205 protein-coding genes, 1 tRNA gene, 1 other RNA gene, 3 pseudogenes and 1 riboswitch (2 of these 211 only partly in view) are annotated in these 228,757 nt (G+C 63.2%); of the genes and pseudogenes, 122 read left to right on the top strand and 88 right to left on the bottom strand.

The genetic code is table 11. The annotated features are described in order from the left end of the window. A protein-coding gene (mutS, locus tag NKI31_RS08475) for a DNA mismatch repair protein MutS (RefSeq protein WP_352651202.1) crosses the window boundary here: on the bottom strand, positions 1 to 2,569 show its 5' portion. It extends 161 nt beyond the left edge of the window; 2,569 of the gene's 2,730 nt are visible here — the first part of the coding sequence; it begins with the start codon at positions 2,567 to 2,569; the stop codon falls past the left edge of the window. Between the two features lie 164 nt (positions 2,570 to 2,733). Between mutS and NKI31_RS08480 the strand changes: the two genes are divergently transcribed. The 3 genes from NKI31_RS08480 (at position 2,734) to NKI31_RS08490 (ending at position 7,537) form a co-directional block, all read left to right on the top strand. Beyond that, the gene (locus NKI31_RS08480) at positions 2,734 to 3,915 is read left to right on the top strand and encodes a glycosyltransferase family protein (RefSeq protein WP_352651204.1); all 1,182 of its coding nucleotides are present in this window, start codon (positions 2,734 to 2,736) and stop codon (positions 3,913 to 3,915) included. Positions 3,916 to 4,059: 144 nt separating this feature from the next. Next, positions 4,060 to 6,339, top strand: coding sequence for an NADP-dependent malic enzyme (locus NKI31_RS08485; protein WP_023685127.1), 2,280 nt, complete (start codon positions 4,060 to 4,062; stop codon positions 6,337 to 6,339). 124 nt (positions 6,340 to 6,463) lie between these two features. After that, complete coding sequence (locus tag NKI31_RS08490) at positions 6,464 to 7,537, top strand: GGDEF domain-containing protein (RefSeq protein WP_031206324.1); 1,074 nt, start codon at positions 6,464 to 6,466, stop codon at positions 7,535 to 7,537. Positions 7,538 to 7,608: 71 nt separating this feature from the next. On the opposite strand, the gene NKI31_RS08495 is transcribed toward NKI31_RS08490, so the two are convergent. Continuing rightward, on the bottom strand, positions 7,609 to 8,601 hold the full coding sequence (locus tag NKI31_RS08495; RefSeq protein WP_023709632.1) for an adenosine kinase: 993 nt from the start codon (positions 8,599 to 8,601) through the stop codon (positions 7,609 to 7,611). Between the two features lie 216 nt (positions 8,602 to 8,817). Between NKI31_RS08495 and NKI31_RS08500 the strand changes: the two genes are divergently transcribed. Both NKI31_RS08500 and NKI31_RS08505 read left to right on the top strand, forming a co-directional pair. Then, positions 8,818 to 9,720 carry a DMT family transporter gene (locus NKI31_RS08500; RefSeq protein WP_023698956.1) on the top strand — a complete coding sequence of 301 codons (903 nt, stop codon included), beginning with the start codon at positions 8,818 to 8,820 and terminating at the stop codon, positions 9,718 to 9,720. A gap of 197 nt (positions 9,721 to 9,917) precedes the next feature. Continuing rightward, positions 9,918 to 10,619, top strand: a complete 702-nt coding sequence (locus NKI31_RS08505) for a sulfate transporter family protein (protein WP_023738129.1) — start codon at positions 9,918 to 9,920, stop codon at positions 10,617 to 10,619. 5 nt (positions 10,620 to 10,624) lie between these two features. Here NKI31_RS08505 and NKI31_RS08510 read toward each other — a convergent pair whose 3' ends face one another. The 6 genes from NKI31_RS08510 to NKI31_RS08535 form a co-directional block, all read right to left on the bottom strand. After that, positions 10,625 to 11,623: a proline racemase family protein gene (locus NKI31_RS08510; RefSeq protein ID WP_023692651.1), complete on the bottom strand. Its 999-nt coding sequence runs from the start codon at positions 11,621 to 11,623 to the stop codon at positions 10,625 to 10,627. 13 nt (positions 11,624 to 11,636) lie between these two features. Further along, positions 11,637 to 12,440: an isocitrate lyase/PEP mutase family protein gene (locus NKI31_RS08515; protein ID WP_352651207.1), complete on the bottom strand. Its 804-nt coding sequence runs from the start codon at positions 12,438 to 12,440 to the stop codon at positions 11,637 to 11,639. A 77-nt stretch (positions 12,441 to 12,517) separates the two neighbouring features. Further along, positions 12,518 to 13,336 (bottom strand): hypothetical protein, encoded by an 819-nt coding sequence (locus tag NKI31_RS08520; protein ID WP_352651209.1) that lies wholly within the window; start codon positions 13,334 to 13,336, stop codon positions 12,518 to 12,520. Positions 13,337 to 13,512: 176 nt separating this feature from the next. After that, on the bottom strand, positions 13,513 to 14,172 hold the full coding sequence (locus tag NKI31_RS08525) for an HAD family hydrolase (protein ID WP_352515279.1): 660 nt from the start codon (positions 14,170 to 14,172) through the stop codon (positions 13,513 to 13,515). Beyond that, positions 14,173 to 14,658 carry a dUTP diphosphatase gene (dut, locus tag NKI31_RS08530; RefSeq protein ID WP_023698959.1) on the bottom strand — a complete coding sequence of 162 codons (486 nt, stop codon included), beginning with the start codon at positions 14,656 to 14,658 and terminating at the stop codon, positions 14,173 to 14,175. A gap of 85 nt (positions 14,659 to 14,743) precedes the next feature. After that, the gene (locus tag NKI31_RS08535) at positions 14,744 to 15,214 is read right to left on the bottom strand and encodes an Lrp/AsnC family transcriptional regulator (protein ID WP_023746649.1); all 471 of its coding nucleotides are present in this window, start codon (positions 15,212 to 15,214) and stop codon (positions 14,744 to 14,746) included. Positions 15,215 to 15,328: 114 nt separating this feature from the next. Between NKI31_RS08535 and NKI31_RS08540 the strand changes: the two genes are divergently transcribed. The 3 genes from NKI31_RS08540 (at position 15,329) to NKI31_RS08550 (ending at position 18,082) form a co-directional block, all read left to right on the top strand. Continuing rightward, entirely contained in the window at positions 15,329 to 15,583 is a 255-nt protein-coding gene (locus NKI31_RS08540; RefSeq protein ID WP_023685117.1) for a DUF6356 family protein, read from the top strand. Between the two features lie 15 nt (positions 15,584 to 15,598). Next, positions 15,599 to 16,393 (top strand): class II glutamine amidotransferase, encoded by a 795-nt coding sequence (locus NKI31_RS08545; RefSeq protein WP_023746650.1) that lies wholly within the window; start codon positions 15,599 to 15,601, stop codon positions 16,391 to 16,393. 315 nt (positions 16,394 to 16,708) lie between these two features. Beyond that, the gene (locus tag NKI31_RS08550) at positions 16,709 to 18,082 is read left to right on the top strand and encodes an amidase (protein WP_023746651.1); all 1,374 of its coding nucleotides are present in this window, start codon (positions 16,709 to 16,711) and stop codon (positions 18,080 to 18,082) included. On the opposite strand, the gene NKI31_RS08555 is transcribed toward NKI31_RS08550, so the two are convergent. Next, on the bottom strand, positions 18,076 to 19,149 hold the full coding sequence (locus tag NKI31_RS08555; RefSeq protein WP_023746652.1) for an NAD(P)/FAD-dependent oxidoreductase: 1,074 nt from the start codon (positions 19,147 to 19,149) through the stop codon (positions 18,076 to 18,078). The genes NKI31_RS08550 and NKI31_RS08555 overlap by 7 nt on opposite strands. Before the next feature lie 138 nt (positions 19,150 to 19,287). Here NKI31_RS08555 and NKI31_RS08560 point away from each other — a divergent pair, with 138 nt between their 5' ends. Then, complete coding sequence (locus NKI31_RS08560; protein WP_023685113.1) at positions 19,288 to 20,880, top strand: peptide chain release factor 3; 1,593 nt, start codon at positions 19,288 to 19,290, stop codon at positions 20,878 to 20,880. Positions 20,881 to 21,057: 177 nt separating this feature from the next. Here NKI31_RS08560 and NKI31_RS08565 read toward each other — a convergent pair whose 3' ends face one another. After that, complete coding sequence (locus NKI31_RS08565) at positions 21,058 to 21,528, bottom strand: VOC family protein (RefSeq protein WP_023685112.1); 471 nt, start codon at positions 21,526 to 21,528, stop codon at positions 21,058 to 21,060. Between the two features lie 270 nt (positions 21,529 to 21,798). On the opposite strand from NKI31_RS08565, the gene ilvD reads away from it, so the two are divergent. Then, positions 21,799 to 23,643: a dihydroxy-acid dehydratase gene (gene ilvD, locus NKI31_RS08570; protein ID WP_023692643.1), complete on the top strand. Its 1,845-nt coding sequence runs from the start codon at positions 21,799 to 21,801 to the stop codon at positions 23,641 to 23,643. Positions 23,644 to 23,710: 67 nt separating this feature from the next. On the opposite strand, the gene NKI31_RS08575 is transcribed toward ilvD, so the two are convergent. Continuing rightward, the gene (locus NKI31_RS08575) at positions 23,711 to 25,468 is read right to left on the bottom strand and encodes an ABC transporter ATP-binding protein (protein ID WP_023698913.1); all 1,758 of its coding nucleotides are present in this window, start codon (positions 25,466 to 25,468) and stop codon (positions 23,711 to 23,713) included. A 175-nt stretch (positions 25,469 to 25,643) separates the two neighbouring features. Between NKI31_RS08575 and NKI31_RS08580 the strand changes: the two genes are divergently transcribed. Together NKI31_RS08580 and NKI31_RS08585 are read left to right on the top strand one after the other, a co-directional pair. Beyond that, positions 25,644 to 26,924 (top strand): amidohydrolase family protein, encoded by a 1,281-nt coding sequence (locus tag NKI31_RS08580; protein WP_352651212.1) that lies wholly within the window; start codon positions 25,644 to 25,646, stop codon positions 26,922 to 26,924. A gap of 72 nt (positions 26,925 to 26,996) precedes the next feature. Continuing rightward, on the top strand, positions 26,997 to 27,920 hold the full coding sequence (locus NKI31_RS08585) for a DMT family transporter (protein WP_023692641.1): 924 nt from the start codon (positions 26,997 to 26,999) through the stop codon (positions 27,918 to 27,920). Between the two features lies 1 nt (position 27,921). On the opposite strand, the gene NKI31_RS08590 is transcribed toward NKI31_RS08585, so the two are convergent. After that, a complete protein-coding gene (locus tag NKI31_RS08590) occupies positions 27,922 to 28,824 on the bottom strand; it encodes a phosphotransferase (RefSeq protein ID WP_352651215.1) in 903 nt (300 codons plus the stop codon). Positions 28,825 to 28,930: 106 nt separating this feature from the next. Here NKI31_RS08590 and NKI31_RS08595 point away from each other — a divergent pair, with 106 nt between their 5' ends. Next, positions 28,931 to 29,563, top strand: a complete 633-nt coding sequence (locus NKI31_RS08595; protein WP_023703533.1) for a class I SAM-dependent DNA methyltransferase — start codon at positions 28,931 to 28,933, stop codon at positions 29,561 to 29,563. 12 nt (positions 29,564 to 29,575) lie between these two features. On the opposite strand, the gene NKI31_RS08600 is transcribed toward NKI31_RS08595, so the two are convergent. Next, positions 29,576 to 32,029: a GcvT family protein gene (locus NKI31_RS08600; protein WP_352651217.1), complete on the bottom strand. Its 2,454-nt coding sequence runs from the start codon at positions 32,027 to 32,029 to the stop codon at positions 29,576 to 29,578. Further along, a complete protein-coding gene (locus NKI31_RS08605; RefSeq protein WP_023703531.1) occupies positions 32,026 to 32,910 on the bottom strand; it encodes a phosphotransferase family protein in 885 nt (294 codons plus the stop codon). Before NKI31_RS08605 ends, NKI31_RS08600 begins: the two co-directional genes overlap by 4 nt. 421 nt (positions 32,911 to 33,331) lie before the next feature. Here NKI31_RS08605 and NKI31_RS08610 point away from each other — a divergent pair, with 421 nt between their 5' ends. Beyond that, positions 33,332 to 34,096, top strand: coding sequence for a DeoR/GlpR family DNA-binding transcription regulator (locus NKI31_RS08610; protein WP_023692636.1), 765 nt, complete (start codon positions 33,332 to 33,334; stop codon positions 34,094 to 34,096). On the opposite strand, the gene NKI31_RS08615 is transcribed toward NKI31_RS08610, so the two are convergent. After that, complete coding sequence (locus NKI31_RS08615) at positions 34,093 to 34,338, bottom strand: hypothetical protein (protein ID WP_352651220.1); 246 nt, start codon at positions 34,336 to 34,338, stop codon at positions 34,093 to 34,095. The genes NKI31_RS08610 and NKI31_RS08615 overlap by 4 nt on opposite strands. A 162-nt stretch (positions 34,339 to 34,500) precedes the next feature. Between NKI31_RS08615 and NKI31_RS08620 the strand changes: the two genes are divergently transcribed. The 8 genes from NKI31_RS08620 to NKI31_RS08655 all read left to right on the top strand — a co-directional run bounded on the left by NKI31_RS08620 (position 34,501) and on the right by NKI31_RS08655 (position 43,048). Continuing rightward, entirely contained in the window at positions 34,501 to 35,112 is a 612-nt protein-coding gene (locus NKI31_RS08620) for a DedA family protein (RefSeq protein WP_352651222.1), read from the top strand. Positions 35,113 to 35,192: 80 nt separating this feature from the next. Beyond that, on the top strand, positions 35,193 to 36,104 hold the full coding sequence (locus NKI31_RS08625; protein WP_023673412.1) for a LysR family transcriptional regulator: 912 nt from the start codon (positions 35,193 to 35,195) through the stop codon (positions 36,102 to 36,104). Between the two features lie 212 nt (positions 36,105 to 36,316). After that, positions 36,317 to 37,471 carry an ABC transporter substrate-binding protein gene (locus NKI31_RS08630; RefSeq protein WP_023688802.1) on the top strand — a complete coding sequence of 385 codons (1,155 nt, stop codon included), beginning with the start codon at positions 36,317 to 36,319 and terminating at the stop codon, positions 37,469 to 37,471. A gap of 203 nt (positions 37,472 to 37,674) precedes the next feature. Continuing rightward, positions 37,675 to 38,673: an ABC transporter ATP-binding protein gene (locus NKI31_RS08635; RefSeq protein WP_352651399.1), complete on the top strand. Its 999-nt coding sequence runs from the start codon at positions 37,675 to 37,677 to the stop codon at positions 38,671 to 38,673. 220 nt (positions 38,674 to 38,893) lie between these two features. Further along, on the top strand, positions 38,894 to 39,859 hold the full coding sequence (locus tag NKI31_RS08640; RefSeq protein WP_023698925.1) for an ABC transporter permease: 966 nt from the start codon (positions 38,894 to 38,896) through the stop codon (positions 39,857 to 39,859). Beyond that, positions 39,849 to 40,664: an ABC transporter permease gene (locus NKI31_RS08645; protein WP_023673416.1), complete on the top strand. Its 816-nt coding sequence runs from the start codon at positions 39,849 to 39,851 to the stop codon at positions 40,662 to 40,664. Before NKI31_RS08640 ends, NKI31_RS08645 begins: the two co-directional genes overlap by 11 nt. 104 nt (positions 40,665 to 40,768) lie before the next feature. Next, positions 40,769 to 42,196 (top strand): gamma-aminobutyraldehyde dehydrogenase, encoded by a 1,428-nt coding sequence (locus tag NKI31_RS08650; RefSeq protein WP_023685098.1) that lies wholly within the window; start codon positions 40,769 to 40,771, stop codon positions 42,194 to 42,196. 153 nt (positions 42,197 to 42,349) lie between these two features. Next, entirely contained in the window at positions 42,350 to 43,048 is a 699-nt protein-coding gene (locus tag NKI31_RS08655) for a hypothetical protein (protein WP_352651224.1), read from the top strand. A gap of 28 nt (positions 43,049 to 43,076) precedes the next feature. Here NKI31_RS08655 and NKI31_RS08660 read toward each other — a convergent pair whose 3' ends face one another. From NKI31_RS08660 to NKI31_RS08710, 11 genes are all read right to left on the bottom strand, one after another. Continuing rightward, on the bottom strand, positions 43,077 to 43,391 hold the full coding sequence (locus NKI31_RS08660) for a hypothetical protein (protein WP_023732486.1): 315 nt from the start codon (positions 43,389 to 43,391) through the stop codon (positions 43,077 to 43,079). A gap of 54 nt (positions 43,392 to 43,445) precedes the next feature. Then, positions 43,446 to 43,808, bottom strand: coding sequence for a nuclear transport factor 2 family protein (locus NKI31_RS08665; protein ID WP_023688799.1), 363 nt, complete (start codon positions 43,806 to 43,808; stop codon positions 43,446 to 43,448). Positions 43,809 to 43,884: 76 nt separating this feature from the next. After that, a complete protein-coding gene (locus NKI31_RS08670) occupies positions 43,885 to 44,364 on the bottom strand; it encodes a carboxymuconolactone decarboxylase family protein (RefSeq protein ID WP_023688798.1) in 480 nt (159 codons plus the stop codon). Positions 44,365 to 44,474: 110 nt separating this feature from the next. Then, positions 44,475 to 46,028 carry an alpha/beta fold hydrolase gene (locus NKI31_RS08675; RefSeq protein ID WP_023673422.1) on the bottom strand — a complete coding sequence of 518 codons (1,554 nt, stop codon included), beginning with the start codon at positions 46,026 to 46,028 and terminating at the stop codon, positions 44,475 to 44,477. 134 nt (positions 46,029 to 46,162) lie between these two features. Continuing rightward, positions 46,163 to 46,477: a formate dehydrogenase subunit delta gene (locus NKI31_RS08680; RefSeq protein ID WP_023688796.1), complete on the bottom strand. Its 315-nt coding sequence runs from the start codon at positions 46,475 to 46,477 to the stop codon at positions 46,163 to 46,165. Then, a complete protein-coding gene (gene fdhD / locus NKI31_RS08685) occupies positions 46,467 to 47,294 on the bottom strand; it encodes a formate dehydrogenase accessory sulfurtransferase FdhD (RefSeq protein WP_023698930.1) in 828 nt (275 codons plus the stop codon). Before fdhD ends, NKI31_RS08680 begins: the two co-directional genes overlap by 11 nt. Next, entirely contained in the window at positions 47,294 to 47,518 is a 225-nt protein-coding gene (locus NKI31_RS08690) for a hypothetical protein (protein ID WP_023688794.1), read from the bottom strand. The genes fdhD and NKI31_RS08690 overlap by 1 nt, the downstream gene beginning before the upstream one ends. A 32-nt stretch (positions 47,519 to 47,550) precedes the next feature. Then, entirely contained in the window at positions 47,551 to 50,463 is a 2,913-nt protein-coding gene (fdhF, locus tag NKI31_RS08695; protein ID WP_352651228.1) for a formate dehydrogenase subunit alpha, read from the bottom strand. 10 nt (positions 50,464 to 50,473) lie between these two features. Then, positions 50,474 to 52,030, bottom strand: a complete 1,557-nt coding sequence (locus tag NKI31_RS08700; RefSeq protein ID WP_023673426.1) for a formate dehydrogenase beta subunit — start codon at positions 52,028 to 52,030, stop codon at positions 50,474 to 50,476. After that, positions 52,027 to 52,506 (bottom strand): formate dehydrogenase subunit gamma, encoded by a 480-nt coding sequence (locus tag NKI31_RS08705; protein WP_023736169.1) that lies wholly within the window; start codon positions 52,504 to 52,506, stop codon positions 52,027 to 52,029. Before NKI31_RS08705 ends, NKI31_RS08700 begins: the two co-directional genes overlap by 4 nt. Positions 52,507 to 52,699: 193 nt before the next feature. Next, on the bottom strand, positions 52,700 to 53,599 hold the full coding sequence (locus NKI31_RS08710) for a LysR family transcriptional regulator (RefSeq protein ID WP_023688790.1): 900 nt from the start codon (positions 53,597 to 53,599) through the stop codon (positions 52,700 to 52,702). A 158-nt stretch (positions 53,600 to 53,757) separates the two neighbouring features. Here NKI31_RS08710 and NKI31_RS08715 point away from each other — a divergent pair, with 158 nt between their 5' ends. The 3 genes from NKI31_RS08715 to NKI31_RS08725 all read left to right on the top strand — a co-directional run bounded on the left by NKI31_RS08715 (position 53,758) and on the right by NKI31_RS08725 (position 56,675). Then, complete coding sequence (locus NKI31_RS08715) at positions 53,758 to 54,399, top strand: DUF47 domain-containing protein (RefSeq protein ID WP_023673429.1); 642 nt, start codon at positions 53,758 to 53,760, stop codon at positions 54,397 to 54,399. Between the two features lie 3 nt (positions 54,400 to 54,402). Next, positions 54,403 to 55,407 carry an inorganic phosphate transporter gene (locus NKI31_RS08720; RefSeq protein ID WP_023703518.1) on the top strand — a complete coding sequence of 335 codons (1,005 nt, stop codon included), beginning with the start codon at positions 54,403 to 54,405 and terminating at the stop codon, positions 55,405 to 55,407. 77 nt (positions 55,408 to 55,484) lie between these two features. Further along, entirely contained in the window at positions 55,485 to 56,675 is a 1,191-nt protein-coding gene (locus NKI31_RS08725) for an Mrp/NBP35 family ATP-binding protein (RefSeq protein WP_352651231.1), read from the top strand. Between the two features lie 17 nt (positions 56,676 to 56,692). Here NKI31_RS08725 and NKI31_RS08730 read toward each other — a convergent pair whose 3' ends face one another. Continuing rightward, on the bottom strand, positions 56,693 to 57,151 hold the full coding sequence (locus NKI31_RS08730; RefSeq protein ID WP_023688787.1) for an SRPBCC family protein: 459 nt from the start codon (positions 57,149 to 57,151) through the stop codon (positions 56,693 to 56,695). 143 nt (positions 57,152 to 57,294) lie between these two features. Here NKI31_RS08730 and NKI31_RS08735 point away from each other — a divergent pair, with 143 nt between their 5' ends. From NKI31_RS08735 to NKI31_RS08745, 3 genes are all read left to right on the top strand, one after another. Next, the gene (locus NKI31_RS08735; protein WP_352651233.1) at positions 57,295 to 59,100 is read left to right on the top strand and encodes an IlvD/Edd family dehydratase; all 1,806 of its coding nucleotides are present in this window, start codon (positions 57,295 to 57,297) and stop codon (positions 59,098 to 59,100) included. Between the two features lie 332 nt (positions 59,101 to 59,432). Further along, the gene (locus NKI31_RS08740) at positions 59,433 to 60,914 is read left to right on the top strand and encodes a flavin monoamine oxidase family protein (RefSeq protein WP_023682062.1); all 1,482 of its coding nucleotides are present in this window, start codon (positions 59,433 to 59,435) and stop codon (positions 60,912 to 60,914) included. Between the two features lie 74 nt (positions 60,915 to 60,988). Continuing rightward, positions 60,989 to 61,387, top strand: a complete 399-nt coding sequence (locus NKI31_RS08745; RefSeq protein ID WP_352461750.1) for a hypothetical protein — start codon at positions 60,989 to 60,991, stop codon at positions 61,385 to 61,387. A 17-nt stretch (positions 61,388 to 61,404) separates the two neighbouring features. Here NKI31_RS08745 and NKI31_RS08750 read toward each other — a convergent pair whose 3' ends face one another. Together NKI31_RS08750 and pdxR are read right to left on the bottom strand one after the other, a co-directional pair. Continuing rightward, positions 61,405 to 63,024 (bottom strand): trimethylamine methyltransferase family protein, encoded by a 1,620-nt coding sequence (locus NKI31_RS08750; RefSeq protein ID WP_023821504.1) that lies wholly within the window; start codon positions 63,022 to 63,024, stop codon positions 61,405 to 61,407. A gap of 207 nt (positions 63,025 to 63,231) precedes the next feature. Beyond that, positions 63,232 to 64,725, bottom strand: a complete 1,494-nt coding sequence (gene pdxR / locus NKI31_RS08755; protein ID WP_023669484.1) for a MocR-like pyridoxine biosynthesis transcription factor PdxR — start codon at positions 64,723 to 64,725, stop codon at positions 63,232 to 63,234. 427 nt (positions 64,726 to 65,152) lie between these two features. Here pdxR and pgi point away from each other — a divergent pair, with 427 nt between their 5' ends. Then, positions 65,153 to 66,796: a glucose-6-phosphate isomerase gene (pgi, locus tag NKI31_RS08760; RefSeq protein WP_502896811.1), complete on the top strand. Its 1,644-nt coding sequence runs from the start codon at positions 65,153 to 65,155 to the stop codon at positions 66,794 to 66,796. After that, on the top strand, positions 66,793 to 67,524 hold the full coding sequence (locus NKI31_RS08765; RefSeq protein WP_023709202.1) for an HAD family hydrolase: 732 nt from the start codon (positions 66,793 to 66,795) through the stop codon (positions 67,522 to 67,524). Before pgi ends, NKI31_RS08765 begins: the two co-directional genes overlap by 4 nt. A 347-nt stretch (positions 67,525 to 67,871) precedes the next feature. Here NKI31_RS08765 and NKI31_RS08770 read toward each other — a convergent pair whose 3' ends face one another. Next, positions 67,872 to 68,558 carry a class I SAM-dependent methyltransferase gene (locus NKI31_RS08770; RefSeq protein WP_352651401.1) on the bottom strand — a complete coding sequence of 229 codons (687 nt, stop codon included), beginning with the start codon at positions 68,556 to 68,558 and terminating at the stop codon, positions 67,872 to 67,874. A gap of 80 nt (positions 68,559 to 68,638) precedes the next feature. After that, the gene (locus NKI31_RS08775) at positions 68,639 to 70,630 is read right to left on the bottom strand and encodes a long-chain fatty acid--CoA ligase (RefSeq protein WP_352651236.1); all 1,992 of its coding nucleotides are present in this window, start codon (positions 70,628 to 70,630) and stop codon (positions 68,639 to 68,641) included. 475 nt (positions 70,631 to 71,105) lie between these two features. On the opposite strand from NKI31_RS08775, the gene NKI31_RS08780 reads away from it, so the two are divergent. The 5 genes from NKI31_RS08780 to NKI31_RS08800 are packed head-to-tail and all read left to right on the top strand — an operon-like array spanning position 71,106 to position 76,345. Further along, complete coding sequence (locus tag NKI31_RS08780; protein WP_023669491.1) at positions 71,106 to 72,704, top strand: ABC transporter substrate-binding protein; 1,599 nt, start codon at positions 71,106 to 71,108, stop codon at positions 72,702 to 72,704. A 47-nt stretch (positions 72,705 to 72,751) separates the two neighbouring features. Beyond that, entirely contained in the window at positions 72,752 to 73,759 is a 1,008-nt protein-coding gene (locus tag NKI31_RS08785) for an ABC transporter permease subunit (RefSeq protein ID WP_023669492.1), read from the top strand. 26 nt (positions 73,760 to 73,785) lie between these two features. Next, positions 73,786 to 74,670 carry an ABC transporter permease subunit gene (locus NKI31_RS08790; RefSeq protein WP_352651403.1) on the top strand — a complete coding sequence of 295 codons (885 nt, stop codon included), beginning with the start codon at positions 73,786 to 73,788 and terminating at the stop codon, positions 74,668 to 74,670. After that, complete coding sequence (locus NKI31_RS08795) at positions 74,670 to 75,515, top strand: ABC transporter ATP-binding protein (RefSeq protein ID WP_352651238.1); 846 nt, start codon at positions 74,670 to 74,672, stop codon at positions 75,513 to 75,515. Before NKI31_RS08790 ends, NKI31_RS08795 begins: the two co-directional genes overlap by 1 nt. Continuing rightward, a complete protein-coding gene (locus tag NKI31_RS08800; RefSeq protein WP_023682050.1) occupies positions 75,515 to 76,345 on the top strand; it encodes a dipeptide ABC transporter ATP-binding protein in 831 nt (276 codons plus the stop codon). Before NKI31_RS08795 ends, NKI31_RS08800 begins: the two co-directional genes overlap by 1 nt. 123 nt (positions 76,346 to 76,468) lie before the next feature. Here the strand turns inward: NKI31_RS08800 and NKI31_RS08805 are convergent, their stop codons facing one another. The 6 genes from NKI31_RS08805 to NKI31_RS08830 all read right to left on the bottom strand — a co-directional run bounded on the left by NKI31_RS08805 (position 76,469) and on the right by NKI31_RS08830 (position 82,354). Then, a complete protein-coding gene (locus tag NKI31_RS08805; RefSeq protein WP_027049321.1) occupies positions 76,469 to 78,265 on the bottom strand; it encodes an ABC transporter ATP-binding protein in 1,797 nt (598 codons plus the stop codon). Then, positions 78,265 to 79,311, bottom strand: a complete 1,047-nt coding sequence (locus NKI31_RS08810; RefSeq protein ID WP_352651240.1) for a glycosyltransferase family 2 protein — start codon at positions 79,309 to 79,311, stop codon at positions 78,265 to 78,267. Before NKI31_RS08810 ends, NKI31_RS08805 begins: the two co-directional genes overlap by 1 nt. Then, positions 79,308 to 80,420, bottom strand: a complete 1,113-nt coding sequence (locus tag NKI31_RS08815; protein WP_352651242.1) for a glycosyltransferase family 2 protein — start codon at positions 80,418 to 80,420, stop codon at positions 79,308 to 79,310. The genes NKI31_RS08810 and NKI31_RS08815 overlap by 4 nt, the downstream gene beginning before the upstream one ends. Further along, positions 80,417 to 81,598, bottom strand: coding sequence for an acyltransferase family protein (locus tag NKI31_RS08820; protein ID WP_352651244.1), 1,182 nt, complete (start codon positions 81,596 to 81,598; stop codon positions 80,417 to 80,419). The genes NKI31_RS08815 and NKI31_RS08820 overlap by 4 nt, the downstream gene beginning before the upstream one ends. Continuing rightward, positions 81,598 to 81,786, bottom strand: coding sequence for a hypothetical protein (locus NKI31_RS08825; RefSeq protein ID WP_023682045.1), 189 nt, complete (start codon positions 81,784 to 81,786; stop codon positions 81,598 to 81,600). Before NKI31_RS08825 ends, NKI31_RS08820 begins: the two co-directional genes overlap by 1 nt. 492 nt (positions 81,787 to 82,278) lie before the next feature. Next, positions 82,279 to 82,354: transfer RNA gene (locus tag NKI31_RS08830), tRNA-Thr, on the bottom strand. Positions 82,355 to 82,704: 350 nt separating this feature from the next. Here NKI31_RS08830 and NKI31_RS08835 point away from each other — a divergent pair. Beyond that, positions 82,705 to 83,928 (top strand): hypothetical protein, encoded by a 1,224-nt coding sequence (locus NKI31_RS08835; RefSeq protein ID WP_352651246.1) that lies wholly within the window; start codon positions 82,705 to 82,707, stop codon positions 83,926 to 83,928. Positions 83,929 to 83,935: 7 nt separating this feature from the next. Here NKI31_RS08835 and NKI31_RS08840 read toward each other — a convergent pair whose 3' ends face one another. Both NKI31_RS08840 and NKI31_RS08845 read right to left on the bottom strand, forming a co-directional pair. Next, complete coding sequence (locus NKI31_RS08840) at positions 83,936 to 85,534, bottom strand: cisplatin damage response ATP-dependent DNA ligase (protein ID WP_352651248.1); 1,599 nt, start codon at positions 85,532 to 85,534, stop codon at positions 83,936 to 83,938. A gap of 223 nt (positions 85,535 to 85,757) precedes the next feature. Further along, a complete protein-coding gene (locus tag NKI31_RS08845) occupies positions 85,758 to 86,768 on the bottom strand; it encodes a ligase-associated DNA damage response exonuclease (protein WP_352651405.1) in 1,011 nt (336 codons plus the stop codon). Positions 86,769 to 86,873: 105 nt separating this feature from the next. On the opposite strand from NKI31_RS08845, the gene NKI31_RS08850 reads away from it, so the two are divergent. Further along, positions 86,874 to 87,806, top strand: coding sequence for a methyltransferase domain-containing protein (locus NKI31_RS08850; RefSeq protein ID WP_023682041.1), 933 nt, complete (start codon positions 86,874 to 86,876; stop codon positions 87,804 to 87,806). A 104-nt stretch (positions 87,807 to 87,910) separates the two neighbouring features. Next, the gene (locus NKI31_RS08855; RefSeq protein ID WP_023682040.1) at positions 87,911 to 88,270 is read left to right on the top strand and encodes a hypothetical protein; all 360 of its coding nucleotides are present in this window, start codon (positions 87,911 to 87,913) and stop codon (positions 88,268 to 88,270) included. 12 nt (positions 88,271 to 88,282) lie between these two features. Here the strand turns inward: NKI31_RS08855 and NKI31_RS08860 are convergent, their stop codons facing one another. From NKI31_RS08860 to NKI31_RS08890, 7 genes are all read right to left on the bottom strand, one after another. Next, positions 88,283 to 89,224 (bottom strand): 2-hydroxyacid dehydrogenase, encoded by a 942-nt coding sequence (locus NKI31_RS08860; RefSeq protein WP_023682039.1) that lies wholly within the window; start codon positions 89,222 to 89,224, stop codon positions 88,283 to 88,285. A 19-nt stretch (positions 89,225 to 89,243) separates the two neighbouring features. Continuing rightward, the gene (locus tag NKI31_RS08865) at positions 89,244 to 90,872 is read right to left on the bottom strand and encodes an ABC transporter ATP-binding protein (RefSeq protein WP_023682038.1); all 1,629 of its coding nucleotides are present in this window, start codon (positions 90,870 to 90,872) and stop codon (positions 89,244 to 89,246) included. Next, complete coding sequence (locus tag NKI31_RS08870; RefSeq protein ID WP_023682037.1) at positions 90,869 to 92,008, bottom strand: ABC transporter permease; 1,140 nt, start codon at positions 92,006 to 92,008, stop codon at positions 90,869 to 90,871. The genes NKI31_RS08865 and NKI31_RS08870 overlap by 4 nt, the downstream gene beginning before the upstream one ends. After that, on the bottom strand, positions 92,008 to 93,105 hold the full coding sequence (locus tag NKI31_RS08875) for a microcin C ABC transporter permease YejB (protein WP_023669509.1): 1,098 nt from the start codon (positions 93,103 to 93,105) through the stop codon (positions 92,008 to 92,010). Before NKI31_RS08875 ends, NKI31_RS08870 begins: the two co-directional genes overlap by 1 nt. Before the next feature lie 174 nt (positions 93,106 to 93,279). Beyond that, the gene (locus NKI31_RS08880) at positions 93,280 to 95,148 is read right to left on the bottom strand and encodes an extracellular solute-binding protein (protein WP_023682036.1); all 1,869 of its coding nucleotides are present in this window, start codon (positions 95,146 to 95,148) and stop codon (positions 93,280 to 93,282) included. Next, complete coding sequence (locus NKI31_RS08885; protein ID WP_023682035.1) at positions 95,148 to 97,025, bottom strand: extracellular solute-binding protein; 1,878 nt, start codon at positions 97,023 to 97,025, stop codon at positions 95,148 to 95,150. Before NKI31_RS08885 ends, NKI31_RS08880 begins: the two co-directional genes overlap by 1 nt. Positions 97,026 to 97,176: 151 nt before the next feature. Then, on the bottom strand, positions 97,177 to 97,842 hold the full coding sequence (locus NKI31_RS08890) for a c-type cytochrome (protein ID WP_023669512.1): 666 nt from the start codon (positions 97,840 to 97,842) through the stop codon (positions 97,177 to 97,179). 193 nt (positions 97,843 to 98,035) lie between these two features. Here NKI31_RS08890 and NKI31_RS08895 point away from each other — a divergent pair, with 193 nt between their 5' ends. Together NKI31_RS08895 and NKI31_RS08900 are read left to right on the top strand one after the other, a co-directional pair. Then, positions 98,036 to 98,761 (top strand): 3-deoxy-manno-octulosonate cytidylyltransferase, encoded by a 726-nt coding sequence (locus NKI31_RS08895; RefSeq protein WP_023669513.1) that lies wholly within the window; start codon positions 98,036 to 98,038, stop codon positions 98,759 to 98,761. Positions 98,762 to 98,784: 23 nt separating this feature from the next. Further along, positions 98,785 to 99,648 carry a prephenate dehydratase gene (locus tag NKI31_RS08900; RefSeq protein WP_023682034.1) on the top strand — a complete coding sequence of 288 codons (864 nt, stop codon included), beginning with the start codon at positions 98,785 to 98,787 and terminating at the stop codon, positions 99,646 to 99,648. 6 nt (positions 99,649 to 99,654) lie between these two features. On the opposite strand, the gene NKI31_RS08905 is transcribed toward NKI31_RS08900, so the two are convergent. From NKI31_RS08905 to NKI31_RS08915, 3 genes are all read right to left on the bottom strand, one after another. After that, a complete protein-coding gene (locus NKI31_RS08905) occupies positions 99,655 to 99,960 on the bottom strand; it encodes a Dabb family protein (RefSeq protein ID WP_023669515.1) in 306 nt (101 codons plus the stop codon). 75 nt (positions 99,961 to 100,035) lie between these two features. Next, entirely contained in the window at positions 100,036 to 100,977 is a 942-nt protein-coding gene (gene nudC / locus NKI31_RS08910; protein WP_023682033.1) for an NAD(+) diphosphatase, read from the bottom strand. Between the two features lie 35 nt (positions 100,978 to 101,012). Continuing rightward, positions 101,013 to 101,432, bottom strand: a complete 420-nt coding sequence (locus NKI31_RS08915) for an HIT domain-containing protein (protein ID WP_023682032.1) — start codon at positions 101,430 to 101,432, stop codon at positions 101,013 to 101,015. A 157-nt stretch (positions 101,433 to 101,589) separates the two neighbouring features. Here NKI31_RS08915 and ffs point away from each other — a divergent pair. The 12 genes from ffs to NKI31_RS08975 all read left to right on the top strand — a co-directional run bounded on the left by ffs (position 101,590) and on the right by NKI31_RS08975 (position 113,275). Continuing rightward, an RNA gene (ffs, locus tag NKI31_RS08920) (signal recognition particle sRNA small type) lies at positions 101,590 to 101,686 on the top strand. Between the two features lie 204 nt (positions 101,687 to 101,890). Further along, entirely contained in the window at positions 101,891 to 103,702 is a 1,812-nt protein-coding gene (locus NKI31_RS08925) for a DNA polymerase III subunit gamma/tau (protein WP_023703500.1), read from the top strand. 31 nt (positions 103,703 to 103,733) lie between these two features. Continuing rightward, positions 103,734 to 104,057, top strand: coding sequence for a YbaB/EbfC family nucleoid-associated protein (locus NKI31_RS08930; protein ID WP_023682030.1), 324 nt, complete (start codon positions 103,734 to 103,736; stop codon positions 104,055 to 104,057). Positions 104,058 to 104,275: 218 nt separating this feature from the next. Next, positions 104,276 to 105,244 (top strand): cell wall hydrolase, encoded by a 969-nt coding sequence (locus NKI31_RS08935; protein WP_352651253.1) that lies wholly within the window; start codon positions 104,276 to 104,278, stop codon positions 105,242 to 105,244. 97 nt (positions 105,245 to 105,341) lie between these two features. Beyond that, entirely contained in the window at positions 105,342 to 105,947 is a 606-nt protein-coding gene (gene recR, locus NKI31_RS08940; RefSeq protein ID WP_023682028.1) for a recombination mediator RecR, read from the top strand. A gap of 194 nt (positions 105,948 to 106,141) precedes the next feature. Next, a complete protein-coding gene (locus tag NKI31_RS08945; protein ID WP_352461897.1) occupies positions 106,142 to 107,419 on the top strand; it encodes a lytic murein transglycosylase in 1,278 nt (425 codons plus the stop codon). A gap of 262 nt (positions 107,420 to 107,681) precedes the next feature. Continuing rightward, positions 107,682 to 109,325 carry an ABC transporter substrate-binding protein gene (locus NKI31_RS08950; RefSeq protein WP_352651256.1) on the top strand — a complete coding sequence of 548 codons (1,644 nt, stop codon included), beginning with the start codon at positions 107,682 to 107,684 and terminating at the stop codon, positions 109,323 to 109,325. Between the two features lie 19 nt (positions 109,326 to 109,344). Continuing rightward, positions 109,345 to 110,412, top strand: coding sequence for an ABC transporter permease (locus NKI31_RS08955; protein WP_023682025.1), 1,068 nt, complete (start codon positions 109,345 to 109,347; stop codon positions 110,410 to 110,412). After that, entirely contained in the window at positions 110,409 to 111,329 is a 921-nt protein-coding gene (gene nikC, locus NKI31_RS08960; RefSeq protein ID WP_023682024.1) for a nickel transporter permease, read from the top strand. The genes NKI31_RS08955 and nikC overlap by 4 nt, the downstream gene beginning before the upstream one ends. 10 nt (positions 111,330 to 111,339) lie before the next feature. After that, on the top strand, positions 111,340 to 112,176 hold the full coding sequence (locus tag NKI31_RS08965; RefSeq protein WP_023682023.1) for an ABC transporter ATP-binding protein: 837 nt from the start codon (positions 111,340 to 111,342) through the stop codon (positions 112,174 to 112,176). After that, a complete protein-coding gene (locus tag NKI31_RS08970; RefSeq protein WP_023682022.1) occupies positions 112,173 to 112,922 on the top strand; it encodes an ABC transporter ATP-binding protein in 750 nt (249 codons plus the stop codon). The genes NKI31_RS08965 and NKI31_RS08970 overlap by 4 nt, the downstream gene beginning before the upstream one ends. 14 nt (positions 112,923 to 112,936) lie before the next feature. After that, entirely contained in the window at positions 112,937 to 113,275 is a 339-nt protein-coding gene (locus NKI31_RS08975; protein ID WP_023682021.1) for a hypothetical protein, read from the top strand. 68 nt (positions 113,276 to 113,343) lie between these two features. Here NKI31_RS08975 and NKI31_RS08980 read toward each other — a convergent pair whose 3' ends face one another. Together NKI31_RS08980 and NKI31_RS08985 are read right to left on the bottom strand one after the other, a co-directional pair. Next, a complete protein-coding gene (locus tag NKI31_RS08980; RefSeq protein WP_023682020.1) occupies positions 113,344 to 113,517 on the bottom strand; it encodes a hypothetical protein in 174 nt (57 codons plus the stop codon). Beyond that, positions 113,499 to 114,035 (bottom strand): annotated as a pseudogene (locus NKI31_RS08985) (efflux RND transporter permease subunit); the annotation flags it as partial. The gene NKI31_RS08980 and the pseudogene NKI31_RS08985, both read right to left, overlap by 19 nt. Positions 114,036 to 114,245: 210 nt before the next feature. Between NKI31_RS08985 and NKI31_RS08990 the strand changes: the two are divergent. Continuing rightward, the gene (locus NKI31_RS08990) at positions 114,246 to 115,523 is read left to right on the top strand and encodes a 4-aminobutyrate--2-oxoglutarate transaminase (RefSeq protein ID WP_023669533.1); all 1,278 of its coding nucleotides are present in this window, start codon (positions 114,246 to 114,248) and stop codon (positions 115,521 to 115,523) included. Positions 115,524 to 115,644: 121 nt separating this feature from the next. On the opposite strand, the gene NKI31_RS08995 is transcribed toward NKI31_RS08990, so the two are convergent. Then, the gene (locus tag NKI31_RS08995; protein ID WP_023696740.1) at positions 115,645 to 116,898 is read right to left on the bottom strand and encodes an NAD(P)/FAD-dependent oxidoreductase; all 1,254 of its coding nucleotides are present in this window, start codon (positions 116,896 to 116,898) and stop codon (positions 115,645 to 115,647) included. A 490-nt stretch (positions 116,899 to 117,388) separates the two neighbouring features. On the opposite strand from NKI31_RS08995, the gene NKI31_RS09000 reads away from it, so the two are divergent. The 18 genes and pseudogenes from NKI31_RS09000 (at position 117,389) to trmB (ending at position 134,722) form a co-directional block, all read left to right on the top strand. After that, the gene (locus NKI31_RS09000) at positions 117,389 to 118,681 is read left to right on the top strand and encodes an imelysin family protein (protein ID WP_352651407.1); all 1,293 of its coding nucleotides are present in this window, start codon (positions 117,389 to 117,391) and stop codon (positions 118,679 to 118,681) included. A gap of 112 nt (positions 118,682 to 118,793) precedes the next feature. Then, positions 118,794 to 119,105: a (2Fe-2S)-binding protein gene (locus tag NKI31_RS09005; protein ID WP_023669536.1), complete on the top strand. Its 312-nt coding sequence runs from the start codon at positions 118,794 to 118,796 to the stop codon at positions 119,103 to 119,105. After that, positions 119,071 to 119,556: a bacterioferritin gene (gene bfr, locus NKI31_RS09010; protein WP_023669537.1), complete on the top strand. Its 486-nt coding sequence runs from the start codon at positions 119,071 to 119,073 to the stop codon at positions 119,554 to 119,556. Before NKI31_RS09005 ends, bfr begins: the two co-directional genes overlap by 35 nt. 12 nt (positions 119,557 to 119,568) lie before the next feature. After that, positions 119,569 to 121,158: a di-heme oxidoreductase family protein gene (locus NKI31_RS09015; protein ID WP_352651260.1), complete on the top strand. Its 1,590-nt coding sequence runs from the start codon at positions 119,569 to 119,571 to the stop codon at positions 121,156 to 121,158. Then, positions 121,158 to 122,237, top strand: coding sequence for an imelysin family protein (locus NKI31_RS09020; RefSeq protein ID WP_352651262.1), 1,080 nt, complete (start codon positions 121,158 to 121,160; stop codon positions 122,235 to 122,237). Before NKI31_RS09015 ends, NKI31_RS09020 begins: the two co-directional genes overlap by 1 nt. Positions 122,238 to 122,240: 3 nt before the next feature. Then, the gene (locus NKI31_RS09025; protein ID WP_352651264.1) at positions 122,241 to 123,356 is read left to right on the top strand and encodes a DUF1513 domain-containing protein; all 1,116 of its coding nucleotides are present in this window, start codon (positions 122,241 to 122,243) and stop codon (positions 123,354 to 123,356) included. Positions 123,357 to 123,463: 107 nt separating this feature from the next. Further along, positions 123,464 to 124,141 (top strand): tRNA (adenosine(37)-N6)-threonylcarbamoyltransferase complex dimerization subunit type 1 TsaB, encoded by a 678-nt coding sequence (gene tsaB / locus NKI31_RS09030; protein ID WP_352651266.1) that lies wholly within the window; start codon positions 123,464 to 123,466, stop codon positions 124,139 to 124,141. Next, positions 124,141 to 124,635: a ribosomal protein S18-alanine N-acetyltransferase gene (rimI, locus tag NKI31_RS09035; protein WP_352651268.1), complete on the top strand. Its 495-nt coding sequence runs from the start codon at positions 124,141 to 124,143 to the stop codon at positions 124,633 to 124,635. The genes tsaB and rimI overlap by 1 nt, the downstream gene beginning before the upstream one ends. A gap of 28 nt (positions 124,636 to 124,663) precedes the next feature. Next, entirely contained in the window at positions 124,664 to 125,464 is an 801-nt protein-coding gene (gene olsA / locus NKI31_RS09040) for a lyso-ornithine lipid O-acyltransferase (RefSeq protein ID WP_352651270.1), read from the top strand. A 76-nt stretch (positions 125,465 to 125,540) separates the two neighbouring features. Further along, entirely contained in the window at positions 125,541 to 126,950 is a 1,410-nt protein-coding gene (miaB, locus tag NKI31_RS09045; protein ID WP_352651272.1) for a tRNA (N6-isopentenyl adenosine(37)-C2)-methylthiotransferase MiaB, read from the top strand. Further along, positions 126,950 to 128,026 carry a PhoH family protein gene (locus NKI31_RS09050; RefSeq protein ID WP_352651274.1) on the top strand — a complete coding sequence of 359 codons (1,077 nt, stop codon included), beginning with the start codon at positions 126,950 to 126,952 and terminating at the stop codon, positions 128,024 to 128,026. Before miaB ends, NKI31_RS09050 begins: the two co-directional genes overlap by 1 nt. 17 nt (positions 128,027 to 128,043) lie before the next feature. Continuing rightward, entirely contained in the window at positions 128,044 to 128,550 is a 507-nt protein-coding gene (gene ybeY / locus NKI31_RS09055; RefSeq protein ID WP_352651276.1) for an rRNA maturation RNase YbeY, read from the top strand. A 28-nt stretch (positions 128,551 to 128,578) separates the two neighbouring features. Continuing rightward, on the top strand, positions 128,579 to 129,673 hold the full coding sequence (locus NKI31_RS09060; RefSeq protein ID WP_023682011.1) for a hemolysin family protein: 1,095 nt from the start codon (positions 128,579 to 128,581) through the stop codon (positions 129,671 to 129,673). Positions 129,674 to 129,693: 20 nt separating this feature from the next. Continuing rightward, a pseudogene (locus NKI31_RS09065) lies at positions 129,694 to 130,165 on the top strand (VOC family protein). Positions 130,166 to 130,242: 77 nt separating this feature from the next. After that, entirely contained in the window at positions 130,243 to 131,835 is a 1,593-nt protein-coding gene (gene lnt, locus NKI31_RS09070; protein WP_352651278.1) for an apolipoprotein N-acyltransferase, read from the top strand. Positions 131,836 to 131,972: 137 nt separating this feature from the next. Continuing rightward, a complete protein-coding gene (locus NKI31_RS09075) occupies positions 131,973 to 132,392 on the top strand; it encodes a helix-turn-helix domain-containing protein (RefSeq protein ID WP_023669550.1) in 420 nt (139 codons plus the stop codon). A 223-nt stretch (positions 132,393 to 132,615) separates the two neighbouring features. Next, entirely contained in the window at positions 132,616 to 133,881 is a 1,266-nt protein-coding gene (gene metK, locus NKI31_RS09080; protein WP_023669551.1) for a methionine adenosyltransferase, read from the top strand. 139 nt (positions 133,882 to 134,020) lie between these two features. Then, positions 134,021 to 134,722 (top strand): tRNA (guanine(46)-N(7))-methyltransferase TrmB, encoded by a 702-nt coding sequence (trmB, locus tag NKI31_RS09085; RefSeq protein ID WP_023823757.1) that lies wholly within the window; start codon positions 134,021 to 134,023, stop codon positions 134,720 to 134,722. A gap of 42 nt (positions 134,723 to 134,764) precedes the next feature. Here trmB and NKI31_RS09090 read toward each other — a convergent pair whose 3' ends face one another. Beyond that, complete coding sequence (locus NKI31_RS09090) at positions 134,765 to 134,929, bottom strand: hypothetical protein (RefSeq protein WP_023669553.1); 165 nt, start codon at positions 134,927 to 134,929, stop codon at positions 134,765 to 134,767. Positions 134,930 to 135,264: 335 nt separating this feature from the next. Here NKI31_RS09090 and rimP point away from each other — a divergent pair, with 335 nt between their 5' ends. The 10 genes from rimP (at position 135,265) to NKI31_RS09140 (ending at position 147,488) form a co-directional block, all read left to right on the top strand. Beyond that, the gene (gene rimP / locus NKI31_RS09095) at positions 135,265 to 135,909 is read left to right on the top strand and encodes a ribosome maturation factor RimP (RefSeq protein WP_023669554.1); all 645 of its coding nucleotides are present in this window, start codon (positions 135,265 to 135,267) and stop codon (positions 135,907 to 135,909) included. A 47-nt stretch (positions 135,910 to 135,956) separates the two neighbouring features. After that, positions 135,957 to 137,552 (top strand): transcription termination factor NusA, encoded by a 1,596-nt coding sequence (gene nusA / locus NKI31_RS09100; protein ID WP_023669555.1) that lies wholly within the window; start codon positions 135,957 to 135,959, stop codon positions 137,550 to 137,552. Positions 137,553 to 137,590: 38 nt separating this feature from the next. Then, positions 137,591 to 138,241: an RNA-binding protein gene (locus tag NKI31_RS09105; RefSeq protein WP_023726862.1), complete on the top strand. Its 651-nt coding sequence runs from the start codon at positions 137,591 to 137,593 to the stop codon at positions 138,239 to 138,241. After that, complete coding sequence (gene infB / locus NKI31_RS09110; protein ID WP_023669557.1) at positions 138,238 to 140,802, top strand: translation initiation factor IF-2; 2,565 nt, start codon at positions 138,238 to 138,240, stop codon at positions 140,800 to 140,802. Before NKI31_RS09105 ends, infB begins: the two co-directional genes overlap by 4 nt. A gap of 161 nt (positions 140,803 to 140,963) precedes the next feature. Then, positions 140,964 to 141,383: a 30S ribosome-binding factor RbfA gene (gene rbfA / locus NKI31_RS09115; protein WP_023669558.1), complete on the top strand. Its 420-nt coding sequence runs from the start codon at positions 140,964 to 140,966 to the stop codon at positions 141,381 to 141,383. Beyond that, positions 141,383 to 142,354 (top strand): tRNA pseudouridine(55) synthase TruB, encoded by a 972-nt coding sequence (gene truB / locus NKI31_RS09120; RefSeq protein ID WP_352651281.1) that lies wholly within the window; start codon positions 141,383 to 141,385, stop codon positions 142,352 to 142,354. The genes rbfA and truB overlap by 1 nt, the downstream gene beginning before the upstream one ends. A 44-nt stretch (positions 142,355 to 142,398) precedes the next feature. After that, a complete protein-coding gene (gene corA, locus NKI31_RS09125; protein ID WP_023682006.1) occupies positions 142,399 to 143,493 on the top strand; it encodes a magnesium/cobalt transporter CorA in 1,095 nt (364 codons plus the stop codon). A gap of 95 nt (positions 143,494 to 143,588) precedes the next feature. Continuing rightward, a complete protein-coding gene (rpsO, locus tag NKI31_RS09130; RefSeq protein WP_280790898.1) occupies positions 143,589 to 143,963 on the top strand; it encodes a 30S ribosomal protein S15 in 375 nt (124 codons plus the stop codon). Positions 143,964 to 144,241: 278 nt separating this feature from the next. Next, on the top strand, positions 144,242 to 146,389 hold the full coding sequence (pnp, locus tag NKI31_RS09135) for a polyribonucleotide nucleotidyltransferase (protein ID WP_023669561.1): 2,148 nt from the start codon (positions 144,242 to 144,244) through the stop codon (positions 146,387 to 146,389). A gap of 85 nt (positions 146,390 to 146,474) precedes the next feature. After that, positions 146,475 to 147,488, top strand: a complete 1,014-nt coding sequence (locus tag NKI31_RS09140) for a class I SAM-dependent methyltransferase (protein ID WP_023669562.1) — start codon at positions 146,475 to 146,477, stop codon at positions 147,486 to 147,488. A gap of 16 nt (positions 147,489 to 147,504) precedes the next feature. Here the strand turns inward: NKI31_RS09140 and NKI31_RS09145 are convergent, their stop codons facing one another. From NKI31_RS09145 to fabA, 4 genes are all read right to left on the bottom strand, one after another. Beyond that, positions 147,505 to 149,058, bottom strand: coding sequence for a putative bifunctional diguanylate cyclase/phosphodiesterase (locus NKI31_RS09145; RefSeq protein ID WP_352651284.1), 1,554 nt, complete (start codon positions 149,056 to 149,058; stop codon positions 147,505 to 147,507). Positions 149,059 to 149,241: 183 nt separating this feature from the next. Continuing rightward, the gene (fabI, locus tag NKI31_RS09150) at positions 149,242 to 150,054 is read right to left on the bottom strand and encodes an enoyl-ACP reductase FabI (protein WP_023669564.1); all 813 of its coding nucleotides are present in this window, start codon (positions 150,052 to 150,054) and stop codon (positions 149,242 to 149,244) included. Positions 150,055 to 150,087: 33 nt separating this feature from the next. Then, complete coding sequence (gene fabB, locus NKI31_RS09155) at positions 150,088 to 151,308, bottom strand: beta-ketoacyl-ACP synthase I (RefSeq protein ID WP_023669565.1); 1,221 nt, start codon at positions 151,306 to 151,308, stop codon at positions 150,088 to 150,090. A 122-nt stretch (positions 151,309 to 151,430) separates the two neighbouring features. Next, entirely contained in the window at positions 151,431 to 151,946 is a 516-nt protein-coding gene (gene fabA, locus NKI31_RS09160; protein WP_023669566.1) for a 3-hydroxyacyl-[acyl-carrier-protein] dehydratase FabA, read from the bottom strand. Positions 151,947 to 152,290: 344 nt separating this feature from the next. Here fabA and irrA point away from each other — a divergent pair, with 344 nt between their 5' ends. Together irrA and NKI31_RS09170 are read left to right on the top strand one after the other, a co-directional pair. Next, complete coding sequence (gene irrA, locus NKI31_RS09165) at positions 152,291 to 152,722, top strand: iron response transcriptional regulator IrrA (RefSeq protein WP_023688734.1); 432 nt, start codon at positions 152,291 to 152,293, stop codon at positions 152,720 to 152,722. Positions 152,723 to 152,732: 10 nt separating this feature from the next. Continuing rightward, positions 152,733 to 153,092 (top strand): DUF4260 domain-containing protein, encoded by a 360-nt coding sequence (locus tag NKI31_RS09170; protein ID WP_352651287.1) that lies wholly within the window; start codon positions 152,733 to 152,735, stop codon positions 153,090 to 153,092. 13 nt (positions 153,093 to 153,105) lie between these two features. Here NKI31_RS09170 and NKI31_RS09175 read toward each other — a convergent pair whose 3' ends face one another. Next, entirely contained in the window at positions 153,106 to 153,663 is a 558-nt protein-coding gene (locus NKI31_RS09175) for an SH3 domain-containing protein (protein WP_023703477.1), read from the bottom strand. Between the two features lie 157 nt (positions 153,664 to 153,820). Between NKI31_RS09175 and NKI31_RS09180 the strand changes: the two genes are divergently transcribed. After that, positions 153,821 to 154,822 (top strand): 2-hydroxyacid dehydrogenase, encoded by a 1,002-nt coding sequence (locus NKI31_RS09180; protein ID WP_023703476.1) that lies wholly within the window; start codon positions 153,821 to 153,823, stop codon positions 154,820 to 154,822. Between the two features lie 12 nt (positions 154,823 to 154,834). Here NKI31_RS09180 and NKI31_RS09185 read toward each other — a convergent pair whose 3' ends face one another. Genes NKI31_RS09185 through dnaN form a run of 6 tightly spaced genes read right to left on the bottom strand, consistent with a single transcriptional unit; the run spans position 154,835 to position 160,097 of the window. Then, positions 154,835 to 155,248, bottom strand: coding sequence for an aconitase X swivel domain-containing protein (locus NKI31_RS09185; RefSeq protein ID WP_352651289.1), 414 nt, complete (start codon positions 155,246 to 155,248; stop codon positions 154,835 to 154,837). Further along, a complete protein-coding gene (locus NKI31_RS09190; RefSeq protein WP_352651291.1) occupies positions 155,245 to 156,498 on the bottom strand; it encodes an aconitase X in 1,254 nt (417 codons plus the stop codon). Before NKI31_RS09190 ends, NKI31_RS09185 begins: the two co-directional genes overlap by 4 nt. After that, positions 156,495 to 156,983, bottom strand: a complete 489-nt coding sequence (locus NKI31_RS09195) for a GNAT family N-acetyltransferase (protein WP_023699472.1) — start codon at positions 156,981 to 156,983, stop codon at positions 156,495 to 156,497. The genes NKI31_RS09190 and NKI31_RS09195 overlap by 4 nt, the downstream gene beginning before the upstream one ends. A 4-nt stretch (positions 156,984 to 156,987) precedes the next feature. Next, positions 156,988 to 157,743, bottom strand: a complete 756-nt coding sequence (locus NKI31_RS09200; RefSeq protein ID WP_352651293.1) for a molybdopterin-synthase adenylyltransferase MoeB — start codon at positions 157,741 to 157,743, stop codon at positions 156,988 to 156,990. Positions 157,744 to 157,774: 31 nt separating this feature from the next. Continuing rightward, positions 157,775 to 158,920 carry a DNA replication/repair protein RecF gene (recF, locus tag NKI31_RS09205; RefSeq protein WP_352651295.1) on the bottom strand — a complete coding sequence of 382 codons (1,146 nt, stop codon included), beginning with the start codon at positions 158,918 to 158,920 and terminating at the stop codon, positions 157,775 to 157,777. Between the two features lie 58 nt (positions 158,921 to 158,978). Further along, positions 158,979 to 160,097, bottom strand: a complete 1,119-nt coding sequence (dnaN, locus tag NKI31_RS09210) for a DNA polymerase III subunit beta (RefSeq protein ID WP_352651297.1) — start codon at positions 160,095 to 160,097, stop codon at positions 158,979 to 158,981. On the opposite strand from dnaN, the gene NKI31_RS09215 reads away from it, so the two are divergent. Further along, a complete protein-coding gene (locus NKI31_RS09215; RefSeq protein WP_155922476.1) occupies positions 160,096 to 160,371 on the top strand; it encodes a hypothetical protein in 276 nt (91 codons plus the stop codon). The genes dnaN and NKI31_RS09215 overlap by 2 nt on opposite strands. Positions 160,372 to 160,398: 27 nt before the next feature. Here the strand turns inward: NKI31_RS09215 and dnaA are convergent, their stop codons facing one another. Continuing rightward, on the bottom strand, positions 160,399 to 161,871 hold the full coding sequence (gene dnaA, locus NKI31_RS09220; RefSeq protein WP_502899109.1) for a chromosomal replication initiator protein DnaA: 1,473 nt from the start codon (positions 161,869 to 161,871) through the stop codon (positions 160,399 to 160,401). A gap of 677 nt (positions 161,872 to 162,548) precedes the next feature. Between dnaA and NKI31_RS09225 the strand changes: the two genes are divergently transcribed. After that, a complete protein-coding gene (locus NKI31_RS09225) occupies positions 162,549 to 162,764 on the top strand; it encodes a hypothetical protein (RefSeq protein ID WP_352651301.1) in 216 nt (71 codons plus the stop codon). Positions 162,765 to 162,790: 26 nt separating this feature from the next. On the opposite strand, the gene rpsT is transcribed toward NKI31_RS09225, so the two are convergent. The 4 genes from rpsT to NKI31_RS09245 form a co-directional block, all read right to left on the bottom strand. Continuing rightward, positions 162,791 to 163,057: a 30S ribosomal protein S20 gene (gene rpsT / locus NKI31_RS09230; protein ID WP_023681995.1), complete on the bottom strand. Its 267-nt coding sequence runs from the start codon at positions 163,055 to 163,057 to the stop codon at positions 162,791 to 162,793. Positions 163,058 to 163,216: 159 nt separating this feature from the next. After that, on the bottom strand, positions 163,217 to 163,990 hold the full coding sequence (locus NKI31_RS09235) for an enoyl-CoA hydratase (protein WP_023681994.1): 774 nt from the start codon (positions 163,988 to 163,990) through the stop codon (positions 163,217 to 163,219). A 40-nt stretch (positions 163,991 to 164,030) separates the two neighbouring features. Further along, on the bottom strand, positions 164,031 to 164,921 hold the full coding sequence (gene mutM / locus NKI31_RS09240; protein WP_352651303.1) for a bifunctional DNA-formamidopyrimidine glycosylase/DNA-(apurinic or apyrimidinic site) lyase: 891 nt from the start codon (positions 164,919 to 164,921) through the stop codon (positions 164,031 to 164,033). Then, on the bottom strand, positions 164,914 to 166,152 hold the full coding sequence (locus tag NKI31_RS09245) for a phosphopentomutase (RefSeq protein ID WP_352651305.1): 1,239 nt from the start codon (positions 166,150 to 166,152) through the stop codon (positions 164,914 to 164,916). Before NKI31_RS09245 ends, mutM begins: the two co-directional genes overlap by 8 nt. Before the next feature lie 176 nt (positions 166,153 to 166,328). Here NKI31_RS09245 and NKI31_RS09250 point away from each other — a divergent pair, with 176 nt between their 5' ends. After that, a complete protein-coding gene (locus tag NKI31_RS09250; RefSeq protein ID WP_352651307.1) occupies positions 166,329 to 167,282 on the top strand; it encodes a PhnD/SsuA/transferrin family substrate-binding protein in 954 nt (317 codons plus the stop codon). A 25-nt stretch (positions 167,283 to 167,307) separates the two neighbouring features. Here NKI31_RS09250 and NKI31_RS09255 read toward each other — a convergent pair whose 3' ends face one another. The 3 genes from NKI31_RS09255 to NKI31_RS09265 form a co-directional block, all read right to left on the bottom strand. Further along, positions 167,308 to 167,943 carry a TadE/TadG family type IV pilus assembly protein gene (locus tag NKI31_RS09255; RefSeq protein ID WP_352510962.1) on the bottom strand — a complete coding sequence of 212 codons (636 nt, stop codon included), beginning with the start codon at positions 167,941 to 167,943 and terminating at the stop codon, positions 167,308 to 167,310. A gap of 25 nt (positions 167,944 to 167,968) precedes the next feature. Next, the gene (locus tag NKI31_RS09260) at positions 167,969 to 168,586 is read right to left on the bottom strand and encodes a TadE/TadG family type IV pilus assembly protein (protein WP_031196259.1); all 618 of its coding nucleotides are present in this window, start codon (positions 168,584 to 168,586) and stop codon (positions 167,969 to 167,971) included. Between the two features lie 155 nt (positions 168,587 to 168,741). Continuing rightward, positions 168,742 to 169,164 (bottom strand): pilus assembly protein N-terminal domain-containing protein, encoded by a 423-nt coding sequence (locus tag NKI31_RS09265; protein WP_023681988.1) that lies wholly within the window; start codon positions 169,162 to 169,164, stop codon positions 168,742 to 168,744. Positions 169,165 to 169,509: 345 nt separating this feature from the next. On the opposite strand from NKI31_RS09265, the gene NKI31_RS09270 reads away from it, so the two are divergent. The 9 genes from NKI31_RS09270 (at position 169,510) to NKI31_RS09310 (ending at position 178,619) form a co-directional block, all read left to right on the top strand. Further along, complete coding sequence (locus NKI31_RS09270; protein ID WP_023681987.1) at positions 169,510 to 169,680, top strand: Flp family type IVb pilin; 171 nt, start codon at positions 169,510 to 169,512, stop codon at positions 169,678 to 169,680. Between the two features lie 149 nt (positions 169,681 to 169,829). Then, complete coding sequence (locus NKI31_RS09275) at positions 169,830 to 170,348, top strand: A24 family peptidase (protein ID WP_023740760.1); 519 nt, start codon at positions 169,830 to 169,832, stop codon at positions 170,346 to 170,348. Positions 170,349 to 170,553: 205 nt separating this feature from the next. Beyond that, the gene (gene cpaB, locus NKI31_RS09280; RefSeq protein ID WP_023681985.1) at positions 170,554 to 171,366 is read left to right on the top strand and encodes a Flp pilus assembly protein CpaB; all 813 of its coding nucleotides are present in this window, start codon (positions 170,554 to 170,556) and stop codon (positions 171,364 to 171,366) included. Continuing rightward, positions 171,363 to 172,895, top strand: coding sequence for a type II and III secretion system protein family protein (locus tag NKI31_RS09285; RefSeq protein WP_023681984.1), 1,533 nt, complete (start codon positions 171,363 to 171,365; stop codon positions 172,893 to 172,895). Before cpaB ends, NKI31_RS09285 begins: the two co-directional genes overlap by 4 nt. 14 nt (positions 172,896 to 172,909) lie before the next feature. Continuing rightward, positions 172,910 to 173,647, top strand: a complete 738-nt coding sequence (locus tag NKI31_RS09290) for a CpaD family pilus assembly protein (protein WP_023681983.1) — start codon at positions 172,910 to 172,912, stop codon at positions 173,645 to 173,647. A 54-nt stretch (positions 173,648 to 173,701) separates the two neighbouring features. Next, positions 173,702 to 174,985, top strand: coding sequence for a CpaE/TadZ family protein (locus tag NKI31_RS09295; protein WP_023681982.1), 1,284 nt, complete (start codon positions 173,702 to 173,704; stop codon positions 174,983 to 174,985). Between the two features lie 29 nt (positions 174,986 to 175,014). After that, positions 175,015 to 176,520, top strand: a complete 1,506-nt coding sequence (locus NKI31_RS09300) for a TadA family conjugal transfer-associated ATPase (RefSeq protein ID WP_023738191.1) — start codon at positions 175,015 to 175,017, stop codon at positions 176,518 to 176,520. 29 nt (positions 176,521 to 176,549) lie between these two features. Continuing rightward, a complete protein-coding gene (locus NKI31_RS09305; RefSeq protein WP_023703461.1) occupies positions 176,550 to 177,563 on the top strand; it encodes a type II secretion system F family protein in 1,014 nt (337 codons plus the stop codon). 39 nt (positions 177,564 to 177,602) lie between these two features. Continuing rightward, entirely contained in the window at positions 177,603 to 178,619 is a 1,017-nt protein-coding gene (locus tag NKI31_RS09310) for a type II secretion system F family protein (RefSeq protein ID WP_023681979.1), read from the top strand. A gap of 113 nt (positions 178,620 to 178,732) precedes the next feature. On the opposite strand, the gene NKI31_RS09315 is transcribed toward NKI31_RS09310, so the two are convergent. After that, positions 178,733 to 179,554, bottom strand: coding sequence for a tetratricopeptide repeat protein (locus NKI31_RS09315; protein ID WP_352510958.1), 822 nt, complete (start codon positions 179,552 to 179,554; stop codon positions 178,733 to 178,735). 237 nt (positions 179,555 to 179,791) lie between these two features. Here NKI31_RS09315 and NKI31_RS09320 point away from each other — a divergent pair, with 237 nt between their 5' ends. The 3 genes from NKI31_RS09320 (at position 179,792) to NKI31_RS09330 (ending at position 182,457) form a co-directional block, all read left to right on the top strand. Beyond that, positions 179,792 to 181,153: a leucyl aminopeptidase family protein gene (locus NKI31_RS09320; protein WP_352651312.1), complete on the top strand. Its 1,362-nt coding sequence runs from the start codon at positions 179,792 to 179,794 to the stop codon at positions 181,151 to 181,153. A gap of 63 nt (positions 181,154 to 181,216) precedes the next feature. After that, on the top strand, positions 181,217 to 181,567 hold the full coding sequence (locus NKI31_RS09325) for a MarR family winged helix-turn-helix transcriptional regulator (RefSeq protein WP_023669596.1): 351 nt from the start codon (positions 181,217 to 181,219) through the stop codon (positions 181,565 to 181,567). A gap of 29 nt (positions 181,568 to 181,596) precedes the next feature. Beyond that, a complete protein-coding gene (locus NKI31_RS09330) occupies positions 181,597 to 182,457 on the top strand; it encodes a C40 family peptidase (RefSeq protein ID WP_352651314.1) in 861 nt (286 codons plus the stop codon). Between the two features lie 142 nt (positions 182,458 to 182,599). Here NKI31_RS09330 and NKI31_RS09335 read toward each other — a convergent pair whose 3' ends face one another. Beyond that, a complete protein-coding gene (locus NKI31_RS09335; protein WP_352651414.1) occupies positions 182,600 to 182,794 on the bottom strand; it encodes a hypothetical protein in 195 nt (64 codons plus the stop codon). On the opposite strand from NKI31_RS09335, the gene NKI31_RS09340 reads away from it, so the two are divergent. Both NKI31_RS09340 and pdeM read left to right on the top strand, forming a co-directional pair. Next, positions 182,702 to 185,191, top strand: a complete 2,490-nt coding sequence (locus NKI31_RS09340; RefSeq protein ID WP_352651410.1) for a ligase-associated DNA damage response DEXH box helicase — start codon at positions 182,702 to 182,704, stop codon at positions 185,189 to 185,191. The two genes, NKI31_RS09335 and NKI31_RS09340, sit on opposite strands and share 93 nt — an antisense overlap. Continuing rightward, positions 185,188 to 185,904, top strand: coding sequence for a ligase-associated DNA damage response endonuclease PdeM (gene pdeM / locus NKI31_RS09345; RefSeq protein ID WP_023692555.1), 717 nt, complete (start codon positions 185,188 to 185,190; stop codon positions 185,902 to 185,904). Before NKI31_RS09340 ends, pdeM begins: the two co-directional genes overlap by 4 nt. A 4-nt stretch (positions 185,905 to 185,908) precedes the next feature. Here pdeM and NKI31_RS09350 read toward each other — a convergent pair whose 3' ends face one another. Continuing rightward, positions 185,909 to 186,880, bottom strand: coding sequence for a quinone oxidoreductase family protein (locus NKI31_RS09350; RefSeq protein WP_023688710.1), 972 nt, complete (start codon positions 186,878 to 186,880; stop codon positions 185,909 to 185,911). Positions 186,881 to 186,975: 95 nt separating this feature from the next. Here NKI31_RS09350 and NKI31_RS09355 point away from each other — a divergent pair, with 95 nt between their 5' ends. After that, a complete protein-coding gene (locus NKI31_RS09355; RefSeq protein WP_352651316.1) occupies positions 186,976 to 187,788 on the top strand; it encodes a LysR substrate-binding domain-containing protein in 813 nt (270 codons plus the stop codon). Between the two features lie 77 nt (positions 187,789 to 187,865). On the opposite strand, the gene NKI31_RS09360 is transcribed toward NKI31_RS09355, so the two are convergent. Genes NKI31_RS09360 through NKI31_RS09370 form a run of 3 tightly spaced genes read right to left on the bottom strand, consistent with a single transcriptional unit; the run spans position 187,866 to position 192,463 of the window. Then, a complete protein-coding gene (locus NKI31_RS09360) occupies positions 187,866 to 188,804 on the bottom strand; it encodes a dimethyl sulfoxide reductase anchor subunit family protein (protein ID WP_023696709.1) in 939 nt (312 codons plus the stop codon). 3 nt (positions 188,805 to 188,807) lie between these two features. Continuing rightward, positions 188,808 to 189,536 (bottom strand): 4Fe-4S dicluster domain-containing protein, encoded by a 729-nt coding sequence (locus NKI31_RS09365; protein ID WP_023681970.1) that lies wholly within the window; start codon positions 189,534 to 189,536, stop codon positions 188,808 to 188,810. Then, positions 189,533 to 192,463 carry a molybdopterin oxidoreductase family protein gene (locus tag NKI31_RS09370; RefSeq protein ID WP_352651318.1) on the bottom strand — a complete coding sequence of 977 codons (2,931 nt, stop codon included), beginning with the start codon at positions 192,461 to 192,463 and terminating at the stop codon, positions 189,533 to 189,535. Before NKI31_RS09370 ends, NKI31_RS09365 begins: the two co-directional genes overlap by 4 nt. A 278-nt stretch (positions 192,464 to 192,741) precedes the next feature. On the opposite strand from NKI31_RS09370, the gene NKI31_RS09375 reads away from it, so the two are divergent. Further along, entirely contained in the window at positions 192,742 to 193,650 is a 909-nt protein-coding gene (locus NKI31_RS09375) for a LysR substrate-binding domain-containing protein (protein ID WP_023681968.1), read from the top strand. Here NKI31_RS09375 and NKI31_RS09380 read toward each other — a convergent pair. The 4 genes from NKI31_RS09380 to NKI31_RS09395 form a co-directional block, all read right to left on the bottom strand. Continuing rightward, positions 193,643 to 194,899: an Hsp70 family protein gene (locus NKI31_RS09380; RefSeq protein ID WP_352651321.1), complete on the bottom strand. Its 1,257-nt coding sequence runs from the start codon at positions 194,897 to 194,899 to the stop codon at positions 193,643 to 193,645. The genes NKI31_RS09375 and NKI31_RS09380 overlap by 8 nt on opposite strands. A 177-nt stretch (positions 194,900 to 195,076) precedes the next feature. Next, positions 195,077 to 195,868, bottom strand: a complete 792-nt coding sequence (locus tag NKI31_RS09385; protein WP_352651323.1) for a TIGR02186 family protein — start codon at positions 195,866 to 195,868, stop codon at positions 195,077 to 195,079. Next, positions 195,868 to 196,791, bottom strand: a complete 924-nt coding sequence (locus NKI31_RS09390) for a sulfite exporter TauE/SafE family protein (RefSeq protein WP_023730957.1) — start codon at positions 196,789 to 196,791, stop codon at positions 195,868 to 195,870. Before NKI31_RS09390 ends, NKI31_RS09385 begins: the two co-directional genes overlap by 1 nt. Before the next feature lie 192 nt (positions 196,792 to 196,983). After that, on the bottom strand, positions 196,984 to 201,009 hold the full coding sequence (locus NKI31_RS09395; RefSeq protein ID WP_352651325.1) for a peptidoglycan-binding protein: 4,026 nt from the start codon (positions 201,007 to 201,009) through the stop codon (positions 196,984 to 196,986). 478 nt (positions 201,010 to 201,487) lie between these two features. On the opposite strand from NKI31_RS09395, the gene NKI31_RS09400 reads away from it, so the two are divergent. The 8 genes and pseudogenes from NKI31_RS09400 to NKI31_RS09430 all read left to right on the top strand — a co-directional run bounded on the left by NKI31_RS09400 (position 201,488) and on the right by NKI31_RS09430 (position 210,922). Continuing rightward, positions 201,488 to 201,946, top strand: coding sequence for a MerR family transcriptional regulator (locus tag NKI31_RS09400; protein ID WP_352651327.1), 459 nt, complete (start codon positions 201,488 to 201,490; stop codon positions 201,944 to 201,946). Positions 201,947 to 202,220: 274 nt separating this feature from the next. Continuing rightward, positions 202,221 to 204,029, top strand: a complete 1,809-nt coding sequence (locus NKI31_RS09405) for an acyl-CoA dehydrogenase (protein WP_023688701.1) — start codon at positions 202,221 to 202,223, stop codon at positions 204,027 to 204,029. Positions 204,030 to 204,261: 232 nt separating this feature from the next. Then, positions 204,262 to 205,431, top strand: coding sequence for an acyl-CoA dehydrogenase family protein (locus tag NKI31_RS09410; RefSeq protein WP_023688700.1), 1,170 nt, complete (start codon positions 204,262 to 204,264; stop codon positions 205,429 to 205,431). Between the two features lie 31 nt (positions 205,432 to 205,462). Beyond that, a complete protein-coding gene (locus NKI31_RS09415; RefSeq protein ID WP_023669613.1) occupies positions 205,463 to 206,671 on the top strand; it encodes an acetyl-CoA C-acetyltransferase in 1,209 nt (402 codons plus the stop codon). A gap of 23 nt (positions 206,672 to 206,694) precedes the next feature. Then, on the top strand, positions 206,695 to 208,914 hold the full coding sequence (locus tag NKI31_RS09420) for a 3-hydroxyacyl-CoA dehydrogenase NAD-binding domain-containing protein (protein WP_352651329.1): 2,220 nt from the start codon (positions 206,695 to 206,697) through the stop codon (positions 208,912 to 208,914). A gap of 11 nt (positions 208,915 to 208,925) precedes the next feature. Then, positions 208,926 to 209,086, top strand: a pseudogene (locus NKI31_RS31835) (thioesterase family protein); the annotation flags it as partial. Positions 209,087 to 209,390: 304 nt separating this feature from the next. Further along, positions 209,391 to 210,041 carry a S24 family peptidase gene (locus NKI31_RS09425; protein WP_023681959.1) on the top strand — a complete coding sequence of 217 codons (651 nt, stop codon included), beginning with the start codon at positions 209,391 to 209,393 and terminating at the stop codon, positions 210,039 to 210,041. An 8-nt stretch (positions 210,042 to 210,049) separates the two neighbouring features. After that, positions 210,050 to 210,922, top strand: a complete 873-nt coding sequence (locus NKI31_RS09430; protein ID WP_352651332.1) for a thermonuclease family protein — start codon at positions 210,050 to 210,052, stop codon at positions 210,920 to 210,922. On the opposite strand, the gene NKI31_RS09435 is transcribed toward NKI31_RS09430, so the two are convergent. Next, on the bottom strand, positions 210,885 to 212,534 hold the full coding sequence (locus NKI31_RS09435; protein WP_023692542.1) for a lysine--tRNA ligase: 1,650 nt from the start codon (positions 212,532 to 212,534) through the stop codon (positions 210,885 to 210,887). The two genes, NKI31_RS09430 and NKI31_RS09435, sit on opposite strands and share 38 nt — an antisense overlap. Before the next feature lie 156 nt (positions 212,535 to 212,690). Here NKI31_RS09435 and NKI31_RS09440 point away from each other — a divergent pair, with 156 nt between their 5' ends. Continuing rightward, entirely contained in the window at positions 212,691 to 213,104 is a 414-nt protein-coding gene (locus NKI31_RS09440) for a tellurite resistance TerB family protein (protein ID WP_023818790.1), read from the top strand. Between the two features lie 60 nt (positions 213,105 to 213,164). Here NKI31_RS09440 and NKI31_RS09445 read toward each other — a convergent pair whose 3' ends face one another. After that, a complete protein-coding gene (locus NKI31_RS09445) occupies positions 213,165 to 213,980 on the bottom strand; it encodes an ABC transporter substrate-binding protein (protein ID WP_502899111.1) in 816 nt (271 codons plus the stop codon). A gap of 296 nt (positions 213,981 to 214,276) precedes the next feature. On the opposite strand from NKI31_RS09445, the gene NKI31_RS09450 reads away from it, so the two are divergent. Together NKI31_RS09450 and NKI31_RS09455 are read left to right on the top strand one after the other, a co-directional pair. Further along, positions 214,277 to 215,008 carry a helix-turn-helix transcriptional regulator gene (locus NKI31_RS09450; RefSeq protein WP_352651336.1) on the top strand — a complete coding sequence of 244 codons (732 nt, stop codon included), beginning with the start codon at positions 214,277 to 214,279 and terminating at the stop codon, positions 215,006 to 215,008. Positions 215,009 to 215,283: 275 nt separating this feature from the next. After that, positions 215,284 to 215,922, top strand: coding sequence for an acyl-homoserine-lactone synthase (locus tag NKI31_RS09455; protein WP_023681954.1), 639 nt, complete (start codon positions 215,284 to 215,286; stop codon positions 215,920 to 215,922). A gap of 200 nt (positions 215,923 to 216,122) precedes the next feature. On the opposite strand, the gene ppk2 is transcribed toward NKI31_RS09455, so the two are convergent. Beyond that, positions 216,123 to 217,028 (bottom strand): polyphosphate kinase 2, encoded by a 906-nt coding sequence (ppk2, locus tag NKI31_RS09460; RefSeq protein ID WP_023669623.1) that lies wholly within the window; start codon positions 217,026 to 217,028, stop codon positions 216,123 to 216,125. Between the two features lie 102 nt (positions 217,029 to 217,130). Between ppk2 and NKI31_RS09465 the strand changes: the two genes are divergently transcribed. The 3 genes from NKI31_RS09465 to NKI31_RS09475 all read left to right on the top strand — a co-directional run bounded on the left by NKI31_RS09465 (position 217,131) and on the right by NKI31_RS09475 (position 220,337). After that, a complete protein-coding gene (locus tag NKI31_RS09465; RefSeq protein WP_352651338.1) occupies positions 217,131 to 218,396 on the top strand; it encodes an ATP-binding protein in 1,266 nt (421 codons plus the stop codon). Between the two features lie 115 nt (positions 218,397 to 218,511). Next, the gene (gene phoU, locus NKI31_RS09470; RefSeq protein ID WP_023730970.1) at positions 218,512 to 219,234 is read left to right on the top strand and encodes a phosphate signaling complex protein PhoU; all 723 of its coding nucleotides are present in this window, start codon (positions 218,512 to 218,514) and stop codon (positions 219,232 to 219,234) included. A 95-nt stretch (positions 219,235 to 219,329) separates the two neighbouring features. Continuing rightward, positions 219,330 to 220,337 (top strand): magnesium and cobalt transport protein CorA, encoded by a 1,008-nt coding sequence (locus tag NKI31_RS09475; protein ID WP_023669626.1) that lies wholly within the window; start codon positions 219,330 to 219,332, stop codon positions 220,335 to 220,337. Between the two features lie 111 nt (positions 220,338 to 220,448). Here the strand turns inward: NKI31_RS09475 and NKI31_RS09480 are convergent, their stop codons facing one another. Further along, on the bottom strand, positions 220,449 to 220,967 hold the full coding sequence (locus NKI31_RS09480; RefSeq protein WP_023669627.1) for a GcrA family cell cycle regulator: 519 nt from the start codon (positions 220,965 to 220,967) through the stop codon (positions 220,449 to 220,451). 358 nt (positions 220,968 to 221,325) lie between these two features. Between NKI31_RS09480 and NKI31_RS09485 the strand changes: the two genes are divergently transcribed. From NKI31_RS09485 to NKI31_RS09495, 3 genes are all read left to right on the top strand, one after another. Then, on the top strand, positions 221,326 to 222,525 hold the full coding sequence (locus tag NKI31_RS09485; RefSeq protein ID WP_023681950.1) for an aspartate aminotransferase family protein: 1,200 nt from the start codon (positions 221,326 to 221,328) through the stop codon (positions 222,523 to 222,525). An 18-nt stretch (positions 222,526 to 222,543) separates the two neighbouring features. Beyond that, positions 222,544 to 223,455, top strand: a complete 912-nt coding sequence (gene argF, locus NKI31_RS09490) for an ornithine carbamoyltransferase (protein WP_352651340.1) — start codon at positions 222,544 to 222,546, stop codon at positions 223,453 to 223,455. Positions 223,456 to 223,563: 108 nt separating this feature from the next. Then, positions 223,564 to 224,595, top strand: coding sequence for an Hsp33 family molecular chaperone (locus NKI31_RS09495; protein ID WP_352651342.1), 1,032 nt, complete (start codon positions 223,564 to 223,566; stop codon positions 224,593 to 224,595). Between the two features lie 186 nt (positions 224,596 to 224,781). On the opposite strand, the gene apaG is transcribed toward NKI31_RS09495, so the two are convergent. Continuing rightward, the gene (apaG, locus tag NKI31_RS09500; protein ID WP_023738215.1) at positions 224,782 to 225,174 is read right to left on the bottom strand and encodes a Co2+/Mg2+ efflux facilitator ApaG/CorD; all 393 of its coding nucleotides are present in this window, start codon (positions 225,172 to 225,174) and stop codon (positions 224,782 to 224,784) included. A 223-nt stretch (positions 225,175 to 225,397) separates the two neighbouring features. Here apaG and NKI31_RS09505 point away from each other — a divergent pair, with 223 nt between their 5' ends. Then, complete coding sequence (locus NKI31_RS09505) at positions 225,398 to 226,549, top strand: ceramide glucosyltransferase (protein WP_352651344.1); 1,152 nt, start codon at positions 225,398 to 225,400, stop codon at positions 226,547 to 226,549. An 11-nt stretch (positions 226,550 to 226,560) separates the two neighbouring features. Here NKI31_RS09505 and NKI31_RS09510 read toward each other — a convergent pair whose 3' ends face one another. Next, positions 226,561 to 227,751, bottom strand: coding sequence for an O-succinylhomoserine sulfhydrylase (locus NKI31_RS09510; RefSeq protein WP_352651346.1), 1,191 nt, complete (start codon positions 227,749 to 227,751; stop codon positions 226,561 to 226,563). A 57-nt stretch (positions 227,752 to 227,808) separates the two neighbouring features. Next, a riboswitch (SAM riboswitch) is annotated at positions 227,809 to 227,886 on the bottom strand. Between the two features lie 140 nt (positions 227,887 to 228,026). Between NKI31_RS09510 and NKI31_RS09515 the strand changes: the two genes are divergently transcribed. After that, positions 228,027 to 228,757: the 5' portion of a 2'-deoxycytidine 5'-triphosphate deaminase gene (locus tag NKI31_RS09515; RefSeq protein ID WP_023738218.1), read on the top strand. The gene runs 364 nt beyond the window's last position; 731 of the gene's 1,095 nt are visible here — the first part of the coding sequence; the start codon lies at positions 228,027 to 228,029; its stop codon lies off the right edge, out of view.

The raw sequence follows: 228,757 nt of genomic DNA on the forward strand, positions 1-228,757 counted from the left end.
CGTCGACCAGTCGGTTGGCCTTGCCGGAGACATCGCCTTCCTCGAGCTGATGCAGCACCTCTTTGGCGCGGCCGACCACCGCTTCCGGCAGACCGGCAAGGCGAGCGACCTGAACGCCATAGGAGCGATCGGCGGCACCCTTGCCGACCTCGTGCAGGAAGACGACGTCGCCTTCCCATTCCTTGACCCGCATGGTGACGTTGGAAAGGCGCGGCAGTTTGCCGGACAGCGCCGTCATCTCGTGGAAATGGGTGGCAAAGATCGCCCGGCAGCGGTTCTTCTCGTGCAGATACTCGACCGCCGCCCAGGCGATCGACAGGCCATCGAAAGTGGCGGTGCCGCGGCCGATTTCGTCGAGGATCACCAGCGCCCGCTCACCGGCCTGGTTGAGGATCGCCGCCGTCTCGACCATCTCGACCATAAAGGTGGAGCGGCCACGCGCCAGATCGTCCGAGGCGCCGACGCGCGAGAACAACCGGTCGACGACGCCGATATGGGCCGATGTCGCCGGCACGAAGGAACCGGTTTGGGCGAGGATGGCGATCAGTGCGTTTTGCCGCAGGAAGGTCGACTTACCGCCCATATTCGGACCGGTGAGCAGCCAGATCGCGCCGGCCTTGGCCCCGTCTTGCGGCGACAGATCGCAATCATTGGCGACGAACGGCCCTTCGCCCGAGCGCCGCAGCGCCTGTTCCACCACCGGATGGCGTCCGCCCGAGATATCGAAGGCGAGGCTGGAATCGACCAGCGGCCGGCACCAGGCTTCACTCTCCGACAACAGCGCGAGCGCCGCCGACACGTCGAGTACGGCAAGCGCATCGGCGCCGGCGCGGATCTTCTGCGCCTCGGCGACCGCCTCTGTCGTCAGCGTGTCGAAAGCGGCAAGCTCGATGCTCAGCGCCCGGTCGGCGGCATTGGCGATCTTGGTCTCGAGTTCGGCAAGTTCGGTCGTGGTGAAACGCATGGCATTGGCCATGGTCTGGCGGTGGATGAAGCGCGCCTTGGCGCCGTCGCTTCCGGTCATGATCGAATGGTGGTTGGCCGTCACCTCGATGTAATAGCCCAGCACATTGTTGTGGCGGATTTTCAGCGAGCGGATGCCGGTCTCCTCGATCAACGAGCGCTCCAGTCCGGCGATCACCTTGCGCGATTCATCGCGCAGCGCCCGCATTTCGTCGAGCCCGGCATGGTAGCCGCCGCGCACGAAGCCGCCGTCGCGCCTGAGCAGCGGCAGTTCCTCGCCAAGAGCCTGGGCCAGATGCTTGGCCAGCGCACGCGGCAGCGCCTTTATCGCGGCAAGTGCTTCCGTCAATTCATGGGGCAGCGCTGTTGCGGCGAAGATTTCGGCAATGGCGCCCGCCGCTTCAAAGCCGGCACGCAGCGAGCCGAGGTCGCGCGGGCCGCCGCGGTTGAGCGCCAACCGCGACAGCGCTCGCGGCATGTCGGCGACGCTCTTCAGGCTTGACCGCACCGCTTGGCAGAGCCGCGTCTCGGCGCGGAAGAACGATACCGAATCAAGCCGGGCAGCAATCGCCGCCGGATCGGTCAGCGGCGCCATCAGCCGGTCGGCGAGCAGCCTGGCGCCGCCGCCGGTGACCGTGCGGTCTATAGCCTTGAACAGCGAGCCGTCGCGGCTGCCCGACAGCGTGCGCAACAGTTCCAGATTGCCGCGTGTCGCAGGATCGATGAACAGCGTCGAGCCCTGCTCCTCGCGTTCGGGACGCGACAAAGGCGGCCGCTCGGCCTTCTGCGTCTTTTCGACATAGGCGATGGCGCCCGAGATCGCCGACAATTCGGCGCGCGAGAAGGCACCGAAACTGTCAGGCGTCGCCACCTCGAAGAAGCGCGCGATCCGCCCCGCTGCCGAAGCCGAATCGAAAAGCGACGGCGGCTGCGGGCTGGCGACGCGGCCGATGACGTCGAACACCGGCTTCAGCTCGGGATCGTAAAACACCGGCTCGGCGACGATCAGCTCGCGCGGGTCGACGCGGAAGACATCGGCCAGCAGGCGGTCGGCCGTGGTTTCGGCGACGCGGAAGACGCCGGTCGAGATCTCGATCCAGGCCAGGGCGAAGGCGTCACCGCTGTTGCCGCCCTTCACCCGCCCTAGCGCCATCAGGAAGCTCGATTCCGACGGCGCCAGCAATTTATCCTCGGTGATGGTGCCTGGCGTAACCAGCCGCACCACGTCACGGCGTACGACCGATTTGCCGCCGCGCTTCCTGGCTTCCGCCGGGTCCTCGATCTGCTCGCAGACGGCAACGCGAAAACCTTGGCCGATCAGCTTTTGCAGATAGTCGTCGGCCGCATGCACCGGCACGCCGCACATCGGAATGTCATGGCCCTGGTGCTTGCCGCGCTTGGTCAGGACGATGCCCAGCGCCCGGCTCGCCTTCTCGGCATCGTCGAAGAACAGCTCGTAAAAATCGCCCATGCGGTAGAACAGCAGCGAATCCGGGTTCGCCGCCTTGATCTCGATATATTGCTCCATCATCGGCGTGACGCTGCCGACGGGCGCAGGCGGTATCACCTCTGGGGCGTCGGTTTCTGCTGAAGTGTGCATGTTCATGCCCGCACGCTAGCAGATGTGGGTGCGGGGTTTAATGCCGGCGGCTCGAAAAGCAGGGGACGACCGGCCTCGACGGCGGCTTGTGCTCCCTCTACCCCGGGTGAAGCCGTTGGTTGCATCGGGCGACAACCAGACCCTATGATCGCCCTGGCGGGATAGGCGGCATGGATCAGGACAAGCAGGAAGGGTTCGAGGAACTGGTCGGTCCGGCTGGATCGACCGCCACGCGCCTTTTGCTTTTGGCGGCGCGGCGCGTGCATCGGACCAAAAGCAAGCTGCGCGGGTCGGTGCGCAAACGCGTTCCCTTCCTCCTGCCGACACGCGGCCCGCTGTCCGATCTCGATGGCGGCATCGACATGTCGCTGCATGTGCTCAGCCGCGACCCGCTGGTGCTCTATGTCCCGATTGGCGGAGCCCGTCCGCTCTATCCGCTGGCGGCCCTTGGCCGGCGCCTGGCGGGACGGCGCGTCACCTTCCTGACGATGCAGACCTGGACCATGGAGCGGCCGGCTGTCATCTCCCGGATGGGCCGCGATCTCGCCTGGTATGCCGGCCGGTTTCCGCTGCACGAAATCATCTTCCTGTGCAACACCGAGGAAGAGCGCCGTCTCGTCGCGGCTGCGGGCGGCAATGCCATCTTCTCCAACCACAATCTGATGGTGTCGGAGGATATATTCCGGCCGCTGCCGGACGTGCCGGTCGAATTCGACGCCGTCTACAATGGCCGCATCTCGCCGATCAAACGCCATCACCTCGCCTTCGACATAGAGCGGCTGGCCCACATCACCTATTCGATCGGCGAATTGCCGCCGGTTGCCGCCCGCGCCTTTGTCCGGCGACTGCAGGCGCAATCGCCGCTCCACAAAATCGCCAATCCGCTCGTCGACGGCTGGCCGGGCAAGCTGACGGCGCAACAGGTCAACCGCGTCTACAACCAGGCCGCCGTCGGGCTGTGCCTGTCGGCCGTGGAAGGAGCGATGTACTCCTCGATGGAATATCTGATGGCCGGCCTGCCGATTGTCAGCACCCCGAGCCTTGGCGGCCGCGACGTGTATTTCGATCCGGATTATTGCATCGTCGCCGATCCGGAACCGGCTGCCATTCGCCGCGCCGTCGAGACGCTGCGAGATCGTGCCATACCGCGTCAGCACATCCGCCGCCGCACGCTGGAGAAGGTTCACGCCCAGCGCATCGAACTCATGGCGTTCCTGACTGCATTGCTGCGGCGCAAGGGAAGCCGTGCGCCACTCATCGAGACGTGGCCTTTCCCCGGCACAGACGGCATGATGCGACGGGGAACGGTGCGCGAAATCGCTGCCTTCGTCAGCGAGCCAGAGCCGACGTGACGCCATCCGACCCTCGGGAGATTTCGCTGCGGGCGTGAAGATCGCTTGGCGATTTACAGCGGTGGCGTGTAGCCTTGATTCAGACGTTTCAAAAACACGCACCCGTCTCAAGGGGGCGACACCGGCGAGGAAATCAAAAGCATCATGGCCAAGAAAACCGAAAACAGCGGCCCCTCCGTCAGCGCCGAGGAGGCGCTGGAATTCCACGCCATGGGCCGCCCCGGCAAGCTGGAGATCGTCGCCACCAAGCCGATGGCGACGCAGCGCGATCTGAGCCTCGCCTATTCGCCGGGTGTCGCGGTTCCTGTGCTGGCCATCGCCGAAGACCCCAGCCGCGCCTTCGACTACACGACGCGCGGCAACATGGTCGCCGTCATCTCCAACGGCACCGCCATTCTCGGCCTCGGCAATCTCGGCGCGTTGGCCTCCAAGCCGGTGATGGAAGGCAAGGCGGTGCTGTTCAAGCGCTTCGCCGATGTCGATTCCATCGATCTCGAGGTCGACACCGAGGATGCCGACGAATTCATCAATTGCGTGCGCTTTCTCGGCCCGTCCTTCGGCGGCATCAACCTGGAAGACATCAAGGCGCCGGAATGCTTCATCATCGAGCAGCGCCTGCGTGAATTGATGGACATCCCGGTCTTCCATGACGACCAGCACGGCACCGCCATCATCTCGGCCGCCGGGCTGATCAACGCGCTGGAGATCACCGGCCGCGACATGAAGACCACGAAAATGGTCTGCAACGGCGCCGGCGCCGCCGGCATCGCCTGCATCGAACTGATGAAGGCGATGGGCTTTGCCCCCGAGAACATAATCCTGTGCGACACCAAGGGCGTCGTCTACCAGGGCCGCACCGAAGGCATGAACCAGTGGAAGTCGGCGCATGCGGTCAAGACCGACACGCGCAGCCTGGCCGAGGCGCTGGACGGCGCCGACGTCTTCCTCGGCCTGTCGGCCAAGGGCGCATTGACCACCAAGATGGTGCAGTCGATGGCCAAGAACCCGATCATCTTCGCCATGGCCAATCCCGACCCGGAGATCACGCCGGAGGAAGTGGCCGAAATCCGCACCGACGCCATCATGGCCACCGGGCGTTCCGACTACCCCAACCAGGTCAACAATGTGCTGGGCTTCCCCTACATCTTCCGCGGTGCGCTGGATGTCAGGGCCACCACCATCAATGACGACATGAAGATCGCCGCAGCGAGAGCGCTGGCCGACCTGGCGCGCAAGGACGTGCCCGACGATGTCGCCGCCGCCTATCAGGGCAACCGGCCGAAATTCGGCCCGAACTACATCATCCCGGTGCCGTTCGATCCGCGCCTGATCTCGGCCATCCCGCTCGCTGTGGCCAAGGCGGCGATGGAGTCAGGCGTCGCCCGCAAGCCGATCCTCGACCTCGACCGCTACGCGCAGGAACTGTCGGCCCGCCGCGACCCGATCGCCTCGACCTTGCAGCGCATCTACGACCGCGTCCGCCGCCAGCCCAAGCGCATCGTCTTTGCCGAGGGCGAGGAAGAACAGGTGATGCGCGCCGCCGTCTCCTATGTGAACCAGAAGCTCGGCACCGCGATCCTGCTCGGCCGCGACGATGTCATCAAGGAAAACGCCAGGCACGCCGGCATCGACCTCAACAAGCAAGGCATCGAGATCATCAATGCCAGGCTGTCGCGCCGCAACGGCATCTATACCGATTATCTCTACGAGCGCATGCAGCGCAAAGGCTTCCTGTTCCGCGACTGCCAGCGGCTGATCAACAACGACCGCAACCATTTCGCCGCCTGCATGGTGGCGCTGGGCGATGCCGACGGCATCGTCACCGGCGTCACCCGCAACTATTCCACGGCGCTTGACGATATCCGCCGCGTCATCGACGCCAAGCCCGGACACCGCGTCATCGGCGTCTCCATCGTGCTCGCGCGGGGCAAAACAGTCCTCGTCGCCGATACCGCCGTGCACGACATGCCCAATGCCGAGCAGATCGCCGACATCGCCGAAGAGGCGGCGGGATTTGCCCGCCGCATGGGCTACGAGCCGAGGCTCGCCATGCTTGCCTATTCGACCTTCGGCCACCCGCAGGGCGAACGCTCCGAGCGGGTGCAGGAAGCGGTGCGTATCCTGGACAAGCGCCGCGTCGATTTCGAATATGACGGCGAGATGGCCGCCGACGTTGCGTTGAACGCCCGCGCCATGGCGCAGTATCCGTTCATCCGGCTGACCGGCCCGGCCAACGTGCTGATCATGCCGGCGTTCCACTCGGCCTCGATCTCGACCAAGATGCTGCAGGAACTCGGCGGCTCCACCGTCATCGGCCCGCTGCTGGTCGGCCTCAACAAGCCGGTCCAGATCGTCTCGCTGAACGCCAAGGACTCAGACATCGTCAACATGGCTGCGATCGCGGCCTATAGCGCGGGAGCCTGATTGGCGGCAAAATCGCCAACCCATAAGAGATTGATAATATTCGGCTGCTATAGGGAACGTTCTCGCCCCCTATGGCCTTATGGCATTGGCGGCGCGCTCAGACCGCCAAAACGGGGGTGCGGCCATGAAGCATGACACGGCATCTGTGGTCGGCCAGGGGGTCTATCACGACGAGCGCCTGGATGCGCTGCTGAGCATCACCGGCCGCATGGACGGTTATCTCTACCGTTGCCGCAACGATGCGTCCTACACCATGCTCTACATCAGCGACGGCATTTTCACCGTCAGCGGTTATCGGCCGAGCGACTTCATTCAAAATGCCGTGCGCGACTATGTCTCGGCCATCCACCCGGATGATCTCGCCGCCGTCTATGCCGCCGTCGATACCGCGCTCGAGGCGCGCTGCAACTGGAACGTCGACTACCGCATCGTGCCACAGGTCGGCGAGCCGCTCTGGGTGCGCGAGATCGGAGGCGGGGTCTGGGATGGTGCCGGCGAACTCGAATTCCTCGAAGGTTTCGTCGTCGACATTAGCGACCGTAAGGTAGTCGAGGATCTCAATGCCGAACTGCTGCTCGAACTCAAGGCCGCCAATGAGGAACTCTCCGTACAAAAGCGCGAGATCGAGCTGGCCAAGCAGCAGAGCGATCATTCGGCCAACCACGATGCATTGACCGGCCTGCCCAACCGGCGCGCCTTTCACAACGAGCTGAGGTCGGTGATCGACCGCTGCGACAGCACCGGCCAGGCGGCCGGCCTGCTGTTCATCGACCTCGATAGGTTCAAGAAGGTCAACGACACGCTCGGCCACGAGGCCGGCGACGCGCTGCTGCAGGAGGTGGCGGGTCAGCTTCGCACCATCCTGCGCAGCGCTGATTTCGTGGCGCGGCTCGGTGGAGACGAGTTCGCATTCCTGTTTTCAGGAGAGGCTAGCCGGGCCCGACAGAAGGCCGTGGGCGTCGCCGAACGTATCCTGGAAAAGCTGCGGATCAAGGTGCCGACGCCGAATGGAGCCATCCATGTTGGTTGCACCGTTGGCGTCGCCATCTACCCGGCGGAAGCGTCCGATTCGGAGGCGCTGATAACGCTCGCCGACCGACTGATGTACATCGGCAAAAAGAGCGGCCGCAACCGGCTGGTCACCGCCGGGGCTTTGGAACCCGGGCCTACGTCCGACGACCTTCGCCGCACCGCCTGAGCGGAGCGCCGGACAGCCTGATCCGGCGGGAACCCGTCATCTGGCTCGGCGCTGCGCGCCGAAAGACGGCCCTACAGCAACCCCGCCAATTGGGCCGCGCTGCGCAGGTTTTGCCGCGGCCGTGGCCCGAGCTGCTGGATCACCAGCCCGGCGGCCAGCGAGCCGAGATCGCCGCAATCCTTCAGGCTGCGCCCCGAGGTGTAGCCGTAGAGGAAACCGGCGGCATAGAGGTCGCCGGCGCCGGTGGTGTCGACCAGTTCGCGGATCGTCGTCGCCTGGATGGTGACGGTCTCCTCGCCACGCACGATCACCGAGCCTTTTTCGGAGCGGGTGACAGCGGCAATCTTGCAGTCCTTGCGGATAGCCGCCAGCGCCTCGTCGAAGGATTTTGTCTGGTAGAGCGACTTGATCTCGTGGCTGTTGGCAAAGACGATGTCGACAGTGCCCGAGCGCATCAGCTCGAGGAACTCGTCCCGGTAGCGGTCGACGCAGAACGAATCCGACAAAGTCATCGACACTTCGCGTCCGGCCTCGTGTGCGAGCTTCGCCGTCTGCCGGATCGCCTCCTTGGCGCGCGGCGGATCCCACAGATAGCCCTCGAAATAGGTCACCTTGGCGCCTGACGCCTTGTCGGCCTCGACGTCTTCCGGCCCGAGTTCGATGCAGGCGCCGAGATAGGTGTTCATCGAACGCTCGCCATCGGGGGTGACGAAGATCATCGATCTCGCTGTCGGCGGCTGGCCCTCAAGCGGCCTGGTGTCGAAGGCAACGCCCTGGGCATGGATGTCATGCGCGTAGATTTCGCCGAGCGGATCGTTCGACACCTTGCCGAAGAACGCGGCGCGGCCGCCGAAGCTGGCGATGCCGGCGGCGGTATTGCCGGCGCTGCCGCCGGAGGCCTCGATCGCCGGCCCCATGCGGCTGTAGAGCAGCTCGGCGCGCTTGGTGTCGATGAGGTTCATCGCACCCTTGATGATGCCGTTGGTCTCAAGAAAAGCGTCGTCGCACTGGGCGATGATGTCGACAATGGCATTGCCGATGCAAAGCACGTCAAAATCCGGCATCAATGTCTCCGCCTTGGAACCTGCCGGCTTTCTGCCGCGCCCGGGCGGGTCTACAGCATCACCCCGAAAAATGGCAACCGATTTCCACCCTTTGCCGGCCCAGGCCGGCGCGCGCGCCTGGGACGAGGCTCCATCACAGTTCGACCGTGGCCGAAGCATCTGACCGCCGGGTCGCCTACAAGCTTGGCCTCAGATCAAGCGCTGGAAGCACCCTGCATGCAAGCAAAGACCGACATGGCCACCGAACTGGCGCTGCTTGGCGTGCTGGCCGCCCTGTGGGGCGCGTCCTATACCTTCATCAAGATCGGTGTCGAGACGATCCCGCCGATAACCTTCATCGCTGCTCGCACCCTGATCGCCGGCGCCATCCTGCTCGCGCTGATCCGCTGGCGCGGCCTTTCCATGCCCAAGGACGGCGCGACCTTGTGGCGGTTCATGGTCCAGGCCTGCCTCAACAGCGTCGTGCCGTTCACGCTGATCGCCGCCGCCGAGCGCTCCATCGACGCCGGTCTGGCCACCATTCTGAACGCGACCTCGCCGATCTTCACCTTCCTGCTGACCGCGCTTATCACCCGCCACGAATCCGTGACCGCACGCAAGCTGTTCGGTGTCGGTGCCGGCATTGCCGGCATTTGCCTGATCGTCGGCACCCAGGCGCTTGGCGGGCTCGGCCATCAATTGTGGGCGCAACTTGCCGTCATTGCCGCCACGGTCTGCTATGCCGGCGCCGCCATCTTTGGCCGCGGCTTTAGGGGACTCGACCCGATGCTGCCGGCCGCCGGCTCGATGCTGTGCGGCGCAGTCATCCTCGTCCCCTTGAGCCTGGCCTTCGACCGCCCGTGGACCCTGTCGCCTTCAATGGCGTCGATACTGGCCTTGTTGGCATTGTCGGTGTTCTCCACGGCGCTGGCCTTCTGCATCTTTTTCCGCCTCATCCACACGCTTGGTTCGGTCGGCACGACGTCGCAGGCCTATCTGCGCGTGCCGATCGGCGTCGGAATCGGCGTCGTGTTCCTCGGCGAGAGCCTTGGGCCGACAGCTTTCTGGGGCATGGGCTGCGTCGTCGCCGGCGTTGCGGCGATGACCATCCCCGCCCGCTCCCGGGCGCTGGCGCGCTAGATCATGATGAGATTTGGTTGAAATCTCATCATGATCTAACCCTTTGTTGGAGCATGATCTTGTCCAAAAACCGGTACCCACTTTTTGGGATCATCCTCTAGTTCCCGTCCGGAATTGCGCCCGCTCCGGCAGGCTTGCGGCTGACAGGGTCTCCGCCTATGTCGGAGATATCCGTTCGTTCCTGGGGGTGAAACGCCGTGATCTTCAACGCTGCCCGCGCCGCCTTCAGCCGGCTGTTTTCTCCCGAATTCCGCGCGGTTTTCCTGAAGACGCTGGGCTTGACCGTCCTGGCGCTGGTCGCGTTGTGGTTCGTCTTGACCGGGCTTGTCGATTGGCTGGCCCTGCCATGGGTTCACTCCTTGCTGCCCGGCCTGCCGTCCTGGGCCGGATGGCTGAGCGGCATCATCGCTGCCATCGCGCTTGCCTTCGGGATGGCGCTGCTGATCGCGCCGGTGACGGCAATCGTGGCGGGCCTGTTTCTCGACGACATCGCCGAAGTGGTCGAGCGCACCGACTATCCGGCCGATCCCGTCGGACGCGCCATGCCGGCGCTGCGCTCGCTCGTGTTGTCGGTGAAATTCTTCGGCGTTGTCATCCTGGGCAACATCGTCGCCCTGCTGCTTCTGTTGGTTCCGGGCGTCAACATCGCCGCCTTCTTCATCGTCAACGGCTATCTGCTGGGACGTGAATTCTTCGAATTCGCCGCCATGCGCTTCCGCCCGGAAGACGAGGCGAGGGCGTTGCGCCGGAAACATGCCGGCACCGTGTTTCTGGCCGGGCTGCTCATTGCCGCCTTTCTCGCCGTGCCCCTGCTCAACCTGCTGACGCCGCTCTTTGCCGCCGCCATGATGGTGCATCTGCACAAGGCGGTCGGCGCGCGGGAGAGCGCCGGGCGATAGGCCTATCAACGCAGAAGAAAACCGCGTCCCAATTCGTCATCCGGCTCGACGGTGAATTCCGCCCGGCCCGAATAGTAGGCGCGGCCGCCGACGCGGGCGATGATCGCATCATGCGGGCCGGCCATGGTCGTGCGCGCCACCGCTCCGGAAAAGCGCGAGCCGGCGATGCTTTCGAAGGACCGCTCCTGACCAGGGTTGATCTCACCCTTGGCATGCATTGCCGCCAGCCGCGCGGTGACGCCGGAGCCGGTCGGCGAGCGGTCGACCTCGGCATCGGCAAAGACGCAGATGTTTTTTGTTGCCTCGCCGGAGAACGCATCGTGTCCATCGGTGAGGATGGTGCCGTAGAGGAAAGCGAGATCGGCATGGTCGGGATGCGATAGAGGGAACGCCGCCTTCAGCCGTTCGGTCAGCGCGGTTGCCGCGTCGACGAAATCGCGCACCCGGCTGCGGCCGAACTCCAGGCCGAATTGATGGCAGTCGGCCAGCGCGTAGAAGGCGCCGCCATAGGCGATGTCGAACGCAATCTTGCCGTATCCCCCCAATTCGATTTGTTGGTCATGGGCAAACAGAAAGGCCGGCACGCTTTCGAACGACACCGATCCCGCTTTGCCGTCCCTGACCTCGACCGAGGCGACGACCATGCCGCACGGCGCCTCGATGTTGACGGTGGTGATTGGCTCCTGCTTGACCACCAGCCCTTCGTCGACGGCGTAGCGGCCAAGCGCAATGATGGCGTGGCCGCACATCGTCGAATAGCCCTCGTTGTGCATAAACAGCACGGCCAGCTCGGCGCCGGGCAGGTCGGGCTCCACCAGCAGCGCGCCATACATGTCGTAGTGGCCGCGCGGCTCGAAGATCAGCAGCTTGCGCAAATGGTCGAGGTGGTCGCGCACATAGGCGCGCTTTTCCAGGATCGTGCCTTTGGGAATGTCTGGATAGCCGTCGGTGACGATCCTGAGCGGCTCGCCGCCGGTGTGCATGTCGACGACGGTGAGCGTCATGCGCCGGGACCCCCTAGCCTGAGGATTTGGAAAACAGCGCCTGCAATTTGCTGAACGGGATGGCGGCCCGGGTGAAGCCGAACGTGCCGTCCTGCTGGATCTCGCGCGCCGCGGTTTCCAGCATGCCGAAGGCGAAATTGGTCAGCCACGGACCGAGCGAGATGCGCTTGACCCCGGCCATGGCAAGGTCGGCGATGGTGAAGGCCGGGAGTGCCATGACATTGACCGGCCTGCTCACCGCCGAGCAGATGTTCCGGATGGTCTCGACATCTTTGAGGCCGGGCGCATAGAGCACATCGGCGCCGGCCTTTTCGAAGGCCTGCAGCCGCTTGATCGTGTCGTCGAGATCCGGTTTGCCCCAAAGGAAATTCTCGGCCCGTGCGGTGAAGACGAAATCATGCTTGAGCGCCCGTGCGGCCTCAGCAGCAGCTGCAACGCGCTCGACGGCGTGTGAAAACTCATAGATGGGCTTGTCGGGATCGCCGGTATGGTCCTCGATCGAGCAGCCGGCGAGACCTGCCGCTTCGGCCGCAAAAACCGTCTCGGCGGCACTCGTCGCGCTGTCGCCCTTGCCTTTCTCGAGATCGGCCGACACCGGCAGGCTGGTCGCCGCCGTCAGCTCGCGGCAATGGTGGATCATCGCCTCGAAGGTCACTGCGCCATCGGGCAGGCCGCGCGAGAAGGCAAAACCGGCGCTGGTCGTCGCCAGCGCCTTGAAGCCGAAGGAGGCCAGGAGCTTGGTCGTGCCGACATCCCAGGGGTTGGGCATGACGAAGGTCGAGGCGTGCAGGTCGCGAAAGATCTTGCCCTTGTCCATGAGTGCTCCCTTCAGATGCGGAAATGCCGGCAGATTCTATCGTGCAGCAATGCACCGGGCAAACAAATGCGGTTGGCTCAGAAGCGTTTGGCGTTCTCTCCTGCCAATTTGTCCAGCGCATCGGAATCCTTGACGTAGTGCAACGTCTTCTTGTCCCAATGATAGGTAACGGAAATTGTGTGGGCTTCAGGCTTGGGCGGCTGGTCGTCGCAGCTCTCGCCGTTGAGCACCGTGGCGTCGGTCACCGTCACTTTGACCGCGGCATAAGGCTGTCCGTCAGCGATCGTCTGGAAAGCAACATCCTGCTTGCGGCTGTAGGCGCACAGGTTCTCATCGAAGGTGAAGATCATGTCGATCAGTTGGAATTTGTCGTCGCGCACCATGATCAGCGGCGTGATCGCGTAGTTTTGGCTTGAATTGAAATGCGCGCTCATGGTGATCACGATGTCGTCGTTCGGCCCAACGGAAAGCTTGCCCGGTTCACGGAAATAGGTGCCGCGGTCGAGCGCGACATTGACGACGTCGAGCAGCTTCGGCCTGTCTGTGATGTCGTAGAGCGCCAGCACGGCATAGCCTTCGGCGCTGTCGGGAGAGTCGCCGAGGTCGTAGAGCATCGCCAGCCGGTCCTTGCCCCCGGCCTTGATGGCGAGCACGCCGGCGTTGGAGAGGCCCGATGTCTCAGGCGGCGAACCGCCGCCATCCGGTCCCTCGATGTGGCGCATCCCGATCGGCAATCCACCCCGGTAGAAACCGTTGCTGTCACCTGCGAGGCCGGGAATGACCATCCTTGCGAGGTCCAGATAGGTCACATCCATGTGGCCGGGGATGGCGCTGCCGAATTCCGGGAAGCTGACGGCTTGCGCGCTGGCTGCGGTCCAAAGCCACGGCAGCAGCACAAGCGCTAGAGCAATTTCAGGAAAAGTGTGTGCGGTTTTCCGGCCGGAAATTGCAACAAAACAAAAAGATAGAGCGGTTCGCCGTTTCCATGAAACGGTGAAACGCTTTAGGATGGAGCGAAGCAGGTTCGTTGGCATGGGCGCCTCAGGCTGGCCGCGCGGAACCTAACACAGCTTCAGTGGATCGGCACCAGCCCGGCAAGTTCGCGCATGTCGTCAAACAGGACGCCGCCGGCGCTGGCCAGGCCATCGCGGTCGGAATAGGGATCGCCATGATAGGAATAGACACGCATGCCCGCGGCAATGCCGGCCTGCGTGCCGGCAACGCTGTCCTCGATGACGATGCAGTCGGCCGGCGCAAAACCCATGGTCTTTGCCGCATGCAGGAACAGGTCCGGGAACGGCTTGCCGCGGCTGACCATGGTCGAAGAGAACATGGCATGCTCGAACAGCGGCAGCAGCCCGGTCTGGCCGAGCGTGATGTGCATCTTCGAGATACGCGCAGAAGTGGCGACGCAATAGGGAATGCCGGCCGCGCGAACCGCCTCGATGAAGTCGCGCACATAGGGGATCGCCTCGACGCCATGCGCAAACAGATCGGGCAGGCCGGCATTCCAGCGATCGACGAAATCGGCGCCGAGCCGCACCGTGGTCGTCTCTTCGATTTCCTTCTGCACCGCAGCCATGCTGCGGCCGGAAAAATATTTGCGGCAATATTCGAATGTGGTGGGATAACCGGCGGCAACAAACCACTCGGCAAGCCGCCGGTTGGCAAGGTTCTCGGTGTCGACCAGGATACCGTCGCAGTCGAAGATGACCAGTTTCGGTATGCTCATTCAGGCGGTGCCGGTCGATCCGAACCCGCCCGCGCCGCGCGTCGTGGCGCCGGCCAGCGAGCGCTCCTCAACCGTCACCTGCGTCACCGCGGCAAAGACGATCTGGGCAATGCGCATGCCGCGCGTCACCGCGAAATCCTCGTCGCCGAGGTTGACCAGCAGCACCTTAACCTCGCCGCGATAGTCGCTGTCGACCGTGCCTGGTGAATTGAGGACGGTCAGCCCATGCTTGAAGGCAAGGCCGGAGCGCGGCCGCACCTGGCCTTCCATTCCTTCGGGAATTTCCAGGATCAGACCGGTCGGCACCAAGGCGCGCTTGCCAGGCAGGATCAGCAGCGGCCGGTCTTCCGGCACCGCGGCGCGCAGATCCATGCCGGCGGCGCCGGTGCTTTCATAGGCGGGAAGAGGAAGTCCATCTCCATGCGGCAACCTGACGAAGCCGACAGTGGGACCAATGACGGAGGAATTTTGGAAGGCTGCGCGCATAAAATCGATCCTATCGGCGCGAACGGCGATTCGGTCAACTCGTCCGCAGGCCTATCAACGGCTTTCTTTCAGGCGTCAGTGTGACCTAGCGCAATTCCACCGGAACGACGGTCGTCTCCTTGATCTCCTCCATGACGAAGGAGGCCGAAACGTCCGACAGCGCCACCTTGGCGATCAGCCGCTGATAGAGCCGGTCATAGGCCTTCATGTCAGCAACGCGGGCGCGCAGCACGTAGTCGAGATCGCCGGACATGCGATAGACCCCGGTGATCTCGGGAAAACCGGTCACCGCCGCACGGAACTTCTGCAGCCAGTTCGGGTCATGATTGGAGGTGCGGATCAGGATGAACACCGAAAGTCCGAGCCCGAGCTTGTCGGCATCGACCAGCGCCACCCGTCCGGTGATGACGCCGTCCTCTTCCAGCCGCTTGACCCGGCGCCAGCAGGCGTTGCGCGACAGCGACACTTTTTCGGAGAGCTGATCGACCGACAGTGTGCCGTCGCGTTGCAGCTCGGCCAGCAATCTTCGGTCGATTTCATCGAATTCAAGCGCCATGTTGGGATGAATGTCCCGAACGACGGCGTTAGACAAGGACAAATTGAGACCGATGAACCTTTACCCCGTGGCAGGATACCCACATCGGGGCTTATCCCGGCAGGAGGGATCACCATGACGACGCTGTTTTCGAAGCTGTTCACCTCTCACCCGGCCAAGGTGGGCGAGACCTATTTCAGCCATATGGCCTTTGCCGCCTGGTTCTGCTCGCGCCTCCTGATGGCCGCTGGTGCGGCACTCGTTCACGCTTTCTTGCCGTTTCTCTTCGAAACTACGGCAAGCCGAATCGTTCGCGAACTCTATGAACGGACGCACAACAGAGGCTCGCACGCGGTCAAGGAGCCCCAGGCTCTCTTGGATCGCGCCTAGGATTGGTTAGAAGCGATGTGCCGATGGGCGGCCTATCTGGGTGACGCGGTCTTCCTCGAGGACGTCGTCACCGCGCCTTGCCACTCGCTCATCGCCCAGAGCCATTGCGCCCAGGAAGCCAAGTCGCCGACCAATGGCGACGGTTTCGGCCTTGCCTGGTATGGCGACCGGCCCGAGCCCGGCCTCTACCGCGACATCCTGCCGGCCTGGTCGGATCCCAATCTGAAAAGCCTGTGCCGGCAGATCAAATCCGGCCTGTTCCTCGCCCATGTCAGAGCGTCGACCGGCGGCGCCACCAGCCGCATGAACTGCCATCCCTTCATCTCCGGCAGCTGGTCGTTCATGCACAACGGCCAGATCGGCGGCTTCGAAAAGATCCGCCGCGCGCTGGAGAACTCGCTCTGCGACGCCGTCTTCGACCAGCGCGAGGGCACCACCGATTCCGAATTGTTTTTCCTGCTGATGATCGACGAGGGTCTTGCTGGCGACCCGCAAGGGGCAGTATCGCGCGCCACCGCCCGCGTCATCGAGGCATCGCGCCGCGCCGGTCCGGAGCCAGCCTTGAAACTGACTGCGGCCTTTTCGGATGGAAAGGCGCTGTATGCCGTGCGCTATGCCAGCGACGATCACGCGCCGACGCTGTACACGTCGGTGCGCAATGCCGGCCGTTGCATCGTGTCGGAGCCTTTCGATCGCGAGGGCGGGGAATGGCAGGCCATCCCGCCCGCGAGTTTTGTGACCATTACGGGTGATGGGATGAGCATTCGGCCGTTCGTGCCGGTTGTGGCAAGGCTGGCACTGGTCGTCTAGGCCCTAGTCTAGGCCGCATTCCTTCGCGCCCCCCTCTGTCCTGCCGGACATCTCCCCCACGAGGGGGGAGATTGGAGGTCACGGCGGCCTTCGCCAATTTTCAACGCAGGAAAAGGTGCGCCGAAAGCCAAAGCTGCCAATCTCCCCCCAAAGTGGGCCCAAAGTGGGGGAGATGTCCGGCAGGACAGAGGGGGGGCGCCGTAGAGCGCCAACCTCAACCCGACCGGCAAGCGCAATTTTGATCAAGCGCCGATGATCTCCGAATGCTGAACTTGGTTTTAAACCGCGATACGTTTGGCAGCAGCCGGAGCAATCATGGACCTCGCCTTTTCCTCGACCATCGATCTCGCCGCCGCAATCGCGGCGCGAAAGATCTCCGCCGTCGAAGCTCTGGACGCCCATCTGGTCCAAATCGACCGACACAACGGCGCAATCAACGCGGTCGTCAATCTCGATGGGGAAGGCGCCCGCGAGCGCGCGAAACAAGCCGACGCGGTGCAGGCGCGCGGCGATGCGCTCGGACCGCTGCATGGCGTGCCTTTCACGTTGAAGGACATGCACCAAACCGCTGATATGAAGACCACGGTTGGTTTCGCACCATTCGCCGACTATGTGGCAAAGGCAGACAGTCCGGTCGTCGCCCGATTGAAAGCCGCAGGCGGCATCCTGATTGGAAAGACCAATGTCGCGACCATGCTGGGCGACTGGCAGTCAGACAATCCGCTGTTCGGTCGCACCAGCAATCCTTGGAACCTATCGCGCACTTCAGGCGGCTCCAGCGGTGGCGCCGCGGCAGCAGTGGCGACCGGGATGACGCCGTTCGATGTCGGAACCGACATGCAGGATTCGATCCGCCTGCCGTCGGCTTTTTGCGGCGTCTACGGGTTGAAACCGACCGAGCACCGCGTGTCGCTGGCCGGCGCCTTCCCCGATCCGAACGGCGCGGCGCGCAGCGTGCGGCTGATGTCCTGCCTCGGCCCGCTGGCGCGCAGCGTGGAGGATCTTGCGCTGATCTACAAAATCATCGCCGGCCCGGACGGAGCAGACACCGACCTCGCGCCGGTGCCCGTAGAGGCCATGCCCAGGCTCGACCTCAAGACATTGCGCATCGCCGTCGCGCCGTCCTTCCCCGGCTTTCCGGTGGCTGGTAAAATCGCTGCCGCGGTCGAAAGCCTGGCCAAGCGGTTGCAATCAGCAGGGGTGATTGTGGAAGAAGCGAACTTGCCTGAGATCGATCTGCATGACGATCTGGAGCAGGGCGGCGATCTGATCGGCATGATGCTGGAGGCAGCGCAGCCCGAACCGCCGGAGCAGCCAACGCCGATCACCAATTGGTTCGAGGCGCTCGCTCGCCGCGACCGCTCGATCCTGGCCTGGGACAGGTTCTTCGAAACCTGCGATGCCTTGCTGTGCCCGGTCGCCATGACCACGGCCTTCGCGCATTGTGAGCCCGGCACGCCGATCGAAGTCGACGGCAAGGAGCAAAGCTATTGGATGCTACCGGCCTATGGCGCGGTCTTCAATTATTCCGGCCATCCGGCACTCTCGCTGCCCTGCGGGCAAGACCGCGACGGCCTGCCTATCGGCCTGCAACTGGTCGGCAAGCGCTGGTCGGAATCGCGGCTGCTCGGCATCGCCAAGGCGATCGAAGCGCTGACCGGCGGCTTCAAGCGTCCGCCGGGCTACTGAGCAAAGCGACCCAACCCATAAGGCGTCAGCAGCGGATCACGCTCGCCGTCGAGAATTTCGCGCGTGGCGAACAGCCCGACCGCGGGCGCCAGCGTTATGCCGGAATGCATGACGGCGACATAGAGACCTTCCGTGCCCTCGGCGCGGCCGATGATCGGAAAGCCGTCGATCGGCGTCGGCCGGTAGCCAACCGTGTGGAAATCGAATTCCAGTTCGTCGGCGCCGCGCAAAGCCGCCTTCATTGCTGCAAACAGCTCGCGCGCCGTGGCGTCGGGATTCTCACCGGGATCGCTCCCCGCGAAATCCGAGCCGGCGATGATGCGGCCCTCCGCCGTCTGGCGCATATGCAGCTTTTCGGCATGCACCAGCCCGTTGAGGAGCTTCTTGTAGGGCTGCGAGTGGACGATCAGACCGGGCGGCGTCTCGATTGGCAGCTTGATGCCGGCGGTAGCGGCAATATCGGGCGCCCCGACACCGGCTGCGATCACCACCTCTTCGGCTGGCATCAGCCCATGCGATGTATCGACACCGGCAATCCTGCCATCGGTCTGGACAAGTGCGGTTACAGAACTGGAGAGAACGCGCGCACCTTGCCGTTCTGCGTGGGCCAGCAGCGCCTTGGCCGCTGCGACCGGTTCGGCCACGCCTTCCTCCGCGACATAGACAGCGAATTCCGGCGGCTCGACGAGATTGGGCTCGATTTGCGCTGCCCGCCCGGCGTCGACGCGTTCGATGCCGTAACCCCAGCAAGCGTGCTCAGCCGCGTAGGCTTCGAGCCTGTCGGCCTGCAGATCCCAGCACAGCCCGCCGCACCAGGCGAGCGGCAGGCCGGGCAGCTCGTTTGCCAGCCGCTTCCATTCGGCCATCGCACGGATGCGCAGCCGGAAATAGATTTCGGGATTGCCCCAGCTGGCGTTGATCCAGGCAAAGGAGTTTGGCGTGGCGACGCCGCCGGCACCACTATCGGAAATCACAGTCACCCGCGCCCCGGCCTTGGTCAGGTGCCAGGCGATGGACGCCCCGATAATGCCGGCGCCAATGACGATGACTTCTTTAGCGCTGCTCATACCGGACCTCTCAGAATGGGCTCCTCTGATGCCACCGTAACGATTCAAGCTCAAGTGTGGTCGGCCTGCCGGCCCGAAACTGTCGACAGGCCAGCAATGCGCTGCTAGAAGCCCGCGCCACAGACAGGATTCCAGAAATTGGCTGAAGACATCGAACAGGCGGTATCGCGCCGCCGCACTTTCGCGATCATCGCCCACCCCGACGCCGGAAAGACGACGCTCACCGAAAAGCTGCTGCTGTTCGGCGGCGCCATCCAGCTTGCCGGCGAGGTCAAGGCCAAGAAGGATCGCATCCAGACCCGGTCCGACTGGATGAAGATCGAGCGCGAGCGCGGCATTTCGGTCGTCACCTCGGTGATGACCTTCGAATATGAGGACAATGTCTTCAACCTGCTCGATACGCCCGGCCACGAGGATTTTGCCGACGACACCTACCGCACCCTGTCGGCGGTCGATAGCGCCGTCATGGTCATCGACGCCGCCAAGGGTATCGAGCCGCGCACGCTGAAACTGTTCGAAGTCTGCCGGCTGCGCGACATCCCGATCATCACCTTCATCAACAAGATGGACCGCGAAAGCCGCGACCCGTTCGAAATTCTCGACGAGATCGAGCAGAAGTTGGCGCTGGACACTGCCCCCATCACCTGGCCGATCGGCCGCGGCAAGACTTTTGCCGGCACCTACCACCTGGCGCTCAACGCTGTGCGCAGGGGCGATGCCGAGAAAGACCGCACGCCGGTCAACGGCCCCGACTCCAACCGCGTCGCCGGCCTGCTGCCGGAAAACGAGCGCGAGGCCTTCATCGAGGAGCTGGAGCTCGCGCGCGAAGCTTGCCGCCCGCTCGACATCGACGCCTTCCGCGAAGGCCATCTGACACCGGTCTATTTCGGCTCGGCGCTGCGCAATTACGGCGTGCGCGACCTGATCGAGGCGCTCGGCGCCTTCGGCCCGCCGCCGCGTGCGCAGGACGCAGACACCCGCAAGGTCGAGGCGACGGAGGAGAAGATGACGTCCTTCGTGTTCAAGATCCAGGCCAATATGGACCCCAACCATCGCGACCGCATCGCCTTCGTGCGCGTCTGTTCGGGCAAGCTCGAGCGCGGCATGAAGGCCAAGCTGGTGCGCACCGGCAAGCCGATGAGCCTGTCGGCGCCGCAGTTCTTCTTTGCCCGCACCCGCGTCACCGCCGACGAAGCGTTTGCCGGCGATGTCGTCGGCATTCCCAACCACGGCACGCTGCGTATCGGCGATACGCTGACCGAAGGCGAGGAGATACTGTTCCGCGGCGTACCCAACTTCGCGCCGGAAATCCTGCGCCGTGTGCGCCTCGGCGACGCGATGAAGGCGAAAAAACTCAAGGAAGCGCTGCACCAGATGGCCGAGGAAGGCGTCGTGCAGCTGTTTTCGCCGGAAGACGGCTCGCCGGCCATCGTCGGCGTTGTCGGCGCGCTGCAGCTCGACGTCTTGAAGGAAAGGCTGAATTTCGAATACACGCTGCCGGTCGAATTCGAAATGTCGCGCTTCTCGGTCTGCCGCTGGATCTCTGCCGACGACAAGGCCGAAACGCTTCGCTTCATTGAGGCGCATCGCGGCGACATCGCCCGCGATCTCGACAACGACCCGGTGTTTCTGGCCCAGAACGCCTTCTCGCTGAACTACGAAGCCGAACGCTGGAGGGCGATCCGCTTCGCCACCATCAAGGACTACCAGGTCCGCGACAAGGCGGCGTAAGGCGCCCCTTTTCCTTCTGCCCGCTTACGCGGAGAAGGTGCCCGAGGGCGGATGAGGGGCAGCGCCGACCTTGAAGGGTCAATTGGCTCCAAGGCGCGCCGGCCGTTCGCGTGGCTCAGGGCGTTCGAAGCTCGAAAAGCAAAGCAATTGGCTTTTCGTCCGCTACGCGGCCGCTTCTCACCCCTTCGCAGCTTCCTCGATCTTGGCAATATCGATCTTGCTCATCTGCATCATCGCCGACATCACCCGCCCGGCCTTGGCCCGGTCCGGATCCAGAAGCAGGCGCGGCAGTTGCTCCGGCACGACTTGCCAGGAGACGCCGAACTTGTCCTTCAGCCAGCTGCATTGCGACGGTTCGCCGCCGCCTTCGATGAGCTTGTCCCAGAAATAGTCGACCTCTTCCTGCGTCTTGCAGTCGATCGACTGTGACATCGCCTCGTTGAACTTGAATTGCGGTCCGCCGTTCAGCGCCTGGAACTGCACGCCGTCGAGTTCGAACGTGGTTACCAGCGCCTTGCCGGCATCGGTATGGCCTTCGGGCCAACGCAGCACGCTCAGTACCTTCGAGTTCTTGAAGATGGAAACGTAGAAATTCATCGCCTCTTCGGCCTGGCCATCGAACCACAGGCAGGTGGTGATCTTTTGCATGTCATGCTCCTCGGGTGTTTGGTTGCGGTTACAGGTGAAGCGGCTGACTTATAGAAATGGTGCCATTCCCTTGCCGTCGTCCCAAGGACGGATGCCGGGCTAGCGATCCGACACTGGCCGGCAATCTTTTTCGAAACCCTGATTTCAGCGAGACTCTGGCGCATTGCAAAAATGTGGCCAGACCATACTTGCCGGTCTATAAACCCCGCGGTCCAAATTAAGCGCCGCCACGCTCCGCGTTGAGCGCAGCCAACCAGCCAAGGAACATTCATGCCTGCCTATCGCTCCCGCACTACCACCCACGGCCGCAACATGGCCGGCGCCCGCGGCCTGTGGCGCGCCACCGGCATGAAGGACTCGGATTTCGGCAAGCCGATCATCGCGGTGGTCAATTCCTTCACCCAGTTCGTGCCGGGTCATGTCCATCTCAAGGACCTTGGCCAGCTGGTGGCGCGCGAGATCGAGAAGGCCGGCGGTGTCGCCAAGGAATTCAACACCATCGCCGTCGATGACGGCATCGCCATGGGCCATGACGGCATGCTCTATTCGCTGCCGTCGCGCGAGCTGATCGCGGACTCGGTCGAATATATGGTCAACGCGCATTGCGCCGATGCCATGGTCTGCATCTCCAATTGCGACAAGATCACGCCCGGCATGCTGATGGCCTCCTTGCGCCTCAATATCCCAAGCGTCTTCGTCTCCGGGGGGCCGATGGAAGCCGGCAAGGTGGTGCTCGCCGGCAAGACACAAGCGCTCGACCTGGTCGACGCCATGGTTGCCGCCGCCGACGACAAGATCTCCGACGAGGACGTCAAGGTCATCGAACGCTCGGCCTGCCCGACCTGCGGCTCGTGCTCCGGCATGTTCACCGCCAATTCGATGAATTGCCTGACCGAGGCGCTCGGCCTGTCGCTACCCGGCAATGGCTCGACCCTCGCAACCCACGCCGACCGCAAGCGGCTGTTCGTCGAGGCCGGCCATCTCATCGTCGATCTCGCCCAGCGCTACTACGAGCAGGATGATGAGTCGGCACTGCCGCGCAGCATCGCCTCCAAAGGCGCCTTCGAGAACGCCATGACGCTCGATATCGCCATGGGCGGCTCGACCAACACCGTGCTGCATATCCTGGCCGCCGCCCATGAGGGCGAGGTCGATTTCACCATGGAAGACATCGACCGGCTGTCACGCCGCGTTCCGGTGCTGTGCAAGGTCGCACCGGCCAAGTCCGACGTGCATATGGAAGACGTCCACCGCGCCGGCGGCATCATGGCGATCCTCGGCCAGCTCGACAATGCCGGGCTGCTCAACCGCAACCTGCCCACGGTGCATACGGCAAGCCTGGGCGAAGCGCTTGACCATTGGGACATCTCCCGCACCTCGAGCCAGAGCGTCCGCGACTTCTTTCTCGCCGCTCCGGGTGGCGTGCCGACACAGGTCGCCTTCAGCCAGGACCGCCGCTGGGACGAGCTCGACCTCGACCGCGAGAAGGGCGTCATCCGCTCAGCCGAGACGCCGTTCTCGAAAGACGGCGGCCTTGCCGTGCTGAAAGGCAATCTGGCGCTCGACGGCTGCATCGTGAAGACGGCCGGCGTTGACGAGTCGATCCTGAAGTTCACCGGCCCGGCCCGCGTGTTCGAAAGCCAGGACGCTTCCGTGAAGGCGATCCTGTCCAACGAAATCAAGGCCGGCGATGTCGTCGTCATCCGCTATGAAGGACCGCGCGGCGGTCCCGGCATGCAGGAAATGCTCTACCCCACGAGCTATCTGAAGTCGAAAGGCCTCGGCAAGGCCTGCGCGCTGGTCACCGACGGCCGCTTCTCCGGCGGCACATCAGGCCTGTCGATCGGCCATGCCTCGCCCGAAGCAGCGGAAGGCGGCACGATCGGACTGGTGCAGGAAGGCGATACGATCGAGATCGACATCCCCAACCGCACGATCCGGCTTGCTGTCAGCGACGCTGAACTCGACGCGCGCCGCGCGGCCATGGAGGCGAAGGGCGCCATGGCCTGGAAGCCCGAGGAAAAGCGCAAGCGCAAGGTGACGACCGCGCTGCGCGCTTACGCCGCCTTCGCCACCAGCGCCGACAAGGGCGCGGTGCGGCACGTACCGGAGTGAGGGGTGCGGCGCCGACCCCCACCCCGCTGCTGCGCAGCGACCCTCCCCACAAGGGGGAGGGTAAAGCTCACGGCATCAGCTGATATTCGTAAAGCTTCTGATACAGCCCGCCCTGGTTGAGCAGCGTGCGATGCGCGCCGCTTTCCACCACCTTGCCGGCCTCCAGCACCACGATCGTGTCGGCCTGGTGCACGGTCGACAGGCGGTGGGCAATGACGATGGTGGTGCGCCCGACCGTCAGCTGCTGCAGCGCGTCGCGGAAAAGCGCCTCGGATTCGGCGTCGAGCGCGCTGGTCGCCTCGTCGAGCAGCAGGATTTCGGCATTGCGCAGCATGGCGCGCGCGATCGAGATGCGCTGGCGCTGGCCGCCTGACAGCAGCGCGCCATTCTCGCCGACATCCGTGTCGTACCCTTTCGCCTGGGCGCTGATGAAGTCATGTGCATTGGCGGCCCTTGCGGCGGCCATTACTTCCTCGTCCGTGGCGCCCTCGCGCCCGAGCCTGATGTTGTGCATGATCGTGCCGGCAAACAGGAACGTGTCCTGGCTGACATAGGCGATCTTTTCCCTGACCGAGGTGAGCGTGGCACAAGAAATGTCCTGCCCGTCGAACATCACCCTGCCGACCTGCGGGTCGTACATGCGCATGATCAGGTTGAGGATGGTCGACTTGCCGCTGCCCGAGGGTCCGACCAGCGCCGTCATCTTGCCTGCGGCAAGCGTCAGGTCCAGTCCCTCGAACACCGGCGCGCTTTCGGGGTAGGCGAAGCTGACATTGTCGAAATGGATCTCGCCCGGCCCGGCCCGCAGCGGCTTTGCATCCGGCTTTTCGGCCAGCGTCAGCGGCCGGTCGGCGAGCTGGAACATCATGCGCACGCCGACAATGCCGGTTTCAAGCGAGATGCGTACGCGGGCCAGGCGCTTGGCCGGCTCATAGGCCAACAGCAGCGCCGCGATGAACGCCATGATGTTGCCCGGCATCTGACCGCCGCCGCCCAGAACCAGGAAGCCGCTGACAAAAACGGCGCCAGCGATGGCCAGCCCCGCAAGTGTTTCCATCACCGGGCTGGTGGCGGCCTCCAGCGTGGCGATGTTGTTGGCGCGGCTCTCCACGTCCGACACGGCCTTGTACATGCGCTTGCGCATGGCGCCTTCGAGGCCGAAGGATTTGACGACGCGCACGCCGATCGCCGTTTCCTGCATCACCTGCACGATCTGGCCGAGCGAACGGAATTCTTGCGAGGCAATTTTTCGGACGCGCTTCAGGATACGATTGACGCCGTAAATGGCGATCGGCCCGATCACCAGACAGATCAGGGACAGCGCCGGCTGCTGCCAGACCATCACACCCACCAGCGCAGCCAGCGTCACCAGGTCGCGAACATAGGACGTGACGATTTGGTCGAGCACGCTGCGCGCGGCCTGGGCATTGTTCGTCATGCGCGAAATCAGTTCGGACGAAGAGGTCGAATGATAGAATTCGATGCCTTGCGCAAGAATGCTGTCATAGATCTTGCGCTGCCGGTCGGCGATGATGGCATTGCCGACCCTGCTCATGAAGTAGGCCTGGATGAAGTTTGCGAAGCCCTTGAGAATGAAAATCGCTCCGGTCGCCGCCGCGATCAGATTGACCTGCCCAATCCGCTTGTAAACCACGAATTCATTGGTGATTTCGCGCAGCATATAGGCGCTGGCTGCTGTCGTTGCCGCCACCACCAGCATCGACAGAATGGCCGCAGCGTAGCCAAATCTATGCGCGTGAAAGGATTCCCGCAAAAGCCTTGCGATAAGGCGCTGGTTTTCCGTCGAACGGAAGAAGCGAAACAAATGGCCGATCCCATGCCTGACTGACGAATTTCGGATTCGCCACCAGGGCGAAAGGCGGCTTATAGAGCGAGTTGTGGCCGGATGGAACCTTTCGCTTCGGCGAAGGCAAACGGCTGCGGCAAGGTGTCTTTTACGCCACGATTACGGCGTTCGAGCTTCAGGGAGATGACGACAGATGGATTTCGACCTTGTTGTGCGCGGCGGAACGCTGCCCGACGGCACCGTCGCCGATCTCGGCATCATCGGCGAGACGATCGTCGCCATAGAGCCCGAACTGCATGTCAGCGCCGGCACGTCGATCGACGCCCGTGGCAATCTGATCTCGCCGCCCTTCGTCGATCCGCATTTCCATATGGATGCGACGCTGTCCTACGGCATTCCACGCATCAACGCTTCGGGTACGCTGCTGGAGGGCATTTCGCTATGGGGCGAGCTGAAGCCGCTCCTGACGCATGACGCGGTTCACGAGCGGGCGCTCGCCTATTGCGACTGGGCGGTCTCGATGGGCCTGCTCGCCATCCGTACCCATGTCGATGTCTGCGACGACCGGCTGCTGGCGGTCGAGGCGCTGCTCGACGTCAAGAAGATTGTCGCGCCCTATATCGATCTGCAACTGGTCGCTTTCCCGCAGGATGGCTTCTACCGTTCGCCGACGGCGCGCCAGAACACGCTGCGCGCGCTCGACATGGGCGTCGACATCGTCGGCGGCATCCCGCATTTCGAACGCACCATGGCCGACGGCACGCGCTCGGTGACCGAATTGTGCGAAATCGCGGCTAAGCGCGGGCTGATGGTCGACCTGCATTGCGACGAGACCGACGATCCGCTGTCGCGCCACATCGAGCAGCTTGCCTATGAGACGCAGCGCCTTGGCCTGCAGGGCAAGGTGGCCGGCTCGCACCTCACCTCGATGCACTCGATGGACAATTATTACGTCTCCAAGCTGCTGCCGCTGATCGCCGAGGCCGGTGTCTCGGCGATCCCCAATCCGTTGATCAACATCATGCTGCAGGGCCGCCACGACACGTTTCCCAAACGCCGCGGGATGACCCGGGTCAAGGAGATGCTGGCGCTCGGCATCCGGGTCGGTTGGGGCCAGGATTGCGTTCTCGACCCCTGGTATTCGCTGGGCACCGCCGACATGCTCGACGTCGCCTTCATGGGGCTTCACGTCGCTCAGATGTCGAGCCCTGCCGACATGGCACGCTGCTTCGACATGGTCACCAACGTCAACGCCGCCATCATGGGCCTCGATCATCTCGGCCTTGCCGTGGGCAAGCGCGCCAGCTTCGTCATCCTCGATGCCGGCAACCTGATCGAGGCCTTGAGGTTACGTGCCGAACGGCTGTGCGTCGTCGCCAGGGGCAAGGTGGTGGCCGAGCGCACGAAGCAGGAGACACGGCTGTCGATCGCCGGCCGTCCCGGACAGGTGAACCGGCGGCACAAAACTGCGTAGAAACAGCCGATTTCCGCCGCTGGTCTTACCGATTTGCCTCGTCAAAGCGGCCGCTTGCAGCTAGGGAGCCGCATGGCCCAGTCGCTCGTCCGCACCTTTACCATCAGGAACGCGCTTTTGGCCGGCATCCTTTTGATGCTGGCCGGCGACTTCATGTTCGCGCTGAACGACGCGATGGGCAAATGGCTGGTCGCCAGCTTCTCGGTCGGCCAGGTGGTGCTGATCCGATCCATCGGCGCCTTCATCGTGCTCGGCCCGATGATCGCCAACCAGGGCGCCCGCAGACTGTTCCGGATGGAGCGGCCGGTCCTCCAGATTCTGCGCGTGCTGGCGACCACGGCGGACACGGCGCTGTTCTATGCCGCCGTCGTCTATCTTCCGCTTGCCGACGTGATGAGCTTCTACATGGCCGGGCCGATCTATGTGGCGGCGCTGTCGCATTTCCTGCTCGGCGAAAAGGTCGGCTGGCGCCGCTGGGCCGCCATCATGGTCGGCTTCTGCGGCGTGCTGATCATCTTGAAGCCGTCTTCGGCGGCGTTCTCGCAGTCCTCGCTGTTCGCACTGGTCGGCAGCATTGCCTTCGCCTTCGCCATCATCCTCAGCCGCCGCCTGCGCGGCACCAGCGACACAACGCTGGTCACCTGGCAGACTATCGGCACGCTGCTCGTCGGCGGCGTGATGACCATAGGCGCCTGGCAGACGCCCTCGGCACTCGATTTCGGCGCCATGCTCCTGCTCGGCATCGTCTCCTGCAGCGCGCATCTGATGATTACCAGGGCGCTGAAACTGGCCCCTGCCTCGACGCTGGCGCCGCTGCACTACAGCCTGCTTCTATGGGCGGTGATCTTCGGCCTGGCCTTCTTCGGCGACCTGCCGGGACCGCGCATCCTGATCGGCTCGGCCATCGTCGTGCTCGCCGGCCTGTTCATCTTCCACCGCCAGAAGGTGGTCGAGACAGTCGTGCCGCCGGAGAACGTGCCGAAAGGCGTGAATTGACCTAACCTTGGCGCACCGCCGCCAGATGCCGTAAAAACTCAGGCGTTTCCATCAGCGCCTTGCAACGGGCGAAGCGGCCGTCGGCATAGGCGCGGAAGTCCTCGACCGGGTTGTTGTTGGCAAGCTGGATAAGGCCCCAGAGCGTCCACAACAGGTCGCACATCGCCTTGTAGGTGACGACGCGGCCGCGCTCGGCCGGTTTTGCCTCGCCGCCGAAATAGGCGCGCATCATCTCTTCCTCCTGCGCGGTGTCGAACCGGCCTTCGACCGAGAGGTCGCCGAGGTCCCAGAGCGGGTCGTTCATCCCCGAATATTCCCAGTCGACGATCCACATCCGCTCGCCCGTATCGAGAAGATTCTCGCACAGTGGATCGCAATGGCAGGCGGCAATCGGCAGTCTATGCGCGGCAAGGGACGCACGCACGGTGTCGGATTCGCGCACCACGTCGTGGTAGCCCGGCGGCAAGGCGACTTCCTTGGTCGATAAGACCTTGAGATAGTCGTCGATCATCGCAAACAGCTCGAAGCGGAACGGAAATACCGCACCGGACGTGTGCAGCTTGCGGAAGGCTTCGCCGGCGCGGGCCGGGCTGCCGGCGCGCAGCTTGAACTTTTCCGGCGACATCGTCACGGCGCCGGCAACGAAGCGGCTCGCCAGCACGCCTGTCGCGGGGTCGACATGCAGCACTTCGGGGCTGACGCCCGCTTTGGCCGCCTCACGCGCCGCCACCGCTTCATTGGCGCGGTTGATATACTCCTCGGTGCCTTTGCCGGGGATACGCAGGCAGATATCGCCGGCCCGAAAGACGAGATTGGTCATCCCGCCCAGCCGCTCAAGCGGTCCGTCATAGCCCGCCAATGCCGGAATTGCCGCAAGTGTTGCGCGTGCCTCGTCCGTCCCCATGCCTGTTGCCCTTGGCCGTGTATTTCTTGCGACAACGGTTCCACAGTTTTCGCCGTTTGGCTATCATCCGATCGAGGGTGAGCAGCGAGCTGGCGGAGAAACAGCCATGGCGGGCAACAAGGATCATGGCGGGCTTGGCGCCGCCTATTCGGCGCAACGGCCCGAGGACGTCGCCGCGATCTATGACAGTTGGTCGGAAACCTACGATGCCGACATGTCGGCCGCCGGCTACCGCCATCCGACGATCTGCCTGGCCCTGCTGGCCCGCCATCTGCCGCGCGGCGCCGCACCGCTTCTCGACGCCGGCGCCGGCACCGGGCTGATCGGCGAGTGGCTGGCCATCACCGGCTATCCCCAGGTCGAAGCGCTCGATATTTCGCAAGGCATGCTGTCTAAAGCGGCGGCAAAGGGCGTCTATTCGGCGCTGCATTGCCTGGCGCTCGGCGGGCCACTGCCCTTTGCCGACAATGCCTATGCCGGCATCGTCTCGGCCGGCGTTTTCACCTCCGGCCATGTCGGCGCCGAGGGGCTGGACGAACTGATCCGCGTCTGCCGTCCCGGTGGCGTCATCGTGCTGACCATCAAGAACACGCTGTGGAACGCCGGCTTTGCCGATCGCATCGCTGCGCTCGAGGCTGAGGTCAGGGTCGTTCGTGCCGAGGAGACTGCGCCTTATGTTTCGATGCCGGGCGAGGCTGACACCGTGCCCAGCCGCGGCCTTGTACTCCGTGTGAGCTAATCCAGGTTTCGTCTACGCCTTGATCCTGCTCATCGAAGAATCGTACATCGGTTCGAGATGAATGTTGGCCGGCGTCCGTTCCATCGCGACCACCAGCTCATAGTCCCCTGAGCTGAGAAAATCGTCGCTGACGCCATCGGCGTTGCGGACATAGCCATAGCCGATGTTCTTAGCCAGCGTGTAGCCATAACCGCCGCTGGTGAGATAGCCGACCGGTTCGCCATTGCGCAAAATCGTCTCGCGCCCGACCAGCACGATATCGGGATCGTCGACCGTGAAGCCGGCAAAGCGTTTCTTCAGGTCGGCGCCGCTGATCTTTTCGAGCGCCCGCCGGCCGACGAAATCGGTGTTCTTCCTCAGCTTCACCGCCCAGCCGAGGCCGGCCTCCTGAGGCGTGTCGTTGGGGGTGATGTCGGAGCCCCAGGCGCGGTAGCCTTTCTCCAGCCGAAGTGATTCCAGCGCCCGGTAGCCGATCGGCCGGATGCCGTGCGGCTTGCCTGCCGCCATCAGCGTGTCGAAAATCTCGCCGGTGGCGGCGATCGGCACATGCAATTCCCAACCAAGCTCGCCGACATAGGTGACGCGCAACGCCCGAACCGTATGGCCGGCAGTCGTGATCTCGCGGATATGGCCGAACGGGAAGGCGGCGTTCGAGACATCGGCATCGGTCACGGCAGCCAGAACGTCGCGGGCCCGCGGTCCCATCAGTGACAGCGTGCCGAAATCCTCAGTGACATCTTTCAGCGTCACGTCGAGACCCTTGCCGACATGGTCGCCGATCCAGGGGAGATCATGCGTGCGGAAGCCGGTGCCGGTCACGATGTAGAATTTGTCTTCGGCGAGCCTGGCCACCGTCAAATCGGCCTCGATGCCGCCGCGCGTGTTGAGAAGCTGCGTGTAGGTCAGCCGTCCCACCGGCTTGGCGACATCGTTGGCGCAGATCCAGTCCAGCGCCTTAGCCGCATCCGAACCCGTCATTTCGTATTTGGCGAAGGACGACTGGTCGAAGATGCCGACTTTCTCGCGCACATGGCGATGCTCCTCGCCGACCGGGCCAAACCAGTTCTGCCGGCCCATGGAATAAATGTCTTCGGATGTGGCGCCCTGCGGCGCGAACCAGTTCGGCCGTTCCCAGCCGAGCTTGGAGCCGAACACCGCGCGGTGCGCTTTCAGCCGCTCGTAGAGCGGCGAGACGATGCGCGGCCGGCCCGAGACGTACTCCTCATGCGGAAAGCCGATCGTGTAATGCTTGCCATAGGCTTCCAGCGTGCGATCGCTGACCCATTGCCGGTCGCGGTGCAAATTGGAAAAGCGCCTGATGTCGACCACCCAAAGGTCGAGCGGCGCTTCACCATCGACAACCCATTGCGCCAGCACCCAGCCGGCGCCGCCGCCGGAAGCGATGCCGAAGGCGTTGAAGCCGGCGCCGACGAACATGTTGGCGCATTCGGGCGCGACACCGAGGATGAAATTGCCGTCCGGCGTAAAACTCTCCGGCCCGTTGATCATCTGCTTGACGCCGACCGTCTCCAGCGCCGGCACGCGCGCGATCGCCTGGCTCATATGCTGTTCGAAATGATCGTAGTCGTCGTCGAACAGGCGGAACTCCCAGTCATCGGGGACATCGCCGCCCGGCAGGCCGGTCGTCCAGGCCTGCGGGTTCGGCTCATAGCCGCCCATCACCAGCCCGCCGACCTCTTCCTTGAAATAGGTGCGGCGGTCGGGATCGCGGATTGTCGGCGCGTCGGTCGCCAGCCCGTCGATCTTCTCGGTGATGATGTACTGGTGCTTGACCGGTTGCAGCGGCACGCAAATGCCGGCCATCGCGCCGACCTGGCGTGACCATTGCCCGGCGCAGTTCACCACCTTGTCGCAAGCAATGTCGCCCTTGTTGGTCTTCACCGCGGTGATGTGCCCGTCCGTCATGTCAAAGCCGGTAACGCGGACGTCCTCGAACAGCTTGGCGCCATGCATGCGCGCGCCCTTGGCCAGCGACTGCGTGATGTCGGAGGGGCTGGCCTGCCCATCGGTCGGCAGCCAGGAGGCGCCGACGAGGTCGCCGGTCTCCAGCAGCGGCCACATCTTTTTGACCTCCCCCGGCGACAGCAACTGCATGTCCATGCCGAAGCTCCTGGCCGTCGTCGCCAGCCGTTTATATTCGGTCCAGCGGTCGGCATTGGTCGCAAGCCTGAGGCACCCGGTCATCTTCCAGCCGGTAGCGAGCCCGGTTTCGGCTTCCAGCCCCTTGTAGAGCTCGACCGAATATTTGAGCACGCGGGTGATCGAGGCGGACGAGCGCAGCTGGCCGACCAGCCCGGCCGCGTGCCAGGTCGAACCCGAGGTCAGCTTGCCCTGTTCCAGCAGCACGACATCGGCCTTGTGGTCGCGCGCCAGGTGGTAGGCCGTCGAACAGCCGATAATGCCGCCGCCGATGACGACGATGCCGGCATGTGTGGGCAAGCTCATGACTGTGTCCCGTATTTCGTGCGGTAATTGTCCAGCGCCGCGTCAAGCCGCGTCAGGTTCTCCGCGGTGTAGGCGACGTAGTCGATGCCGGGCGCGTCGAGGTAAAGTTCGGAAACCATGCTCCACATCGCCTCGCGCAGCAGCGAGGCGCATTGCATGGCCGCGTGCGAGCGGCGGATCGCCTCATCCGGCTCGCGCATGAAATACGCCGTGAGGAAAGTGAAGGACTCCGCGTCGCTCATCTCGGCGTTGGAGGCAACGCCGGCAAGATCGAACATCGCGGTGTTGAAACCGGCATATTCGAAATCGATGAGCCACAACCTGTCGCCATCGTCGAGAATATTTGCCGGCAAAAGATCATTGTGGCCGAAGACGATCGGCAGCAGTTTCTGGGCCCGCTCCAACTCGTCGGCCAGAGCCAGCAGCCTGGGCAGCTCGTCGCGCTTGCGGCTGCCGCCTTCGCTCAGCGTTCGCGCATAGTCGCGGATGACATGGAAGACCCAGAACATGAAGCCGGCGCCGGAGATGTGATTGGGCATCTCGCGATGGAACCCGCGCATAAGGGCTGCGACGCGGCCGATATTGGCGCGCACGTCCTCGGCAACATAGGTTTTCGCGCCGAGAAATTCCGTGACCATGATGCCGGGTTCGGAATGGCGGACCGCCGGCGCGAAGCCTGCGGCGTGCGCCGCACGGGCCGTCATCACCTCGCGGTCGCGAAAGACGTGGTGAAATGGATAGTCCTGGCCGAAGCGCACGACATGCCGCCCGGCCGCGTCCTTGACCAGATAGTTGGCGTTGCTGAGGCCGCCCGGCAGCGGCGCAATGTCGATGCTGCCATTCCAGCAAGGCAAGGCCCGGATGCGGTCTTCAGCAGTCACGGGGCCATCCCTGACTTTTGCGGAGCTTCGATAGGCGCCAAGCGCCGCGCAACGAGGGTTAGGGGAAGCGCAAAAATCTCGTCGGTGCGGGACACAGGAACTCCTATCCCGCACCGCACCGACGAGCCCCTCTGGCCAGGTTTTGATACCCGGTCTCCGCCCCCGCGGATTTGAAAAACTTTGTGCCAGTTCAATCCCAGACGGTCTGGCCAGACGGTCGGGTCCGTGAAATGCGGCTCTGCCATCACCCTCCCGTGGCAGTTCCGAAGCCCTGTCACGCCATCAATGTCACGCTAGTGCTGCTTATCTGTCAATGAAATGTTGTGACTTTTTTTGGGTGTTTTGCCCGAAACCACGAGCAATTCCTTTAAAAACGTCTGCATTGCCCTAAAACCGGGCAGGCCGCAAATCAGGAAGCCACATGATCCATTCGAAACGGCATGGCGAAATCCTCCGCCTCCTCAAGGAAGAGGGCACCGTCACCATTGCCAGCCTCGCCGACCGGCTGGGGGTTTCGCTTGAAACGGTGCGCCGGGATGTCAAGCCACTGACCGGCAACGGATCCGTCTTGAAGATGCATGGCGCTATCGGCCTGCCGTCGATGGCGGGCGAAGCGCCGTTCGAGCGGCGCATGCGCGACAACGCCGAGGCCAAGCGGCTGATCGCCCGCATGGTCGCTGCCACCATTCGCGACGGTGAATCGGTCATGCTGGACACCGGCACCACGACCTCGTTCCTGGCCCGCGAACTGCTCGGCCACCGGCGGCTGACGGTGGTCACCAACTCGTCCGATATCGCCCGCACGCTGGCCACCGTCAACGGCAACAAGGTCTATATGGCCGGGGGCGAATTGCGCAGCGATTCCGGGGCCGCCTTCGGCGCCTCGGCGATCGATTTCGTCAGCCGCTTCTCGGTCAGCCACGCGGTGATTTCGATAGGCGCCGTCGATGCCGCCGCAGGCCTTGCCGACTACGATCTGGAAGAGGCGGAGTTCGCCCGCATGGTGCTGTCGCGCGGCCAGCGCTCGCTGGTCGTTACCGATCATACCAAATTCGGCCGCCAGGGGCTGGTCCAGGTCTGCGGCTTCGACGGGTTTTCCGAACTCGCCACCGACCAGCCGCCGCCGCGCGACATTGCCTCGGCACTTGCCGAGGCTGGAGCGCGCCTTAGCATTGCTGCCGCCTAGCCAAACACCAGCGACTGGCGCGCCACGATCCCGGCCATGCCGCCACCCGATACCACGAAGGCGATGTTGTGCATCATGCGCGCCGCGTCGCCGGCCGCATAAGATGTCGTTCTGGTGAAAAATTGTTTTTCAATCATCCGCTCTTCGCAATGTCCACGCAACTTGGCAGCCGCAAACAGCGCCTCGTCGAAATGCGGGCCGGGCGAATCGCCCGCATCAGCAATGAGGCCACCATGCTGCAAACGATGCCTTGTCTTTCCTCATGGCCTGGACGCTTGCGCGCTCCGACCTGGAAGCGGACCCGGCTTGGCCGGACATTCCGCAACTTTCCGCCGGCGACGGTGTATGACGGTGTACAAGGTGTCCAGGATCAAGAACCTCAAAACCTATGACTGGCGCTTCGCATGACTGATCCACTGTCGGCGATCCTGGGCTTCGGCCTGCTCGGCGTCGGCTGCCTCGCCTTCACCGAAAAGATCCTGCCGCTGCCGCCCTCGCATGTGCTGCTGCTGTTCCTCGGCATGACGGCAGCCCCCGATCTCCCGGCGCTGGCGATCCTGCTCCTGGTGACGACGCTGTCCGCCATCACAGGCTGCCTTGTCTGGTATAGTGTGGGTCGTCGGATTGGCTTGGATCGTGCCGACAGGCTGGTCGAGCGTTTCGGCAAATATGTCTGCTTGCGCTATGCGACCTACAGCAAGCTTGGTCAGGCCTATCGCCGCCATCATGTCCGGGTCTCCTTGCTGGCGCAGTTCATCCCGACGGTTCGCAACTATCTGCCGATCGCGGCCGGCGCGCTCCGTCTTCCACTCTTGCCCTTCGCGGCGGCGACGCTGCTCGGCGCCACTTTGTGGAACACCGGCTTCCTCGTCACCGGCTACCTTATGCGCGGCAGCGGCCGGGATTCCTATGCCATCGGCTTTCGCATCATCGTCATCGTTTTGGCGCTGGAGACGGCGTTCATGCTCGCGCTTCGCTACGGTCCTGCCTGCCGGCGGCGCCTCGGGTTCGGCTGACCAGGAGGCGCCTCAAGCCGTATGGGTATAAGCTCCGCCTTCGGCTTTCCTTCCCCGGCGCGCCGGTGTTTAGTCCGGCCATGGCTTTCACCATCCGCCAGCTGCAGTTCTTCATTGCCGTCGCCGAGCAAGGCACGGTGTCGGGCGCCGCACAAAACCTCTCCATCTCGCAATCCTCGGTCACCGAGGCGATCAAGGAGCTGGAGAGCGATCTCGGCGTCGAATTGTTCGAGCGCCATCCACGTGGCCTCAACATTACTCACAAAGGCCACCAGTTCCTGCGCCATGCGACCAAGATCCTGGCCGACGTCTCCGATGCGCGCCGCGCTTTCTCCGACGACCAGGTGGTGGCCGGCGGGCGCCTGCAGCTCGGCGTCACCTCGCTGGTCGCCGGCTATGTGCTGTCCGATCTGCTGGCGCGCTACCGCCGCGCCTATCCCGGCGTCGATGTCTCGGCCATCGAGGACAATGGCGACTATCTCGAACATCTGCTGATCGGCGGCAAGCTCGACATTGCCGTCATGGTCACCTCCAATTTGCGCGACCGCACCGCGCTGCAGTCGGAAATCCTCGAGGTCTCGGCCTACCGGCTGTGGGTCCCGCTCGGCCACAAGCTGGCCAGCGCCGACATTATCGGCATAGGCGACATTGCCGGCGAGCCGCTGATCATGCTGACCGTCGACGAGATCGAGGAGAACACCGGCAAGCTTCTGGCGGCGATCGGCGCCAGGCCGCATGTCGCCTTTCGCACCCGCTCGGTCGAAGCCGTTCGCAGCCTCGTCGCCACAGGTGCGGGCGTGGCGTTGCTGCCCGACCTAGTCTACCGGCCGTGGTCGCTGGAAGGCGACCGCATCGAATCGCGCGACATTTCGGGTTCCCTGCCGGTCGTCCAGGTCGGCATGGTCTGGCGCCGCGGCTCCGGTCTGCCGCAGGCGTCGCGCGACTTCATCGGCCTTGCCCAGTCGCAGCGTATGGTACGCCAGCAGCGTTGATAGGGTTGCGTGGTTATCTATCGGAAAAACCGATATCGCGTTTCTGATAAATGAATTTGCGAAACCGGAATTTTCCGAGCACTTTTCATGTCAGGGACGAAAGCCGCCATCAGAGCGGCAACGTGCCATCGAATGAACTGACGCTTTTCAGCCTGCGGCTGACCGCGGCGGCGACTCGCTTCGCAGTCAGGCGCCAAAATGGGAGATTGACGATGAATTCATTCCTGAAGACGTGCACCGCCTTGACGGTCGCGCTGACCTTTTCCGGTCAGGCCGTCGCCCAGGTCAAGGAACTTGGCAAGGGCGAAGGGGAGGTCAGCATCGTTGCCTGGCCGGGGTACATCGAGCGCGGCGAAACCGACAAGGGCTATGACTGGGTGACCTCCTTCGAGAAGGAGAGCGGCTGCAAGGTCAACGTCAAGACCGCGAACACCTCCGACGAGATGGTCTCGCTGATGAATGAGGGTGGGTTCGATCTAGTCACCGCTTCGGGTGACGCATCGCTGCGCCTCGTTGCCGGCAAGCGCGTGCAGCCGATCAACACCGATCTCATCCCGAGCTGGAAGGCGGTAGACGACCGTCTGAAGGATGCGCCCTGGTTCACCGTCGACAAGGTGCATTACGGCGTTCCCTATCAGTGGGGCCCGAACATCCTGATGTACAACACCGATGTCTTCAAGGAAGCGCCCAAGAGCTGGAACGTCGTCTTCGAGGAAATGAACCTGCCGGACGGCAAGTCCAACAAGGGCCGCGTCCAGGCCTATGACGGCCCGATCCACATCGCCGACGCCGCCAACTATTTGATGTTCCACAAGCCGGAACTCGGCATCAAGGACCCGTACGAACTGAACGAAGACCAGTACAAGGCAGCGCTCGAGCTGCTGCGTGTTCAGCGGACGCTGGTCGGCCGCTACTGGCATGACGCCGCCATCCAGGTCGACGACTTCCAGAACGAAGGCGTCGTCGCTTCCGGTTCGTGGCCTTACCAGGTCAACACGCTGGTTGCCGCCAAGAAGCCGGTCGCCTCGACCGTGCCGGAAGAAGGCGTCACCGGCTGGGCCGACACCACCATGATGGAGGCCGACGCCGCGCATCCCAACTGCGCCTATATGTGGCTTGAGCATTCGCTGTCGCCCAAGGTGCAAGGCGATGTCTCGGCCTGGTTCGGCTCGCTCCCCGTGGTGCCCGCTGCCTGCAAGGGCAACGAGCTGCTCGGCGAGGAAGGCTGCAAGACCAACGGCTACGAGAACTTCGACAAGATCAAGTTCTGGAAGACGCCGGTCTCGAAGTGCGCCACCCAGAACGACCACTGCGTGCCCTACTACCGCTGGGTGTCCGACTATATCGGCGTCATCGGCGGGCGGTGAGCTCCCTTAACCCTCCCCCTTGTGGGGAGGGTCGACGCGCAGCGTCGGGGGGGCAACGCTGACGTCCGGTGCTAGTCACCCCACCCGCGGCTTCGCCGCGACCTCCCCCATCGAGGGGGAGGTGAAGTGCCGTGCCCGCTGGCCTGATTGGTGGCGGCAAGAGCTATTTCGACGAACACAAACCGGCAACAGACGGACAGCCCATGACATCGGCCGTTTCCTTCCAGAAAGTCTCTCGCCATTTCGGCAGCGTGCGCGCCGTCGATGCGGTCGATCTCGATATCGTGCCGGGCGAGTTCTTCGCCATGCTCGGTCCGTCGGGGTCCGGCAAGACGACCTGCCTGCGCCTCATCGCCGGCTTCGAGCAGCCGACCTCGGGCTCGATCTCGATCTTCGGCGACCGCGCCGAGGGCGTGCCGCCCTATCGCCGCAACGTCAACACGGTGTTCCAGGACTACGCGCTGTTCCCGCATTTGAACGTGCTGGACAATGTCGCCTACGGGCTGATGGTCAAGGGCATCGCCAAGCCGCAGCAGCAGAAGGCGGCGGAAGAGGCATTGTCACTGGTGCGGCTTCCCGGCTATGGCGCCCGCCGTCCCGGCCAGCTCTCCGGCGGCCAACGCCAGCGCGTCGCGCTGGCCCGTGCGCTGGTCAACCAGCCCAAGGTGCTTTTGCTCGACGAGCCGCTCGGCGCGCTCGACCTCAAGCTGCGCGAGAACATGCAGGAAGAGCTGAAGTCGCTGCAGAAGGCGCTCGGCATCACCTTCGTCTTCGTCACCCACGACCAGGGCGAAGCGCTGTCGATGGCCGACCGCGTCGCCGTCTTCAATGACGGCAAGATCATGCAGATCGGCACGCCGGAAGACATCTACCAGCGGCCGAAGACCCGCTTCGTCGCCGATTTCGTCGGCTCCTCCAACGTACTGCCGCCGGACTTCGTCCAGCGCTATTCCGGCCAGCACCGCTGGGGCAGCCTGCGTCCCGAATCCATCCGCATCGGCAGCATTGCGAAAGGCGAAGGGGTTGCCGCGCGCCTGGTCGGAACCAACTATCTCGGCGCTACGACCAAGCTGACGCTCGACGCCGACGGGTTGAGGCTGCACGCCATCGTACCGGCCGGGACAAAGCTGCCGGCGAAAGGCGAAGCGGTGGTGCTGACGTTCAACCGCGAGCATTTGCATTTGATGGACGAGCCGGCATGATTGAGGTTTGCGCCAAGCACCCCCCTCTGTCCTGCCGGACATCTCCCCCTCAAGCGGGGAGATTGGCTGTTCCTCCCGGTTTCGCCAATCTTCAACGTTGGGGATTTGGCGAGGCAGCGAAACTGCTGATCTCCCCCCTTGAGGGGGAGATGTCCGGCAGGACAGAGGGGGGTGTGAAAGAACCCGGCTTCTCAGGGTTCCTTCAGCACGCGGTCTCCCCATGACCATCGCCGCGCTCAACTCAACCTCCGCCCCCGCCATCCTGCCCGGCAGCGGCGGCGTGCGCGGTGCGCTGTCCGACCTGTTCTGGCGCAAGCCGCAACTGCTGCTGTTCCTCATGTTGGCGCCGCCGGTGCTGTGGCTCGGCGTCGTCTATATCGGTTCGCTGTTCGCGCTCTTGGCACAGAGTTTCTTCTCGATCGACGAATTTTCCGGCCTCATCAACCATGAGTTCACGCTGAAGACCTATGGCGACCTGTTCCAGCCCGCCAATCTCGACATCATCCTGCGCACGGTGACGATGGCGGTGCTGGTCACGCTGGCCTCCGCCGCCATCGCCTTCCCGATCGCCTATTATGCGGCGCGCTATGCCCGGGGCCGCTGGAAGGCGCTGTTTTATCTCGGAATCATGCTGCCGCTGTGGTCGAGTTATCTGGTGAAAATCTACGCCTGGAAGTTGATCCTCGCCAAGGAAGGCATTCTGACCTGGCTGCTGGCCAAATTGCATCTGCTCTGGGCGCTCGACGGCTGGCTGTCGCTGCCGGTCGTCGGCGGCAACTCGCTGTCGGTCTCCGCCACCGGCACCTTCATCGCCTTCGTCTATGTCTGGCTGCCGTTCATGATCCTGCCGGTGCAGGCGGCATTGGAGCGCGTGCCCGGCAATCTGGTCGAGGCGTCCTCCGATCTCGGCGCATCGCCGGGCCAGACCTTCCGCAACGTGCTGTTCCCGCTGGCGCTGCCCGGCATCGTCGCCGGCTCGATCTTCACCTTCTCGCTGACGCTGGGCGACTACATCATCCCGCAGATCATCGGCACGTCGCGGCTGTTTATCGGCCAGGCCGTCTATTCGCAGCAGGGCACCGCCGGCAACATCCCGCTCGCCGCCGCCTTCACCGTCGTGCCCATCGTCATCATGGGTTTCTATCTCTGGGGCGCCAAGCGCATGGGGGCCTTCGATGCGCTCTGACGGTTCGCAATCCGCTCCGCTCGGCCTCAAGATCGCTGCCGCCTGCGGCCTGCTGTTCCTGCATCTGCCGATCTTGTTGATCTTCGTCTACGCCTTCACCACGGAAGAGAAGAGCTTCGTCTGGCCGCCGCCGGGGCTGACCACACAATGGTTCGCCGTCACCTGGAACCGGCCGGATGTCTGGCAGGCGCTGTCGCTTTCGGTCCGTGTCGCCGCCATCTCGACCGCGATTGCCTTGATACTGGGCACGCTGTGCGCCGCCGCCGTGTCACGGACGAAATTCTTCGGCCGCGAGACGATCTCGCTGCTCGTCATCCTGCCGATCGCGCTGCCCGGCATCATCACCGGCATCGCGTTGCGCTCGGCCTTCTCGCTAGCCGACATCCCGTTCTCGTTCTGGACGATCGTGCTCGGCCACGCCACCTTCTGCGTTGTCGTCGTCTACAACAATGCGGTCGCCCGTTTCCGCCGCACTTCCGGCTCAATGATCGAGGCCTCGATGGATCTCGGCGCCGACGGCTTCCAGACCTTCCGGCACGTCGTGCTGCCCAACATCGCCACCGCTCTGCTTGCCGGGGGGATGCTCGCCTTCGCGCTCTCCTTCGACGAGGTCATCGTCACCACCTTCACCGCCGGCCAGCAGCAGACCGTGCCGATCTGGATGCTGGAAGAGCTGATCCGCCCACGCCAGCGTCCGGTCACCAATGTCGTCGCCATGGTCGTGGTGCTGGTGACGCTGCTGCCCATCCTTGCCGCCTATTACCTGACCCGCGACGGCGACCAGATCGCCGGTTCGGGCAAATGAAGAACAGCGAATAGGGAGTAGCGAATAGCGAATAGGGAGATTGCACGACCAGCCCTATTCGCTACTCGCTATTCGCTACTCGCTCCTGACCAAGGAGAACCCGCATGGACACCCAGATGCTGATCGGCTCGAAGTTCGAGAACGGCACCGACACCGAGGAGCCGATTCTGAATCCAAAGACCGGGGCGACCATTCTCAACCTGCCTGAAGCCAGCCAGGCGCAGATCGAGGCGGCTGTTACTGCCGCCGGGCGAGCGTTCGTCTTGTGGTCACGCACAACGCCGGCGCAGCGCTCCGGCTATCTCCTCAAGATCGCCGACCGCATCGAGGCCAACGCGCGGGAGTTCGCGGCGCTCGAGGCGCTGAATTGCGGCAAGCCGATCAACGCCGTGCTCAATGACGAAATCCCGGCGATCGTCGACTGCTATCGCTTCTTTGCCGGCGCGGTACGTTCGATGCCGGGCGTGGTCGCCGGCGAATATCTGCCCGGCCACACCTCGATGGTGCGGCGCGACCCGATCGGCATCGTCGCTTCCATCGCGCCGTGGAACTATCCACTGATGATGATGGCCTGGAAGCTGGCGCCGGCCATTGCCGGCGGCAACACCGTCGTCTTCAAGCCGTCGGAGCAGACGCCGCTGACGGCGCTGAAGCTGGCCAGGATCCTGGCCGAGGTTCTGCCCGAGGGCGTCGTCAATGTCGTGCTCGGCCGCGGCGACAGCGTCGGCAACACGCTGATCAATCACGCCAAGGTCAACATGATTTCGATCACCGGCGACGTCGCCACAGGCAAGAAGGTGCTGCAGGCCGCCGCCAAGTCGGTCAAGCGCACGCATCTGGAACTCGGCGGCAAGGCGCCGGTCATCGTTTTCGACGACGCCGACCTCGGCGCCGTGGTAAACGGCCTGCGCGCTTTCGGCTACTACAATGCCGGGCAGGATTGTACAGCCGCCTGCCGCATCTATGCCGGCAAGAAGATCTACGACAAGCTCGTCGCCGATCTCTCATCTGCCGTCTCGACCATCAAATACAACCAGCCCGATGACACCAAAAACGAGATCGGGCCGCTGATCTCGCGCCGCCAGCGCGATCGCGTCTCGAGCTTCGTCGAGCGCGCTTCGGAACTGAAGCACGTCGAGATCACCACCGGCGGCAAGCCCGGCGAAGGCTCCGGCTTCTATTACCAGCCGACGGTGGTTGCCGGCGCGCTGCAGGAAGACGAGATCGTGCGCCGCGAAGTGTTCGGTCCGGTCGTCTCCATCACCCGCTTCTCCGAAGTCGATGAAGCCGTGAACTGGGCCAATGACAGCGACTACGGCCTGGCATCCTCGGTGTGGACCAAGAACGTCTCGCGCGCCATGGCGACGGCCGCCCGTCTGCAATATGGCTGCACCTGGATCAACACCCATTTCATGCTGACCAACGAGATGCCGCATGGCGGGCTGAAGCAGTCCGGCTACGGCAAGGACATGTCTCTCTATGCGCTGGAGGATTATACCGCCGTTCGTCATGTGATGGTGGCGCATGGGTAGAGGCCGCCACTATCTCTAAAATATTCGCCAACCCGTTTTCTGTACATTAAGCGAGAGTTACTTTTGCGGTACGGCGGGAGTTCACGATTTACTGAATATTCAACCTGAACGAGCAGCCTCTTGCCGGGAAACCGCGCGGCGAGGGGTTTGCGCATGAACACGACCAAGATCAAGCTGGTACTCATTGGCGGCTTCTGTCTGCTGATCGCTGTGTTCGGCGGCAAGGACATGATCAAGAAGAGCGGCTGGCCCGAGGCACCTGCTGAAATCCTCGCGGTCAATGTCGAATGCGACATGGAATCGACCGCCCACAAGATTGTCTACAAGACCGTCAGCACCGCCACGATCCCGTGCGAACTGGTGGATGCGTTCAAGACGGTTCATGCTGACAAAGAGTGGAAGGTGACCCAGAAATTCACCGGCACCTTGCGCGTCGGCACCGGCGCCGACGCCGTCGAGGCCACGATGGAGCTGAACAAGAACGGTGCCCGCGAACCGCAGGTCGGCGACAAGCTCACCGTCGTCCAGAACCCCGCCAACCCCACCCAGATCGAACGCACCGGCATGACCGGCACGCGTTTGACGATCGTCATTGGGGCTGGACTGCTCGGCGCGTTGCTTCTCTATCTTGCTTTCAAACCCCGCCGGCGAATGTCGACCTCCGCCGTGGCGGGCAACCCTGCCGAAGATGCCGGCGCGGACCAGCGCGCGCGCCAGGCCGACGCCTTGATAGCGGCGGCCCTGGCCAAGCAGGCCACATTGCCCAATCAGCCGGCACGTGTCGCGGCTGCCGGATTGGCCAGGGAAGGGCGGTTTCCCGGGCAGCGGACGAGTTTCGGCCGCCGCAACTGATGGCCGAAAACTGCTGCACCTGCCACGGCTACTCCACGATGCGATAGATGTTCCAAAGGCTGGTGCCCGACACGACGTAGGGCTCCATCTCCTTGCCCCATTTTGCGTGCGCGTCGATCTTGCCGATCTTGGCGAAGAATCCCTCCAACTGGGCAAGGCTTTCGACCTGATGATGCGATTCGACCGTCGCTTCCCGGGCGCCGATCGAACCGGTCATGATCTGGAATTTGAGGTCGGCGATGCCGACCTGAGAGCCGATCTCGCGTTCCCATTTCTTGAGCAGTTCGAGCACGGTCTGCTTGTGTCCGAACTTGGCGTCGATCTGCCATCTGGCGCTGAACATTTTTGTCTCCTCCAGTTATGCGGCCCCAAACCGCGGTTGATCTTTCGCGGTGACCTACTCGTCCCAGGCTTGCACGACGGTCTGTCGCGCAATCCGCCCATTCTTCAGCTCCAGCATCGCCGCGCAGAACACTTTCGTTCCGTCCGGATAGGCGCAGGCCTGGGTGAAGGCGAGATTGTCGCCATCGGCGATGGTGGTGTCGACCTTGTGGGTCATCGCCCGGCTGCAGATGTCGTCCCAGAACGTGCTGATCGCCGCCCGGCCGCGGATCTCGCGCGGCTTGCTCGGCGGATTGTTGCGGTCGATCACCCGCACCAGCGCGTCGTCGGCATAGAAGCTCGCCAGCATCCTGCCGTCCCGTCCTTCGATCGCTTTCTTGATCGCCGCGCCGTCCACGCTTTGCGTCTTTGTCAGCATTTCTTCCTCCATGGCCCGTCGATCGGGCGGTTGATGATCAAGCACTGCCCGGCGCGCACCGCCGGGCGTTTGTCTTTCACTGCGACTTGGCTTTGACGGCTGCGAACACGCCGTCGGTCTGTTGTTTGAAGGTCGCGAAGTCGACCTGGCTGCCGTTGAGCATCGTCGACCAGTGGCGCACGATGGCCGCCATCGCGATCGCTTCCTTGATCTCCTCATCGGTCGCGCCATTGAGCTTGGCGGCCTCGGTGTGGAAATAGATGCAGTACTGGCAGGGGATCTGCGAGGCGACGGCCAGCCCCAGCAGTTCCTTGGTCTTGCCGTCGAGCGCGGTCTTGGGGTTGAGCTGCACACCCTTGATCTCGGCCCAGGCGCCGGCAACCGCGACATCGGGCAGCGTCTTGAACATGTCCGGCACTGAGCCGAGCGTCGCCTCGATGTCCTTGTAGGCGGCGGCCGCCGAGGCATCCTCGGCTCTGGCGGGAGCGATCGTGAACAGCGCGCCAACGCCTGCCGCTATCACCAGCGATTTGATCGACCTGTTTGACTTCAGCATTGCATCCTCCATCCGCAGTGCCTTTCCCGGCGACATCCGCCTGGCCTGCATGGAGAGAATTGGTACGCCTCGACCCCACCTGGCCGCTTCGCCCGAAAGCGCCATGGTCCCTATGGCCCGTCCGGGCCAGCCTGCCTGGCGGAAAATGCCGCTGCCGCCGCCCGTGACGGCAAATCGAGCTTCAGCAATATGTTGGCGACATGACGCTTGACCGTATGCTCGCTGAGCCTCAGCTCGGCGGCGATCGCGGCATTGCTCTTGCCGTCGGCGATCAGGATCACCACCTCGCTTTCGCGCGCCGTCAGTTGAGCCGGCTCGGCGGGTTTCGCCTTGGGGCGGCAGGCCGGCTCCAGGTGCTGTTCCGACGTTGCCTGGACCAGCGCCAGCGGCTCGTCCAGCTCATCCACCGTGACACGCCCGGCATCGATGAAATGCAGGCCGGACCCCGCCGCCAGATCGGCGGCCAGCCGCGACGCCAGAATATCGCCGCGCCCGGCATGGGCGGCGATCTGCATCGTCACCCGTGCCATCAGCCCCACCGGCGGCCCGCGCATTTCGACCTCTCCGACATGGGCGCCCTGGGCGCTTGCAATGCCCATATGTTGCGCCGCATCGCGCAGTGCCGCCGCGCAGCGTATGGCCCGCGCCGGCCCGTCGAAGCGCGAGATCATCAATTCGCCATGGATGCCGGCGACGCGTCCGCCATGACGGCCGACCAGCTGCTGCCAGCTCTCCTGGAAGCGCTCGCTACGTTCGCTCCACATGCGGTCGCCAACCCGCGCCGTGTCGTAGATGCGTGTCGCCAGAAGAGCGGCAAGCACGCGCTCCGCTTCGGCCACGGCACGCTCGCCGGTCAGGAATTCCTCGATCAGGTCGGCCACCCGGTCGACATCGCCGGTCCAGATCGGGTGGTCGCGCCCGGGGACCTCGACCAATCGCGCATTGGCGATCTCTTTCGCCAGGAAGCGGCTGGCGTCCGGGTCGACCCGCGCGTCGTTGCGGCGATGAATGAGCAGTGTCGGTGCGCCGATCGCCGACAGCACGCCGCGCACATCGATTCCGGCATTCATCCGGGCAAGGGCTGCCGCTGCCGTCGGACTGGCCGACAGCCGCTCGAAGCGGGCCCACCACTGGGTGAAATGCGCATCATCTACCCGGCCGGGAGCGAAGTTGGGCAGTGTGGCGCCCGTGCCCCATTCCGTGCCGGCCGTCGCGATGAAGGCCTCGAGGCGCTCCGGCGACATCACCCATTTGTGGAAATGCGCATAACCGCCATAGAGCGCCAGCGCTCGTGTCCGTTCCGGATAGGTGGCGGCAAACAACATTGCCATCGGCGCGCCTTCCGAAGCGCCGAGCAAGGCCGCGCGGCCGCTGCCGGTGGCATCCATCACCGCGCGCACATCGTCCATGCGGGTTTCGAGGCTGGGCAGGTGGCGTGGGTCGACGCGGTCGGACAGGCCGGTGCCGCGCTTGTCGAACAGGATCAGCCGCGAGAACGCCGAGAGCCGTTTCAAGAGCCTGGCGTAGCCCTCGTCTTCCCAATGCAGGTCGAGATTGGAGATGAAGCCGGGCACGAAAACCAGGTCGAACGATCCCTGGCCGACCACCTGATAGGCGATCCGCACGTCGCCGCTGAGGGCATATCGCGTCTCGATCGGCCTCACGTTGCTATCCCGCCCGGCCAGACGATTTCTGATCGCCGACCATAGCAGACGCCTGGCGGATGCGGCAGCCAAACTTTAGAAGACAGGAATATAGCCCGCGGCGAACCGTGTTCGCCCGCCATTTCTGGGGGAGGCTATTTCTGGGGAGCGGCGCTCTCTGCACCCGTGGGTTGGACGTAGCCGATGCTCACATCGGCCTGCTCCTCGGTCTTCGGCCGCTTGATCCTGGCCGAGGCCACGACGACGAGTTCGTCAAAACCTTCGCCGCCACTGTCCAGCATCTCGAAGAACTGCCGGCGCATCCTGGGCTCCCAGAACTTGTTGATGTGCTCGGCCACGCCCGCCACACCTTCCTCGCGGGGCCTTGAATGGAAGAAGGCGGCGATCTGGTTGGCCATGCGCACCAGCTTTTCCCCGGTGCTCGTGATGTGTTCTTCGTCATGCGACATGCTGGGCAACTCCCAAGACCACCCGTTCCGGGTGGGTGAAAACATCGAAATCGTCGCCGCGCACCAGCGCCACCAGCGTCATGCCGGCCTCTTCGGCGGTGCGGATGGCAAGGGCTGTCGGCGCCGACACGGCGATGATGAAGGCGGAGCCGATCGCCGCCGTTTTCTGCACCATCTCCACTGAGACGCGTGATGTCACCACCACCGCGCCCGATGCACCGTCAATGCCGGCCTTGGCCAGCGCGCCGGCCAGTTTGTCCAGCGCATTGTGCCGGCCGACATCCTCGCGCGCCATGACGATGCCTTTGCCGGGAATGTAGAAGCCCGCTGCATGCACGGCGCCGGTTTCTGAATGCAGAGGCTGCACCTTGGACAAAAGCTTTACCGAACGGGTGATGTCGTCGGCTTCAAGCGTAAGCTTGGACGCACCAACCTTATCGACCGAGCGCATCGCTTCCTCGATGGATTCGATGCCGCACAGCCCACAGCCGACCGGGCCGGCGAGCCGCCGCCGCCGCGCCTCGAAGCGCGTATTGGCCTGGTCCTTCAGCCGGATCTGGATATCGATGCCGGCGCCATGGTCCTCGACCTCGATCGCCTCGATCTCGTCAGGCAAACCGATGATGCCTTCGGTCAGCGAGAAGCCGAGCGCGAAATCCTCGAAGTCGGCCGGGCTCGCCATCATCACCGCATGGGTGGTGCCGGCAAACGAGAACGCCACCGGCGTCTCCTCCGGCACCATGCGGTTGGCCGCCGCGGTGCCACTTGCACGGTGGGCGAGGCGAGAGATCTGGCTGATTGGCTGGCGGGAGCGCATCAGGGTCCCTTCATCCAATCCGGTGTCAGTTCCGGAACATCGCGCGCGATGGATTCATAGGCCTTATGATGCCCGTAGCCCATTATGTACGCGACAATGCGGCGAAGGTTGTTGAAATCCTCCTCGGAAGCATGTCCCTGGATATCGAACAAAAACTGGTTCAGGTCGGCGCCTTGCTTCTCACATAGGCGCAGAAGCGTTTCGTAGGCTTCCTTTTGAGTCACTCTTGTTTCCTCCGGCGGCGAGTCTACCCAGACTACTCCGCCGCCTGTAGCGGAGCGATGCGGCGGCTCTGCTCGGCCTGCTCGTTATAGTCGCGCTGCCAGTCCGAAGGTCCGTTCGACGCGCCGACCTGCACTGCGGTCACCTTGTACTCCGGACAATTGGTCGCCCAGTCGGAGAAGTCGGTGGTGATGACGTTGGCCTGCGTGTCCGGATGGTGGAAGGTGGTGTAGACCACGCCCGGCGACACCCGGTCGGTGATCAGCGCACGCAGCGTCGTCTCGCCCGAACGGCTGGTCAGCCGCACCCAGTCGCCATCGCGCAGGCCGCGGTTATCGGCATCGTGCGGATGGATCTCCAGCCGGTCCTCCGAGTGCCACATGACGTTTTCGGTGCGCCTTGTCTGTGCACCGACATTGTACTGGCTGAGGATGCGGCCGGTGGTCAGCAGCAACGGGAAACGCGGCCCGGTCCGCTCGTCGGTCGCCACATATTCTGTGCGGATGAACTTGCCCTTGCCGCGCACGAAGCCGTCGATATGCATGATCGGCGTGCCGAGCGGCGCCTTCTCGTTGCAGGGCCATTGCACCGATCCGACACGGTCGAGCAGATCGAAGGAGACGCCGGCGAAGCTTGGCGTCGTTTTGGCGATCTCGTCCATGATTTCGGAGGGATGCTGGTAGTTCCAGTCCAGCCCGATCGCGCGGGCAAGCTCCTGTGTCGCTTCCCAGTCGGCATAGCGCGCCTTCGGCTCCAGCACCTTGCGCACCATGTTGATGCGGCGCTCGGCATTGGTGAAGGTGCCGTCCTTTTCCAGGAAGGTCGAGCCCGGCAGGAAGACATGCGCGTAGTTCGCTGTCTCGTTGAGGAACAGGTCGTGCACGACGACGCATTCCATCGCCGCCAGGCCGGCCGCGACATGCTTGGTATCAGGGTCCGACTGCAGGATGTCCTCGCCCTGGATGTAGATGCCCTTGAAGGAGCCGTCGACGGCGGCATCCAGCATGTTGGGGATGCGCAGGCCCGGTTCGTCGTCGAGCTTCACCCCCCACAGCGTCTCATAGATGTCGCGCACCGCCTCGCCGGAGATGTGGCGGTAGCCCGGCAGTTCATGCGGGAACGAGCCCATGTCGCAGGAACCCTGCACGTTGTTCTGGCCGCGCAGCGGGTTCACGCCGACGCCGGGACGGCCGATATTGCCCGTCGCCATGGCAAGGTTGGCGATCGCCATCACCGTGGTCGAACCCTGGCTGTGTTCGGTGACGCCGAGGCCATAATAAATCGCGCCATTGCCGCCCTTGGCATAGAGCCGCGCAGCACCTCGGACCAGTTCGGGATCGACGCCGGACAGCTTGCCGACGATTTCGGGGCTGTTTTCCGGCAAGGCGACGAAAGAAGCCCAATCCTGGAACTCCGCCCAGTCGCAGCGTTCGCGGATGAAGGCTTCGTCGAAAAGACCTTCGGTGACGATGACATGCGCCAGCGCCGTCAGCACCGCCACGTTGGTGCCGGGCTTCAGCGGCAGGTGATAGTCGGCCTCGATATGCGCCGACTTGACCATTTCGGTGCGGCGCGGATCGAGCACGATCAGCTTGGCGCCCTGGCGCAGCCGCTTTTTCAGCCGCGAGGCGAACACCGGGTGCGCGGAAGCCGGATTGGCGCCGATGATGACGGCGACATCGGTGAAATCGACGGAATCGAAATCCTGCGTGCCGGCCGAGGTGCCATAGGTCTGGCCGAGGCCGTAGCCGGTCGGCGAGTGGCAGACGCGGGCGCAAGTGTCGACATTGTTGTTGCGGAAGCCTTGGCGCACCAGCTTCTGCACCAGATAGGTCTCCTCGTTCGTGCAGCGCGAGGACGTGATACCGCCGATGGAGGTGCGGCCGTATTGATACTGGATACGGCGGAATTCCTTGGCTGTATGGGCGATGGCCTCTTCCCAACTCACCTCGCGCCAGGGATCGCTGACCTTTTCCCGGATCATCGGCGACAGGATGCGGTCCTTGTGGGTCGCATAGCCATAGGCGAAACGGCCCTTCACGCAGGAGTGGCCGTGGTTGGCCTTGCCGTCCTTGTAGGGCATCATGCGAATGACTTCGTCGCCCTTCACTTCGGCCTTGAACGAGCAGCCGACGCCGCAATAGGCACAGGTAGTGACGGCGGAGCGCTCGGGCATGCCTTTCTCAAGCACGGTCTTTTCACGCAGCGCATCGGTCGGACAGGCCTGCACGCAGGCGCCGCAGGATACGCATTCGGAGGCGATGAAATCCTCGTGCATGCCGGCGACCATGCGCGATTCGAAACCGCGGCCCTCGATCGTCAGCGCGAAGGTGCCCTGCACCTCCTCGCAGGCCCGCACGCAGCGCGAGCAGACGATACATTGCGCCGGATCATAGGTGAAATAGGGGTTGGACTCATCGCGGGCGATGTAGTCGACCGCCAGCGAGCCATGGCCGGGCGCGACGCCGTTTTCCTGCTTGACGTGGTTGCGGCCCTCGATGCCGAAGCGGTTCTCGGTCAGGCCGACCGATTTCGCCACAACGTCGAACTCGCTGGCGCCGGTGCCGGCCTTCTCGTTCCAGCCGGTCGGGTGGTCGGAGACGTAAAGCTCCATGACACCGCGGCGGATGGCGTCGAGCCGCTCGGATTGCGTGCGCACCACCATGCCTTCGCCGACGGGGGTCGTGCAGGATGCCGGCGTGCCGCCGCGCCCGTCGATCTCGACCAGGCAGACGCGGCAGGAGCCGAACGAGTCCAGCATGTCCGTGGCGCAGAGTTTTGGGATCTCGACCCCGCCTTCCATCGCCGCGCGCATGATCGACGTACCCTCCGGCACGCTGATGCTGCGGCCGTCGACGATCAGCGTAACCTGCTTTTGCGCCTTCGATTCCGGGGTTCCGTAATCGAGTTCTTCGATGAGTGTCGGGAAGTCGGCCTTGATATTCATCTGCCAGCTCCTATTCAGCAGCCACGCGCGCCGGCGCGGGCTTGAAATCTTCGGGGAAATGGGTGATCGAGCTCATCACCGGATAGGGCGTGAAGCCGCCCAGCGCGCAGAGCGATCCGAACTTCATCGTGTTGCAGAGATCGGTGACCAGTGCCAGGTTCTTCTCCGGCTCGATGCCGGCGGCAAGCCGGTCGATGGTCTCCACCCCGCGTATCGAGCCGATGCGGCAGGGCGTGCACTTGCCGCAGCTTTCGATGGCGCAGAACTCCATGGCAAAGCGCGCCTGCTTCAGCATGTCGGCCGTGTCGTCGAACACGGTGATGCCGGCATGGCCGATCAGCCCGTCGCGCTTCGCGAACTCTTCGTAGTCGAACGGCGTGTCGAACAGGCCGCGCGGGAAATAGGCGCCGAGCGGGCCGCCGACCTGCACCGCCTTCACCGGGCGACCTGTGGCCGTACCGCCGCCGATATCGTCGACGATCTCGCCCAGCGTCATGCCGAACGCCGCCTCGAACAGGCCGCCGAACTTGACGTTGCCGGCGATCTGTATCGGGATCGTGCCGCGCGAGCGGCCCATGCCGAAATCCTTGTAGAAGGCAGCACCCTTGTCCATGATGATGGGCACGGAGGCTAGGCTGATGACGTTGTTGATCACCGTCGGCTTGCCGAACAGACCCTGGATTGCCGGCAGCGGTGGCTTGGCGCGCACCACGCCGCGCTTGCCTTCAAGGCTGTTCAGCAGCGACGTTTCCTCGCCGCAGACATAGGCGCCGGCGCCGACGCGGATTTCCATGTCGAAGGCGTTGGGCGAACCCAGCACGCTGACGCCGAGCACGCCTGCCTTGCGGGCGACCTCGACAGCCTTGTTCATGACAGCCACCGCATGCGGATATTCCGAGCGGATATAGACGAACCCCTTGGTCGCGCCGGTGGCGATGCCGGCAATCGTCATGCCTTCGATGAGCACGAAGGGGTCGCCCTCCATAATCATGCGGTCGGCAAAGGTGGCGCTGTCGCCCTCGTCGGCATTGCAGACGATGTATTTGCGGTCAGATGTCGTATCGAGCACCGTCTTCCACTTGATGCCGGTCGGGAAGCCGGCGCCGCCTCGGCCGCGCAAGCCCGATTCCGTGACCTGTTTGACGATGTCGAGCGGCGCCATGGCCACCGCGTTCTGCAGGCCCTTGAGCCCGCCCAGTGACTTGTAGGCATCGAGCGATAGCGGGTCGTTGATGCCGCAACGCGCAAAGGTCAGGCGCGTCTGCTTGGCCAGGAACGGGATTTTGTCGGGCGCGCCCAGCCAGCGCTTGTGATGCCCGCCGGTGAGAAAGCCGCTGTCGAACAGGCTCTTGACGTCCGATGGCTTGACCGGCCCGTAAGCGACGCGGCCCTTTTCGGTCGCGACCTCGACCATCGGTTCGAGGAAATAGGCGCCGCGCGAGCCGTTGCGGACGATCTTGGCCTCGACGCCCCGTTCAGCCAGTTCCGCACGAACAGCCTTGGCGACCTTTTCGGCGCCGAGCGCCAGCGCGCCGGAGTCACCTGGAATGTAGATGCGCGGGATCATGAGCGTACCTCCCCGACGATCTCTTCGATCTTCTCGTCATCGAGCCGCCCGATCACCTCACCATCCAGCATCGCCGACGGTGAACAGGCGCACAGCCCGAGGCAATAGACAGGCTCAAGTGTAACCGATCCGTCGCGGGTGGTCTCATGGAAATCGATGCCCAACAACTGCTTGACCTTTGCGGCGATCGCATCCGAACCCATCGACTGGCAGGCTTCCGCCTGGCAGAGCTTGAGCACATGCCGGCCGGCCGGCCGGGCACGGAAATCATGATAGAAGGTCACAACGCCATGCACTTCGGCCCTCGACAGGTTCAGCCCATCGGCGATGACGGGCACGGCGTCCTGCGGCACGTGGCCAAATTCGTCCTGGATCTCGTGCAGGATCGGCAGCAGCGGGCCTTCGAGGCCCTTCAACTCCTGGATGATCGCCGCCGTGCGCGACTGTATCTCGGTACTTGCTGGCTGCATCGTCACGCAGCGCCCTCCCTATCGTAGCGATCGATGCATATATCGTCCAAAAGCATGACGCGGTTTTGGAACAACGACATGCCTACGCCGCTTAATCGCTAAGTGCTTAAGAAATCAGAGAAAACCCCTGAAATCAATAAAGCGGTTTCGTTGCACGATAGAAAATTTCTATCGCGCCGATTGATCAGTTATGACTAGCTCAGCGATTGGCGCGGAAATCGTCTGCCAGCGCCATCGCCTCGTCCAGCAGCGCCTGCACCAGCGGCGTGTGCGGTTCGCGCGGCGCGGCGACCAGCCCGACCGTGTGGCTGGCATCCGGTTCGACGATCGGAATGGCCCGGATCGGCTCGGAAAAACCGAATGTTTCCGCCAGGTTGAGCGGCATGATCGACGACCATTTGCCTGTCCGTATGTGGGAGAACAGCACGATCATCGAGTTGGATTCCAGTGTCGGCCGCACCTGCACGCCGGCCTCGGCCAGATGCTGGTCGATGATGCGGCGGTTCTGCATGTCCGGCGTCAACAAGCAGAGCGGCAGCTGGCTGATTTCGGCCCATGTCACTTTGTCGCGATCCGAATAGGGATTTCCGACCGCCGTGATCAGCTGGTAGCGCTCGTCATAGAGCGGCACGCTGGTCACCCGTCCGAGAGGCTCGTTGTCGAGATAGGTGATGCCGGCATCGACGTCGAAATTGCCGAGCAGCGACAACACCTCGATCGAGGTGCGCGACAGGATAGAGAAGGTGACGCCCGGATGCTTCTCGCGAAATGGCGTCGTCAGCCGCGCCACCATGGCGAGGGCGGTTGGGATGGCGGCAATACGGATACGCCCGGACAGGCCATGTCGCGCCGCCCGCATCTCTTCGCGCATGGTCCTGGAATCGCCGACGATGCGACGCGCCCACACCAGCACCTGCTTGCCTTCCGGCGTCAGCCCCTGAAAGCGCGAACCGCGATTGACCAGCATGACGCCGAGCTGGCCCTCCAGCTGCTTGATCCCGGCCGACAAGGTCGGCTGCGTGACGCCGCACGCTTCCGCCGCCCGGCCGAAATGCTCCTCCTTGGCCAGCGCGATGAAGAATTCGAGCTTGTCGATCATCCCATCCGTCCGTTCGTTGCGCGCAAGGTCGGGGAAATTGCCTTTCGCCGCAAGCTCTACCCGCAATTGGCCATGCATCCACATCTTTGGGCCGGCTGGCTGTTTCCCCCGGCCGAACACGGCGCTATGTGGTTGGATGGAATACGAGGAGATCGGACATGCTGGGCTGGTTCCGCAAGCTTTTGCCGCGCGAAGATCGCTTCTTCGACCTCTTTGAACGGCATTCCCGCACCGTGGTCGGCGGCGCCGAGGCGCTGGAGCAGCTTCTGCAGGGCAAGGACATCGATCGCTGGTGCCAGAAGATCATCGATCTCGAGGACGAGGCCGATCATATCACGGCCGAAGTCCTGCTGGCGGTGCGGCGCTCCTTCATCACGCCTTTCGATCGCGGCGACATCAAGGACCTGATCCAGTCAATGGATGACGCCATCGACATGATGCACAAGACCGTCAAGACGGTGAAGCTGTTCGAAAAGAAGGAATTCGACCCGCTGATGCAGGAGATGGGCGGCGTCATCGTTGCCGCCTCCAGGCTGGTTGCCGAAGCGATCCCGCTGCTCAGCAAGGTCGGCACGCACACGGTACGCCTCAACGCCATCGCCGAAGAGGTGATGCGCGTCGAAAGCCGCGCCGACGATCTGCATGAGCAGGGATTGAAGGACCTGTTCAAGCGGCATGGCCGCAGCGATCCGATGGCCTACCTGATCGGCTCGGAGATCTACGGCCAGCTGGAGAAGGTGGTCGATCGCTTTGAGGACGTCGCCAACGAGATCAGCGGCATCGTCATCGAGAACGTTTAGGCAATGGAAGCCACCATCGCCTTTCCCGTGCTGATCGGCCTTGTCGCCGTCGCGCTGTTTTTCGATTTTCTCAACGGCCTGCACGATGCAGCGAACTCCATCGCCACCATCGTCTCCACCCGCGTGCTGAGACCGCAGTATGCGGTCCTGTGGGCGGCTTTCTTCAATTTCATCGCCTTCATGTTCTTCGGCCTTCACGTGGCTGAAACCGTGGGAAAAGGTATCGTCGACGTCAGCATCGTCACGCCGGCGGTGATCTTCTCGGCGCTCGTTGGCGCCATCGTCTGGAACATCGTCACCTGGATTGCCGGCATCCCGTCCAGCAGTTCGCATGCCCTGATCGGCGGGCTCGTCGGCGCCGGCGTTGCAAAGGCTGGACCCGGCGCCATCGTCTGGACCGGGCTTGGCAAGACGGTCGCCGCAATCGTCGTGTCGCCGGCGACAGGGTTTGTTCTGGCGCTGGTCCTCATCCTGGCCGTTTCCTGGCTGTTCGTGCGCCAGACACCATTCGCCGTCGACAGCACTTTCCGCGTCATGCAGTTCTTTTCGGCCTCGCTTTATTCGCTAGGGCACGGCGGCAACGACGCCCAGAAAACCATGGGCATCATCGCCGTGCTGCTCTATTCGCAAGGCATGCTCGGCGGGACGTTCTACGTGCCGCTGTGGGTCGTCCTCACCTGTCAGACAGCACTGGCGCTCGGCACTTTGTTCGGCGGCTGGCGCATCGTCCACACGATGGGCTCGAAGATCACCCGGCTGAACCCGATGCAGGGCTTCTGCGCCGAGACCGGCGGCGCCATCACCCTGTTTGCCGCCACCTGGCTTGGCGTTCCCGTGTCGACCACCCATACGATCACCGGGGCCATCATCGGTGTCGGCGCTGCCCGTCGCGTCTCGGCCGTGCGCTGGGGCATTGCCGGCAACATCGTCATCGCCTGGATCGTCACCTTGCCGGCCACGGCTGCAATTTCGGCGCTCACCTACCTAGCGGTTGGCCTGGCAGGGTGAGGCGGACACCGGTGGTGCTTGGAGTCGCTGCCAATCTGCACTATCTGAGCCGCAGCCAAACGCCTAGGGAACAATGCATGTCCGTCACCAAGGAAATCGTCACCGAGCGTCTGAAGACGGTCAACGGGCCGGACTTCACCGGCAACATCGTCGACCTCGGCATGGTTTCGGAGATTTTCATCGCCGATTCGAAAGTGTTTTTCTCGATCACCGTTCCTGCCGCCCGCGCACAGGAGATGGAGCCGCTGCGCGCCGCAGCCGAGCGTGTCGTCAAGGCGATCCCTGGTGTCGCCGGCGCCGTCGTCGCGCTGACGGCGGAGAAGAAGGGCGGCGGCATGGAGGCTCCGGTTGCGTCGCGTCCCGCGCCCAGGCCCGCACCGCCGGCTGCGCCAGCCGCGCCGCGCCCAGCTCCACACTCTCCAGCCCCGCACGCCCCGGCCTCGCAAAGCTCGGGCAAGCGCGGCGTGCCCGGCATCGAGGCGATCATCGCGGTGGCGTCCGGCAAGGGCGGCGTCGGCAAGTCGACCACCGCTGTCAACATCGCGCTTGGCCTCGCCGCCAACGGTTTGCGTGTCGGCGTGCTCGATGCCGATATTTATGGCCCGTCCATGCCCAGGCTGCTCAACATCCATGGCCGGCCGGAGACCGTCGACGGCAAGATCCTGAAACCGATGGAGAATTACGGCCTTAAGGTGATGTCGATGGGCTTCCTCGTCGACGAGGAGACGCCGATGATCTGGCGCGGTCCGATGGTGATGTCGGCGCTGACGCAGATGCTGCGCGAGGTCGAATGGGGCCGCCTCGACGTGCTCGTCGTCGACATGCCGCCCGGCACCGGCGACGCCCAGCTGACCATGGCCCAGCAGGTGCCGCTGGCCGGCGCGGTCATCGTCTCGACGCCGCAGGACCTGGCGCTGATCGACGCCCGCAAAGGATTGAATATGTTCAAGAAGGTCGACGTGCCGCTGCTCGGCATCGTGGAGAACATGAGCTATTTCATCGCCCCCGATACCGGCAAGCGCTACGACATCTTTGGCCATGGCGGGGCGCGGCGCGAGGCCGAGCGCCTCGGCGTGACTTTCCTCGGCGAAGTGCCGCTGGAAATGGGCATTCGCGAAAGTTCTGATGAAGGTGCTCCGGTGGTGGCGTCGAAGCCAGACAGCGCCGAGGCGAAGATCTATCGCGACATTGCGTCGAAGGTCTGGGACCGGGTCAACGAAGAACGCGGCGCGGCCGAAGCGGCGGTGCCGAACATCGTGTTCGAGTAGCTCGGATATCCCTCCCCTCAAGGGGGAGGGGAACCCACCTTCTCGCCAAAGCTTGAAAAGAACTGCAAGGCCAGCTTCTTCGAAGTCGATTCGATGAGCCGGCTGCCGAGTTGGGCGATCTTGCCGCCGACTTCGGCTTTGGCCGCGTATTTGAGGACCGTCGCATCCGGCCCGTCCGCCGTCAGCGTCACGTCGGCGCCACCCTTGGCGAAGCCGGCAATACCGCCCTTGCCCTCGCCCTGGATGGTGTAGGAGTGCGGCGGCTTCAGGTTCTTCAACGTCACCTCGCCGTTGAATGTCGCCTTGATCGGTCCGATCTTCAACACCACCGTCGCCGCCATTTCGGTCGGCGATTTCATCTCCAGGTGCTGGCAGCCGGGAATGGTCGCCTGCAAAACCTTCGGATCGTTCAGCGCGTCCCACACTTTCTGCAGGGGGGCGGCAATGCGTTCCTCGCCTTCGATCACCAAAGCCATCGACACCTCCCGGACAGACTTCGAAGGCCTAACGCACGGTCTGGTCTGTGTCTATCGCACCAAAGTCCGGTTGCGACGGTGCGCCCTCTTGCCTGCTTCCGCGCGTTGCCATATCGATTTGTCTTACAAATACGGAGACCATGATGGCAGGCGCCCCCACCGGAAAGAAGAAATTTCGCTCGCAGGAGTGGTTCGACAATCCCGACAATCCAGGCATGACCGCGCTCTACCTCGAGCGCTACCTGAACTATGGCCTGACGCGGGCCGAGCTGATGTCGGGCAAGCCGCTGATCGGCATCGCCCAGACCGGCTCGGATCTGTCGCCATGCAACCGCCACCATATCGAGCTCGCCAAGCGCGTGCGCGAAGGCATCGTCTCGATGGGCGGCATCCCCTTCGAATTCCCGTGCCATCCGATCCAGGAGACCGGCAAGCGCCCGACCGCGGCACTCGACCGCAACCTTGCCTATCTCGGCCTAGTCGAAGTGCTCTACGGCTATCCGCTCGACGGCGTCGTGCTGACCATCGGCTGCGACAAAACCACGCCGGCGCTGCTGATGGCGGCGGCCACCGTCAATATTCCGGCCATAGCACTTTCGGTCGGACCGATGCTCAATGGCTGGCACAAGGGCAAGCGCACGGGATCGGGCACCATCGTCTGGGAATCGCGCCAGCGCCTCTCGGCCGGCGAGATCGACTATGACGAGTTCATGGACATCGTCGCCTCATCGGCGCCGTCGACCGGCTATTGCAACACCATGGGCACCGCCACCACGATGAACTCGCTGGCCGAGGCGCTCGGCATGCAATTGCCGGGCTCGGCTGCCATTCCGGCACCCTACCGCGAGCGCGGCCAGATCTCCTATGAGACGGGCAAGCGCATCGTCGAGATGGTGCATGAGGATCTGAAGCCATCCGACATCATGACGCGCAAGGCGTTCGAGAACGCCATTGTCGTCAATTCGGCGATTGGCGGCTCGACCAACGCGCCGATCCACCTCAACGCGATTGCCCGCCATCTCGGCGTGCCGCTCACCAATGACGACTGGCAGACGGTCGGCCTCCATGTGCCGCTCATCGTCAATCTGCAGCCATCGGGCGAATATCTCGGCGAGGACTATCATCATGCCGGCGGCGTGCCGGCTGTGGTGGCCGAACTGATGAAGGCCAAGCTGCTGCCTTATCCCGAAGCGATGACCGTCAACGGGAAATCGATCGGCGACAATTGCAAGGATGTCGCCAACGAGAACACCGACGTCATCCGCACCGTCGCCGAGCCGCTGAAGGCCAATGCCGGCTTCATCAATCTCAGCGGCAATCTGTTCGATTCCGCAATCATGAAGATGAGCGGCATCTCGCCGGAATTCCGCGAACGCTATCTCTCCAACCCGAACGACCCGGAAGCCTTCGAGGGCAACGCCATGGTCTTCGATGGTCCCGAGGACTACCACGCCCGCATCGACGATCCGGCGCAAGGCATCGACGAGCACACCATCCTGTTCATGCGCGGCGCTGGCCCAATCGGCTATCCCGGCGGCGCCGAGGTCGTCAACATGCAGCCGCCGGCCTATCTCATCAAGAAGGGCATTCACGCGCTGGCCTGCATCGGCGATGGCCGCCAGTCTGGCACATCCGGCTCGCCCTCTATCCTCAACGCTTCGCCGGAAGCCGCCATTGGCGGCGGCCTGGCGCTGCTCAAGACCGGCGACCGTGTGCGCATCGACTTACGCAAAGGCACTGCCAACATCCTCGTCACCGACGAGGAAATCACGCGCCGCCGTGCCGAACTGCAGGACGATGGCGGCTACCACTATCCCAAGCACCAGACGCCATGGCAGGAGATCCAGCGCTCCATGGTCGACCAGTTCTCGGAGGGCATGGTGCTGAAGCCGGCGGTGAAATACCAGGACGTCGCGCACACCAGCGGCGTGCCGAGGGACAACCACTGAGCACCCGCTTGATATGAAAATGCCGGCCTGATCGGGCCGGCATGAAAGCCTTGGCGTAAGCTTGTTTGGATGGCGGCCTCAGGGTGGAGGCGGGCCGGACGAAGCGGCGATGGCTGTGATGCCGGAAAGTCGTCCTGCCTTGCGGATGACTGGTGTGTGATACTGTTTCTTCATAGGACCCGTTGCCCGTTTTAGATCACTGCTCGCACGCCAACTGATCCCACCTGTCAGTATGACATTGCAGTCCTCGTCAGTTTCGGGTTTTTTGACACGAAATCAAGAGGGGTCCAGAGCGTCGTCCATGATGATGGTTTTCCGCCACGGGCGTATCCTTGCCGCCTAGCCCAATCGACATTGCCCCGGTCGACATTGCTATTGTCGGCGCGGGCATGGCCGGTCTCTTCCTGGCGTGGCGCTTGTCCCAAAGTGAAAAGCCCGCAAGGATCGCTGTTTTCGAATCCGCCGGTCGCGTCGGCGGTCGGGCCTCCACGGTCTCATTTCCCGGAGAGCCGAACTTCGGCATCGATCTCGGCGCGATGATGCTGATGCCGCAACATCGGCTGCTCAAAAAACTCATGGCGACGCTGGATGTAAAGCTGTCGGGTATGGACGTCGTCACCGGCGCCAACCGGCTCCATCTGCGCGGTAGGAGCCTGCCCTACGCCGCTATATCGCGCTTTGCGCCGCGCCGCCTGTTTGCCTATGACGTGACGCGTCGGCTGCAGGAAAAAGGCCCGTCCCGCCTGCTGCGAAAGGCGGCAGCACTGATCCTGCCGGGTTCGGAGGCCTTCGGCAGCGCCGAATGGAACGGCGCCGCAGGCTTCGTTTATCGCGGCCGCAAGCTGGCGGATTGGGCGACTTGGGATGTGCTGGCGACGGTCTTGACCCCGGAGGAAATGGCTTTTGCCGAGGACGCGGTGGGCTATTCGTTGCTCCTGCGCGGACCCAACGCCGCCGAGACGTTCAGGCTTGCGCTCGGCGAGCTGAGCGGCGGCCGCTCCTATTGTTCCCCCGATGGTGGGTTCCAGCCGGTTGCGGAGCGAATGGCCGGGCGGATCGCTGTCAGCGGCGGCGCCGTCCATCTCGATCACACCGTGACCGCCATCGCCCGCTCGGCGCAAGGGATGGTCTTGTCTGTCGAGGGGCAGGGCGGGACGGTCGAGGCGCGCAAGGTCGTGCTGGCGTTACCGGTCCGCCCCCTGCGGACCCTGCTGGAAAAGTCCGGCATCGAGCAGCCCAGCGATCTGCCGGCACCGGAACCCTGGCCGATGCTCACGCTGGCCGCCTGCTATGCCAGCCCATGGTGGGCTCGAAACGGCATCGCGGCCGGCCACAGCGTGACCGATCTGCCGGCTCGCCAGATATGGCAGTTCACAAAAGCGGACGCGCGCGACGCGACGATTCGGCGGAGCGTCGCCATGGCCTATTGCGATGGCAGGCACATGGTATTCTGGCGCTCACTGCTGCCTGAGCTCGCTCGGCGCCACGGTTTTGCGGTTTTGGCCGAGGGACATTCCGCGCTGGAGGCCTTTCACGGCCAGATGGTCGAAGTCCATGGCAAACACGGCGCCATCTCGAAACCCATCGGCGGGTTTGCGCAGGATTGGGGTGCGCCGGCCTATGGCGGCGCGTCGCATGTATGGGACCGTGGCATAGATATCTCCGGTATAAAACTGGCGAGCCATACGCTCGCTCCTGGCATTCATGTCTGTGGCGAAGCGTGGTCCAACAATCACGGCTGGATCGAGGGCGCGCTGGAAAGTGCGGAAGACCTGTTGCAGCGGGAATTCGGGCTCGACGCCTGGCTTGCCTGAGACTCCGCAAAGGCGATGAAAAACGATCCTACATTCCCATATGAGTGGTCGGCTATCGGACGGAAAGTATCAACGTGACTAAACGGCGCTCTTCAATCGGTTTCCTCGGCATGTTCGGCCGCTCCGGCGATTTGCGGGAACTCGACACCGCGCTGCGCGGCGCCGATCTGCATCCGGCGCTTGTTCCCGAGGGGGTAAAGCTCACCATCGTCAATTTGATGAAGGATCATTGGCCGGACGAGCCGCCGCCCGACGCCTATCGGTCCGTGGCGCAGCTGTTTGGCTATTGCATCGCAGGCCCACAAACCTTTGAGCAGGCCAATGAGCCGGAGCGGCGGCTGGAGGCTGAGCGCCGCATCGAGGCTGCGCTTGAAACCGGCGACAGCCTGGATGCCCAGATCGTGTTGATGGCGCTGCATGGCAAGCTGATCAGCGCCGAAGTCGTCGAGCGCTTTGGGCTAAGTGTGGACTGACCTTCGTAAGGTGAAGCTTACCCGCCCATGCCGCTGCGTGGCAGCTTGATCATCTCGCCGAAGCGGGCGCGCAATTTGTCGTCGAGCAGCTTCGGCACATGGCGCGGGAAGCGCTCGGCAAGCACGCGCTTCTTTTCGATGATCGCCCGCTGCAAGATGTCGGGCCGGCCCTTCTCGTTCCATTCCTTGGGCGAAAAGCGGTCGCCCACGGCCGGATAAAAATACTCGGTCTGCATCAGCCGCAGCGTCTGCTCATTGCCGAGATAGTGGCCTGGGCCATTCATGCAGACTTCGGTGATGGTGTCGATCGACAGTGCTTCATCGGTCACTTCGATGCCGCGCACGCAGCGTAGACAGTGGCCCAACATGTCATTGTCTATGATCAGGCTCTCCAGGCAAAAGCCGAGCAGCGAGGCGTGCATGCCTGCCGATTCATAGACCAGATTGAGGCCGGCAAGACCGGCCATCACGTCGGTGATCCCCTTTTCATAGCCGGACTGGATGTCGGGCAGTTTCGAATCCGTCATGCCGGCGGCCGAACCGCCCGGCAGATCGTAGAACTGCGCCATCTGCGCACAGGCCGAAGTCAGCACTGCCTGCTCGGCCGAGCCGCCCGACATAGCACCGGTCCTGAGGTCGGAGACGAACGGCCATGTGCCGAAGATCGCCGGATGCCCCGGCTTGATGGCGTTGACATAGATGAGGCCGACCAGCACTTCGGCCACCGCTTGCACCACAGCGCCGGCAATCGCCGCCGGAGCGGTGGCGCCGGCCTGGCCGGCCGATAAAAGCAGGATCGGAATGCCGCCTTCGACGCAGGCTTCGAGCACGCCGCAGGCGTCCTCGGCAAACTTCATCGGCGGTACGACGAAGCAGTTGGAGTTCGACACGAACGGCCGGGCGCGGAAATTCTCCTCGCCGCCGGCGATCGCATAAAGCATTTCCAGCGCCGGCTGCACGTTCTCGCGCACCGTGAAGGAGGTGCCGACATGCTTCGACGTCCCCATCACGCAGGCGTAGAGCGTGTTGAAGTCCATTTCGAGCGGATCGGGAATGTCGCGCGGCACCATGGGCCGCTGGAAGAAATGGATGTTGTCGAGCCCTTCGACGAGGCGGGCGGCGTCGTAAATGTCCTGCACCAGCGACTCGCGGTATTCGCGCTTTTCGACATCGACCAGATGCACCGCCGCACCCGCCGTGCCGTAATGCACGCGCTTGCCCTGGATCAGCATGTCATGCCTGGGGTCCTGGCCGTGCAGCGTAAAATTCCGCGCGGCTCGTCTGATCGTGTCCATCACAAGCCCGCGTGGGAAACGGACGCGGCCGTCATCGCCATAGACGGCGCCGACCCCGGTCAGCGCCTCGATGCAGGAGGGAATGGCATTGGCGAAGCCGACGGTCTCCAGCAGCGTCAGCACCGCTTCATGGATGCGCTCCTGGTCGTTCTGGTTGAGCGGCCCGTAGCTGCCGCCTTCGAGGCCGGCGCGCACCGGCCGGATATCGTCGGCAAGCGGTGCGGCCCGCATGGCGCGGCGCGCTTCGCGCCCGCCGGATCGTCGCGAACGCTGGTCGGCTGATGTATCTTTAGGAGCCGCATCCTTAAGAGCCGCATCCTGCTGCTCAACAGCCACTGACATGGGGGGCACTCCACCTTTAGCTTGCGAAACACGGCGCGGTGATTGGTCCACCGTCGGCTTGCTTCGTCCCTCTGTCAGCCGACTATGCCGTTGCCATTGGCCCAGCCTATGGGCCAGTCAACGCAGCCGAGTATGCCAGAGAGCTAATGCAGAATGTTGGTGATCATGCCAAGGGCCGGGACTGTTCAAAGCCCCGGCACAGGCAAATCAGGCTGCAGCGGGCCTGCGTCCGGCTGCGGTCGCGAGCTCGCGAATACCCGGCTCGATGTGCTGCAATGCGATCGAGGAAATGCCCAAGCGCATGAAACGCGAGGGCTTTTCGGTGCGATCGAAGAAGCGGTCGCCCGGCTCGATGATGACGCTGCGCGAGGCCGCGGCCTCGGCCAGTCCACGTGAATCGGTGCCGCGCGGGCCTTCCAGCCAGAGCGATGTGCCGCCGGCTGAATCGGTCGAGCGCCATTCCGGCAGGAATGCGGAAATCGCATGGACCAGACGCTTGCGCCGCTCGTCGAAGGCCGACGACAGCCGCCGCACCAGCGCCTCGTGATGGCCGAGCGACAGGAACAGCGCTACCGCGCGCTGATTGTTGGCCGGCGGGTGCCTGAGCATGAAGCGGCGCAGCGCCCTGAGCTCGGAGATTAGTCCAGCCGAAGCGACGATGTAGCCAAGCCGCAGGCCCGGAGCCAGCGTCTTCGACATCGAGCCGACATAGACGACGCGACCCGAGCGATCGAGGCTCTTCAGCGCCTGCTGCGGCGCCTCGTCGAGAAGCTGGCTGTCATAGCCGTCCTCGATGATGATCTGGTTGTGGCGGTTGGCGCGCGCCAGAAGGTCCTGCCGCCGCTCTGCCGACAGCGGCACCATGGTCGGGCAATGGTGGCTGGGGGTGACGAAGACAAAGCCGGAATCGTTGGGGATGGACGAGGTGACGATGCCGGACTGATCGACCGGAACCGGCTGGATTTCGGCGCCTGCCAGGCGGAAGATCGAGCGCGCGTCGGGGTATCCCGGGTCTTCCATCGCGACCTTGGAGCCCTTTGTCATCAGCAGTGTCGCCAGCATATAGAGCGCGTTCTGGGCGCCGAGCGTGACGATGATCTCGTCCGGATTGGCGAAGATGCCGCGCCGCGGCAACAGCCGCGCCTGGATCTGCTCGATCAAGAGCGGATCGTCGCGGTCGACCATGTCCGAGGCCCAGTTGCGGATCTCAAGCACGGCCAGCGCCATGCGATTGCACTCACGCCATTCGGCGGTCGGGAACAATGCCGGGTCGAACTGGCCGTAGACGAAGGGGTAGGACGACTTGATCCAGTTGTCGTGCTTGGCCGGCGGCGGCATGTCGCTGGCAGCGATCTGCCGGCGTGCCTTCCAGTCGATCTCGTTTTGCTGGTCCGGCGCCTTCTGGTGCGGCTTGGCGGGGGTGGCCAGCACATCCGGATTGACGAAATGGCCGCGCCGTTCGCGCGCCACCAGGAAACCTTGGTCGACCAATTGCTGGAACGCCAGCACCACAGTGCCGCGTGCGACGCCGAGTTTTTCAGCCAGGATGCGGCAGGACGGAAGCGGCATCGAAGCGGCGATCTGCCGGTCGAGAATGGCGGCGACGATCGCCTGACGGATCTGCGCCTGCAGGGTCTGGCCCGATTCCGCCGAAATCCGGAACAGGCCGGACCATATGGCCGTGTCGTTACGCTGTGGCATGGAAGGTGTTCCTCGATGGCCAGTCTTTTTTGCTTGGCTGGACCAGCGGAAGGTAACCGTGGCACAAGGGGTTGCGCCAATCAATTTTTCTGATCGCTGGGATTTATGCCAGTGATCTATGCGCGACGCGCAGCGTCGTCGCATCCCCGGGTGACGCTTGCGTCATCCCGCAGCGCGGACGCCCGCGCGACGCGGAGCGTCGTCGCGCCTCACTATCCCCAGCGCGACGCGCAGCGTCGTCGCTACTCCCATCACATCATCCAGCGCGACGCGCAGCGTCGTAGCTCCATCACATCGCACTATGCTGCACTGCGTCATCCCCACGCATTGAAACATGGGGAATTCGGCTCAATAAGATCAGCGCGACGACACGCGCCGGAAACATCCGGTCTGATAAGATGTCGTGAAAAACGATCAGGAGCCGGCAGTGGATCATTCCTCCTTCGACAAACAGCTTGTCGCCTTGCGTGCTGCGCGCGCGGCGGCATCGGGCACGATGCGCGAGGCGTTTGCCGCGGACCCCAAGCGCTTCGAGACATTTTCGGCCAGCGACGGCGACCTTTTGCTCGACTGGTCGAAATGCGCGGTCGACCAGCGCACGATGGAACTGCTCGAGAAGCTCGCCGCCGCCGCCGATCTCGAAGGTCGCCGGGCCGCAATGTTTTCCGGCAAGAAGATCAACATCACCGAGGATCGCGCCGTGCTGCACACGGCGCTACGGAACCTCTCGGGCAAGGGCGTCACGGTCGATGGCCAGGACGTCAAGGCGGATGTGCTGTCCGTGCTCGACGCCATGGGCGCTTTCGCCGATGCCATTCGCTCCGGCAAGGCCGCCGGCGCCACCGGCAAGAAAATCACCGACATCGTCAACATCGGCATTGGCGGCTCCGATCTCGGCCCGGCCATGGCGACGCTGGCGCTGGCGCCCTATCACGACGGCCCGCGCGCGCACTACGTCTCCAACATCGACGGCGCCCATATCCACGACACGCTGAAGGGCCTGTCGGCCGAAACCACTCTGTTCATCATCGCCTCCAAGACCTTCACCACGGTCGAGACGATGACCAATGCCGAGACGGCGCGCGAATGGGTGCAGAAGGCGCTCGGCAAGGAAGCAGTCGGCAAGCAATTCGCCGCCGTCTCGACCGCGCTCGACCTGGTGGCGAAATTTGGGATTGAGGCCGATCGCGTGTTCGGCTTCTGGGACTGGGTCGGCGGCCGCTATTCGCTGTGGGGCGCCATCGGCCTGCCGGTGATGATCGCCATCGGCCCGCGCAACTTCCGCGCCTTCCTCGATGGCGCGCATGAGATGGACGAGCACTTCCGCACCGCACCCCTGCAGAAGAACCTGCCGGCGCTGCTGGGGCTGGTCGGCTGGTGGCATCGCGTGATCTGCGGTTATCCGGCGCGTGCGGTCATCCCTTATGACCAGCGCCTTTCCAGGCTGCCGGCCTATCTGCAGCAGCTCGACATGGAATCGAACGGCAAGGGCGTCACCCTCGACGGCACGCCGGTGACGACGCCGACCGGACCGCTGGTCTGGGGCGAGCCCGGCACCAATGGCCAGCACGCCTTCTTCCAGCTGCTGCACCAGGGCACCGATTTCATCCCGGTCGAGTTCCTTGCCGCTGCCGTCGGCCATGAGCCTGATCTCAAGCACCAGCACGATCTACTGCTTGCCAATTGCTTGGCCCAATCGGAAGCGTTGATGAAGGGCCGCACGCTGGACGAGGCGCGCGCGCAGATGCTGGCCAAGGGCATGAAGCCGGCCGATGTCGACAGAATAGCCCCGCACCGTGTCTTCTCCGGCAACCGCCCGTCGGTGACGATCCTCTACCGCAAGCTCGACCCGCGCACCTTCGGCCGGCTGATCGCGCTTTACGAGCACCGCGTCTTCGTCGAAGGCACTCTGTTCAACATCAATTCCTTCGACCAATGGGGCGTCGAGCTCGGCAAGGAGCTGGCGACCGGCCTGTTGCCAGTCGTGGAAGGCAAGGAGAGCGCCGACAAGCGCGACGCATCGACGGCCGGGCTGGTGGCGCGCATCCAGCAACTGCGGGGGGCTCAATGAAAAATCCGGCCGACATCAAGGGCATCTTGTTCGACAAGGACGGCACGCTTGTCGATTTCAACGCGACCTGGCTCGGCATCGCCGATTTCATGGCCATGGACGCCGCCGAGGGCGATCGCTGGAAAGCCGACAGGCTGCTTTCGGCGGCGGGCTTCGATTTTGTCGCCAAGCGTTTCAAGCCGGATTCCATCTTCGCCTCGGGCACCAACATGGATGTCGTCGAACTATGGTTCCCGCGCCTGTCCGACGAGGACCAGATGCTGGCCGTCGCCCGCTTCAACGAGATCACCTCGGTGCAAGGCTCATCGATGGCGGTGGCCCTGCCCGGCATCGTCGCGGCGCTGACGGCTCTGCACAAGCGATCCTACCGGCTCGGCGTCGCCACCAACGATTCGACTGCCGGTGCCGAAAAGACCATGGTCACGCTCGGCGTCGCCCAGCTGTTCACCGCCGCCTATGGCTATGACGCGGTCGCCAATCCGAAACCGGCGCCGGACACGATCGTCGCCTTTTGCGACCTGACCGGGTTGAAGGCGTCCGAGATCGCCATGGTCGGCGACAACCGCCACGACCTGGAGATGGCGCGTGCTGGCGGCTGCGGCCTGGCGGTCGGCGTGCTCTCCGGCACCGGCACGCGTGAATCGCTGTCGGCGATCGCCGATGTCGTTTTGGATTCGGTCGCCGATTTGCCAGACTTTCTCTCGGCGCGGGTCAAGGAGACGGTCTGAAGGGGGCCTGGGGCAAACTCAATTCGACTCGAGATTTCCCGCCAATGGCCGCGTTGGGCGAAGCAGCCCATGAAAACTATGGAGCTTCTGGTTTGTTTTCGGACACAGTGGGCCACTCATCAGCAGAGCAAACGTACCCGCATTTGCCGCACCTGATCTTGGCGCTTGCGTTATCGATGTCTTCGCCCGGCTGAAGGTCGAAGCCGCGATTTTCGCACTTTGGGCAAACTGTGAAACCGATACGTTGAACAACTTTAATCCACGCCATTCGACTTCTCCTATCAACGGCTAATCGAATCTATTTTCTGCCCCTTGAGGTTTGTCCACAATGAGTAGAATCCGGCCATTCAGAGCGACTGGGCTTTGCCGCGTCGCGCTAGCAAATCTTCCGGCTCGAACCAAAACACACCGCTCAGCCTGCCCGCAGCGCCCTTCGCGTCACCGAAGTCCGGCACTTGATATTCCGCAACCAACCGAAGCCGCGACAGCGGCAGATCGGCGCGGCGGGGGTCGCCGACCAGCACTTCGATGCCGGCTGCCAGGCAGCGGTCGAGGAACGGAATAACTCGTATCGCAACCTCGCGGCCGTAGAACACGTCGCCGGCAAGCACGAGGTCGACGGCCGGCGGCGGGCCTGTGGTGATGTCCTTGTCGACAATGGTGATCTCGACGCCGTTGGCCAACGCGTTGAGGCCGATCGCGGCGACGCCGTTGCGGTCGATCTCCGCCGCGATCACCGCGCTGGCGCCGGCCTTGGCGGCGGCGATGCCGACGAGGCCGGAGCCGGCGCCGAGATCGAGCACGCGTCGGCCGGCTACGCTTTGCGGATGGTCGAGTATATAGCGCGCAAGCACCGCCCCGCCGGCCCATGGATAGGCCCAGTAGGGCGGCGGTGGCTGAGGCGCGTCGTCGACTGGCTCAACCGCATCGTCGTCCGCGCCTTGGTGCGGGTCGACAAGCCGCCTCAGGCCGCTGCCGGGATGAGCCGTGTAGAGTTGGATTTCAGGAAGTGCTGGAACAGGCGCAAGGCGCATGTTCGCCTTGATGAACGTCGCCGCGTCGGGACGCGGATTGTCGTCTACACTTTCGCCGCGACTAGGCTCGTCGTTCAAATCTATTCCCGCAGCGCCCGGCGCAAAATCTTGCCCACCGGAGTCTTCGGCAGTTCGGTCCTGAACTCGATGTATTTCGGCCGCTTGTAGCCGGTCAGGTTTTCGCGGCAATAGGCGGTGATTGCCTCAGCGGTCAGCGCCGGATCTTTCTTGACGATGAACAGCTTCGGCACCTCGCCCGAATGCTCGTCCGGCACGCCGATCGCCGCCACTTCGAGCACGCCCGGATGCTGGGCGACGACTTCCTCGAGTTCGTTGGGATAGACGTTGAAGCCGGAGACCAGGATCATGTCCTTCTTGCGGTCGACGATCTTGGTGTAGCCGCGCTCGTCCATGAAGCCCATGTCGCCGGATTTGAAAAACCCGTCCTTGGTCATCACCTTGGCGGTCTCGTCCGGCCGGTTCCAGTAACCGGCCATCACTTGCGGTCCGCGGATGCAGATCTCGCCGACTTCGCCCAGCGGCAGGTTGTTGCCGTCATCGTCGCGGATGACGATCTCGGTCGACGGCAGCGGCAGGCCGATCGTGCCGGTGAAATTGCTGTCGCTGAACTTGTTGGCGGTGGCCACCGGCGAGGTCTCCGACAGCCCATAGCCCTCGGTGATCGAATTGCCGGTCAGCGCCTTCCAGCGCTCGGCAACCCCCTTCTGTACCGCCATGCCACCACCCAGCGTCATGATCAGCGGCTTGAAGTCGAGCTTGCGGAAATCCTCGTTGTTAAGCAGCGCGTTGAACAGCGTGTTGAGGCCGGGGAAAATGTGCATCGGGTATTTCTGCAGCTCCTTGACGAAGCCGGGAATGTCGCGCGGGTTGGGAACGAGCACGTTCTGGGCGCCCTGCTGCATGCCCATCAGCGCGTTCACCGTCAGCGCGAAGATATGGTAGAGCGGCAGCGCGCAGATGAAGTTGAGATGCGCCGGTTTCGGCTTGATCGCATAGGCGTCCTGCAGCCACAGCGTGTTCTGCGCGACATTGGACAGCACATTGGAGTGCAGCAGCACAGCACCTTTGGAAATCCCCGTGGTTCCGCCGGTATATTGCAGGAAGGCGACGTCGCCGGCCTCCATCTTGGCCGGTTTGAAGGCGATGCCGGCGCCGGCTTTCACCGCCGCATTGAATTTGACATGGCCGGGCAGCGACCAGGCCGGCACCATCTTCTTCACCCGGCGCACGACGAGGTTGACGATCGTGCCCTTGAGGGCGCCGAGCATGTCGCCCATCGCCGCGACCACCACATGCTTGACCGCCGTCCTGGCAATTACCGCGTCCAGGGTGCTGGCGAAATTCTCCAGAATGACGATCGCCTGCGCGCCGGAATCCTTGAGCTGATGTTCGAGCTCGCGCGGCGTGTAGAGCGGATTGATGTTCACCACGACATAGCCGGCGCGAAGCACGGCCATCATCGCCACCGGATATTGCAGCACATTCGGCATCATCAGCGCCACGCGTGCGCCTTTCTGCAGGCCCTTCGATTGCAGATAAGCGCCGAAGGCGGCCGATTGCCGCTCGAGTTCGGCATAGGAGATCGACTTGCCCATGCAGACGTATGCCGGCTGGCCGGAAAACTGCTTGCAGGCGCCGACGAGGAAGTCGCCGATCGAACTGTAGGGCAGGGCGCCGATCTCTGCCGGCACGACTTTCGAATAGCTTTTGAGCCATGGCTTTTCCGGCAAGCCCGCGGCAAGCGCCGTCAGCGTCTTCGGCAGTTTTTTGGCCGCGCCCGGCGAAGGCTTCGAGGCCGGCTTCGCCGCGGCTGTCTTGGCGGCTGGGGGCTGAGCGGGCTTTGCAGCGGGTGCTGTCTTCGCCGCGCGCTTGACCGCAGGTTTCGCCGCCAGCTTGGCGCTCGCCTTCGCCGGCGTCGAGATTGCCGTTGGCTTGACGGAGGGAGTGGCTTTGGCCGGTGGCGCTTTCGACTTGGCGGCAGCGGCGGCCGGTTTTGAAGCTTTCGCCGCTTTTGCTTTCGCCGGGGCCGTTGACTTTGTTGCTTTCGCCACCTCTAGCCTCCCTCAGTCGTTCTGTTGCCTGCTCCATGCTGCGCGCCTCGATGTGGTGAGGCGTCCTCCGCTGCAGCGATGTCGCGGATTCCCGGAAAATCCAGCGTGTCATCTATCTATTGCGACTATCGGCGGCCGTGCAAGTCTTGCCCCAGCGGCAGGACGGCAAAGATTTGCCGTCGAAATCCTTCCCGCGACGCCGGCTCGGCAATGCCGTCCTGTCATCTCGGTGGCGAAACCCAGGCTTGTGGATTTTTGGCTTACGATTGCTGCGATCAATGAAAAAATGCGGTCGTTAACAATCCCGTGATTAGCAGATTTTGCTATTTGTTTCTGCAATTCGTCAAAGACCGAGGAATATTTTCTGCTTACGGTGGGGTAGGCAAACAGGGTGTTCCAAAGCCGGAAAAACGGTGCTTATATGCGCGCTTCGCGAGCCTATAGAGGGGCTTGGAAGAACATCAGGGAGTGCTCAATGAAAAAGAAACTGACTTTTGCAGCCGCGTTGCTGGCTGCAAGCGTCCTCGGCGGTGTGGCCAATGCCAAGACGCTGGTCTATTGCTCGGAGGCCTCGCCGGCCAACTTCGACCCGGGTACCACGACGGGCGGCAACGACTTCGACGCCTCGTCGCGCACCGTCTATTCGCGCCTGGTCGAGTTCAAGCATGGCGGCACCGAAGTTGTGCCCGGTCTCGCCGACAAATGGGAGATTTCGGACGACGGTCTGGTCTATACTTTCCACCTGCATCCGGGCGTGAAGTTCCAGACGACGGATTTCTTCAAGCCGACGCGTGATTTCAATGCCGACGACGTCGTCTTTTCGTTCGATCGCCAGTTCAACAAGGAAAACCCCTGGAACGGCGAGAAGTACCTGCCGAACCTGACCTGGGACTACTACACCGGCATGGACATGCCGAAATACGTCGCCAAGTGGGAAAAGGTCGATGACCTGACCGTGAAGCTGACGCTGACCGAGCCGAACGCGCCGATGCTGGCCAATCTCGGCATGGACTTCGCCTCGATCGTGTCGAAGGAATATGCCGACCAGCTGGAAAAAGACGGCAAGATGGCCGACTTCTCGACCAAGCCGGTCGGTACAGGTCCGTTCCAGTTCGTCGACTACCAGCTGGATTCGGTCATCCGCTATGCGGCCAACCCGGACTACTTCAAGGGCAAGGAAAAGATCGACGATCTCGTCTTCGCGATCACGCCTGACGCCACCGCCCGCATCCAGAAGGTGCTCGCCGGCGAATGCGATATCGCGCCCTATCCGAATCCTGCCGACATCGGCACGATCAAGGCCAACGCCGACGTGACCCTGATGGATCAGGCTGGCCTCAACATCGGCTATATGAGCTACAACACCACCATCCCGCCGCTCGACAAGCCTGAAGTGCGCCATGCGCTCAACCAGGCGATCGATCGGGAATCGCTCATCAAGTCGCTGTTCCAGGACGCTGGCGCCACGCCGGCCGTAAACTTGATCCCGCCGACCATGTGGTCGTGGAACAAGGACGTGAAGTCCGACGCCTATGATCCGGAAGCCGCCAAGAAGGTGCTGGCCGATGCCGGATTGAAGGAGATCCAGCTTTGGGCCTCCGACCGCGTCCGTCCCTACAACCCGAACTTCCAGCGCGCCGCCGAACTGATCCAGGCTGACTGGGCCAAGGTCGGCGTCAAGGCGGAGATCGTCAGCTACGAGTGGACGAAGTACCGCGAAGAAGGCAAGAAGAAGGAACGCCCGGGCGCCTTCCAGATCGGCTGGACCGGTGACAATGGCGATCCGGACAATTTCTTCGCCACGCTGTTCGCCTGCTCGGCCATCGGCGTGTCGAACTACTCCAGCTGGTGCGACAAGGACTTCGAGGATCTGATCCAAAAGGCCAAGAAGACCAGCGATCAGGCCGAACGCACCAAGCTCTATGAAGAGGCGCAGGTTGTCTTCCAGAAGCAGGCTCCGGCCTTCCTCATGGCACACAGCCAAGTCTACGCAGTCGTGCGCAAGAATGTCAGCGGCTTCATGATGGACCCGCTCGGCATTCATCGCTTCGACGGCGTCGACAAGGCCGAATAGAACTGTTAGGCGGGCGGCGCGCAATCAGGCGCCGCCCGCTTTTCAAGATGCTCCGATATCTCCTAAACAAAATCGTCTTGGTGCTGCCGACGCTGATCGGCATCACCATCTGCGCCTTCGCTTTCGTCAGGCTGCTGCCCGGCGATCCCATTCTTGCCATGGCCGGCGAGCATGGCGTGTCGCCCGAGCGTTACGCGGAACTGAAGGAACAGTTCGGCTACAATTTGCCGATCTGGCAGCAATACGCGCATTATGTCCGCGATGCCGCGACCGGTAATTTCGGCGTGTCGATTTCGTCCAAGCGGCCGGTCATCGAAGATTTCATGACGCTGTTCCCGGCAACCATCGAGCTCTCCGTCTTCGCCATGATCTTCGCCATGGTGCTGGCCATACCGGCCGGCATCATTGCTGCGGTCAAACGCGGCTCCTGGTTCGACCAGGGGCTGATGGGCACCGCCCTTGTCGGCTATTCCATGCCGATTTTCTGGTGGGGTCTGCTGCTGATCATCTTTTTCTCCGGCTATCTCGGCTGGACCCCGGTTTCAGGACGCATCGGCCTTCAGTTCTTTATCAAGCCGATCACCGGCTTCCTGACCCTCGACAGCCTGCTCTACGGCAAATGGGATGCTTTCCGCTCGGCATTGAGCCACCTGGTGCTGCCGACAATTGTGCTCGGCACCATCCCGCTGGCGGTGATCGCGCGCCAGACGCGCTCGGCCATGCTCGAAGTGCTGGGCGAAGACTATGTGCGGACCGCCCGCGCCAAGGGCCTGTCGTCGTCCCGCGTCATCGGCGTGCATGCGCTGCGCAATGCGCTGATCCCGGTGGTCACCACCATCGGCCTGCAGGTCAGTACCCTGCTCGCCGGCGCCATTCTCACAGAAACCATCTTCGCCTGGCCGGGCATCGGCAAGTGGATGGTCGAATCCATATCCAAGCGCGACTATGTCGTCGTGCAGTCAGGCTTGCTGCTGATCGCCCTTATCGTCATGGCGGTGAACCTGATCGTCGACGTGCTTTATGCCGTCATCAACCCGCGCATCAGGGCGGCGTGATGAGCCAGTCGACCGAAATCGCCCCGATGGCCGCCGGCAACCCTGACCGACTGACCGGCTTCAGGACTTTCTGGCACTATTTCTCGGTAAACCGCGGCGCCGTCATCGGCCTGTTCGTCTTCATCGTTTTGGTGCTGGCCGCGCTCTTTGCACCGCTGCTCGCGCCCTATGCGCCCGACATCCAGGACAAGACCGCTTTCTTGCGTCCGCCGGCCTGGCAGGCAGGCGGCAGCATGGAATATCTGCTTGGCACCGACGCGGTCGGCCGCGACATGCTCTCGCGCCTGCTCTATGGCGCGCGTTTCTCGCTGCTCATCGGCGCCGTCGTGGTCACGCTGGCGCTTGTCGGCGGCATCACGCTCGGCCTTTTGGCCGGCTATTTCCGGGGCTGGGTCGACGTGGCGATCATGCGGGTCATGGATCTGATCCTGTCCTTCCCGTCGCTGCTCTTGGCGCTGGTTCTGGTCACCATCCTCGGCCCCGGCCTGTTCAACGCCATGCTGGCCATCGCGCTTGTCCTGCAACCCCACTTTGCCCGTCTGGTGCGCGCTGCCGTCATGGCCGAAAAGAGCCGCGAATATGTGGTCGCCGCCAAGGTCGCCGGCGCCGGCCATATAAGGCTTATGCTGCGCACCATCCTGCCCAACTGCCTGGCGCCGCTGATCGTGCAGGGCACGCTGTCCTTCTCCAACGCCATCCTGGAGGCGGCCGCTCTCGGCTTTCTCGGCCTTGGCGCCCAGCCGCCGACACCGGAATGGGGAACCATGCTCGCCTCGGCGCGTGAATTCATCCTGCGCGCCTGGTGGGTGGTGACCTTCCCCGGTCTGGCCATCCTCATCACCGTGCTTGCCATCAACCTGATCGGCGACGGTCTGCGCGATGCGCTCGATCCGAAGCTGAGGAGGTCGTAATGGCGCTGCTCGACATCCGCAATCTCGTCGTTGAGTTCCAGACCGCATCCGGCCCGTTCCGCGCGGTCGATGGCGTCTCGCTCCATGTGAACGAACGTGAAGTGCTGGCCATCGTCGGCGAATCCGGCTCCGGCAAGTCGGTGTCGATGCTGGCTGTGATGGGGCTGTTGCCGTGGACGGCGACGGTCACTGCCGACCAGATGAGCTTCAACGGCCGCGATCTTCTGAAGATGAGCCCGGCCGACCGTCGCAAGATCGTCGGCAAGGACATGTCGATGATCTTCCAGGAGCCGATGGCCAGTCTCAATCCGTGCTTCACCGTCGGCTTCCAGATCGAGGAAGTGCTGCGCTTCCATATGGGCATGGACAAGGCCCAGCGTCGCGAGCGCGCCATCGAATTGCTGACGCAGGTCGGCATTGCCGAGCCGGCCGAACGGCTGAACTCGTTCCCGCACCAGATGTCGGGCGGCCAGTGCCAGCGGGTGATGATCGCCATCGCCATCGCCTGCAATCCCAAGCTTCTGATCGCCGACGAGCCGACCACCGCGCTCGACGTTACCATCCAGAAGCAGATCCTCGACCTGCTGGTCTCGCTGCAGGTCAAATACGGCATGGGCCTGATCATGATCACCCACAATATGGGCGTCGTCGCCGAGACCGCCGACCGCGTCATCGTCCAGTACAAGGGCCGCAAGATGGAAGAGGCCGACGTGCTGTCGCTGTTTGAATCGCCCAAGAGCAATTACACCCGCGCGCTTTTGTCGGCGCTGCCGGAAAATGCCGTCGGCGACCGGCTACCGACCGTCTCGGACATGCTGTTCGAACCGGCTGCCGAGGGCGTCTGATGAGCATCAAGGTCGTCGAAGGCAAGGACATCGTGCGCGACTATCACGTCGGCGGCGGCCTGTTTCGCGGCGCGCGCACCGTGCATGCGGTCAAGGGCGTCTCGTTCAGCGTCGACAAGGGCAAGACGCTGGCCATCGTCGGTGAATCGGGCTGCGGCAAGTCAACGCTGGCGCGCATCATCACGCTGATCGATCCGGCAACGTCGGGCGAACTGTTCATCGACGGCAACAAGGTCGACATCGCAAGGAACGGCCTGACCAGGGAGATGCGCCGCAAGGTGCAGATCGTCTTCCAGAACCCTTACGGATCGCTCAATCCGCGCCAAAAGATCGGAGATGTGCTGGGCGAGCCGCTGCTCATCAACACCGACAAGCCGGCCGAAGAGCGGCGCGACCTCGCCATGAGGATGCTGAAGAAGGTCGGCCTCGGCACCGAGCACTACAATCGCTACCCTCACATGTTCTCGGGCGGCCAGCGCCAGCGCATCGCCATTGCCCGCGCGCTGATGCTGAACCCGAGCCTGCTGGTGCTTGACGAACCGGTCTCCGCGCTCGACCTTTCGGTGCAGGCGCAGGTGCTCAACCTGCTCGCCGACCTGCAGGACGAATTCCAGCTGACCTATGTCTTCATCAGCCACGATCTGTCTGTCGTGCGCTACATCGCCGACGACGTGATGGTGATGTATTTCGGCGAAGCCGTCGAATACGGCTCGCGCGAGGAGGTCTTCGCCGACCCCAAGCACAACTACACCAGAACGCTGTTCGCCGCGACCCCGCGGGCCGACGTCGCCTCGATCAAGGCGCGGCTGGCGAAGAAGAAGGCCGCCTGACCTCTCACCGAGAATTGTTTTTGAACAATCGGAAATGCGTCGCGGCGGTGGTTTGCCGGCAGGATTGTTCGCGATCTGCGAGCTGCCGGGCGCAAGCCGCGTCGCAGGTTGGGGTGCGCCCCATCACTCACCCGCTCCGTGCTGGTAAAGCTCGTCCATGCTGAGCATTGCCAGGGTTGCGAAGGGGGCCTGTTTTTTCACCCGACCGCGGCTCAAGATCACCACGTCGTCGCAGAACGATATGGTGCTGTAATGATGACTGATGACAATGGTGGTGCGGCGGCCGGCCCGCGACTTCAGCGTCTCGACAATAGCGGCTTCTGACAACCCATCCACCGCACTGGTGGCTTCGTCGAGGATGAGAATATCGGGATCGCGCACCAGCGCCCGCGCCAGGGCGATCCTTTGCCTTTGTCCGGCTGACAGGTTGATGCCCCGGTATCCGACCAGCGTCGCGTAACCCTGCGGCAGGTGCTCGATGAATTGATGTGCCTCGGCCAGCCTTGCGGCGCGCATGGCGTCGCTGGCCGAGGCCGTGTCGTAGCCGTAAATAATGTTTTCAAAAATGGTGCCATCGACCAGTTCCAGCTCCTGACTGGCCAGGGCAATGTTCCGCCGCCACTGGCTTGGGTCGACTTCATCGAGCGGTGCCCCATCGACGAGGATCCTGCCGCTGTCGGGTTTGACGAAGCGGCACAGGAGATTGACGATCGTCGTCTTGCCGGCGCCCGAGCGGCCGATCAGCGCCGTCGAGCGGCCGCTGCGGATGTCGAACACCGCCTTATGCAGCACCGCCTCGCGCGCGTCGGGGCCTGACAGGGGACCGGAATAGGCGAAGCTCACATCATCGAAGCTGATCCCTTGGCGCAAGCCGTCGAACGGCAGGCTGCCCTGCGGCGCCTCGGGCTTGTCGGAAGGATCGAGCAGCCATTGTACCTCCTCCAGCGAGCCGCTCATGCCTTGCAACTGACTCCAGGACATCTGCAAGGCGCGCATATGCGGCTGCAGTCGGTAGAGCAGGATGAGGAAGGCGACGGTCAGCGGGAAGCTTACATTCGCCAGCCAGGCTCCGATCACCACCGCCAGGAACAGCATCGCGTGCAATACCTCGGTCAGTGGCGGCAAGACGCCCTGGCGGATTGAAAGCACGAAAGCCGCCCGCCGCACCCCGTCGGACGCTTTGGCGAAGACCGCCTTTTCGCGGTTCTCCTGCCCGAAGATGCGAATCAGGCGCCCGGCATGCACCAGATGCAGCATCTGCGACGCCAGTGCGCTGTTGCGCGAGACGACGCTGCGGCTCGGCGCCTTCAGATTGGACGACAAAACCCCGTGCGCCAGCTGGACAAGCGCCAGCCCTAGAGTCACCAGCAGCGTCATCTGCCAAGAGAGGAGCAGGAGGAAGGCGAGCAGGATGACGGCGGCCGAGGCACTGACGATCGCGCCGAGCAGGGCCTGGATAGCGTCGGATGCTCGCCAGGATTCGTTGGAGATGATGTTGAGCAGCCGCCCGGGGCTTTGCTGCAGGAAAAAGGGGTAGCCGACCCTGAGCAACTGCTCCGACAGTGCGCTACGGATCGAATAACCTGCCTTGCCGTAGATGTAGCTGGTCAGCAGAGTGTTGGCGAAGGCAAAGACATTTTTCAGTACGATCGAACCGAGGATCGCGGCCGAAATGGCGATCAGCCGCTGGCGCTCGCCGAGGTCCGCTCCAACCTGCTGGAGGAGGGCGGAGAAACCGGCCATGCCTGATGTTTCGCCACGTCCCATAATGATGCCGAGCAGCGGAATGATGAGACCGATGCCGAGGCCTTCCAGCGCGGCGCCGGCAAGCCCGAGCCCCACCACGACGGGAACGAGCCGCAACAGCCTGCCACCAAGCGCGCGGCGCAGCATTGGCAGGGCTGACGGAATCAGTGACATTATCGCGCTCTGGCCTCCGCATTGGCTTCGCTGGCTTCTCGGTCGTGGCGCAGCGGCAGCCGTTTTGGCCATCCCATCATGACGAGCAGCGCAAATCTGGCGGCACCTGCCAGATTCATAACGACAATAGGCCAGTGCGACAGATCGAGGTCGCGGTCAAAGCGAGGACGGCCCGCCAGTTCCCTGAACGCGGCCCGCGCGGACCAATAGACATGGCGAAGCAGCCAAGGGGCGTGGCGGACATGTTTCAAGCACAGCGCACCATTACCGAGGCTATAGTCGCGGTGCAGCCTGTCGATCGATTTGCGGTCTCGCCGGCCGTGATGATGCAAGACCGTCATGTCGGGCACATACTCGACCGGCATGCCGAGCAGCATCGCCCGCACGAGATAATCAGTATCTTCAGCCGAGCGTAGCGGGCCGCCAGCGCCGAAGCGTTCGTCGAACGACCCGATGCGGGCCGCGACGTCGCGGTGCATGGTCATGTTGCAGCCGAGCACGAAGCCGCCGGGGTGGACCGCCGGGGTCAGCCGCTCGCTTGCCTCGCGGAGCTTTATGGTGAAGGGCAGGTCCCGGGCATCACCGAGCTCGACCCGGCCGCCGCGGATCAGCCACTTCTCGCCACTCCCGTAGTGCCGCTCCAGGTCGCGGAGATAGTCGCGGTCGAGCTTGCAGTCGTCGTCGACGAAGACCAGCACGCGGCCTCGCGCTCGCGCCAATCCGGCATTGCGGGCAGCGGCTAGTCCGGGGCGAGTCTCCGAGACGGCTGTGACTGGGATGTCGGAAGTTTCGGCGATAGCGGCCAGCCGCTTTGACGTGCCGTCCCGTGAACCATTATCGACCACCACCAACTCTGCCGCGAAGGTGGCGTGCACCCGGCATGCGGCCTGGATCGAGGCTATGCAAGCCTCCAGCACAGCGGCGCGGTCGCGCGTGCAGACGATGAAACTGACCTCGAGCGACGGCCGCTCCGATCGGGGAGATGTCGGGACAGGCGCACTCGCAAACTGGTGATCGCGCAGGAGCGGGTGGGGCCTGTCGGTCATACCAGTCCCCGCTGATAACGCGCAAGCACCGCTTCGGCCGGCGTGGTTTTGAAGAAGTAGGCCACCGCGTCCGCCCGCTTTCCGGCCCTTATCGAGAGCAGGCTGAGCCAAGGCGCCCAGACGCCGGGACGCAGCGCATATTGTTCGCGGCGCCGGATGAAATTCCATCTCGCCGTCCGCGTGAGCAATTCGTGGGTCAGCGGCGGTTCTCCTTCGTCGCCGACGAGTTGGTAGAGGAAATAGAACAGGTTCAGCGCGCCTGCCTCGAAGCTTGGCCGTGTGTCGGTCGGCAGCTCGGAAATCCGCTCTTCGAGCGCACGGATGAAATCGGCTGCGCGCGAAACCGTGTCGAAAGAGACGGCCTCGCCGATGTCGCGCAGATCCGCTGTGGTTTCCGCAAGCCCCTCACGCTCGAGATTTTCGGCCACGATCCGCAAATGCGTCCTGCGCATTTCCTTGGCATGCCGCATGGTCACGCTTCCCGCGTGGATGCGATAGACGAGCAGGCTATCGGGCAATATGGTCGCCGGGAAACGGCCGGCAAGCCGTCTGAAGAGATCGAAATCCTCGGCATGCTTATATTTTGGATCGTAATAGAGATCGTTGTTCCCAATAACCTTCCTGTTATAGATCACCGTCGGATGTAAGAATATCGTAAAGAACATAGACAATATGTCGAGCCGGCCGAGCCGGAACACCGGGTCTAGCCTGCCTTTGGCGATACGGCCGTGAAGCAAGGTATCGACGCAGGCGCCGCAGAAGCCGAGATCGGGCCGCCGCTCGAACAGTGCGACCTGGCGCGAGAGGCGCCGGGGATAGGCGACATCGTCCGCATCCATTCGCGCAACAAGCTCGCCCTGGGCCAGCCGTAGCCCTTCATTGAGGGTGGCGACGAGGCCGCGGTTCTCACGCGAGATGACAGAAACGCGATTGTCTGCCCGGCGGTATCGTTCGAGAATCTCGAGCGAGTTGTCAGTCGATCCGTCATCGATAGCGATGACCTCCAGGCGATCGTAGTCTTGCCGCAGAATGCTCTCCAGCGCAGCGGTGAGATAAGGCCCGGCATTGTAGACCGGCAGCAGGACGGAGACGAGCGGCGCGGTGGTCATCTCTGCGCATCCGTTCGCCGGAGTTCGAGTGCGGCGCGGCCATCGGGGGATCCGCCGGGATTGGCGTCCGCCGCCCTGCCGAGCCAGCCGGCATCGCCAGAGCGTGCCTGGGAGCGGCGGCGCGCTACATAGGGGAAGCGGCGCTTGAGGCCGTTGAGCGGCTTTTCGAAAGCCGTCCACGAGATCGAAGCGACGGCGATCGTGGCGGCGCTCGCGACCAGGAAACGCCCTGGCCCCTGCTCCGAGACATTGAGCGGGATCCAGGGCTGTGACTTGACGGCGAGCGACAGAAGGATCGGATGGTAAAGATAGACGCCGTAGCTGATGCGGCCCAGTGACAGCAGCGGTGGCAGTTCGAAAACCCTGCCGAGGACGCCGCCAAGGCCGGCTGAACAGGCGGCGACAACGGCCACCAGCGGCACCAGGGGCAGGATCTGCAGCAACGCCCAGCGGGCCCATTCCAGCATAGGATCGGCCGGCGCAGGGATAAGCCACTCAATCGCCAGGAAGACAGCCGCAAGGGCTGGCCAGCCTAGCCGCATCCATTGCGGCAGGCCGGCGCCTCTGGTCCGCCGGCAGGCAAGCAAAGCACCAAACGCCAGCGCGTCCATCGATGCTGGCGGCAGCAGGTCGCGCGCTAGCGCCGGGGTGGCGGTGATCGGCCAGTAGAAGCGATAGGCCAGCGACAACAGGATGACGCCGATAGTGATCGCTTCCACCCGCCGGCGGGGTGCGAGAAGCACGACCAGCGGCCAGGCGATATAGAACTGCTCCTCGATGCTCAGGCTCCAGAAATGGCAGAGTAGCCAGGGCGTCCATTCGTTGCGCAGCGCGTACCAAAAATTCGACAGGTAAAGCGCATGCCAGACGAGCGATCCACTGGACTGCTCCAGATCGGTCAGCCAGACGAACCCAAGCACGGCGAAATAGGGCGGGAATATGCGCAGCGCGCGCCTGATGTAGAAGGAACTCAATGCAGGGCCGGCTTTGAATTCGGCCGCGGCGCGCGCTTCGAGCAGCAGTCGTGTGATCAGGAAGCCGCTCAGCACAAAAAAAAGCCGCACCCCGATGTGGCCCCAAAAGGAGGACCCGTTGGGTGCAAGGAAATGGGAATAGAGAACCATCGTGACAGCGATGGCGCGCAGAGCGTCCAACTGATTGTCACGCGCGACCGCCATCAGCCATTTCCGCCGGTCTGAAATCTCCGATGAAGCCAGCGGCCCTGCATTCCGGGCCTCAGGTCGAGGCCTGCCAGCGTCGAGAGTGCGCCGACAACATCAAACCCGCGCCTTGTGCGCGGGGCAGCCTCGAAATCGGTGCTGGCCAGCGAAAAATTCAAGCTGATCAACTTGGCGGAATCCTCCACGGCGCACTTCCCAGTACCAAATCCCCCAAGAAAGGGTGCAACCGGGCAATGGTGCAGTGCAACACAAAATATCTATCGAGCTGTAATATTTGTGTGAGTTAGTGCTAAAAATGGGTATGATTTGCGAGTGCGTTGCGTCGCTGAGGGTTTTTCACGTCCGCAATGCTGCACGAGAAGTAGTACCATGTCAGAAAAGACACGGTTTAATTACCCAACTATAATCCGGAGTGTCTGATATAGGTCAAAATTGACGAAGATTATTCTAAGGTAGTGGTTTTGTATCTTATAAATTATGCTTGTATTGTCGGGTTCTCTAGGCTGTCGATCTTGCGCGATGCAGCATAGTCGATGGTCAAGCGTCTGACGACGCAATCCTGTGGCGGCGGCCATATGGCGCATGTCGACGAGGCAGACAGGAAGTGCCGGTGTTGGCGTAGGGAGTGACGTGCATTAGCCTTGCACCTGCCGTCACGCTTGCGTCCGATGGGGAACTGGTGCCGCTTAGGTGACTCGAACACCTGACCCCATCATTACGAATGATGTGCTCTACCAACTGAGCTAAAGCGGCCCAGGAAGCGCGAGGCTTCCAGGATCGGCTGGGTGATAGACTCAACCGGCCGCTAATTCAAGATGGGTAACCGTGATTTCAAGGCTGGATCCGGCAATTCGTCCCGGCATTTTCCATTGGCGCGGAATAAGCCATCGCCTCGTTTGCTTTTCGATTACGCGGAGACGTCGCGCCGGACTGCGCGCAAATTGCCCGGCAAGTCGGCAAACGGACTGATTTTATTGCTAAAAAGCATCGAAATGGGCGTTGAACAGGCCTGTAAGGCAGAATGCGGGCGCTCGCCCGTTGATTGATTGGTCGCCTGCGGCTAACGATCATGGCAATGTAAGCGAACGGACAGGGGAATTCGCTTGGACGCGATCGAAAAAGCGATCCGCAACGCCTTCGAGAAAGGCAACGCCGAGGACCGGGCATTTCGCGAGCGGGTCTATCGATCGGCTTTCGCGGCGCTCGACCGCGTGCTCCAGGCCAATCCCGGCGTGACGGTGGAAGCCGCCATCAAGCGCCGCAAGGCGGTGCAGGAAAAGATCGCCGAGATCGAATCCGAATTCTTGCCCGCGGTCCCCGATGTCGCCGCGCCGACGCAGAGCGCTGCGCAGACACAAGATACCGGGCTGACGCAAAGCGCTGCGCAGGCGCAAGACGCCATACAGGGCGCCGCCGAAGCGCCCGCAGTCGATGCCCCGACAGGCGTCGCGGCCGGACCGTCGCCGGCGATCGTCGTTGATGGGCCGGTTCAGCCCGAGGCATCCGACGCGCCGCGTTCGCGCGTGCTGCCGGTCGTCCCCGACATCATGCCTGACGCCACGCTGGCCGGCGCCCCGGCGATCGATATGGCCGATTCCGCGCCGGCCGAGGACGCAGCGGAAGTGGCGCCTGATCGCGATGAAAGGCGGATAAGGGGCCGCCGCCTGCCGCTGACGGCGATCTTCTTCGGCGTGACGTTGCTCGCCGCCGCCGGCATCGGCCTCTATTTCGCCGTCCAGACCGGGGTGTTCAAGACCCCGGCGCAGCTCGACACCGCGCCGCCCGAAGCGCCGCCGACAGTCGACGATGACGACTTCACGCCGCCCGCCGATACAACTGAGCCGCAGCAGCCTGGCGCGCCGCAGCAGTCTGGTGTCGCCGAACAGACGCGCGACTGGATCAACGTATTTACACCCACCGATCCAACGCATGTCGCCACCCCGTCCGACGCCAAGGCCGATGTCGTGCAGGACGACACTGGCTCCTTCCTGCGCATCCGCTCCGGCGCTTCCGGCTCGGCCGTCAGCTTCGATGTCGGGCAGGGCGTGCTGGAGAAGCTTGCCGGCAAACATGCCGTGTTCGACATCGTCGCCCGCGCCGAGGACGGCAAGGACACGCAGATCTCCGTCGACTGCAATTTCGGTGATCTCGGCGACTGCGGTCGCAAGCGCTATGCGGTCGGCCAGCAGCGTAACGAATATCTGTTCGACGTGAAATTCCCCGACAAGCCCCCGGGCGCCGCCGGCAGCATCGCCATCAACTCCGACTTCGACAAGCAGGGCAAGGCGGTCGACATCTACGAGATCCGCGTCTCGATCGAACCGTGAGCGCCGCCTAGCGATCCAGCAGCGCCTGCAGCGTCTCGATGCGGTCGGCTTCGGCGGTCGGCTTGTCCCAGCGCAGCCGTGAGATGCGGGGAAATCGCATCGCAACGCCGGATTTGTGGCGGGTCGAACGGTTGAGACCTTCGAACGCCACCTCCAACACCAGGCCTTGGCTGCGGTCGGCGCGCACCGAGCGCACCGGGCCGAAACGCTCGACGGTGTTGTCGCGGACAAATTTGTCGATCTGCTTCAGCTCCTCGTCGGTGAAGCCGAAATAGGCCTTGCCGACCGGCACCAGTTCCTCCGCGCCTTCCGGCCCCGACCAGACGCCGAACGTATAGTCGGAATAAAAGCTCGACCGCTTGCCATGGCCGCGCTGCGCATACATCAGCACAGCATCGACCGTGTGCGGATCGCGCTTCCACTTGAACCACGGGCCTTTCGGCCGTCCCGCGAGATAGGGCGAATCCCAGCGCTTCAGCATCACGCCTTCGATGATTGGGTGCGGCGGCGCGCGGCGCAGTTCCTCCAGCGTTTGCCAATCCGGGAATTCGACGAACGGCGACAGATCGAAACGGTGCGGGTCCAGCGTTGTGATGAAGGCCTCAAGACGGGCCCGCCGCTCGCGGAAAGGTAGCGCGCGCAAATCTTCGCCGTTGATCTGCAGCGCATCGTAGCAGCGCATGAACGCCGGGTATTGCTGCTGTATCTTCGGGGCCACGCTCTTGCGATTGAGCCGCTGTTGCAGGTCCGAAAAGGTGCCGGTCGCCATCGGCTCGCCGACCAGCAATTCACCATCGAGCGCGGCGGAAAAATCCATTGCCTGGGCGAGATCGGGAAATGCGCCGGACACATCGTCGCCGGTGCGCGAATAGAGCCGGCGCACGCCGCCCTCGCACACCGCCTGAACGCGGATGCCGTCCCATTTCCATTCCGCGGCATAGTCGGCCGGATCGAGCTTTTCGAGGTCGCCGTCGCCGACCGGGTTCGACAGCATCACCGGACTGAACAGGGCAAGTGCGGTCCGCTTCGGCTTCTCGGCCTTGCCTTCCAGCCACGCGAACAGCGAGATATAGGGCGGCGTCAGCCCGTGCCACAGCTCCTCGATCTCGGCGACATCGACCTTGCCGAAATCGGCCAGCGCCTGTTTGGCCAGCCGCGCCGAAACGCCGATGCGCAAGCCGCCGGTGACCAGCTTGATGATGGCAAAGCGCGCCGAAATGCCGGCGCTGTCGAGCAGCCCGGCCAGCACCTTGGGTCCGTCGGAGCGGCTCGCCGCCTGCAGCGTCGCCACGACGTCGCCAAGCGTCGGCTCCCGGTTGGGGATATGTCCCGGCGTTTGCGGCCAGACCAGCGACACGGTTTCAGCGAGGTCGCCGACATAGTCGTAGGAATAGCCGAACAGCACCGGATCCATGCGCTCGGTGACCAGCGTGCGCAGCATCGCCGGCTTGACCGCCGCAATGTTGAGGTCGCCGGTGATCGCCGCCAGCGCCAGCCCGCGGTCGGGGTCCTCGACGCTGCGGAAATAGTCGACGAGCAGCGTCAGCTTGCCATTGCGCGACGGCGTCAGCACCAAGCGGTCGAGGAGTTCGGCGAAACGGTTCATGCGTCGCCCCACGCCAATGGTGAAAACCGGCGCGAGGCACCCCCCTCTGGCCTGCCGGCCATCTCCCCCTCAAGGAGGAAGATCGGATGTCGCGCCGGCCTTGGCCAATCTCCGATATTGGCGGAGATGAGCCGGCATTGGAGCTGCCAATATGCCCCCTTGACGGGGAGATGTCCGGCAGGACAGAGGGGGGCGCAACGGGTCGCGGCGCTGGTGATCACCATCAATCGCCCTCGTCCTCATATCCCACCAGGTGCAGTGGCCTGGCGGCGATGCCTTCCAGCTCGCACCAGCGCACCAGCGCTTCCTCGCGGCCATGCGTCACCCAGATTTCGCCGGCGCCCGTCTCCTTGACGGTGGCGGTCAGTTCGTCCCAGTCGGCGTGGTCGGAAATGATCAGCGGCAGTTCGACGCCGCCTTGCTTGGCGCGCTGGCGGATGCGCATCCAGCCCGAGGCGAAGCACGAGATCGGGTCGGGAAAGCGCCGCGCCCAGCGGTCGGCGAAGGCCGATGGCGGGCCGACAACGATGGCCCCGGTGAAATCCTGCTTGCCGCCGCTGTCGACTGTTGCCGGCTCCAGCGTGCCGAGGTCGATGCCCTGGCTCTGGTAATAGTCGCTGAGCTTGGCCAGCGCGCCGTGGATATAGATCGGTCTGTCATAACCGGCATCGCGCAGCAGCCGCATCACCCGCTGTGCCTTGCCCAGCGCATAGGCGCCGACCAGATGCGATCGCTCGGGAAACTGCGCCGCCGATTTGAGCAGCCGGGCGATCTCCTCCGTGTCGGGCGGATGGTGAAACACCGGCAGACCGAAGGTCGCCTCGGTGATGAAGACGTCGCATTGGACCGGTTCGAACGGTGCGCAGGTCGCGTCCTTCTGGCGCTTGTAGTCGCCGGAGGCGACGATGCGCCTGCCCTTGTGCTCGACCGCGATCTGCGCCGAGCCCAGCACATGGCCGGCCGGATGGAAGGTGACGCTGACATCGTTCAGCGCCATAGCTTCGCCAAGCACGGCCGCTTGCGTTGTCCCGGCAAAATCCTCGCCATAACGCAACCCCATAATGTCGAGCGTCTGCTGCGTCGCCAGCACCGAACGATGGCCGGATCGGGCATGGTCGGAATGGCCATGCGTGATCAACGCCCGGTTGACTGGCCGCACCGGGTCGATGAAGAAATCGCCGCATGGGCAATAAAGGCCTTCAGGCCGGGGATGGAGCAGGTCGCTGGCGCGCATCCAGTCAAGATAGTGGCTAATTCCAGCGCGGGAAGCCTGTTGCAAGAGACTGCTGACTCGGCCTACAGCCAGCCACCGGCCGCATCAGCCGGCGGGGCCATCGCCATGCAACCGCTGAAAATCTCGTCCGGCGACCTGACCGCCGACCGTCGCGCCGACTATGCCGAGATGCTTTTCGGGTCGGGCGAGCACGCGGCAGCGACGGAGCTGCTGCTCGGCGCGCTGGAACTGGCGCCGCAATGGGCGGCGGGCTGGTTCCGCCTGGGCGAGATGCAGGAGGCAACGGGGCTGCTCGACCTGGCGACGCAGGCCTGGGCGACGGTGCTGAAACTGGACCCGGCGGATCGCCTGGGTGCTGCGCTGAAGCTGCAGCTGATCGGCAAGGCGCCGGCTGCCGCAGCGCCACCCAGCGCCTTCGTCGAGACGCTGTTCGACCACTATGCCGAGACTTTCGAGGACTCGCTGGTCGACAAGCTCGGCTACCGGCTGCCGGAGTTTCTCGATCGCGCCATTCGCGCGGCAAGACCGGGCCGCTTTTCGCTGGCGCTCGATCTCGGTTGCGGCACCGGTCTGATGGGCGAGAAACTGCGGCCGGTCGCCGAACGGCTGGAGGGCTACGACATCTCCGCCGCCATGCTGAAAAAGGCCCGCGCCAAGGGCGTCTACGACCTGCTCGCCAAGGCCGATCTGCAGCATTTCGCCTATGCCGGGCCGAAAGCCGATCTGGTGGCGGCGGCCGACGTGTTCATCTATGTCGGCGCGCTCGATCGCGTGGTGAAGACCGTCGCCGGCATTCTGGCCACCAATGGCCTGTTTGCCTTTTCCGTCGAAACGCCAGCCAAGGGCGGGGCGGGCGGCGACGCCGGTTTTGCGCTGCAGCCGTCTCGTCGCTACGCCCATTCTCAAGCCTATGTCGAGCGGGTGCTTGCCGCAAACGGCCTGTCGGTGCTGTCGATGCAGCCGACCGTCATCCGCTGGGATCGCCGCCAGCCGGTCGGCGGGCTTGCCGCGCTGGCGGTGCCCTCGTCCAAGGGTTGATGTCTCGTCTTGTTCGAAAACGTGAATAGGATTTTTGCGGCTGGCGCGGCATCAGGTAGGATACAAGCCGAGAAAAGCCCTCGGCAGGCATTGAGGAGGAACACATGCGCTGGAACATGATGGTCTTGGTGTCTTGCCTGGCAATGACCGGCTGCATGGGCAGTTCGATGTCGGAGCGGCAGGACCAGGACGTGCAATCGTCGCTGCAATATGACAACGTGGCTTGCGACCAGTTGCTGGCGCAGCGCAACGAACTGGCGCAGCAATACCATCTGTCGACGGACGCCAAGCCGAGCTTCTCCAATCCGGCGATGGGCTTCGGCCCGTTCACGCCGGATATGCGCTCCAAAAGCAAGCGCGATACTGATCTGGCAAGTGGCAAGATCGACGCCATGAACCGCTCGATCGTCCGCCGCGACTGCGGCACGCCCAACAAGCAGAAGAAGTTCAGTCTGCCGAGCTGAACCTGGACTTCCTCAGTACCCCGCCTTGCGGTCGACCACGTTATCAAGCTTTTCGCCGCGCTCGAAGGCATCCATCTGCCGCAACATGCTCGGCGCCAGGTGGACAGGGTCGGAGGTCGCCGCCGCGTGCGGCGTCACGAACACTTTCGGGTGACTCCATAGCGGACTGGTCTTCGGCAGCGGCTCGACCTCGAACACGTCGAGGCTCGCCTCCTTCAGCGTGCCGTCGCCCAGCGCGCGCAATATGTCGGCGTCCTTCTGCAGCCGGCCGCGCCCGGCATTGATCAGCACCGAGCCGCCGAGGCCGTTGCGCTTGCGCAATTCCTTCAGCACGCCGTAATTGATGATGCCGTGCGTATCCGGCGTCAGCGGCAGCAGCACCACCAGTATGTCGGTGGCGTTGAGGAAGGGGATCAGCCCGGCCTCTCCGGCATAGGTCGCAACGCCTTTCATGGCCTTGTCGCTGCGCGACCAGCCATTGACGGCAAAGCCGAGCGACAACAGCACCGACGCCGCGGCGCGGCCGAGATTGCCGAGCCCCATAATGCCGACCGAGATGTCGCCGGCCGGCCGCTGCGGCGGTTCGTGCCAGGTCTTCTTCGGCTGCTGGGCACGATAGAGCATGCCCTGGCGATGATGGTCGAGCACCCGCCAGACGACATATTCGGTCATGTATTGGGTGAGGTTGTCGGCTACCACTTTGACGATCGGCACATCGGGCAGGCCGGGATCGGCGAAGATATGGTCGACGCCGGCGCCGATCGAGAAGATTGCGCGTAGATTGGGCAGCGATTTCAAGAGGTTCGGCTTCTGCTTCCACACCACCGCATAGGTGATCGACGGATCCGAAGCGCCGTCCGGCTCCAGCACCACTTCGCGCTCGGCCGACAGCAGCTCGCGCCAGCGCTGCGGATGAAAGCCGGTGACGGCAAGCAGGATTTTGCCTTTTTCCATTTGCGGATTGTATTCCCTGTTATTCGCTGACGATACCGACCGGCGCCGTCTCGATCTTGAACGCGGCCGAGATCAGCGCCTTCGTATAGTCGGTCTGCGGCCGCTCGAAAATCTGTTCGGAAGGGCCGGCTTCGACGATCTTGCCATTGCGCATGACGATGACGTCATTGGCAAGGGCGCGAATGACTTTCAGATCGTGGCTGATGAACAGATAGGCAAGGTCGTGCCTGGCCTGCAGATTGCGTAAGAGGTCGACCACTTGCGCCTGCACGCTCATGTCGAGCGCCGAGGTCGGTTCGTCCAGCATGACGAAGCGTGGATTGAGCACCATGGCGCGCGCAATGGCGACGCGCTGGCGCTGACCGCCGGAGAATTCATGCGGATAGCGGTTCCTGGTCGCCGGATCGAGCCCGACCTCCTTCAGCACGGCGACGACCTTGTCGTCGCGTTGGTCGGGCGACAGCTTCGGCTCGTGGATCTTCAAGCCTTCCTCGATGATCTCCGAGACCGACATGCGCGGGCTGAGCGACCCGAACGGGTCCTGGAAAACGATCTGCAACTCGCGGCGCAGCGGCCGCATGGCGTTGAAGGAAAGCTGGTTGATGTCGCTGCCATTGAACTGGATGGTGCCGGTCGATGAGATCATCCGCGCCAGCGCCAGGCCGAGCGTCGTCTTGCCGGAGCCGGATTCGCCGACGACGCCGAGCGTCTGGCCGGCGCGTACGGTGACGTCGATTCCGTCAACTGCCTTCACATTGTCGACGGTGGTGCGAAAGAAACCCTTCTTGATCGGGAACCAAACCTTGATGTCCTTGCCGGTCATCACAGGCTTGGCGGCGTCGTTGGCGGCCGGCGGCTTGCCTTTCGGCTCGGCGGCCAACAGGTGCTTGGTATAGGCGTGTTGCGGGTTGGCGAAGATGTCCCTGGTCGGCCCGGTCTCGACGATCTTGCCTTTGGTCATCACGCAGACGCGGTCGGCGATCTTTCTGACAATGCCGAGATCATGGGTGATGAACAGCATTGACATGCCCTTGCGGCTCTTCAGCCCCGCCAGCAATTCGAGGATCTGCGCCTGCACGGTGACGTCGAGCGCCGTCGTCGGTTCGTCGGCGATCAGCAGTTCCGGTTCGTTGGCCAGCGCCATGGCGATCATGACGCGCTGCCGCTGGCCGCCGGACAATTGGTGCGGATAGGCGTCGAGCCGCTTTTCCGGTTCGCGAATGCCGACCTCGTTGAGCAGCGCCAGCGTGCGCGCCTTGGCCTGGCGGTCGCCCATGCCCTGATGCAGCGCCAGGATCTCGACGATCTGCTGCTCGATCGTGTGCAGAGGATTGAGCGAGGTCATCGGCTCCTGGAAGATCATGGTGATCTTGTTGCCGCGCACGCTGCGCAACTGCTTTTCGTTCATCGCCAAAAGGTCGGCGCCCTGGAACAGGATCTTGCCCGAGGGATGGCTGGCCGTCGGGTAGGGCAGCAGCTTCAGAACCGACAGCGCCGAGACCGATTTGCCGGAACCGGATTCGCCCACAAGCGCCACCGTCTCGCCCTTGGCGAGATCGAAGGAGATGTGGTCGACGGCTATCGACTGGTTGCCGCCTTGCGTGAAGGCAACGCTGAGATCGCGGACCGAGAGCAGGGGCTCGCTCATCGGAACGCCTTGCGCGGATCGAACGCATCGCGCGTCGCCTCGCCGATGAACACCAGCAGCGACAGCATCAGCGAGATGACGATGAAGCCCGATATACCGAGCCAGGGGGCATTGAGGTTACTCTGCGCCTGTTTTAGCAGTTCACCGAGCGACGCGGTGCCGGGCGGCAGGCCGAAGCCGAGATAGTCGAGCGAGGTCAGTGTCGAGATCGAGGCGCTGACCAGGAAAGGCATGAAGGTCAGCGTCGCCACCATGGCATTAGGCAGAAGATGGCGCAGCATGATGGTGCGGTTGGACACACCAAGCGCGCGGGCCGCGTTGACATATTCGAAGTTGCGTGCGCGCAGGAATTCGGCGCGCACCACGCTGACAAGCGACGTCCAGGAGAACAGCAGCATCAGCCCGAGCAGGATGAAGAAGCCCGGCGGCAGGATGGCGGCGACGATCAGCAGCAGATACAGCAGCGGTATCGCCGACCAGATTTCTATGAAGCGTTGAAAGAGAAGGTCGGTCCAGCCGCCGAAATACCCTTGCAGCGCGCCGGCGGCGACGCCGATAACCGACGAACCCGCAGTCAGGATCAACCCGAACAGCACGGAAATCCTAAACCCGTAGATGATGCGCGCCAGCACGTCGCGCGCCTGGTCATCGGTACCCAGCCAGTTCCAGTTGCCGACAATGCAGTCAGGATCGGCAGCGCCTTGCGGATATTGGCTGCATCGCCTCTGCGCGTCGTATTCCCATGACGGTTTTGCGGGAGCGGCGTCGGGGATCGCATTGTTGACGGTGCGGTAGGAATAGCGGATTGGCGGCCAGATCATCCAGCCATTGGCGTTGATCTCGTCGCGGATGACCGGGTCGCGATAGTCGGTGACGGCGTAGAAGCCGCCGAATTTTTCCTCGGGGTAGGCGACCGCCACCGGGAACAGGATCTCGCCTTTGTAGTAGGCGACGATCGGCCTGTCGTTGGCGATCAGTTCGGCAAACAGCGACAGCACGAACAGAGCGAGGAATATCCACAACGACCAGTAGCCGCGCCGGTTGGCCTTGAAGTTCTGCCAGCGCCGCTTGTTGAGCGGCGACAGCCAGGGGCGGGCGATCCTTGTCGGTGTGATCTCGGCTGCAGCCTGCGTCATCAGACGTCTCTCCGCTCGAAATCGATGCGCGGATCGACCCATGTGTAGATCAGGTCGGACAACAGCGTCACGAACAAACCAAGCAGCGAAAATATATAGAGGTTGGCGAACACGACCGGATAGTCGCGCGCCAACACGGACCTGAAACCGAGCAGCCCGAGACCGTCGAGGGAAAAGATGTTCTCGATCAAAAGCGAGCCGGTGAAGAAGGCCGAGATGAAGGCCGCTGGAAAGCCGGCAATGACGATCAGCATTGCGTTGCGGAACACATGTCCGTAAAGCACCCGCCGCTCCGACAGGCCCTTGGCACGGGCCGTCACCACATACTGTTTGCGTATCTCTTCCAGGAAGGAGTTCTTGGTCAGCAGCGTCGTCGTCGCGAAGGCCGACAGCACCAGCGCCGTCAGCGGCAAGGTCATGTGCCAGAAATAATCGACGATCTTGTCGGGCCACGACAATTGGTCCCAATTGTCGGAGACGATGCCGCGCAGTGGGAACCAGTCCCAGAAGGAGCCGCCCGCGAACAGCACCATCAGCAATATGCCGAACAGGAAGGCCGGTATGGCATAGCCGACGATGATCACGCCGCTGGTCCAGACGTCGAAGGCCGAGCCGTCCTTGACCGCTTTGCGGATGCCAAGGGGGATCGAGATCAGATAGGACAACAGCGTGATCCACAGCCCAAGCGAGATCGACACCGGCATCTTCTCCAGGATCAGGTCAAGAACCGAGATGTCACGGAAATAGCTGTCGCCGAAATCGAAGCGGGCATAGTTCCACAGCATCATGCCGAAGCGTTCGAGCGGTGGTTTGTCGAAGCCGAATTGCTTTTCCAGCTTCTTGATGAATTCCGGATCGAGCCCTTGCGCGCCGCGATACTTCGAGCCGACGTCACCGGCCACATCGAAATTGCCGCCGCCTCCTGCATCGCCGCCGCCGCTGCCGAGGCGGTCGCTGCCGCCCTGGTTGGTCAGGCTGGCGATGACCTGCTCGACCGGTCCACCCGGTGCGAATTGAGTGACGACGAAAGCAACCGCCATGATGCCGAACAGGGTCGGTATCATCAGCAGGATACGGCGCAGTATGTAGGCGCCCATCAGCTTTCACCCTCCCCCTTGTGGGGAGGGTCGATCCGCGAAGCGGAGCGGGGTGGGGGTAGTCTCGATCCGGCGTACGCCGTCACACCCCCACCCCGGTTCGCCATTCGCGCTGCGCACGAAGTGCTCACCGACCCTCCCCACGAGGGGGAGGGTAAAGTGCCGCGCAACAGCCTACCCTTTGCCAATTTTTGCCGCCTTGCCCTTGTCGACCCACCACAGCGCTTCGACCGGGAAGTCGAAATCGGGTTTCCGCTCGGGAAAACCGAACATGTCCCAATAGGCGCTTCGATGATTCGCCAGGAACCAACTTGGAATCCAATCCCTCCGTGCACGCAAGACCCGGTCGAGCGCGCGCATGGCAATTGTCAGGCTTTCGCGACCCTCGGCGGCACCTGCGGCGTCAACCAGGGCGTCGATGGCCGGGCTCGACGTTCCCGGCAGATTGCGAGAGCCCGATACGGTAGCTGCTCGCGAATGGAAAATGGTTTCGAGGTCGTCACGGGTTGGCGTCGCCGGAAACGAGGCCGCGACCGAGACGAGGTCGTAGTCGAACGAATTCTGCCGCAGCTGATATTGCGCGGCATCCACCAGCCGGATCGAGGCATCGATGCCGACCGCCTTCATGTTTTCGACCCAGGGCGAGTAGACCTGTTCGAAGACTTCGTCGTCGACAAGAAACTCTGCGGACAACCGACCACCCTTGTCGTTCACGACGAAATTGCCGGACCGTTTCCAGCCGGCCTCGGCCAGAAGCTTGGCCGCCTTGCCAAGCAACTGCCGGTCGCGGCCGGAGCCGTTCGACGCGTCCTGGATCACGGCTTCGCCAAAAGCCTCGGCGGGAATCTGCTCACGCAGCGGCTCAAGAAGAGCCAATTCTTGTGGCGACGGTCTGCCCTCGGCGCGAAATTCGGATTTCTCGAAGCAGGATTGCGAGCGCTCATAGGAACCGTAGAAGAAATTGCGCCGCGTCCATTCGAAGTCGAAGCAGAGCCCGATCGCCTGCCGCACGCGCGAGTCGCGAAACTGCTCGCGCCGCTGGTTGACGGCGGTGCCCTGCATCGAAGGCACCGTTTCGGCCGGGAATTCGTGCTTCACCACCTTGCCGGCAGTGAACGCTGGGAAGTCGTAGCCGGTCGCCCAGACGCGCGAGGTGAATTCCTCCCTGTAGAGGATTTCTCCCTTCTTGAACGCTTCGAAGGCAACGCTACGGTCCTGATAGAACTCAACGCGGATCCGCTGAAAATTGTTCTGGCCGCGATTGACCGGCAGGTCGTTGCCCCAATAATCAGCCACACGCTCATATTCGATCCAGGCCCCTGCCGACCAGCGACCGACCTTGTAGGCGGCTGACCCCAACGGCGGGTTCATCTGCGAGGAATCGAACGGGTTGGCCGTGTAGAACGCCTTCGACAGGACCGGGAACTCGACGACGTTGAGGATGGTGCGGCTTGTCTGCTTGCCGGAAAACCTAAGCTGCAGCGTGTGGGCATCCACGGCAATCGCGTCATCCAGATGCGTTAGCGGCAGGGAATAGTACGGGTGCCCCTTGTCCTTGAGCAGCTTGAAGGTGAAGGCGGCATCCTCTGCCGTCAATGGCGTGCTGTCATGGAAGCGGGCCTGCGGGCGCAGCGAGAAGGTGAAGTCGTTGCGGTCGTCGGAAATCGTCACGCTGTCAGCGATCAGCCCGTAAACGGCGTCAGGTTCGTCGTACGCTCTCACCATCAGTGAATCGAAGCACATCTCCGTGCGCTGGGGCGAATCGCCTTTGGGAACGAACGAATTCAGCGTGTTGAAGGTCAGCGGCGTCTGGTTGGCAAGCCAGTTGCGCGGCAGGAAGTTGAAGACGCCACCTTGCGGCGCATCGACATTGACATAGTCGAAATGAGTGAAGTCCGGCTTGTATTTGAGGTCGCCGAAAGCCGACAGTCCATGCAGTTTCACGCCGGTTGGGCTGGCGGCGAAAGCCTTGCCCGGCAGCAGCGCAGCAACGGCCGCGGCGCCACTGAGGGCCAGGAAATCGCGGCGAGGGAGCCCCGCCATCAATTGCTGCCCTTGTACTTGGCGGCCAGGGCCTTTTCCTTGTCCGCATCGATCCACCAGGAATCGATATCGGCGCCACGGTAGCCGGGCTGCTTTTCCGGGATGCCGAACTTGTTCCAGTAAGCCAGCCACACAACGGCGCGATAGTATTGCGGCACCACATAGTAATTCCACAGCAGCACGCGATCGAGCGCATGGGTGGTGGCGACGAGGTCATCGCGATCCGTGGCAAAAATGATGCGGTCGACAAGGGCGTCAACGACCGGGTTCTTGATGCCGGAATAATTGCGCGATGCCGGTGTGTCGGCGGCCTTGGAGCTCCAGAAATCGCGCTGCTCGTTGCCGGGCGATTCCGACTGTTGGAGCTGTCCTGTGATGACGTCGTAATCGAAGTTTCTGACGCGGTTGGTGTACTGGCTCGGGTCGACGATGCGCAGTGTTGCATCGACGCCGATCTTGCGCAGATTGGCGATCCAGGGGCTGGAAATGACCTGGTCGGTTTCATTCGAGCCTAGGATTTCAAACTTGAATGGCTCGCCGGTCTTGGCGTTGACCATCTTGCCGCCCTTGATCACCCAGCCGGCCTGGGCGAACAGGTCGACCGCCTGCTTCAGATATTTGCGCTCCGCCTGCGGCGAATCGTAGACCGGCAACTTGAATTCCTGGGTGAATACTTCCGGCGGCAGCTTGTCGCGGTACTTCTCCAGGATCTCCAATTCCTTGCCTTGCGGCAAGCCGCTGGAGGCTAGGTCCGTGCCCTGGAAATAGCTGTGGGTGCGAGTGTTGAAACCGAAGAACAGCGTGCGGTTCATCGATTCGAAATCGAACGGGTAGGTGAGCGCGGCCCTGACCAGACGATCGGCAAACAACCTATGTCTCTGGTTGAGCATGAAAGCCTGCATCGGCTCGGGCGAGGTGGTCTTGAACTCCTGCTTGATCACATCGCCGGCCTTGATCGCCGCGAAATCATAAAATGTCGCCCAGCGCTTCGAGCTGTTTTCCGGCTTGATATCGTCGAGGCCACCTTTCTTGAACGCCTCCCAGGAGGCGTTGTCGTCAAGAATGTAGGTGAAGTGCTGCGTGTCGAAATTCTCCCGGCCGATCTTCACAGCCAGCTTGGCGCCCCAATAGTCGGGGACGCGCTGCCAGACGATTTCCGACCCCGCCTTGAAGCTGGCGATCTTGTATGCAGCCGAGCCCAGCGGCGGCTCCAGCGTCCCCTTGGTGATGTCGCGCTTCTTGCCATTGTCGTCGGTGCCTTCCCACCAATGCTTGGGCAGCACGACAAGGTCGCCGAGGATCTTGGGCAGTTCGCGATTGCCCTTCTGGTCGAAGTGGAACTCGACCTCACGGTCCGAGACAGCGACGGCGTCGGTGACGTTTTCGAAATAGCGGCTGTACATCGGGCTGTTGGCCTTCAGCACCTGGAACGACCAGATCACGTCGTCAGTGGTGATCGGCTGTCCGTCATGCCATTTCGCCCGTGGGTCGAGCCGGTAGGTGGCCGAGGAATAGTCGGTAGGGTACTTGTAGGCATCGGCGATGAGCGGGTGGCTGACGCTGCCTTCGTCAGTCGCTTGATCCATGAGCGTGTCGTAGAGCAGGCCGCCGCCAAATGGCTGCAGGCCGGCCGCCGGCGAGCCCTGCACGACGTAGGGATTGAAGCTGTCGAACGTGCCGGAAACGACCGAATTGTAGGTACCGCCCTTCGGTGCATCCGGATTCACATAATCGTAGCGCTGGAAGTTCTCGCCATATTTGGAGGGGCCGATCAGCGAAGAGGTGGTGTGCCATTCCTGGGGGAAGGATGCCTGCAGGCCGCCTGCGAGGGCGCCCACAACCAGAAAGGACCTCAGAAGCGTTCGGCCAACCGTCATGCGTTCTCCTCGTCGCGATGCCCGGCAATCCTAAATGATTTGACGCCGGTGAAAACCGCCATGCGGCGGCTTTGTCGCCGCATATGCGATTTTCCTAACAAAAAGCCGGGCTGAACCCGGCTTTTTTGAGGTCATGGAGATGACAATTCGGTTATTTGGCGGGCGCCGGTGCCGGCGTCGCAGGGGCTGGAGCTGCACCTTCAGCCGGCTTGGCCGGAGCGGCACCCTCGGCCGGCTTGGCCGGCGCCGTTGCATCGGCGGCGGCACCTGGCGTCGGCAGCGGCTTCGGGCTATCCGACAGCGTGCGCAGATAGGCAATGACGTTGGCGCGGTCCTCGTCCTTCGGCAGGCCGGCAAAGCCCATCGCCGTGCCCTTCACGAATTTCTTCGGCGAGGTGATGAAGTGGTTGAGATTGTCATAGGTCCACTTCTCGGCGCCGCCCTTGGAAAACTCCTTCATGCCGGCCGAATAGGCAAAGCCCTCATGCTCGGCGACGGGGCGGTCGACGATGTCCCAGAGATCCGGGCCGACCTTGTTGGGGCCGCCTTTTTCGCCGGAATGGCAGGCCTGGCATTTCTTAAAGACGGCCGCACCTTGCTCGACATTGGCGGTGGCCAAAAGGTCGGCGATCGGCTTCGCCTCTGCTGCGGGTCCGGCGGCGCCGCCTTCGGCAGGCTCCGTCGCCTCGATGGCAAAGCCGGGTTTTTCCGGCGCCGGCGAGGCAAACAGGGCGTCGGACACCAAACCGACCGAGAAGACGACGAAACAGGTTCCAAGCAACCCGGCGAGCAGTTTGTTGACTTCGTTGGAATCCATACGCCCCAGGGCTCCCTTTTCCGGCGGACCTCTCCGTCCACTCCGTCCGTCGGTATCGTGACCCACCCCGTCGAGCCGGTCAAATCGGGCGGAAACTAGGTCTTTTGCTTGGGCGTTGCAACACCTATAAGGGCGCTTCCAGTGAGACCTTTTGCCACTTTCCCCATCCTCTTTCGAACGCCTTGCAACCTCGATGTCCACGCTCATCCTGATCCCGGCCCGCATGGCCTCGACGCGCCTGCCGGGCAAGCCGCTGGCCGACATAGCCGGCGCGCCGATGATCGTCCATGTCGCCCGCCGCGCCGCTGAGGCTGGGCTTGGCCGGGTAGTGGTGGCAACCGACACGCGCAACGTGGCCGAAGCGGTGCGCGCGCACGGTTTCGAGGCGGTGATGACGCGCACCGACCACGAATCCGGTTCCGACCGTATCTTCGAGGCGCTGACCGCCCTCGACCCCGATCGCAAGGTCGAAACCATCGTCAATGTGCAGGGCGACCTGCCGACCATCGATCCCAAGATCATCGGTGCGGCGCTGAAACCGTTCGAGGACGCTGCGGTCGACATCGCCACGCTCGGCGTCGAGATCGTCCGCGACGAGGAAAAGGCCAACCCCAACGTCGTCAAGATCGTCGGTTCGCCGTTGTCGGCGACGCGGCTGAAGGCGCTCTATTTCACCCGCGCCACCGCGCCCTGGGGCGAGGGGCCGCTCTATCACCATGTCGGCCTCTACGCCTATCGGCGCTCAGCCCTCGAACGCTTCGTCGCGCTAAAACCTTCGCCGCTCGAACGGCGCGAGCGGCTGGAGCAGTTGCGGGCGGTGGAGGCCGGTATGCGCATCGATGCCGAGATCGTGCAATCGCTGCCGCTGGGCGTCGACACGCCGGAAGACCTCGAACGCGCCCGACAAATTCTTTCCTGAGACCTTCAACCTGAGATATCGGCATGCCTGACAAGACCAACAGAATAGCCTTCCAAGGCGAACCGGGCGCCAATTCCGACACCGCCAGCCGCAACATGTTCCCTTCGATGGAGCCGTTGCCGTGCCCCACCTTCGAGGATGCCTTCAACGCGGTCGAGACCAACAAGGCCGACCTCGCCATGATCCCGATCGAAAACACCATCGCCGGCCGCGTCGCCGACATTCATCATCTCTTGCCGGAATCGAAACTCCACATCGTCGGCGAGTATTTTCTGCCGATCCACTTCCAGCTGATGGTGCTGCCAGGCGTCAAACGCGAAGAGATCAAGACCGTGCACAGCCATATCCATGCGCTGGGACAGTGCCGCAAATACATCCGCAAGAACGGTTGGAAGCCGGTGATCGCCGGCGACACGGCGGGCTCTGCGAAGCTGGTCTCGGAGCTCAAGGACCGCACCATGGCCTCGCTCGCCCCGGCGCTAGCCGCAGAACTCTACGGCCTCGACATCATCGAGAAGAACGTCGAGGACACGGATTCGAATGTCACCCGCTTTGTCGTGCTGACCAAGGACAAGCGATTGGCCGAACGGCCCTCGGCCGACACCAAGATGATGACGACCTTCATGTTCCGTGTCCGCAACGTGCCGGCTGCGCTCTACAAGGCAATGGGCGGTTTCGCCACCAACGGCGTCAACATGACGAAGCTGGAGAGCTATCAGTTGGGCGCCTTCACCGCGACGCTGTTCTACGCCGATATCGAGGGCCATCCCGACGATCCACTGGTCAAGCTGGCGCTGGACGAACTGCGCTTCTTCTCGCGCGAAGTGCGCATTTTGGGTGTCTATCCCGCCAGCGAGTCGCGCGAGCAGTGGAAGGTCGCGGACTAAGGTTCCCTAAACCAGCAGGGTCAGCGGCACATAGTCGATTTCCATGAAGGTTTCGACTTCCGGGATCCAGCGGTCGCGCACGAAGGCAACGTGGTCGGGATGCTCGTTATATCTGGTGTAGGCGGCCTGATCGACGAACTCCATCGAGAAGCCGAAGTGATAGTCGTTTTTCGGGCTGACTTGCCGCAGCGGCTCGAAATGGGTGACGCCCTTGATTGCGCTGAGAATGCGCTTGGCATCGGAGAGGAACCGCTTTTCCTCCAGCGAGTACTGCGGGTGCTTCAGGGTGAAAACCACGGTGTGACGGATCATTTTTTGCTCCCGTTAAGCAATTCCAGGAAAAGTGTGAAGCGGTTTTCCGTCCGGAATTGCGTAAAATAACAAGTCTTATTCGCTGTCGACCCAGGCGCGGATCAGATGATGCGCGATCGCGCCTTTCGGCGGCGTGACCAGATTGTCCTTGTGCGTCCTCTCCAGCATGGAACGCACCTCGTCGCGAAAAAACCAGCGGCAATCTTCCAACTCGTTGAGATCGGCCTGGATGTCGTCATTGAGCGGTTCGCCGAAACAGCCGATCATCAGCGAATAGGGGAACGGCCAGGGTTGGCTGGCATGGTAGACGACGCGGCCGAGCCGGATGCCGGCTTCCTCCAGCGTTTCGCGGCGCACCGCCGCCTCGATCGTCTCGCCCGGCTCGATGAAGCCGGCAAGCGCCGAGTACATGCCGGGCCCGAAATGCCGGCCGCGGCCGAGCAGGCATTTTTCCCGCGTCGCCGTCAGCATAATCGCCACCGGATCGGTGCGTGGAAAGTGCTCGGTGCCGCAATTTGGGCAATGGCGCTTGTAGCCGCCGGCCCGCATATGCGATTCATGGCCGCATTTGCTGCAGAAGCGATGGGTGGCATGCCAGGCAAGCAGGGCGGCGCCTTGCGCCAGCGCGCCCGCTGCCGCCTCGTCGATCAGCCCCTGCATATAGACCGAGCGATAATCGATCGCCTTCATGGTCTCCGGTAGCTGTTCGGGATCGAGGCCGACCGGCACGGCAAGGACCGGGCCGCTCTCGGCAAAGCCAAGCAGCACGCCTTGTGCGAGTGATGGCTGCAGCTTCTGGCTCTCAGCCAGATCGAACCAAGGGTCGAAGCTGCCATCGTGCAATTTCAGATACAGCCGTCCGCCATGCATCGGCAGAAGACGTGCCGAGGGATCGGCCAACGCCCTTTCGACGGAATCGTCGGCGCGGTTCTCGGATTGCCGATCAATCGTGTTTCCGGCGAAGCCGACGAACTGGCTCGGTTCGCGCAAGGGCGCGTCAAAAAGGCGAAAGGTCATGGAAGCTCGAACGTCTAGGGATGGACACAGGCGGCTTATAGCGCCGCCTTGATCTGTTGCGCAAATTGGCGGATGCCTGAACGCTCATAGGGCTCGCGCATGCCGTGCCCCCACACCGGCCCCGGCCAGCCCGGATCGCCTTCCGAGCGGGCGATGACGTGGACATGCAATTGCCGAACGATGTTGCCGAGCGCGCCGGTGTTGATCTTGGTGCAGCCCGTGGTTCTTTTCAGCGCCTGCGCCACCATGTTGGTTTCGAAGGTCAACATCGCCTGGTCGAGCGGCGTCATGTCGTGGATTTCTTCGGCCCCCGGCCGCTGCGGCACCAGGACCAGCCATGGCCAGCGGCTATCGTTCATCACCCTGAGCTCGCACAGGCCGAGCCACATCAGCTGCTCGCTATCCGCCTCCAGCCTGGAGTCGAGCGTGAATCCGGCCTTGAGGCCCGGTAGCATTGGCGTTTCCCTTGCGCTTCTCGCATTATTCCCAAACTCATGACGCTAGAGCGGCTGCACGGGGGCTGCAAGCGATTCATTGAGCGGCGGAGTTCACGGGCATCCGATTCTCAATGCACCCTTGCATTTGATCGCTGAATTGCCGATATGGAACGCGGGAGGTTGGTGGTGGACGATCCACTCGCCAACCGGGTCAGGTCCGGAAGGAAGCAGCCCTAACGAGCCCGGAACGGGTCATTGTTCCAGCCTCCCACCTCATCGGCCCCTCTCGCGACATTGACGACGCATTGCAGCGCGGGCGAGACTATTGGAGCAATTCCAGGGAAAGTGTGAGCGGTTTCCCGTCCGGAATTGCGTTAAAGCAAAGGGTAGAGCGGTTTGCCGTTTCAGAAAACGGTGAAACGATCTAGCAGGAATCGGCTACGCTGAGACGCGGCCTTTTGGAGCTTTACGGGCGAATGAGCGAAGCCGGAAATTCGGACCCCGAAAACCTGGAGAAGCAAAAGGCCGTCGCCTATCGCGTGCTGGCGCGCAAATATCGTCCGTCGAATTTCTCCGAACTGATCGGCCAGGAGCCGATGGTCCGCACTTTGACCAACGCTTTCTCCACAGGCCGCATCGCCCAGGCCTGGATGCTGACCGGCGTGCGCGGCGTCGGTAAGACCACGACGGCGCGCATCCTGGCACGGGCGCTCAACTACAAGACGCCGACGGTCGACCATCCCTCGGTCGACCTCGCCTTCCTGGGCGAGCACTGCCAGGCGATCATGGAAGGCCGCCATGTCGACGTCATCGAGATGGACGCCGCGTCTCATACCGGCATCGACGACATCAGGGACATTATCGAGCGCGTGCGCTATGCCCCGGTGTCGGCGCGCTACAAAGTCTACATCATCGACGAAGTGCACATGCTCTCCACCCAGGCCTTCAACGGCCTGTTGAAGACGCTGGAAGAACCGCCGCCGCACGTCAAATTCATCTTTGCCACCACCGAAATCCGCAAAGTGCCGATCACCGTGCTGTCGCGCTGCCAGCGTTTCGACCTGAGACGCATCGATGCCGGCGCACTGGTCGCGCACCTCTCCTCGATTGCCGGCAAGGAAGGCATATCGGTCGACGACGACGCGCTGGCGATGATCGCGCGCGCCGCCGAAGGCTCGGCCCGCGATTCGCTCTCCATCCTCGACCAGGCGATCGCCCATGGCGGCGGCGCCGTCAGCGCCGAAGCGGTGCGCGCCATGCTGGGTCTCGCCGACCGCGCCCGCATCGTCGACCTGTTCGAACATGTCATGAAGGGCGATGTGGCGGCCGCCCTTGCCGAATTCCGCAACCAGTACGACACCGGCGCCGATCCGACTGCCGTGCTGACCGATCTGGCCGAATTCAACCACCTCGTCACCCGGCTGCGCTTCGTGCCGACGGCTGCCGACGACGCTTCCCTGTCCGAGGATGAGCGCCGCCGCGGCGCCGACTTCGCCAGCACGCTGTCGGTCAAGGTTCTGTCGCGAACCTGGCAGATGCTCTTGAAAGGCATTCCCGAGGTGCAGTCATCCAACCGACCGGTCAGCGCCGGCGAGATGGTGCTGATCCGGCTGGCGCATGCCGCCGACCTGCCGACGCTGGACGAGGCGCTGAAATCTCTAGAGAGCGGCGCTCCGGCGTCCGGTGGTGTTTCACGCCCGAATGGTGCGCCGGTAAATGCCGGCAATGGCGGCGGCGCCAGCGCGGTAGCGCAGACCCGGATGCCGTCCGGGCCAGCCGGTGCGCAAACCATGCGATTGGTCGACGCGCCCCCGGTCGCCTTTGTCGCGCCTCCGCAGCCGGTCGTCGAGCCGCAATCGCCGCCGCTGAAATCGCTGGCCGATATTGTCGCTCTTGCCGACGCGCAGCGTGACATCGCCTTCAAGGTGCTGGTCAAGAGCTGTATTCGCCTGGTGCGCATCGAGCCCGGCCGTATCGACGTCGGCCTGACCGCCGATGCGCCCAAGATGCTGCTCAACGACTTGACGACGAAGCTGCGGGCCTGGACCGGCCGCAACTGGCTGGTGTCATTGTCGAAGGAAGAGGGCGGCCAGACGTTAGCCGAGATGGAATCGACCAGGCGCGAGACCGCTTTCTCCGACGCGAAAAGCGATCCGGCGGTGGCCGCCATCCTCGCGCGCTTTCCCGGCGCCAAGATCATCGACGTGCGCATTCCCGACGCGCCGGAAGTCGACACCGACAAGGCCGAAGCGCCGGTCGAGCCGCCGTCCGACGACGACGAAACCTGACCATAGCCACGAATCCGCAAAGGACCCGACCATGAAAGATCTTCTCAGCCTGATGGGCAAGGCGAAGGAAATGCAGGCCAAGTTCCAGGCCATGCAGGACGAGATCGCGACGATTGAAGCAAGCGGGCAGGCGGGCGGCGGGCTGGTCAATGTCACGCTGACCGGCAAGTTCGAAATGAAGTCGCTGAAGATCGATCCGTCGCTGTTCAAGGAGGACGAGGTCGAGATTCTCGAAGACCTGCTGCTGGCCGCTCACAATGACGCCAAAAATAAGGTCGAGCAGATTATGCAGGAGAAGACCAAGGCGCTGACGGCAGGCTTGCCGATCCCGCCCGGAATGAAATTGCCGTTCTGAGCCGGCTCCAACCAGTTAATTGATTATGAAGGGAAATCGGCTGCGGAGGCTGTTGTTAAGACTTTCTCCGGCTTTGCTCACGCGGACATATCCGGGCATTTATAAAGTTTTACCTATGCTGCACGAAAGCTAATCCTTTAGCCATCTTTTTGCCTTTAAGAGTCTCATTCTTGCCACATCTCGGGGCGGGATGGCATCTGGACAATGAGGCATTTTTGTTGATCGCGACGCGATGGAAGACGCCGCTTCTGCTCGGCATCATCTTCTCCCCTATGTTCCTGGCCGGTTGCAGCCAGACCACGTCTTCGCACGGCCTGTCGGTCGCCAGCCTGACCGACGCCATCACGCCCAGCTTCCTTTCGACGCGCGCCTACCGCAACACGCCGAAGGAGAAGGAATGCCTGGAGCGGGCGATGTTCTTCGAGTCCAACCGCTCGAGCCGTGACGGCATGATCGCCGTCGGCACGGTGGTGATGAACCGGCTGCGCTCCGGCAATCATGGCAGCACCATTTGCCAAGTGGTTGGCGAACCGGGCCAGTTCGCGCCCGGCGTGATGACGCGGGCGATGAATTCGAAAGCGATACCCGATGTCGAGGAGGCCGCCGATGCGGTGCTCAAGGGCGAGCGCAAGGCCAAGCTGAAGAACACGATGTACTTCCACACCGCCGGCCTGAGGTTCCCCTACAAGAACATGCATTACACCATGGTTGCCGGCGGCAACGCCTTCTACGAGAAGCGCGGCCGCAACTGGCAGCCGCTGCCGGATGAATCCACGACCATGGTTGCCTCGGGGACGCCGCGCGCGCCTGTGCCTGAAGCGCCGGTGCAGGTTGCCTACGCCGAGCCGGTGGTGAAGACCATTGTCCGTCCAGATCCTGCCAAGCAGGCCGCGGCGGTTCGCGCAGCCAAGGCGACACGTGCCCCGGCCGAGCAGACCTATGTGACGGCTTTCGCGGCGCCCGCCAAGAGCGCCCGCGTCGCCGCCAAGCAGACGGAGGTGGCGATGCAGGAGCCGATGGCCGAGCCGGATGCCTCGCGTTTCGGCGGCACGCTGAACGCCCGCTACATCACCTCGGTTCCATCGGCGACGCAGGAAGCGTCGATGGGCTTCCAGTCGACGCCTGAGAACACCGACGCTATCGGCGCAATGATCGTCGATCAAACCCGGCCGCTCTCAGCCTACTGACGCCCAGAACATTTTCCGAGCCCGCCATGGCAGCATGGCGGGCTCGGTGCGTATGCGGCATGTTTCAAAGCGCGCGGAAAAATCCTAGATCAGTGCGATGTCGAAGCGAATCGCCGGTCCCGAGATCGAACGCCTGATCCAGCTCCTGGCCAAGGTGCCGGGGCTAGGGCCGCGTTCGGCCAGGCGTGCGGCACTGCACCTCATCAAGAAGAAGGAGCAGCTTTTGTCGCCGCTCGCCGCCGCCATGGCTGAAGCCGCCGACAAGGTGCGCATCTGCACGACCTGCGGCAACGTCGATACCTCCGACCCTTGCATGATCTGCACCGATCCGCGCCGCGATGCCTCGACGCTGATCGTCGTCGAGGATGTCTCCGATCTCTGGGCGCTGGAGCGGGCGGCGGCCATGAATGTGCGCTACCACGTGCTCGGCGGCACGCTGTCGCCGCTCGACGGCATCGGTCCCGAACAGCTCAACGTGCGCTCGCTCGTCGACCGCGTTGCCGGCGGTGAGGTGAAGGAGGTGATCCTTGCCGTCAATGCCACCGTCGAGGGCCAGACGACGGCGCATTATCTCACCGACCAGCTCTCGGGCTTCGAGATCAAGGTCACTAGGCTTGCGCATGGCGTGCCGGTCGGCGGCGAGCTTGATTATCTGGATGAGGGGACGCTGGCGGCGGCCTTGCGCTCGCGTACGGCGTTTTGACGCAATTGGCGGGCAGGATGTGCGACATGAAAGCTTCGCATTCTTCGAGGTTTGCGCCAAACACCCCCCTCTGTCCTGCCGGACATCTCCCCCTCAAGGGGGGAGATTGGCTGTCGCTTCGGTTTTCGCCTACCACCTGCGTTGAAAGAAGAATGCCGTCCGAGAAGCTGCTGATCTCCCCCCTTGAGGGGGAGATGTCCGGCAGGACAGAGGGGGGTGTGAGGGAACGCAAGCCTCCAAGGCTGCTACTATTTTCATTCCTTGCGGCTCTGCTCGCCCTCCTCCTCATCTCCCCCGCCTCCGCCGCCAAAATCGATGACCAGTTCCGCGCCTGGCTGCAAACCGATCTCTGGCCCGAAGCCCAGACCAAAGGCATCTCCAAATCCACCTTCGACGCCGCTTTCGACGGCGTGAAGCCGAACCTCAAATTGCCCGACCTCGTCCTGCCCGGCGAGAAACCCAAAACCCCGCAAAAACAGCATCAGGCCGAGTTCGGTTCGCCCGGCGCCTATTTCGCCGAAAAGACGGTGCGCGCCGTCACGTCAGGTGGGCGCACGCGCGAGGCGGCCAACGCCAGGACGCTGGCTGCGATCGAAAAGCGCTACGGTGTCCCGGGCGAGATACTGTTGGCGATCTGGGGCCGCGAGACCGGCTTCGGCGCGGCGAAAATGCCCTACGACGCTTTCGAAGTGCTCGGCACCAAGGCCTTCATGTCGACCAAGAAAGACTTCTTCCGCACCGAAGTGCTGGCGGCGCTCGAGATCGTCGAGCATGGGTTGGCGCCGGTCGGCGCCATGAAATCGTCCTGGGCCGGCGCGCTCGGCCAGCCGCAATTCATGCCGACCTCGTTCCTGAAGCACGCCGTCGACTACGACGGTGACGGCCACCCCGACATCTGGAATTCGACGCCGGACGTGCTGGCCTCGATCGCCAACTATCTCGTCCACTATGGCTGGGTGAAGGGGCGTGGCTGGGGTTTCGAGGTGACGGTTCCGGAAAGCGTTTCCTGCTCGCTCGAAGGTCCCGACCAGGGCAAGAAGATCTCAGCCTGGGTGGCGATGGGAATCAGCCGCGTCGGCGGCAAAGCCTTTCCGGCCAACGAACTGAAGGCGGAAGGGTTCCTTTTGATGCCGGCCGGACGCAGCGGTCCGGCCTTCATCGCCACGCCCAATTTCTACGTGCTGAAACAGTACAACACCAGCGACCTCTACGCCCTGTTCATCGGCCATGGCGCTGACCGCATTGCCCATGGCGATGCTGATTTCGTCGGCAGCTGGGGTGCGGTTGGCGGCCTGCATCGTTCCGACATCGCCGCGCTGCAACGGGCGCTGGAGGCCAAGGGCTACGATGTCGGCAGCGCCGACGGCCTGCCCGGCTTTAAGACCCGCCGCTCGATCGGCTCCTGGCAGGAAAAGAACGGCCGCCCCGCCACCTGCTTCCCCGACGCCGATCTGGTTGCTGCCATCAAGTAACACCGAAAAGAGCAGAATTTTCCCCATCGGCGGCTGCAATTGGCTCGCCCATGCTTCGACGCGCACAGCATATTCCGATCCAGTATGCCGGCTCGCAAAATGCCCGTTGCCGGTTGGAGGGCTGCCGGATAGGGTGTTGACCAACTGGAAAAAAATCAACACGGTATGGGTCTAACGGTCGTCCTCCGGCCGCGAAAAAGATTACTGCAGCCCTGAGCCGGGAACTCGGGGTCAACAATCAACAAAACAGGGAACAATCATCATGATGATGGAAAAGTTTGCTCTACGTTCGCGCGTCTGGCTCGCAGGTGCTGCCATGTCCGCTCTGCTCATTGGCGTCGCGCCTGCCTTCGCTGTGACACCCGCCGATACGCTGGTCGAAGGTTTTGCCATCGACGACATCATCTCCATGGATCCGGGCGAAGCGTTCGAGCTGTCGACCGCCGAAGTCACCGGCAACACCTATGATCTGCTGGTCCGCCTCGACCTCAGCGACACCTCCAAGGTCAAGGGCGACCTTGCCGAGAGCTGGACCGTTTCCGACGACGGCCTGGTCTATACGTTCAAGCTCAAGCCCGGCCTAAAGTTCGCTTCGGGCAATCCACTGACCGCCGCCGATGTCGCCTATTCCTTCGAGCGCGCCATCAAGCTGGACAAGCCGCCGGCATTCATCATCAACCAGTTCGGCATCAGCGGCGACAACGTCGCCAACAAGGCCAAGGCCGTCGACGACAGCACCTTCCAGTTCACCGTCGACAAGGCCTATGCGCCGAGCTTCGTGTTAAACTGCCTGTCGGCAACGGTCGCTTCGGTCGTCGACGCAAAACTGGTCAAGGAACATGTCGCCGCGGTGACGCCGAGTGCCGACTACAAATGGGACAACGATTTCGGCAACGCCTTCCTGAGGACCGGTTATGCCGGCTCCGGCGCCTACAAGCTGCGCGAATGGCGGGCCAATGAGGTCGTCGTGCTCGAGCGCAACGACAATTACAATGGCGAGAAGGCCAAGCTCGCCCGCGTCATCTACCGCAACATGAAGGAAAGCTCGGCACAGCGCCTGGCGCTCGAAGCAGGCGACATCGACGTTGCCCGCAACCTCGAGCCGAACGATCTCGACGCCATCGCCAAGAATGCCGATCTCACCACGACCAGCGCGCCGAAGGGCACGGTCTTTTACATCAGTCTCAACCAGAAGAATCCGAACCTCGCCAAGCCCGAGGTTCGCCAGGCGTTCAAATATCTGGTCGACTACGATGCGCTGAGCACGACCATCCTCAAGGGCATTGGCGAGATCCACCAGACCTTCCTGCCCAAGGGCGTGCTGGGCGAACTGGACGAAAATCCGTTCAAGTTCGACGTCGCCAAGGCCAAGGAACTGCTGACCAAGGCCGGCCTGGCCGACGGCTTCAGCGTAACCATGGATGTACGCACGGGACAGCCGACAACGGGCATGGCGGAATCGATCCAGCAGACGCTTGGCCAGGCCGGCATCAAGCTGGAAATTATCCCCGGCGACGGTAAGCAGACGCTGACCAAATACCGCGCCCGCAATCATGACATCTATATCGGCCAGTGGGGCCAGGACTATTTCGATCCGAACTCCAACGCCCAGACCTTTGCCTCAAACCCGGACAATTCGGATGAAGGCAAGACCAAGACGCTGGCCTGGCGCAATGCCTGGGACATCCCGGACCTGACAAAGCAGACCGAAGCAGCCTTGCTGGAGAAGGATGCCGGCAAGCGCGCCGATATGTACAAGAGCCTTGAAAAGACGATCCTCGACACCAGTCCCTTCGTCATCATCCACCAGCAATTGGAAGTGGCAGGCCTGCGCAAAAACCTGAAAGGCTTTGCGCTCGGTCCGAGCTTCGACACCAACTTCGTCGGCCCGGTCTCCAAGGAATAGCGCCGGCGGACGCGCCCTGATGAGCGCGATTGAAAACCAGGCGACGGCGGGGCAGGGAAGCGCCCGCGCCGTCGCTATCTTGTTGGCGATCGGCCGCTTCCTGGTCATCGCCGTCACCACCTATCTCGGCCTGCTCGCGGTGACCTTTTTCATCGGCCGCATCATTCCGATCGATCCGGTGCTGGCGGTGCTCGGCGACCGCGCACCGGCCAATGTCGTCGAGCGCACCCGCCGCGAGATGGGGCTCGACCTGCCGTTGATCGAGCAATTCTATATCTATCTCAAGCATGCGCTGAACGGTGATTTCGGCACCTCTGTGCTGACCACCAATCCTGTGATGACCGACATCCGCCGTGCCTTTCCGGCAACGATCGAACTGGCGACTTTGGGCACTCTGATAGGCTCGTTGATCGGCGTGCCGCTCGGCGTGCTGGCAGCGGTAAAACGCGGCAGTCTCATCGACCAGATCGTTCGCATTGTCGGCCTGATCGGCTATTCCGTGCCTATCTTCTGGATCGGGCTTTTGGGGCTTGTCCTGTTCTACGCCAAGCTCCAATGGGTGGCTTTTCCCGGCCGCCTCGACATCGTCTACGAGTACACATTCACACCGATCACCGGCTTCTACCTGCTCGACGCCGCGCTGCAGGGCCAGTGGGATGTCTTCTACGACGCTTACCGCCACATCATCCTGCCGGCAGGGCTGCTGGGCTATTTCTCGCTCGCCTATATCAGCCGGATGACGCGCTCCTTCATGCTGAACGAGCTGTCGCAGGAATACATCGTCGCCGCGCGCGCCAAGGGCCTGTCTGAAACGCGAATCATCTGGGGCCATGCGCTGCGCAACGCCGCGGTGCCGATGGTCACGGTGATCGCGCTGTCCTATGCCGGGCTGCTCGAAGGTTCGGTGCTGACCGAGACGGTGTTCTCCTGGCCCGGCATCGGCCTCTACATCACCAATTCGCTGCAGAACGCCGACATGAACGCCGTGCTCGGCGGCACCATCGTCATCGGTTCGGTGTTCATCGGCATCAATCTCCTGTCCGATGTTCTCTACAAGGTGCTCGATCCGAGGACGAAGACAGGATGAGCGCCGAAGCAATCCAAACGCGCCGCGATTGGCTGCTCAGCGATCGGCCGGCCTCGCGCATGCAGGCACGGCTCGGCCGCGCCTACGTCGCTTGGCGGCGCTTTTCCGCCAACCGGCTGGCGTTTCTCGGCCTGCTCATCATCATCGCGCTGCTGCTGGTCGCAGCCTTTGCCGATGTGCTGGCGCCCTATTCGCCGACCATCGGCGATCTCAAGAATGCCCGGCTTTTGGCGCCGAGTGCGGCGCATTGGTTCGGCACCGACGATCTCGGCCGCGATATCTATTCGCGCATTCTTTTTGGCTCGCGCTGGACCCTCTATGTCGTCATTCTTGTCGCTGTCATCGCAGCCCCCATCGGCCTTTTGGTCGGCACCGTCGCCGGCTATGCCGGCGGCTGGACCGATGCCATTCTGATGCGCATTACCGACATCTTCCTCGCCTTCCCCAAGCTGATCCTGGCACTGGCCTTTGTCGCGGCCCTTGGCCCCGGCATCGAAAACGCGGTGCTGGCCATCGCCATCACCTCGTGGCCGCCTTACGCCCGAATTGCGCGGGCCGAGACGATGACCGTGCGCAATTCGGATTACATCAAGGCGGTGCAATTGATGGGCGCCTCTCCGTTCCGCATCGTGCTGCGCCACATCATGCCGCTCTGCATCTCTTCGCTCATCATCCGGGTGACGCTCGATATGGCCGGCATCATCCTCACCGCCGCCGGCCTCGGCTTCCTCGGCCTGGGCGCCCAGCCGCCGCTGCCGGAATGGGGCACGATGATCGCGTCCGGCCGCCGCTTCGTGCTCGACCAATGGTGGGTGGCCGGCGCGCCGGGCTTCGCCATCCTCATCGTCAGCCTCGGCTTTAACCTGCTTGGCGACGGCCTGCGCGATGCGCTCGATCCCCGGAGTGGCGACCAATGAGTGGTGACCAATGAGCGGTGCACTTCTCGATGTCGACGACCTGCGCGTCACCTTCCCGACTCGGACCGGCCTCATCCAGGCGGTGCGCGGCGTCACTTTTTCGCTTGGCCGAGAGCGGCTGGGCATTGTCGGTGAAAGCGGCTCCGGCAAGTCGCAGACCGGCCGCGCCATCATGGGCCTGACGCCGCCGCAGGCTCTGGTGTCGGCCAAGAAGCTCGCCCTCGACGGCATCGACCTTCTGGCCATACCGGCCCGTCAGCGCCGGGCGCTGCGCGGCAAACGCATCGCCATGATCCTGCAGGATCCGAAATATTCGCTCGACCCCGTGATGAGCATCGGCCGCCAGATCGTCGAGACGCTGCGCACGCATGAAAAGGTCTCCAAGGCCGAAGCGCGCGAGCGGGCGCTGGCCATGCTGGAAGCTGTGCAGATCCGCGATCCCTCGCGTGTCTTCGACCTGCATCCGCACGAGGTGTCCGGCGGGATGGGCCAGCGCGCCATGATCGCAATGATGCTGATCGCCGGACCGGAACTGATGATCGCCGACGAGCCGACCTCGGCGCTCGACGTCACCGTGCAGCTCGATGTGCTCGGCATCCTCGACCGCTTGGTCAGTGAGCGCGGCATGGGCCTGATCTTCATCTCGCACGACCTGCGGCTGGTCGCCTCCTTCTGCGACCGCGTCATCGTCATGTATGCCGGCAAGGTGGTCGAGCAGCTCAAGGCGTCGGAGCTGCGCGACGCCCAGCATCCCTACACGCGCGGCCTGCTCAACTGCATGCCCAGGATCGGTTACGAACGCCACCCGCTGCCGGTGCTCGACCGCAAGCCGGAGTGGGCGGCATGACGCCAGCCATTTCGATTGAAGGGCTGGAGGTGGTGTTCGACCGTTTTCGCGCGCTGAAAGGGGCGAACCTCGAGGTGAAGTCCGGCGAATCCTTCGGCCTGGTCGGCGAGAGCGGTTCCGGCAAGTCGACGCTGCTCAAAGCCATTGCCGGCCTGGTGCCTGTCGCATCCGGTACTATCACGGTCAATGGCAAGACGCTGGGAGCGCGCCGCGACAAGGCTTTTTATCGCGAAGTGCAGATGGTCTTCCAGGACCCCTATGGTTCGCTGCACCCGCGTCAGACCGTCGACCGCCTGCTGCAGGAACCGCTCGCCATTCACGGCTTTGCCGATGGCGAGCAACGCATCCAGCGCGCCCTCGACGAGGTCGGATTAGGCAACGGTTTCCGTTTCCGCTACGCGCACCAGCTCTCCGGCGGTCAGCGTCAGCGCGTGGCGATCGCGCGCGCGCTCATCCTCGAACCGTCGATCCTGCTGCTCGACGAACCAACCTCGGCGCTCGACGCTTCGGTGCAGGCCGAAGTGCTCAACCTGCTGGAAGAGGTTCGCCGTCGGCGCAAGCTGACCTTCCTGATGGTCAGCCACGACCTCGCCATCATCACCCATATGTGCGAGCGCCTGATGGTGATGCAGAACGGCGAAGCGGTGGAAAATCTCACCGCGAGCCAGCTGATCGGGCATCGCGTAGAGAAGGATTATACGCGCAATCTGTTGAGGGCGAGCGAGGGGTTTGTGCGGACCGCTTGAATCTGGGGTTTCCTATGGCGGAATGGACGTTCGAAGACCCACCCAATGTCGCGGTGTTGTCGGACAGAAGCATATTTAAACGTGGTGACTGGATCGCATACGTTGTGCACGAAGCTGATGACGACGATAACCACAACGATGAGGGTGGCAGTTGGCAATTTCATAGCAACGACAAGCAAAATCGAGATGAACCCGAGCTAATGCTCGTCAGCCTCCAGAATGTGGTTCAGCGGGATGAGAGCATCCTGGAATTGGCCGATTTGCCAAAAGGCTGGCATGCTTGGCGCAGTTCAAAATTGTCGCCTTGGCAGCGCGCTAAATCACTCCCTGTACCCTCCAACGACAACGAGTGATGCAGGAGGGCTAAGTCGAGCTTTGCGCCAGTTCGCCGTTCTCTGGAACAGATGGTTCGTCCCCCTGCTTAGGCTCCTTGATCCTGAACCACGTCACATAAAGCGCCGGCAGGAACAGCAGCGTGATCGCCGGCGATGATGCCGCCCATCATGGCGTATGCCATCGGGCCCCGGAACACTTCGCGCGCGATCGGGATCAGCGCCAGGCTGGCGGCCGCGGCCGTCAGCGCGATCGGCCGCATGCGGTGCTCGGTCGCTTCGATACGGCTTCCCAGCGGTCTTGGCCCTCGGCCACCAGATCCTCGATCTGCACGATCAGGATCATCGAGTTGCGGATCAGGATGCCGATCAGCGCCAGGACGCCCAGAATGGCGACGAAGCCGAGCGGTGCGCCGCTCGGCACCAGGGCCGCGACCACGCCGATCAGGCCGAGCGGCGCCACCGCCACCACCAGGAACAGGCGCTGAAAACTTTGCAACTGGATCATCAGGATGGTCGCCATCACGAACAGCATCAGCGGCACCACCGCTGCGGCTTTTTGCGCTTTCTTCGACCGAGCCGGCGGTTGCAACGGAATAGCGGGCGGTAGTTTGGCGATGAAGGCGTCGACCGACGGCTTCAATTCGTTCACGACGGTGGCCGGCAGCACGTCGCCAACGAGGCCTGCGCGAACGGTGATCATCGGGATGCGGTTGCGCCGCCACACCGTCGGCTGTTCGAGGTCGTAGCGGAAGTTCGCCACCGCGGCGAGCGGGATCGCTTCGCCGTTCCCGGTGACGGGTGAGCTGTCACGGACTGCCCCGTACGTGTATCGGTCGGCTGGTTAAGACCGGTCTGTCGAAGTGGCCCGCATCGACGACAGGCCCAATCGCCCGGCGGCGGTGCCAACTTGAGGAAAACGTGAAATAAGGTCAGAAGAGGCCTTGGCATTCATCTAACGAGAACGGGCGTCGGCCCGATGAGGGACGAAATGAAGAACGCAGCCATTTCTGAGCGCAAGAACCAGTCGATCTCGCGCGGCGTCGGCATGACGACGCAGATCTATGCCGACCGCGCCGAGAATTCGGAGATCTGGGATGTAGAAGGCCGCCGATACATCGATTTCTCCTCCGGTATCGCCGTCGTCAACACCGGCCACCGCCATCCCAGGGTGATCGAGGCGGTCAAGGCACAGCTCGACCGCTTCACCCATACCTGCCACCAGGTCGTGCCCTATGAGAGCTATGTCAGGCTGGCCGAACGGCTGAACGGCATGCTGCCCGGCAAGTTCGAGAAGAAGACCATCTTCGTCACTACGGGTGCTGAAGCCGTCGAGAACGCCATCAAGATCGCCCGCAACGCCACTGGCCGCCAAGCCGTCATCGCCTTTGCCGGCGGCTTCCACGGCCGCACCTTCATGGGCATGGCGCTGACCGGCAAGGTCGTGCCCTACAAGGTCGGCTTCGGCGCCATGCCGGGCGACGTCTACCACGCGCCGTTTCCGGTGCCGCTGCACGGCGTGTCTACAGCCGATTCGCTGGCCGCACTCGACAAACTGTTCAAGGCCGATGTCGATCCGGCTCGCGTTGCCGCCATCATCATCGAGCCGGTCCAGGGCGAGGGCGGCTTCTACGACGCGCCGCGCGAATTCCTGACGGCGCTGCGCAAGCTCTGCGACCAGCACGGCATGCTGCTGATCGCCGATGAGGTGCAGACCGGCTTTGCCCGCACCGGCAAGATGTTCGCCATGGATCATCATGAGGTCGCGGCCGACATTACCACCATGGCGAAAAGCCTGGCCGGCGGCTTCCCGCTGGCGGCGGTCACCGGCCGCGCCGAGATCATGGATGCGCCCGGTCCTGGCGGGCTCGGCGGCACCTATGGCGGCAGCCCGATCGGTGTCGCCGCAGCACACGCCGTGCTCGACGTAATCGAGGACGAAAAGCTGTGCGACCGCGCCAATACGCTGGGCGCCCGGCTGAAACAGCGGCTGCAGTCGATCCGCGACGATGTGCCCGAGATTGTCGACATCAGGGGTCTCGGCTTCATGAACGCGGTCGAGTTCAACGACGTCAAGAAGGGCCTGCCGTCGGCCGAGATCGCCAATGCGATCCGGCTGAAGGCGCTCGACAAGGGGCTGATCCTGCTGACCTGCGGCGTCTACGGCAACGTCATCCGTTTCCTGGCTCCGATCACCATCCAGGACAATGTCATGAACGAGGCGCTCGACATTCTGGAAAGCTCGATCCGCGAAGTCTGCGCTGCCTAGCGCAAACCCTACCTCCCCCTTGTGGGGAGGTCGGACCGCAGGTCCGGGTGGGGGGCCTCGCGCCGACCCCAACCCCGCTGCTTCGCAGCGACCCTCCCCACAAGGGGGAGGGTAAGTGCGTCTAGCCCGCAGCCCGTGCCGGCTCATCCTGCTGGAACGCTGCCAGTGCAGCCTTCAGCCCGTCAGGTCCCTCAGCAATCGTCTGCGCCATCGGCGAAAACCCGGCCCCGAGCATCTTGCGGCCCAGCATATGGTCGCCCGGCCTGTTGACGGATTCGATGCCGAGCAGCCGGCTTCCAGCATAGTGGTAGATCGAGAACTTGTTCTCAGCGAGGTCGCCCAGCACGACATGGCTGTCGCCGCCCGAGGTCAGCCCGACCATCTGCAGTTTCATGTCGCCGATGTCAGACCAGAACCACGGCACCGCCGCATAGGCGTCCGTATGGCCGGTGATCGTGCGTGCGGCAAGCCGCGCCTGGTCGGTGGCGTTCTGCACCGATTCCAGCCGCACGTCGCCGCCGGTCGACCAGTGGCGGTAGGAAGCGGCGTCGCCGATGGCCAGAATATCAGGCACTGAGGTGCGCATCTGTTGGTCGACGCGGATGCCATTGGCGACAGTCAGTCCGGCAGCCTGCGCAAGTTCGACATTCGGCACGGCGCCGATGCCGACGATGACCATGCGCGCGGGCAGCCTTTCGCCGGTGGAGGTGATGGCAGCGCAGACATGGCGGTTTTCCCCTTCCAGCCTGGCAATGGTGGTGCCGGTGAGGATACGCACGCCGATCGCCTCCAGCCGTTGGCGGACATGGCTCGCCACCACCGGCGCCACGGCGCGGCCAAGCAGCCGGTCGACAGCCTCGACCAGGGTGACGTTGCGGCCGGCGGCCCTCAGCGTTGCCGCGATCTCCAGCCCGATGAAGCCGCCGCCGAGGATGACCACGTCTTCGCTTTGGGCGCTGAGCGCGCGGATCAGCCGCGCATCGGCGATCGAGCGCAGCGACAGCACGCCCGAGAGGTCGGCGCCCGGCAGCGGCAGAAGCCGCGGCCGCGAACCGGTGGCCAGGATGAGCCGGTCGAACGGCAGCACGCCGCCGCCCGCTATGTCCAGCTTGCGGCCTGCCGTATCGATGCTGTCGATTCGGACGCCCGGCCTGAAGTCGATGGCGCTGCCGGTGTAAAAGGCCTCGCCGCGCAAGGGTTGCGGCTTGGCATCGGCGTCCTTGATGAAGGTCTTCGACAGCGGCGGCTTGTGATAGGGCAGATCGGTTTCGTCGCCGATCAGTATGACAGGCCCGTCATAGCCTTCCTCGCGCAGGCTGGCGGCCGCTTGCACGCCCGCATGACCCGCACCGACAATGACGACCCCGTTCTTCATCGCAACCCGAATTCCTGTTTCAAATCTGGAGCATGATGCCGAAAAGTGTGAAGCGGTTTTCGGACGACATCATGCTTTGATTGTGAGCCGTTCCGCCAGATGGCGATTGTCTGCCGCCGTCGCAAGAGCCCCGGTCCGGGTCGCACCCGGAACGGTCGCTTGTCAATCGCGGCGTCTCTCACCTTGGCTGCTGGCTACGATTTAAAGTTGATAGTGCTAGTTTAGAATAATTCTAAACTGTTGTTTCAATTGAATTTTCTAGGGTTCACCAGTTGACTTCCGGCCTCGCCATCGTTTTATGGAGGCTCGCGCGTCAGCGCATCCCTTTGATGTTTGGGCCTTGAACCCGTTCGATTGGAGGCATTTGGTGTCTTTCTCCCGTGAGCCGCAGAGCGGCGCGGCATCTGTGGTGTCCTACGGCATGCCTATGTCCCGGCACCGTTTGGCACGCGCGCCTTTTACCGAATCCCCTTTGAACTGGAGACTGATGATGACAGCGCGATATGGCGGCAGACTGGCTGCGATCGGTGCCACGGCTATGTTGACGGCGGCGGTTTTCATCCTGCCGGCCAAGGCGGCGGAGATCGATGCCAAGGCGGTCATCAAGACCTATTCCGACATCGCGCTGGCCAAGTACGAGGATTCGCTGACCACGGCGCAGGCGCTCGACAAGGCTGTCGACGCGCTGCTTGCCAACCCGTCGGCGGACACGCTGAATGCCGCCCGCGATGCCTGGAAGGCGTCGCGCGTGCCCTACCAGCAGACCGAGGTCTACCGCTTCGGGAACAAGATCGTCGACGACTGGGAAGGCAAGGTGAACTCCTGGCCGCTCGACGAAGGCCTGATCGACTACGTCGCCAAGAGCTACGGCACCGAGTCCGACGCCAACGCGCTCTACACCGCCAATGTCATCGCCAACAAGGACATCGAGATCGACGGCAAGAAGGTCGACGCCTCGAAGCTTTCGCCGGAGTTCCTCGCCGGCACGCTGCAGCAGGCCGGCGGCATCGAGGCCAATGTCGCCACCGGTTATCACGCCATCGAATTCCTGCTCTGGGGCCAGGATTTGCACGGCACCGGCCCGGGCGCCGGCGAGCGTCCGTACACCGACTACGACCTCAAGAACTGCACCGGCGGCAATTGCGATCGCCGGGCCGAGTATCTGAAGTCGGCCAGCGATCTTCTGGTCTCCGACCTGCAGGAGATGGTCGGCAACTGGAAGGAAGACGGCGCCGCCCGCAAGAACCTCGTCGATGGCCAGCCGAACACCGCTATCTCGGTGATTTTCACCGGCATGGGCTCGCTGTCCTACGGCGAACTGGCCGGGGAGCGCATGAAACTCGGCCTGCTGCTGCACGATCCCGAAGAGGAGCACGACTGCTTCTCGGATAATACCTACAACTCGCATCTCTATGACGCCATCGGCATCCGCGCCGCCTATCTCGCCAGCTACACGCGCATCGACGGCACCGTCGTTTCAGGCCCGTCGGTGCACGATATGGTCAAAGCGGCCGATCCGGCGATCGACAAGGAACTGTCCGACAAGCTCGATGTCTCGGTCGCCAAGATGGAGGCGATCAAGGCGCGGGAAGTGGCCGGCGAGGCCTACGACCAGCAGATCGCCGAGGGCAACACCGAAGGCAATGCTACCGTGCAGGCGGCAATCGACGCGCTGGTCGACCAGACCAAGTCGATCGAACGCGCCGTCGGCGCGCTGAAGCTGAACAACATAGCCTTCGAGGGGTCCGACAGCCTCGACGAACCGGACAAGGTGTTCAAGTAGCCGCGAGCATGACCCCGAAAAGTGGAAGCCGGTTTTCGGAAAAGGTCATGCTCAACTAAGACGTACCACCAGCCAAACGGCGCGGAGGGGCGCCGTCAGCCAGAGCCAATCCATGCTGATCTGCCATTGCAACATCATCACCGAAAAGGAGATTGAGCAGACGATCGTCGATCTGCTGGATCAGGACCCCTGGCAACTGATCGTGCCGGCGAAGGTCTATCACACGATGCAAAAGCGCGGTCGCTGTTGCGGCTGCTTCCCAAATGTGGTCGAAACGATCATTCGGGTCACCGAAAATTACCACACCCGTTCGGAGGCGAGCGGCGTGGACATCGTTTCACACCTGGATCGCGTCAGAGGCCTGCGCGTCCAATATGGGAGCAGAATCCATGAAAGGCGAACCGCAGATCATCGAGCGGCTTAACGAGGCTCTGTTCCTGGAGCTTGGCGCCGTCAATCAATACTGGGTGCATTTCCGCCTGCTCGAAGATTGGGGATATGCCAAGCTGGCAAAGAAGGAACGCGCCGAATCGATCGAGGAGATGCACCATGCCGACCGGCTGGTGGCCCGTATCATCTTCCTCGAAGGGCATCCCAATTTGCAGTCCGTGGCGCCGTTGCGCATCGGCCAGAACGTCAAGGAAGTGCTCGAATCCGATCTCGCCGGCGAATATGACGCACGCACCGCCTACAAGCGTTCGCGCGAGATCTGCAACGAAGCCGGCGACTACGTGACGATGAAGCTGTTCGAGGAATTGCTGGCGGATGAGGAAGGTCACATCGACTTCCTCGAGACGCAGCTCGACCTCCTTGCCTCGATCGGCGAGGAAAAATACGGCCAGCTCAACGCCGCATCGGCGGACGAGGCGGAATAGGACCATGCAGGAATGCGGCGCCCCCTAGATATTCTGCGCCGCTTGGGGCGGGCTATCGGCCCGCTGCTCCTCAAAAACCCGCGATGCCAGGCGTTTCGTGGGCTTTTGGTTGTAATCCTGGCGGCAATTTTGGCCCCGGCCCTGGCCGGATCGTCGGAACCGGTCGGTCTCGCCACGAGCCGCACCGACCTGACGCCGAAGGACCGGTCCCGCGTCCTTGCCGTTACCAGGCCAACCCAGGATTTCTCCAAGCCCGAATCCTTCGAAACGATGCAAGGCGGCGCCGGCACGTCGCGCAAGCAGGTCGACCGCGACGCCTTCTCGCAACCGTCTGAAAACATCACCTTCGAGGAATTGGGCAATTTCAAGCTCGGCAATGCGCTTTTCCGCAAGAACTGGGTGTCGTCGCCATCCTCGACCCAGGCCTCGGACGGTCTCGGACCCCTGTTCAACGAGCGCGCCTGCCAGAATTGCCATTTGAAGGATGGCCGCGGCCGCCCGCCGGCCGCCGACAGCCGCACCACGTCGATGTTCCTGCGGCTGGCGCGCGATGCGAGCACGGCCGAGGAAAAGGCCGAGATCGCCGCGCACAAGGTGCTGAACTTCCCCGATCCGGTCTACGGCACGCAGTTGCAGGAACTGGCGGTGCCCGGCCTCAAGGGCGAAGGCCGCATGTATGTCCATTATCGCGAGGAAAAGGTCACGCTCGGCGACGGCAGCGTGGTTTGGCTGCGCAAGCCGAGCTATTCGGTCGACGGGCTTGGCTACGGCCCGCTTGACTCGCGCACCACGCTGTCGCCGCGCCTGACGCCGCCAATGATCGGCCTTGGCCTGATCGAACAGATCGCGCCGGCCGACATCCTTGCCCATGCCGATCCCGGCGACCGCGACGGCATTTCCGGCAAGCCCAACATGGTGCGTGACCTCAGCAGTGGGCAATTGACGCTTGGCCGCTTCGGTTGGAAGGCCCAGACCGCGTCGATCCGCCAGCAGGCGGCGGACGCCTTTGCCGGCGATATCGGCATTTCGACGCCGGAAGAGCCCAGTCACTGGGGCGATTGCACCGCGGCTGAAAAGGCCTGCCTCGACATGCCGAACGGCGTGCAGAAGCGGCTTGGCCCGATCGAGGCGCCACCACCGGTGATGGACCTCGTCACCTTCTATTCGCAGAACCTTGCGGTGCCGGCGCGGCGCGATGTCGGCGCACCCGCCGTGCTCGCCGGCAAGAAGCTGTTCTACGAGATGGGCTGCATTGCCTGCCATACGCCGAAATTCGTCACCATGCGCGGGAACAAGGCGCAGGCGTTCCAACTGATCTGGCCCTATTCCGACTTTCTGCTGCACGACATGGGGCCTGGCCTTGCCGACGGCCAGGCGGTGGGCGATGCCACGGGAAGCGAATGGCGCACCCCGCCGCTATGGGGCATCGGCCTGACCGGGACGGTCAACGGCAACGCTTTCTTCCTGCATGATGGGCGTGCGCGCACGCTTGCCGAAGCGATCCTGTGGCATGGCGGCGAGGGGCAGAAAGCGCGCGATCGCTTTGCCGCCGCCAATACGGCCGACCGCGATGCTCTCATCAAATTCCTGGAGTCATTCTGATGCTCAAGCGGGTTTTGCCTGTTCTACTCCTCCCATTGGCTCTTTTCGGTGCGTCCCCGGCATCGGCCTCGGTGAAAGCCTCCGATGTCATTCAAAGAGCGATCGACGGATTTGTCCGCCCCGCCTATGCCAGCCTGCATGGCCATGCCGGCACCTTGGCGAAGGCCATGGACGCGCTCTGCCAGGCGCCGTCGCAGGGCAACCTCGATGCCGCGCATGCCGGATTCTCGGCCACGGTCGCAGCCTGGTCGTCGGCTGAAATCATCGGCTTCGGGCCAATCAAGGAGAACAACCGGCTGGAGCGCATGCTCTACTGGCCGGACCGAAAGAGCATCGGCCTGAAGCAGGTGCAGGCGGCGCTGGCCGGCAAGGATCCGACCGCCACCGATCCGGCGCAGCTGGCGGGCAAGAGTGTCGCGATGCAGGGATTAGGGGCGCTTGAGTTCGTGCTTTACGGCGACGGCGCCGAGACGCTCGTCGGCAAGGACGAGCCCTATCGCTGCGCCTATGGCGCGGCAGTCGCCAAGAACATCGAGACCATGGCGGCCGATGTCGACGCGGCCTGGAAAAAACCGGACGGTTTTGCAGCCTTGTGGGCTAATCCCGGACCCGACAATGCGCTTTACCGCGACGGCACCGAAGCGGTGACCGAACTGGTCGGCGTCTTCATCAACGAGCTGGAAATGGTCCGCGACGTGCGCCTCAAAGGTTTTCTCGGCGCCAAACCGCAGGGTGACAAGCCGAGGCAAGCGATCTACTGGCGCTCGCAAAACACCGGCCTTTCATTAGCCGGCAACCTCTCCGGCATTGTTGCGCTGTTCCAGGCCTCGAAGCTCGGCGACGCGCTGCCCGAGGATAGCAGATGGATGGCGGAATCCATCCATATCCAGCTCATCAATGGCGTTGCCACTGCCAAATCCATCCAGGGTCGGATCGACAAGACGCTCGCCGATCCCGCGGAGCGCGGAAAACTCGAACATTTCGCGCTGATCACCTCCAGCCTGTCGGGCTTGATCGGCACCCGGCTAACCGCCGAGTTCGGCCTGACCGCCGGCTTTTCGTCACTGGACGGGGACTGACCAATGGTTGCGACACGCACGCCGCTGATGGACCGCCGCGATTTTCTCAGGGCTGCCGGCGCCGGCTTCGTCGCGTCAACGGCGCCGCGGGCCTGGGCGGACACGCTTGCCGCCGATGCCGTCTTTGCCACCGCCTTCGTCAAGCGCGACGGCAGCTTTGGCGCCGCTGTGTTGTCGGAAGCCGGAAAAGTATTGCATGCGATCGACCTGCCCGACCGTGGCCACGACGTCACCTTCGATCCGGTCTCGAAGCGCTCCGTGGTCTTCGCCCGGCAACCCGGCACCTTCGCCGTGGTCTTCGACCATGCCGGCCGCGAGCCGCCGCTGACCATCGCCAGCATCACCGGTCGGCATTTCTTCGGCCACGGCGTGTTTTCCGCAGACGGCGCGCTGCTCTACGCCACCGAGAATGACTTCGACAATGCCGCCGGCGTCGTCGGGATCTACGACGCACGGGCCAAGTTCAGCCGCATCGGCGAGTTTCCGACCTATGGCATGGGGCCGCATGAGCTCTTGCTGCTCGGAGACGGCCGGACGATCGCCATCGCCAATGGCGGCATCGAGACCCATCCCGACTATGGCCGCGCCGAGCTCAACATCGCCACCATGAAGCCGTCCTATGTGCTGGTCGATCGCACAACCGGCGATCTCATCGAAAAGCACGAACTGCCGCCGGCTCTGCACCAGCTGTCGATTCGCCACATGGATGCCGACCCCACAGGCACCATCTGGTTCGGCTGCCAGTACCGCGGGCCGGGCACCGAGCGGCCACCGCTGGTCGGCCGCGCCACGCGCGGCAAGGGGCTGCAGCTGCTCGACATGCCGCAGGACGTGCTATCCGGCTTCCGGAATTACATCGGCTCGGTCGCCGCCAACCCGATTGCCGGCACGGTCGCGGTGTCTTCGCCGGAAGGCAATTCGCTGGCCGTCATCGACGCCGCCAGCGGCAAGATCGTCGCCACCAAGGCGCTGGTCGAGGTCTGCGGCCTGGCGCCCGACGGCCCGGGCTTCATGGCAACCACGGGTGCCGGCGAAATCATCGAAGGCAGCGGCGCGACGCGCTCCGAGCCCGACTATGTCTGGGACAACCACATGCTGCGCATCGCGCCGGCGGCGTAAGCCGTCCGGCCTGCACCGAAGCGAAGCCGCTTAACAATTTACGCGCTGGCTCTTGCGGCGGCGCGCCGTGGCGGGCAGAGGGAGACTGTTTTTCGAACCGGTCGCCCATGAAACTGCTCGCCATCGACTGTGCCGCCAATCTCTGCGCCGCTTGCGTCTATGACGCATCGGGCGGCAGAGAGCTCGGCCGCTCGGTACTCGATCTCGGCAAAGGCCACGCCGAACACTTGATGGCTGTCATTGACGAAGCGTTGAAAGCGGACGGCACCGATTATGCCGGCCTTGGCGCCGTTGCGGTCTCCATCGGTCCGGGTTCCTTCACCGGCCTGCGGGTGGGCGTCTCGGCGGCGCGCGGCCTGGCGCTGGCGCTGAAGATCCCGGCGATCGGGGTAACGACACTGGAGGCGCTGGCGGCCGAGGCGAGGGCGGCATTTCCCGGCCGCCCGGTCCTGGCCGCTCTCGATGCCGGCCGCGAGGAAATCCATGCCGCGCTTTACGATGCGGAAGCGATTTTGCGCTATGGTCCGGCGGTGACCACACTTGCGCAAGCCGCGGGAATGGCGGCGGACAATCGTCCGGTGCTTGCCGGCACGGCCGCCGTGCAGATCGCAGCCGCGGCCGGTCGCGATTTCGATATCGGCCCGACGGCTGCCACCGCCGACATTGCCGTCTACGCCCGGCTCGCCTCTGCAAAAGGCGAGGGCGACAAGCCGAAGCCACTCTATCTGCGCGGCGCCGATGCCAAGGCGCAGGCCGGGTTCATCCTGTTGAGGCAGGAAAAGTGATGCGCATCCCTTTCCTCCAGCCGCGCCGCAGGGACTATGCGCTCGAGCCGCTGACCATCGCCGACAGCCCGGCAGCGTCGGTGCTGCACCGCGAGGATTTCGTCCGGCCCTGGACCGATGGCGAGTTCGCCGCGTTGCTCGAACAGGAAACCGTGTTCGGCTATGCCGCGCGCGAAATCGGCCAGGGCGCCAAGCCGCCGGTCGGCTTCGTGCTGGCCAGGCTTGCAGCCGGCGAGGGCGAGATTCTGACCGTGGCGGTGTCGCGCTCGCATCGCCGCCAGGGGCTCGGCTGGCAATTGATGGACGCCGTGCTGCGCGAATTGCATGCGCAGCGCGCCGAGGCGCTGTTCCTTGAGGTCGACGAGACCAATGTCGCTGCCATCGCCCTCTACCGGCGGCTGGGCTTCCGCCAGGTCGGCCACCGCGCCAATTATTACCGCTCGACCGAACATGGTCCTACCGGCGCGCTTGTCATGCGCCGCGATCTTCGCTAGCCAAAGTTTTGGGGCAGGGCCAAGCTGCATGATCGGAAAAATCAGGATTTTCCTGGCGCTGAGCCTCGTTGTCGTCGGTTCGCTGGTCCTTGTGCCTTTGCAGCTGCTGTCGATGAAGACTGGAATCTGGCGCGAGACGGTCATTCTGAAGGCCTGGCACAGCCTCATCGTCCGGACGCTCGGCCTGCGCATCCATGTCAAAGGTGCGCTGTCCAGCCAGCGCCCGCTGCTGGTCGCCTCGAACCATATCTCCTGGACCGACATCATGGTGCTGGCCTCCTTTGCCGATGTAACCTTCATCGCTCGGGCGGACATGGAGGGATGGCCGCTGATCGGCTGGCTGTCGAAACTGCAGCGTACGGTCTTCATCGAACGCGAGCGTAAGCGGACAGCTGGCGACCAGGCCAGCGAGATCGCCAGCCGCATGGCCAAGGGCGACGCCATGGTGCTGTTTGCCGAGGGCTCTACCGGCGACGGCAACACCATCCTGCCGTTCAAGAGCACCTTGTTCGGCGCCGCCTCGATGGCGATTTCGGAAGGCGCGGCCGAGCAGGTCTTCATCCAGCCGCTGGCGATTGCCTACACGCGGGTGCACGGCGTGCCTCTCGGCCGTCGCCACCGGCCGCTCGCTGCCTGGATCGGCGATCAGGACCTGATGCCGCATCTCAAGGTGCTGATGGCCGAAGGCGCCATTGACGTCGAGGTGCATTTCGGCGAGCCCATCGCCTTTTCCAAGGGCTCGAACCGCAAGGAAACGTCGAGGATGATGGAAAGCAAGGTGCGCGCCATGATGCAGGCCGCGCTCGCCGATCCCCGACCGAGCCGCTAGCGCAGGCCGGGCGCCTACAGGCCGATGCCCGAGAATCGTCTGTTTTTTGTCACGGAAAGGCGTTAGAAGCCGCCGGATGGATTTGAACACGATAGAGCGGAACGAAACCGACAGCGCCTCGCAAAGCGCTGCTGCGGCGTCCGCCCCGGCCAAAAAGGTCTTCGTCAAGACCTATGGCTGCCAGATGAATGTCTATGACTCACAGCGCATGACCGATGCGCTGGCCGCCGACGGCTACACCGCAACCGATGTCATCGCCGACGCCGACCTGGTGCTGCTCAACACCTGCCATATCAGGGAGAAGGCGGCGGAAAAGGTCTATTCCGAGCTCGGCCGCATCCGCGACATGAAGGCTGAACGCGCAGCAGTTGGGCGCGAAATGCTGATCGGCGTCGCCGGTTGCGTCGCGCAGGCCGAAGGCGCGGAAATCATCCGCCGTTCGCCTGCTGTCGATCTGGTCATCGGCCCGCAGACCTATCACCGGCTGCCCGATGTGCTGGCCCGGGTGCGTGGCGGCGAGAAGATCGTCGAGACCGAATACGCCATCGAGGACAAGTTCGAGCATCTGCCGCAGCCGAAGCGCGCCGAAATGATCAAGCGCGGCGTCACCGCCTTCCTCACGGTGCAGGAAGGCTGCGACAAATTCTGCACCTTCTGCGTCGTGCCCTATACCAGGGGCTCGGAAGTGTCGCGGCCGGTGGCGCAGATCGTCGCCGAAGCCGAGCGGCTGGCCGATGCCGGTGTGCGCGAGGTGACGCTGCTGGGGCAGAACGTCAATGCATGGCACGGCAAGGGTGAGGATGGCATGGAATGGGGGCTTGGTCGCCTGCTGTTCCGGCTGGCCGAAATTCCCGGCCTGGCGCGGCTGCGCTACACCACCAGCCATCCGCGCGACATGGACGACGAATTGATCGCTGCCCATCGCGATCTCCCGGCTTTGATGCCTTATCTGCACCTGCCGGTGCAATCCGGGTCAGACCGCATCCTCAAGGCGATGAACCGCAGGCATACGGCCAAGGACTATCTGGCGCTGCTCGAGCGCATCCGCGCTGCACGCGGCGACATCGCGCTGTCCGGTGACTTCATCGTCGGCTTCCCCGGCGAGACCGATGCAGATTTCGAGGCCACGATGGGTCTGGTGCGACAGGTGAACTACGCCTCGGCCTTCTCGTTCAAATATTCGCCGCGTCCCGGCACGCCGGGCGCCGATATGCCCGATCAGGTGCCGGAAGCGGTCAAGGACGAGCGCCTGCAACGCCTGCAGGCGCTGCTGCTGAAACAACAGCAGGATTTCGGCCTGAGCCTGGTCGGCTGCACCATCGACACGCTGATCGAGAAGCCCGGCCGTCAGGCCGGCCAGAAGGTCGGCCGCTCGCCCTGGCTGCAGCCGGTTATTGTTGATGAAAAGGCCGGCGAAATCGGTGACATTATCCGGGTGCGAATCACGAAGACGGGCTACAATAGCCTGTTCGCCGAGTTGGCTTGATGGCCTCGGCAGATGAGGAGAGACGGTTGAGCGCTGCTGAAGTGAAGACTCTGCCCCAGAACCAGACATCCGGGGCCTCTGACATCGCGCACATCGTTCTGACTTTCGACAACAACAAGCTTGCCAGCGCCCTGTACGGCCAGTTCGACGAGAACCTGGCCCGGCTTGAGCAGAAGCTCGGCGTCGACATCCGCTCGCGCGGCAACCAGTTGACCATCAAGGGCTCGGCCTCGGCGGCCGAACAGGCGCGCCGCGCGCTCGACAATCTCTACGGCATTCTCCAGAAGGGCACCGATATCGGCCAGTCCGACGTTGATGGCGCCGTGCGCATGGCGATTGCCGCCGACGACCAACTGACGCTGCCGACGCTGGAACGCAAGGGCAAAGTCTCGGCCGCCCAGATCTCCACCCGCAAGAAGACGATCTATGCCCGTTCGCTCAATCAGGACGCCTATATGCGGGCACTGGAGCGTTCGGAACTTGTCTTCGGCATTGGCCCCGCCGGCACCGGCAAGACCTATCTGGCGGTGGCGCATGCGGCGATGCTGCTCGAACGCGGCATGGTCGAGCGCATCATCCTGTCACGGCCAGCGGTCGAGGCCGGCGAGCGGCTGGGTTTTCTGCCCGGCGATATGAAGGAAAAGGTCGATCCGTACCTGCGGCCCCTCTATGACGCGCTCTACGACATGATGCCGGCCGACAAGGTCGAGCGTGCTATCGCTGCCGAGGTCATCGAAATCGCGCCGCTGGCCTTCATGCGCGGCCGCACGCTGGCGCATGCCGCCGTCATCCTCGACGAGGCGCAGAACACCACGCCGATGCAGATGAAGATGTTTTTGACCCGCCTCGGCGAGAATTCGCGCATGATCGTCACCGGCGATCCGACGCAGATCGATCTGCCTCCAAGCACCAAGTCGGGCCTCGTCGAAGCCTTGCGTGTCCTTGACGGCGTGGCCGGCGCGGTAACCGTGCGCTTCAACGATGTCGACGTTGTGCGCCACCCGCTGGTGGCCGAAATCGTCAGGGCCTATGACCGCGACGCCAAGCTGGCGCGCGGCCTCGGCTCCGAGAACTGATGTGACGATGCGGGCTCATGCCTGAAGACATAAGACCTGGCGGCGGGGATAGTTCGGTTCCAGTCGAGATCGATATGTCGGTCCAAGCCGGCGACTGGCCCGATGAGGCGGCGCTGACGCGTCTGGTCGATCGCGCCGTGTCGGCTGCCTTTGCCGAAACTGCTGCCGCCGGTCCTTCCGAACTCAGCATCGTCTTTTCCGACGATGCCCATATCCGTACCCTCAATGCCGGCTGGCGCGGCAAGGACAAGGCGACCAACGTCTTGTCTTTCCCGGCTTTTCCGTTCCCCAGGGGTGGCAAGCTGCCGCCGATGCTGGGTGACATCGTGCTCGCCGCCGAGACGGTGGCGCGCGAAGCAGCCCTGGAAGACAAGCCCTTCGAGAACCATATCACCCATCTCGTCATCCACGGCCTGCTGCATTTACTGGGCTACGATCACGAGACCGATGCAGAGGCCGAGGAGATGGAAGCCATCGAGCGCTCAGCGCTCGCAAGGCTTGCCATTCCCGATCCCTACACGTAATGACAAAAGACCAATTGACCGGACGACGATGAACGACAAACCAGAAACTGCCGCCCGCCCCGAGGCTGGCAGTGCGACAAAGCCTTCCGATACGACGGAAGAGGGATCGAGTCCGAGTCCCAGTTCCGGCAGCCCCGCTTCTGGTAGTATTGCCAGCGAGCCATCGCCTGCCGGTCCGTCCCTGTTCGACCGCGTCTTGGGCCTTTTCAGGCAGCGGAACGGCACCAGCCTGCGCGAGGAAATCGCCGGCGCGCTTGCCGAAACGACCAGCGATGCCGGGTCTTTCTCACCTGGCGAACGCGCCATGCTCAACAACATATTGCGCCTGCGCGAGGTACGCGTCGAGGACGTCATGGTGCCGCGCGCCGATATTGAGGCCGTCGAGATCACCACGACGTTGGGCGATCTGCTCGGTCTGTTCGAGCAGTCCGGCCATTCCCGCATGCCGGTCTATTCCGAGACGCTCGACGATCCGCGCGGCATGGTTCACATCCGCGACGTGCTGGCCCACATCACCAAGGTCGCCCGGGTCAAGAAGGGCAGAACATCCAGGAAGACGCCGGCAACGACGCTTCTCGACCTCGCCCAGGTCGATCTCGGCCGCACCATCGGCGACCTCAATCTGATCCGCCCGGTGCTGTTCGTGCCGCCCTCGATGCTTGCCTCCGACCTGATGGGCCATATGCAGACGACGCGAACCCAGATGGCGCTGGTCATCGACGAATATGGCGGCACCGATGGTCTCGCCTCGCTGGAAGACATCGTCGAGATGGTCGTCGGCGATATCGAGGACGAGCATGACGAGGACGAGCCGCTGATCACCCAGACCGGCGAGGGCGTGTTCGTCGTCGACGGCAAGGCCGAGATCGACGAGGTCGCCAAGATGATCGGCGAGGACTTTACCGCCGGTGAGCATGGTGAATATGTCGACACGATCGGCGGCATGATTTTCAACACGCTCGGTCGCGTGCCCGCGCGTGGTGAGGTTGTGCAAGCCATCCCCGGCTTCGAATTCCACGTGCTCGACGCCGATCCGCGCCGCGTCAAGCGGGTGCGCATCGTCCAGAACCAGAAGGGCGAGCGTCGCCGCCGCGTGACCGCCCCCCGCACGGAGCAGGCCTAGGACAGAACGTTGCCCGGCTGATGACGATCGACGATCCCTTCAAGCACTCAACCTTTGGCTCGGGTGTCTTCTACAAGGACCCGCGAGCCGCATTGAAATGGCTCGAAACGGCCTTCGGGCTTCGAGCCGAGCATGGTGGTCAGCGACGCCGACGGACGGCTGGTCCATGCCGAAATGCGCTTTGGCGACGGCTACATCACCGTCGATTCCGAATGGGCCGATCATATTGCCAGTCCGGTAAGCGTCGGCGGCAAGAACACTCAGTCGGTCTGTGTGCGTCTGAAAGACGGCCTGGACGTGCATTGTGAGCGGGCAATGGCGGCTGGAGCCCAAATCGTCGAGGAGCCTGCCGACCATTTCTACGGCGAACGGCAGTATCGGGCGCGCGACCCCGAAGGCCATGTCTGGACCTTCACCCAGACCTTGCGCACGGTGCCGCGCGAGGAGGCCGAGCACCTGAGCGGGCTCACCATCGAGGGATGGCACCGATAGCGCAGCGATCGGCCGGTTCGCGTTTCAATAAATCTGATAAATCTTGGCTCCTGATTCGCGCGACCTGGGAAGTCTGTATGGAGCGCCTTGCCGGCCGGATAATTCTGCTTTGGGGCTGGCGGCGCGCGCTGGTGGCGTTTCTTGCCGGGGCGCTGGCGGTGCTCGCCCAGGCGCCTTACGATTTCTTCGCCGTCTGTTTCGTCTCGTTTCCACTGCTGGTCTGGCTGCTCGACGGCGCCACCGGCGAGGCTTCCGACGGCTGGCTCAGGCGCCTGCGGCCGGCTTTTGCCATCGGCTGGTGGTTCGGCTTCGGCTATTTCCTCGCCGGCCTGTGGTGGATCGGTGAGGCGCTTCTGGTCGAGGCCGACAGTTTCGCCTGGGCCTTACCCTTCGCGGTCGTCGGCATTCCTTTGGCGCTGGCATTTTTCTACGGCTTCGCCACCGTCGTCGCGCGGCTGTTATGGACCAACGACATTGGCCGCATTGCCGCCCTTGCCTTTGCTTTTGGCCTGACGGAATGGCTGCGCGGCTTCCTGTTCACCGGCTTTCCCTGGAATGACGTCGGTTATGCGGCGATGCCCGTGCCGCTGTTGATGCAAAGCGTGTCGGTGACCGGCATGGTCGGCATGAACGCGCTGGCGGTCTTTGTCTTCGCCATGCCGGCCTTGCTTGCAGCACGCCGGCATGTCCGTCTCGGTGTGGTCCTGCTTGCCATTCTCGTCGCCGCCCATGCCGGCTTCGGCTATGTCAGGCTCGCGACCCCCGACAAGCCGACAACCCGCACTCTCGATGTCCGTATCGTGCAACCGGATGTCGACCTCAGCGAAAAATGGGACGCCTCGGTGCGCGACCGCATCTTCGCCACGATGATGGGCCTGTCGGCCGCAGCGCCCGATCCCGGTCATGACAAACCGCAACTTATCCTGTGGCCGGAGACCTCGGTGCCGTTCCTATTCACCGAGCGTCCGGACGCGCTGACCGCGCTCGGCGACATGCTGCAGCCTGGTCAGATGCTGATTGCCGGCGTCGTGCGCGAGGAGCGCGGATCGGGGGCGGATGCCGACAGCCGCTACTACAATTCGGTGGTGGCGATCGATGACAAGGGCGAAATCGCTGATGCCGTCGACAAGGTCCATCTGGTGCCGTTCGGCGAGTATCTGCCGTTTTCCGGTCTGCTCAGCCGCTTCGGCATCGGACAGCTCGTCGCCGGGCCGATGAATTTCGCCGCCGGCAACGAGCGCCATCCGATCGCTTTGCCCGGCGGCATCAGCGCCTTGCCGTTTATTTGCTACGAGGTGATCTTTCCTGATCTTGTGGCTGTTGACGCAACGTCATCCCAGCTTATTGTGAACGTCACCAACGACGCATGGTTCGGCGACACGCCCGGGCCGTACCAGCATTTCAGGCAGGCTCAGATTCGCGCGGTGGAAAACGGATTGCCGCTGTTGCGCGCCGCCAACAACGGCATTTCCGCCGTTGTCGATACGCGGGGACGCATCGTCGACGCATTGGCGGTCGATGCACGTGGCGCCATCGACGTGCGGGTGCCGATCTCCGGCCAAGCCTTCATCTCCGCCGCGGGGCGGCGCATTAACGGAATGCTGATCATGTTGGTGTTTGCCGCAATCGCCCTCAGCTTGAACGTAAGGCAACGGCTACGGGTGAATTGACAGTCGACACATTAGAAACTCATACTGTTACCGCCTAATTTTCTCTAAGTCGGTTGGTGTTTCTGTTGGGGCAGTTGGCTCCGGCTTCGTTTGGGCGAGAAAAATAGAAAAGGCCGGAAAAATTCGGCGAGGAAAAAATGACAGAAGAAAACAAGAAGAAACCGAATCCGATCGACATCCATGTCGGAAGTCGCGTCCGCCTTCGGCGCAATATGCTTGGAATGAGCCAGGAAAAGCTTGGTGAAAATCTCGGTATTACGTTTCAGCAGATCCAAAAATATGAAAAAGGAACGAACCGCGTCGGCGCCAGCCGTCTGCAGGCAATAGCCTCGATACTCAGCGTGCCTGTCGCCTTCTTTTTCGAGGATGCGCCAGGGCAGGAGCCGGTGGGTAATAGAGGATTTGCCGAGGACACTTCGATGGCTTTCGCCGTCGAATTCTGCGGCAGTCCGGAAGGGCTTCAGCTCAACCGCGCGTTCGTCAAGATCGCGGATGTGAAGGTGCGCCGCCGGATAATCGACCTTGTGAAGTCCCTTTCTGCCGAAGATGCCGAGTGATTCGGTGGGTCGATTGACCCATTGGCCCCAGTAATCCCCTGGGCACGAGTGGCCCAGAGGCTCGACTGCCGGCGGCGCCAAGCCGCCGGTGGTACAAGATATATTGCTGCGGCACTCATGCCAGAACCGCGGCACCGCTTGACGAGCGGCGCCCGGCACCGTTAACACGTGGCGCGCCAAAATCGGCAGCCCTGCCGATCGTTTTTTTCAAGAGGGGACACCCGTGACGCGGCAGAACTACTTCTTCACCTCGGAATCCGTGGCCGAGGGTCATCCCGATAAAGTCTGTGACCGCATCTCGGACGAGATCGTCGATCTGGTCTATCGCGAGGCCAAGAAGACCGGCATGGACCCATGGAAAGTTCGCGTCGCCTGCGAGACGCTCGCAACCACCAACCGCGTCGTCATCGCCGGCGAAGTAAGGGTTCCCGATACTCTGCTGAAGCGGGACAAAGCCGGCAACATCCTCAAGGACGCCGCCGGGCATTCGGTCGTCAACCCGGCCAAGTTCAAGTCGGTCGCCCGCAAGGCGATCCGCGAAATCGGCTACGAGCAGGCCGGCTTCCACTGGAAGACGGCAAAGATCGAGGTTCTGCTGCACGGCCAGTCACCCGATATCGGCCAGGGAGTCGACAACGCCGCCGACCGCCAGGGCGAAGAGGGTGCCGGCGACCAGGGGATCATGTTCGGCTATGCCTGCCGCGAGACCCCGGACCTGATGCCGGCGCCGATCTATTACAGCCACAAGATTCTCGAACTGCTCGCCGCTGCCCGTCACGAAAACAACGGCGAAGCCGGCAAGCTCGGACCCGACGCCAAGAGCCAGGTCACCGTTCGCTATGTCGATGGCAAAGCCGCCGAAGCGACGCAGATCGTGCTATCGACGCAGCATCTCGACGCGACCTGGGATTCCAAGAAGGTCCGCAAGGTCGTTGAGCCTTACATCCGTGAGGCGCTCGGCGACCTCAAGATCGCCGACGATTGCATGTGGTACATCAACCCGACCGGCAAGTTCGTCATCGGTGGGCCGGACGGCGACGCCGGCCTGACCGGCCGCAAGATCATCGTCGACACCTACGGTGGTGCTGCCCCGCACGGCGGCGGCGCCTTCTCCGGCAAGGACACCACCAAGGTCGACCGCTCCGCCGCCTACGCGGCGCGCTATCTCGCCAAAAATGTGGTGGCGGCCAAGCTCGCCGACCGCTGCACCATCCAGCTGTCCTACGCTATCGGCGTTGCCCAGCCGCTGTCGGTCTATGTCGACCTGCACGGCACCGGCAAGGTCGACGAGGCCAAGCTCGAGGAAGCGCTGCGCACGGTGATGGATTTGTCGCCATCCGGCATCCGCAGGCATCTCGACCTCAACAAGCCGATCTACGCAAAGACCTCGTCCTACGGCCATTTCGGCCGCAAGGCCGGCCGAGACGGGTCCTTCTCCTGGGAAAAGACCGATCTGGCCAAGGCGCTCAAGGACGCGATCGCTGCTTAGGCATGATTCCAAACAGTGGGTACCGGTTTTTTGGAAAAGATCATGCTCCAACAAAGGATTAGATTGAGATGAGATTTCAGCCAAATCTCATCTCAATCCCAAATCTCATCTCAATCTAAGCGCGGCGCGCGACCAGGCCATGGATCCACAGGACAGGCGGAGCCGCGCGACCGAAGGGTTCTTCGGCCGCCGGCACGGCAAGACCATTCGCCCGCAGCAGGCGGCGGCGCTGGAAAGCGGTCTTGGGGCCTATGGCCTCGACCTCTCCGTCCAGGCACCGGCAGAATTGCGCGCGCTATTCTCAGCGGATGTTTCAACGGTTCGGCTGGAAATCGGCTTCGGCGGCGGTGAGCATCTGCTGCACCGTGCCACGGAGGCACCGGCGACCGGCTTCATCGGTGTCGAGCCGTTCGTCAACGGCATGGCCAAGCTGATGATGGCGGTGCGGGAAAAGCCGCTTGCCAATCTTCGCGTTTATGACGACGACGCCACGCGCCTGCTCGATTGGTTGCCGCAGGCGTCGCTCGACGGCATCGACCTGCTCTACCCCGATCCCTGGCCGAAGAAAAAGCACTGGAAGCGGCGTTTTGTCAGCCCGCTCAACCTCGATCGGTTCGCGCGCGTGCTGAAGCCGGGCGGAAAATTCCGCTTCGCATCCGACATCGACACCTATGTGAACTGGACCTTGTTGCACTGCCGGGCGCATGGCGCGCTCCTCTGGCAGGCGCAAGATGGGGCCGACTGGCATCGGCCCTATGAAGGCTGGCCGGGCACACGCTACGAGGCGAAAGCCATTCGCGAGGGCCGACGGCCGGCCTATCTCACCTTCATCAGAAAATAGTTCGATGCGGGAAAGTGTCCCGCATCGACAGCCGGTCTGGCTTCAGAAACGGCCGATCTTGCCGAAAGCGGTCGGGTCCATGCCAAGCCGGCGCAGATCGTTGGCGCGCGGCTTGCGGCCGGCTTCGACGGCCCGCGAGGCGGCAACGGCGCTGCCGAACAGGGCAAAGGCGTCGCCTATGGCGGAAAACACGGTACGGTTGCTCATTGTCTTGACCTTTCGCGCGCCACCGCGCGCTCATCTTTGATTTGTGCAGTGCACCATAGATAGCGATGTGACATCCGGGATCACAGGGCCGTTACCGCATAGCCGGCATGCGCCCCGCGCAATCCTGCCAGCCGTCGCCGGCTGCACTCTGCCCGGCCCCTCAACAGACTTGAAACACTGGCCGGGATCGTCTATATCAGCCTCAAATTCTTGGTCGGTATGACGAAGAGTGGGTCCACCCGGTCCCGCTCTTTTTTATTACCTGCCGGTCAGCCATCAGCAAAGAGATGGTTCGGGACGACGATCATCCTGACCCATAGAACGACAGGAAACGCATGACTGCAACGGCAAGCGAAGCCGACGACCGCATCATCCGCGAAAGCGGTATCGATGCGCGCATCGCGCTGATCGTTCAGCCGGTGTTGCGAGGCATTGGCTTCCGTCTCGTGCGGGTGCATCTGTCGGGCCAGAACGGCCTGACGCTGCAGATCATGGCCGAACGCGAGGACGGCACCATGACCGTCGAGGATTGCGAAGAGGTCAGCCGCGCTGTGTCGCCGGCGCTCGACGTCGATGACCCGATCGAGAAGGCCTATCATCTCGAAGTGTCGTCGCCGGGCATCGACCGGCCGCTGGTACGCAAGTCGGATTTCGTCACCTGGACCGGCCATCTGGTGAAGATGGAAACCTCGGTGCCGGTCGCCGACCGCAAGCGCTTCAAGGGCAAGATCGCCGAAGCCGGCGAAGACGACATGCTGCTCGAGCGCGACAAGGCCGCCTACGGCGAAGAGCCGACGGTTCGCATTCCTTATGACGCGATCGCCGATGTGCGGCTGATCCTCACCGACGACCTTATTCGCGATGCCCTTTCGAAGGACAACCGGGAACGCAAGGAAGCCAAGAAACGCCGCGGCGAAGCTGATGATGCACCCGAAGGTGCTGAAGGCGGCGCGGAAGACGAAATCGAACAGGAACTATGATGAGCGGCCGGGCCTAAAAGCTCGGCAACAAGCTCGGGAGAAATAAGATGGTTGTAAGCGCCAACAGACTTGAACTGCTGCAGATCGCCGACGCGGTGGCGCGTGAAAAGTCGATCGACAAGTCGATCGTCATTGCCGCCATGGCTGATGCGATCCAGAAGGCCGCGCGCTCGCGCTACGGCCAGGAAACCAACATCCGCGCCGACATCAACGCCAACACCGGCGAGATGAAGCTGCAGCGGCTGATGGAAGTGGTCGAGAAGGTCGACGACTACGCCACCCAGATCGCCATTTCCTCGGCCCGCGAGCGCAATCCGGACGCCCAGCTTGGCGACTTCATCGCCGAACAGCTGCCGCCAATGGATTTCGGCCGCATCGCCGCCCAGTCAGCCAAGCAGGTCATCGTGCAGAAAGTGCGCGAGGCCGAGCGCGACCGCCAGTATGACGAATACAAGGACCGCATCGGCGAGATCGTCAACGGCACCGTCAAGCGCGTCGAATATGGCAACGTCATCGTCGATCTCGGCCGTGGCGAGGCGATTATCCGCCGCGACGAGCTGATCCCGCGTGAAAACTACAAGTACGGCGACCGCGTCCGCGCCTATGTCTACGACGTGCGCCGCGAACAGCGCGGCCCGCAGATATTCCTGTCGCGCACCCATCCGCAGTTCATGGCCAAGCTCTTCACCATGGAAGTGCCGGAAATCTATGACGGCATCATCGAGATCAAGTCGGTCGCCCGCGACCCAGGCTCGCGCGCTAAGATCGCCGTCATTTCGCGTGACTCGTCGATCGATCCGGTCGGCGCCTGCGTCGGTATGCGCGGCAGCCGCGTCCAGGCCGTGGTCGGCGAATTGCAGGGCGAAAAGATCGACATCATCCCGTGGTCGCCTTCGGCTGCCTCCTTCATCGTCAACGCGCTGCAGCCGGCGGAAGTCGCCAAGGTCGTGCTCGACGAGGATGCCGAGCGCATCGAAGTGGTGGTTCCCGATGACCAGCTGTCGCTTGCCATCGGTCGTCGTGGCCAGAACGTGCGTCTTGCCTCGCAGCTCACCGGCTGGGACATCGACATCCTGACCGAGGCCGAGGAGTCTGAGCGCCGCCAGAAGGAATTCGTCGAACGCTCGTCGCTGTTCATGGAAGCCCTTGATGTCGACGAGATGGTCGGCCAGGTGTTGGCCTCCGAAGGCTTCACCAGCGTCGAGGAAGTTGCCTACGTCGATTCGGGCGAGATCGCCTCGATCGACGGTTTCGACGAAGACACCGCTTCGGAGATCCAGACCCGCGCCCGCGAATATCTGGAGAAGATCGAAGCCGAGCATGACGACAAGCGCAAGGCGCTGGGCGTCACCGACGAACTGCGCGAGATCCCTGGCGTCACCACCGCCATGATGGTGACGCTCGGCGAGGATGGCGTGAAGACGATCGAGGATTTCGCCGGCTATGCCGCCGACGACCTGACCGGCTGGAAGGAACGCAAGGACGGCGAGACCAAGGTATTCCCGGGTGTGCTCGCCAATCACGGCGTGTCGCGCGCCGACGCCGAGCAGATGGTTCTGGCAGCCCGCCTCAAGGCCGGCTGGATCACCGAAGACGAGCTTGCAGCCGAACAGGTCCCGGCTGACGAAGCCGTTGGTGCGTGAGGTGAAACCGCATCGCACACAACCCGCCCCAGGACGAGATGAACGATCGCACCTGCATCGTCACGCGCAAGCAAGCCGAGCCGGATGAGCTGATCCGTTTCGTCGTCGGCCCGGATTCGGCCGTCGTTCCTGACCTGAAGAGAAATCTGCCCGGCCGTGGTTGTTGGGTGAGCGCCGACCGCCTACATATCGACAAGGCGGCGGCGAAGAACCTGTTTGCCCGCGCCTTCAAGGCGCAGGTCGTCGTGCCGCCCGATCTCGGCGGCATGGTCGACGGACTGCTTGCACGATCCGCTTTGGGTATGCTTGGCCTTGCCCGCAAGGCTGGCTCGATCGCACTCGGCGCAACCAAGGTCGAGAGCGCGGTGCGCTCGGGGTCGGCGCTTTTCGTGCTCCACGCGACCGAGGCATCCGACGATGGCGTGCGCAAGATCAGTCAGGCGCGGCGGGCAACTGTCCACCTCGGCGGGCCGGCAGTCCTTGCCTACAAACTTTTCTCCGAGGCCGAGTTGAGCTTGGCATTGGGGGGTACAAATGTGATACATGCTGCCGTTCTCGCGGGAGACGCGGGCAAGGCGGTTGAGAGGCGCATGGTTGCGCTCGACCGATATCGGGGCGGAACCCCCGACGATCTGGCAATGCTTGCGGCCGTTGCTGACGAAGATGATGCTGCAGAGGATATGGAATGAGCGATACGAAATCGGGCGACGATAAGACGTTGAGTGTTACACCGAAGAAGACCTTGACGCTGAAGCGCCCCGGTACAGAGCAGAGCGTCGTGCGACAGAATTTCTCGCATGGCCGCACCAAGCAGGTCCAGGTCGAGATCAAGAAGCGCAAATTCTCCATGCCCGGCGACAAGCCGGAGCCGGTGGCTGCACCCGTATTTACGCCCAAGCCCGCGGTAGTGGCAGCCCCCGTCGTGCAGGAAGCGCCTAAGGCGCCGCCTCCGCCGCCGCCGGCCGAACGCGGCGGCATGGTGCTGAACGAACTGTCGCGCAATGAAATGGAAGCGCGCCGCAGGGCGCTCGAAGGCTCCAAGGTTCGCGACGTCGAGGACCGCCAACGCGCCATCGAAGAGGCCAAGCGCCGCAACGAGGATGAGGAACGCCGCAAGCGCGAGCGCGAGGAATCCGCGCGCCGTCAGGCCGAGGAAGAAGCCCGCCTGCAGACCGAGGCCGAGTCCCGCCGCCGCGCCGAGGAAGAAGCGCGCCGCCGCGCGCCGCAGGCTGCCGAGCTTGTGGCATCGGACGACGAGGAAGAGGTCAAGCCGAAGCGCACCGCCGCCGGCGCCCCGGTACGCCGTCCGGTTACGCCCGAAGTGGCGCGCCCGGCCAAGCCGACCAAGGCCGAGGAAGACCGTCGTCGCGGCAAGCTGACCCTCAACACGGCGCTTTCCGACGAGGACGCGCGCGCCCGCTCGCTGTCGTCGATGCGTCGCCGCCAGGAAAAATTCAAGCGCGCGATGCATAATGAGCCGCGCGAGAAGGTTATGCGCGAAGTGATCCTGCCTGAAACCATCACCATCCAGGAACTGGCGCAGCGCATGTCCGAGCGCGCTGTCGATGTGGTCAAGTACTTCATGAAGCAGGGCCAGATCCTGAAGCCGGGCGACATCATCGACGCCGACACGGCCGAGCTGGTCGCCACCGAATTCGGCCACACGGTCCGCCGCGTCGCCGAGTCCGACATCGAGGAAGGCCTGTTCAACATTGCCGACAATGCCGAGGACCTGGTGTCGCGGCCGCCTGTCGTGACCATCATGGGCCATGTCGACCACGGCAAGACCTCGCTGCTCGACGCCATCCGCAATGCCAATGTCGTCTCCGGCGAAGCCGGCGGCATCACCCAGCATATCGGCGCCTACCAGGTCGAGAAGAACGGTCAGAAGATCACCTTCATCGACACGCCCGGTCACGCCGCCTTCACGGCGATGCGCGCCCGCGGCGCTCAGGCGACCGACATCGCTATCCTGGTGGTGGCGGCCGACGACAGCGTCATGCCGCAGACCATCGAATCGATCAGCCATGCCAAGGCGGCCGGCGTTCCGATCATCGTGGCGATCAACAAGATCGACAAGCATGATGCCGATCCGCAGAAGGTGCGGTCGGAACTGCTGCGCCATGAGGTGTTCGTCGAATCGATGGGCGGTGAAGTGCTGGACGTCGAAGTGTCGGCGACCAAGGGCACCAACCTCGACAAGCTGCTCGAGGCGATCCTGCTGCAGGCCGAAATCCTCGACCTCAAGGCCAATCCGGACCGTACCGCCGAGGGCGTGGTCATCGAAGCCCAGCTCGACAAGGGCCGTGGCCCCGTCGCCACCGTACTGGTGCAGACCGGCACTTTGATGCCGGGCGACATCCTCGTCGCCGGCAACGAATGGGGCCGGGTGCGCGCGCTGGTCAACGACCGTGGCGAGCAGATCAAGGAGGCGCCGCCGGCAATGCCGGTCGAGGTGCTTGGCCTGCAGGGCACGCCGCAAGCCGGCGACCGCTTCGCTGTCGTCAACAACGAGGCCCGCGCCCGCGAGATCACCGAATATCGCCAGCGTCTGGCGCGCGAGAAGGCAGTGGCTCGCCATGCCGGCCAGCGCGGCTCGCTCGAACAGATGATGTCGCAGCTGCAGACGAGCGGGTTGAAGGAATTCCCGCTGGTCATCAAGGGCGACGTGCAGGGTTCGATCGAGGCGATCAACGCCGCTCTCGACAAGCTTGGCACCGACGAGGTGCGTGCGCGCATCGTTCATGCCGGCGCCGGCGCCATCACCGAAAGCGACGTGTCGCTGGCGGAGACCTCGGGGGCCGCGATCATCGGCTTCAACGTCCGTGCCAACGTGCAGGCACGTGCGGCCGCGGCGGCCGCGGGCATCGAAATCCGCTACTACTCGATCATCTACAACCTCGTCGACGATGTGAAGGCAGCACTTTCCGGCTTGCTGTCGCCGGAACGCCGCGAGACCTTCATCGGCAATGCCGAGATCCTCGAGATCTTCGACATCACCAAGGTCGGCAAGATCGCCGGCTGCCGTGTCACCGAAGGCAAGGTCGAGCGTGGAGCGGGCGTGCGCCTGATCCGCGACAACGTCGTCATCCATGAAGGCACGCTGAAGACCCTCAAGCGCTTCAAGGACGAAGTCGCGGAAGTTCCGGGCGGCCAGGAGTGCGGCATGGCCTTCCAGAACTACGAGGACATGCGCGTTGGCGACATCATCGAGTGCTTCCGCGTCGAGATGGTGACCCGGACGCTCTGAGTTCGTATACTGTCGATACGACCGGGCGGTGGTCGAAAGACCGCCGCCCTAACTTTAATGCCTGTCGCCCAAAAGTGCGGGATAAACGACATGCATAGAAACAAGTATGAGACATGCGGCACGGTCCCATCCCGCGCCTCACGCTTTCCGGATTGAGAAAAATGCCCCGTCCAACCGCCTCCAGCCCATCCCAGCGCATGCTTCGCGTCGCCGAACAGGTGCGCCATGCGCTGTCGGAAACCTTGCAGCGCGGCGAGATTATCGACCCGCTGATCGAGAACACCGTGGTTTCGGTCTCGGAAGTGCGCATGTCGACTGATCTGAGGGTCGCAACGGCCTTCGTTTCGCCGCTCGGCGCCAAGGACACGGGTGCGGTCATCGACGCGCTCAACAAGCATGCGAAGTTCGTCCGTGGCCGCGTCTCCGGCGCGCTCCGCCAGATGAAGTTCATGCCGGAGTTCCGCTTCAAGCTCGATACGTCCTTCGACAATTTCGCCAGGATCAACGATTTGCTGAAATCGCCCGAAGTCGCGCGAGACTTGGGTGCCGATGGCGAAGACAACGACAAGGACGAGAAATAGTGGGGCGCCGCGGCAAGAAGAAGGGCCGGCCGATCTCCGGCTGGGTGGTGCTGGACAAGCCGGTTGGCATGGGTTCGACCGAAGCCGTCTCCAAGATCAAATGGCTTTTCCAGGCCGAAAAGGCCGGCCATGCCGGCACACTCGACCCGCTGGCCTCTGGCATGCTGCCGATCGCGCTCGGCGAGGCAACCAAGACCGTGCCTTATGTACAGGACGGCGCCAAGATCTACCGGTTCACCGTCGCTTGGGGCGAGGAGCGTTCGACCGACGATCTCGAAGGCCCGGTGACGCAAAGTTCCGGCCGCCGTCCGGCGGAAAACGACGTCAGGGCGCTGCTGCCGAACTACACCGGCGTCATCATGCAGACACCGCCGCAATTCTCGGCCATCAAGATATCAGGCGAACGCGCCTACGATCTCGCCCGTGGGGGCGAGGCGGTCGACATCCCCGCGCGCGAGATCGAGATCGGCCGTCTGGACATCGTCGAGCACGCTGCCGACCACACTTTGTTCGAGGTCGAATGCGGCAAGGGCACCTATGTGCGCTCGCTGGCCCGCGACATGGGCCGCGACCTCGGCTGCTTCGGTCATATCGCCGAATTGCGCCGGGTCGAGGTCGAGCCGTTCACCCAGGAGGATTTCGTCACCCTCGCCGAACTGGAAGTCGCCCGTTTCGGCGAACAGCGCGAAGCTGACGGAGAGGGCGACGCCGATGTTGCCGATGCGCCGATCGACTTTGGCGCCATCGATGCGCTGCTTGTCGACACGGCCGCCGCGCTCGACTGCCTGCCCCAGATCGCCATCAGCGACGAAGCGGCGACCAAGATCCGCCTTGGCAATCCCGTCATCATCCGCGGCCGCGACGCGCCCGTGGAAGCCGAGGAAGCCTGCGCCACCGCGCGCGGCAAGCTTGTCGCCATCGGCGCCATCGAGCAGGGCATGTTCAAGCCGAAGCGGGTCTTTGCCGGCTGACCACTCTCGTCTAGTCTTACGTCGACGTCACATCCGAGGGGCACATGGCAAAGGCTGAGGCGGTGAAGAAGCGGGCGCCGGTGACAACGCGCCGGCCGCCGGTTGGCGCCTCGCCTGGCACGCTGATCGCCGATCCGGCGGCGCGACGGTCCGAGCTGCGGCTGACGCTGATTTCGCCTGAAAAATTCAAGACCATCAACGATGCCAGTATCGACGATCTCAACACCCATTGCGACAACTGGCCGGTCGTCTGGTTGGACTGCACCGGTCTCGCCAACATCCAGCTGATCGAGGAGATCGGCCGGATCTTCAACCTGCATCCACTGGCTCTGGAAGATGTCGTCAACACCGGCCAGCGGCCGAAGGTCGACTTCTTCGAGGACCACGCCTTCGTCGTCATGCGCATGATCGACGACGTCAAGGTGCATCGCTATGAGCAGATCGCGGTGTTCTTCGGCAAGAAATTCGTCGTCACCTTCCAGGAGCGCGAAGGCGATCCGTTCGACCCCGTACGCAAGCGCATCGCGGCAGCGTTGCCCAACCGCTTGCGGATGCGCGGCGCCGACTATCTGGCCTATGCGCTCATCGACTCCATCGTCGACAGCTATTTCCCGCCGATTGAGGCCGCTAGCGAGGAGGTCGATGGCATCGAGGACGAGATGCTCAACACGCCTCACAAGCATCAGATGCGCCAGCTGCACGAATTGCGGCGCGACGCCAATGTGCTCAAGGGCGTGCTGTGGCCGATGCGCGACGCGCTGGCGACGCTGATCCGCAACGACGTGCCCTATGTGAAGCCGGAGACGAAAATCTTCTTCAACGACACGCTCGACCACGCATTGCGGCTGATCGAGCTGGTCGAGAACCAGCGTGATATGCTGACCGGCTTGATCGAAATGCATTTGTCGCTGAGCCAGGCACGCACCAACGATGTGATCTCTTATCTCACCATCGTCTCGGTGATTTTCATGCCGCTAACCTTCCTGGTCGGTATCTGGGGGATGAATTTCGATCCCGAGAGCTCGCCGTGGAACATGCCGGAACTGAAAGCCTACTATGGCTACCCGGCTTCGCTGCTGTTCATGCTGGCCGTTGCTGTCGGGCTGATCGTCTTCTTCAAAAGCAAGAAGTGGCTGTAAGGTTTCGGTGTCAGGGGAATCCTGGATTCCCGAGCAAAGGGCTGCGACAAGCCGGCTTTATGAATGGGCTGGTGTTTTCCGGGGAATTGCCCTATATGCGCCGCAGCATCGCGCCATGTCGCTTTGCTTGCACCGGCCCCTGCTGGACGACATCCCGGCTGAGGGCGACCCGTTTCCTCAAACAGATAAGGAAAAACACGATGTCGATTACTGCCGAGCGCAAACAGGAATTGATGGGTGAATTCGCAACCGCCAAGGGCGATACCGGGTCTCCGGAAGTCCAGGTGGCCATCCTTTCCGAGCGCATCAAGAACCTGACCGACCACTTCAAGGACCACAAGAAGGATAACCATTCCCGCCGTGGTCTGCTCGCTCTCGTCTCCCAGCGCCGCAGCCTGCTTGATTATCTCAAGCGCAAGGATGACGCGCGCTATCAGACGTTGATCGAGAAGCTCGGTCTGCGCCGTTGACGAATTGACCGGCGGGCTTTCGAAGGAGAGCCCGCCGGTCGCGCATTCTGCCAGTCGCATCGATTGGCTAGACCCGGTTTCGAGCGCGCAGAGGCCACTCGAAACCGCCCATGGACGGTCATGGGGCAGGATTGCAGGACGCTCGTGCGCTAACCAGTGCCGAAATCTACCCGAGCTTCCCGTTGTCTTGCCCGTGGCTGCCCGAGAAAGGAAGCCAGGGAAAGGGCATCCGCGCACCGTGAAACGGCGCGGCCCTTTCCGCTTATTAAGGACAAGATATGTTCAACTACCACAAAGTGGAAATCGAATGGGGCGGCCGTCCGCTCATCCTGGAAACCGGCAAGATCGCACGTCAGGCTGACGGCGCGGTGCTTGCGACCTACGGCGAAACCAAGGTTCTCGCCACCGTCGTTTCGATGAAGGAGCCGAAGCCAGGCCTCGATTTCTTCCCGCTGACCGTCAACTACCAGGAAAAGACCTACGCCGCCGGCAAGATCCCCGGCGGCTACTTCAAGCGCGAGGGACGTCCGAGCGAAAAGGAAACGCTGGTTTCCCGCCTGATCGACCGCCCGATCCGCCCGCTCTTCGCCGACGGCTACAAGAACGACACCCAGATCGTCGTCACCGTCGTCCAGCATGACCTCGAGAACGATCCCGATATCGTGTCGATCGTCGCCACCTCGGCCGCTTTGACGCTGTCGGGCGTTCCCTTCATGGGCCCGATCGGCGGCGCCCGAGTCGGCTACATCAACGGCGAATACGTGCTCAACCCGCATGTCGATGAGATGCAGGAATCCAGGCTCGACCTCATTGTCGCCGGCACCGCCGACGCCGTGCTGATGGTCGAGTCCGAAGCCAAGGAACTCGGCGAAGAGCTGATGCTCGGCGCCGTCATGTTCGGCCACAGGGGCTTCCAGCCGGTGATCGACGCCATTATCAAGCTGGCCGAAGTTGCCGCCAAGGAGCCGCGCGATTTCACGGCGCCGGACTACTCCGCGCTTGGAGCCGAAATGCTGAAGATCGTCGGCGACGAGCTCAGCAATGCCTACAAGAACGTCGACAAGCAGAAGCGCTACGCTGCCGTCGACGCCGTCAAGGCGAAGGTCAAGGCTGCGTTTGCCCCGGCTGAAGGCGAAGACGCCAAGTACACCTCCGAGCAGATCGGTTCGGTGTTCAAGGAACTCCAGGCCAAGGTCGTGCGCTGGAACATCCTCGACACCGGTTCGCGCATCGATGGCCGTGACCTCAAGACTGTCCGCAAGATCGTCTCGGAAGTCGGCGTCCTGCCGCGCACGCACGGTTCGGCGCTGTTCACCCGCGGCGAGACCCAGGCGCTGGTCGTTGCCACGCTGGGCACCGGCGAGGACGAGCAGTATGTCGATTCGCTGACCGGTATGTACAAGGAGAAGTTCCTCCTTCACTACAACTTCCCTCCCTACTCCGTCGGCGAGACCGGCCGCATGGGTTCGCCGGGCCGCCGCGAAATCGGCCACGGCAAGCTCGCCTGGCGCGCCATCCGTCCGATGCTGCCGAGCGCGGACCAGTTCCCCTACACGCTGCGCGTCGTCTCGGAGATCACCGAGTCCAACGGTTCGTCGTCGATGGCCACCGTCTGCGGCACATCGCTGGCGCTGATGGATGCCGGCGTTCCGCTGGCCAAGCCGGTTGCTGGTATCGCGATGGGCCTGATCAAGGAAGGCGAGCGCTTCGCGGTTCTGTCCGACATCCTGGGTGACGAAGATCACCTCGGCGACATGGACTTCAAGGTTGCCGGTACCGAAGGCGGCATCACCTCGCTGCAGATGGACATCAAGATCGAGGGCATCACCGAGGAGATCATGAAGATCGCGCTGGACCAGGCCAAGGACGGCCGCCAGCATATCCTCAGCGAGATGGCGCATGCTCTGACCGGCGCCCGCCCCGAACTCGGTGAGTTCGCACCGCGCATCGAGGTTATGCACATCCCGACCGACAAGATCCGCGACGTGATCGGCTCCGGCGGCAAGGTTATCCGTGAGATCGTCGAGAAGACCGGCGCAAAGATCAACATCGAGGACGACGGCACGGTCAAGATCGCTTCGTCGAACGCCAAGGAGATCGAGGCGGCCAAGAAGTGGATCCATACCATCGTCGCCGAGCCGGAAGTCGGCGAAATCTACGAAGGCACGGTCGTCAAGACCGCCGACTTCGGCGCTTTCGTCAACTTCTTCGGTCCGCGTGACGGCCTCGTCCACATCTCGCAGCTTGCCAACGACCGGGTCGCCAAGACCTCGGACGTCGTCAAGGAAGGCGACAAGGTCTGGGTCAAGCTGATGGGCTTCGACGAGCGCGGCAAGGTCCGCCTGTCGATGAAGGTCGTCGACCAGGCCACCGGCAAGGAAATCGCCCGCGACAAGAAGGCCGAAGGCGAAGAAAACGCCGCCTGAGTGGTCTGACAATAGAGTTGAACGGGCGCGGCTTATGTCGCGCCCGTTTTCGTTTAATACCCGTCTACGACATGAGAATCGAAGAATGGCCGCTGAGCCGCTGAAGACACTGTTCCATCCCTTCGAGGCCGAGGGGCTCCCTCTGCCGCAAAAGGGCGAGCGTGTGTTGTTCCTGGGTGCGGAGCCCGGCTTCCGCTTGCCGGAAGGCTTCGAGGCAGAGCTCCATCTTGCACAGGGTTTCCGGCCGCATCTCCGAGCGCTGGAGCGTGCCGGTCACAAGGTAACGCCCCGCTCGGAAGGCGATGCATTCGATGCAGCGCTCGTGCTTGCCGGCCGCCATCGTGGGCTAAACGAGATGCGTATTGCCGAGGCGATCGAACGCGTCACGCCGGGCGGTCTGATCATTGTCGCCGGCGGTAAGGACGAAGGCATCGCCAGCCTGCGCAAGCGCATCGACGAGCTTGTCCCCATCGAAGGGCATCTGCCGAAATATCACGGCATCGCCTTCTGGCTTCGCCGTCCGGTCGATCTGGCGCCTGCGGAAAAACTGCGCGTCGCCAATCCTGCCTTGGTCGTAGAGGACCGCTTCCGCACTGCGCCGGGCATGTTCTCCTTCGACCGGATCGACGCCGGCTCGAAACTTCTGGTCGACAACCTGCCCAAAGACCTGCGCGGCAACATTGCTGATTTCTGCGCCGGCTGGGGTTATGTCGCCGCCGAGGTCGCGGCACGTTCATCCGGTATAACGGGGCTCGACCTTTACGAAGCGGATTTCGACGCGCTTGAGGCGGCCAAGGGCAATATCGGCCAGACAGGCTTCGAGCCCGGCTTCTTTTGGACCGATCTGCTGAGGGAGCCGGTCGAGCGGCGCTATGATGCCATCGTCATGAACCCGCCCTTCCATCGCAGCCGGGCGGCCGAGCCGGAAATCGGCGCCGGCATGATCCAGGCGGCGGGCAAGGCGCTGAAGCCGGGCGGGCGGCTGTTCATGGTGGCGAACCGTCAGCTGCCTTACGAACCGGTTCTGAAGGCCGTCTTCTCCAGCCATGCCGAGCTCGCCCGCGACGGCATGTTCAAGGTTTTCTCCGCGCGCCGATAGGACGGTGCCGGTCGCCTCAATGCATGCTGACGATGCGCGCCGGCTCGTGGACGGGAATGGTCGGTCTGATATCGCCAGGCTTGATCTTGAGCGGCGCCGGCCTGCCGAACAGATAGCCCTGCACCATCTCGCAACCAGCTGCTCGCAAAAGCGTCGCCTGGTTCTCGGTCTCGACGCCTTCGGCGATGATGCCGACGCCGAGCGCCCGCGACAGGCCGACGATGGTAGAGACGACGGCGCCCGAATTCGAATCGGTGTCGATGCGGCTGACGAAGGAGCGGTCGATCTTCAGCTTGCCGAAGGCGAAGTCGATCAGGTAGCTGAGATTGGAATAGCCGGTGCCGAAATCGTCGACGGCCACCGAAATGCCCATGTCGGCAAGCTGCTGCAGGATGGTGGCAGCGCGGTCGCGGTCCTGCATCATCGCCGTCTCGGTCACTTCGAGCTCCAGCCGCGACGGCTTGATGCCGGTGCTGGCCATCGTATCGCGCACGATGCCGACGAAATCCTTGGTCATGAACTGGACCGGCGAGATGTTGACGGCAACGAAGCAGTCCTCGGGCAAATGACGGGCATCGCTGCAGGCCTTGTTCAGCACCCAATTGCCGATCGGGTGGATCATGCCGGTCTCTTCGGCGATCGGAATGAATTCCATCGGCGGGATCATGCCGCGTTCCGGGTGCTTCCAGCGGATCAGCGCCTCGTAGCCGACGATACGGCCGGTCGGCAGGTCGAGCTGCGGCTGGTAGTGAAGGTCGAAATCGCCACGGACGAAGGCGATGTGCAGTTCGGATTCGATCCAGTGGCGGTAGTCGGCGACCTGGCCCATGTCGGAATGGAAGACCGACCAGTTGCCCACGCCGCCGGCGCGGGCATTCTGCAGCGCCAGGTTGGAGCGGCGCAGGATGAGGACCGGATCGACGCCATCCTTTGGCATCGCCACGATGCCGACCGACAGGCCGACCGACTGCAGGTGGGAATCGAGCTGGTACGGCTTCAGCATCTCCTCGATCATGGTTTCGACGGTGCTTTCCATGGACCTTTGGAGTTGGTGTTCCCAGACAAGGATAGCGAACTCGCCGGCGCCGATGCGCCCCATCACCGCGCCTTCGGGCATGCAGGCCTTCAACCGCTTGGTGAAGCCGCGGATCAGTTCGTCGCCATGGCTGTAGCCGATGGCGTCGTTGATCTGCTTGAAGCGGTCGATGTCGATGTCGATGAGGAACACCGGCTCACCGGTCCTGATCGTCGCGGACGCCGCGTCGGCAATCCTGCCGACCATCGCCGGCCGCGCAAAAAGCCCGGTCAGCTTGTCAAAATGGGTTTCGTTGAAAACGTAGTCCACCGATTCATCGACGCCGGCGAAGAAGGACAAGGCAGCACCGGCGGCGGCCAGCGCGCATAGCGCCGACGCGATGCCGATCATGGTTTCCGCCTGCATGCCGGCAAAGCCGTCCCCGAAACCATGCCGGAGGCCCCAAAGCCCAAGGATGAAACTGCCAAGGCCCGAACTGGCGACGGTGAGCAGCCGGAACACAGGTGTTCGCTTCGGGTTGGTGACAGCAGGCATTGCTCAGTCCCTGTCGCATGATCCCGAAATCAACTCGACTTTCGGAAATATCAAGCGCAAATTCATAAAGGCTAAAGTATCCTTTGCGCCCAGCAAGAACGCGCAGAGCCCAAGCCCATAAGACTTCTAGCGGATATCTCCTTAAAATGAGTTTCCGCCGATGCATCTAATTTTACTGGTGAGTTAATCGCGTACGCTGTCGGTCTGCTTCAACTCATCCAGGGTTGGCATCGACACGATGTGATAGCCGGAATCCACATAATGGATTTCGCCGGTGACGCCTGACGAGAGGTCGGACAAAAGATAGAGCGCCGAGCCGCCGACCTCGTCGATGGTCACCGTGCGGCGCAGCGGCGAGTTGCGCTGCTGGTAGGAGTACATGTGGCGGGCGTCCGAGATTCCGGCGCCGGCCAAAGTACGCACCGGTCCCGCCGATATGCCGTTCACCCGGATGCCGCGCGGGCCATAATCGTTGGCGAGATAGCGCACGCTGGCTTCCAGCCCGGCCTTGGCGACGCCCATGACGTTGTAGTTCGGCATGACGCGGACAGAGCCGGCATAGGTCAGCGTGATCATCGCGCCGCCTTCGCTCATCAGCGGGGCGGCATGGCGGGCGACCTCGGTGAAGGAGTAGCAGGAGATGACCATGGTGCGGACGAAATTGTCGCGGCTGGTGTCGGCGTAGAGCCCTTTGAGCTCGTTCTTGTCGGAAAAGCCGATGGCGTGGACGACGAAGTCGAGCCCGCCCCATTCCTTGCCGAGCGTCTCGAAGGTGGCGGCGACCGATGCGCTGTCCTCGACGTCGCACGGCACCACCAGTGACGCCCCAAGTTTCTCGGCAAGCGGCTTGACGCGGCGCCCGAAGGCGTCGCCCTGATAGGTGAAGGCAAGCTCCGCCCCGTGTTCGGACAATTTCCTGGCGATGCCCCAGGCGATCGAATGATCGTTGGCGACGCCCATGACAAGCCCGCGCTTGCCCTTCATCAGTCCGTCCATGGCCGGCAATCCCCCTACAATAAAACGCTGGCCTTATGCGGAATAGCGCTGGAAAATCAGCGTTGCGTTGGTGCCACCGAAGCCGAACGAGTTGGACAAAACCGTGTCGATCCTGGCGTCGTCGATGCGCTTGCGCACGATCGGCATGCCCTCGAATTCGGGATCGAGGTTTTCGATATGGGCGCTCTCGCCGATGAAGCCGCCTTGCATCATCAGGATCGAGTAGATCGATTCCTGTACGCCGGCGGCACCAAGGGAATGGCCGGTCAGCGACTTGGTCGAGGTGATGAACGGCATCGTGTCGCCGAACACCTCTCGGATGGCGCCCATTTCCCGGGAATCGCCGACCGGCGTCGAGGTGCCGTGGGTGTTGATGTAGTCGACCGGCGCGGACACCGTCGCCAGAGCCTGGCGCATGCAGCGCACCGCGCCTTCGCCCGACGGCGCCACCATGTCGTAACCGTCCGACGTCGCGCCATAGCCGACGATCTCAGCGTAGATCTTGGCGCCGCGCGCCTTGGCGTGTTCGAGCTCCTCCAGGATGAGGACGCCCGCGCCGCCCGCGATGACGAAGCCATCGCGATTGGCGTCATACGCGCGGGAAGCTGTTGACGCCTTGTCGTTATACTTCGACGACATCGCCCCCATGGCATCGAACAGGTCCGACATCGTCCAGTCGAGGTCCTCATGGCCGCCGGCAAACATCACATCCTGCTTGCCCCACTGGATCAGTTCGTAGGCGTTGCCGATGCAATGCGCCGAGGTCGAGCAGGCCGACGAGATCGAATAGTTGACGCCGTGGATCTTGAACCAGGTGGCGAGCGTCGCCGACGCGGTCGACGACATCGCCTTCGGCACCGCGAACGGACCGATGCGCTTGGGGCTGTTGTTCTTGAGCGTGGTCTCGGCCGCCTCGACGATGGTGCGGGTCGAGGGGCCGCCCGAGCCCATGACGATGCCGGTGCGCTCATTGGTGATGTCGCTTTCGCCAAGCCCGGCGTCGGCGATCGCCTGGTCCATCGCGACATGGTTCCAGGCCGCGCCCTGGCTCAGGAAGCGCATGGCACGCCGGTCGATCATAGGGGTCGGGTCGAGCGTCGGCGCGCCCCAGACCTGGCAGCGGAAGCCGTGTTCGGCGAAGGAATCGGAGAAGCTAATGCCCGATTTGGCATCGTGGAGCGAGGATTGCACCTCGTTGGCGTTGTTGCCGATCGACGATACGATGCCGAGGCCTGTGACGACGACCCTTCTCATTCGCAACTCCTTCCAGCGGATGATCCCGAAACCGTAGCCGGTTTTGGCCGGCGATCATACGCAAAATCAAAATGCCGCAGCGTCGTTGCGCGTCCGGGAACGCCCTGCTGCAGTGGCGCCGGTCAGGCGGCCGATTGCTTGGACAGCCCCACCTTGAGGTCTGTCGCAGCGTATATGGGTTCGCCGTCGGCCTTAAGCCAGCCATCGGCGATACCGAGCACCAGGCGTCCACGCATGACGCGCTTGAAATCGATGCCGTATTCCACCTTCTTGACCGAAGGCGTCACCATGCCCTTGAACTTGACCTCGCCGGTCGACAGCGCCATGCCCTTGCCCGGCTCGCCGAGCCAGCCGAGGTAGAACCCCGTCAATTGCCACATGGCATCGAGGCCCAGGCACCCAGGCATGATCGGATTGCCGATGAAATGGCAGGCGAAGAACCACAGGTCCGGCTTGATGTCGAATTCGGCGCGGATGAAGCCCTTGTCGTGGGCGCCGCCGGTCTCGCTGATCTCGGTGATGCGGTCGAACATCAGCATGGGCGGGTAGGGTAGCTGGGCGTTGCCGGGCCCGAACAGCTCGCCGCGGGCGCAGGCAAGCAATTCCTCATAACCGTAGCTGGATTTCGAACCCGCCATATGTCTCGTCCCCATAATGTCCCGGGCGGTGGGGCGCCCTTGTCGTTGGTTTCCTAACACAATCCCTTTCGGGCCGGAAACCGGCGTTTGCGCTTAACCCGCCCGTCTGCCCGGGTCAATGCGCGCTCTCGCATCGGCCCGAAATCGATTTCGATTCCGGAAAGCACGATGCGACGCCAAAAAAGCGATAGAGCGCACTTAGTGCGTCCAACTGGACGCACGTCGCTCTATTGATCGTATTCCGCCAACAGAATATATGTCGGGAGGTATCCAGTTTCGGTTGATGACGTTTTTTCGTCACTCTGGGCGTGTCTTGAGGCAGAACTGTGGGCTTGGACGGATAGATGGATCTGGGCTGCCGGAAGGAAAATGTCGCTGTGGACAAGCGGGTTCGCGAAGCCGGCCTTAGGCCGACACGCCAACGCATTGCGCTGGCCGATCTGCTGTTTGCCAAGGGCGACCGCCACCTTTCGGCCGAGGAACTGCATGAAGAGGCGGTCGCCGCCGGCGTGCCGGTCTCGCTCGCCACCGTCTACAACGCGCTTCACCAGTTCACCCAGGCCGGCCTGCTGCGCATCCTGGCGGTCGAGGGGTCCAAGACCTATTTCGACACCAACACCTCCGATCACCATCATTTTTACATCGAAGGCGAAAACAGGATCTTCGATATAGAAAGCGGTCCGGTGACCGTCTCCAACCTGCCGGAGCCACCCGCAGGCATGGAGATCGCCAATGTCGACATCGTGGTGAGGCTGCGCCCGAAACGCAGCGTTTAAGCCCCAACCCGTGAAACCTGTCGATTTTGCAATCCGGCTCGAATGGGTTGCGGTCGCGGTCGTGGCTATAGTCGCCTATGCCGCGTCAGGCGTTTCCTGGGGGCTGTTCGCCCTGCTTATCCTGGCGCCAGACCTGTCGATGCTGGGCTATCTCGCCGGGGCACGGATCGGCGCTGTCGCTTACAATGCCTTGCACATATTGATCGTCCCGCTGTTGCTGGCGCTCGCCGGATATGTTCTGGCCAATTCGACGGCGACCGCGATTGGTCTGATCTGGATCATCCACATCGCCGTCGACCGCGCGCTCGGCTACGGTCTCAAACTGTCGACCGGTTTTCAGGACACCCATCTCGGCCGTATCGGCCGTTAGGCCTCCAGCAATCTCAATTCTTGACGTGCTCGCCGGGATAGGCGCCCCACACCTGCGACTGGGCGATCCAGCCGGTGTGGCCGTCGAAGGTCATTTCGCACCACTGGCCATCGCAGGTTTTGATCGTGCCCGTAACGCCCGGCTCGATGATGGCGATGACGCTGGCGTCCTTGTCGGCATCGTCGAGCAGATTGATTCGGCCCCCCTTGGTGCGCTGCCAGGGGGCGACGATCGCGGTCCGGCGGCCCGACAGCAGCGACTGGTTGATCCAACCCTCCGAGCCATCGGCATCGCGCACGCGCCGCCAGGTATCGAATTCCTGGATGATCTCCATCGGCAGGCCGGCCTTTGTGTACATCCAGTCGACGGAATAGTTGGCGCCGGGCCCAACGCGCGAGTTGACGCGAGCCGATTTCAGGCTGACGAAACGCGGCAGCGGCAGGCCGCTCGGCCCGAGCGTGACCGTCTGCACAGGTGCGGCGGCACCTTGCGCCGCGGCTTGCGGGAAATGCAGGAGAGCGCCGAGAAGCGCTGCGCTGAGGATCAGGCGAAGCGACGCGAAACCAGACACTTTCATTCCTTTCGGCGCGTGCCCTTTGGTCCGGGCGCCCCTTTTTCTTTGTCTTCGGCGGCACCGCTTGTTACAGGAGTGGCAGGCACCGCGACCGGTATTCAGTTTCGCCTGTCTTGGTTAAAGAGGTCTCAACGAGATCGGGTTCGAGGAAACAATGGCAGGCAAAAAACGGCCTCTCGTCGTCATCACGCGCAAGCTGCCCGATCCGGTCGAGACCCGCATGCGCGAACTCTTCGACGCCAGGCTGAATGTCGAGGACAGGCCGATGACGCAGCCGGAGCTGGTCGCGGCGATCAAGGAAGCCGATGTGCTGGTGCCGACCATCACCGACCAGATCGATGCGGCGCTGATTGCCCAGGCCGGCGACAATCTCAAGCTGATCGCCAATTTCGGCAATGGCGTCGACAAGATCGATGTCGCTGCGGCGGCCAAGAAAGGCATTACCGTCACCAACACGCCGAACGTGCTGACCGAAGATACGGCCGACATGACCATGGCGCTGATGCTGGCCGGCCCGCGGCGGCTGGCCGAAGGCGCCAATGTGCTCACCAGCGACAAGAAATGGGCCGGTTGGTCGCCGACCTGGATGCTCGGCCGGCGCATCTGGGGCAAGCGCCTCGGTATCGTCGGCATGGGCCGCATCGGCACTGCGGTTGCGAGGCGCGCAAAGGCTTTCGGCCTGTCGATCCACTACCATAACCGCCATCGCGTGCTGCCGGCAGTCGAGGAAGGGCTGGAGGCGACCTATTGGGAAAGCCTCGACCAGATGCTTGCCCGCATGGACATCATCTCGATCAACTGCCCGTCGACGCCGGCGACCTTTCATCTGCTTTCGGCGCGGCGCCTGGCTCTGCTTCAGCCCACCGCCTATGTGGTCAACACCGCGCGCGGCGACATCATCGACGAGGAAGCGCTGGTCAAGCTGATCCAGGACGGCAAGATCGCCGGCGCCGGCCTCGACGTCTACGAGCACGAACCGGCGCTGAACTCGAAACTGCTGAAGCTTGCCGCCAAGAACAAGGTCGTGCTTTTGCCGCATATGGGTTCGGCGACGATCGAGGGCCGCATCGACATGGGCGAGAAGGTGATCATCAACATCCGCGCCTTCTTCGACGGCCACCGGCCGCCGGACCGCGTGCTGCCGCTACGGACTTGAAGCGGGCCGCGTTCAGGATGCGGTTGTGAGGGCGCCATCCGCCGCGACACTCACACGCTTGCCGCGATAGGCCTCAAAAGCGTCGCGCCTGAGCCTGAGCGCTACCGGCGTCCGCCAGCCCATTTCCCTGGCCACAATCAAGCCAAGCAGCAGGATCGCGTCCGGCTCGTGCAGCACGAGTGCCGTCGGCGCATGGCCATTGTGGACGAGTTCCATCAGCACGGCGGACGCTGAGGACGAGCCGATCGTGCCGGGCAGGAACAGCACGCGACCGGAAATGGTTTCGCCATACTGGGGGTGGCGGACATCGGCGATGCGGCCACTCTTCGGATCGACGCCACCCCAGAAGCTGATCGGCGCGGTCAGCACCAAGGCCAGCCCTTCGCCTCCGCTGCCCCGCACCAGTATGTCGGCTGCAGCATTCATGCGGCGATATCCGTAAACCTGGGCTTACCGGCAACCGCGCTTTCCACGCAGTCGGCCAGCGAGCCGTAAAGCACGGCGTAACCGGTATTGCCCGGCGCGTATTGCGCGAACTTTCCCGAATTGGTCATCAGCACGCCGCCGGCCAGATCCGGCAGGATCGGCGTCACCACCACGCACGTGTCGGCGACAATGACCACACCGCTCGCCTCGAGGGCTTTGCGGCGCCCACTCTGTTCGAGCGTCGTGAGCACGTGGCGGCCGGTGCAGGCGTAGATCGGCACGCTAAGCCGGCGCCCGCCGATCAACCGCTCCAGCGCTTCGAATTCGGCCGACGACAGATGCGGACTGCCGATCGCCACCGCATCGATGGCGGTCTGCGTGGCTGCGGTGGACAGGCCGGCGCGGGCCTTCATGGCCATCTCCGGCGTTACGCGGATCATCGTTTCCGGCCTGCCGCCCACCAGGATGGTCTCGGCGTCGGGCGCTTCTGGCGTTACCCCAGCGATATGGAACAGGCCGACGGCGCCCGACGATGCCGCCGCCGCGCCGAAGGCCTTCAGCGCATCCTCACCGGGATGGCTGGATATGCCGGTGACGACGCCGACCGCATTGCCGACCTCACGGCCGTAGAGGTTGCCCAGCACCGGCCAGGCGATCTCGGATCCAAGGAACGAGGCGGAGAGGCCGGACACATCGAACACCAGCCGTGCCTGCCGGTTCTCGGGGCGATGCAGGCCGTAATCCGGCGCGCGCCCCGATATGGCGCAGGCGATGTCGAGGAAGTCGCCATAGCGGTTGGTGCGTGCCCCCAGCACCGAATTGCAGAACACCACCGCGTTGGATTCACCCCAGGCGACATCGCTGCCAAGCGCCGGCCTGTGGCCGGCCTGATAGGGCGCGCAGGTCCAGCTCTGCTCGCAGCCCAGTTTGCGGTAGGCCTCCATCATTCGTCGCGCCATGCCGCGCGCCGGCTCTTCGAGGCGCACGCGCGAGCAGCCCATCAGGTCGAGCGCGCCGACATTGAGCGTCGAGCGCACCGCGACCCTGGCGCCGCTATCGACCAGCCTTTCGGCAAACAGTGTGCCGGAATCGCCGTGATAGAGCGCGCCGTCTATATGCGTCGAGGCGATCGGGATCAGTCGCGGCGCGCCGAGCAGCGCAGCGCTTTCGGCAACGATGCGCATCGCCATCGCCGCCCCGTCATGGCCGGAGGCGACTGTCTGCTCCTGTGAGCTGAGTGCAAGGCTCACGCCAACTCCTTGCGCAAGGTGATCGAGGTCGGCCGGTCATAGCCGTCATGCGCGGTGCGTTCAGTCTCGCGAAAGCCGAGACCGGCAAAGGTTGCATGATTTACGGTCAGTTCGATTCGCGTCTGCAGTTCGATGGCCGGTTTGTTCCGGCTGCGGGCGAGAAATTCGACAGCCTGCATCAGCCGCCTGCCGATGCCTTGCCCTTGAAGCTCAGGTTCGACGGCGAGCTTGCCGATGTAGAAATCATCGGCTCTCTCCAGCGCGAAAACGCAGCCGGCGATCCTGTCATCCTGCAGGGCCAGCAACACGGTCTCGCGGCCAGCCTTGTCCCTGAGGTTTCCGGCGTTCAGCAGATGTGCCGAGGAGGGCGGGTCGATGACGCCGTCCATCGGTGCAAAGGCGCGCATGATCAGGCTGAGCAGTTCGTCCCAGCGCTCGAAATCGGAGGCGAGCTGCGTAACAAGAACGCTGGTGGACTGATCCATAAGCTCAGTTTCTCTTGTAGCGGATCGTGTCGAAGCGCGCCGACAGCGCATCGTAGAGCAGCAGCCGGCCGACCAGTGGTTCGCCGATGCCGGTGATCAGCTTGATGGCTTCCATCGCCTGCAGCGTGCCGACGACGCCGGTCAGCGCACCGACGACCCCGGCCACGGCGCAGGACGGCACCAGCCCCTCTGGCGGCGCTTCGGGAAAGAGGTCGCGATATCCAGGGTTCGGCTTGCCGTCGGCGCCGGTGCCGAACGGCATCAACACCGTCACTGAGCCGTCGAAGCGGCCGACGGCGGCATGCACGAGCGGCCGCTTTTCCGCCGCGCAGGCATCCGCCACCACATAGCGCGTCTCGAAATTGTCGGAGCCGTCGACGACCACGTCGTAGCGCGCGACGAGAACGGCAGCATTGTCGGCCGTCAGCCTGAAATCGTGCAATTCCACCGCGACATGGGGATTGATCCGGGCGATCGCTGCTTTGGCGCTCTCGGTCTTCGCCGTGCCGACCGTATCGGTGGCGTGGATCACTTGCCGCTGCAGATTGGACAGCGAGACAATATCGTCGTCGACGATTCCAAGCGTGCCGACGCCGGCGGCAGCGAGATATTCCAGCACCGGCGCGCCGAGGCCGCCGGCGCCGATCACCAGTACCCGCGCCCGCTTCAGCCTCTGCTGGCCGGCGCCGCCGATCTCGGGCAGCACGATGTGGCGGGCATAGCGTTCGAGTTCTTCGTCGGTGAGGGCGGCAGGGGTCATTGCCCGACCATATAGCGGAGCAAAAACCTTGTCAGGTCTCTTCGGTTGGCCCAACCGTGCCGTGGTCGACGGTGAGGAACTGCGCGCGTCCCCTCAGGCTGGAAAACAGCGCGGCGTCGGTTCCGGTCATGAAGGCCTGGCAGCTCAGCTCTTCCAGGATCGAGAACAGCGCGGCGCGCCGGCCGGCATCGAGATGCGCGGCAATCTCGTCGAGCAACAGGATCGGCGTCATCCCCGACATCTCGCCGGTCAGCCTTGCGTGCGACAACACGATGCCGACCAGCAGCGCCTTCTGCTCTCCGGTCGAGCAGAGTTCGGCCGGCATCGCCTTGGGGCGGTGGCGCACCAGCAGATCCGAACGGTGCGGGCCATCGAACGTGCGTCCGGCGGCGCGGTCGCGCTCGCGGCCGTCGGCAAGGGCGGCGCGATAGCGTTCCTCGACGTCCACGGCGGGTGCTGTGGCGACGTCGCTTTCAAGGTCGCCGGAGAGGCTGATGTCGGCCTGCGGAAACGGCCCGCTGGAAGGCAGCCTGTCGATCATGGCGGTAAGCAGGCGTACCAGTTCGGCGCGCGCAGCCGCGATCGCCACGCCGGTTTCGGCCATCTGCATCTCGATGGCGTCGAACCAGGCGCCGTCGCGCGAGCCTTCCGTAAGCAAGCGGTTACGTCCGCGCATCGCCTTCTCGTAATCGAGCGCACGCTGGCCGTGGCCAGGATCGACAGCCAAAACCAGCCGGTCGAGAAAGCGCCGCCGGTCGGCGGCAGGTCCGGGGAACAGGCCGTCCATGGCCGGCGTCAGCCAGACCACGCGCAGCCATTCCAGCATGGCGTCGGCCGACCGTGCCGGCGCGCCATTGATGCGCACCTTGCGACCGCCCTCGCCGGCCGCTTCACCCCCGGTGATGCCGGTGCCGATCTCGACCTGCCCCTCCGGCCCGTCGAGCCTTGCGTGCAGCGCAAAGCCGCCATCGCCGCCTTCGCGGGCCACGTCGACATAGGGCGCACGGCGCAGGCCGCGGCCAGGCGTCAGCAGCGAGATGGCTTCCAGGAGATTGGTCTTGCCGGCGCCATTGTCGCCGGAAAACACCACCGCGCCGGGTGAAAAGCCGATCGACAACGCCGCATAATTGCGGAAATTCGTAAGTGTGAGCTTACTTATGTGATTTTGTTCCGGCAACCGCTATCCGCCTATAGAAGTCGCCGCAATCACTATGCTGCAGTGTGCCGCAGTGCGGCTACACCCGCATCGGCATCAGCACGTAGAGCGCGGTCTCATCGGCCATGTCGTGGATCAGCGTCGGCGAGCCGGCATCGGCCAGCATGAACTTGGCTTCCGTGCCGGTGAGTTGAGCAGCGACGTCGAGCAGATATTTGGCGTTGAAGCCAATCTCGATCGGGTCGGACGAATAGTCGGCCGCCAGCTCCTCGGTGGCGCTGCCCGAATCCGGATTGTTGACGGCAAGCGTCACCTGGCCTTCGGTGATCGAAAGCTTCACCGCGCGGCCGCGTTCGGAGGAGATGGTCGAGACGCGATCGACGGCGGCGGCGAAGCTCTGGCGGTCGATGATCAGCTTCTTGTCGTTGCCGGTCGGAATGACGCGCTGGTAGTCCGGGAAAGTGCCGTCGATCAGCTTCGAGGTCAGAATCACGCTGCCGATGGTGAAGCGGATCTTGGTGTCGGACAATTCGGTGGTCACCGCGACATCGGGATCGTCGACCAGCTTCTGCAACTCGCTGACCGTCTTGCGCGGAATGATGATGCCCGGCATGCCTTCGGACCCGGCCGGAGCGTCGATCTCGGCGCGCGCCAGGCGGTGGCCGTCGGTCGCCACCGAACGCAGCTTCAGCTTGCCGCCAGTTTCATGCGTGTGCAGGTAGATGCCGTTGAGATAGTAGCGCGTCTCTTCGGTGGAGATGGCGAACTGGGTCTTTTCGATAAGGCCTCTCAGGGCGACGGAATCGAGCCGGAAGATGTGTGAGAAGGATCCCGCCGAAAGCTCCGGGAAATCGGACTGCGGCAGGCATTGCAGGCGAAAGCTCGAGCGGCCCGACGTTACCGTCATGGCGTTGCCGTCCTCGTCGGTCTTCAGCATCACTTCGGCGCCGTCGGCCAGCTTGCGCACGATGTCGTAGAGCAGGTGCGCCGGAACCGTCGTCGCCCCGCCGCGCTCGACCTTTGCCGGCGTCGCTTCGGTCACTTCGAGGTCGAGGTCGGTGGCTTTCATTTCAAGGCTGGCGCCCTCGGCGCTGAGCAGCACGTTCGACAGGATCGGTATGGTATTGCGCCGCTCGACCACGCGATGAACGTGGTTGAGCGACTTCAGGAGATTGGACCGTTCCAGGATAACACGCATGACGAAACAGGCTCGCTTGAATGAATGGACGGGTCACCAGTGGGCGGCGCCCCGCGAAAGGTCTGAACAGGCTCAGAATCTATGCAAACTGACAGGAAAAAGCCAGCAAACGCAAGTCCGGGCCACCGGTTCGCGCCGGTTAAGCGGGCTTTCTGGGGATAAAGCGGACGTTGGCCGGCAACCGATGCATGTCGCCGAAAACTGCGCAGCGGTTTTGGGACAACGACATGCATCAAAACAAGAAAATTTAAAGCGCGACGACCGAATACTCTAACCCGGCGCGCTCCGTTTGCCGCGCCGATCAGGCTTGGTCGTTGATCAGCCTGCGCAACAGTTCCAGTTCCTGCGCCAGCGTGTTGTCGACGCCGGAAAGGTCCTCGATCTTGCGCACCGCATGCAGCACCGTGGTGTGGTCGCGCCCGCCGAACCGCCGGCCGATCTCCGGCAGCGAGCGCGGCGTCAATACCTTCGACAGGTACATGGCGACCTGCCTGGGCTTCACGATGGTGCGCGTGCGCCGGTTGGACAGCAACTCGGTCTTCGACACATTGTAGTGGCGCGCCACGATGCGCTGGATGTCCTCGATGCGCACCCGCTTCGGCTCGCCAGAGCGATAGATGTGGCCGAGGATTTCGTCGATGCGGTCGATGGTGATCGCCGGCTCGAACGACTGACGAAACAGCAGCTGGTTGAACGCGCCCTCCAGCTCACGACCGCTGCCGGTCACCGTGCGGGCGACATGGTTGAGGATCTCCTCCGAAATATTGAGCGATGCATCGTCAACCTTGGCGGTGGCAAGCCGAAGTTTGAGCATGCCGATGCGCATGGCGAAGTCCGGCGCCGACATTTCCAGCGCGACACCGCCATTGAGGCGCGAGCGCACCCGCGGTTCCAGCGATTCCAGTTCCGACGGCGGCCTGTCGGCGGCAACCACCACTTGCTTGGCGCTGTCGAGCAGCATGTTGATGAGATGGCAGAATTCGTGCTGGATCGACTTGCCCTGCAGGAACTGCATGTCGTCGATGATCAAGAGGTCGATGTCGCGCAGCTGTTCCTTCAGCGTCAGCGCATTGTTGTCGCGGATCGCGGTGGCGAAGCGCCACATGAAATATTCGGCCGTCAGATAGACGACGCGCGATTTCGGGTTCTGTTTCAGGGATTCGGCCGCAATCGCCTGCAAAAGGTGCGTCTTGCCGAGCCCGACGGTTGCATGAAGGAACAGCGGGTTGAAGCGCACCGCGCTCGACTGCGATTCCGCCACGGCTTTGGCTGCGGCGAAAGCCACCCGGTTCGACGGGCCTTCGATGAAGGAGCCGAACGTGTAGCGCGGGTCGAGCGGCGAGCCCAGCACATTGTGCCGGAATTCGCTCTCGATCGGCGTGCCGGGACGAGGGGCGGGCGCCCGCTCCATCCTGCCGGGGCCGACCGTGCCGGCCCCCAATGCGGTCTGCGTATGCTTGGTCATCTTGCGCGCCGGCACGACCTCGGGTTCGACGCCATTGCGGGCCGGACGGGTCGCGGTGCGCACGACCATCTCGATCTTGAGGATTTCGGGATCCTCGTGCTTCCACAGATCGGCGATGAGATCGAGATAATGGCCATTGATCCACGAGCGCAGGAAGGCCGTGGGCACCGAGATGCGTACAATGCCCCGGGAAGCCTCAGCCACCTTCATACGGCCGAACCAGCTCGAATAGACCTCGGTTCCCAGGCGCGCCTTCAACTGGGCCTTGACCCGGTCGAACTTCTGTTCCGCGTCGCTGGAAGCCACCATATCGTGCGCTCCGACCAATGTTCCGGGAAATGGCAGGTCGCCCGTAAGCTCCCGCTCGATGCCGCTCTGCATGATTGTGCGTCCCTTTTCCTTTGTACCTTTTTTCCGCCGGGAGTGCGCCTCCTGCACCCATGTTTCCGGCGACCGTATCTTCGCTACAACACCACCGCCGCCGCCGGCGGATGACGTTGCCTCGTCAGAATGGGATCGGTCCCGGCTGCTTAAGGCCAGTCCGTCCGACATGTTCGGGCAAAGCGGTGCTACCCGGCGAAAACGCCGGTGCGCCATCAAGCTGCCATGTACAATTACGCCAGTCCCCTATCGTATCGAAAAGGCAAGCCATACCCGTTCGCGGAATTGATCCACGTCATGAATTCTGCCACTGTTAGCTGGCCGATTCAGGCTGGGTTAAGGGCTAATGGCCCGTCCCTTTCGATAGATCGACATTACCGAAATCGCTGTGGATAGGGCAAGGCCACCTCTAACGGATTTTTAAGGAATCTGGTTAGTGAACAACGGTTCGGGCTCCGTGCTGGAAGCGCATATTTTGACAAAGCCATTGGGATTCAAACCCTTTTGCCGCGAATATGAAAATGGCTGTGCGGTTTGAAATTTTCTGAAATAATTCGCTTGACACCAACTTGCTGCCTGTCGCCCACAGGCGATGTGAACAAGCTGTGGATCACTTCCAGCAAGTCACTGAAAAATATCAGCAATTTGTGACAGCCAAATTTATTGGCGTGGGCCGTTTCGGCGGATTGGAATATCAGTGGGAGTGTATGTGCCGGCAAAGCATTCCGGACTCTGGAATGCGGCTCGGGCATGCTTTGCGGCCGTTCTTTTTAAGTGCTTGCCGGCAAACGAAAAAACCCGGCGCGATTGGCCGGGTTTGAAAGAACAACAGATCAGGAACGGTCAATCAGGCCGACAGCACCTTGAGGCGGTGAGCCAGACGCGACACCTTGCGCGATGCCGTATTCTTATGGATCACGCCTTTGGTCGCGGCGCGCATCAATTCCGGCTCTGCGGTCTTGAAGGCTTCCAGCGCGGCTGCCTTGTCGCCGGCAGCCAGTGCCTCTTCGACCTGGCGGACATATGTACGCACGCGCGAGCGGCGGTTCTTGTTGATCGCTGCGCGGCGGGCGATCTTGCGCGTTGCCTTTTTGGCCGAGGAGGTATTGGCCATGATGCCTCTCTTCTGATCTGGTGGGCGCATGCGGGATGCCGCAGGGCGCAAAAAACAAACGGGCAGCCAACGGCCGCCTCGGTTGGAGCGGCTTATAGTTCAGCTTTTCCGGCGCGTCAACGCCGCTTTGGCTTCTTTTTGGTCCTCGCCGCCGCCACTCTAGCGATTGGTGAAATTCGGCTTCCGCTTCTCGGCAAAGGCTGCCATCCCTTCCTTCTGGTCGTCGAGCGCAAACAGCGAGTGGAACAGCCGGCGTTCGAAGCGCAGTCCCTCCGCCAGCGTCGTCTCGTAGGCGCGGTTGACTGCCTCCTTGGCCATCATCACCGATGGCAGTGAAAACTCTGATATCCTGGCCGCGGCCTTCATCGCCTCCTCGATCAACTCGCCGGCCGGCACGACGCGCGAGGCCAGGCCGCTGCGCTCGGCTTCGGCGGCATCCATCATCCGACCGGTCAGGCACATGTCCATGGCCTTCGACTTGCCGACAAAGCGGGTCAGCCGTTGCGACCCGCCCATGCCGGGAATGACGCCGAGCGTGATTTCGGGCTGGCCGAATTTCGCCGTGTCGGCGGCAATGATGAAATCGCACATCATCGCCAGTTCGCAGCCGCCGCCCAGTGCATAGCCGGCGACCGCCGCGATCATCGGCTTGCGCGCACGGGTAAACTCTTCCCAGCCGACGAAGAAATCCTGCACATAGGCCTCCGCGTAGGTGACGGCCTGCATTTCCTTGATGTCGGCGCCCGCCGCAAAAGCCTTCTCGGAACCGGTGATGACCATGGCGCCGATGCCGGGATCGGCGTCGAACCCCTTTGCCGCCGTCAGCAAATCCGCCAGCACCTGCGCGTTCAGCGCGTTCAGCGCCTTGGGCCGGTTCAGCGTGATCAGGCCGACCTTGCCGCGCGTCTCGACGATGATGGTTTCATAGCTCATGGGCTGGCCTCCTGGTTGCGGCACTGAAGGACCGTCTAGCTTACCGCTGGCAGGTCCGGCAATAAAAGGTCGAGCGGCCGCTTTGCACGATGCGCTCGATGTGGCCGCGACAGCCGGGCGTCGGACAGGGCTCGCCTTCGCGATCGTAGACCGCGAAGGAATGCTGGAAATAGCCCGGCGACCCGTCTGTGTGCACATAATCGCGCAGCGAAGACCCGCCGGCGGCGATCGCATCGGCGATCACCGAACGGATTGCCTCGGCCAGTCGTTCGCTCTGTTCCTTGGCCTTCTTGCCGGTCCCGGCGATGGTGCCTGCCTCGCGCAATGGCGAAAGGCCGGCGCGCCACAGCGCTTCCGACACATAGATATTGCCGAGCCCGGCAATCAGCTTCTGGTCGAGCAGCGCCGCCTTCAACGGCGATCTGCGGCCCTTCAGCAGAGAGGCGAGCAGGGCGCCTTCCAGCGCATTGCCGGTCGGCTCGACGCCCAGTCCCGCCAGCATCGGATGCGCCTCGGCCAGGCCTTCCGCAAACAGCATGAAGCCGAAGCGACGCGGGTCGTTGAAGACCACGCGAGACTGGACGCCGACAGGCGACACGACATGGAACACCACATGGTCGTGCTTGGCATCCTTCGAGCGCTCTTGATGGAACGTGCCGGGCGTCTCTTTGTCATCAGCGGCCTCGATGCGGAACGAGCCCGACATGCCGAGATGGCAGATCAGCACGGGGCCACCGTCCAGGTGTATGGTGAGATATTTGGCGCGGCGGCCAAGCGCGATGACCGTCTTGCCGGTCAGCCGCTGCGCAAATTTCGCCGGAAACGGAAATCTGAGATCGGGCCGGCGCGCCTCGACGCGCACGATCCGCGCGCATTCCAGAACCGGCTGCAGGCCGCGCCGGACCGTTTCGACCTCGGGCAGTTCAGGCATGGCCGCCTATCGCCGCATGGAAGGAAGCGCCGTGGCGGCCGCGCGCCAGCTTGAGGTGTTCGGCGACCGTCTCGCCGATATCGGCGAAGGTGGTCCTGAGCCCGATGTCGCCGCCCGTGAGACCCGGTGCGATGCCGATGACCGGGATGCGTTCGCGCGTGTGGTCGGTGCCACGCCATGTCGGATCGTTGCCATGGTCGGCGGTGAGGATGAGCAGATCGCCCGGCTTCAGCTTTGCCAGTGCCTCGGGCAGCCGGCGGTCGAAGGCTTCGAGCGCCGCAGCATAGCCGGCGACGTCGCGGCGATGGCCGAACTCGGTGTCGAAGTCGACGAAATTGGCGAACACCAGGTCGCCGTCGCCGGCATCGTCCATCGCGCCCAGCGCCTTGTCGAACATTGCCATGTTGCCGGGCGCCTTGCGTACTTCCGAGATACCGCGGTGGGCGAAGATGTCGCCGATCTTGCCGACCGCGATCACCCGGCTGCCGCGCCCGGTCAAGCGGTCGAGCAGCGTCGGCTCAGGCGGCGGCACGGCGTAGTCATGGCGGTTGTAGGTGCGCTCGAACGTGGCTGATGTTTCGCCCAGGAAAGGCCGTGCGATCACCCGTCCGATCTTCAGCGGGTCGACCAGCCGGCGTACCGTCTTGCAGAACTCGTAGAGCCGCTCCAGGCCGAAATGAACTTCGTGCGCTGCTATCTGCAGGACGGAATCGACCGAGGTGTAGCAGATCGGCTGGCTGGTGCGGATATGCTCCTCGCCGAAGCGCTCGATGATCTCCGTGCCGGGTGCATGGCAGTTGCCGAGAATGCCTGGGACCTTGCCCTCGCGGATCATCGCTTCGGTCAGTTCGGCAGGGAAGGCGGGCACCTTATCGGGGAAATAGCCCCAGTCGAACCGCACGGGCAGCCCGGCGATTTCCCAGTGACCCGACGGCGTATCCTTGCCGCTCGAAATCTCCTGCGCGGCGCCGTGGAAGGCGGAGGTTGAAACGGCGGCTTTGCTGTCGAATTGGAAGCCGGTTGCGGTTTCTGCTGCGCGGCCGAGACCGAGCGAAACCATGGTGGGCACCTTCAGCGGTCCCTCGCGCAGGCCCTCGCGATCGGCGCGGGCTTCCGCGCAGGCCAGCGCGATGTGTCCGAATGTGTTCGAGCCGGCGTCGCCATAGCGTTCGGCATCGGCGGCGCCGCCAATGCCGAAAGAATCGAGAACGAAGAGGAAAGCGCGTGACATCGGTGCCGTCATTGCCAGTCTGGTTGACCAGACATAAGGTCCCGTCGCGGCATTGGCAAATCGTAAACCAGGCGGCAGCGGCCTGGCGCAATAGTCGCGAGGTCGGGCAGGCGCGCTGTACGCATCCTTGAGGCATGCGATGCGCTTCAAGGAAACGGTGTGCGGGGCATGGATCGATGAGACGGGCTGACCTCGGTTGGAGTGCACTAGCGACCACTGTAGCGCTCCTGGCCTCGCAGCTCGCCGCGCACGCCGACTGGCGCGACCAGATCGGCACGTTTCGCATCGGCATCGTTGCCGAGCCGGACGCCGGCAACACGGTTCCGGGTCTGGCCATGCTGACTGACGCCTACGGCAGGGCGCTCGGCATGAAGGTGGAATTCGTCGTCGCGCATGACTATGCGGCGCTGATCGAGGCGCAGGCCAATGGCCGGATTCAATACGCGGTCTATTCGGCGACCGCCTACGCCACCGCCTCGGAGCGCTGCGGCTGCGTCGAACCTCTTGTGGCGCCGGTCGACGCCGACGGTGCCACGGGCATCCGCTCCGTGCTTTTGACGCGCGACGGCAGGCTTTCCGATCTCGCGGCCCTGGAAACGCACCGCATCGCCATGGCGCCTTCCGACAATGTCGGCGGTTCGCTTCTACCGCTCGCCGGGCTGGCGGCCGACGGCATCAAGATCAGCCAGGATGCGCCATTCCTCGCTCATGCCGGCTCGGCTGCCGCCGCAGAAGCGATGCTGGTCGATGGCCAGGCCGATGCCTTGTTCGGCTGGGAGCGGGCCACGGCGGAAAACCGGACGGCGATTGCTGGCGATCAGCCGGCTGATCCGGACGGCACGGCGGCGCGACTGGAGGCGGCGGGCATTCCAGAAGCCGCGCTCCAGATCATCTGGACCTCCGGCGTGCTCAGATACGGCCCTCACGCCGTCCGCAGCGATCTTGACCCCGAAGCCAAACGCCGACTGACGGTCTTCCTCACCAATCTCAGATCGCAGTCGCCGGAAATCTACGATTTCGTGGAATCGAAACATTCGGGAGGGTTCACGCTCGCCGCTGCGAGTGACTATGCGATGGCCGCTTCCATCGTGCGCCTGGTGTCGGGCAGCACGGACAGCAGCGCGCAATGACCCGGGTTGAATGGGTAGAACTGCTTCAGCAATTGCTGCAGGGGATCGAGGTGGCCCGGCGCGGCCTGAGATAGTAGGTTTCGCTCATCGTTATTTTGCCTTCGTTGAAGGCCGAGATAAATCCGAGCGGCTTTTCGGCGCTTTCCGACCAGGAGATGATCGGTTCATATTTGAGAGTGGTTTTGACACGAATAAGGAAAGTCCCCGCAACGTTGAGCGTCGCCGGAACAGTTGTGGAGCTTGTCGGGTTGGAGTCGCGGCTCGTGACCCCATTCAGCACGCGCCAGGACCACGCCACCTTCGCCTTCGGTGTCGGGTTGCCCGGATCGGCTTCGATGTCGATTGCTGTGATGAAGATATCGGCGACTGAGCGGTTATAAGGCTGAAGGCTGGAGTTTCCGATCTTCATAATGTCGGTGAGATCTGCATTGACCACCGACGTTTGCTGCGTGACGAGGTCGGCAACCATGGAGCTGATGCGGCTGACCTTCTTGCTGGCCTCGATGGCTTGCGAGGCCTCCATGGTAACGAAATACATGATCAGCAGGACGGGCACGATGAGGGCAAACTCGACCGCCGCTATGCCCCGACGATCGGCACAAAACCGCGCCGCTCTCTTCCAGATAACCGATATCCCCGGATGTGCCCCCGCACGAAACATGCCCTTTTCCTTTGCTACACGTGCCTCAGTTGTCGAATGGCTCGTTTTGCCACGTTGCCGTTGCGTAATGCAGCGTCTTGCCGCCATCCATATTCGACATGTATTGAGCCATGAAATCGGTCATGACCGGCCAAGGGTAGAAAACCCGCAGCATGTTCTTTGATTCTGCCGGACCTATTGTGGGGGTCCCGAAAGCCGGGTCCTTGCCTGTATCCGGATCCTTGCCCGTCAGCGTGATGGTCGAGCCGGAAATCTTGAAACCCGCACTGGCTGCCCCGGCAAAGGTCTTGAACGGGCGCAGATCAACCAGCAAACCGGGGCAACCCTTGGCGACAATGATCTCGAGTCTGGCGCAGACCCTACCCTTTAGCTTCTCTTCCGTCACATCGGCTTGCCTCAACTGGCCAGTACGCAATTGACGGGCGATATCATCGGTGATGTTGGCCATCACCTCCTGTCCGGCAAATGAAATGCAGCTCTCGAGGATGGCGAAGACGAGAGCCGCAAACGGTAACGCAAGCATGGCGAATTCTATCGCCGTGCCGCCGCGCCGATCGCCAAGGAAACGACGGGCAAACGTCACGCGCCCTGCCTTGGCCTTGCAGATCTTGCGTCTTGAATCCTCGTCCAAAACGTCGCCCATATCCCGTTCCTGCCGATCCTGATGCGGTACCGTCAGCACCACTATCAAGAACCCATTTAGCTCCGGTTTGAATGACCGTTAAATTCGACCAGGCGACGTTAACCGGCCGCTAACCGACGCGGCTCTCCCCCAGACAATCAAGTCACCTGAGGCGCTTACTGCCCAGCGCTCATCTCGGCCTCGGACGACTTTTCCGAGTCGCTCTTGTACGAGCTTTCGCAATAGGGCGTGCAGGACATGGTCTGGACCGAGGCGCGCCTGTAGATACGCACCGACGACGCGTCCTGGCGCACTACGGTCACCTGCTCGTCGACGATCGGGCTGCCATCGTGGTCGAGGACAACCAGATTGGTCACGCCGAACCCCTTGCCCGTCAGCACGATCGTCGATGCATCCTGGACGGAGGCGTCGGCGATCGCCGGATTGCCGACGACGATGGTGTCGGCGGGGCGTGTCAGTTTGACGATCTTGGCCTGGTTCATCGTCACTTCGATGCCGGCTCCGGCCTTGGCCGGCAGCACGAAAGCCGGGACGGCGAGAAGCGCGACAAGCAGGAATGACGATTTCATGGCGGTCATCAAGGCGCTCCACAGCGGCAAAACTTGTTCACGGAACATGAAGGAGATTGGTGAACCAACGGTTAAACCCTTGACCGGCGCCGGGTATTCGCTCCAATCTTGCTGCCAGCTGATATAACAATGCGTCCTGCCGATAGCCGTGAAATTACAGCTTTTCACGGGCAGGCGAGCCACTGTCCAGCGTTTAGTTTACGGTTAACCACGCAAGCTGTTCGAAGCGGGAAAGGAATCGGTAAGGCTGTTTATTAAGCCGATTGAAAGAGCTTCTCCGTAGATTGGCAGCATCCGATCAACCACCACAGAAGTTGACGGAAGTGCTGTAACACGTGGAGTAGGAGCTCTCGAATGTCTAATCTCATCGCACGTTTCGCGAAGGACGAATCCGGCGCGACCGCTATCGAATACGGTCTGATCGCCGCTCTCATCGCGCTTGCCATCATTTTTGGCGCTGGTCAGCTCGGCAACGCCCTGAACAACAAGTTCATCGCCATCGCCGGTAAGGTGAGTGGTTCGTAATACCCTGGTTGCCTTAGAGATAGGGGCCGCCTGACTGGCGGCCCTTATTTCATCGCGTCGGGCGGTTTTGAGTAACCCAGTCTCATCGATCGTTAATCATATATGTCTAGGCTGAGGCTGGACACAGTTGGCAACAGGGTGTCGCGCCCATGCTCGAAGCGTTGATCTTCGTCATCTTTCCTTTTTGCATGCTCTTCGCCGCGATCTCCGACATGCTGTCGATGACGATCGCCAACCGCGTACCGGTGCTGCTGCTGGCGGTGTTTGCGCTGGTTGCGCCGCTGACGGCCATGGACTGGGCAACCTATGGCTGGCATTTCGCCGCCGGCGCCCTGGTGCTGGCCGTGACGTTCGGTCTGTTTGCACTCGGCGGCATGGGTGGCGGCGACGCCAAGCTGCTCGCCGGCACCGCCGTCTGGATGGGGTTCAACATTCACCTTGTCGAGTATCTCGTGATATCGACGTTCATCGGCGGACTGCTGACGCTCGCCATCCTTCTCTACCGGAAATCGCCGCTGGCGATTTACACCAGCCACAATGTATTCCTGCGCCATTTCGCCGACGACACGACTGGCGTTCCCTACGGCATTGCACTCGGCATTGGCGGGCTGCTGACCTATCCGGATTCACCCCTGATGGTTTGGGCACTGGCAAAGCTGGCGAACTGAAGCAGCAAGCAACCTTTGCCGCTCCGACATCGGTCTGAAAAGAGGCGGCTGGTCGCCCTTTCTGTCGTCGGAGCAAGGGTCCGTCCAATTTATGTAAACCTTGAATTAATCACGATCGTAAGCATTGCATTAACCTTGTTTTGACGATTGCCGCTGCAAAGTCCGGCCTGGCTAGGTGGTTGCCTAAAGGCGAGGGTTCGGACAGATGCCAGCATCCCGACTGATTATTCTGGGCGTGGCGGTGGCTGCGGCGGGTGGTGCAGGTTATGTCGCCAAGAATATGGTGGCGGTCCCGCCCCAGCAGGTCGTCGCCGATGCCCCGCAGGCGCCGGCCATTGCCTTGCAGGATGTGCTCGTGCTTTCCGGCGACGTGCCGATGGGCAGCCCACTTGAGAACAATCTCAGCTGGGAGTCCTGGCCGTCCGATGGCATCAATGCGAATTTCATCACCCGTGCCGCCGAACCCGAAGCGCGGGAGAAACTGAAGGGCTCCGTCGCCCGCATGGCGATGTACACCGGTGAGCCGCTGCGGCGCTCCAAGCTGATCGGCGAGGGGCAAAGCTTCATGTCTTCGATCCTGCCCACCGGCATGCGTGCCGTCGCCACCGCGATCTCGGCTGACACGTCGGCAGGCGGGTTCATCCTGCCCAACGATTTTGTCGACGTCATCATGACCCGCAGATCCGACACCGGCAACGGCGGCAGCGGATTCACCACCGAGACCATCCTCAAGAACATCCGCGTCCTGGCGATCGATCAGACCATCCAGGAGGACGAGGAAGGCAAGAAGACCAGGGTCGGACAGACGGCGACGCTGGAGCTGACGCCGCAGCAGGCCGAGATCATAACCGTCGCCCAGCAGATGGCCGATCGCCTGACGCTGGCGCTGCGCTCGATCACCGACAACAAGGAAAAGGGTACCGATGAAGCCGACTACCTCGTTTCCGGCAGTGGGCGGCGCGGAACGGTGCGGTTGATCAAATCGGGCGAAGTTTCCGAAGTAGGGGCAAGGAAATGAGGTTAGTCGCTAAACTGCCGGTCACCATGGCTGCAGCCGTCGGCCTGCTTTTCCTCGGAGCCCATGCAAGTGGCCTCGGCGACGCCAAGGCCGCCGGAAAGAGCGTCGGGGTCACGGCCTCGACCGCCACGCAACGTGTCAAGCTCGGCCTCAACAAATCGGTCGTCATCGATCTGCCGAGCGACGCCTACGACATCCTTGTCGCCAATCCCGCGGTCGCCGATGCGGTGACCCGCACCGCAAGGCGCATCTATCTGTTCGGCAAGTCGGTGGGCGAAACCAACATCTTCGTCTTCGGTCCCAATGGCGAGCAGATTGCCAGCCTGGATCTGGCCGTCGAACGCGACGTCGCCGGATTGGAAGACTACCTCAAGCGCTTCCTTCCGAATGCCGAGATCAAGGTCGAATTGCTGAACGACAACGTCGTCCTGACCGGGACGGTGGATACGCCGCTCGATGCCAAGCGCGCCGTCGATCTGGCAACCATCTTCGTGTCCGGAGGTGAAGCGACGACGGGCCAGTATTCGCAGACCGCGGCCGGCGGCAATGCCAATGGCGGCGTCGACATCAACAACCCGGATGCCGAACGCCGGGTCTCGAAGATCGTCAACCTGCTACAGATCATCGGCGACGACCAGGTGACGCTGAAGGTGACCGTGGCCGAAGTCAGCCGCTCGGTGATGAAGCAGCTCGGCGTCAACATGGTTGGCAGCGGCAGCATGGACGGCATCGCTTACGGTGCGCTGAGTTCGCCCAACTACGGTTTGGGAAAGCCGCTTTCGCAGAATTCAGGCTTTAACTTGGGCGGCAGTGGCCTCAAAGCCTACATCAATGCCATGGAGCAAAGCGGCGTCATGAAGACGCTTGCAGAACCGACCCTCACCGCGGTTTCGGGCGAGAAGGCAACGTTCAGGGTCGGCGGCGAATTCAATCTCATCACGGCACGTACGAACAACGTTTCGACCGACAACCAGACCGGCCAGGTCACCTACACCAACGAAAAGCTGGAATACGGCATAGGCCTCGAGTTCCAGCCCGTTGTGCTGTCGGCGGGTCGGATCAGCCTCAAGGTCAGAACATCGGTTTCGGAGCCGACCTCGGAAGGTGCTACCACCCTGGAAGGCGGCGGCAGCTTGCCCGGCCTGACGCTTCTGTCGATCCGCAAGAGACTTGCCGACACCACCGTCGAATTGCCGTCGGGCGGTTCGATGATGATTGCCGGCCTCGTTCGCGACGACGTCCGCCAGGCTGTATCGGGCTTGCCCGGCCTGACCAAGATCCCGGTGCTCGGCACGCTATTCCGCAGCCGCGATTTCGTCCGCAATGAAACTGAACTGGTCATCATCATCACGCCTTATCTGGCTCGGCCGGTGGCGCGCAACGACCTGGCTAAGCCGGACGACAATTTCAATGCCGCCGGCGATGGTCCGGCCATGTTCCTTGGCCGCGTCAACCGCGTCTACGGCACCATGCAGACCGACAAGCCCAACGGCCGCTACCACGGCGTTGTCGGCTTCATCTACAAGTAAGCGGGGAAGCGGACATGTCTCAGTCAGCATCAAAGGTACTGGCGATTGCCGCAACGGCATGGTCTGGCCGTGGCCGGATCCGCCGATCGGCAATGCCGATCCTGGCGGTCGCGATCGCCGCCTCGCTTGCCGGTTGCGCTAAGCGCGACAGCATCACGGTTGGGGCGATTCCCGATGATTATCGCACCACGCATCCGATCGTAATTGCTGAGAAGAACCAGAAGCTCGACCTCCCGGTCGGCGCCGGCGATCGCGGCATGACCGGCTCGCAGCGCGACACGCTTCTGGGCTTCCTCGACGGTTACGACAAGAGCGCTGCCCCGGCGCTGACGATCGCAACCCCGATCGGCTCGGCTAATGAGGTCGCGGCGACTGCCGCGGCGCGCGATTTCGCAAGGCTGGCGGTTGCCAGCGGCATCAAGCTAAACCGGATCGTGGTGACCTCCTACCAGTCGGTTTCCCCGGAAGCGTCGGCGCCTATCCGCGTTTCCTATATTTCGGTGAGAGCCCAGACCGACAAATGCGGGCGCTGGCCCGAAGACATCCTCGAAACCTCCGAAAACAAGCACTACGCCGATTACGGCTGCTCGTCTCAAAACAACCTCGCCGCGCAACTCGCCAATCCGACCGATCTGCTCGGGCCAAGAAAGTCGTCCGACATCGACGCCGAGAACCGCGGCGCGGTGATCGACGTCTACCGCGGCAGAGGTATTTCGGACGAGTTCCTCGGCAATTCGGAAGTGACGTACTAGGAGCGCCGGTCCCGCGTAGAGACCGGAAGAGAAGTCACGGAAAAGAGCATGACAATGAGCAATCTTGCCTACGATACGCCCGTAGACGGCGGCGACAGCTCGCAATTGGATATTGCCGCGATGCAGGCGCTGCGGCCGGTTCCGCGTATTTCCATCCAGGCATTTTGCGAGACGGAAGGTGTCGCGCATCCGGTGGAGCGGGCCGGCGAGGATCGCCGCATGGCCAAGGCGCATCTGAAAGTGCATATGGGCGGCATCGCCACGGCGATCGAATTCTACCAATCCGCGCCGACGCCGAACCTCATCCTTCTGGAGTCGCGCAGCGAACCGAAGCAGTTGCTGGAGCAGCTTGCCCAGCTTTCAGAATATTGCGATCCCTCCTCTAAAGTCGTGGTGATCGGCCACTACAACGATGTCGGTCTTTACCGCGAACTCATCCGCTTCGGTATTTCCGAATACGTCATCGCGCCCGTGTCGATGGCCGATATTGTCTCGGTGGTTTCGTCGATCTTCGTCGATCCGGAAGCCGAGCCGATCGGCCGCTCGATCGCCTTCGTCGGCGCCAAGGGTGGCGTCGGCTCCTCGACCATCGCCCACAATGTGGCGTGGGCGATGTCATCGCTGTTCAAGTCGGAAGTGGTCGTCGCCGATCTCGACCTGGCTTTCGGGACGGCCAACATAAACTTCGACCAGGACCCTGCGCAAGGCATCGCCGAGGCCGTGTTTTCGCCCGAACGCGTCGACGAGGTTTATCTCGACCGTCTGCTTGCCCAGTGCGCCGAACATCTGTCGCTGCTCGCCGCGCCCTCCACCCTCGAACGTGTCTATGATTTCGATCCCGATGCCTTCACGCAACTCATCGATACCGCCCAGCGCAGCGTGCCGCTGCTGGTGCTCGACGTCCCCCATATCTGGACGGGCTGGACCAAGAACACACTGATCAAGGCCGACGAGATCGTCATCACTGCGACGCCGGAATTGGCCAATCTGCGCAACACCAAGAATCTGGTCGATATGCTGACGCGGCTTCGCCCGAACGATCCGCCGCCGAAACTGATCATCAATCAGGCCGGCGTGCCGAAACGGCCCGAGATTTCCGCGTCCGACTTCGCCGAGCCGCTCAGCCTCACGCCGATGTCGGTCATCGCCTTCGACCCGTTGTTGTTTGGAAATGCCGCGAACAACGGCCGCATGCTGGGCGAGATGGATCCCAAGAGCCCGGTCGTCGGCATGATCAACGAAATCGCGCACGTGCTGACCGGTCGCAGCGAAATCAAGGCCAGGAAGAAGGCAGGCCTTGGCGGCCTCCTCGGCAAGCTCTCGCGTAACAAGAAATGACGCTTCTCAAGCGAAATTGGTAGTCGATCATGTTTGGAAAAAGAGGCTCCGACGACGGCGGCCGGTTCACCCCGGAGTTCCGTCAGCCAGCGTCAGCGGCGCCGGCTGCTGCAACGCCTGCGGACATGGCGGTACTTGCCCGACCCCCGGCAGCGCCGCCGCCGGGAGCGCTGGCAACGCCGCCAACTCGCCGTGCCGTTGAGGCGCCGTCGATGGCGCCGGAGCCGCCAAAAAAGATCCAGCGCGAAAAAAGCGAAACCTACTACGACACCAAGAGCCAGGTCTTCTCCGCACTCATCGACACCATTGACCTGTCGCAACTTGCGAAACTCGATCCCGAGAGCGCGCGCGAGGAAATCCGCGATATCGTCAACGACATCATCGCCATCAAAAATTTCGCAATGTCGATCGCCGAGCAGGAAGAGTTGCTCGACGACATCTGCAACGATGTGCTAGGCTACGGGCCGCTGGAGCCGCTGCTCGCCCGCGACGATATCGCCGACATCATGGTCAACGGCTCCAAGAACGTCTACATCGAAGTCAACGGCAAGGTCGAACAGACCGGCATCCGCTTCCGCGACAATCAGCAGCTGCTCAACATCTGCCAGCGCATCGTCAGCCAGGTTGGCCGCCGCGTCGACGAATCGAGCCCGATCTGTGACGCCCGTCTTCCTGACGGGTCTCGCGTCAACGTGATCGCGCCGCCGCTCTCCATCGACGGCACCGCGCTCACCATCCGCAAGTTCAAGAAGGACAAGCTGACGCTCGATCAGCTGGTCAAGTTCGGCGCCATCTCGCCGCAGGGCGCCGAGATACTCAAGATTATCGGCCGCGTCCGCTGCAACATCGTCATCTCCGGCGGTACCGGCTCCGGCAAGACGACGCTGCTCAACTGCTTGACCAACTATATCGACCGCGAGGAACGCGTCATCACCTGCGAGGACTCGGCCGAACTGCAACTGCAGCAGCCGCACGTGGTACGTCTCGAAACCCGCCCGCCCAATCTCGAGGGCGAAGGCGAGGTGACCATGCGCGACCTGGTCAAGAACTGCTTGCGCATGCGGCCCGAACGCATCATCGTCGGCGAAGTGCGCGGACCGGAGGTTTTCGACCTGCTGCAGGCGATGAACACCGGCCATGACGGGTCGATGGGAACGATCCACTCCAACAGCCCGCGCGAATGCCTGAACCGTATCGAATCGATGATCGCCATGGGCGGCTATTCGCTGCCGCAGAAGACCGTGCGTGAAATCGTCGTCGGCTCCGTCGATGTCATCATCCAGGCAGCACGCCTTCGCGACGGCTCGCGCCGCATCACCCACATCACCGAGGTGATCGGCATGGAAGGTGACGTCATCATCACGCAGGACATCGTGCTCTACAACATCAAGGGCGAGGACTCGAACGGAAGGCTGCTTGGCGAGCATGTGTCGACCGGCATCGGCCGTCCGCATTTCTGGGATCGCGCCCGCTACTATGGCGAGGAACAGCGCCTCGCCAATGCTCTGGAATCGATGGAGAAACGCGCTGACTAACGCATATCCAGGCGTGGGGACTGAGGTCGATGTTCGGAATTGATACCACCGTACTGGCGTTCATCGTGCTCGCCGGCTTCAGCGCCGGTGCGGTCGCCTATGCCTTCCTGTTCACCAAGATGAGCAACGAGAAGCAGGCCGGCAAGCGGCTCGAGACGATCAAGGCCGCCGAGACCGATCGTTCGGTCGTCAAGGCTTCGCGCGACCGTGTCGCGGAGGCGGTCAAGCGGCGTAAATCTGTCCAGGACACGCTGAAACAGCTCGACGAAAAGCAGAAAACCAACGAACTCGCCGTCAAGAAGCCGCCGTTGAAGGCCCAGATTCGTCAGGCCGGCATGCAGGTCTCGATCGAGCGTTTCTATATCTACTCCGTCATTTGCGGCATCGCGCTGACGGTGCTCGCCTATCTCGCCGGCGCGCCGCTACTTGTCCTGCCGGGTACGCTTCTGGCCGGCGCGCTCGGCCTGCCGCGCTGGTTCGTCTCGTTTCGCCGCGCGCGCCGGGTCAAGGCGTTCCTCAACGAATTTCCCAACTCCCTCGACATCATCGTGCGCGCCGTCAAATCCGGCCTGCCGCTCAACGACGCCATTCGCCTGATCGCCAATGAATCGCCGGAGCCGGTCAAGACCGAGTTCCGCCGGATCGTCGATTCGCAGCAGGTTGGCATGTCCATCCCCGACGCCACCTTGCGCATGGCTGAGACCATGCCGTGCAGCGAGGCAAGTTTCTTCGGAATCGTTATCCAGATCCAGTCACAGGCCGGCGGTAATCTCTCCGAGGCGCTAGGCAACCTTTCGCGCGTGCTTCGCGATCGCAAGAAAATGAAGGCCAAGGTCCAGGCGCTGTCCATGGAAGCGAAGGCGTCGGCCGTCATCATCGGCGCGCTGCCTATTGTCGTCGCCCTTCTCGTCTATCTGTCGAGCCCGAACTACATCATGCCGCTGTTCACCACCAGCACCGGCAATCTGATCCTTGGCTGTTCCGGCGTGTGGATGTCGATCGGCATTCTGGTGATGCGCAAGATGATGAACTTTGAAGTTTAGGCCCACCTTGGAAAGCTCGAACGAAAAGACTGAAAACGGATGACCGACCAAGTCATAAAATCGCTGACCGATCCTGCCTTCCTGATCGCATTGCTGGTCGGCGTTGCGGTGTTCGCGACCGTCTTCACGTTGCTGCCGGCGCTTGGCGGCAATCAGCTCAAGGCGCGCATGAAATCGGTGGCGCTGGAGCGTGACGAATTGCGCGCCAAGCAGCGCTCGCGGCTTGCCAACGAAGCCGATCGCCGCCGCAAGGGGCTGCGCGAAGAGCAGTCGATCGGCATGCGCAACATCGTCGACAGGCTCGACCTGCGGCGTGCGTTGGCCGATGAAGGCACGTTGCAGAAGCTCAAGGTGGCGGGCTTTCGTGGCCAAAACCCGCTGACGCGCTTCCTGTTTTTCCGCCTGATCCTGCCGTTTGTGGGTTTCGCGCTGGCAGCGATCTATCTGTTCGTGCTCGGCGGACTGCCTGACCGGCCGGCCTTCGCGAAACTGTTCGTCTGCATTCTCGTCGCCTACGCCGGCTTCTACGCGCCGATCCTTTACGTCAACAATCGTGCCGCCAAGCGCAAGCAGTCGATCCAGGCGGCGTGGCCGGATGCGCTCGACCTGATGTTGATCTGCGTCGAGTCGGGCATGTCGGTCGAGGCTGCCTTGCGCAAGGTCTCCGAGGAGATCGGTTCGCAATCGGTGGCGCTGGCGGAGGAATTCGTGCTGACCAATGCCGAACTCTCTTATCTGCAGGAACGCAAGCAGGCTTATGAAAACCTGTCGGCTCGTACCGGCCTGGAATCGGTGAAGTCAGTGTCCCAGGCACTGGTCCAGGCGGAACGCTACGGCACACCCGTGGCGCACGCATTGCGCGTGCTGGCCGCGGAAAGCCGCGACATGCGCATGAATGCAGCCGAGAAGAAGGCCGCCGCCCTGCCGCCGAAGCTTACCGTGCCGATGATCCTGTTCTTCCTGCCGGTTTTGTTCGCCATCATTCTGGGCCCAGCCGGCATTCAGGTCAGCCAGCGCGGCATCTTCGGCGACCAGCACAATTCCTCAAGCCAGTAGGCCTCGTTGCAGCCATACAAAGAGCCGCACTGCCAATGCAGTGCGGCTCTTGGTTTTCAGCGTTGATGCGTGGACGGATTTTGCGCTGTGCGGAGCCGGCGCCCATGCGGCGCTCAGTTGGTCGCCGCCTTTGCCTTGTCCTGATCCTTGAGCTGGCTCCAGGCGTTCTGCTGGGCAAGCATCTGGCGAAGATAGGCTACATTGGCTTGCGCCTGTTCCGGCGAAAGCTCCTGCGAGGCGATCTTCTCGGCCTCGTCGAAGCGGCCCTGCAGTCCCACGACCAGCGCAAGGTTCTGGCGCACCCGGCTGTCGGCATTCGGTTGCTGGGCTGCCGAGCGCATATAGGTCTCGGCGGTGCGCAGATCGCCTTCCAGCACATAGGACATGCCGAGATTGGAAAGGATCGAGGGTTCGTTCGGCTTGAGGTCCAGCGCCTTGCGGTAGTTCTGGCGCGCTTCATCCTTCTGGCCAAGCTGGTCGAGAATGGCGGCCTCGGCCGACATCAGCCGCCAGTCCGGATATTCCGGCGTCTGCGCCCGGCGCACGGCGTCGAGCGCCGGCTCGAACTGGCCGTTGGCGGCCAGCGCCTTGCCGTAGGCGGCAAGCACGTCGCGATCCTTGGGGTAGGCGATCGCCAGCTTGCGCATCACGGCAAGCGACTGGTCGGCATCGCCGTCCATCTGGAGCGCCGCCGCAAAATTTGTCGCCAGCCGCTTGTCGTTGGGGTTCTTTGCGTAGGATTCGCCGAGCCGCCCGGTCGCCCCGTGCAACTCGCTGGCCGACATGGTTTCCAGCGGTTTGCCGCTGGTGCGCCCGATCGAGCCGGTCGTGAGCTTGCTGGTTCCGCACCCCGCAGCACCGGCCGCCAGCGCCATCAGCAGCGCTGTGGTGACCAACCGTTTGCCCGTGACGTTCATCCTTCGGCTGGTGGGCATCGGCACGGGGCTCTCCATTCTGGGCGTGGCCATTCACGTGGCCATCTTCATCCCTGCAGAAATATTCTGTTAACCCTAACGGACAGTTAAAAAGCGAGCCGTCGGATCGGTGAACGGCCCGCCGGAAGCCACTGACCTGGCACGTCCCATGCCCGGCTCTGTGCATAGATGTTGAAATCATTCGACGTCCCTGTCACTTGACTGAGGACGATCTGCAAGCCTCCCGGAGACCATCGGATGCCCGTCGAACTCGTCGAGACACTAAACACTGCCTTGCCGATCCATCTGGTCGCGAGGGATGGACTGGAGGCCTTGGGGCTTTCGCCTTCCACGATCGCATGGGCGGCCGCCAACGGCTTTTCCGGCGAAGCCGGCAGGACGCTCGCCGTCCCGGGCGACAACGGTTCCCTTGCTGGCGCCTTGTTCGGCGTCGGTGACGGCGAGGGCGCGCTGGCCGTCGGCATGCTGGCGAGAGCCTTGCCGGAAGGCGACTGGCATTTTGCCGCCGCTCCAGCCGAGCCGGAACTCGCGGTCATAGCCTTGGTGCTCGGTGGTTACGTCTTCACTCGCTACGGCAAGAAATCAGGCAAGGCGCTGCGTTTCGCGCTGCCGCTCGGCGTAGATCCAGGACGTGTCCGGGGCATCGCCGACGGCGTCTTCCTGGCGCGCGACCTGGTCAACACGCCGACCAGCGACATGGGACCGGACGAGTTGGAGAAGGCCGTTCGGACCCTGGCGGCCACTCACAAGGCCGAGGTGTCGGTGATCAAGGGCGATGATCTCCTGAAGCAGAATTTCCCGATGATCCATGCGGTCGGCCGCGCCTCGGTCGGCGCGCCGCGCCTGATCGACATGGTCTGGGGACCCGAAGGCGCGCCGAAGGTGACGCTGGTCGGCAAGGGTGTCTGTTTCGACACTGGCGGCCTCGACATCAAGCCTTCGTCGGGCATGCTCTTGATGAAGAAGGATATGGGCGGCGCCGCCAATGTGCTGGGCCTGGCCTCGATGATCATGGCTGCCGGGCTGAAGGTCCGGCTGCGTGTCCTGATCCCAGCAGTCGAGAATTCGATTGCCGGCAACGCCTTTCGGCCTGGAGATGTACTGACCAGCCGCAAGGGCCTCACCGTCGAGATCGGCAACACCGACGCCGAAGGGCGGCTGGTGCTGGCCGATGCGCTGGCGCTGGCCGATGACGAGGAGCCGGAACTGCTGATCGACATGGCGACGCTGACCGGGGCAGCGCGTGTCGCGCTCGGCCCCGATCTGCCGCCTTTCTACACTGGCGACGAAGTGCTGGCGTCCGAACTGGCTGCGGCCTCCATGGCCGTCGAGGATCCGTTGTGGCGCATGCCGTTGTGGCGGCCCTATGACGCCAGGCTGGCGTCGAAGATCGCCGACATCAACAACGTCACCACGGACGGTTTCGCCGGCTCGGTCACCGCGGCGCTGTTCCTCAAGCGCTTTGTCGAACGGACAACGGGCTGGGCGCACTTCGACATCTTCGCCTGGAACCCGTCCGATCGCCCCTATGGACCCGCCGGCGGCGAGGCGCAAGGCATCCGTGCACTGGAGCGGGTCATTTCGAGGCGCTATGCCTGAGGCCCTGAAACCGGCCACCAAAACTGAAACGGAACCGAAACAATTTCCCGTCATGCTCGGTCGATGTCGATTTCGATGCGTCCGAGCCAGGCGATGCGACTGTGGCAGCAGGTGATGCTGTCGCAGGTGCGCGCCGGCGCGCCAGATCTCACCATGCGCCAGACGGCGATCCTGTTCACCATCTATCTCGACCCGCCGCCGCACACGGTGCGCGGTCTAGCCGCCCGCCTCAATGTCACCAAGCCGGTTATCACCCGCGCGCTCGACACGATGGGTGCGCTGAAACTGGTGTCACGCCATCGCGACGAGCTCGACAAGCGCAATGTGCTGATCCGGCGCACGGTCGAAGGCGCGCTCTTTGTCGAGCGCTTCGGGGATGGTATCGTTGCCAGGGCTCATGAACTGCCCATCTGATCAATCCATGAATTAGAACGAGTACCGATTTGACTGCCAGGGATGCCCGCCTCCACGCCTTCCGTTCCGACCTCGCCGATGCCAGGCTGAAAGGGGAGGTGTCGGCCGATCGCTTCGTCACCGGCCGTCCGGCCCGGATCACAGCCTCCGTGGCTGACGTGCGCAAGGCACCGCGCCCGGATGCCGGCGTCAACACGCAAATTCTGTTCGGCGACGATGTGCTTGTCTTCGAGGAAGCCGAGGGATGGGCCTGGGTCCAGGCCGAACGTGACGGCTATGTCGGCTACGTCGGCGCCACCATGCTGGGCGCACCCGAGCATGCGCCAACCCACATCGTCACGGCGCCGCGCACCTTCCTCTATCCTGGCCCGGATCTGCGCTTCCCGATCAGCGGCCAATTGTCGATGGGCTCGACGGTGACGGTAACCGGTGCCGCCGAAACGCGCGGCACGCACTATGCGCTGTTGCCCTCCGGCGAGGCGCTGATCGCCGGCCATATTTGCCCGGTCAGTGACATCGCCGCCGACTATGTCTCGGTCGCCGAGATGTTTCTCGGCACGCCCTATCTCTGGGGCGGCACCGCCGGCTTCGGCATCGACTGTTCGGGCCTTGTGCAACTGGCCATGCGCATGGCCGGCCGCAATGTGCTGCGTGATTCCGACATGCAAGCGGCAGGCCTCGGCGAGCCGCTCGATCCGGGATTCGATTATGCCGGACTGAAACGCGGCGACCTGGTGTTCTGGAAGGGCCATGTCGCGATCATGACCGACGCCGAGACAATGATCCACGCCAACGGCCACACCATGCTGGTCTCGAGCGAAGGGCTGAAGGATGCGGTTGATCGGATTGGGTATCTGTATGGCGGGCCGACTGGGTTTCGGCGGCCCTAGCGCCTCTTCCTCGCCCGTTCACGGGGAAAGGTGCCCGAAGGGCGGATGAGGGGCGACGCCAGCGACTGAAAGGTCGCGCTGCGCCTCACTTGCCGGCCGGCATCCCTCTCCCCGTAAACGCGGCGAGGGATAGCTCGGCCGATCACCTTTTGTTCCGATTTTCCTTGGCGATCGCGCGCCGTCGCGCTACCTCTTTCGCGTGACCGAGCAGCCGCGCCTTGCCAAACAGAACGCCGCCGTCCTTCTGCCCGAGCCATTCATCAGATGGTTTGGCGAAAAAGGCTGGTCGCCGCGCGCTCACCAGATCGAGCTGCTGGCGAAGGCTCAAGCCCGGCAATCGGTGCTCTTGATCGCACCGACCGGCGCCGGCAAGACGCTGGCCGGCTTCTTGCCATCGTTGACCGAACTGGCCAACCGCCCCAGACGCAAAGCCAGTATGGCACGGCGCGGCATCCATACGCTCTACATCTCGCCGCTGAAGGCGCTGGCCGTCGACATCGAGCGCAACCTCGGCAAGCCGGTGGAGGAGATCGGCCTGCCCGTCACCATCGAGACGCGCACCGGCGACACGCCTTCCCACAAGCGACAGCGCCAGAAGCTGGCGCCGCCCGATATCCTGCTCACCACGCCCGAGCAATTGGCGCTGCTGACTGCGGCGGGCGATGCCGGGCGCTTCTTCGAGGATCTGCGCTATGTCGTGCTCGACGAGCTGCATTCGCTGGTGACATCGAAACGCGGCCATCTGCTGGCGCTCGGGCTGGCGCGGCTGCGCAGCATCGTGCCCGGCCTGCAGACGATCGGTCTGTCGGCAACGGTGGCCGAGCCCGACGAATTGCGGCGCTGGCTGGTCAGCCAGAATCCACCGGGAGACATGGCTGAACTCATCGTCGTCACCGGCGGCGCGAAGCCCGAAATCTCGATCCTCGATTCGGAAGAGCGCGTGCCATGGGCCGGCCATTCGGCGCGCTATGCGACGCCGGAAATCTATCGCGAGATCAAGCGCCACAAGACCACCCTGCTGTTCGTCAACACCCGCAGCCAGGCCGAGCTGCTGTTTCAGGAATTGTGGCGGGTCAACGAGGATACCTTGCCGATCGCGCTGCATCACGGCTCGCTCGATGTCGCCCAGCGCCGACGCGTCGAGAAGGCGATGGGGGAAAACGCGCTCCGTGCCATCGTCGCCACCTCGACGCTCGACCTTGGCATCGATTGGGGCGATGTCGATCTGGTCGTCCATGTCGGCGCGCCCAAGGGCGCCAGCCGGCTGGCGCAGCGCATCGGCCGCGCCAATCACCGCATGGACGAGCCGTCGAAGGCGATCCTGATCCCGGCCAATCGTTTCGAAGTGCTGGAGTGCCGGGCAGCGCTGGACGCCAACTATCTGGGCGCCCAGGATACGCCGCCGCTGGTCAATGGCGGGCTCGATGTGCTGGCCCAGCATGTGCTGGGCTGCGCCTGCGGAGCGCCGTTTCGCCCCGACGATCTCTACGAGGAAGTGCTGACAGCAGCGCCCTATGCCAGCCTCGACCGGCCGACATTCGACCGCGTCATCGATTTCGTCGCCACCGGCGGCTACGCACTGAAGAACTACGAGCGCTACGCCCGCATCCGCCTCAACAAGGACGGCATGTGGCGGGTCTCCAATCCGCGCGTTGCCCAGCAATACCGGCTGAATGTCGGCACGATCATCGAGGTGCCGGCGCTCAATGTGCGTTACGTCAAGGCCGGCAGCAAAGGCTCGGCTTCGCACGGCGGCCGGGTTCTGGGCAAGATCGAGGAGGCCTTCCTCGAAACGCTGACGCATGGCGACACCTTCATGTTTGCCGGCAAAGTCCTGCGCTTCGAAGGCATCCGCGAGAACGAATGCTTCGTCTCGAATGCGCCGGGAAGCGACGCCAAGGTGCCTTATTATGGCGGCGGCAAATTTCCGCTTTCGACCTACCTCGCCGAGCAGGTGCGCGCCATGCTGGACGACCCGCAGCGCTGGAAGAAGCTGCCCGAGCAGGTGTCGGATTGGCTGCGTTACCAGGCCGACAAATCGGTATTGCCCAAACGCGACGACCTCTTGATCGAGACCTTTCCGCGCGGCAACCGTCACTATCTCGTCGCTTATCCTTTCGAGGGCAGGCTGGCGCACCAGACGCTCGGCATGCTGCTCACCCGCCGGCTGGACAGGGCCGGCGCCAGGCCGCTTGGCTTCGTCGCCACCGACTACGCATTGGCCATCTGGTCGCTGGGCGATATGGGCGCGATGTTCAAATCGCGGAAACCTTCGCTTGGCGCTCTGTTCGACCAGGACATGCTGGGCGACGACCTCGAGGCTTGGCTGGCCGACAGCTGGCTGCTCAAGCGCACCTTCCGCAACTGCGCGCTGATTTCAGGCCTGATCGAGAAACGTCACCCCGGCCAGGAGAAAAGCGGCCGCCAGGTCACCGTCTCGACCGATCTGATCTATGACGTGCTGCGCAGCCATGAGCCCGACCACATCCTGCTGCAGGCGACGCGCGCCGACGCGGCGACCGGTCTGCTCGATGTCAGCAGACTTGCCGACATGCTCTCGCGTATCCAGGGTCGAATCGTGCATAAGGCACTCGAACAGATATCGCCGCTGGCCGTGCCGATCATGCTCGAAATCGGCAAGATGCCGGTGAACGGCGAGGCCGACGAAACGCTGCTGATGGATGCCGCGACTTTGGTCGAGGAAGCCATGGGTCCTGGGATGGTTGAGGAATGAATTTTTCGCTGGCGCGGGCATCGCTGATCGCCGAGGCCGACTTTGTCGGCATCGCGGGCGAGCGCGCGATCTGTGATTCGCGCGGCGTGCTCTATTTCCCCGATCTGAGGCTGCTCGCGGTCTCCGACCTGCATCTGGAAAAGGGCTCGTCCTTCGCCAGGCGCGGCGCACTGATCCCGCCCTACGATACCGGCGCCACTCTGCTCCGGCTGCAGGCGGTAATCGCGGACTACCAGCCGGCCATCGTCATCAGCCTGGGCGACTCCTTCCACGACGGCGGCGGCGCCGAGCGCATGCATCAAACCTTCCGCGATCGGCTGGAAGCATTGATGGCCGGCCGCGACTGGTTCTGGGTCGCCGGCAACCATGACCCGGAAGCGCCGGCGGATTTGCCCGGCGAGACGGTGCGCGAACTCGCCATCGGCTCGCTGCTGTTCCGCCACGAGCCGTCGAAGATAAGAACCGAGGGCGAAGTTGCCGGCCATCTTCACCCTTGCGCCCGCATCGTCCAGCAGGGCCGCTCGGTGCGGCGGCGCTGCTTTGCCGGCGATGGCGGCCGCATGATCATGCCGGCCTTCGGCGCTTATACCGGCTCGCTCAACGTGCTCGACCGCGCCTATGCCGGCCTGTTCCGCCGCGAGACGTTGATGGCCTATATGATGGGCGCCGCGCGCATCTTCGCCATTTCCGGTTCGATGCTGCGGCCGGGCTGAGTTTCTACGGTATAAGCACGGTTGCGCCTGTCGTCTGCCGTGCCTCGAGCCGGCGATGCGCCTCCGCCACTTCGGCAAGCGGCATGCTTGTGTGCACCGGGATTTTCACTGCGCCGCTGAGGACGACGCTGAACAGATCCTCGCTCATGGCGACGACGTCCTCACGCCTGGCGAGATGATGGAACAGCAACTGCCAGGTGGCGAACAGCGAACCCTTTTGCATCAAAAGCATGATGTCGAATGGCGGGATCGACCCCGACGCTGTGCCGTAGCTGACGAAGGTGCCGAACGGCCGCAGGCAGTCGAGTGAGGCGGGGAAGGTCGCGTTGCCGACGCCGTCATAGACGACGTGGCAGCCTTCGCCGTTGGTGACCTCTTTCACCCGTGCGGCGAAATTCTCTTTGCTGTAGTCGATGACATGGTCGCAGCCATTGGCGCGCGCAAGTTCGGCCTTTTCGGGTGAACCGACCGTGCCGATGACGGTCGCGCCGAGATGTTTGGCCCATTGCGTCAGGATGAGGCCGACGCCGCCCGCCGCGGCATGCACCAGGATGGTATGGCCCGCCTCGACGCGAAACGTGCGGCGCAGCAGATATTGCGCCGTCAGCCCTTTCAGCATCATCGCCGCACCTGTCTCGAAATCGATGGCGTCGGGCAGATGCACGACGAAATGCGCGGGCACGATGCGTTCTTCGGCATAGGCGCCGAGCGTCTCGACATAGGCGACTCGGTCGCCAGGCGCGAAGCCGCTGACGCCTTCACCGACGGCGACGATTTCGCCGGCGCCTTCATTGCCGGGAATGAATGGCAGAGCGGGCGGCGCGTATTCGCCGGTGCGAAAATAGATGTCGACGAAGTTGAGGCCGACCGCCCGGTTGCGCACGCGCACGTCGCCCGGTCCGGGCTGGCCGATGTCGACATCTTCGTAGGCGAGCATATCTGGCCCGCCATGGCGGTGAACACGGATCGCTTTCATGGTTTTCTTCCCTGCGCTGTTTCTCTTGAGTGTGAGATAGCGCGTGGCGAGATATCATTGTACACTGATACCTATGACATCAGAGTTCAAACAAAATGATATCTGAGCAGATCGGCCTCGGCCTTCTCCGCACCTATGTCGCGGTCTGCCGGCAAGGTAGCCTGAGCAGGGTCGCCGCGCAGACCGGCAAGACCCAATCGGCGATGAGCATGCAGATGCGCCGGCTGGAGGGCCTGCTCCAACGGCACTTGTTCCAGCGCACCGGCCGCGGTGTCGTACCGACTGCGGCGGGAGAGCTCTTTCTGGGATACGCGACCCGCATCCTCGCTCTCGGCGACGAAGCGGTGGCGCGTCTGCAGCAGGCTAGCATTGGCGGCGGCGTGCGTATTGGTCTTGCCGAAGAGGTCACCACGGCCGCGCTTTCGGCCGCGCTTGGGCGGCTGCATCGCACCTATCCCGACATCAGCCTCGACGCGATGGTCGAGCACAGCGTCGCGCTGGGACGGCTGTGGAGCGAGGATGCGCTGGATGTCATGATTGCCCCGACATCCGTCGTCGCGGCCGATGCCGTGACGACATGGAACGTCGAACTGCAGTGGGTCTGCGCCCAGGACTATGTGCTGGACCATGACCGGCCACTCGATCTCGCCGCCTTCGGCGCAACCTGCCCTTGGCGCAGGCGGATGATCGAGGCGCTGGTCGCCGCCGGCCGGGAGCACCGGATCGTCCTGTCGTGCCAGAGCGTCACCGGCCTTCAGGCCGCGATCGAGAACGGACTGGGCGTTGGACTGCTTCCGCCCGAATCCGTGCGCACTGCTTCGATGCGGGTGCTGAAGACGTCAGCCGGCCTGCCGAGCCGCTCACGGTCCAATACGGCCTTTACGCGCACGACCGCAGGACAGCTGTAATCGATGCCGCGATCGAAATCCTGCTTAAGGATTTGCCGGCGGCGCCACGAGCACGGGCCGCCTGACGGCGGGACGCTCTACCGGCCGTAATAGAGGGTGACGGTGTGCTTGGCCTCGGCGAAGAACAGCCAGCGCTCGACCAGCATGCCGGCGAACTGGACGGTTGCCGCAAGCACCGACAGCACCGCTGCGAATGGCCAGGGCAAAGCGAATAAGACAGAAAGCAGCAGCAGGGCAGGCAAGGCGAAAGCCAGCAACTGCGTGATCAGCCGCAGCTTTGCACCGTGCTTGCGGGCGATGCGAAAGCCCATTTCCTTGAGCAGGTAGTTCTCCTCGGTGTGCGGCCATTCCAGCGAGCGCACCGTCCCTCCGGCGAGGCCTGTCGCCGTGTTGGCGGTGGTCGCGATCTCCAGCGCGTCATTGTATCGCCACGTCGCCAGCTTCCAGCCCCAGCCGAGCAAGGTCAGCAGCAGGGCGGCTACCGCAACGGCGGTCGGGCTGATGGCGAAAGCCTGCAGCAGCGCGTTCAACAGCACGCTGCCGGTCATCGCCGAAAAGATGAGATAGCCCGGCAGCGTATACGGGCTATGCCACTGCGCGATCGGCTTCAGCGAGGCATAGATCATGCCGGTGGTGCAGACGGTGACGATTGCGCCGATAGTTGCGAGAAACCCGGCGATGGCCATCCAGCCTCCGGTGCGGCCAAAAAACACCCAGCCGATGCCGAACAGCCCGGCGGGAATGAAGGTTGCGACCGACGATACACCCTCGCGTGACAGCCAGGAGCTACGCCATTGCGAAAAGGCGCGCCAGGCGCGTTCGGGCCGGCCGAGATGGCCGGTCGACGACAAAAGGCCGGCAGCAATCAGGCCAAGCGCCAGCCCCATGCCGATAAGGCCGAGCCAGAAATGGGCCGGGATAAAACCCAGTCCGCCAAGCACGCCGAGCAGCGCCAGCAGTCCGTAGCCCGCTCCTGTAGCAGTGGTGAAGAAAACGACGGAAAAGGCTGGATGCATTGGTCAGTTCGAAAGCATGCGGTCGATCCAGCCAAGAAAACCGCCTTCGACCGTGACTGGCTCGAGCCTTGGCGCCGGCACCGATGCGGCGCGCTGGGCGCGCGGCGGCAGATATTTGTTGGTCGGCTTGTAACCCATCTCCGGCATCAGGTCGACGCCGCCACGCTCCGCCACCAGTTGCGATACCGCCGAGGTGGGATCGCCGAGGTCGCCGAAATGCCGGGCGCTGGTCGGGCAGGCGGCAACGCAGGCCGGCACGCGGTCTTCCTCGGCCAGATTGTCGTTGTAGATACGGTCGACGCACAGCGTGCATTTCTTCATCACGCCGACGTCGGTATCGAATTCGCGCGCGCCATAGGGGCAGGCCCAACTGCACAGTTTGCAGCCGATGCATTTGCTTTCGTCGATCAGCACGATGCCGTCCGACGCCCGCTTGTAGGACGCGCCGGTCGGGCAGACAGTGACGCAGGCAGGCGTCTCGCAATGCAGGCAGGAGCGCGGAAAGTTGACCGTGCGCCCGCCCGCCTCGGTCGTGTGCTCGTAGCTGTGCACGCGGTTGAACCAGACGCCGTCGACACGGCCGCCATAGGGGTCGATGTCGGTCAGTGGCGCCATGTGGCCGCCGGTGTTCCACTCCTTGCAGGCGGTGACGCAGGCCTGGCAGCCGACGCAGGTGTCGAGGTCGATGACTAGGCCAAGCTTCTTGTCTGTATGGGCGGGAAGGCAGGTCATTCCACGGCTTCCCTATGGACGCGGAACTCGGCGCCGAAGCGAAGGATGTCGGGCGAAGGCTCGACATTTGGCGGCTGGCTGAAACGCTCGAATTGCGGTTCGGTGAAGCCGGCTTCCTCATCAGAGCATTTGACAATGCGTACCCTGAGGTCGAACCACGCCGCCTGGCCGGTCACCGGATCGGAATTCGAATAGCGTTTGCCTTTCGCGTCAGCCGATGTCTGGTCGCCGATAATGTGGTTGAGCAGGAAGCCGCGGTTGGTCTCGGCAGCGTTGTCCTTCAGACCCCAGGCGCCGCGCCTTTTGCCGATGGCGTTCCAGGTCCAGACCGTATCCGCATTGACGCCGTCGACCAGCTTGATCTGCCCCTTAACCCTACCGTTGATGCTCTCGATCCACACCCAGTCGTCGTCGACAAGACTGAGATCTGCCGCGGTCTTGTGGTGCACGAACAGGCGGTTCTGACTGGTGATTTGCCGCAGCCACGCATTCTGCGAGCCCCAGGAATGATACATGTGCATAGGCCGCTGCGTCAGCGCATGCAGCGGGTATTTATGCGGATCGACGGCGGCCTCTTCGAACGGGGTAAACCAGAACGGCAGCGGATCCATATAGGTCTCGATGCGCCGGCGTTCGCTCTCGGGCGGCTGGACGCGACCATGACCGCGCGCGGCGAGGCGAAAGCGCTGCATCGGTTCGCAATAGAGCTGGAACACGATCGGCTCGGCCTTGGGGATGAACCCCATCTGCTCTGCGAAGTCGAGATAGGAGCGGTTGGCCATCTTGTAATAGCGCTGGTCCTCAGCAAAATCCTGGTGCCAGAAGCCGCCATTGCCGATGTAGCGCTGCAACTGGTCGGGATTGACTTCGCCCTTGCCGACGGAAGTGCCGTCCTTGCCGCGCCAGCCGGCCAGCGGGCCAATGCCGGGCGTGCGTTCGTGATTGACGATGTAGTCGGCATAGTCGGCATATCTGGCCGAGCCATCGTCCTCGACGAAGCCGGGCAGGCCAAGCCGAGCGCCAAGTTCGATCAGCACCGATTGGAACGGCCTGACATCTCGGTCCGGTTCGACCACCGGATGGCGGATCGCGTCGCCCGGCCCGTCGGCATGGCTGATCGGCCGGTCGAGCAGGCTGATGCAGTCGTGACGTTCGAGATAGGTGGTGTCGGGCAGCACCAGGTCGGCGAACGGCACCGTCTCGGAATAATAGGCGTCGGAATAGATGATGAAGGGGATCTTGTAGTTACCCGCTTCGTCATGGTCGGTGAGCATGGCAATGGTCTCGACGGTGTTCATCGAGGAATTCCACGCCATGTTCGACATGTACATCATCAGCGTGTCGATTGGGTACGGGTCACCGGCCCACGCATTGCGGATGACCGTATGCATCAGCCCATGCGCGGCGAGCGGCGCATCCCAGGAATAAGCCTTGTCGATGCGCAAAGGCGTGCCGGCCTCGTCGACCAGGAGATCGTCCGGCCCGCAGACGAAGCCGAGCGGCATGCCGTCGAGCGGCGTCATCGGCCTGACCACCTTGCCGGCCGGCTTCGGTCCCGGGGGCGCCGAGCGCGGGTAGGGGGGCTTGAAACGGAAGCCGCCGGGCACGTCCACCGTGCCGAGCAGCACCTGCAGCAGGTGGATGGCACGGCAGGAGTGAAAGCCGTTGGAGTGGGCCGAGATGCCGCGCATGGCATGCATCGACACCGGCCGTCCCTTGATCGTCTCGTGCCGCCGTCCGGCCCAGTCGGTCCACGCAACCGGCAGTTCGATCGTCTGTTCGAAGGCGACGTGGGCGAGTTCGGCGGCGATCCGGCGGATGGTGTCGGCCGGAATGCCGCATCGTGCCGCGACCGCATCGGGTGCGTAGCTGTCGTCCATGTAGCGGTCGGCGATGAGCTGGAACACCGGCACACAGCGGCGACCGGCGAACGTGAAGCTGCCCGTCAGCGTCGGCTTCGCATCCGCATCGGCTCCGTTGACGGTTGTCTTCGCCACTCTGTCCCACGCGAGAAGATTGTTGTCGCTGTCGCGCAGGAACAGCCCGTCATCGGCCGCGCCCGGCTCCTGGATGACCAGCACATGGGCGTTGGTGTAGCGGAGCAGATAATCGAGATCGATGCGGCCTGCCTTGAGCAGTTCGTGGATGAGGGCGAAGACGAAGAGGCCGTCGGTGCCGGGCCGGATCCCGATCCAGTCGTCGGCAATCGCGTTGTAGCCCGTGCGGCACGGGTTGATCGACACCACCTTGGCGCCGCGCGCCTTGAGTTTACCCAAGCCGATCTTGATCGGGTTGGAATCATGGTCCTCGGCGACGCCGAACAGCATGAAGTATTTCGTATTGTCCCAGTCCGGCTCGCCGAACTCCCAGAACGAGCCGCCGATCGTGTAGAGCCCGCCGGCCGCCATGTTGACCGAGCAGAAGCCGCCATGGGCGGCGAAGTTCGGCGTGCCGAACTGGCTCGCCCACCAGCCGGTCAGCGACTGCGACTGGTCGCGCCCGGTGAAGAAGGCGAGCTTTTTCGGATCGGTTCGGCGGATATTCGATAGCCGCCCGGTCGCAATCGAAAGGGCTTCCTCCCATTCGATCTCACGGAATTCGCCCGAGCCGCGCGGGCCGCTGCGCAACAGCGGCTTCTTCAGCCGCGCCGGGCTGTAGTGCTGCATGATGCCGGAGCTGCCCTTGCCGCAGATTACGCCGCGGTTGACCGGATGGTCCTTGTTGCCGTTGATGTAGCGCACCTTGCCGTTCTTGATATGGACGTCGATGCCGCAGCGGCAGGCGCACATATAGCAGGTGGTCTTGGCGATGCTGTCGGAGACATCGGGCGAGGTGTCGACGCCGTCGCCTTCATCCGGCGCGCGCGTGTCGGCAAGCGGCCGTTGCGACGGTGCGGAATTGGCCCCGCGCGGCGCAGCTGGGTTCATGATGCCGGCGTGCTTTTGCTACCTGCGAATTTGGCCCGCGTCTTCGGTCCGGGGCCACGCATATAGTGTTCTTCAGGATGATAGCGGTCGCCGGCCAGCCGCCGCCTGAGGCCACGGGTCCAATGCGCAAAAAGGGATCTGAACCGCCCGATCATTTTGTTGGCCGCGATTTGTTGGCGAATTTTTTCTAACTTCGACTGAAAAAGTAGAATAAACCTATCGATCCGTCTAATCAGTTGTTCTTGTAAATTCGATCGGAATTGGTTCTTAATGCACACATGACGCTGGACCAGTTGCGCATTTTCGTTGCCGTTGCCGAACGCGGCCATATGACCAAGGCGGCCGAGCTTTTGGGCATCTCCCAGTCGGCGGCGTCGGCGGCCATCCGCGCTTTGGAAGAGCAGCATGGCGTTCATCTGTTCAACCGTGTCGGCCGCAACATCGAGCTGGCTCAGACCGGCCACCGTTTCCTGCCCGAGGCCAAGGCGGTGCTGGAACGCGCCGCCGCCGCCCGAAATGTGCTGGAACATGTCTCGCAGACGGTCGCCGGCAGCCTGTCGATCGCCGCCAGCCTGACCATCGCCAGCTACTGGCTGCCGCGCAGGCTGGCCTCTTTCCACGAGGCCTACCCGGCGGTGCGCTTAAGCGTCAGCATCGGCAACACCAGGCAGGTCGAGGCCAATGTGCTCGACGGCACCGCCGATCTCGGTCTGGTCGAGGGGCGCACCGAGTCAGACATCCTCCGCCGCACCAAGGTCGACGTCGACAGGTTGATGCTGGTCGTCGCCGCCTCGCATCCCGAAATCGCCGAGATCGCGCCGGGCCGCCCGGATATCAGAGGGCTGCGCTGGATCATCCGTGAGGGTGGTTCCGGCACGCGCGAGGTGCTGGAGGACCTGGCCCGCCGCGAGGGGATATCGCTTGGCGACCTGCAGATATTTCTGGTGCTGCCGAGCAACGAGGCGGTTCGCCAGGCGATCGAGGCCGGCGCCGGCGCCACCATCATTTCGGACCTCGTCGTCGGACGCGCCGTCGCCGAGGGCAGTCTCCGGTCGGTGCCGCTCGAACTGCCGAAGCGCGACTTCGCCATGATCACCCATCGTGACCGCCAGGCAAGCCTCGCCCAGATGGCGCTCAAGGCGCATCTCGGCGCTGAGGGCGGGAACCGAATCGTGAACTCTAGCTAAACTTCCGCTGCGCATCCAGCGCCAGGCCAAGGCCGACCGAACCGAACATGTCGCCCTCGATCACAGCCGCTTGCGGCACCAGCGACAGGATTTCACGCCGTGCCAGCGGGATCGCGGTCGAACCGCCGGTGAGGAATACGGCGGTGATCGCAGACGCCGTTATGCCGGCATCGGCAATCGTCTGCCGCACCGTCGCGGACACCCGCTCGATGTCGGCTGCAATCGTTTTCTCCAGGCCAGTGCGCGTGATCTCGGCTGCAAAACGCGCACCGGGCAGCGCCACCGTCACATCAGCCGAAGCCTGATCCGTCAGCGCGATCTTGGCTCGTTCGACGAGGCCGGCCAGCGCATGGCCGTAACGGTGCTCGACAATATGGATGAAGCGGCCGACAAGGTCGGCGCGGACGGCCTCGAAGCGGATCTGCCTCAGATGCGTCATCGCCTTGGCGGTGTAAACGAGGTTGATGCGTTGCCACGTCGCGAGATCAATGAAATAGCTCGCCGGCAGGTTGCGCTTGCCGTCTTTTGTCGACGAGAGATAGCCGAGCTTGGGCATGACATGGGCAATGCTGAGCAGCCGGTCGAAATCGGTGCCGCCAATATGAATGCCGCGGTTGGCCAGGATATCGTCCTTGCGGTCGCTTGAGCGGGCGCGTTGCGGCGAAACGCGCACGATCGAGAAGTCGGACGTGCCGCCGCCCATGTCGACGATCAACGCCAGTTCCTCGCGCTTCACGTCCTGCTCATAGTCGAGTGCTGCCGCAATCGGTTCGAACTGGAAGGCGATGTGCTTGAAGCCTTGCGCGCGCGCCGCTTTTTCAAGCTCGCTTTGCGCCTTGGCATCGGCTTCCACATCGTCGTCGACAAATTGCACCGGCCGGCCGAGCACAACGTTCTCCACCGGAGCGCCGGCATCTTCCTCAAGCCGTTTCTTCAAATGGCCGACGAACATGCCGACAATGTCGATGAAACCGATCTGCCGGGCCTTGATCCGCGTCTTCTCATGCGCCAGCGAACTGCCGAGCACGCTCTTCAGCGACCGCATCAGCCGGCCTTCGATGGAATCGGTGTAGTCGGCAATGGCGCGGCGGCCGAAATAGGTGTGGCCGTCCTCGAAGTTGAAGAACACGGCACTCGGCAATGTCGGCTGGTCCCCCTCCAGCGCCACCAGCTGTGCCTGGCCGTTGCGGATCACGCCCACCGTCGAATTGGACGTACCGAAATCGATGCCGCCAAATGCCTGATGCATTGCAGCCTCCTGTCATTGGGTCGTTGCGGCGGCCAGCGTCGAAGCCACGCCTCATCCGGATAACCGGACCGCTCTGCCGAAATTGATTGTGCGTGTTTCCCCAGGGTTGGGAGGCGGCGGTCTATCGCAAGACTGAGAAAAGGGGAACCCCTTTTCCCCGGAAATGGGTCCTGCGCGTCAATCCCTGCGGAAAATCAGCCTGCCCAGCCAGCCGGTGATCATGGCCAGCGACACGGAGAAGACGCCGTAGAGAAACGAGTAATCATGCGCGACGCGGAAGATCGACTGTTCGAAGCCCGATTTGCGGATTTCGAGCTGGGCCGAGCTTTCCTTGAGGAACAGACCGCTCTTGAACAGGAACGCGCGGGCTTTATGGGTTCCAACCGGGACGTTGGGCGCCAGCCGCACCGTGGCGCGAAACAGGTTCTGCGACAAGAACTGCACGCCGCCGACATTCTCGCTATAGAGGCCGGTCGCCGCCTTGCGCTCGCGCAGCGCCACGGTGAATTCCTCGATCGTCGCCGGACTGTCGGTTACCTCGGCCGGCTGCATGTAAAGGTTGGAGGCGCCGAGCGACAGCTGCTTGTAGCTGTTGGGTTCGGTGATGTCCTGCAGCGGCCGCGTCGTGGCGACGGAGTAGGATACCGGCACGTTCTCGAAGGTCTCGGATTCCAGATTGACCCAGACGCCGAGCACGCGGTCCTTGCGGCGCACCACCACCGGCCGCGGCGGGCCTTCGAGCACGACGATGACGTCGTAGCGCCCCTGTCGCGCGACCAGCGGGTCGGGATTTTCCAGCGAACCGAAAATGGTCAGGTCGGCGCCGGAAAAACCGGCGGTGATCGATACGGCGTCCGTGGAGAGACCGATCTGGATGCCTTCCGGCAAGGGGTTCGGCGATTGCGCTGCCGCCGGCAGAGCGAGGGCGAAAAGCAAGGCGGTGGCCGAAAAAATCCCCCACCGCGGCATCAGTTCAGGCCCGCGGCGGTCAGCGAATAGAGGTTTGGCGGCGTGACGAAGAGATCGATGGCAAGCCGGATCGCGACCGCCAGCACCAGCAGCGCCAGCAGTGCCCTGAGCTGTTCGCCGCGCAGCTTCTGGCCTGCCTTGGCGCCGTATTGCGCGCCGGCGACGCCGCCCGCCATCAGCAGGAAGGCAAGCATGACGTCGACCGTCTGGTTGGTGGAAGCATGAACCAGCGTGGTGTAGGCCGAGGTGAAAATGATCTGGAACAGCGAGGTGCCGATAACGACGTTGGTCGGCACTTTCAGGAGGTAGATCAGCGCCGGCACCATGATGAAGCCACCGCCGACACCCATGATCGACGACAGGAAGCCGATGCCGGCGCCGAGCCCGAGCACCGGAATGACGCTGACGAACAGCTTCGAGGCCCTGAAGCGCATCTTCAGCGGCAGCCGGTGGATCCAGTTGTGCTGGCCGGATTTCTTCAAGACCGGCGCCGCACCGCTGCGCGTCGCGCGCAGCGCATTGACGCTCTCGACCAGCATCAGCCCGCCGACGGTGCCAAGCAGCACGACGTAGAGCAGCGAAATGAACAAATCGAGCTGGCCGAGCCGGCGCAGGAAGGCAAAGACAAAGATACCGCCGGTCGAGCCGACGATGCCGCCGGCCAGCAGCACCCCGCCGAGCTTGAAGTCGAGCGTGCCGCGCTTCATGTGCGACAGCGCGCCGGAGAAGGAGGAGGCGATTACCTGGTTGGCGCCGGTAGCAACGGCGATTGCCGGCGGGATGTTGTAGAAGATCAAGAGCGGCGTGATCAGAAAGCCGCCACCGACCCCGAACATGCCCGACAGGAAACCCACCGCCGCGCCCATTGCCAGCAGCACGAAGACGTTGACGGAAATTTCCGCGATCGGGAGATAGATGCCCACCCGTCAGTCTCGATCAGTTTGCCTGTCGGCGATTGCAGCCATTCCAGGGCATTGTCGCACCGAAAAGCCAATTCTTTCTTGCACCGCGGGGCAGTGGGATCAAACCCCGCCGCCCTACCGAAACAAAAAACATCTCAAGCAGTTAACAGGCAAATGTATGGCAAGGGCGTCGCGTTAGCGACGCATCTGCCGTTATTTGTGCGCCAGCAGCGCCTTCACCAGCTTTTCGTCGATTTCGCCGGTCGCCTGCATCTTGTTGTCGGTCTGGAAAGCCATGATTGCGGTCTTGGTCTTGCCGCCCATCACGCCATCGGCGCCGCCGGCATCGTAGCCGTTCTTGTTGAGGATGAGCTGGATGTTCTTGACCGCCTTCTTCATGTCGACGCTGGCGGTGGTCTGCGGCGTGCCTTCCTGCCAGGATTCAGGAATGTCGGCCGAGTTGGACGCCGGATCGAGCGGCTTCGGCTTCCACAGTTCCGTGGCGGCGCGCGCCCGCTCCAGCTGTTCGGGGCGCAGCGCAGTGGCGACCTCGTCGCGCTTTGCAGCCGCATCCTTGTCGCCGGTCTTGGCGACGAGCGCGAACCATTTGTAGGATTCCTCCAGGCTCTGCTTCATGCCGACGCCCTTTGCCGCCAGGATGCCGAGATTGAACTGGCTGTCCTTGACGCCGACATCGGCCGCCGCCTGAAACCAGTGCGCGGCCGATTCATTGTCGGTCACGCCGTCGGCGGCCATGGCAAACAGAACGGCCAGATTGTGCATGGCGCTGGCATTACCCTGCGCGGCGGCGAGCTGGTAGAAGGTCTTTGCCTTCTTGACGTCGCGCGTGACGCCGATGCCCTTCTCGTAGAAATTGCCGATGCGGTATTCCGCCGGTGCGAAGCCGAGCTCGGCCGACTTTTCGTACCATTTGGCCGCTGCCGCCATGTCTTCCTTGACGCCGCGCGATTCAGCATAGCGCGAACCGAGCTCGAACAGCGCCTTGGCGTCACCGCCGGCAGCCGCGTCGCGCAAGGCTTGCGGGCCTGCATCGGCCGGAACGTCTATCTTGGCCACGACAGGTGTTACCGCGGCATCAGCCGGCGGAACGGCGCCGGTAGTATCCGAGGCCTTCGTATCCGAGGCCGAGGGCGCCATGACGGCGGCCGCAGGCTGCGCGTCAGCAGCCGCCGGTTCCGCAGTGGCGGTCGTCGGCAGCATTGCATTTGGCGCGGGGGCCGGATCGGCCAGAGCCACCGGAGCTGGCGCGGGCTCCACCGCCGGCATTTCGGGCTCGGCGATCGAGGCCGCATTCATCGGCGCATCGTTGCCAGCTGCCGGTTCCGTGGGCTCCGCCTGCCTGACGGTCCGGGCCGGCGCGTCCTGCACGGCCACCTGCGCGTCTGCCTTGGGTTGGCTGGCAGCGTTGACCGAAGCAGTCTCGACCGGCTGCGAGGCGACGATCGGCGCTGTATCGTTGCTTGCGACCTCGACCGGGTCGGCGAAGAAGGCCTTGCCCAACTGGAGGCCGGCAAGCGCCAGCATGATCGCGACCGCTCCCATCAGGATCGGCTTGCGCCGCGCCTTGAGCAGGTCGCCGATACGAAGCGCCTTGACCGGGCCCTTCATGGTGGACTGGCGTTTCAACGCGTCGGCCTCGGCGGCCGCGGCCTGCGCCGCGCGCCTGGCCGCGGCAATGAAGTCGGATTTCGACGCATCGCCGGAGTTTTGGCGCACCGGCGGGCCGCGCTCGTCGCGCACGCGCTTCATGATGGCGTTGAGGTCGGGCGCGCCGGAGCCCGGCTCCAACGGCCGGTTGGCGAGCTTCGGATCGAGCGGCTCGTCGAGATCGACGCTCGGCATGTCGACATTGGGCCCCGAGCCGGCAAGCGGCGGCATGTCAGCCGGCTTCTTGCCCCTGAAGGCGCGCGCCAATCCACCGAACAGCGACTTCTTGGCCGTGCCTTCGCCTTTCTCGGCAATCCTGTCGGAACCGAGCGCTGCCTGGGCAGCGGCCGCGGCAGCCTCGGCTGGCGAGCGCCGCACTGGTTCGCTGCCCATGACCGGGTCGCTACGCGTACCCGAGTCGCTGCGAGTACCCGGGTCGCTGCGCGTACCCGAGTCGCTGCGCATATCCGGCTCGCTGCGCATGATGGCGGCGGCGCGGCCGTCGAGATCGGCCATGTCTCCGGTCAGCGGCAGCGGCTGGTCGATATCCATCGACGGGGCGTCCTGCACCGAAATCTTGGAGGCGCGCGCAGCGCGGGCCCGCCGCGCCGGCTCGGGATGGGCATCCAGAAGCTCGCTCACCGCTTCGGCCGGTTCGCTGGTCTCCAGCGAGCCCAGACGATCGACGATCTTGAGCAACGTGTCGTGGATAGCCTCGAATGTCCGTGAATTGCGCTCGTCCGAACGGCGCGTCAGCGCTTCCAGCGTCTTCAGATCCTGGGCAAGGCCGGTAACGGCCGCGGTGTTGGCGTTGGAATCTGCCAGCGAGCGCACGGCGCTCTCGGCCGCTTCCCGTGCCGCGCCCATGATGGATTCGCGGGTTCCGGCCAGCGACTTCTCGATTTCGTTGAGGCGCGGGCTGATGTCCTCGAATTCCGGCAGCGGAGTGCCGGGCTTCGACAGGTGAGCCGATAGGCCGGAGACCTGCGCCTCGAGGCTGCGGATCAGTGCCGGATCGATGCCGGCGACCTGCGCGGCCGACGATTCCAGCCGGCTTGAAATGTCTTCGAGCCGGCTTTCCAGGCCGCGGATCGCCGCCTCGTTGGCAGGATCGGGAATGCGCGTCTCCATGCGTTGGGCGAGCGCGGTGAAGCGTGCATCGATGGCGTCCATGATGCCGGCGCTGTCAGCCTGCGGCTGGCGCTGGTCCAGCCGGTCGGCAACCTCGTCCAGCCGCCGCTCGAGATCGCGAAACAGCATGTTGCCCTGTTCGATGGCATCGCCCTGCCGACGTTCCATCATGCCCGACAGCACGTCGAAGCGCTGTTCCAGACCCTGGAAGATATAGTCGGCGTCGGGCATGGCCGGGGCGCGGTCGATCTTGTCGGCGATCATCTCGATCTGCTTGCCGAGGCGCTCCATCGCCTGTTCCGGCAGATTGGCGCGGCCGGCAAGCTCGTCGACCCTGTTCGACAGCGTGCTGAGACGGTCGAGAACCTCGCCGCTCGGACGAACCTGCACGACTTCCTCGATCTGCTGCGCCAGCGAGGCGATCCGCTTCTCGATGCGCTCGAACGGTTCGGGGTCGAAGGAATTGGCCTGTGCGGCGACGGTCGAGGCGACGATGGCGCGCGAAATCTCATCGAGCCGTTCGTCGATCAGGCCAAGCGTGTCGCCGCCGCGGTTGCTCTGCTGGCTGACGAAATGATCGACGGCGCCGGCAAGCGTGCGGACCTTTTCTTCCATCGAGCGCAGCGACAGCGATTCCGGCAGATTGTGGACCGCATTGCTGATCTGTTCGAGCCGGTCGGTCAGGGCCGAAAATCCGGGGCCGTCGGCGCGGTTGCGCTGGTCGGCGTCGACACGGTCCTCGAACGCGCTCCAGCGGCGGTCGAAATCGTCCCAGCGGCGGTCGACCTTCAGCACGCTTTCCTCGCGCGCCAATGTATCGAGCGCCGTCTTTACCTGCTCGAGCTCGAGCCGCAGCATGTTGACGCTTCGGTCGTCGCTCTTCTCGGCCAGCGTCTGGATGGCGCCGGACAGCCGCTCGAATTCGACGCCGAGTTCGGCGCTGCCCTTGCCGGGCAAGCCGCCTGCCTGACCACCCGATTGGTTGCTCGCCTGGAAGGACCGTTCGATGTCCTTGCGCAACGCGGCGAATTCGCGCTGCAGGCCGGCCGTCATCTGATGGCGCAGTTCCTCGCGCAGGCCACGCAATTCGCCGGCGATCTTGCCGACCACGGCGACGCTGTCTTCCTGGCCGCGCACGCGGTCGATGTCGCGGGCGATCGCCTGATAGTTCTGGTCGAAGCCGGCCGGCGCCGCGCCTTTCGGCCGCGGCGTGGGCTGCGGGTCCTCGTACCAGCGCGGCGGGGCGTAGGGCTGGGCGCTTGCGTAGCGCGGCTCCGGGGCGGGCCGGCGCGGATCGAAGCGCTCGGCGGCGTCCTCGCGCTTGCGCTCCAGCCGCTGCTCCAGCGTTTCCAGCGAGCGGTTCAATTCATCGAGCGTGGTGTTCGGCCTGCGCGGCCTGCCGGCGTTGAGTGTATCGAGATAGGACCGCTTGCTGTTCATCGATGCGTCCGTTTTTCAGAATGGCCGGCTTGCTGCCAGTTTCCCAAGTCCTTGTCGGGAACGAAGGCGGCCGCGCGGCACTGCTGCGGCGGAAGACGAGCTTCCCGGGCCAGGCCCGCTCTCCGAAAAACCGTGAAAAATTCGCTACAGGATAAACACGGGTGACCGACATCCGCACATTTCACCCATCGTGGTAAACAAGGTGTTAACCAAGCTTAAGAAGTTACGGCATTGCTGAAATACAGACGGTGCCCGTTCGAACCCGGCGCCGGGGGTGCGGCATAAGGTTTCGCATCCCAGAACGCCCTTGCGTCATGCGGCGGCTATCGATATAGAATTGACGTAAACGTAAGAGGGGCGCCGTTCGTGCCTTTTGCGATGAATTAGTTGAAACCACGACTGGAAGCATGCCCCCGCTTCCACTCAGGCGTTGCAAGGTCCGAGACCGCGATGCCACGACAGGGGAAAGCCAGTGACTATGAAACTTGTTTCGCCCGGCGAAGCCGCGGCCAACACCAACAATATGTCTGCCGAAGCCAGTGAGGAGCTCGTGCGCATCGGCGAGATGGCCAAGAAATACGGCGTGACGCTGCGCACGCTGCGTTTCTATGAAGACAAGGGCCTGCTCAATCCAAAGCGCGATGGGGCGACGCGGCTATACACGCGTCGCGACAAGGCGCGGCTGAAGCTGATCCTGCTCGGCCGCAAGGTCGGGTTCTCGCTACGCGACGTCAAGCAGATGATGGATCTCTACGATCCGACGGGATCCAACACCAAGCAGCTGCGGCTGGCTCTCGACAAGTCGGAGAAGCAGCTTGCCCGCCTGCAGAAGCAGCGCGCGCTGATCGACGACGCCATCAACGAGTTGAGCGGCTCGATGTCGGCCGTGCGCCAGATGCTGTCCGAGCGTTCGACCCCGGCCAGCGCCGCCAGCTGATTTTGCTCCGCAGCTCCCGGCGAAAGCTTTGAACTTAAGAGCCGCGCGGCCGCCCGCGCGGCTCTTTTTGTTTGACCCCCCTCGCTTTGCACAAAGCCATGCACCGCTCGTGCCGATAGGCTGGCATAGGTAAATTTTGTCCCGGCGACAAAATTGACGTTTACGCAAACGTCAATTTTTGCTATCCCGCTTTCAACATTGGCCCGCATGCCGCCCCAACCTCATGTTTCGGGGCCCGATCTCGCGGCCAAGACCCGCATGGTGGAGGAAACACATGCCGATCTACAGGGCGCCGGTCCAGGACACGCTGTTCGTGCTCAACGAGGTGCTGGGTTATCAGCGCTACTCTAACCTTCCCGGATTTGCCGACGCGACGCCCGACGTTGTCGAGGCGATCCTCGCCGAAGGCGCCAAGCTTGCCGAAAACGTTATGCATCCTCTGAACCGCGTCGGTGACATCGAAGGCTGCGTGCGCCATGAGGACGGCTCGGTGATTACGCCGAAGGGCTTCAAGGAAGCCTACGACCAGTATCGCGAAGGCGGCTGGATGGGACTGGCGGCGCCCGTCGAGTTCGGCGGCCAGGGGCTGCCCTATGCCGTGCACACCGCGGTTGCCGAATACATGGTTTCGGCCAACATGGCGCTGATGATGTATCCCGGCCTGACTCAAGGCGCTATCGCTGCGATCATCACACACGGCACCGACGAGCAGAAGGCGACATGGCTGCCGAAGCTGGTCGAGGGGTCCTGGACCGGTACCATGAACCTGACCGAGCCGCATTGCGGCACCGATCTCGGCCTGCTGCGCACCAAGGCGGTGCCGAACGGCAACGGCACCTACAAGATCTCAGGCCAGAAGATCTTCATCTCGGCCGGCGAGCACGACATGTCGGAAAACATCGTCCATCTCGTGTTGGCCCGCATCGAAGGCGCGCCGGCAGGCGTGAAGGGCATCTCGCTGTTCATCGTGCCAAAGCTGAAGCTCGATGCCTCGGGCAATCCGGGCGAGAAGAACACGCTCTCCTGCGGGTCGATCGAGGAGAAGATGGGCATACACGGCAATTCGACTTGCGTCATGAATTATGACGAGGCCGAAGGCACGCTGCTCGGTGAGGCCAATGGCGGCCTGAAGGCGATGTTCACGATGATGAACGAAGCCCGCCTCGGCGTCGGCCTGCAGGGCCTGTCGCTGTCCGAGATCGCCTACCAGAACGCGGTCTCCTACGCCAAGGACCGGCTGCAGGGCCGCTCGCTGTCTGGCGCCAAGGCGCCGGACAGACAAGCCGATCCGATCATCGTCCATCCCGACATCCGCCGCTCGCTGATGACCATGAAGGCCTTCAATGAGGCCGGCCGCGCGCTGGCGCTGTGGACGGCGATCAAGTCCGACATCGCCCACCGCTCCGCCGACGACAAGGATCGCCAGGCGGCCGACGACTATACCGGCCTGCTGACGCCGGTGATCAAGGGCGTGCTCACCGACAAGGGTTTTGACCATGCAGTCATGGCGCAGCAGGTGTTCGGGGGCCACGGCTACATCGAAGAGCACGGCATGAGCCAGTTCGTGCGCGATGCCCGCATCGCCATGATCTATGAAGGCGCCAACGGCATCCAGGCGCTCGACCTCGTCGGCCGCAAGCTTGGTCTGAATGGCGGCCGCGCCGTGCAGGCCTTCTTCAAGGACGTCGGCGAGTTCTGCGAGGAGAACCGCGCCGACGAGAAGCTGGCGCCTTTCACCAAGGCGCTGAAGAAGGGCCTCAACGATCTGCAGGCGGCGACCATGTGGCTGGTGCAGAACGGCATGGCCAAGCCCGACAATGCCGGCGCCGCGTCGACCGATTACATGCATCTCTTCGGCCTGGTCGCGCTGGGCTATATGTGGGCGCAGATGGCCAAGGCCGCGCTCGGTAAGACCGGGGCCAATGGCTCCCAATCTGTCCACGAAAATGGGGCTTTTTACGATAACAAGATGGTGACGGCGCGCTTCTTCATGGAGCGGATCATGCCCGAGACATCGGCACATCTCGCCCGCATTTCCAGTGGTGCGGACACGCTAATGGCGCTGCCTGCGGAAGCGTTCTAGAAATGGCTGGCGTCCCCCTCCCCCTTGAGGGGAGGGTGGCCCGAAGGGCCGGGAGGGGTCCTTGCGTGCAGTGCGCCGGCTGGTTGGCGCTTTGGTAGGAGATGAGCGCAATGCCCCAAACCCGCGTCAATTCCGAAGATAAGGTCGAGCACGTCATCGGCGACCCCACCCGACCGCTTCGCGGCCACCCTCCCCTCGAGGGGGAGGGGGACGTTGGCGCGGGAGAAACGGCATGACAAATCCAGCCGAAGTGCTCTCTTTGCCGAAGCCCGCCTGGGCGGCGGACGAGGTCGGCATGCTCTACGACATGGCGCACCGCTTCATGTCGGAAGAGATCGCGCCGCGTTACGACGAGTTCGAGAAGAACGAGATGGTCGACCGCGAGAGCTGGCGCAAGGCGGGTTCCGCCGGCCTGCTCTGCGCCTCTATGCCGGAGGAGTATGGCGGCTCCGGCGGCACCTTCGCGCATGAGAGCGCCATCATCGAGGCGATCGGCCATGTCGGCGTCGACGGTTTCGGCATCGGCCTGCACAATGCGATCGTTGCCCCTTACATCCTTCATTACGGCTCGGAAGAGCAGAAGAAGAAATGGCTGCCGAAACTGGCGACCGGCGAACTGATCGGCGCCATCGCCATGACCGAGCCGGGCGCCGGCTCCGACCTGCAAGGCGTCAAGACGCGGGCCGAGAAGGACGGCAACCAGTACAAGATCAACGGTTCCAAGACCTTCATAACCAACGGCCAGCTGGCCAATTTCATCATCGTCGTCACCAAGACCGATCCGGCCAAAGGCGCCAAGGGCACCTCGCTGATCGTCGTCGAGACCGACGAGGCCGAAGGCTTCGAACGCGGCCGCAACCTCGACAAGATCGGCCTGAAGGCCAACGACACGTCGGAGCTGTTCTTCAATGATCTGCGCGTGCCGACCTCGAACCTGCTTGGCCACGAAGAGGGACAGGGCTTCATCCAGCTGATGCAGCAATTGCCGCAGGAGCGCCTGCAGATCGGCACCGGCGCGATCGCCATGATCGAACGCGCCCTGGCGCTGACCATCGACTACGTCAAGGATCGCAAGGCCTTCGGCAAAGCGATCATCGAGTTCCAGAACACCCAGTTCAAGCTCGCCGAACTGAAGACCGAGGCCACCATCGGCCGCGTCTTCTACAATGATTGCGTCACCCGCCACATCAATGGCGGGCTGGATCCGGTGACGGCGTCGATGGCGAAATACTGGCTCTCGGACCTGCAGGGAAAAGTCGTCGACGAATGCCTTCAATTGCATGGCGGCTATGGCTACATGAATGAATATCCGATCGCCCGCATGTTCCGCGACGCCCGCGTCCAGCGCATCTACGGCGGCACCAACGAGATCATGAAATTGCTGATCGGCCGCTCTCTCTGAGAGCGACGTCGGCAAAGCAAGGAGCAAGCAAATGGCTGAAGCTTATGTCTATGACGCCGTGCGCACACCGCGCGGCAAGGGCAAGAAGGATGGCTCGCTGCACGAGGTGCCGGCGGTGCGGCTTGCGGCCAGGACGCTTGAAGCGTTGCGCGACCGCAACGGCCTCGACACTGCAAACGTCGACGACATCATCTTCGGCTGCGTCGATCCGGTCGGCGAAGCCGGCTCCGTCATTCCGCGTGCCGCCGCCTTCGAGGCCGGCTACGATAACAAGGCGCCGGGCATGCAGATCTCGCGCTTCTGCGCCTCAGGCCTCGACGCCATCAATTTCGGCGCCGCCAAGATCGCTCAAGGCGCCGACGAGATCGTCATTGCAGGCGGCGTGGAATCGATGTCGCGCGTCGGCATGGGCGCCTCGGGCGGCGCGTGGTTCATGGACCCGTCCGTCGGCCTGCCCGGCTGGTTCGTGCCGCAAGGCATTTCGGCCGACCTGATCGCCACCAAATACGGTTTTTCGCGCGACGACGTCGATGCCTATGCGGTCGAGAGCCAGAAGCGTGCGGGCAAGGCCTGGGCCGATGGCCGTTTCAAGAACTCCGTCATACCGATCAAGGACCAGAACGGCCTCACCATCCTCGATCATGACGAGCATATGCGGCCGTCGACCGACATGCAGTCGCTGGCCTCGCTCAACCCGTCCTTCGTCATGCCTGGCGAAATGGGCGGCTTCGACGCGGTCGCCGTGCAGAAGCATCCGGAAGTCGAAGAGGTCAACCACGTCCACCATGCCGGCAACTCGTCCGGCATCGTCGATGGTGCGGCCGCCGTACTGCTCGGCTCGAAGAAGGCCGGCAAGACGATGGGCCTGAAGCCACGCGCCCGCATCCGCGCCTTTGCCAACATCGGCTCCGAGCCGGTGCTGATGCTTACCGGTCCGGTCGACGTCACCGAGAAGCTTCTGAAGCGCGCCAAGATGAAGCTGTCGGATATCGACCTGTTCGAGCTCAACGAGGCCTTCGCCTCAGTGGTGCTGCGCTACATGCAGGCATTCGAAATCCCGCACGACAAGATCAACGTCAATGGCGGCGCCATCGCCATGGGCCATCCGCTCGGCGCCACCGGCGCGATGATCCTGGGCACGGTGCTGGACGAGCTCGAGCGCCGCGATTTGAACACCGCTCTGGTGACGCTCTGCATCGGCGCCGGCATGGGCACCGCAACGATTATCGAACGCGTCTGATTTTCGGCCGGAAGGAGAGAGACATGACTTATACAAACTTCACGGTCGACACCGACGCAGACGGCATCGCGCTGGTCACCTGGAACATGCCGGACCGCTCGATGAACGTCTTCACCGAAGAGGTGATGAACGAGCTCGAGAAGATCATCGACCATGTGGTGGCCGACGCCGCCATCAAGGGCGCGGTGATCACCTCGGGAAAGGACAGCTTCTCCGGCGGCGCCGACCTGACCATGCTGCAGAAGATGCTGGCCGTATTTGCCAAGGAGAAGACCAAGGACCCGGAGAAGGCGGCACAGCTTTTGTTCGACAATGCCGGCCGCATGGGTGGCTTGTGGCGCAAGCTCGAAACGTCGGGCAAGCCTTGGGTCTCGGCGGTCAACGGCACCTGCATGGGTGGCGCGTTCGAGCTGTCGCTGGCCTGTCATGGCCGCGTTGCCGCTGACTCCGAAAAGGTCAAGATGGCCTTGCCGGAAGTCAAGGTCGGCATCTTCCCCGGCGCCGGTGGCACCCAACGCGTGCCGCGCCTGACCGACCAGCAGCAGGCGTTGCAGATGCTGACCACCGGCCAGACGCTGTCGCCGCAGAAAGCCAAGGCGATGGGGCTGATCCACGAGATCGCCGAACCCGGCAAGCTGATCGAGACCGCCAAGGCGATGATCAGGAACGGCCTGAAAGCCGTCCAGCCCTGGGACGAGAAGGGCTTCAAGCTGCCTGGCGGCCAAATCTATACGCCGGCCGGCTTCAATCTGTGGCCGCCGGCCATCGCCATCCTGCGCCGCGAGACCTACGGCAATTATCCGGCCGCCGCGGCGATCCTGAAATGCGTCTATGAAGGCCTGCTGGTGCCGTTCGACACCGGTCTGCGGATCGAACAGCGCTATTTCACCGAAATCATGCAGTCGAAGGAAGCAGCAGCGATGATCCGCTCGCTGTTCGTCTCGCTGCAGGAGCTCAACAAGGGCGCCCGCCGCCCGGCCGGCGTGCCGGAGACCAAGTTCAAGAAGATCGGTATTCTCGGCGCCGGCTTCATGGGCGCCGGCATCGCCTTTGTCACCGCCAAGGCTGGCATCCCGGTCGTCCTGCTCGACCGCGACATGGCGTCGGCCGAAAAGGGCAAGACGCATTCCGACAGCCTGATCTCCGATCAGGTCAAGAAGGGCCGCGTCAAGCCCGAGGAGAAGGACAGACTTCTGTCGCTGATCACGCCGTCGGCCGACTATGCCGATCTCGCCGGCTGCGATCTGGTGGTCGAGGCGGTGTTCGAGGATTCGGCCGTCAAGAAGGCTGCCACCGAGCAGGCCGAAGCCGTGCTGAAATCGTCGGCGATCTTCGCCTCCAACACCTCGACCATCCCGATCACCGCACTGGCCAAGAATTCGGCGCGGCCGAAGAATTTCGTCGGCATCCACTTCTTCTCGCCGGTCGACAAGATGATGCTGGTCGAGATCATTTTGGGCAAGAAGACCGGCGACAAGGCGCTGGCCACCGCGATCGATTTCGTGCGCGCCATCAAGAAGACGCCGATCGTCGTCAACGACACGCGCGGCTTCTACGTCAACCGCTGCGTGCTGCGCTACATGTCGGAAGCCTACAAGATGCTGATCGAAGGCGTTCCGGCGCCGATGATCGAGAACGCCGCCAAGGCCGCCGGCATGCCGGTCGGCCCCCTGGCCCTGACCGACGAGACGGCGATCGACCTTGCCCAGAAGATCATGAAGCAGACCATCAGGGACCTCGGCGACAGGGCCGTCGACCCCAGGCAGATGGCGTTGATCAACACGCTGGTCGACACCCATGGCCGCTTCGGCCGCAAAAACGGCAAGGGTTTTTACGACTATCCCGCCAAGCCCGCCAGGAAGAAGCTGTGGCCGGGCCTGAAGGATCTCTATCCGCAGCTGGAGGCCGAGAAGGTCGATTATGAGGAACTGCAGCAGCGCCTGCTGGTCACCATTGCGCTGGAAGCGGCCCGGGTGATGGAGGAAGGCATCGTCACCGATCCGCGCGAGGCCGATCTCGGGTCGATCCTCGCCTTTGGTTTCGCGCCATTCACCGGCGGCGCGCTGTCCTATATTGACGGCATCGGCGCCAGGGAGTTCGTCAGAATAGCCAAAGGCCTGCAGAAGAAATACGGCGCCGAGTTCAAGGCGCCAAAGCTGCTGCTCGACCTGGCCGAGAAGGGCGAGACCTTCTACCAGCGCTTCGATCCCTATGCGAAAGGCGAGGTGAAGAAGGCCGCTTGAGCTAGCGCCCCATGTACGTCTGGGGGCGCCTTGCGCGCATGATGGCCACGGCAAGGCGCCGTGGCCTTATGCGGTCGGTAGCGAAAGCCGACTGGCTTTTCGCTGCCTGCCGACCGAGATCGACTTCAACCTCCATCTCAACAACGCCCGCTACATGATGCTCGCCGACCTCGCGCATGACCCCCAAAATCGGAATCGATTTTCGGGGTCATGCGCCAAATCAAAATGCTACAGCGTCCTTGGCGCGTCCAACAGTACGCTTGCCCGCTCCGTTCAACCGCGACCGCCGACCTAGGCCGAGCGGGGTTTCATGAGCTCCGACCAGGGATTGCGCAGCCTTGCCAAGGCAGTTTGAGGCATCCATGACGACTTCGCCGCACACAGCTTTTTAGGGGATCGGGCCGCGCGCCGGTGGACAATCGGATGACCGCGCGTTAGAAGGAAAAGGTATTTTTTCCTGTTTTGAGGAGAGCGAATTGCTCTCGCATGACCGAGTTTGGGCAGCCATCGACGCTCTCGCTGAGCGCTATTCGTTGTCGGCCTCCGGCCTGGCCCGGCGAGCCGGTCTGGACTCCACCGCTTTCAACAAATCGAAGCGGCTGTCCTCGGATGGACGGCCGCGCTGGCCGTCGACCGAATCGCTGGCGAAGATCATCGAGGCGACCGGCGCCTCGCTCGACGAATTCACCGGGCTGGTCGAAGGCCGTGCCAAGGCCGCTTCGGGCTCGGTAGCCGCGCAGCGTTCGGCGGTGCCGCTGCTCGGCTTTGCCCAGGCCGGCGCCGGCGGCTTCTTCGATGATGCCGGCTATCCCTCAGGCCAGGGCTGGGACCTTGTCGAGCTTCCGGCACGGGCGACCGAAACCTCTTATGCGTTGAAGGTGCAGGGCGATTCCATGCTGCCGCTGTACCGCAATGGCGATGTGCTGATCGTCGAGCCGGGCGCCGCTACCCGCAAGGGCGACCGCGTCGTCGTCAAGACCAATGCCGGCGAAGTCATGGCCAAGGTGCTCGACCGCCAGACGACGAAATCGATCGTGCTGATTTCGCTCAACCCCGACCACCCGGACCGCGACATCGCGATGCGCGATGTCGAATGGGTGGCGCGGATCGTCTGGGCAAGCCAGTAGGTCTCGCGGTGCGTCTGCTTCAAATCCTCATAGCCCTCCTGGCGATCCCGGTGATGGTCGCCATTGTCGTCGCCGGCGGTCGCGCGCTGCATCGCGAAAGCACCGCCATCACCGTCGACCAGATCGACCCGGACACCGAGGCCGTGCCCGAGGAGCCGGCGACGTCGGCGATCCCCGAGGTCCGGCCCGTCAAGCCTCCGATGCACTCGCCTCAGGTGCATTCGAGGGCGATCGATCCCGAGGCCATCGCTCCGCCGCCGCTGCCGGTAGAAGAACTTGAACGGGTTGAGCCACGCGCGCCGCTGAGCGACCTGGCGCTGGCCGGGCCGCCCAAGCCGCGTGGGCGCAGAGCTGTCGACGACTGGGGAGGAACAAAACTGTTCCAGCCGGTCGCGGCCGCCGCCGGCCTGATCGAAGCCAATGGTTATTCCGTGACGGTCTCCGGCATCGACATCGTCAGGCAAGACGAGACCTGCACCGAGGGCGGCAAGTCCTGGGCTTGCGGTATCAGGGCGCGTACCGCGTTCCGGTCTTTCCTGCGCGGCCGGGCCGTTGCCTGCAAGGTGCCGCCGGAGGCCGACCGTGCGCTGATCGCCGCCGAATGCCGCATCGGCAAGCTGGATGTCGGCCAGTGGCTGGTCGAAAACGGCTGGGCGCGCGCCACGGCAGGCGGCCCCTATGTCGAAGCGGGCGACAAGGCGCGCGCCGCCAAGAAGGGCGTCTTCGGCGCCGCGCCCGATCTTGGCGGCCTGCCACCGGCGCCAACGCCTGTTGCGGCACCGACGGCGTCGCAACCGATCCTCGATGCCCCGGCGATAGACACGCCGCCGGTCGGGACGGAAATTACGCCGCCAGCTGACCAGCCAGCGCCCGCTCAATGAGCGCGCGGGTTTCGGCGATGCCGTAGAGGGCTGCGAACGAACCGAAGCGCGGTCCGCGTTCCTGGCCGATCAGCACCTGGTAGATCATCTGGAAGAAAGCGCCCGAGACACCAGGGCCGCCGTCCGGGCTCTTCTTCGAATGGTCCTGATAGCGTTCGATCTTGCGCGCCACGTTGAGCGAAGCGTTCTGGATCGCTTCGCCGTCGGCGCCGGCCGGCAGGCCAGCAAGCGCGTTGCCAAGCGCTTCCAGCGCCACGCGTTCGACATCGTCGGCCGGCCGGAACGTCTTCGTCGGCTTCACGAAATCGTCGAAGTAGCGGATGGCGAAACCGACCAGCTGGTCGAGTTCGGGATGCGTCGCCGGCGTCACGCCAGATGCATGGCGCGAGATGAAGCCCCACAGCACATCCTTGTTTTGCGCGTTGGAGGCGCTGACCAGGTTGAGCAGCAGCGAGAACGGCACCGGCATGTCGATGGAAGGCGGCTTGCCGTCATGCATGTGCCAGACCGGATTGCCCAGCCGCTCCTTCCAGTCCTGGCGCGGATAGGCGTTGAGGAAGGTGTAGTACTCGTCGACGGCGCGTGGGATGACGTCGAAATAGAGCTTTTTCGCCTGCCTTGGCCGCTGATACATATAGAGGCCGAGGCTTTCGGTCGGCGCGTAGCGCAGCCATTCGTCGATGGTCAGCCCGTTGCCCTTCGACTTCGAGATCTTCTGGCCGTTCTCGTCCAGGAACAGTTCGTAGACGAAATGCTCGGGCGCGCGCCCGCCGAGAATGTTGCAGATGCGGTCGTAGATCACCGCGTTCGTCTGGTGGTCCTTGCCGAACATTTCGAAATCGACGCCGAGCGCTGCCCAGCGCATGCCGAAATCCGGCTTCCACTGCAGCTTGACCTTCCCGCCGGTCACCGAAAGCGTGGTCTCGGTGCCCTCATCGTCGAAGGTGATGGTGCCGGCCTTGGCGTCGACATGCTTCATCGGCACGTAGAGCACGCGCCCGCTCTTCGGCGAGATCGGCAGGAACGGGCTGTAGGTTGCCTGCCGCTCCGGCCCCAGCGTCGGCAGCATCACCGCCATGATCTGCTCGTAGCGCTCGGCGGCGCACACCAGCATCGCATCGAAGCGGCCGGCCTTGTAGTACTGCGTGGCGCTGGCGAATTCGTAGTCGAAGCCGAACGTGTCGAGGAAGCGGCACAGCATCGCGTTGTTGTGGTCGGCAAAGCTCGCATAGTCGCCGCCGAACGGATTGGGCACCGACGAAAGCGGCATATGAAGATAAGGCTCGAGGGCTGCGCGATCCGGCACATTGTCGGGGATCTTGCGCATGCCGTCCATGTCGTCGGAGAAGCAGAGCAGCTTGGTCTTGACCTTGTTCCCGGTCAGCACGTGAAAGGCATGGCGCACCATCGAGGTGCGCGCGACCTCGCCGAACGTGCCGATATGCGGCAGACCCGACGGACCGTAGCCGGTCTCGAACAGGACGGTCTCGGGAAAGTCGGCGCCTTTGTAGCGCTCGATAATCTTTTTGGCTTCCTCGAACGGCCAGGCCTTGCTTTCGGCGGCTGCCGCAAGCATTTCGGGGTTGAGATCGGCGATGTTTGATCCCGTCATGTCAAAGTTCCAGTCATGGCCGGCTTTCGCGGCTGGTAAGATTTTTCAACCGGGTCTCTAGGCGCGACAGGGCGGAGCGTCAACGATATCAGGCGTTTTCGTTGCGACGGCGCCGTAGCGTCCCTACCTTCGACCATCACTATCAAGGAGTTTTGAATGCCGTTGCCGTCCACCCATGAAGCCCTGATCTACCTGATGGTCATCACCTCGGCTTCCGATCGCGACATGACCGATATCGAACTGGCGCGCATCGGCGACGTCGTCCGCAGCTGGCCGGTGTTCGAGGATTTCAAGCAGGACAGGCTGATCGCCATTGCGCAGGACTGCCAGAAGATGCTGCATGAAAAGGATGGATTGGAAGGCGTGCTCGAGCGTGTCGCCGAGACTTTGCCCGAACGGCTGCACGACACCGCTTATGCCGTCGCCTTCGAAGTTGCCGCCGTCGATCTCGAAATGCGCATGGAGGAATTGCGGGTGCTGCAGTTGATCCGGCGTGAGCTCGATCTCGACACGCTGACCGCCGCGGCCATCGCGCGCGGGGCGAAGGCCCGCCTGCGCACGCTGACCTGATCCAGCCCGTAGAGGAAGCTGACCGGGGCCGGATCAGAAAAAGCTGGACCGAGAACCGGATCAGAAGAAACTGACCGGGAAATAGCGCAGGTAGAATTCGGCGAAGGTGCCTTTCACCGATATCTCCTGCAGCGCGTAGTCCATGGCTGCGGCCAGCGCTGGGTCGCTGGCCCGGGTGGCAATGGTCATGCCGGACCCCAGATATTCCGGCGCCAGGTAGGGTCCACCGGCGAAGCGGCAGCAACCGGCGGCGTCCGTGCCGCCCAGCCAGAAGGAAAAGCGCATGCCGTCGCCGAAGGCGGCATCCATCTTGGCGCTCTTCAAGTCGCTGTAGAGGTCTTCCGGCCGGTCGAAGCGGATGATCTGCACGGTGCCGAAATAATCGCGCAGCATCTTTTCATGCGCCGAGCCGGCCAGCACGCCGACCCGCTTCGAGCGCAATTTGTCGAGGATCGGCTCGGCGAAGGCCTTGGTCTTCGGCATGATGAAGCGCGCCGGAAACTGTAGATAGGAGCGCGAAAAGCTGTACTTCGCCCGCGTCTCCGGCGTGGCGGCGATGCCGGCGATGATCGCCTCGCCTTCGCCCTTCTGCAACGCGTCGTCGAGTTCGGCCCAGGGCAGCGCCTGGATCTGGCATTTGTCGGCGATGTCGAGTTCGGCGCAAATCGCCCGCGCCAGGTCGATGTGGAAGCCGGACAGTCGGCCCGTGCCGTCGAGAAAATTGAAGGGCGGGAAATCGGTTGTGGTGAGGAACCTGAGCCTCGGCAGCGCCGAAAGGTCCGGCTTCGGCAGCCGCTCCTTGGCATCCCAAAGCACCGGCACCTGCGGTTCCGCTGCCCGCACAGCGCCGGCAAACGGCTGCACTCCGATCAGCATCGACAGCAAGGCGATGGTTATCCAGCGTGATGTCACAAAAAACTCCGCCCGTCTTGGCCGTTGGCTTGTGATACGAAAACGGCGCAGGCACAATTGTTTTTGATTTCAAAGGGCAAATTTCGGGTTATGCTTTGGCGAGGTTGCAAATAGCCGCACAGAGTCGGCCTGGGGTTGGCGGTCGCTGGCGTTAGAAAAGCTAAGGATGTGGCTTTGCAATCCGGGGTTGATGGCTAAGTGCGGGGCAGGCACGTAGCATCGGTCTCAAGAGCGGTAGGCAACATGGGGTAGATGTTGCGATGGGTTATTTTGACCGGACACTTGAATATATTGACCGGGTGCAGCATGCCGACACATCGGCTGCGGTGTGCGAGCAGCTACTTAGTGTCACCTCGAATTTCGGATTGACGGCCCTGATAGCCGCAACGGTGCCGCAGCCCGGTACACCAAGCAGCCAGACGAAGGACCATGTGCTGCTCTGCGATTGGCCTAGCGAATGGCTGGAGCGTTACTTATCGCGCAACTACGTCGACCACGATCCGGTCGTCAGCCATTTGAAGCAGTTTCGGGCGCCATTCCAATGGCGCGATGCCGTTCAAAGCATGCCCGCCGACAAGAGCAGCGCCGAGGTAATGCGCGACGCCCGCCAGTTCAAGCTGCGTGACGGCCTCGCCTTCCCGCTGATCACGCTCGAAGGCCAGATCGCGCTGGTCTCGCTGGGCGGTGAGGCGGTCGAACTGTCCGAAGCCGAATTCGCAATGGTCTCGCTGGCCTCTACCTATGCCATCGGCCGCGCCATGCAGCTTCAAACGACGGCCGGCAAATCTATCGATCACATTGAATTGACGCCGCGCGAGCGCGAATGCCTGCAATGGGCGGCGGTCGGAAAATCCGAGTGGGAGATTTCGCAGATCCTCGGCATCTCGGAGCATACCTCTGAGAAACACCTTCTCAACGCCAAGAGCAAACTAGGCGCCGCCAACCGTGTGCAGGCAGTCGCCGAAGCAGTCAGGCACGGCTATATCAGCTAGGCCGGTTCTGGCGGCCCGAAATTTATGGGCGCATTGTTGGCGTCATATCTTCAGAAAAGACCGGCCCCTGTCGTCCTCTTGAGACGGCTAATGCTTTCTTAACGCCAAAAGCAGACTCGGCGTCGCCAACAGGGCGCACGCCATCGCGGAGGCGTTTAGGCGCAGCTATATTAGCCATGTCGGCTGTGGCAGCCTGGAAATCCTTGCCAACACCTTCGCGCAATTTTTTCGGGAAAGCCCGGCCGTATCTTCCTCTTAAGCCCAGGAGACGGCTAATGCTATTTTCCCTTACCACTCAACAACTGATGGAACGTCCCGACCTATGGGAGGCCGTCCATCGCCTGCGTTACAAGGTCTTCGTCGATGAGATGCGGTGGACCGATCTCGATCGCCCGGACGGCCTCGAAATCGATCAATTCGACCATGATGAGGCCGAACACCACCTTGTCATACGCAATGGCGAGCTTGCAGGCTATCATCGGATGCTGCCGACCACACGGCCGCATCTCCTTAGCGATGTGATGCCGGAACTCTGCGAGGGAAAGCGCCCTTCGGGACCGAATGTCTGGGAGCTAACCCGTTACGCGGTGGCGCCAGGCTTTCGCGATGGCAAGCGCGGCGTGTCTACGGTCGGCACCGAACTGATCGCCGGCTTCGTCGAATGGGGCCTTGCTCGCAATGTCGATCAGGTCATTATCGAGGTCGAGCCGGTGTGGGTGCTGCGGACGCTGCAGTTGCACTTCCTGGCGACGCCGCTCGGTTACCAGCGCACCTATGGCAACCAGCAGGTCGTCGCCACACTGCTGACCTTCAACGAGCATACGCTGGATGTCGTGCGTTCGCGCCGCAACCATCACGCCCCGGTGTTGGCCAGGGGCACCCCCCACATGCTCGGCATGCGGCAGGCGTCGTGAGACTGTCTTCACCCGACGCGCTTTAATGCATGTCGCTCAAAGTGGCCCCGGTTTTGAGAGAACGACATGCATGAAACAAAGACCTAAAGCGCGTCGCGTGAATCCGTTCAAATGCGATGCGCTTTAGACAATGGCCACAGAGCCCACCTCCGTGTGGGGGTGGGCTCTGTAATTTCAGCCTCTGCCTACGAGGCCAGTCTCTACTTCTCGAGAAACGACGGCCCTTCGCCGACGATCTTCTTATCTTCCTTGCCGATGGCGTCGAGATCGCGCCCATCATAGGGCAGTGACAACAGGATGCGCCGCATGACGGCCAGCCGCGAGCGTCGCTTGTCATTGGCCCGCACGATGATCCAGGGCGCGAACTGTTTGTGCGTGCGCTCGACCATCTGGTCGCGCGCCTTGGTGTAGTCGTCCCATTTGGTGATGCCGGCAATATCGATCGGCGAGAACTTCCAGTTCTTCAGCGGCGACCAGCGGCGGTCGTGAAACCGTTCGAGCTGGGTCTCGCGGCCGATGTTGAGCCAGAATTTGAAGAAATAGATGCCCTCATTGGAGATCATCCGCTCGAAATGCGGCGTCTCGTCGAGGAATTTTGCATGCTGTTCCGGTGTGCAGAAGCCCATCACCGGCTCGACGCCGCCGCGGTTGTACCAGGACCGGTCGAAGGTGACGAATTCGCCCGATGTCGGGAAATGGGCGACGTAGCGCTGGTAGTACCATTGCCCGACTTCGGTTGGGGTCGGCTTGGTCAGCGCCACGTTGCGCGCGGTTCGAGGATTGAGATACTGGCGCAGCACCGAGATGGTGCCGCCCTTGCCGGCGGCATCGCGCCCCTCGAACAGCGACATCACTCTGCTGCCGGTCGCCTGCAGCCAGGCCTGCGCCTTGACCAGTTCGATCTGCAGCCGCTCCAGCGTCTCGTCATACTCCTCGCTCTTCATTTTCTTGTCGTAGGGGTAGTCGCCTGCGGTCAGTTTGTGGTCCTCGATCCAGCTGGGAAGCTCGGGGTTTTCGATGTCGAACTCCCGCTCCTTGCCGTCCACCTTGATCTTCAGCGGCCCCTTTGCCGGCTCTGCGGCGGGACTTTCCTTGGCTTTTTTCATCGAGACGAACCTTTCCAGCTTGCGGACTCATGCTATGGGGGGCCTCAAACCCGGTCCAGCGGAAGTTTCGGCGGGACCGGCGCAGAAGCACGGAAAGCACGAATGGCTGACACCGGCGCAGAGCGGACAACCACGGGGCAGGCCGTCGCCGGCCGGCTGTGGAACAGCCGATGGCTGCTTGCCGCCGGTGCGATCGCCATCATGGCCGTTTATGGGTTTGCCGGTATCTCCGCCTATGTCGTCCTGGCTGCGTTGACCGTGCTGCTGGCCGCCGCGCTTCTGCCAACCGGTGGCGCCAGCCGGTCTGCTGAGACCATTACCACGGTCGAGGCGAGCGGGCTGCAGCGGCTTTCCGGCGAATATCTTGCGGCTGCCGTTGCCGATCCGCTGATCATCTTCGACCGCACCGCCACCATCGTCCACGCCAATGCCGCCGCCTATGCCGCCTTTGGCGGCATCGCGCCCGGCCTGTCGCTGTCGCTAAAATTCCGCGCGCCGGAAATGCAGGCCTTGCTGGACGGCGTGCTGTCGGGAACCGTCGCCTCCGATGCCGTCGACTACACCGAGAAGCTGCCGGTGGAACGGGCCTACCGGGTCAGCGCGTCCTCGGTCGGCCACGCCACCGATCTCTATGTGCTGGTATTCAAGGACCAGAGTGAGACGCGCCGCATCGACCGCATGCGCGCTGACTTCATAGCCAATGCCAGCCACGAGTTGCGCACCCCGCTTGCTTCAATCTCGGGCTTCATCGAGACGTTGCGCGGCCCGGCCCGCAACGATCCGGCGGCGCGCGAGCAGTTCCTGCAGATCATGCAGAACCAGACCGGCCGCATGGCGCGCCTCATCGACGATCTCCTGTCGCTGTCGAGGCTTGAAATGAAGCCTTACCTGAGGCCGGGAACCCAGGTCGATCTGCGCCAGACCATCGACAGCGTCATCGATTCACTAGGCCCGCTCGCCAGCGAGAACGGCGTCGTCATCGACCGCGACTACGCCGAGGGGCCGCTCGACGTGCCCGGAGACCGCGACGAGCTGTTCCAGGTGTTCGAGAATCTCTTGGAAAACGCCTGCAAATACGGCCAGCCTGGCGGACGCGTCACGGTGTCGATCGCGCGGGGCGAGGCCGGCCCGGAACCGGGCATCGATGTAACCATCAGGGACTATGGCCCGGGCATCCCGGAAGAGCACATACCGCGCATTACCGAGCGCTTCTATCGCGTCGACGTGGAGAGCAGCCGCACCCAGAAAGGCACCGGTCTTGGCCTGTCCATCGTCAAGCATATTCTGACGCGCCACAACGCCCGGCTTTCGATCAAGTCGGAAGTTGGCAAGGGCGCGGCGTTCACGGTCCATTTGCCGGCAGGCTGAGGCGGTACTATCTGCTTACTGCCTGTTTCTTCTTTCTGTCATCCGGCTAGCGTATCAGCACAGGGTCGAGGAAAACGACTCAAAAGGCCAAAGATTTAAGGAAGGCATTTCGCCCATGCAGTCCGTACACATTGTCAGCGCCTATGACGAAGAGCTGAAATACCTGGCGAAGCGCATCGCTGCGATGGGCGGCCATGCCGAGCGCATGGTCGAGCAGGCGATCCAGGCGCTGGTCAATGCCGATCCCGGCCTCGCCCAGAAGGTCATTCGTGACGACATCGTGCTTGACGATGGCCAGCGCGAAATCGACGACAAAGCCATCGTCATCATCGCCAAGCGCCAGCCCATGGCGACGGATCTGCGCGAGATCGTCGGCGCCATCCGCATTTCGGCCGACCTCGAACGGGTCGGCGACCTCGGCAAGAACGTCGCCAAGCGGGTGGTCAGCGTCATTGACGGCCGCCAGCCGACCAGCCTGTTTCGTGGCCTCGAGGCGCTGGCCGAACTCGCTTTGACCCAGCTCAAGGAAGTGCTCGACGTCTATGCCTCGCGCTCGGTCGAGAAAATAGGCTTCGTTCGCGACCGCGACGACCAGATCGACGCCATGTACACCTCGCTGTTTCGCGAGCTTTTGACCTACATGATGGAAGATCCGCGCAACATCACGCCGTGCACGCATCTGCTGTTTTGCGCCAAGAACATCGAGCGCATCGGCGACCACGCCACCAACATTGCCGAGACGATCTACTACATCGTCACCGGCGAGCAGTTGCCGGCCGAGCGTCCCAAGGGCGACAAGACCGACAAGGTTGCCCTGCCGGCGCTGCCGGTGAAGTGATCGCGCGCCCCTCGAACGCTTAATCATATTGCGCTAAACTGCCCGGATGTTAGCGTCTCGGTTCCTGGCCAAGGCCAGGCGCTCAGGAGGCTGCGATGGAATATGTCCGAGAGTTCAAGCCGGCGCCGGCATCGTCCGGCATCATCGCGTCGAGCGTCTACACCGCCGGCAAGCGCATCGCCGACATACCGATCGAGGAAGCCGGCGAATGGGCCAAGAAGTCGGGCCATGTCGTCTGGATCGGGCTGCTCGAACCCGACCGCGAGCTTCTGCTGCGCGTCAAGGCGCAATTTCATCTGCACGAACTGGCGATCGAAGACGCCGAACATCCGCACCAGCGGCCGAAGATCGAGCAATATGGCGATGCGCTGTTCATCGTTGCCCGCACTGCACAGCTGATCGACGGACGCGTCACCTTCGGCGAGACGCATCTGTTCGTCGGCTCAGGCTATATCGTCAGCGTCAGGCATGGTCCATCGACCTCATACGCCGCCGTGCGCCAGCACTGGGAAAGCTGTCCGCACTCACTGGCCAAGGGCGAGGATTTCGTCCTCTACGCCATTCTCGACTTCATCGTCGACAACTACATGCCGGTGCTCGAGCAGATCGAGGACGAGGTCGAGGCGATCGAGGACAGGGTGCTGCTGAAGCCGATGACCGGTCCCGACATCGAGCGGCTCTACATGCTGCGCCGCGATCTGTTGCGCCTGCGCAATGCGGCGCTGCCGCTGGTCGAGGTCTGCCGCCGGCTAACCAGCGCCGACCTGCCGCAGATCCATACCGCCATGCATCCGCTGTTTCGCGATGTCACCGACCATATCCGCACCGTGCAGGAAAAGATCGACAGCCTGCGCGAGGTTCTGGCCTTCGCTTTCGAAGCCAGCCTGCTGGTCGGCCAGAGCCAGGAAACCGCGAACACCAAGAAGCTGGCCTCATGGGCCGCGATCCTGGCGGTGCCGACGGCGCTCGCCGGCATTTACGGCATGAATTTCGACGACATGCCGGAACTGAAGATGCAATACGGCTATCCCGTCGTATTGGTCTCGATCGCGCTGATCTGCTCGTTTTTGTATTGGCGATTTCGGAAGAGTGGGTGGCTGTGATGGTAGGCAGTAGGCAGTAGGCAGTAGGCAGTAGGCAGTAGGCAGAATAAGGTAGCGCCTCACGAGCGCTACCCCATTCCCTACTGCCCAGTCCCCAATCCCTATTCCTAACTACCGGCTTCTGCGCCGCTCTGAAGCCGGCTGGAACGCCACCCTTGCGTGGTACTTGCAGTAAGGTCCGGTTTCGGCCGCCTCGTTGCCGCAGAAGTTGAAGTCTTCCGACAGCGGGTCGCCATTCGGCCATTTGCAGGTGCGCTCGGTGAGATCGGTGAGCTGCAGATGCCGCGAGATCGGCACGACGACGTTTTCGACCGGGCGGATGTAGTGGCGCGCCACTGGCTCGGCGTCGAACTGCGCCTGCAGCGCGTTCGCCCCGATCGACGTCGTGACATGGCGCTGCGTGGTTGCGGCGCGAGGCACCGATTTCTGGATCGAAGATCCCTGCGTTGTCTTCTTCTGACGCGCCGGCGTCGCGGTCGAGCGTCCGCGGCCCGACAGCTTCAGCCGGTGCACCTTGCCGATGACCGCGTTGCGGCTGACCCCGCCGAGTTGTGCGGCGATCTGGCTTGCGCTCAAGCCCTCCGACCACAGTTTCCTGAGAAGTTCGACCCGCTCGTCAGTCCAGTTCATGAGACCGCGCTCCTGCTAAGTGTGCGGCAGCCGGAATCCATTCCCGACCCGGCAATCTTTGCCGGGGCAGACACCACATATATTAGGTGATTAGGTCCGCCGCACGAAATCTAGTTATTTCCCGACTACAATTACCTCATGTGTTGACTCGGTGACAAGAGTCCCAGGTGCAACACGAATCGGTTTTTTAGGTTTTCCCCAACTTGCCCGGTCGCTTATGAGCCGGCGTCTCGTCGGGAGCTTGCCGCGCGCCTCTGCGCGACGTTTTCGTTGACTTCATGGCCGAAAAACACGATAAGCCGCAAAGGCCGCCGCTTTGGCGGCTTTTTTGATTTTTCCGGTACCGGAGACGCATATAATGAGCGGTTCGGCGCTTTACGAGACCTTTGCCCGCGCCCCTTTGGCCTTCGACCATGGCGAAGGCACCTGGCTGGTTACCGACAAGGGCGAGCGATATCTCGATTTCGCTGGCGGCATCGCGGTCAATTCGCTGGGCCACAGCCATCCGCATCTGGTCTCGGCGCTGACCGAACAGGCGGCCAAGCTCTGGCACGTCTCCAATCTCTACGAGATCCCGGGGCAGGCCCGGCTCGGCGAGCGGCTGGCTGACGCCACCTTCGCCGACAAGGTGTTCTTCACCAATTCTGGCGCCGAGGCGCTCGAATGCGCGATCAAGACGGCGCGGCGCTACCAGTTCGTCAAGGGCCATCCCGAGCGCTTCCGGGTCATTACCTTCGAAGGCGCCTTCCACGGCCGCACGCTGGCGACCATCGCCGCCGGCGGCCAGTACAAATATCTCGAAGGCTTCGGCCCCAAGGTCGAAGGCTTCGACCAGGTCGGCTTCGACGACATCGACGCCGCCGAGAAGGCGATCACACCAGAGACCGCCGCGATCCTGATCGAACCGGTACAGGGCGAGGGCGGCATCCGCCCGGTGCCGACGCAATCCTTGAAGCGGCTGCGGCAGCTCTGCGACCAGCATGGCCTGCTGCTGATCTTCGATGAGGTCCAGTGCGGTATCGGTCGCACCGGAAAGCTGTTCGCGCATGAATGGACCGGCGTGACGCCCGACATCATGGCGATTGCCAAGGGCATTGGCGGCGGCTTCCCGATGGGCGCGTGCCTCGCCACCGACGACGCTGTCGTCGGCATGACGGCTGGCGTGCATGGCACCACTTTCGGCGGCAATCCGCTGGCCATGGCGGTCGGCAACGCTGTGCTCGACGTCGTGCTGGAAGACGGCTTCCTCGAAGACGTCCAGCGCAAGGCATTGCTGATGAAGCAGGGCCTGGCGGCGGTCGCCGACGAATTTCCCGATGTCATCGAAGGCATCAGGGGCAGCGGCCTGATGCTTGGCCTGAAATGCGCCATGCCCAACACCAAGGTCAACATGGCGCTGCGCGACCAGCATCTGCTGGCGGTGCCGGCCGGCGACAACGTCATTCGTCTGCTGCCGCCGCTGACCGTCACCGACGCCGAGATTGGCGAAGCGCTCGATCGCATCCGCGCCGGCGCCAAGGGCCTGACCGACGCCATCGCCGCGGCCGCCGCGAAGTAATCCCGAGAACCATTCCCGATGAGCCTTCGCCATTTCACCGATCTTTCCGCCGTTTCCGAAGGCGATCTGCGCCTGATGCTGGACGATGCGGTGGTGCGCAAGGCGCGCCTCAAGGCCGGCGAACGGACCAAACCGCTCGAAGGCAAGGTGCTGGCCATGATCTTCGACAAGCCGTCGACGCGCACGCGCGTGTCCTTCGACGTTGGCATGCGACAGCTCGGCGGCGAGACCATCATGCTGACCGGCACCGAAATGCAGCTCGGCCGCTCCGAGACCATTGCCGACACCGCCAAGGTGCTGTCGCGCTATGTCGACGCCATCATGATCCGCACCACGTCGCATGAGCGGCTGCTCGAGCTGACCGAGAATGCCACGATTCCGGTCATCAACGGGCTGACCGACGACACCCATCCCTGTCAGCTGATGGCCGACATCATGACCTTCGAGGAGCATCGCGGTCCGGTTGCCGGCAAGACCATCGCCTGGACCGGCGACGGCAACAACGTGCTGCATTCGCTGCTCGAGGCCTCGGCGCGGTTCCGCTTCAACCTGAACGTCGCAGTGCCGGAAGGCAGCGAGCCGGCGCAGAAGCACATCGACTGGTCGAAGACCAATGGCGGCAAGCTGCACTTCACCCGCTCGCCCGAAGAGGCCGTCGACCAGGCCGACTGCATCGTCACCGACTGCTGGGTGTCGATGGGCCAGGAACACCGCGCCCGCGGCCATAATGTCTTCTCGCCCTATCAGGTCAATGCGGCGCTGATGGCGAGGGCCAAGTCCGACGCCCTGTTCATGCACTGCCTGCCGGCGCACCGCGGCGAGGAAGTGACCGACGAGGTCATCGACGGTCCGCATTCGGTGGTCTTCGACGAAGCCGAGAACCGGCTTCACGCCCAGAAGGCGGTTTTGGCCTGGTGTCTGGGCGCTTGATCTCCAGGCGCTTGATCTCCAAGCGCTTGATCCGGGGCGGCGTGATGCCTATTTGCGCCGCATCACGCAAATCAAGCGCGTTTGGACGCATGCACCCCTCCGGGCCGCATGGCCGCGCCCTGGAGCTTTGTCATGTTGGAAACGCATCAAGTGACTGAACATCACCCCAAACTCGGCGAGTTCGGCTATGCCGGCGACGATCATGTCGTACCCTTCGAGGTCGGCCCGCTCGACGTGCGCGGCCGCACCGTGCAACTCGGGCCGATGCTCGACGCCATCCTCAACCGTCACGACTATCCCGAGCCGGTCGCCCGCCTGCTCGCGGAAGCCTGTGTGCTGACGGTGCTGCTCGGCACCTCGCTCAAATTCGAAGGCAAGTTCATCCTGCAGACCCGCACCGACGGGCCGGTCGACATGCTGGTCGCGGATTTCTCCACGCCTTCGGCATTGCGCGCCTATGCGCGTTTCGACGCCGACCGGCTGGAGGCCCTGGTGGCCGCAGGCCAGGCCTCGCAGCAGACGCTGCTGGGCAGCGGCGTTTTGGCGCTGACCATCGACCAGGGCGCACACACGCAGCGCTATCAGGGCATCGTCCAGCTCGACGGCGAGACGCTGGAAGACGCCGCGCGCACCTATTTCCGCCAGTCGGAGCAGATCCCGACCGACCTCAGGCTGTCGGTGGCCAAGCTGCTGACGCCCGGCCCCGGCGGTGCGCGCGAGCAGTGGCGCGCCGGCGGTATCCTGGCGCAGTTCCTGCCGCAGTCGCCCGAGCGCATGCGCGTGCCCGACATTTCGGGCGGCGACGGCGATCCGCGTGACGTGACGCAGGAGCCGGCCGACAATTCGTGGCGCGAGCTGGTGGCGCTGCTCGGCACCATCGAGCCGACCGAGCTGATCGACCCGACCATCGGCGCCGAGCGGCTGCTCTACAGGCTGTTCCACGAACATGGCGTGCGCGTCTTCGGCGGCGTGCCGGTCGCCGACCAATGTTCCTGCTCAAGGGACAAGATACGCGGCATCCTCGAGGGGTTTTCCGCGCAGGAGATCAAGGACAGCACCGAAGATGGCGGCATCCACGTCGCCTGCGAGTTCTGCTCGAAGCAGTACGACTTCGACCCGGCGGAGTTTGCAGCTCAGTAGCATCTCTTCCTTCTCCCCGTTCACGGGGAGAAGGTACCCGAAGGGCGGATGAGGGGCAGCGCGAACTTTGGTGAATGGCCGCGCATAGCCTAGGTCATGTGCGTGGAAGATAACCTCATGAGTCTGGCGCTGCCCCTCATTGCCCTGCCGGGCATTTCTCCCCGTATAGTGACGGGGAGAAAACCCCTAATTCACCGTCCGTCGGGTCCCCGGCAGATCCAGCGAAAACGCCGGAATAGCGACGTCGAACGTCTCGCCCTTTTTGTTGCGCATGGTGTAGTGGCCGACCATGAAGCCGGACGGCGTCGAGAGCGGGCAGCCTGACGTGTATTGATAGCTGTCGCCGGGATTGAGCTCAGGCTGGTCGCCGACCACGCCGGCGCCACGCACTTCCTCGACCCGGCCGCTGCCGTCGGTGATGTGCCAGTAACGCGACATAAGCTGCACGAAATCGTCCGACTGGTTGTCGATCGTCACCTGGTAGCCCCAGACATAACGGTTCTCCGCCGGGTCCGAGCGGTCCTCCAGGTAGAACGGTCTGACCTGCACTTCGATGTTGCGCGTGACGGCGCGATACATGGGCTGCTCCGGTTGCGCGGCAAGGAACATTTGTCGCGCCATGCGGTTTGATACGCGCAGAGCGGCATGTCCTGCCAGCCTCAAAGCGCAGGTGCCGACAAACAATGTCATTTAAGTGACACATGACAATGTTGGTGTGCGCAAAACCTTGCCGGCGACTCAACGCCCATCTGTCGACTGACAAAGCAGCCGCGAGCGGCCTTTCCGGAGTGACCAGATCTCGATGGAACCAGCTCTCACAGCCGCCTTCGCTTCCTCCGCTTTGCTTCTTTCCAATCTCGCCAGCATCCTGCTTGCATCGTCGAAGCTGAAAGCGCGCCGTCTCATCCCTCCGCCGTCCAACGAGCAGCCGCCGGTCTCGATCGTCGTGCCGTCGCGCGGCGTGGAGCCGTTCACACAAGAGACGCTGCAGCGAGCCTTCTCGCTCGACTGGCCGCGCTACGAACTGATCTTCTGCGTCGCTCACGCCGACGATCCCGTCGTCAAACTGATAAACAGGGCGATCGTCCTGTTTCCCAACGTGCCGGCCCGGCTGCTGATCGGCGACGACCGCGTCAGCAGCAACCCGAAGCTCAACAACTGCGTCAAGGGCTGGGAAGCGGCGCGCAATCATTGGGTTATTCTGGCGGATTCCAACGTGCTGATGCCTAGGGATTACGTCCAGCACCTGATGGCGGCCTGGCGGACCAATACCGGGCTTATCTGCTCGACGCCGATCGGCTCGCGGCCGGATGGCTTCTGGGCCGAGGTCGAATGTGCGTTCCTCAACACGCTGCAGGCGCGCTGGCAATATGCCGGCGAGGCGCTTGGCCTCGGCTTTGCCCAGGGCAAGAGCATGCTGTGGAACAAGCCGATGCTCGATACCAATGGCGGTATCCGCGCGCTGGCCGCCGAGATCGCCGAGGATGCTGCTGCAACCAAGCTGGTCAACGGACTGGGCCTGCGCGTCGATCTCGTTGCCTCGCCTTTCGAGCAACCACTGGGGCAGCGCCGACTTGTCGACATCTGGTCGCGTCAGGCGCGCTGGGCGCGGTTGCGCCGCGTCACTTTCCCGCTGTTTTTCGCGCCCGAGATCCTGACCGGCGTCGCCGTGCCGTTGGCGTTGGCGCTGGTGGCGGCAGCAAGTGCCGGCATCAGCCTGCCGGGCACGGCGCTTGCCGTACTGGCGGCTGCCTACATTCCCGAATGCGCGCTGGCTGCGGCCAAGGGCTGGCGCCTGTCGCTGCGCATGGTCCCGGCGATGATGGTCCGCGACGTGATGCTTCCCGCCATCTGGGCGCGCGGCTGGCTGAGCGGCGCCGTCGACTGGCGCGGCAACACTATGACCATCGGCACCAAGACGGCCGAACTGGAAGAGGTTTCGTCGGGAGCGTGACGCCTCGCGGCCTACCCGGCTGCCTTCAGCGCCTGCGCAACGTCCTCCAGCAGATCGTCCGTATCCTCAAGACCGACCGACAGCCTGAGCGTTCCCGGCCCGATGCCAAGCTCGGCGCGAGCTTCGTCGCTGAGGTTCTTGTGCGTGGTGGTCGCCGGATGGGTGATCAGGCTCTTGGCGTCGCCGAGATTGTTGGAGATCAGCACGATGTCGAGCGCGTTCTGCAAGGCGAAGGCCGCCTGCTTGCCGCCCTTGACGTCGAGGCAGATCAGCGTCGATCCGCCCATCATCTGCTTCTTGACGATGTCGGCCTGCGGGTGGTCGGCGCGGCCGGGATAGATGACGCGGGCGATTTCCGGCCGTCCTGCCAGGAAATCCGCGATCTTGGCCGCGCTTCCCGTCTGCTGGCGCACCCGAACCGGCAGCGTCTCCAGGCCCTTGAGCAGCGTCCATGCGTTGAACGGCGACAGGCTCGGGCCGGTGTGGCGGAAATAGTCGTGCAAATTCTCGTCGATCCATTTCTTGTCCGACAGGATGATGCCGCCAAGACAGCGTCCCTGGCCGTCAATGTGCTTGGTCGCGGAGTAGACGACGATATGGCCGCCGAGCTGCAAGGGCTTCTGCTGCAAGGGCGTGGCAAAGACATTGTCGACGATCAGCCTGGCGCCGATCGAGGTGGCTAGCGCCGCCACCGCTGCGATGTCGACCACTTCCAGCGTCGGATTGGTCGGGCTTTCCAGGAAGAACAGTTTCGTGTTCGGCCGCACCGCCTTTTCCCAGTTGACGATGTCGGTGCCGTCGACCAGCGTTGCCTCGATGCCGTATTTCGGCGCCAGCGTCTCGACCACCCAGCGGCAGGAGCCGAACAGCGCGCGCGCCGCAACGATATGGTCGCCGGCCTTGGCGCTGCACAGCAGCGCTGCCGTCACCGCAGCCATGCCCGACGCCGTGGCGCGGGCATCTTCGGCACCCTCCAGCGCGCACATGCGCTTTTCGAACATGTCGACGGTAGGGTTGGCATAGCGCGAATAGATGAAGCCCGGCTCCTCGCCCTTGAAACGGGCCTCGGCAGCCTGCGCCGTCTCGTAGACATAGCCTTGAGTGAGATACATCGCTTCTGACGTCTCGCCGAACTGGGAACGCAGCGTTCCCCCGTGCACGAGTGCGGTCTGAGGCTTCCAGTTACGCTTCTTGGTGCTCATCGCTTTTGTTCCAGACACAAAAAAACCGGCCGCGAAAGTCGCAACCGGTCCATATGGCCTTGCGGCCTGACGGTCCTTTAGCGACTTGTTTAACGTGGCTGCAAGCCGACCGGCCAAATCACCACGGGATAACGACCCTTTAGACCTCACCTGCGCTTGCGTCAATTGCCGGCTTCATTAAGAGGTTTGTACCAGGCAGGTTCCGCAATAATATCCAGCGGTTTTGCGGCAAGAACCTGCCACAAAGAGACCGACCTTGGAGCGGAGCCAGCCTTTTGCGGCAGACAGGCATTCTTCCCGATCAGGACATTTCCGCGCTGTTTCAGTCCGGAGCGCTGGAGTCGCCGCGCGCGCTCGATGTCGACCAGGTGCAGCCGGCGAGCCTCGATCTCAGGCTCGGCGACAAGGCTTTTCGCGTGCGCGCCTCCTTCCTGCCGGGTCCCGATCATCTGGTGGCCGACAAGCTTCACCGGCTGAAATTGCACGAATTCAGTCTCGCCGAGGGCGCGGTGCTGGAAACCGGCTGCGTCTACATCGTGCCGCTGCTCGAAAGCCTGGCGTTGCCCGCAAACGTGTCGGCCTCGGCCAACCCGAAGAGCTCGACAGGCCGGCTCGACATCTTCACCCGGGTGATGACCGATCGCGGCCATGAGTTCGACAAGATCGCCGCCGGCTATCACGGGCCGCTTTATCTTGAAGTCAGTCCGCGCACCTTCCCGATCGTCGTACGCGCTGGATCGAGACTGTCGCAGATCCGCTTTCGCACCGGCAACGCGCTGTTGTCGGAGGCAGAGCTGAACGAATTGCACCGCGCCGAGATGCTGGTGGCGACCGAGCCGCCCAACATTTCCGGCGGCGGCATTGCGCTGTCGATCGATCTTGACGGCGACCAGAACGGCCTGGTCGGCTATCGCGGCAAGCATCACACCGGCTTGGTCGATGTCGACAAGCGCGCCGCCCAGGATGCCGTCGATTTCTGGGAGCCGCTCTATAAGAGCGGCGCCGG

The organism is Mesorhizobium sp. M0659, assembly GCF_040320605.1.
In the GTDB taxonomy this organism is placed as follows: domain Bacteria; phylum Pseudomonadota; class Alphaproteobacteria; order Rhizobiales; family Rhizobiaceae; genus Mesorhizobium.

Excerpts from the sequence above, each read along its gene's own strand:
- NKI31_RS09275 (WP_023740760.1), top strand. The coding sequence starts at position 169,830 with ATGCTCGAAGCGTTGATCTTCGTCATCTTTCCTTTTTGCATGCTCTTC.
- NKI31_RS08735 (WP_352651233.1), top strand. The coding sequence starts at position 57,295 with ATGGCAGGCGCCCCCACCGGAAAGAAGAAATTTCGCTCGCAGGAGTGG.
- NKI31_RS09410 (WP_023688700.1), top strand. The coding sequence starts at position 204,262 with ATGACAAATCCAGCCGAAGTGCTCTCTTTGCCGAAGCCCGCCTGGGCG.
- NKI31_RS09380 (WP_352651321.1), bottom strand. The coding sequence starts at position 194,899 with ATGCATCAGGCATTTGGCGGCATCGATTTCGGTACGTCCAATTCGACG.
- NKI31_RS09145 (WP_352651284.1), bottom strand. The coding sequence starts at position 149,058 with ATGCCTGCTGTCACCAACCCGAAGCGAACACCTGTGTTCCGGCTGCTC.
- NKI31_RS09440 (WP_023818790.1), top strand. The coding sequence starts at position 212,691 with ATGCCGTTGCCGTCCACCCATGAAGCCCTGATCTACCTGATGGTCATC.
- NKI31_RS09480 (WP_023669627.1), bottom strand. The coding sequence starts at position 220,967 with ATGAACTGGACTGACGAGCGGGTCGAACTTCTCAGGAAACTGTGGTCG.
- NKI31_RS09435 (WP_023692542.1), bottom strand. The coding sequence starts at position 212,534 with ATGACGGGATCAAACATCGCCGATCTCAACCCCGAAATGCTTGCGGCA.
- NKI31_RS08590 (WP_352651215.1), bottom strand. The coding sequence starts at position 28,824 with ATGGGGACGGACGAGGCACGCGCAACACTTGCGGCAATTCCGGCATTG.
- NKI31_RS08855 (WP_023682040.1), top strand. The coding sequence starts at position 87,911 with ATGCGCTGGAACATGATGGTCTTGGTGTCTTGCCTGGCAATGACCGGC.
- NKI31_RS09315 (WP_352510958.1), bottom strand. The coding sequence starts at position 179,554 with ATGCCCACCAGCCGAAGGATGAACGTCACGGGCAAACGGTTGGTCACC.
- NKI31_RS09005 (WP_023669536.1), top strand. The coding sequence starts at position 118,794 with ATGCTGATCTGCCATTGCAACATCATCACCGAAAAGGAGATTGAGCAG.
- fabA (WP_023669566.1), bottom strand. The coding sequence starts at position 151,946 with ATGGCGGGTTCGAAATCCAGCTACGGTTATGAGGAATTGCTTGCCTGC.
- NKI31_RS09495 (WP_352651342.1), top strand. The coding sequence starts at position 223,564 with ATGGCCGCGCCCTGGAGCTTTGTCATGTTGGAAACGCATCAAGTGACT.
- lnt (WP_352651278.1), top strand. The coding sequence starts at position 130,243 with ATGGAGCGCCTTGCCGGCCGGATAATTCTGCTTTGGGGCTGGCGGCGC.
- NKI31_RS09195 (WP_023699472.1), bottom strand. The coding sequence starts at position 156,983 with ATGGATCAGTCCACCAGCGTTCTTGTTACGCAGCTCGCCTCCGATTTC.
- NKI31_RS09025 (WP_352651264.1), top strand. The coding sequence starts at position 122,241 with ATGGTTGCGACACGCACGCCGCTGATGGACCGCCGCGATTTTCTCAGG.
- NKI31_RS09325 (WP_023669596.1), top strand. The coding sequence starts at position 181,217 with ATGTCGATTTCGATGCGTCCGAGCCAGGCGATGCGACTGTGGCAGCAG.
- NKI31_RS08660 (WP_023732486.1), bottom strand. The coding sequence starts at position 43,391 with ATGTTCAGCGCCAGATGGCAGATCGACGCCAAGTTCGGACACAAGCAG.
- NKI31_RS08915 (WP_023682032.1), bottom strand. The coding sequence starts at position 101,432 with ATGCTACCGGGCCTCAAGGCCGGATTCACGCTCGACTCCAGGCTGGAG.
- NKI31_RS09370 (WP_352651318.1), bottom strand. The coding sequence starts at position 192,463 with ATGAACCCAGCTGCGCCGCGCGGGGCCAATTCCGCACCGTCGCAACGG.
- olsA (WP_352651270.1), top strand. The coding sequence starts at position 124,664 with ATGATCGGAAAAATCAGGATTTTCCTGGCGCTGAGCCTCGTTGTCGTC.
- NKI31_RS08790 (WP_352651403.1), top strand. The coding sequence starts at position 73,786 with ATGGCCGCCGGCAACCCTGACCGACTGACCGGCTTCAGGACTTTCTGG.
- NKI31_RS09375 (WP_023681968.1), top strand. The coding sequence starts at position 192,742 with ATGACGCTGGACCAGTTGCGCATTTTCGTTGCCGTTGCCGAACGCGGC.
- NKI31_RS09350 (WP_023688710.1), bottom strand. The coding sequence starts at position 186,880 with ATGAAAGCGATCCGTGTTCACCGCCATGGCGGGCCAGATATGCTCGCC.
- NKI31_RS08850 (WP_023682041.1), top strand. The coding sequence starts at position 86,874 with ATGCAACCGCTGAAAATCTCGTCCGGCGACCTGACCGCCGACCGTCGC.
- ilvD (WP_023692643.1), top strand. The coding sequence starts at position 21,799 with ATGCCTGCCTATCGCTCCCGCACTACCACCCACGGCCGCAACATGGCC.
- bfr (WP_023669537.1), top strand. The coding sequence starts at position 119,071 with ATGAAAGGCGAACCGCAGATCATCGAGCGGCTTAACGAGGCTCTGTTC.
- NKI31_RS08980 (WP_023682020.1), bottom strand. The coding sequence starts at position 113,517 with ATGCGGCCGATCGCGCTGACGGCCGCGGCCGCCAGCCTGGCGCTGATC.
- NKI31_RS08900 (WP_023682034.1), top strand. The coding sequence starts at position 98,785 with ATGCCTGACAAGACCAACAGAATAGCCTTCCAAGGCGAACCGGGCGCC.
- NKI31_RS08650 (WP_023685098.1), top strand. The coding sequence starts at position 40,769 with ATGGACACCCAGATGCTGATCGGCTCGAAGTTCGAGAACGGCACCGAC.
- NKI31_RS08595 (WP_023703533.1), top strand. The coding sequence starts at position 28,931 with ATGGCGGGCAACAAGGATCATGGCGGGCTTGGCGCCGCCTATTCGGCG.
- NKI31_RS08620 (WP_352651222.1), top strand. The coding sequence starts at position 34,501 with ATGACTGATCCACTGTCGGCGATCCTGGGCTTCGGCCTGCTCGGCGTC.
- NKI31_RS09395 (WP_352651325.1), bottom strand. The coding sequence starts at position 201,009 with ATGAACAGCAAGCGGTCCTATCTCGATACACTCAACGCCGGCAGGCCG.
- NKI31_RS09185 (WP_352651289.1), bottom strand. The coding sequence starts at position 155,248 with ATGAATGCTGCAGCCGACATACTGGTGCGGGGCAGCGGAGGCGAAGGG.
- NKI31_RS08515 (WP_352651207.1), bottom strand. The coding sequence starts at position 12,440 with ATGGACAAGGGCAAGATCTTTCGCGACCTGCACGCCTCGACCTTCGTC.
- NKI31_RS09015 (WP_352651260.1), top strand. The coding sequence starts at position 119,569 with ATGCGGCGCCCCCTAGATATTCTGCGCCGCTTGGGGCGGGCTATCGGC.
- NKI31_RS09295 (WP_023681982.1), top strand. The coding sequence starts at position 173,702 with ATGAGCAATCTTGCCTACGATACGCCCGTAGACGGCGGCGACAGCTCG.
- NKI31_RS08805 (WP_027049321.1), bottom strand. The coding sequence starts at position 78,265 with ATGTCACTGATTCCGTCAGCCCTGCCAATGCTGCGCCGCGCGCTTGGT.
- NKI31_RS08870 (WP_023682037.1), bottom strand. The coding sequence starts at position 92,008 with ATGACGCAGGCTGCAGCCGAGATCACACCGACAAGGATCGCCCGCCCC.
- NKI31_RS08845 (WP_352651405.1), bottom strand. The coding sequence starts at position 86,768 with ATGCGCGCCAGCGACCTGCTCCATCCCCGGCCTGAAGGCCTTTATTGC.
- NKI31_RS09290 (WP_023681983.1), top strand. The coding sequence starts at position 172,910 with ATGTCTCAGTCAGCATCAAAGGTACTGGCGATTGCCGCAACGGCATGG.
- NKI31_RS08550 (WP_023746651.1), top strand. The coding sequence starts at position 16,709 with ATGGACCTCGCCTTTTCCTCGACCATCGATCTCGCCGCCGCAATCGCG.
- NKI31_RS09140 (WP_023669562.1), top strand. The coding sequence starts at position 146,475 with ATGGCCGCTGAGCCGCTGAAGACACTGTTCCATCCCTTCGAGGCCGAG.
- NKI31_RS08630 (WP_023688802.1), top strand. The coding sequence starts at position 36,317 with ATGAATTCATTCCTGAAGACGTGCACCGCCTTGACGGTCGCGCTGACC.
- NKI31_RS09465 (WP_352651338.1), top strand. The coding sequence starts at position 217,131 with ATGGCTGACACCGGCGCAGAGCGGACAACCACGGGGCAGGCCGTCGCC.
- NKI31_RS08655 (WP_352651224.1), top strand. The coding sequence starts at position 42,350 with ATGAACACGACCAAGATCAAGCTGGTACTCATTGGCGGCTTCTGTCTG.
- NKI31_RS09265 (WP_023681988.1), bottom strand. The coding sequence starts at position 169,164 with ATGACCGCCATGAAATCGTCATTCCTGCTTGTCGCGCTTCTCGCCGTC.
- NKI31_RS08580 (WP_352651212.1), top strand. The coding sequence starts at position 25,644 with ATGGATTTCGACCTTGTTGTGCGCGGCGGAACGCTGCCCGACGGCACC.
- NKI31_RS08670 (WP_023688798.1), bottom strand. The coding sequence starts at position 44,364 with ATGCTGAAGTCAAACAGGTCGATCAAATCGCTGGTGATAGCGGCAGGC.
- NKI31_RS08965 (WP_023682023.1), top strand. The coding sequence starts at position 111,340 with ATGAGCGGTGCACTTCTCGATGTCGACGACCTGCGCGTCACCTTCCCG.
- NKI31_RS08905 (WP_023669515.1), bottom strand. The coding sequence starts at position 99,960 with ATGATCCGTCACACCGTGGTTTTCACCCTGAAGCACCCGCAGTACTCG.
- NKI31_RS09245 (WP_352651305.1), bottom strand. The coding sequence starts at position 166,152 with ATGTCACGCGCTTTCCTCTTCGTTCTCGATTCTTTCGGCATTGGCGGC.
- mutM (WP_352651303.1), bottom strand. The coding sequence starts at position 164,921 with ATGCCTGAACTGCCCGAGGTCGAAACGGTCCGGCGCGGCCTGCAGCCG.
- NKI31_RS08525 (WP_352515279.1), bottom strand. The coding sequence starts at position 14,172 with ATGAGCATACCGAAACTGGTCATCTTCGACTGCGACGGTATCCTGGTC.
- miaB (WP_352651272.1), top strand. The coding sequence starts at position 125,541 with ATGGATTTGAACACGATAGAGCGGAACGAAACCGACAGCGCCTCGCAA.
- NKI31_RS08840 (WP_352651248.1), bottom strand. The coding sequence starts at position 85,534 with ATGAACCGTTTCGCCGAACTCCTCGACCGCTTGGTGCTGACGCCGTCG.
- NKI31_RS08585 (WP_023692641.1), top strand. The coding sequence starts at position 26,997 with ATGGCCCAGTCGCTCGTCCGCACCTTTACCATCAGGAACGCGCTTTTG.
- NKI31_RS08820 (WP_352651244.1), bottom strand. The coding sequence starts at position 81,598 with ATGGCGGTCGCGCGTGACAATCAGTTGGACGCTCTGCGCGCCATCGCT.
- infB (WP_023669557.1), top strand. The coding sequence starts at position 138,238 with ATGAGCGATACGAAATCGGGCGACGATAAGACGTTGAGTGTTACACCG.
- pdxR (WP_023669484.1), bottom strand. The coding sequence starts at position 64,725 with ATGCCACAGCGTAACGACACGGCCATATGGTCCGGCCTGTTCCGGATT.
- NKI31_RS09180 (WP_023703476.1), top strand. The coding sequence starts at position 153,821 with ATGGCAGGCAAAAAACGGCCTCTCGTCGTCATCACGCGCAAGCTGCCC.
- NKI31_RS08510 (WP_023692651.1), bottom strand. The coding sequence starts at position 11,623 with ATGACGCTCACCGTCGTCGACATGCACACCGGCGGCGAGCCGCTCAGG.
- NKI31_RS08600 (WP_352651217.1), bottom strand. The coding sequence starts at position 32,029 with ATGAGCTTGCCCACACATGCCGGCATCGTCGTCATCGGCGGCGGCATT.
- pdeM (WP_023692555.1), top strand. The coding sequence starts at position 185,188 with ATGAATTTTTCGCTGGCGCGGGCATCGCTGATCGCCGAGGCCGACTTT.
- rpsT (WP_023681995.1), bottom strand. The coding sequence starts at position 163,057 with ATGGCCAATACCTCCTCGGCCAAAAAGGCAACGCGCAAGATCGCCCGC.
- NKI31_RS09235 (WP_023681994.1), bottom strand. The coding sequence starts at position 163,990 with ATGAGCTATGAAACCATCATCGTCGAGACGCGCGGCAAGGTCGGCCTG.
- NKI31_RS09250 (WP_352651307.1), top strand. The coding sequence starts at position 166,329 with ATGAGACGGGCTGACCTCGGTTGGAGTGCACTAGCGACCACTGTAGCG.
- NKI31_RS08925 (WP_023703500.1), top strand. The coding sequence starts at position 101,891 with ATGAGCGAAGCCGGAAATTCGGACCCCGAAAACCTGGAGAAGCAAAAG.
- NKI31_RS09200 (WP_352651293.1), bottom strand. The coding sequence starts at position 157,743 with ATGACCCCTGCCGCCCTCACCGACGAAGAACTCGAACGCTATGCCCGC.
- rimI (WP_352651268.1), top strand. The coding sequence starts at position 124,141 with ATGCGCATCCCTTTCCTCCAGCCGCGCCGCAGGGACTATGCGCTCGAG.
- NKI31_RS08750 (WP_023821504.1), bottom strand. The coding sequence starts at position 63,024 with ATGTCAGTGGCTGTTGAGCAGCAGGATGCGGCTCTTAAGGATGCGGCT.
- NKI31_RS09300 (WP_023738191.1), top strand. The coding sequence starts at position 175,015 with ATGTTTGGAAAAAGAGGCTCCGACGACGGCGGCCGGTTCACCCCGGAG.
- NKI31_RS08715 (WP_023673429.1), top strand. The coding sequence starts at position 53,758 with ATGCTGGGCTGGTTCCGCAAGCTTTTGCCGCGCGAAGATCGCTTCTTC.
- pnp (WP_023669561.1), top strand. The coding sequence starts at position 144,242 with ATGTTCAACTACCACAAAGTGGAAATCGAATGGGGCGGCCGTCCGCTC.
- NKI31_RS08865 (WP_023682038.1), bottom strand. The coding sequence starts at position 90,872 with ATGAGCGAGCCCCTGCTCTCGGTCCGCGATCTCAGCGTTGCCTTCACG.
- NKI31_RS08930 (WP_023682030.1), top strand. The coding sequence starts at position 103,734 with ATGAAAGATCTTCTCAGCCTGATGGGCAAGGCGAAGGAAATGCAGGCC.
- corA (WP_023682006.1), top strand. The coding sequence starts at position 142,399 with ATGGCAAAGGCTGAGGCGGTGAAGAAGCGGGCGCCGGTGACAACGCGC.
- NKI31_RS09475 (WP_023669626.1), top strand. The coding sequence starts at position 219,330 with ATGGAATATGTCCGAGAGTTCAAGCCGGCGCCGGCATCGTCCGGCATC.
- NKI31_RS08875 (WP_023669509.1), bottom strand. The coding sequence starts at position 93,105 with ATGGGCGCCTACATACTGCGCCGTATCCTGCTGATGATACCGACCCTG.
- NKI31_RS09365 (WP_023681970.1), bottom strand. The coding sequence starts at position 189,536 with ATGACCTGCCTTCCCGCCCATACAGACAAGAAGCTTGGCCTAGTCATC.
- nusA (WP_023669555.1), top strand. The coding sequence starts at position 135,957 with ATGGTTGTAAGCGCCAACAGACTTGAACTGCTGCAGATCGCCGACGCG.
- fdhD (WP_023698930.1), bottom strand. The coding sequence starts at position 47,294 with ATGCGCTCCCGCCAGCCAATCAGCCAGATCTCTCGCCTCGCCCACCGT.
- NKI31_RS08895 (WP_023669513.1), top strand. The coding sequence starts at position 98,036 with ATGTCCACGCTCATCCTGATCCCGGCCCGCATGGCCTCGACGCGCCTG.
- NKI31_RS08610 (WP_023692636.1), top strand. The coding sequence starts at position 33,332 with ATGATCCATTCGAAACGGCATGGCGAAATCCTCCGCCTCCTCAAGGAA.
- recR (WP_023682028.1), top strand. The coding sequence starts at position 105,342 with ATGTCGAAGCGAATCGCCGGTCCCGAGATCGAACGCCTGATCCAGCTC.
- NKI31_RS08770 (WP_352651401.1), bottom strand. The coding sequence starts at position 68,558 with ATGCGCCTTGCGCCTGTTCCAGCACTTCCTGAAATCCAACTCTACACG.
- NKI31_RS09455 (WP_023681954.1), top strand. The coding sequence starts at position 215,284 with ATGCTATTTTCCCTTACCACTCAACAACTGATGGAACGTCCCGACCTA.
- NKI31_RS08495 (WP_023709632.1), bottom strand. The coding sequence starts at position 8,601 with ATGCCGGATTTTGACGTGCTTTGCATCGGCAATGCCATTGTCGACATC.
- NKI31_RS09355 (WP_352651316.1), top strand. The coding sequence starts at position 186,976 with ATGATATCTGAGCAGATCGGCCTCGGCCTTCTCCGCACCTATGTCGCG.
- NKI31_RS08890 (WP_023669512.1), bottom strand. The coding sequence starts at position 97,842 with ATGGATTCCAACGAAGTCAACAAACTGCTCGCCGGGTTGCTTGGAACC.
- argF (WP_352651340.1), top strand. The coding sequence starts at position 222,544 with ATGAGCCTTCGCCATTTCACCGATCTTTCCGCCGTTTCCGAAGGCGAT.
- NKI31_RS08990 (WP_023669533.1), top strand. The coding sequence starts at position 114,246 with ATGAAGAACGCAGCCATTTCTGAGCGCAAGAACCAGTCGATCTCGCGC.
- NKI31_RS08720 (WP_023703518.1), top strand. The coding sequence starts at position 54,403 with ATGGAAGCCACCATCGCCTTTCCCGTGCTGATCGGCCTTGTCGCCGTC.
- NKI31_RS09445 (WP_502899111.1), bottom strand. The coding sequence starts at position 213,980 with ATGCTGATCGGAGTGCAGCCGTTTGCCGGCGCTGTGCGGGCAGCGGAA.
- NKI31_RS08725 (WP_352651231.1), top strand. The coding sequence starts at position 55,485 with ATGTCCGTCACCAAGGAAATCGTCACCGAGCGTCTGAAGACGGTCAAC.
- NKI31_RS09105 (WP_023726862.1), top strand. The coding sequence starts at position 137,591 with ATGAACGATCGCACCTGCATCGTCACGCGCAAGCAAGCCGAGCCGGAT.
- dnaA (WP_502899109.1), bottom strand. The coding sequence starts at position 161,871 with ATGGTGGCTTCCAGCGACGCGGAACAGAAGTTCGACCGGGTCAAGGCC.
- NKI31_RS09415 (WP_023669613.1), top strand. The coding sequence starts at position 205,463 with ATGGCTGAAGCTTATGTCTATGACGCCGTGCGCACACCGCGCGGCAAG.
- cpaB (WP_023681985.1), top strand. The coding sequence starts at position 170,554 with ATGCCAGCATCCCGACTGATTATTCTGGGCGTGGCGGTGGCTGCGGCG.
- NKI31_RS08480 (WP_352651204.1), top strand. The coding sequence starts at position 2,734 with ATGGATCAGGACAAGCAGGAAGGGTTCGAGGAACTGGTCGGTCCGGCT.
- NKI31_RS09360 (WP_023696709.1), bottom strand. The coding sequence starts at position 188,804 with ATGCATCCAGCCTTTTCCGTCGTTTTCTTCACCACTGCTACAGGAGCG.
- NKI31_RS08810 (WP_352651240.1), bottom strand. The coding sequence starts at position 79,311 with ATGACCGACAGGCCCCACCCGCTCCTGCGCGATCACCAGTTTGCGAGT.
- NKI31_RS09400 (WP_352651327.1), top strand. The coding sequence starts at position 201,488 with ATGAAACTTGTTTCGCCCGGCGAAGCCGCGGCCAACACCAACAATATG.
- NKI31_RS08970 (WP_023682022.1), top strand. The coding sequence starts at position 112,173 with ATGACGCCAGCCATTTCGATTGAAGGGCTGGAGGTGGTGTTCGACCGT.
- NKI31_RS08765 (WP_023709202.1), top strand. The coding sequence starts at position 66,793 with ATGAAAAATCCGGCCGACATCAAGGGCATCTTGTTCGACAAGGACGGC.
- irrA (WP_023688734.1), top strand. The coding sequence starts at position 152,291 with ATGGATCTGGGCTGCCGGAAGGAAAATGTCGCTGTGGACAAGCGGGTT.
- NKI31_RS09000 (WP_352651407.1), top strand. The coding sequence starts at position 117,389 with ATGACAGCGCGATATGGCGGCAGACTGGCTGCGATCGGTGCCACGGCT.
- NKI31_RS09285 (WP_023681984.1), top strand. The coding sequence starts at position 171,363 with ATGAGGTTAGTCGCTAAACTGCCGGTCACCATGGCTGCAGCCGTCGGC.
- NKI31_RS08945 (WP_352461897.1), top strand. The coding sequence starts at position 106,142 with ATGTCCGGCAGGACAGAGGGGGGTGTGAGGGAACGCAAGCCTCCAAGG.
- NKI31_RS08885 (WP_023682035.1), bottom strand. The coding sequence starts at position 97,025 with ATGACGGTTGGCCGAACGCTTCTGAGGTCCTTTCTGGTTGTGGGCGCC.
- NKI31_RS08485 (WP_023685127.1), top strand. The coding sequence starts at position 4,060 with ATGGCCAAGAAAACCGAAAACAGCGGCCCCTCCGTCAGCGCCGAGGAG.
- NKI31_RS09215 (WP_155922476.1), top strand. The coding sequence starts at position 160,096 with ATGACGAAACAGGCTCGCTTGAATGAATGGACGGGTCACCAGTGGGCG.
- NKI31_RS08730 (WP_023688787.1), bottom strand. The coding sequence starts at position 57,151 with ATGGCTTTGGTGATCGAAGGCGAGGAACGCATTGCCGCCCCCCTGCAG.
- NKI31_RS08800 (WP_023682050.1), top strand. The coding sequence starts at position 75,515 with ATGAGCATCAAGGTCGTCGAAGGCAAGGACATCGTGCGCGACTATCAC.
- NKI31_RS09505 (WP_352651344.1), top strand. The coding sequence starts at position 225,398 with ATGGAACCAGCTCTCACAGCCGCCTTCGCTTCCTCCGCTTTGCTTCTT.
- rimP (WP_023669554.1), top strand. The coding sequence starts at position 135,265 with ATGACTGCAACGGCAAGCGAAGCCGACGACCGCATCATCCGCGAAAGC.
- NKI31_RS08785 (WP_023669492.1), top strand. The coding sequence starts at position 72,752 with ATGCTCCGATATCTCCTAAACAAAATCGTCTTGGTGCTGCCGACGCTG.
- NKI31_RS09255 (WP_352510962.1), bottom strand. The coding sequence starts at position 167,943 with ATGTTTCGTGCGGGGGCACATCCGGGGATATCGGTTATCTGGAAGAGA.
- trmB (WP_023823757.1), top strand. The coding sequence starts at position 134,021 with ATGGATCCACAGGACAGGCGGAGCCGCGCGACCGAAGGGTTCTTCGGC.
- NKI31_RS08860 (WP_023682039.1), bottom strand. The coding sequence starts at position 89,224 with ATGGAAAAAGGCAAAATCCTGCTTGCCGTCACCGGCTTTCATCCGCAG.
- rbfA (WP_023669558.1), top strand. The coding sequence starts at position 140,964 with ATGCCCCGTCCAACCGCCTCCAGCCCATCCCAGCGCATGCTTCGCGTC.
- NKI31_RS09020 (WP_352651262.1), top strand. The coding sequence starts at position 121,158 with ATGCTCAAGCGGGTTTTGCCTGTTCTACTCCTCCCATTGGCTCTTTTC.
- NKI31_RS08545 (WP_023746650.1), top strand. The coding sequence starts at position 15,599 with ATGTGCCGATGGGCGGCCTATCTGGGTGACGCGGTCTTCCTCGAGGAC.
- NKI31_RS08535 (WP_023746649.1), bottom strand. The coding sequence starts at position 15,214 with ATGGCGCTTGAATTCGATGAAATCGACCGAAGATTGCTGGCCGAGCTG.
- ppk2 (WP_023669623.1), bottom strand. The coding sequence starts at position 217,028 with ATGAAAAAAGCCAAGGAAAGTCCCGCCGCAGAGCCGGCAAAGGGGCCG.
- fabB (WP_023669565.1), bottom strand. The coding sequence starts at position 151,308 with ATGAGAAGGGTCGTCGTCACAGGCCTCGGCATCGTATCGTCGATCGGC.
- NKI31_RS09050 (WP_352651274.1), top strand. The coding sequence starts at position 126,950 with ATGGCCTCGGCAGATGAGGAGAGACGGTTGAGCGCTGCTGAAGTGAAG.
- dnaN (WP_352651297.1), bottom strand. The coding sequence starts at position 160,097 with ATGCGTGTTATCCTGGAACGGTCCAATCTCCTGAAGTCGCTCAACCAC.
- NKI31_RS09305 (WP_023703461.1), top strand. The coding sequence starts at position 176,550 with ATGTTCGGAATTGATACCACCGTACTGGCGTTCATCGTGCTCGCCGGC.
- NKI31_RS08795 (WP_352651238.1), top strand. The coding sequence starts at position 74,670 with ATGGCGCTGCTCGACATCCGCAATCTCGTCGTTGAGTTCCAGACCGCA.
- NKI31_RS09270 (WP_023681987.1), top strand. The coding sequence starts at position 169,510 with ATGTCTAATCTCATCGCACGTTTCGCGAAGGACGAATCCGGCGCGACC.
- NKI31_RS09075 (WP_023669550.1), top strand. The coding sequence starts at position 131,973 with ATGACAGAAGAAAACAAGAAGAAACCGAATCCGATCGACATCCATGTC.
- NKI31_RS09450 (WP_352651336.1), top strand. The coding sequence starts at position 214,277 with ATGGGTTATTTTGACCGGACACTTGAATATATTGACCGGGTGCAGCAT.
- NKI31_RS09060 (WP_023682011.1), top strand. The coding sequence starts at position 128,579 with ATGAACGACAAACCAGAAACTGCCGCCCGCCCCGAGGCTGGCAGTGCG.
- NKI31_RS08490 (WP_031206324.1), top strand. The coding sequence starts at position 6,464 with ATGAAGCATGACACGGCATCTGTGGTCGGCCAGGGGGTCTATCACGAC.
- NKI31_RS08780 (WP_023669491.1), top strand. The coding sequence starts at position 71,106 with ATGAAAAAGAAACTGACTTTTGCAGCCGCGTTGCTGGCTGCAAGCGTC.
- rpsO (WP_280790898.1), top strand. The coding sequence starts at position 143,589 with ATGCGCCGCAGCATCGCGCCATGTCGCTTTGCTTGCACCGGCCCCTGC.
- NKI31_RS09510 (WP_352651346.1), bottom strand. The coding sequence starts at position 227,751 with ATGAGCACCAAGAAGCGTAACTGGAAGCCTCAGACCGCACTCGTGCAC.
- NKI31_RS08995 (WP_023696740.1), bottom strand. The coding sequence starts at position 116,898 with ATGAAGAACGGGGTCGTCATTGTCGGTGCGGGTCATGCGGGCGTGCAA.
- NKI31_RS08640 (WP_023698925.1), top strand. The coding sequence starts at position 38,894 with ATGACCATCGCCGCGCTCAACTCAACCTCCGCCCCCGCCATCCTGCCC.
- NKI31_RS08635 (WP_352651399.1), top strand. The coding sequence starts at position 37,675 with ATGACATCGGCCGTTTCCTTCCAGAAAGTCTCTCGCCATTTCGGCAGC.
- nudC (WP_023682033.1), bottom strand. The coding sequence starts at position 100,977 with ATGACCTTTCGCCTTTTTGACGCGCCCTTGCGCGAACCGAGCCAGTTC.
- NKI31_RS08700 (WP_023673426.1), bottom strand. The coding sequence starts at position 52,030 with ATGATCCCGCGCATCTACATTCCAGGTGACTCCGGCGCGCTGGCGCTC.
- NKI31_RS08975 (WP_023682021.1), top strand. The coding sequence starts at position 112,937 with ATGGCGGAATGGACGTTCGAAGACCCACCCAATGTCGCGGTGTTGTCG.
- nikC (WP_023682024.1), top strand. The coding sequence starts at position 110,409 with ATGAGCGCCGAAGCAATCCAAACGCGCCGCGATTGGCTGCTCAGCGAT.
- NKI31_RS08555 (WP_023746652.1), bottom strand. The coding sequence starts at position 19,149 with ATGAGCAGCGCTAAAGAAGTCATCGTCATTGGCGCCGGCATTATCGGG.
- NKI31_RS09320 (WP_352651312.1), top strand. The coding sequence starts at position 179,792 with ATGCCCGTCGAACTCGTCGAGACACTAAACACTGCCTTGCCGATCCAT.
- dut (WP_023698959.1), bottom strand. The coding sequence starts at position 14,658 with ATGCGCGCAGCCTTCCAAAATTCCTCCGTCATTGGTCCCACTGTCGGC.
- NKI31_RS08680 (WP_023688796.1), bottom strand. The coding sequence starts at position 46,477 with ATGTCGCATGACGAAGAACACATCACGAGCACCGGGGAAAAGCTGGTG.
- NKI31_RS09260 (WP_031196259.1), bottom strand. The coding sequence starts at position 168,586 with ATGGGCGACGTTTTGGACGAGGATTCAAGACGCAAGATCTGCAAGGCC.
- NKI31_RS09090 (WP_023669553.1), bottom strand. The coding sequence starts at position 134,929 with ATGAGCAACCGTACCGTGTTTTCCGCCATAGGCGACGCCTTTGCCCTG.
- tsaB (WP_352651266.1), top strand. The coding sequence starts at position 123,464 with ATGAAACTGCTCGCCATCGACTGTGCCGCCAATCTCTGCGCCGCTTGC.
- NKI31_RS08500 (WP_023698956.1), top strand. The coding sequence starts at position 8,818 with ATGCAAGCAAAGACCGACATGGCCACCGAACTGGCGCTGCTTGGCGTG.
- NKI31_RS08645 (WP_023673416.1), top strand. The coding sequence starts at position 39,849 with ATGCGCTCTGACGGTTCGCAATCCGCTCCGCTCGGCCTCAAGATCGCT.
- phoU (WP_023730970.1), top strand. The coding sequence starts at position 218,512 with ATGCAGTCCGTACACATTGTCAGCGCCTATGACGAAGAGCTGAAATAC.
- NKI31_RS08665 (WP_023688799.1), bottom strand. The coding sequence starts at position 43,808 with ATGCTGACAAAGACGCAAAGCGTGGACGGCGCGGCGATCAAGAAAGCG.
- NKI31_RS08565 (WP_023685112.1), bottom strand. The coding sequence starts at position 21,528 with ATGCAAAAGATCACCACCTGCCTGTGGTTCGATGGCCAGGCCGAAGAG.
- NKI31_RS09485 (WP_023681950.1), top strand. The coding sequence starts at position 221,326 with ATGAGCGGTTCGGCGCTTTACGAGACCTTTGCCCGCGCCCCTTTGGCC.
- fabI (WP_023669564.1), bottom strand. The coding sequence starts at position 150,054 with ATGGACGGACTGATGAAGGGCAAGCGCGGGCTTGTCATGGGCGTCGCC.
- NKI31_RS09420 (WP_352651329.1), top strand. The coding sequence starts at position 206,695 with ATGACTTATACAAACTTCACGGTCGACACCGACGCAGACGGCATCGCG.
- NKI31_RS08625 (WP_023673412.1), top strand. The coding sequence starts at position 35,193 with ATGGCTTTCACCATCCGCCAGCTGCAGTTCTTCATTGCCGTCGCCGAG.
- NKI31_RS09405 (WP_023688701.1), top strand. The coding sequence starts at position 202,221 with ATGCCGATCTACAGGGCGCCGGTCCAGGACACGCTGTTCGTGCTCAAC.
- NKI31_RS08710 (WP_023688790.1), bottom strand. The coding sequence starts at position 53,599 with ATGATCGACAAGCTCGAATTCTTCATCGCGCTGGCCAAGGAGGAGCAT.
- apaG (WP_023738215.1), bottom strand. The coding sequence starts at position 225,174 with ATGTATCGCGCCGTCACGCGCAACATCGAAGTGCAGGTCAGACCGTTC.
- NKI31_RS08815 (WP_352651242.1), bottom strand. The coding sequence starts at position 80,420 with ATGACCACCGCGCCGCTCGTCTCCGTCCTGCTGCCGGTCTACAATGCC.
- NKI31_RS08955 (WP_023682025.1), top strand. The coding sequence starts at position 109,345 with ATGAGCGCGATTGAAAACCAGGCGACGGCGGGGCAGGGAAGCGCCCGC.
- ybeY (WP_352651276.1), top strand. The coding sequence starts at position 128,044 with ATGCCTGAAGACATAAGACCTGGCGGCGGGGATAGTTCGGTTCCAGTC.
- NKI31_RS08950 (WP_352651256.1), top strand. The coding sequence starts at position 107,682 with ATGATGATGGAAAAGTTTGCTCTACGTTCGCGCGTCTGGCTCGCAGGT.
- NKI31_RS08880 (WP_023682036.1), bottom strand. The coding sequence starts at position 95,148 with ATGGCGGGGCTCCCTCGCCGCGATTTCCTGGCCCTCAGTGGCGCCGCG.
- NKI31_RS09385 (WP_352651323.1), bottom strand. The coding sequence starts at position 195,868 with ATGCCGCGGTGGGGGATTTTTTCGGCCACCGCCTTGCTTTTCGCCCTC.
- NKI31_RS09310 (WP_023681979.1), top strand. The coding sequence starts at position 177,603 with ATGACCGACCAAGTCATAAAATCGCTGACCGATCCTGCCTTCCTGATC.
- NKI31_RS08540 (WP_023685117.1), top strand. The coding sequence starts at position 15,329 with ATGACGACGCTGTTTTCGAAGCTGTTCACCTCTCACCCGGCCAAGGTG.
- fdhF (WP_352651228.1), bottom strand. The coding sequence starts at position 50,463 with ATGAATATCAAGGCCGACTTCCCGACACTCATCGAAGAACTCGATTAC.